This window comes from Arcanobacterium sp. (ex Cirak et al. 2026) (genome assembly GCF_053585065.1).
In genome coordinates this window covers 1-230,686 of the sequence record NZ_JBQJCE010000001.1, presented here as the reverse complement: position 1 = coordinate 230,686, position 230,686 = coordinate 1, and the positions used below count along the sequence as shown (strand labels likewise).

The 230,686-nt window shown below is 53.9% G+C and carries 195 protein-coding genes and 5 tRNA genes (1 of these 200 cut by a window edge); 89 read left to right on the top strand and 111 right to left on the bottom strand.

The genetic code is table 11. The features are described from left to right. A protein-coding gene (locus tag ACTOVJ_RS01000) for an ATP-binding protein (protein WP_449503770.1) crosses the window boundary here: on the top strand, nt 1–515 show its final stretch. The gene continues 1,012 nt to the left of window position 1, outside the view; only the last 515 of its 1,527 coding nucleotides appear in the window; the start codon falls outside the window, past its left edge; its stop codon occupies nt 513–515. A gap of 153 nt (nt 516–668) precedes the next feature. Here ACTOVJ_RS01000 and ACTOVJ_RS00995 read toward each other — a convergent pair whose 3' ends face one another. From ACTOVJ_RS00995 to ACTOVJ_RS00935, 13 genes are all read right to left on the bottom strand, one after another. Further along, entirely contained in the window at nt 669–1,922 is a 1,254-nt protein-coding gene (locus tag ACTOVJ_RS00995; protein ID WP_449503771.1) for a methyltransferase domain-containing protein, read from the bottom strand. An 11-nt stretch (nt 1,923–1,933) separates the two neighbouring features. After that, complete coding sequence (locus ACTOVJ_RS00990; protein WP_449501482.1) at nt 1,934–2,611, bottom strand: HAD-IA family hydrolase; 678 nt, start codon at nt 2,609–2,611, stop codon at nt 1,934–1,936. 96 nt (nt 2,612–2,707) lie between these two features. Continuing rightward, entirely contained in the window at nt 2,708–3,115 is a 408-nt protein-coding gene (locus tag ACTOVJ_RS00985; protein ID WP_449501483.1) for an iron chaperone, read from the bottom strand. Nucleotides 3,116–3,215: 100 nt separating this feature from the next. Further along, nucleotides 3,216–5,696, bottom strand: coding sequence for an ATP-dependent helicase HrpB (gene hrpB, locus ACTOVJ_RS00980; RefSeq protein WP_449504600.1), 2,481 nt, complete (start codon nt 5,694–5,696; stop codon nt 3,216–3,218). A gap of 35 nt (nt 5,697–5,731) precedes the next feature. Continuing rightward, a complete protein-coding gene (locus tag ACTOVJ_RS00975; RefSeq protein ID WP_449502760.1) occupies nt 5,732–6,409 on the bottom strand; it encodes a TetR/AcrR family transcriptional regulator in 678 nt (225 codons plus the stop codon). Between the two features lie 106 nt (nt 6,410–6,515). Beyond that, complete coding sequence (locus ACTOVJ_RS00970; protein WP_449501486.1) at nt 6,516–7,238, bottom strand: FHA domain-containing protein; 723 nt, start codon at nt 7,236–7,238, stop codon at nt 6,516–6,518. A gap of 15 nt (nt 7,239–7,253) precedes the next feature. Then, nucleotides 7,254–8,672 (bottom strand): serine/threonine-protein kinase, encoded by a 1,419-nt coding sequence (locus tag ACTOVJ_RS00965; RefSeq protein ID WP_449503774.1) that lies wholly within the window; start codon nt 8,670–8,672, stop codon nt 7,254–7,256. Next, nucleotides 8,669–9,715, bottom strand: a complete 1,047-nt coding sequence (locus ACTOVJ_RS00960) for an FHA domain-containing protein (protein ID WP_449503775.1) — start codon at nt 9,713–9,715, stop codon at nt 8,669–8,671. The genes ACTOVJ_RS00965 and ACTOVJ_RS00960 overlap by 4 nt, the downstream gene beginning before the upstream one ends. After that, nucleotides 9,715–10,464, bottom strand: a complete 750-nt coding sequence (locus tag ACTOVJ_RS00955; protein ID WP_449503776.1) for a PP2C family protein-serine/threonine phosphatase — start codon at nt 10,462–10,464, stop codon at nt 9,715–9,717. Before ACTOVJ_RS00955 ends, ACTOVJ_RS00960 begins: the two co-directional genes overlap by 1 nt. Beyond that, entirely contained in the window at nt 10,461–12,674 is a 2,214-nt protein-coding gene (locus ACTOVJ_RS00950) for a transglutaminase-like domain-containing protein (protein ID WP_449503777.1), read from the bottom strand. Before ACTOVJ_RS00950 ends, ACTOVJ_RS00955 begins: the two co-directional genes overlap by 4 nt. Then, entirely contained in the window at nt 12,671–13,807 is a 1,137-nt protein-coding gene (locus ACTOVJ_RS00945) for a DUF58 domain-containing protein (RefSeq protein WP_449502765.1), read from the bottom strand. The genes ACTOVJ_RS00950 and ACTOVJ_RS00945 overlap by 4 nt, the downstream gene beginning before the upstream one ends. After that, nucleotides 13,804–14,754: an AAA family ATPase gene (locus ACTOVJ_RS00940; protein ID WP_449501492.1), complete on the bottom strand. Its 951-nt coding sequence runs from the start codon at nt 14,752–14,754 to the stop codon at nt 13,804–13,806. Before ACTOVJ_RS00940 ends, ACTOVJ_RS00945 begins: the two co-directional genes overlap by 4 nt. A 9-nt stretch (nt 14,755–14,763) precedes the next feature. Next, nucleotides 14,764–19,299, bottom strand: a complete 4,536-nt coding sequence (locus ACTOVJ_RS00935; RefSeq protein WP_449504599.1) for an Ig-like domain-containing protein — start codon at nt 19,297–19,299, stop codon at nt 14,764–14,766. Nucleotides 19,300–19,396: 97 nt separating this feature from the next. Between ACTOVJ_RS00935 and ACTOVJ_RS00930 the strand changes: the two genes are divergently transcribed. After that, nucleotides 19,397–20,761, top strand: a complete 1,365-nt coding sequence (locus tag ACTOVJ_RS00930; protein WP_449502768.1) for a hypothetical protein — start codon at nt 19,397–19,399, stop codon at nt 20,759–20,761. A gap of 42 nt (nt 20,762–20,803) precedes the next feature. Here ACTOVJ_RS00930 and tgt read toward each other — a convergent pair whose 3' ends face one another. Further along, the gene (gene tgt / locus ACTOVJ_RS00925; protein WP_449501495.1) at nt 20,804–22,015 is read right to left on the bottom strand and encodes a tRNA guanosine(34) transglycosylase Tgt; all 1,212 of its coding nucleotides are present in this window, start codon (nt 22,013–22,015) and stop codon (nt 20,804–20,806) included. Nucleotides 22,016–22,057: 42 nt separating this feature from the next. Continuing rightward, nucleotides 22,058–22,876: a DUF4261 domain-containing protein gene (locus ACTOVJ_RS00920; protein WP_449503779.1), complete on the bottom strand. Its 819-nt coding sequence runs from the start codon at nt 22,874–22,876 to the stop codon at nt 22,058–22,060. A 243-nt stretch (nt 22,877–23,119) separates the two neighbouring features. Between ACTOVJ_RS00920 and ACTOVJ_RS00915 the strand changes: the two genes are divergently transcribed. Further along, the gene (locus tag ACTOVJ_RS00915) at nt 23,120–24,037 is read left to right on the top strand and encodes a DUF4862 family protein (RefSeq protein ID WP_449503780.1); all 918 of its coding nucleotides are present in this window, start codon (nt 23,120–23,122) and stop codon (nt 24,035–24,037) included. Nucleotides 24,038–24,070: 33 nt separating this feature from the next. Here the strand turns inward: ACTOVJ_RS00915 and ACTOVJ_RS00910 are convergent, their stop codons facing one another. Then, nucleotides 24,071–25,399 (bottom strand): hypothetical protein, encoded by a 1,329-nt coding sequence (locus tag ACTOVJ_RS00910; RefSeq protein ID WP_449503781.1) that lies wholly within the window; start codon nt 25,397–25,399, stop codon nt 24,071–24,073. Nucleotides 25,400–25,500: 101 nt separating this feature from the next. On the opposite strand from ACTOVJ_RS00910, the gene ACTOVJ_RS00905 reads away from it, so the two are divergent. The 5 genes from ACTOVJ_RS00905 to ACTOVJ_RS00885 all read left to right on the top strand — a co-directional run bounded on the left by ACTOVJ_RS00905 (nt 25,501) and on the right by ACTOVJ_RS00885 (nt 29,316). Further along, a complete protein-coding gene (locus tag ACTOVJ_RS00905; RefSeq protein ID WP_449501499.1) occupies nt 25,501–26,379 on the top strand; it encodes a DsbA family protein in 879 nt (292 codons plus the stop codon). Further along, on the top strand, nt 26,376–26,990 hold the full coding sequence (locus ACTOVJ_RS00900; RefSeq protein WP_449503783.1) for a 1-acyl-sn-glycerol-3-phosphate acyltransferase: 615 nt from the start codon (nt 26,376–26,378) through the stop codon (nt 26,988–26,990). The genes ACTOVJ_RS00905 and ACTOVJ_RS00900 overlap by 4 nt, the downstream gene beginning before the upstream one ends. After that, a complete protein-coding gene (locus tag ACTOVJ_RS00895) occupies nt 26,987–27,571 on the top strand; it encodes an ArsR/SmtB family transcription factor (RefSeq protein WP_449503784.1) in 585 nt (194 codons plus the stop codon). The genes ACTOVJ_RS00900 and ACTOVJ_RS00895 overlap by 4 nt, the downstream gene beginning before the upstream one ends. Before the next feature lie 62 nt (nt 27,572–27,633). Beyond that, a complete protein-coding gene (locus ACTOVJ_RS00890; RefSeq protein WP_449503785.1) occupies nt 27,634–29,037 on the top strand; it encodes an alpha/beta fold hydrolase in 1,404 nt (467 codons plus the stop codon). A 57-nt stretch (nt 29,038–29,094) separates the two neighbouring features. Next, the gene (locus tag ACTOVJ_RS00885) at nt 29,095–29,316 is read left to right on the top strand and encodes a hypothetical protein (protein ID WP_449501503.1); all 222 of its coding nucleotides are present in this window, start codon (nt 29,095–29,097) and stop codon (nt 29,314–29,316) included. Between the two features lie 129 nt (nt 29,317–29,445). Here ACTOVJ_RS00885 and ACTOVJ_RS00880 read toward each other — a convergent pair whose 3' ends face one another. From ACTOVJ_RS00880 to ACTOVJ_RS00870, 3 genes are read right to left on the bottom strand one after another with little or no spacing between them, the layout of a single operon-like run. Further along, nucleotides 29,446–30,093 (bottom strand): ABC transporter ATP-binding protein, encoded by a 648-nt coding sequence (locus ACTOVJ_RS00880; RefSeq protein WP_449503786.1) that lies wholly within the window; start codon nt 30,091–30,093, stop codon nt 29,446–29,448. A 9-nt stretch (nt 30,094–30,102) separates the two neighbouring features. Next, the gene (locus ACTOVJ_RS00875; protein ID WP_449503787.1) at nt 30,103–32,307 is read right to left on the bottom strand and encodes a hypothetical protein; all 2,205 of its coding nucleotides are present in this window, start codon (nt 32,305–32,307) and stop codon (nt 30,103–30,105) included. Between the two features lie 36 nt (nt 32,308–32,343). Beyond that, the gene (locus tag ACTOVJ_RS00870) at nt 32,344–32,640 is read right to left on the bottom strand and encodes a hypothetical protein (RefSeq protein WP_449503788.1); all 297 of its coding nucleotides are present in this window, start codon (nt 32,638–32,640) and stop codon (nt 32,344–32,346) included. Between the two features lie 502 nt (nt 32,641–33,142). On the opposite strand from ACTOVJ_RS00870, the gene ACTOVJ_RS00865 reads away from it, so the two are divergent. The 4 genes from ACTOVJ_RS00865 (at nt 33,143) to ACTOVJ_RS00850 (ending at nt 36,334) form a co-directional block, all read left to right on the top strand. After that, nucleotides 33,143–33,757 carry a hypothetical protein gene (locus ACTOVJ_RS00865; RefSeq protein ID WP_449504598.1) on the top strand — a complete coding sequence of 205 codons (615 nt, stop codon included), beginning with the start codon at nt 33,143–33,145 and terminating at the stop codon, nt 33,755–33,757. After that, nucleotides 33,754–34,101 (top strand): sensor histidine kinase, encoded by a 348-nt coding sequence (locus ACTOVJ_RS00860; RefSeq protein ID WP_449503790.1) that lies wholly within the window; start codon nt 33,754–33,756, stop codon nt 34,099–34,101. Before ACTOVJ_RS00865 ends, ACTOVJ_RS00860 begins: the two co-directional genes overlap by 4 nt. Then, nucleotides 34,094–34,777: a response regulator gene (locus ACTOVJ_RS00855; protein WP_449503791.1), complete on the top strand. Its 684-nt coding sequence runs from the start codon at nt 34,094–34,096 to the stop codon at nt 34,775–34,777. The genes ACTOVJ_RS00860 and ACTOVJ_RS00855 overlap by 8 nt, the downstream gene beginning before the upstream one ends. Nucleotides 34,778–35,734: 957 nt before the next feature. Continuing rightward, nucleotides 35,735–36,334 (top strand): methylated-DNA--[protein]-cysteine S-methyltransferase, encoded by a 600-nt coding sequence (locus ACTOVJ_RS00850; RefSeq protein ID WP_449503792.1) that lies wholly within the window; start codon nt 35,735–35,737, stop codon nt 36,332–36,334. Between the two features lie 62 nt (nt 36,335–36,396). Here the strand turns inward: ACTOVJ_RS00850 and ACTOVJ_RS00845 are convergent, their stop codons facing one another. The 4 genes from ACTOVJ_RS00845 to rarD form a co-directional block, all read right to left on the bottom strand. Next, nucleotides 36,397–36,894 carry a PTS sugar transporter subunit IIA gene (locus ACTOVJ_RS00845; protein ID WP_449501511.1) on the bottom strand — a complete coding sequence of 166 codons (498 nt, stop codon included), beginning with the start codon at nt 36,892–36,894 and terminating at the stop codon, nt 36,397–36,399. A 160-nt stretch (nt 36,895–37,054) separates the two neighbouring features. Next, complete coding sequence (locus tag ACTOVJ_RS00840) at nt 37,055–38,416, bottom strand: UTP--glucose-1-phosphate uridylyltransferase (protein ID WP_449503793.1); 1,362 nt, start codon at nt 38,414–38,416, stop codon at nt 37,055–37,057. 25 nt (nt 38,417–38,441) lie between these two features. Further along, a complete protein-coding gene (galK, locus tag ACTOVJ_RS00835) occupies nt 38,442–39,575 on the bottom strand; it encodes a galactokinase (protein ID WP_449503794.1) in 1,134 nt (377 codons plus the stop codon). A 74-nt stretch (nt 39,576–39,649) separates the two neighbouring features. After that, the gene (rarD, locus tag ACTOVJ_RS00830) at nt 39,650–40,720 is read right to left on the bottom strand and encodes an EamA family transporter RarD (protein ID WP_449503795.1); all 1,071 of its coding nucleotides are present in this window, start codon (nt 40,718–40,720) and stop codon (nt 39,650–39,652) included. Nucleotides 40,721–40,803: 83 nt separating this feature from the next. Between rarD and ACTOVJ_RS00825 the strand changes: the two genes are divergently transcribed. Continuing rightward, nucleotides 40,804–41,649 carry an aldo/keto reductase gene (locus tag ACTOVJ_RS00825; protein ID WP_449501515.1) on the top strand — a complete coding sequence of 282 codons (846 nt, stop codon included), beginning with the start codon at nt 40,804–40,806 and terminating at the stop codon, nt 41,647–41,649. A gap of 2 nt (nt 41,650–41,651) precedes the next feature. Next, nucleotides 41,652–42,362 (top strand): HD domain-containing protein, encoded by a 711-nt coding sequence (locus ACTOVJ_RS00820; protein WP_449504597.1) that lies wholly within the window; start codon nt 41,652–41,654, stop codon nt 42,360–42,362. A gap of 93 nt (nt 42,363–42,455) precedes the next feature. On the opposite strand, the gene dnaB is transcribed toward ACTOVJ_RS00820, so the two are convergent. Further along, on the bottom strand, nt 42,456–43,814 hold the full coding sequence (gene dnaB / locus ACTOVJ_RS00815) for a replicative DNA helicase (protein WP_449502787.1): 1,359 nt from the start codon (nt 43,812–43,814) through the stop codon (nt 42,456–42,458). A 222-nt stretch (nt 43,815–44,036) separates the two neighbouring features. On the opposite strand from dnaB, the gene ACTOVJ_RS00810 reads away from it, so the two are divergent. Further along, on the top strand, nt 44,037–45,377 hold the full coding sequence (locus tag ACTOVJ_RS00810; RefSeq protein WP_449501517.1) for an MFS transporter: 1,341 nt from the start codon (nt 44,037–44,039) through the stop codon (nt 45,375–45,377). Here ACTOVJ_RS00810 and ACTOVJ_RS00805 read toward each other — a convergent pair. The 10 genes from ACTOVJ_RS00805 to ACTOVJ_RS00760 all read right to left on the bottom strand — a co-directional run bounded on the left by ACTOVJ_RS00805 (nt 45,374) and on the right by ACTOVJ_RS00760 (nt 55,879). Then, nucleotides 45,374–46,768, bottom strand: coding sequence for an MATE family efflux transporter (locus tag ACTOVJ_RS00805; protein WP_449501518.1), 1,395 nt, complete (start codon nt 46,766–46,768; stop codon nt 45,374–45,376). The two genes, ACTOVJ_RS00810 and ACTOVJ_RS00805, sit on opposite strands and share 4 nt — an antisense overlap. A 389-nt stretch (nt 46,769–47,157) precedes the next feature. Next, nucleotides 47,158–47,526 carry a hypothetical protein gene (locus ACTOVJ_RS00800; RefSeq protein ID WP_449502790.1) on the bottom strand — a complete coding sequence of 123 codons (369 nt, stop codon included), beginning with the start codon at nt 47,524–47,526 and terminating at the stop codon, nt 47,158–47,160. 178 nt (nt 47,527–47,704) lie between these two features. Next, nucleotides 47,705–48,154, bottom strand: coding sequence for a 50S ribosomal protein L9 (gene rplI / locus ACTOVJ_RS00795; protein WP_449501520.1), 450 nt, complete (start codon nt 48,152–48,154; stop codon nt 47,705–47,707). Nucleotides 48,155–48,169: 15 nt separating this feature from the next. Continuing rightward, nucleotides 48,170–48,406 carry a 30S ribosomal protein S18 gene (rpsR, locus tag ACTOVJ_RS00790; protein ID WP_278058425.1) on the bottom strand — a complete coding sequence of 79 codons (237 nt, stop codon included), beginning with the start codon at nt 48,404–48,406 and terminating at the stop codon, nt 48,170–48,172. Between the two features lie 97 nt (nt 48,407–48,503). Next, nucleotides 48,504–49,052 carry a single-stranded DNA-binding protein gene (locus ACTOVJ_RS00785; RefSeq protein WP_449501521.1) on the bottom strand — a complete coding sequence of 183 codons (549 nt, stop codon included), beginning with the start codon at nt 49,050–49,052 and terminating at the stop codon, nt 48,504–48,506. Nucleotides 49,053–49,062: 10 nt separating this feature from the next. Beyond that, nucleotides 49,063–49,365 carry a 30S ribosomal protein S6 gene (gene rpsF / locus ACTOVJ_RS00780; protein WP_449501522.1) on the bottom strand — a complete coding sequence of 101 codons (303 nt, stop codon included), beginning with the start codon at nt 49,363–49,365 and terminating at the stop codon, nt 49,063–49,065. Between the two features lie 165 nt (nt 49,366–49,530). After that, nucleotides 49,531–51,723, bottom strand: a complete 2,193-nt coding sequence (locus tag ACTOVJ_RS00775) for a transglycosylase domain-containing protein (RefSeq protein ID WP_449503797.1) — start codon at nt 51,721–51,723, stop codon at nt 49,531–49,533. An 11-nt stretch (nt 51,724–51,734) separates the two neighbouring features. Then, entirely contained in the window at nt 51,735–53,102 is a 1,368-nt protein-coding gene (locus ACTOVJ_RS00770) for an AI-2E family transporter (RefSeq protein ID WP_449503798.1), read from the bottom strand. A 78-nt stretch (nt 53,103–53,180) separates the two neighbouring features. After that, nucleotides 53,181–54,470 carry an MFS transporter gene (locus ACTOVJ_RS00765; protein ID WP_449503799.1) on the bottom strand — a complete coding sequence of 430 codons (1,290 nt, stop codon included), beginning with the start codon at nt 54,468–54,470 and terminating at the stop codon, nt 53,181–53,183. Continuing rightward, entirely contained in the window at nt 54,467–55,879 is a 1,413-nt protein-coding gene (locus ACTOVJ_RS00760; RefSeq protein ID WP_449502814.1) for a CCA tRNA nucleotidyltransferase, read from the bottom strand. Before ACTOVJ_RS00760 ends, ACTOVJ_RS00765 begins: the two co-directional genes overlap by 4 nt. A 139-nt stretch (nt 55,880–56,018) precedes the next feature. Here ACTOVJ_RS00760 and ACTOVJ_RS00755 point away from each other — a divergent pair, with 139 nt between their 5' ends. From ACTOVJ_RS00755 to ACTOVJ_RS00730, 6 genes are all read left to right on the top strand, one after another. Then, complete coding sequence (locus ACTOVJ_RS00755) at nt 56,019–56,549, top strand: NUDIX hydrolase (protein WP_449501526.1); 531 nt, start codon at nt 56,019–56,021, stop codon at nt 56,547–56,549. Continuing rightward, nucleotides 56,546–58,792: a DUF6049 family protein gene (locus ACTOVJ_RS00750; RefSeq protein ID WP_449503800.1), complete on the top strand. Its 2,247-nt coding sequence runs from the start codon at nt 56,546–56,548 to the stop codon at nt 58,790–58,792. Before ACTOVJ_RS00755 ends, ACTOVJ_RS00750 begins: the two co-directional genes overlap by 4 nt. A 36-nt stretch (nt 58,793–58,828) precedes the next feature. Further along, nucleotides 58,829–61,015, top strand: a complete 2,187-nt coding sequence (locus tag ACTOVJ_RS00745; protein WP_449503801.1) for a protein kinase family protein — start codon at nt 58,829–58,831, stop codon at nt 61,013–61,015. A 21-nt stretch (nt 61,016–61,036) separates the two neighbouring features. Next, nucleotides 61,037–61,984, top strand: a complete 948-nt coding sequence (gene trxB, locus ACTOVJ_RS00740; protein ID WP_449501529.1) for a thioredoxin-disulfide reductase — start codon at nt 61,037–61,039, stop codon at nt 61,982–61,984. 599 nt (nt 61,985–62,583) lie between these two features. Then, nucleotides 62,584–63,915, top strand: coding sequence for an aminotransferase-like domain-containing protein (locus tag ACTOVJ_RS00735; protein ID WP_449501530.1), 1,332 nt, complete (start codon nt 62,584–62,586; stop codon nt 63,913–63,915). 55 nt (nt 63,916–63,970) lie between these two features. After that, a complete protein-coding gene (locus ACTOVJ_RS00730; protein ID WP_449501531.1) occupies nt 63,971–64,942 on the top strand; it encodes a D-alanine--D-alanine ligase family protein in 972 nt (323 codons plus the stop codon). Between the two features lie 185 nt (nt 64,943–65,127). Here ACTOVJ_RS00730 and ACTOVJ_RS00725 read toward each other — a convergent pair whose 3' ends face one another. The 8 genes from ACTOVJ_RS00725 to rpmH form a co-directional block, all read right to left on the bottom strand. Continuing rightward, complete coding sequence (locus tag ACTOVJ_RS00725) at nt 65,128–66,516, bottom strand: ParB/RepB/Spo0J family partition protein (protein WP_449504596.1); 1,389 nt, start codon at nt 66,514–66,516, stop codon at nt 65,128–65,130. Nucleotides 66,517–66,600: 84 nt separating this feature from the next. Next, a complete protein-coding gene (locus tag ACTOVJ_RS00720; protein ID WP_449501533.1) occupies nt 66,601–67,548 on the bottom strand; it encodes a ParA family protein in 948 nt (315 codons plus the stop codon). A 2,354-nt stretch (nt 67,549–69,902) separates the two neighbouring features. Continuing rightward, nucleotides 69,903–70,589, bottom strand: coding sequence for a 16S rRNA (guanine(527)-N(7))-methyltransferase RsmG (rsmG, locus tag ACTOVJ_RS00715; RefSeq protein ID WP_449504595.1), 687 nt, complete (start codon nt 70,587–70,589; stop codon nt 69,903–69,905). An 838-nt stretch (nt 70,590–71,427) separates the two neighbouring features. Further along, nucleotides 71,428–72,018 carry a Jag family protein gene (locus tag ACTOVJ_RS00710; protein WP_449501535.1) on the bottom strand — a complete coding sequence of 197 codons (591 nt, stop codon included), beginning with the start codon at nt 72,016–72,018 and terminating at the stop codon, nt 71,428–71,430. 174 nt (nt 72,019–72,192) lie between these two features. After that, a complete protein-coding gene (gene yidC, locus ACTOVJ_RS00705) occupies nt 72,193–73,398 on the bottom strand; it encodes a membrane protein insertase YidC (RefSeq protein ID WP_449501536.1) in 1,206 nt (401 codons plus the stop codon). Nucleotides 73,399–73,409: 11 nt separating this feature from the next. Then, on the bottom strand, nt 73,410–73,745 hold the full coding sequence (gene yidD, locus ACTOVJ_RS00700) for a membrane protein insertion efficiency factor YidD (protein WP_449501537.1): 336 nt from the start codon (nt 73,743–73,745) through the stop codon (nt 73,410–73,412). Continuing rightward, nucleotides 73,742–74,203 carry a ribonuclease P protein component gene (gene rnpA / locus ACTOVJ_RS00695; protein WP_449501538.1) on the bottom strand — a complete coding sequence of 154 codons (462 nt, stop codon included), beginning with the start codon at nt 74,201–74,203 and terminating at the stop codon, nt 73,742–73,744. The genes yidD and rnpA overlap by 4 nt, the downstream gene beginning before the upstream one ends. After that, nucleotides 74,203–74,343, bottom strand: coding sequence for a 50S ribosomal protein L34 (gene rpmH / locus ACTOVJ_RS00690; protein WP_278012794.1), 141 nt, complete (start codon nt 74,341–74,343; stop codon nt 74,203–74,205). Before rpmH ends, rnpA begins: the two co-directional genes overlap by 1 nt. A 342-nt stretch (nt 74,344–74,685) precedes the next feature. On the opposite strand from rpmH, the gene dnaA reads away from it, so the two are divergent. The 9 genes from dnaA (at nt 74,686) to ACTOVJ_RS00645 (ending at nt 85,406) form a co-directional block, all read left to right on the top strand. Next, on the top strand, nt 74,686–76,236 hold the full coding sequence (gene dnaA / locus ACTOVJ_RS00685) for a chromosomal replication initiator protein DnaA (RefSeq protein WP_449501539.1): 1,551 nt from the start codon (nt 74,686–74,688) through the stop codon (nt 76,234–76,236). A gap of 519 nt (nt 76,237–76,755) precedes the next feature. After that, nucleotides 76,756–77,892 carry a DNA polymerase III subunit beta gene (gene dnaN, locus ACTOVJ_RS00680; protein ID WP_449503804.1) on the top strand — a complete coding sequence of 379 codons (1,137 nt, stop codon included), beginning with the start codon at nt 76,756–76,758 and terminating at the stop codon, nt 77,890–77,892. Next, nucleotides 77,893–79,116: a DNA replication/repair protein RecF gene (gene recF, locus ACTOVJ_RS00675; protein WP_449501541.1), complete on the top strand. Its 1,224-nt coding sequence runs from the start codon at nt 77,893–77,895 to the stop codon at nt 79,114–79,116. Next, nucleotides 79,109–79,693, top strand: coding sequence for a DciA family protein (locus ACTOVJ_RS00670; protein ID WP_449503805.1), 585 nt, complete (start codon nt 79,109–79,111; stop codon nt 79,691–79,693). Before recF ends, ACTOVJ_RS00670 begins: the two co-directional genes overlap by 8 nt. A 208-nt stretch (nt 79,694–79,901) precedes the next feature. Next, entirely contained in the window at nt 79,902–81,929 is a 2,028-nt protein-coding gene (gyrB, locus tag ACTOVJ_RS00665) for a DNA topoisomerase (ATP-hydrolyzing) subunit B (RefSeq protein ID WP_449502805.1), read from the top strand. Between the two features lie 12 nt (nt 81,930–81,941). After that, the gene (gene gyrA / locus ACTOVJ_RS00660) at nt 81,942–84,554 is read left to right on the top strand and encodes a DNA gyrase subunit A (RefSeq protein ID WP_449503806.1); all 2,613 of its coding nucleotides are present in this window, start codon (nt 81,942–81,944) and stop codon (nt 84,552–84,554) included. 27 nt (nt 84,555–84,581) lie between these two features. Beyond that, the gene (locus tag ACTOVJ_RS00655; RefSeq protein WP_449502807.1) at nt 84,582–85,016 is read left to right on the top strand and encodes a DUF3566 domain-containing protein; all 435 of its coding nucleotides are present in this window, start codon (nt 84,582–84,584) and stop codon (nt 85,014–85,016) included. 94 nt (nt 85,017–85,110) lie between these two features. Next, nucleotides 85,111–85,184: transfer RNA gene (locus ACTOVJ_RS00650), tRNA-Ile, on the top strand. Nucleotides 85,185–85,330: 146 nt separating this feature from the next. Beyond that, nucleotides 85,331–85,406: transfer RNA gene (locus ACTOVJ_RS00645), tRNA-Ala, on the top strand. Nucleotides 85,407–86,030: 624 nt separating this feature from the next. Here ACTOVJ_RS00645 and ACTOVJ_RS00640 read toward each other — a convergent pair. From ACTOVJ_RS00640 to relB, 3 genes are all read right to left on the bottom strand, one after another. Next, nucleotides 86,031–86,924: a hypothetical protein gene (locus tag ACTOVJ_RS00640; protein WP_449503807.1), complete on the bottom strand. Its 894-nt coding sequence runs from the start codon at nt 86,922–86,924 to the stop codon at nt 86,031–86,033. Between the two features lie 243 nt (nt 86,925–87,167). After that, nucleotides 87,168–87,440, bottom strand: coding sequence for a type II toxin-antitoxin system RelE family toxin (locus tag ACTOVJ_RS00635; protein WP_449501548.1), 273 nt, complete (start codon nt 87,438–87,440; stop codon nt 87,168–87,170). Beyond that, nucleotides 87,437–87,652, bottom strand: coding sequence for a type II toxin-antitoxin system RelB family antitoxin (gene relB, locus ACTOVJ_RS00630; RefSeq protein ID WP_449501549.1), 216 nt, complete (start codon nt 87,650–87,652; stop codon nt 87,437–87,439). Before relB ends, ACTOVJ_RS00635 begins: the two co-directional genes overlap by 4 nt. 438 nt (nt 87,653–88,090) lie before the next feature. On the opposite strand from relB, the gene ACTOVJ_RS00625 reads away from it, so the two are divergent. Then, a complete protein-coding gene (locus ACTOVJ_RS00625) occupies nt 88,091–90,418 on the top strand; it encodes a bifunctional metallophosphatase/5'-nucleotidase (RefSeq protein ID WP_449503808.1) in 2,328 nt (775 codons plus the stop codon). A gap of 86 nt (nt 90,419–90,504) precedes the next feature. Here ACTOVJ_RS00625 and ACTOVJ_RS00620 read toward each other — a convergent pair whose 3' ends face one another. Further along, the gene (locus tag ACTOVJ_RS00620; protein WP_449503809.1) at nt 90,505–91,584 is read right to left on the bottom strand and encodes a hypothetical protein; all 1,080 of its coding nucleotides are present in this window, start codon (nt 91,582–91,584) and stop codon (nt 90,505–90,507) included. 170 nt (nt 91,585–91,754) lie between these two features. On the opposite strand from ACTOVJ_RS00620, the gene ACTOVJ_RS00615 reads away from it, so the two are divergent. Both ACTOVJ_RS00615 and ACTOVJ_RS00610 read left to right on the top strand, forming a co-directional pair. Then, nucleotides 91,755–92,276, top strand: coding sequence for a peptidylprolyl isomerase (locus ACTOVJ_RS00615; RefSeq protein WP_449501552.1), 522 nt, complete (start codon nt 91,755–91,757; stop codon nt 92,274–92,276). A 2-nt stretch (nt 92,277–92,278) separates the two neighbouring features. Beyond that, nucleotides 92,279–92,953, top strand: a complete 675-nt coding sequence (locus ACTOVJ_RS00610; protein ID WP_449502810.1) for a rhomboid family intramembrane serine protease — start codon at nt 92,279–92,281, stop codon at nt 92,951–92,953. Nucleotides 92,954–93,284: 331 nt separating this feature from the next. On the opposite strand, the gene ACTOVJ_RS00605 is transcribed toward ACTOVJ_RS00610, so the two are convergent. Further along, nucleotides 93,285–93,557: a cell division protein CrgA gene (locus ACTOVJ_RS00605; protein ID WP_449501554.1), complete on the bottom strand. Its 273-nt coding sequence runs from the start codon at nt 93,555–93,557 to the stop codon at nt 93,285–93,287. 174 nt (nt 93,558–93,731) lie between these two features. Here ACTOVJ_RS00605 and ACTOVJ_RS00600 point away from each other — a divergent pair, with 174 nt between their 5' ends. Both ACTOVJ_RS00600 and ACTOVJ_RS00595 read left to right on the top strand, forming a co-directional pair. Further along, nucleotides 93,732–94,571: a class E sortase gene (locus tag ACTOVJ_RS00600; RefSeq protein ID WP_449503810.1), complete on the top strand. Its 840-nt coding sequence runs from the start codon at nt 93,732–93,734 to the stop codon at nt 94,569–94,571. A 14-nt stretch (nt 94,572–94,585) separates the two neighbouring features. Next, complete coding sequence (locus ACTOVJ_RS00595; RefSeq protein WP_449501556.1) at nt 94,586–94,741, top strand: hypothetical protein; 156 nt, start codon at nt 94,586–94,588, stop codon at nt 94,739–94,741. A gap of 43 nt (nt 94,742–94,784) precedes the next feature. Here ACTOVJ_RS00595 and pknB read toward each other — a convergent pair whose 3' ends face one another. From pknB to ACTOVJ_RS00565, 6 genes are all read right to left on the bottom strand, one after another. Further along, entirely contained in the window at nt 94,785–96,620 is a 1,836-nt protein-coding gene (gene pknB, locus ACTOVJ_RS00590) for a Stk1 family PASTA domain-containing Ser/Thr kinase (RefSeq protein ID WP_449501557.1), read from the bottom strand. A 94-nt stretch (nt 96,621–96,714) separates the two neighbouring features. Beyond that, the gene (locus ACTOVJ_RS00585; protein ID WP_449503811.1) at nt 96,715–98,151 is read right to left on the bottom strand and encodes a peptidoglycan D,D-transpeptidase FtsI family protein; all 1,437 of its coding nucleotides are present in this window, start codon (nt 98,149–98,151) and stop codon (nt 96,715–96,717) included. Next, nucleotides 98,148–99,641, bottom strand: coding sequence for an FtsW/RodA/SpoVE family cell cycle protein (locus ACTOVJ_RS00580; RefSeq protein ID WP_449503812.1), 1,494 nt, complete (start codon nt 99,639–99,641; stop codon nt 98,148–98,150). Before ACTOVJ_RS00580 ends, ACTOVJ_RS00585 begins: the two co-directional genes overlap by 4 nt. Next, on the bottom strand, nt 99,641–100,924 hold the full coding sequence (locus ACTOVJ_RS00575) for a protein phosphatase 2C domain-containing protein (protein WP_449502812.1): 1,284 nt from the start codon (nt 100,922–100,924) through the stop codon (nt 99,641–99,643). The genes ACTOVJ_RS00580 and ACTOVJ_RS00575 overlap by 1 nt, the downstream gene beginning before the upstream one ends. Further along, nucleotides 100,921–101,427 carry an FHA domain-containing protein FhaB/FipA gene (locus tag ACTOVJ_RS00570; protein WP_449501561.1) on the bottom strand — a complete coding sequence of 169 codons (507 nt, stop codon included), beginning with the start codon at nt 101,425–101,427 and terminating at the stop codon, nt 100,921–100,923. Before ACTOVJ_RS00570 ends, ACTOVJ_RS00575 begins: the two co-directional genes overlap by 4 nt. Beyond that, on the bottom strand, nt 101,424–102,122 hold the full coding sequence (locus tag ACTOVJ_RS00565; RefSeq protein WP_449501562.1) for an FHA domain-containing protein: 699 nt from the start codon (nt 102,120–102,122) through the stop codon (nt 101,424–101,426). The genes ACTOVJ_RS00570 and ACTOVJ_RS00565 overlap by 4 nt, the downstream gene beginning before the upstream one ends. A gap of 204 nt (nt 102,123–102,326) precedes the next feature. Between ACTOVJ_RS00565 and ACTOVJ_RS00560 the strand changes: the two genes are divergently transcribed. From ACTOVJ_RS00560 to ACTOVJ_RS00550, 3 genes are all read left to right on the top strand, one after another. Continuing rightward, nucleotides 102,327–102,413: transfer RNA gene (locus tag ACTOVJ_RS00560), tRNA-Leu, on the top strand. Between the two features lie 484 nt (nt 102,414–102,897). Next, entirely contained in the window at nt 102,898–103,569 is a 672-nt protein-coding gene (locus tag ACTOVJ_RS00555; RefSeq protein WP_449501563.1) for a hypothetical protein, read from the top strand. A 263-nt stretch (nt 103,570–103,832) separates the two neighbouring features. After that, nucleotides 103,833–107,315 (top strand): endo-beta-N-acetylglucosaminidase, encoded by a 3,483-nt coding sequence (locus ACTOVJ_RS00550; RefSeq protein ID WP_449503813.1) that lies wholly within the window; start codon nt 103,833–103,835, stop codon nt 107,313–107,315. A 65-nt stretch (nt 107,316–107,380) separates the two neighbouring features. On the opposite strand, the gene ACTOVJ_RS00545 is transcribed toward ACTOVJ_RS00550, so the two are convergent. The 6 genes from ACTOVJ_RS00545 to ACTOVJ_RS00520 all read right to left on the bottom strand — a co-directional run bounded on the left by ACTOVJ_RS00545 (nt 107,381) and on the right by ACTOVJ_RS00520 (nt 112,138). Continuing rightward, nucleotides 107,381–108,109 carry a hypothetical protein gene (locus tag ACTOVJ_RS00545; RefSeq protein WP_449503814.1) on the bottom strand — a complete coding sequence of 243 codons (729 nt, stop codon included), beginning with the start codon at nt 108,107–108,109 and terminating at the stop codon, nt 107,381–107,383. A 12-nt stretch (nt 108,110–108,121) separates the two neighbouring features. After that, complete coding sequence (locus tag ACTOVJ_RS00540; RefSeq protein WP_449503815.1) at nt 108,122–108,937, bottom strand: hypothetical protein; 816 nt, start codon at nt 108,935–108,937, stop codon at nt 108,122–108,124. A 1-nt stretch (nt 108,938) separates the two neighbouring features. Beyond that, nucleotides 108,939–109,808 carry an ATP-binding cassette domain-containing protein gene (locus ACTOVJ_RS00535; protein ID WP_449503816.1) on the bottom strand — a complete coding sequence of 290 codons (870 nt, stop codon included), beginning with the start codon at nt 109,806–109,808 and terminating at the stop codon, nt 108,939–108,941. Beyond that, a complete protein-coding gene (locus tag ACTOVJ_RS00530) occupies nt 109,805–110,173 on the bottom strand; it encodes a GntR family transcriptional regulator (protein ID WP_449503817.1) in 369 nt (122 codons plus the stop codon). Before ACTOVJ_RS00530 ends, ACTOVJ_RS00535 begins: the two co-directional genes overlap by 4 nt. Before the next feature lie 143 nt (nt 110,174–110,316). Continuing rightward, complete coding sequence (locus ACTOVJ_RS00525; RefSeq protein WP_449501569.1) at nt 110,317–111,066, bottom strand: trimeric intracellular cation channel family protein; 750 nt, start codon at nt 111,064–111,066, stop codon at nt 110,317–110,319. Nucleotides 111,067–111,235: 169 nt separating this feature from the next. Beyond that, nucleotides 111,236–112,138, bottom strand: a complete 903-nt coding sequence (locus ACTOVJ_RS00520) for a macro domain-containing protein (protein WP_449501570.1) — start codon at nt 112,136–112,138, stop codon at nt 111,236–111,238. A gap of 58 nt (nt 112,139–112,196) precedes the next feature. On the opposite strand from ACTOVJ_RS00520, the gene ACTOVJ_RS00515 reads away from it, so the two are divergent. Both ACTOVJ_RS00515 and ACTOVJ_RS00510 read left to right on the top strand, forming a co-directional pair. Next, the gene (locus ACTOVJ_RS00515) at nt 112,197–112,889 is read left to right on the top strand and encodes a ribonuclease H family protein (RefSeq protein WP_449503818.1); all 693 of its coding nucleotides are present in this window, start codon (nt 112,197–112,199) and stop codon (nt 112,887–112,889) included. Nucleotides 112,890–112,964: 75 nt separating this feature from the next. Then, nucleotides 112,965–115,088, top strand: a complete 2,124-nt coding sequence (locus ACTOVJ_RS00510; RefSeq protein ID WP_449503819.1) for a S9 family peptidase — start codon at nt 112,965–112,967, stop codon at nt 115,086–115,088. Between the two features lie 120 nt (nt 115,089–115,208). On the opposite strand, the gene ahpF is transcribed toward ACTOVJ_RS00510, so the two are convergent. From ahpF to ACTOVJ_RS00490, 4 genes are all read right to left on the bottom strand, one after another. Next, complete coding sequence (gene ahpF / locus ACTOVJ_RS00505; protein ID WP_449504594.1) at nt 115,209–116,774, bottom strand: alkyl hydroperoxide reductase subunit F; 1,566 nt, start codon at nt 116,772–116,774, stop codon at nt 115,209–115,211. Between the two features lie 164 nt (nt 116,775–116,938). Next, nucleotides 116,939–117,502, bottom strand: a complete 564-nt coding sequence (gene ahpC, locus ACTOVJ_RS00500; protein WP_449501574.1) for an alkyl hydroperoxide reductase subunit C — start codon at nt 117,500–117,502, stop codon at nt 116,939–116,941. Between the two features lie 162 nt (nt 117,503–117,664). Next, nucleotides 117,665–119,092, bottom strand: a complete 1,428-nt coding sequence (locus ACTOVJ_RS00495; RefSeq protein ID WP_449504593.1) for a 5'-methylthioadenosine/S-adenosylhomocysteine nucleosidase — start codon at nt 119,090–119,092, stop codon at nt 117,665–117,667. Continuing rightward, nucleotides 119,089–119,574 carry an S-ribosylhomocysteine lyase gene (locus ACTOVJ_RS00490; RefSeq protein WP_449501576.1) on the bottom strand — a complete coding sequence of 162 codons (486 nt, stop codon included), beginning with the start codon at nt 119,572–119,574 and terminating at the stop codon, nt 119,089–119,091. Before ACTOVJ_RS00490 ends, ACTOVJ_RS00495 begins: the two co-directional genes overlap by 4 nt. An 85-nt stretch (nt 119,575–119,659) precedes the next feature. On the opposite strand from ACTOVJ_RS00490, the gene ACTOVJ_RS00485 reads away from it, so the two are divergent. Beyond that, nucleotides 119,660–119,962, top strand: coding sequence for an ACT domain-containing protein (locus ACTOVJ_RS00485; RefSeq protein WP_449501577.1), 303 nt, complete (start codon nt 119,660–119,662; stop codon nt 119,960–119,962). A gap of 11 nt (nt 119,963–119,973) precedes the next feature. After that, nucleotides 119,974–121,329, top strand: coding sequence for a PFL family protein (locus ACTOVJ_RS00480; protein ID WP_449503846.1), 1,356 nt, complete (start codon nt 119,974–119,976; stop codon nt 121,327–121,329). A gap of 107 nt (nt 121,330–121,436) precedes the next feature. Here ACTOVJ_RS00480 and ACTOVJ_RS00475 read toward each other — a convergent pair whose 3' ends face one another. After that, nucleotides 121,437–121,853, bottom strand: a complete 417-nt coding sequence (locus tag ACTOVJ_RS00475; RefSeq protein ID WP_449501579.1) for a Fur family transcriptional regulator — start codon at nt 121,851–121,853, stop codon at nt 121,437–121,439. A 363-nt stretch (nt 121,854–122,216) separates the two neighbouring features. On the opposite strand from ACTOVJ_RS00475, the gene nrdH reads away from it, so the two are divergent. The 4 genes from nrdH to nrdF all read left to right on the top strand — a co-directional run bounded on the left by nrdH (nt 122,217) and on the right by nrdF (nt 126,559). Then, complete coding sequence (gene nrdH / locus ACTOVJ_RS00470; protein WP_449501580.1) at nt 122,217–122,462, top strand: glutaredoxin-like protein NrdH; 246 nt, start codon at nt 122,217–122,219, stop codon at nt 122,460–122,462. 10 nt (nt 122,463–122,472) lie between these two features. Then, entirely contained in the window at nt 122,473–122,877 is a 405-nt protein-coding gene (gene nrdI, locus ACTOVJ_RS00465; RefSeq protein WP_449503847.1) for a class Ib ribonucleoside-diphosphate reductase assembly flavoprotein NrdI, read from the top strand. After that, nucleotides 122,859–124,958, top strand: a complete 2,100-nt coding sequence (gene nrdE / locus ACTOVJ_RS00460; RefSeq protein ID WP_449503848.1) for a class 1b ribonucleoside-diphosphate reductase subunit alpha — start codon at nt 122,859–122,861, stop codon at nt 124,956–124,958. The genes nrdI and nrdE overlap by 19 nt, the downstream gene beginning before the upstream one ends. Nucleotides 124,959–125,575: 617 nt before the next feature. Further along, the gene (nrdF, locus tag ACTOVJ_RS00455; RefSeq protein WP_449501583.1) at nt 125,576–126,559 is read left to right on the top strand and encodes a class 1b ribonucleoside-diphosphate reductase subunit beta; all 984 of its coding nucleotides are present in this window, start codon (nt 125,576–125,578) and stop codon (nt 126,557–126,559) included. Between the two features lie 151 nt (nt 126,560–126,710). On the opposite strand, the gene ACTOVJ_RS00450 is transcribed toward nrdF, so the two are convergent. From ACTOVJ_RS00450 to trpX, 3 genes are read right to left on the bottom strand one after another with little or no spacing between them, the layout of a single operon-like run. After that, nucleotides 126,711–127,487, bottom strand: a complete 777-nt coding sequence (locus tag ACTOVJ_RS00450) for an ABC transporter ATP-binding protein (protein WP_449503849.1) — start codon at nt 127,485–127,487, stop codon at nt 126,711–126,713. Continuing rightward, nucleotides 127,484–128,491 carry an ABC transporter permease gene (locus tag ACTOVJ_RS00445; RefSeq protein WP_449503850.1) on the bottom strand — a complete coding sequence of 336 codons (1,008 nt, stop codon included), beginning with the start codon at nt 128,489–128,491 and terminating at the stop codon, nt 127,484–127,486. The genes ACTOVJ_RS00450 and ACTOVJ_RS00445 overlap by 4 nt, the downstream gene beginning before the upstream one ends. Continuing rightward, a complete protein-coding gene (gene trpX / locus ACTOVJ_RS00440; RefSeq protein WP_449501586.1) occupies nt 128,491–129,561 on the bottom strand; it encodes a tryptophan ABC transporter substrate-binding protein in 1,071 nt (356 codons plus the stop codon). The genes ACTOVJ_RS00445 and trpX overlap by 1 nt, the downstream gene beginning before the upstream one ends. A 372-nt stretch (nt 129,562–129,933) precedes the next feature. Between trpX and ACTOVJ_RS00435 the strand changes: the two genes are divergently transcribed. Further along, nucleotides 129,934–130,542, top strand: coding sequence for a low molecular weight protein-tyrosine-phosphatase (locus tag ACTOVJ_RS00435; protein WP_449504591.1), 609 nt, complete (start codon nt 129,934–129,936; stop codon nt 130,540–130,542). Between the two features lie 64 nt (nt 130,543–130,606). On the opposite strand, the gene ACTOVJ_RS00430 is transcribed toward ACTOVJ_RS00435, so the two are convergent. From ACTOVJ_RS00430 to ACTOVJ_RS00410, 5 genes are all read right to left on the bottom strand, one after another. Then, nucleotides 130,607–131,950 (bottom strand): ABC transporter substrate-binding protein, encoded by a 1,344-nt coding sequence (locus ACTOVJ_RS00430; RefSeq protein ID WP_449503852.1) that lies wholly within the window; start codon nt 131,948–131,950, stop codon nt 130,607–130,609. 147 nt (nt 131,951–132,097) lie between these two features. Then, complete coding sequence (locus ACTOVJ_RS00425) at nt 132,098–132,673, bottom strand: endonuclease domain-containing protein (RefSeq protein WP_449501589.1); 576 nt, start codon at nt 132,671–132,673, stop codon at nt 132,098–132,100. A 754-nt stretch (nt 132,674–133,427) separates the two neighbouring features. Next, the gene (locus tag ACTOVJ_RS00420) at nt 133,428–134,498 is read right to left on the bottom strand and encodes a carbohydrate ABC transporter permease (RefSeq protein ID WP_449504590.1); all 1,071 of its coding nucleotides are present in this window, start codon (nt 134,496–134,498) and stop codon (nt 133,428–133,430) included. Between the two features lies 1 nt (nt 134,499). Then, nucleotides 134,500–135,378, bottom strand: coding sequence for a carbohydrate ABC transporter permease (locus ACTOVJ_RS00415; protein WP_449503854.1), 879 nt, complete (start codon nt 135,376–135,378; stop codon nt 134,500–134,502). Then, the gene (locus ACTOVJ_RS00410; RefSeq protein ID WP_449503855.1) at nt 135,371–135,946 is read right to left on the bottom strand and encodes a SprT-like domain-containing protein; all 576 of its coding nucleotides are present in this window, start codon (nt 135,944–135,946) and stop codon (nt 135,371–135,373) included. The genes ACTOVJ_RS00415 and ACTOVJ_RS00410 overlap by 8 nt, the downstream gene beginning before the upstream one ends. A gap of 126 nt (nt 135,947–136,072) precedes the next feature. Between ACTOVJ_RS00410 and ACTOVJ_RS00405 the strand changes: the two genes are divergently transcribed. Further along, nucleotides 136,073–137,332, top strand: coding sequence for an NAD(P)-binding domain-containing protein (locus ACTOVJ_RS00405; protein WP_449503856.1), 1,260 nt, complete (start codon nt 136,073–136,075; stop codon nt 137,330–137,332). A gap of 230 nt (nt 137,333–137,562) precedes the next feature. Then, complete coding sequence (locus tag ACTOVJ_RS00400; protein ID WP_449503857.1) at nt 137,563–138,267, top strand: hypothetical protein; 705 nt, start codon at nt 137,563–137,565, stop codon at nt 138,265–138,267. A 90-nt stretch (nt 138,268–138,357) separates the two neighbouring features. Here ACTOVJ_RS00400 and ACTOVJ_RS00395 read toward each other — a convergent pair whose 3' ends face one another. The 3 genes from ACTOVJ_RS00395 to ACTOVJ_RS00385 all read right to left on the bottom strand — a co-directional run bounded on the left by ACTOVJ_RS00395 (nt 138,358) and on the right by ACTOVJ_RS00385 (nt 141,869). Continuing rightward, complete coding sequence (locus tag ACTOVJ_RS00395; RefSeq protein ID WP_449501595.1) at nt 138,358–138,762, bottom strand: DoxX family protein; 405 nt, start codon at nt 138,760–138,762, stop codon at nt 138,358–138,360. 201 nt (nt 138,763–138,963) lie between these two features. Next, complete coding sequence (locus ACTOVJ_RS00390) at nt 138,964–140,433, bottom strand: PAS domain-containing protein (protein WP_449503858.1); 1,470 nt, start codon at nt 140,431–140,433, stop codon at nt 138,964–138,966. Between the two features lie 461 nt (nt 140,434–140,894). Next, nucleotides 140,895–141,869, bottom strand: a complete 975-nt coding sequence (locus tag ACTOVJ_RS00385) for an amidohydrolase family protein (RefSeq protein WP_449503859.1) — start codon at nt 141,867–141,869, stop codon at nt 140,895–140,897. A 195-nt stretch (nt 141,870–142,064) separates the two neighbouring features. Between ACTOVJ_RS00385 and ACTOVJ_RS00380 the strand changes: the two genes are divergently transcribed. After that, complete coding sequence (locus ACTOVJ_RS00380) at nt 142,065–143,027, top strand: sugar-binding transcriptional regulator (RefSeq protein WP_449504589.1); 963 nt, start codon at nt 142,065–142,067, stop codon at nt 143,025–143,027. 61 nt (nt 143,028–143,088) lie between these two features. On the opposite strand, the gene ACTOVJ_RS00375 is transcribed toward ACTOVJ_RS00380, so the two are convergent. Genes ACTOVJ_RS00375 through ACTOVJ_RS00345 form a run of 7 tightly spaced genes read right to left on the bottom strand, consistent with a single transcriptional unit; the run spans nt 143,089 to nt 148,325 of the window. Continuing rightward, complete coding sequence (locus ACTOVJ_RS00375; RefSeq protein WP_449504587.1) at nt 143,089–143,709, bottom strand: dihydroxyacetone kinase subunit L; 621 nt, start codon at nt 143,707–143,709, stop codon at nt 143,089–143,091. 15 nt (nt 143,710–143,724) lie between these two features. Next, nucleotides 143,725–144,732 (bottom strand): dihydroxyacetone kinase subunit DhaK, encoded by a 1,008-nt coding sequence (locus ACTOVJ_RS00370; protein ID WP_449502749.1) that lies wholly within the window; start codon nt 144,730–144,732, stop codon nt 143,725–143,727. Nucleotides 144,733–144,756: 24 nt separating this feature from the next. Continuing rightward, nucleotides 144,757–145,410 (bottom strand): histidine phosphatase family protein, encoded by a 654-nt coding sequence (locus tag ACTOVJ_RS00365; RefSeq protein WP_449502748.1) that lies wholly within the window; start codon nt 145,408–145,410, stop codon nt 144,757–144,759. Between the two features lies 1 nt (nt 145,411). Beyond that, nucleotides 145,412–146,086, bottom strand: coding sequence for a class II aldolase/adducin family protein (locus tag ACTOVJ_RS00360; RefSeq protein WP_449501415.1), 675 nt, complete (start codon nt 146,084–146,086; stop codon nt 145,412–145,414). Between the two features lie 35 nt (nt 146,087–146,121). Next, nucleotides 146,122–147,483 carry a PTS galactitol transporter subunit IIC gene (locus ACTOVJ_RS00355; RefSeq protein ID WP_449502747.1) on the bottom strand — a complete coding sequence of 454 codons (1,362 nt, stop codon included), beginning with the start codon at nt 147,481–147,483 and terminating at the stop codon, nt 146,122–146,124. 30 nt (nt 147,484–147,513) lie between these two features. After that, on the bottom strand, nt 147,514–147,807 hold the full coding sequence (locus tag ACTOVJ_RS00350) for a PTS sugar transporter subunit IIB (RefSeq protein ID WP_449501413.1): 294 nt from the start codon (nt 147,805–147,807) through the stop codon (nt 147,514–147,516). A 47-nt stretch (nt 147,808–147,854) separates the two neighbouring features. Then, nucleotides 147,855–148,325: a PTS sugar transporter subunit IIA gene (locus ACTOVJ_RS00345; protein WP_449501412.1), complete on the bottom strand. Its 471-nt coding sequence runs from the start codon at nt 148,323–148,325 to the stop codon at nt 147,855–147,857. A 411-nt stretch (nt 148,326–148,736) separates the two neighbouring features. Between ACTOVJ_RS00345 and ACTOVJ_RS00340 the strand changes: the two genes are divergently transcribed. Then, a complete protein-coding gene (locus ACTOVJ_RS00340) occupies nt 148,737–150,551 on the top strand; it encodes a bifunctional metallophosphatase/5'-nucleotidase (RefSeq protein WP_449503862.1) in 1,815 nt (604 codons plus the stop codon). A 57-nt stretch (nt 150,552–150,608) separates the two neighbouring features. Here the strand turns inward: ACTOVJ_RS00340 and ACTOVJ_RS00335 are convergent, their stop codons facing one another. The 5 genes from ACTOVJ_RS00335 to ACTOVJ_RS00315 all read right to left on the bottom strand — a co-directional run bounded on the left by ACTOVJ_RS00335 (nt 150,609) and on the right by ACTOVJ_RS00315 (nt 158,017). Next, nucleotides 150,609–151,004, bottom strand: a complete 396-nt coding sequence (locus ACTOVJ_RS00335) for a hypothetical protein (RefSeq protein WP_449502745.1) — start codon at nt 151,002–151,004, stop codon at nt 150,609–150,611. Nucleotides 151,005–151,075: 71 nt separating this feature from the next. Next, entirely contained in the window at nt 151,076–151,543 is a 468-nt protein-coding gene (locus ACTOVJ_RS00330; RefSeq protein WP_449503863.1) for a hypothetical protein, read from the bottom strand. Continuing rightward, nucleotides 151,540–151,707, bottom strand: coding sequence for a YbjQ family protein (locus tag ACTOVJ_RS00325; RefSeq protein ID WP_449503864.1), 168 nt, complete (start codon nt 151,705–151,707; stop codon nt 151,540–151,542). The genes ACTOVJ_RS00330 and ACTOVJ_RS00325 overlap by 4 nt, the downstream gene beginning before the upstream one ends. 466 nt (nt 151,708–152,173) lie before the next feature. Further along, complete coding sequence (locus ACTOVJ_RS00320) at nt 152,174–156,529, bottom strand: DUF3418 domain-containing protein (RefSeq protein WP_449503865.1); 4,356 nt, start codon at nt 156,527–156,529, stop codon at nt 152,174–152,176. Nucleotides 156,530–156,619: 90 nt separating this feature from the next. Then, nucleotides 156,620–158,017 (bottom strand): PAS domain-containing protein, encoded by a 1,398-nt coding sequence (locus ACTOVJ_RS00315; RefSeq protein ID WP_449503866.1) that lies wholly within the window; start codon nt 158,015–158,017, stop codon nt 156,620–156,622. 278 nt (nt 158,018–158,295) lie between these two features. Between ACTOVJ_RS00315 and nrdD the strand changes: the two genes are divergently transcribed. Continuing rightward, nucleotides 158,296–160,638: an anaerobic ribonucleoside-triphosphate reductase gene (gene nrdD / locus ACTOVJ_RS00310; RefSeq protein ID WP_449503867.1), complete on the top strand. Its 2,343-nt coding sequence runs from the start codon at nt 158,296–158,298 to the stop codon at nt 160,636–160,638. A 34-nt stretch (nt 160,639–160,672) separates the two neighbouring features. Further along, nucleotides 160,673–161,257: an anaerobic ribonucleoside-triphosphate reductase activating protein gene (gene nrdG / locus ACTOVJ_RS00305; protein ID WP_449503868.1), complete on the top strand. Its 585-nt coding sequence runs from the start codon at nt 160,673–160,675 to the stop codon at nt 161,255–161,257. Nucleotides 161,258–161,288: 31 nt separating this feature from the next. On the opposite strand, the gene ACTOVJ_RS00300 is transcribed toward nrdG, so the two are convergent. After that, nucleotides 161,289–162,356 (bottom strand): EamA family transporter, encoded by a 1,068-nt coding sequence (locus ACTOVJ_RS00300; protein ID WP_449501403.1) that lies wholly within the window; start codon nt 162,354–162,356, stop codon nt 161,289–161,291. Between the two features lie 341 nt (nt 162,357–162,697). On the opposite strand from ACTOVJ_RS00300, the gene ACTOVJ_RS00295 reads away from it, so the two are divergent. The 5 genes from ACTOVJ_RS00295 to ACTOVJ_RS00275 all read left to right on the top strand — a co-directional run bounded on the left by ACTOVJ_RS00295 (nt 162,698) and on the right by ACTOVJ_RS00275 (nt 170,060). Then, on the top strand, nt 162,698–163,720 hold the full coding sequence (locus tag ACTOVJ_RS00295) for an endonuclease/exonuclease/phosphatase family protein (protein WP_449503869.1): 1,023 nt from the start codon (nt 162,698–162,700) through the stop codon (nt 163,718–163,720). A 93-nt stretch (nt 163,721–163,813) separates the two neighbouring features. Then, nucleotides 163,814–166,987 carry a CshA/CshB family fibrillar adhesin-related protein gene (locus tag ACTOVJ_RS00290; RefSeq protein WP_449504586.1) on the top strand — a complete coding sequence of 1,058 codons (3,174 nt, stop codon included), beginning with the start codon at nt 163,814–163,816 and terminating at the stop codon, nt 166,985–166,987. A 52-nt stretch (nt 166,988–167,039) separates the two neighbouring features. Then, nucleotides 167,040–168,515 carry a SpaH/EbpB family LPXTG-anchored major pilin gene (locus tag ACTOVJ_RS00285; RefSeq protein ID WP_449501400.1) on the top strand — a complete coding sequence of 492 codons (1,476 nt, stop codon included), beginning with the start codon at nt 167,040–167,042 and terminating at the stop codon, nt 168,513–168,515. 123 nt (nt 168,516–168,638) lie between these two features. Beyond that, nucleotides 168,639–169,631 (top strand): class C sortase, encoded by a 993-nt coding sequence (locus ACTOVJ_RS00280; protein ID WP_449502050.1) that lies wholly within the window; start codon nt 168,639–168,641, stop codon nt 169,629–169,631. A 36-nt stretch (nt 169,632–169,667) separates the two neighbouring features. Further along, nucleotides 169,668–170,060, top strand: a complete 393-nt coding sequence (locus ACTOVJ_RS00275) for a hypothetical protein (RefSeq protein ID WP_449504276.1) — start codon at nt 169,668–169,670, stop codon at nt 170,058–170,060. Between the two features lie 125 nt (nt 170,061–170,185). Here ACTOVJ_RS00275 and ACTOVJ_RS00270 read toward each other — a convergent pair whose 3' ends face one another. Next, on the bottom strand, nt 170,186–171,670 hold the full coding sequence (locus ACTOVJ_RS00270; protein WP_449504585.1) for a DUF1846 domain-containing protein: 1,485 nt from the start codon (nt 171,668–171,670) through the stop codon (nt 170,186–170,188). A 203-nt stretch (nt 171,671–171,873) separates the two neighbouring features. Here ACTOVJ_RS00270 and ACTOVJ_RS00265 point away from each other — a divergent pair, with 203 nt between their 5' ends. After that, nucleotides 171,874–172,200, top strand: coding sequence for a hypothetical protein (locus ACTOVJ_RS00265; RefSeq protein ID WP_449504277.1), 327 nt, complete (start codon nt 171,874–171,876; stop codon nt 172,198–172,200). 24 nt (nt 172,201–172,224) lie between these two features. Here ACTOVJ_RS00265 and ACTOVJ_RS00260 read toward each other — a convergent pair whose 3' ends face one another. Then, entirely contained in the window at nt 172,225–173,352 is a 1,128-nt protein-coding gene (locus ACTOVJ_RS00260) for an App1 family protein phosphatidate phosphatase (RefSeq protein ID WP_449502046.1), read from the bottom strand. Nucleotides 173,353–173,507: 155 nt separating this feature from the next. Between ACTOVJ_RS00260 and ACTOVJ_RS00255 the strand changes: the two genes are divergently transcribed. Beyond that, the gene (locus tag ACTOVJ_RS00255) at nt 173,508–174,023 is read left to right on the top strand and encodes an ATP-binding cassette domain-containing protein (RefSeq protein WP_449504303.1); all 516 of its coding nucleotides are present in this window, start codon (nt 173,508–173,510) and stop codon (nt 174,021–174,023) included. Between the two features lie 45 nt (nt 174,024–174,068). Here ACTOVJ_RS00255 and ACTOVJ_RS00250 read toward each other — a convergent pair whose 3' ends face one another. Continuing rightward, nucleotides 174,069–174,809, bottom strand: coding sequence for a GntR family transcriptional regulator (locus ACTOVJ_RS00250; protein ID WP_449504278.1), 741 nt, complete (start codon nt 174,807–174,809; stop codon nt 174,069–174,071). A 157-nt stretch (nt 174,810–174,966) separates the two neighbouring features. On the opposite strand from ACTOVJ_RS00250, the gene ACTOVJ_RS00245 reads away from it, so the two are divergent. From ACTOVJ_RS00245 to ACTOVJ_RS00230, 4 genes are all read left to right on the top strand, one after another. Then, complete coding sequence (locus tag ACTOVJ_RS00245; protein WP_449504279.1) at nt 174,967–176,496, top strand: sugar ABC transporter ATP-binding protein; 1,530 nt, start codon at nt 174,967–174,969, stop codon at nt 176,494–176,496. Further along, nucleotides 176,496–177,470: an ABC transporter permease gene (locus tag ACTOVJ_RS00240; RefSeq protein WP_449504280.1), complete on the top strand. Its 975-nt coding sequence runs from the start codon at nt 176,496–176,498 to the stop codon at nt 177,468–177,470. Before ACTOVJ_RS00245 ends, ACTOVJ_RS00240 begins: the two co-directional genes overlap by 1 nt. Continuing rightward, nucleotides 177,463–178,434 (top strand): ABC transporter substrate-binding protein, encoded by a 972-nt coding sequence (locus tag ACTOVJ_RS00235; protein WP_449502040.1) that lies wholly within the window; start codon nt 177,463–177,465, stop codon nt 178,432–178,434. The genes ACTOVJ_RS00240 and ACTOVJ_RS00235 overlap by 8 nt, the downstream gene beginning before the upstream one ends. 70 nt (nt 178,435–178,504) lie before the next feature. Further along, the gene (locus ACTOVJ_RS00230; RefSeq protein WP_449504281.1) at nt 178,505–179,404 is read left to right on the top strand and encodes an NAD(P)-dependent oxidoreductase; all 900 of its coding nucleotides are present in this window, start codon (nt 178,505–178,507) and stop codon (nt 179,402–179,404) included. Between the two features lie 7 nt (nt 179,405–179,411). Here ACTOVJ_RS00230 and ACTOVJ_RS00225 read toward each other — a convergent pair whose 3' ends face one another. Then, entirely contained in the window at nt 179,412–179,714 is a 303-nt protein-coding gene (locus ACTOVJ_RS00225; protein WP_449502038.1) for a hypothetical protein, read from the bottom strand. A gap of 257 nt (nt 179,715–179,971) precedes the next feature. Further along, entirely contained in the window at nt 179,972–181,426 is a 1,455-nt protein-coding gene (gene gndA, locus ACTOVJ_RS00220; RefSeq protein WP_449504282.1) for an NADP-dependent phosphogluconate dehydrogenase, read from the bottom strand. Between the two features lie 327 nt (nt 181,427–181,753). On the opposite strand from gndA, the gene ACTOVJ_RS00215 reads away from it, so the two are divergent. Continuing rightward, on the top strand, nt 181,754–183,607 hold the full coding sequence (locus tag ACTOVJ_RS00215; RefSeq protein ID WP_449502036.1) for an acyltransferase family protein: 1,854 nt from the start codon (nt 181,754–181,756) through the stop codon (nt 183,605–183,607). A gap of 257 nt (nt 183,608–183,864) precedes the next feature. Beyond that, entirely contained in the window at nt 183,865–189,264 is a 5,400-nt protein-coding gene (locus tag ACTOVJ_RS00210; RefSeq protein ID WP_449504584.1) for a S8 family serine peptidase, read from the top strand. Nucleotides 189,265–189,336: 72 nt separating this feature from the next. Here ACTOVJ_RS00210 and pgm read toward each other — a convergent pair whose 3' ends face one another. From pgm to ACTOVJ_RS00190, 4 genes are read right to left on the bottom strand one after another with little or no spacing between them, the layout of a single operon-like run. Further along, a complete protein-coding gene (pgm, locus tag ACTOVJ_RS00205) occupies nt 189,337–191,013 on the bottom strand; it encodes a phosphoglucomutase (alpha-D-glucose-1,6-bisphosphate-dependent) (protein ID WP_449504284.1) in 1,677 nt (558 codons plus the stop codon). Nucleotides 191,014–191,059: 46 nt separating this feature from the next. Beyond that, nucleotides 191,060–192,472 (bottom strand): DUF2079 domain-containing protein, encoded by a 1,413-nt coding sequence (locus ACTOVJ_RS00200; RefSeq protein WP_449504583.1) that lies wholly within the window; start codon nt 192,470–192,472, stop codon nt 191,060–191,062. Further along, on the bottom strand, nt 192,472–195,087 hold the full coding sequence (locus tag ACTOVJ_RS00195; RefSeq protein ID WP_449504286.1) for a lysylphosphatidylglycerol synthase transmembrane domain-containing protein: 2,616 nt from the start codon (nt 195,085–195,087) through the stop codon (nt 192,472–192,474). Before ACTOVJ_RS00195 ends, ACTOVJ_RS00200 begins: the two co-directional genes overlap by 1 nt. A gap of 39 nt (nt 195,088–195,126) precedes the next feature. Continuing rightward, nucleotides 195,127–197,430, bottom strand: coding sequence for a heavy metal translocating P-type ATPase (locus ACTOVJ_RS00190; protein WP_449504287.1), 2,304 nt, complete (start codon nt 197,428–197,430; stop codon nt 195,127–195,129). Between the two features lie 207 nt (nt 197,431–197,637). Between ACTOVJ_RS00190 and ACTOVJ_RS00185 the strand changes: the two genes are divergently transcribed. Further along, nucleotides 197,638–197,913, top strand: coding sequence for an ATP-binding protein (locus ACTOVJ_RS00185; RefSeq protein WP_449504602.1), 276 nt, complete (start codon nt 197,638–197,640; stop codon nt 197,911–197,913). 349 nt (nt 197,914–198,262) lie between these two features. Here the strand turns inward: ACTOVJ_RS00185 and ACTOVJ_RS00180 are convergent, their stop codons facing one another. From ACTOVJ_RS00180 to ACTOVJ_RS00160, 5 genes are all read right to left on the bottom strand, one after another. Next, a complete protein-coding gene (locus tag ACTOVJ_RS00180) occupies nt 198,263–198,496 on the bottom strand; it encodes a heavy-metal-associated domain-containing protein (protein ID WP_449504288.1) in 234 nt (77 codons plus the stop codon). 92 nt (nt 198,497–198,588) lie between these two features. Next, on the bottom strand, nt 198,589–200,055 hold the full coding sequence (locus ACTOVJ_RS00175; protein WP_449504289.1) for a hypothetical protein: 1,467 nt from the start codon (nt 200,053–200,055) through the stop codon (nt 198,589–198,591). Nucleotides 200,056–200,193: 138 nt separating this feature from the next. After that, nucleotides 200,194–200,862: a DedA family protein gene (locus ACTOVJ_RS00170; RefSeq protein WP_449502028.1), complete on the bottom strand. Its 669-nt coding sequence runs from the start codon at nt 200,860–200,862 to the stop codon at nt 200,194–200,196. 12 nt (nt 200,863–200,874) lie between these two features. After that, on the bottom strand, nt 200,875–201,291 hold the full coding sequence (locus tag ACTOVJ_RS00165; protein WP_449504290.1) for a phage holin family protein: 417 nt from the start codon (nt 201,289–201,291) through the stop codon (nt 200,875–200,877). Between the two features lie 50 nt (nt 201,292–201,341). After that, nucleotides 201,342–202,268, bottom strand: a complete 927-nt coding sequence (locus ACTOVJ_RS00160) for a DUF6636 domain-containing protein (RefSeq protein ID WP_449503209.1) — start codon at nt 202,266–202,268, stop codon at nt 201,342–201,344. A gap of 177 nt (nt 202,269–202,445) precedes the next feature. On the opposite strand from ACTOVJ_RS00160, the gene ACTOVJ_RS00155 reads away from it, so the two are divergent. Continuing rightward, nucleotides 202,446–203,186, top strand: a complete 741-nt coding sequence (locus ACTOVJ_RS00155; RefSeq protein WP_449502025.1) for a type I 3-dehydroquinate dehydratase — start codon at nt 202,446–202,448, stop codon at nt 203,184–203,186. A gap of 55 nt (nt 203,187–203,241) precedes the next feature. On the opposite strand, the gene ACTOVJ_RS00150 is transcribed toward ACTOVJ_RS00155, so the two are convergent. The 4 genes from ACTOVJ_RS00150 to ACTOVJ_RS00135 all read right to left on the bottom strand — a co-directional run bounded on the left by ACTOVJ_RS00150 (nt 203,242) and on the right by ACTOVJ_RS00135 (nt 207,583). After that, on the bottom strand, nt 203,242–203,880 hold the full coding sequence (locus ACTOVJ_RS00150) for a TetR/AcrR family transcriptional regulator (protein ID WP_449504582.1): 639 nt from the start codon (nt 203,878–203,880) through the stop codon (nt 203,242–203,244). Nucleotides 203,881–204,082: 202 nt separating this feature from the next. After that, nucleotides 204,083–204,159 (bottom strand) — tRNA-Pro (locus ACTOVJ_RS00145). 82 nt (nt 204,160–204,241) lie between these two features. Continuing rightward, a complete protein-coding gene (locus ACTOVJ_RS00140) occupies nt 204,242–205,195 on the bottom strand; it encodes a metallophosphoesterase (RefSeq protein WP_449504291.1) in 954 nt (317 codons plus the stop codon). A 3-nt stretch (nt 205,196–205,198) separates the two neighbouring features. Continuing rightward, a complete protein-coding gene (locus ACTOVJ_RS00135) occupies nt 205,199–207,583 on the bottom strand; it encodes a transglycosylase domain-containing protein (protein ID WP_449504292.1) in 2,385 nt (794 codons plus the stop codon). 203 nt (nt 207,584–207,786) lie between these two features. On the opposite strand from ACTOVJ_RS00135, the gene ACTOVJ_RS00130 reads away from it, so the two are divergent. Further along, nucleotides 207,787–208,122 (top strand): WhiB family transcriptional regulator, encoded by a 336-nt coding sequence (locus ACTOVJ_RS00130; protein ID WP_449502021.1) that lies wholly within the window; start codon nt 207,787–207,789, stop codon nt 208,120–208,122. A 23-nt stretch (nt 208,123–208,145) separates the two neighbouring features. Next, entirely contained in the window at nt 208,146–208,301 is a 156-nt protein-coding gene (locus ACTOVJ_RS00125) for a Sp36 family protein (protein WP_278012933.1), read from the top strand. Nucleotides 208,302–208,427: 126 nt separating this feature from the next. Here the strand turns inward: ACTOVJ_RS00125 and ACTOVJ_RS00120 are convergent, their stop codons facing one another. Then, nucleotides 208,428–209,105, bottom strand: a complete 678-nt coding sequence (locus tag ACTOVJ_RS00120; protein WP_449502020.1) for a Crp/Fnr family transcriptional regulator — start codon at nt 209,103–209,105, stop codon at nt 208,428–208,430. Nucleotides 209,106–209,285: 180 nt separating this feature from the next. On the opposite strand from ACTOVJ_RS00120, the gene nth reads away from it, so the two are divergent. Continuing rightward, a complete protein-coding gene (gene nth / locus ACTOVJ_RS00115) occupies nt 209,286–209,960 on the top strand; it encodes an endonuclease III (RefSeq protein WP_449504306.1) in 675 nt (224 codons plus the stop codon). A 50-nt stretch (nt 209,961–210,010) separates the two neighbouring features. Here nth and ACTOVJ_RS00110 read toward each other — a convergent pair whose 3' ends face one another. After that, a complete protein-coding gene (locus ACTOVJ_RS00110) occupies nt 210,011–210,835 on the bottom strand; it encodes an alpha/beta fold hydrolase (protein ID WP_449502019.1) in 825 nt (274 codons plus the stop codon). 91 nt (nt 210,836–210,926) lie between these two features. Beyond that, nucleotides 210,927–211,949, bottom strand: a complete 1,023-nt coding sequence (locus ACTOVJ_RS00105) for a hypothetical protein (protein ID WP_449504293.1) — start codon at nt 211,947–211,949, stop codon at nt 210,927–210,929. A gap of 183 nt (nt 211,950–212,132) precedes the next feature. On the opposite strand from ACTOVJ_RS00105, the gene ACTOVJ_RS00100 reads away from it, so the two are divergent. The 7 genes from ACTOVJ_RS00100 (at nt 212,133) to ACTOVJ_RS00070 (ending at nt 217,044) form a co-directional block, all read left to right on the top strand. Continuing rightward, nucleotides 212,133–213,095, top strand: coding sequence for a CpaE-like family protein (locus tag ACTOVJ_RS00100; RefSeq protein WP_449502017.1), 963 nt, complete (start codon nt 212,133–212,135; stop codon nt 213,093–213,095). Then, nucleotides 213,092–214,294 carry a TadA family conjugal transfer-associated ATPase gene (locus tag ACTOVJ_RS00095; RefSeq protein WP_449502016.1) on the top strand — a complete coding sequence of 401 codons (1,203 nt, stop codon included), beginning with the start codon at nt 213,092–213,094 and terminating at the stop codon, nt 214,292–214,294. Before ACTOVJ_RS00100 ends, ACTOVJ_RS00095 begins: the two co-directional genes overlap by 4 nt. Next, on the top strand, nt 214,291–215,130 hold the full coding sequence (locus ACTOVJ_RS00090; RefSeq protein ID WP_449504294.1) for a type II secretion system F family protein: 840 nt from the start codon (nt 214,291–214,293) through the stop codon (nt 215,128–215,130). The genes ACTOVJ_RS00095 and ACTOVJ_RS00090 overlap by 4 nt, the downstream gene beginning before the upstream one ends. Further along, nucleotides 215,127–215,711, top strand: coding sequence for a type II secretion system F family protein (locus ACTOVJ_RS00085; protein ID WP_449502014.1), 585 nt, complete (start codon nt 215,127–215,129; stop codon nt 215,709–215,711). The genes ACTOVJ_RS00090 and ACTOVJ_RS00085 overlap by 4 nt, the downstream gene beginning before the upstream one ends. 208 nt (nt 215,712–215,919) lie before the next feature. Further along, nucleotides 215,920–216,108, top strand: a complete 189-nt coding sequence (locus ACTOVJ_RS00080; protein WP_449502013.1) for a DUF4244 domain-containing protein — start codon at nt 215,920–215,922, stop codon at nt 216,106–216,108. A gap of 143 nt (nt 216,109–216,251) precedes the next feature. Further along, nucleotides 216,252–216,701: a TadE/TadG family type IV pilus assembly protein gene (locus ACTOVJ_RS00075; RefSeq protein WP_449504581.1), complete on the top strand. Its 450-nt coding sequence runs from the start codon at nt 216,252–216,254 to the stop codon at nt 216,699–216,701. A 1-nt stretch (nt 216,702) separates the two neighbouring features. Beyond that, complete coding sequence (locus ACTOVJ_RS00070; protein ID WP_449503221.1) at nt 216,703–217,044, top strand: hypothetical protein; 342 nt, start codon at nt 216,703–216,705, stop codon at nt 217,042–217,044. A gap of 52 nt (nt 217,045–217,096) precedes the next feature. On the opposite strand, the gene ACTOVJ_RS00065 is transcribed toward ACTOVJ_RS00070, so the two are convergent. Beyond that, on the bottom strand, nt 217,097–219,481 hold the full coding sequence (locus tag ACTOVJ_RS00065) for a DEAD/DEAH box helicase (protein ID WP_449504295.1): 2,385 nt from the start codon (nt 219,479–219,481) through the stop codon (nt 217,097–217,099). 130 nt (nt 219,482–219,611) lie between these two features. On the opposite strand from ACTOVJ_RS00065, the gene ACTOVJ_RS00060 reads away from it, so the two are divergent. From ACTOVJ_RS00060 to ACTOVJ_RS00035, 6 genes are all read left to right on the top strand, one after another. After that, a complete protein-coding gene (locus tag ACTOVJ_RS00060) occupies nt 219,612–221,120 on the top strand; it encodes a methyltransferase (protein WP_449504296.1) in 1,509 nt (502 codons plus the stop codon). Between the two features lie 144 nt (nt 221,121–221,264). Then, nucleotides 221,265–223,997, top strand: coding sequence for a type I DNA topoisomerase (topA, locus tag ACTOVJ_RS00055; protein WP_449504297.1), 2,733 nt, complete (start codon nt 221,265–221,267; stop codon nt 223,995–223,997). 113 nt (nt 223,998–224,110) lie between these two features. Beyond that, the gene (tmk, locus tag ACTOVJ_RS00050; protein WP_449502008.1) at nt 224,111–224,725 is read left to right on the top strand and encodes a dTMP kinase; all 615 of its coding nucleotides are present in this window, start codon (nt 224,111–224,113) and stop codon (nt 224,723–224,725) included. Next, complete coding sequence (locus ACTOVJ_RS00045; protein ID WP_449504298.1) at nt 224,722–225,930, top strand: DNA polymerase III subunit delta'; 1,209 nt, start codon at nt 224,722–224,724, stop codon at nt 225,928–225,930. Before tmk ends, ACTOVJ_RS00045 begins: the two co-directional genes overlap by 4 nt. 143 nt (nt 225,931–226,073) lie before the next feature. Beyond that, nucleotides 226,074–227,597, top strand: a complete 1,524-nt coding sequence (locus ACTOVJ_RS00040) for an alpha/beta hydrolase (RefSeq protein ID WP_449503226.1) — start codon at nt 226,074–226,076, stop codon at nt 227,595–227,597. Nucleotides 227,598–227,672: 75 nt separating this feature from the next. Then, nucleotides 227,673–227,745 (top strand) — tRNA-Thr (locus ACTOVJ_RS00035). On the opposite strand, the gene ACTOVJ_RS00030 is transcribed toward ACTOVJ_RS00035, so the two are convergent. Next, nucleotides 227,701–227,982: a helix-turn-helix domain-containing protein gene (locus ACTOVJ_RS00030; RefSeq protein ID WP_449502051.1), complete on the bottom strand. Its 282-nt coding sequence runs from the start codon at nt 227,980–227,982 to the stop codon at nt 227,701–227,703. The genes ACTOVJ_RS00035 and ACTOVJ_RS00030 overlap by 45 nt on opposite strands. A gap of 73 nt (nt 227,983–228,055) precedes the next feature. Between ACTOVJ_RS00030 and ACTOVJ_RS00025 the strand changes: the two genes are divergently transcribed. From ACTOVJ_RS00025 to ACTOVJ_RS00005, 5 genes are all read left to right on the top strand, one after another. Then, nucleotides 228,056–228,304, top strand: coding sequence for a MerR family transcriptional regulator (locus tag ACTOVJ_RS00025; RefSeq protein ID WP_449504299.1), 249 nt, complete (start codon nt 228,056–228,058; stop codon nt 228,302–228,304). 140 nt (nt 228,305–228,444) lie between these two features. Next, on the top strand, nt 228,445–229,086 hold the full coding sequence (locus tag ACTOVJ_RS00020; RefSeq protein WP_449504300.1) for a hypothetical protein: 642 nt from the start codon (nt 228,445–228,447) through the stop codon (nt 229,084–229,086). Between the two features lie 18 nt (nt 229,087–229,104). Continuing rightward, on the top strand, nt 229,105–229,320 hold the full coding sequence (locus ACTOVJ_RS00015; protein ID WP_449504301.1) for a hypothetical protein: 216 nt from the start codon (nt 229,105–229,107) through the stop codon (nt 229,318–229,320). Nucleotides 229,321–229,911: 591 nt separating this feature from the next. Then, nucleotides 229,912–230,166 (top strand): hypothetical protein, encoded by a 255-nt coding sequence (locus ACTOVJ_RS00010; protein WP_449502004.1) that lies wholly within the window; start codon nt 229,912–229,914, stop codon nt 230,164–230,166. A 115-nt stretch (nt 230,167–230,281) separates the two neighbouring features. Further along, nucleotides 230,282–230,620 (top strand): hypothetical protein, encoded by a 339-nt coding sequence (locus tag ACTOVJ_RS00005; RefSeq protein WP_449504302.1) that lies wholly within the window; start codon nt 230,282–230,284, stop codon nt 230,618–230,620. Nucleotides 230,621–230,686 lie beyond the last annotated feature (66 nt).

The window sequence follows — 230,686 nt, the reverse complement described above, 5'->3', positions numbered from 1 at the left end:
TATCGATTGAGCAGCTCATGAGTCAATCGCATGCGCAGGCTGCGGTGAACCAGACTCTTTATCAGATGATGCGCAGGATGACGAATCTCGACGGCGAGCGAATTATCGAAGGCGAAGGCGGCGGTATTCAACACGTCTTCGACGCCGCGCGCAAGCAGGGCTTGCGAAAGCCGACGCTGGTCAACTCAGGAACGGAGTTCAAAGCTTTGCTGTGGCGGCCAGAGCCCGGGAAACCACTATTGGCAGCTCCCTACAAAGACGCGACGAAGGAAGAAGAAAGTCGCAAGTCACCTGTGCCTCGCCCTACCTCGGAAACTGAGCCAACAAAGAATGAGCCACTGATCATCGACCTCTTACATACGCACGGTGAACTTGCGGCTCAACAGATCGCTGAGCTTTCTGGGCTGACTTTGGGGCAGTTGTACTACGCTCTTGCACACGCGCGAAAGGGCGGACGCATCATCATGGAGGGGTCTCAAGGGAAACGATCAACAATCTATCGACTCCCAAATTAAGCAGCCCGTACTTGCGTGAAATCCACACTTAAACTTCAAATTCAAAGTTTACATGAGAGTTTGAAGTTATACTTTAAGTGTGGATTTAAACTTTAAGTATCGATTTACACTGTGAATGCCACTGACGACGCCATTGCCCGGCTCACGCACGCTTCACGAGACGCGTTCAAGCAACACAATCGTCTCGAAATGAGCAGTGTGAGGGAACATGTCGAGCACTTGAGCCTTGGCCACACGATACGACGGCATCGCACCAAGATCCTTCGCCAATGAATTCACATTGCAACTCGAATACAACACTCGCTGTACGCCTGAACTCTCCAGCCACTGTGCGAGCTCACCGATCCCACGACGCGGCGGATTGACCACCACCAACTGCGGCAACGACGTCGGCGCAGAAACTTCCTGCGACGCCCACGTCATCGCGTCAGCGCAGATAAAGCGCACAGCGTCAGCCATTCCAATCGCATCAGCTCCAGCACACCCTGCATCCACTGCTTCTTGAGAAGTTTCCACACCAATCCCGCTAAAACAGCGTCCTGACCGCTTCGCAGCGCTAGCCAGCGCAAGCAAGAATCCGCCGACTCCGCAATACAAATCCCAAGCCGACTCCACATCGCCACACCACTGAATCGCACGTGAGTACAATTCCTCAGCAATATCAGTATTGGTTTGGAAGAACGACTTCGGCCGAAGAAAAAGATCTACCGGATATTCATCCCAGGTCTGGCCTACCCACAAACGCATCGGCAAAATCGCACGCTCGGAAATCACGATCTCTTCCTCGCCCTCAATGACGGCCTTGCGCTCACTTTGAACGTTGAGGGACATCACGGCCATATTCGGCAGCGCCGCCTTAAGTTCTTCACGCAATTTGAAAAGGATGCCCTGCACTCCTCGCCTGCGTGCAACAAAACGAACCATCAGTTCGCCGCTCGGCGCTTCAACGATAATGAGGTATTTTAACGTCCCTGTGTTCGTTGCCGGTGAATACGGATCCAGCCCAGCGCGCGTAATGAAAGTGCGGAGAGGTTCGATTGCAGTACGGATCCCGGCTGACGGCAATGGGCAATCAGCCAGATCCACACCGGCACCGTCGGAGCCGAGGATACCGAGCTTAGGGTGGCGCACTGAACCTGTCACCACAAGTTTCACTTTATTGCGGAACGCCTCTTTGACGCTTGTGACAGGATCAAGCCATTCTTGGGCATGGATCAAACCACGAGCGCGCAGATCCTTGGCAGCCAGCTGAGAATCGAGAGGTTGTTCAATCCACGAACATGAGTGACATAGACCGTTTTTATAGTCCTCACAGTCGAGAAGCTGCATCACAGTGCGCTGCGAAAGTTCCGCAGTCGGGCGATGGACTGGCCCGCGTGTGAAATCGTGGCGAATGTTGTGCGTCATCAGCAGTGTTATCAGTTCTCTCGAACTGTGTCGTCGCTCGTCACAGGCATACCGGCGTCGCCCTCGGGGAGCGTTCCGTCAGCGAGGAAAGCCTCAAGCACTGGCTGAGCATCGTCGATTCCGACGAAGTGATGCGCATTGAAACCAGCCTGACGTGCCGCTTCGACATTCTCAAGGGTGTCATCAAAGAAGAGAATCTCGCCCGGCTCCGATTCCAAAAGGTCAGCCGCGATTGCGAAGGCCTCCTTGCGTGGTTTAGCTGCACCGATTACTGCCGAGAAAATACGTGGACGGAACTTTGTCAGCCACGGTTGGTCTTCCCATAGCATGTTGAGCGTCGCCATCGGAACGTTCGACAGCAGACCCACCTCAAGGCCACCCTCCGTGAGCTCATCAAGCCAGGCGACCATCTCAGTATCCGGGCGGTTCCATGTTTCGTAGTCTGCACGGGTAAAACCATCGATATCAGGGAACTGAATACCAAGTTCCGTCCCCATGACTTCCAAATACTCCGGGAAACCCCACTTATTTGCATCCAATGGCTCACGGAGCTCACGGTATTTCGCACGGAATTGCTCCGCCGTTACCCCGAACTTGTCGATCTCGACGTACTCTTCGAGAGCAACTTTCTGTTCCTCGGATTGCACCTGCATGAACAGACCCCACAGGTCAAACAAAATCTTTCGCATGGAGTAAGTCTAGCGGGTCAAGCTGAAGCGAACGAAGGCCGTTGCGCTCTGCGCGTCACCTAACACATATCTCTCGACACAGAGATTGTGAGTGGTTTACTTGCGCCAAAAACTTGTGGTGTCAGCTTTCTGAACAATTTGGAATTCGATCACGCGTCGCAACAAATCCCATGGCACAGGTTCATCCCATCGGAGCCGGACCAAACGAGTCCCGTGAGAAAGACCTGCAGCCTCGAATTCTTCAGCAAAATGCTCCACACCCTCCCCTTCTGGAGCAAATGCCAGATGCTCACGAGCAGGAGAAAAGCCGATAATAAACGTGCCATGATCAGTAAACATTGGCTGGCGCCACGCAAAGCGGAATCCGAGTTGCGGGAATTCTTTCTTCACCCATTGAAGAACCTCAAGAGCGCGCTGGCGGTTATCCTCCACGGGGATTGTGGCAAGCCAGTCAGCAAAAAAGTGGTCCAGTGGCTCATCGCCCTGCGCAATGACGGTTGCCATCAATTCTCCTGTTCACGAAAGGGCGCTTGTCTGCGCCGCTCTGATGAGAAATCCTAGCTGATATCTCCACTGTGCCCTAGCGTCGTCGGCAACATATTGACTATTTGCGCGGCTTGGCTCTGCGTGTTGGCGTCGCTTCAAGCGGATTCTCTGGCCACGGATGACGCGGGTAACGCCCACGCATCTCGGCCCTGACCTGTTGATACGATCCAGCCCAAAAAGACGAAAGATCGGATGTCACGGCCAGTGGCCGGCCTGCGGGAGAGAGAAGTTCGAGCGTGACAGGCACGTTTGCCTGTCCACCGACTCGAGGTGTATCAGTCCATCCGAATGCCTCCTGGAGCTTCATTCGAACTGTTGGGTGAGTTCCTTCGTAGTACACACGAGCCGACCCCAGCGGAGTGTCAATGCGTTCCGGCGCGAGTTGATCGAATTGGGAACCTTGCGGCCATGGAATCAATTGACGCAAGCCCGCTGCAAGATCTGGATGGGGGACTCCGAGATCTAACCATTGCGGTGCTCCCTCAGCCAACGCACGATCGGACACATCCGGCCACGGATCACCTAAGCACTCGTGGAGAAATGCGAGTCGAGACCGCAGTGACACTGCGCGTTCATCCCATTCCAGCACGCCGACGCCGGTGCGTCTGATGTGGTCATACCTTGCCTGACAGGCAATCTGTGCAGAGACAGCAACACTTTTCCGCGAAAGCTCGATCGCCCCAAGGGAGTGAACTTCCCATGCGCGCACTGTCGAACCGTCAACTTCAGTTTCAATGCGCGTGTGGCACATTTCCTTGCCAGCTTCGATGGCACATTCGGCACTGAGAGGAGCCGCGCAATCGATTATGGCGTCGGATCGTCCTTGACCTCGATGCAAGGCTCCGACGGCGAGCCACTCTTGTCCAGCTAGCGCAGAGGGCGTTGGCAAGACAGCACCGGTTCCGCTAGCTAGAAGGTATCCGGAGCCACGACGTCGGGCGATCCACCAGGGATAGGCGAGAGCGAGGGTTGCGGCGACTCCTTCGTCGGCGGCCTCGGTGTTGCGAGTGCGCGAAGCAGGCGCAGCAGTTGTTTCCAGACGTCGAACTTCTCGATGATATTCTGCCGCGTTCACGCCTCCCACGCGCGCTTTTTTATCCGAACGCTCGAGCGCAGCCACCGCGTTGGGAAGATCAGAACCGTCAGGACGCACACCCAACCCCAGCGCGGCTGCTGTGCGCACAGCGATATTGCCGAATTTCGGCGTACCATCAATCACCGCTCGCGCAATCGATGGTGACATTGGAATCGTAGAAAATGCGCGGCCTCGATTCGTTACGTGGCCTGAGTGATCCACGGCTCCCAAAGCACGAAGTGTCTCGATTGCGGCAGCGAGGTTCGCAGTTGGTGGTAGATCGAGGAGTCGTAACCCCTGGAATTTGGGGGCACCCCAGCATGCACTCATCAACGCGTGATCTGCCACATCACTCATGGTGATTTCTGGCTGGGCAAAAGCAGTGGCTGTGGCAAACGGTAAACAGCGATATGCCACACCTCTCCCGAGTCGCCCGGCATGCCCTGAACGTTGTGTCATGGTAGCTCGATCGGCATGAACGGTCACAAGGCCACCGATGCGTGATCCGGGGTCGAAACGGGGTTCACGTTTGAGCCCGGAATCCACCACCACGCGCACTCCTGGAACTGTGAGCGCAGATTCAGCAATCGATGTTGAGACAATCACGCGGGCTTTACCCGGAATCAACACACGGTCTTGATCACGCGGATCCATTTGGCCGTGCAACTCATCAACCGGCAGTGGGCCGCCCGGGCCCACTGCCGGCACGTCCCGTAACATACCAGCAATTTCGCCTACTTCACGTACACCCGGGGCAAAGACAAGAATCGATGAGTCTGGCACAGTCAGCACTGATTGACTCGCTTCTCGGACAGTACTCGCCACATGCCGAAGAAAATCTCGTTCCACAATAATCGCGCCACTTTTCGCGGCACCAAGAGCGCGCGGACCAACACGCTCATGAATCTCGACGTCGTGCAAAGCCCCTGGCACGTCCACTACTTCGCCGTCGATCAGTTTCCCTACTCTCTGTGCATCGAGGGTTGCTGACATCACCACGATCCGCAGGTCGTCGCGGAAAACATCTTGAACGTCCAGAGCGAAAGCACACACCAGATCCGTATCCGCATCACGTTCATGAAATTCGTCAATGACGACTGCGCCCACACCCTCAAGCGCAGGATCGTCGAGCAACATCCGCATCATGACACCGGGAGTGACAAATTCAATTTGCCGACCTGCATGGGTCTCTCCTCGTACTCGGAAGCCAACACTGTCTCCCACACTCTGTCCACACAAATGAGCCACACGCCGAGCACTCGCCCTAGCAACAATTCTTCTCGGTGACACCACAAGTACTCGCCCGTGAACCATCGTGGCCAGGAGCACCGGAACGAGAGTTGTTTTTCCCGAACCTGGGGGAGCACTGACCACAAAATTCCGCCGAGTGGCACGCATTGCCGCCAGGCCATCCACAACGGGGAGAGCCGGCGGATTATTGATCAAATTCTTGAGCGTGTCCACGCGCCTAGTTTAGCGGGCGAGCAAGGCACTCACCTTCATGCAGGCTGAATAATTGCCTTTGCTGCGGCCACCACAGCTGTCTTCACACCGTCGAGTTCACAACCTTCGTCGAGTTCGCCCATGCCAGCACGCAAAAGCGCAGTCAGCAACGGAACCACGATGGCGGGGTCAGCGCCGTCGATTTTTTCGACGGGTTCAGCGATAGAACTGGCAAGCATGGCGTGGAAATCTCGGACGAGCTCTGGGCCGTGGACAGGCTCCTCCATCGTCACTTTGGAACGAGTACGTTGTTTGCGTCCGTTTTCTCGGCTCAACGCTGCTTTTTCAGCCACTTTGCGGCGTGACATCTTCGCGCCCTTGTGCCCCATCACACCCATCAGCCAGCGGTGGCCGGTTTCCTGAGCAAGATCCAGGGCAACCGCCAAATATGTCAGCAACTGATCGCGTGGATCCTCAACGTCTGCCAGCGCCTGACACACAGCATTTTTCCAGCGCGGAATGTAGCGCACAATCACGTGTTCACGCAGGTCATCGACAGATTCAACGTAACGATAAATCGAGTTGCGTGCGATTCCCGCACGCTGTGCGACGACGCCGGCGGTGAGGTGTTCGACGCCCTGGTTACGCAGCACTTCTTCAGCTGCGTCCACCAGTTTTTCGAACATGTTGTCATGGTGCTCTTTCACCGTCGCTGCGGAAATTTTTGGCGACACAAGAGGCTCCCTTCATGAGTTGACTGTCCACAATATATCGAATTTACGGTGATGGCGTGCGGCTTTTCAGACTTTGACATCCGCCGACGCCGGGGCATCTCTCGTGCTAATGTGTCTCGTTTACTTCCTGCCGCGCATCGAGCAACACTACATCTTCGAGCGTGACCAGTTGAGACGCAACCGCATACTCGACAAGCCGCGAGCGCCTGTGCATCGCATGTCCAGAAGAATCACTTTTCAACCCGCGCACGCCAATCGCTGCGAGTTTGTCACACACGTTATCGAGCTTGCGGTTGAACTTCGTCTGTGTCCACCCCAACCTGGCGGCGGCAGCTGCAGAAGTGGGGATATCTGAGGAACCCGTTCCGATCCGAGTCAGCCACGGCTCTGCGAGCGCAACGATCAGCAGCTTCTGAGACGGAGTGAGGATCACTTGTCCAACGGTAGTTTGGCCGACGTCGTCAGTCCCTGTGTGAATTGTTTGATAGACAGATTGTGGAATCGTCAGGTCAATTTCATAAGTGGTCGGTCCTGCCGTAAAGACAAGCGACATTTTTTGCACAACCAATGGCAGTCGCGTCCCTGGCCCCACCCATGACTGTAGCTGTCCACTTGATTCAGCTACAGTGACTGCAATGCGTGAACCCACGTTGGATAGCCACCACATCCCGTCCTGGTAAGACAGCTCAAGAAAATGCCGATGTAAGAACGGGTTGTCCTCGATCGCAAGATCTCCCACTCGTCCAATGACAAACACTTGACCAGGCATGACATGGTAGTATTCGCCGGAAAAGTCAATCTCCAAAGATGGATGATTATGCGTTTCCATCCCTCTCCTTTCTCCTTAACGCGCAATACACAATGAAGTAGGCTCAGACTCCTGCCCATTGGCAGCCAGCGCTGAAACTTCGATGCAGGTGGCAGTCTCACCGGCGTCAAGTTCCACTGAGGGCTCAGTGACCGTCAGAAGTTTCCCTCCATTTTGAGGTTTGACGATGAACGAAAAACCTTGCGCATCATCCCAAGTGAATGTCACTTTCGTGCCGTTAGTGTGCGCTTTGAGCCCTGTCACTGGCGGTACGTACTGTCCGATTGGATCAACTCCAGTTGTGTACGAATCGCTTTGAGTCGGTTCCACTGTACCGCCACCGTGAGTAGCCAGTGCAAGACCACCGATCATTGACACCACACCGACGCAGAACATGAGCGCAATACCTGTCCGACGTTGACGACGACGCTCTTTCGCCGTCAGCGGGCGTGCGCTCAGACGTTTCTTCACGGCTCCAGCCTGTCTAACAGTCATCGGCAGTGGTGTTGTGGCTGGACCGAAGTCGATGCGGCGCACGGCGGCACGTGTCGCGTCCTCGTCGAGGATAGTGCCAGCTGTTTTGTCACCGTCGCGCACATAGCTGGGAACGTCGATGGCAGTGACATGCTCACCGACTTTTTCTTGAATCGCTGCTAATGCGTAGGCAAAGTCGAGTGCAGATTCAAAACGTGATCCGGGGTCTTTCGCCATCGCCGTCGCCAAGGCACGATCAAGTTCTGCAGGAAACGCATCGCCCAGTGAGGGAACTGGCGCATTGAGCACTCGAGTAATAGTGGTCACTTCGCGGTTATCGCCACCGGGCAAAGTAAAGGGTGCGTGGCCGATGAGAGCTGTGTAGATCGTCGCAGCAAGCGAATAGATATCTGCACTCGGACCAACTGCTTCTTCGCCTAGAGCCTGTTCAGGTGGAGCCCACGGAGCTGAAAATCCAATAGCGGGCGTTACAGGCTCATCAGTGGCGTAAGCGATCCCAAAATCAGTCAAAACAGGGGCGCCGTATGCAGTGTAGAGAATGTTTGCAGGTTTAATGTCTCGGTGAACGACCCCAGCGCGATGCATCGCATCAACTGCAGTAGCAAGCTGAATCCCCAGTTCGAGCGCTTTCGCAATCGATAATGGTTTTTCTGCAACACGTTTCGCCAGCGACGGTGCAGGACAGTATTCCATCATGAGGTACAGTCTGCCGTCACGGGTTTCACCTGCTCCAAAAACATTCGCAATATGAGGGTGCCCGCTCACTCGTGCCTGAATATCAGCTTCGCGGCGGAATGCTTCTTGACGTTCAGGATCAAGACCGCGCTGAGTAACTTTCACCGCGACCTGTCGTTTGGGTGTCGATTGCTCGTAGAGATAGACGTCGGCAAATCCGCCTGAAGCAATATAGTCAATGTAGGTGGCACCCTCAATCACCGGTGCGGACGCTGGTTTCCTCATTGCTCCATTACCTCGATCCTCACTCCGTCCCCAAGATCAAGAACATCGCCGTCGAACAGACGTGTGGCCGTGGTAGTGGAGATACGAAGAGGCTCAGCGCCTTGACGTAATAGGTACGTGCCATTTCCACTTTCAAGATCGATGACACGCAAAGTCCAGCCCGCAACAATCACGGCGGCATGAGTACGCGAGACCTGTTTATTGGGACTGGGGACTTTGAGAAGTTTCGGGCATTGTCCGTCCTTGCGAGCTGGGTCTCTCCCAATCACCACATCACGCTCAATACCAATCTTCGCACCTGTGTTTGTCAGGAGATATCCGAGTACGGGCGGATCGATCCACTGCGTTGCTTCGCCGACGTTGGCTCCGCAGATCCGGCAAGACACCGACGTCGGCGAGTTTGGATGACCCAAGAGGCAGCGAGCGGCAAGCACTTGTCCGCCATGAATTTTGTGCATTCGAGATGTCTGAGCTGATGCTACGGAACGCACTGACAGCGGAGGTTCAGGCAAAGCCACGTGAGGGCGTTGGGAGGCTACCTCCTGAAGCGATTGCGCATCCATTTCGCGATAAAGATCGCCAATCGCCTCATGATCGAGAGTTAATGCGAGACAATCATCGCCAGTGCGAGGAGATGGCCTGAGCGTGAAATCAATATCGATGCCCTGTGCTCTGACAACCCCCGATCTGAATGGGTAGCCAGTACCTGCGTGAACACCGAGGCGGAATTCGCCAATGGGGTGTCGACTTTCCTTCCATAAGTCGAGATGATGTACCGGACAAATTTCTTCACCCGCATACCTCACTGGTATCTTTCCGCGAATCGCTACCCGCACCTCGTCACCCTGATGAACGACGAGGCAAAACTCGGGCATCGACACAGTGTTCCAGGATCGCCGGATTAGCTCGAGAATTTGATCGAAACTCACCCCCATCGCCAGTGCCCGGTAAAACTCGCTGATGTCGTCCTGAGTCTGAATCAACAGCGCACCTGTGGGAGAAATTGCGGCCAGCGCCTCTCCTTGATACCAGTAACCGCGCATCAATCTGCTACCTTTCCCGGCATTGAGTTCTTGTCCACACCACACGTACTGATGACGTCTACTACCACAGCGGAAGCATTGTCACTTGTCCCTTCTTCGAGTGCTGTTTGCACCAGAGCGGACGCTGTAGCTTGAGGATCTAAACCCACATTGAGTACATCCGATATTTGTTGCGGCGTGAGCGTAGCGCAGACACCGTCGGTACACGCAAGGAATCGGTCTCCCGCGGCGAGCTCAACTTCAAAGTAATCCACACGACGATCGGGTGAGCCTGCACCAAGGGCTCGAGTGATGATATTGCGTTGGTGTGAGCTTCGTGCCTCATCCTCACTGAGCACCCCTTCATCCACAAGCTCTTGGACAAAGGAGTGATCTTTCGTGATCTGAAGAAGGTGACGCGACCGGGAAATATATGTGCGTGAATCCCCCACGTTAAAGATGAGAGCGCGTGGTGGATGAGCCTCGATAAAGACAACGCCCGACACGGTGGATCCGGGCGCCTTTCCCCGATGTTCAAGGTGTTCGACGTCGGCGCGTGCAGCGCTCAACGCATTATCAATATCGGTTACTGCCCGCACCGTGCCCACCTGACCAAGGGCATTAACCACGGCAGCCGAGGCTGCAGCCCCACTCGAATGTCCGCCGACGCCGTCGGCGACTGCGAAAACTGGCCACTGCACGAGCGCGCAATCTTCGTTTTCCTCACGTACTCCTCGATCAGATGCGACACCGTGAACTGTCTGAATCATGTTGTCCTCCGGTTCTTCCAGCCGGCCAAGGACAAGGCTCGACGGATTTTGCTGCGCGGTGAATTTTCTGCCAGCTGTTGGTGAGCACGGATATTGAGTGCCCATGCCTCGTTCGACTGTTCGGCGTCAAACACATGGTCAGAAAACGCTGCCTCATCGGCAACTCGCGCCAAGGACTCGAACGTGTTCGCCTCGCCTTTACTCGTCGCGTCCTGCAACTGACACGCGAGTTCACGCCGGGTTCCCGTGCTCACAGAGTATCCGGCATCGTGGGCGCTGGACACGATGTCTTCCCATGCTCCGCGGATCTGCCCGGCCACATCGCCCCTCGTTCGTAGGGTACGCCTCCAGTGCCACTTGCCGAGAAGAATGACAGCAAACGGGCTGAGCAACACGATGATGCCACATCCTGATGCCATTACTGTCCACCCCCACCAGGCTGACACCTGATGCTGATCAGGATCAATCGGGTCTGCAACTTCAGGCTGAAATTGGGCGGGATCTTTTTGAGCGGACGGAGGCTGTAGGACTCGCGGAGCTGGATCTGGGTCGGCCTTGGGCAATGCAGTATTGAAGATTTGGTCACGATCGGGTGTCGGATCGAAAGGCACCCAACCCGACTCTGCGAAAGCGATCTCAACCCAGGCGTGAGCATCTGCTCCCCGGATCTCTAGCGTGCCACCAGAATTTTTCTCCGGGTAAAATCCCACTACCACACGCGCAGGTAGCCCAAGAGACCGTGACATCAACGCCATGAGAACGGAATACTGCTCATCGTCGCCCACTAATTGGGGCGCATTGAGCATATCGGCAATTCTTGACGCTCGGTGCCCGGGACGGCCAAGCCGGGGACTCTTCGGATCGGAATAGTAGCTTTCATGGAGGTACTTTTCGATGGTTCGCGCAGCTGTGATAGGGTCTTTCGCATTTCCCGCAATCTGGCGCGCGAATGCCTCAACTTTTTCCGGAACTGCTGTCAGTTTCGGCAGATCAATAGCTGCAACTTTCTGTCCGGCTAGCACTTTGTCCGACGTCGCTGGGTGAACTATTTGAGTCGTCACGATCCGATCACCCTTCGCCAGTCCTTCCATCGCGACGGCGGTGCGTCCGTGCTTCCAGTACGCCAGTGACGCATCGAGATGGTGGGCATTCGGGCCATGAAAAGTAATGTCGGTCAGTTCACCGCTCATCGGCACCCACACACCACGATAATTGTCAATATCAAGAGTGAGTTTTTCCTCCTCTGCTCCCACAGGAGCAACAGAAATTGGACGTCGTGGGTGCGAAAATCCCTGTCCACTGTTTGGACTACCAATCGAGTAAATGATTCCGTCGTAATGATTCAAAGCAGCCAGACGTAGCCGTGACCCTGGACGCAGCCCTGTCACCGTGAACATGACATCATCTTTCTTGGTGTCAACATAGGAACGAAATTGCGCCAACGGTGTGGGAACATCGCGGGCATCAATGCGGGCGTTGACGTACTGGCGCGCAACGATTCGCGGCCCGGTGAACAATGGAGCAGTTCCCAGTGCGATGGCAAGAGCACAACAGATCATCGCCAGTCCACCGGTAGCTGCTCTGTGTATCAATGCGGACGGATCCCCGACGGTGGTCTCTCCGGCTAAAACACGGCGTCGGAAAGAAAGATACGTGACCCATATGACGGAAATGCCACCTCCGAGCGCCCCAACCCACGGGTGGTCTCCGGCTCGGACACCGAACCCCATCCCGATCAGTGCGTGTGCCGAGATGGGAAGGAGTGCCCATTCGCTGTGATGGTAGCGCAGAGTCGCAGAAATCGCGCCGAGACCCGCGATCACGCCCACCACGTAGGGGAGAACACTCGGCCCCACATAATGTGATGCCGGGGGAACCAGAGTGAGTAAATCTTTCCAAGAGGTCACCGCCTCGACAGCAAGCGTTTTGAGTGAGAGCGGAGTCGGGATCACTGCTCCCACACCGAGCTGTGGTACAGCATAGACAGTGCCGAAGAGGAAATATCCTGCAACAGCAAACATCAGGGGCGGGAAGACACCCGCACCCAAAAGGTAGGAAATCCATGCAGCAAGTGAGCCAACAGCAGCACCCCCAAAAGCGGCGATGAATCCCGAGTAATCACCGAACACGTCCGCGTGAAACACAGATGCCAGGCCTAGGAGAAAAATCACGATCAGCGCATTTTGAACATTACGCGGTTTTGGTTTCATTTCACCGCTTTCGCAAAGGCCAGTGGCGCATCTGCCAACTGAGCAATGGTGAGCACGCACATGCGATCAAGCTGCGATAGTGCAGTCTCTTTCCCTGCACGAACCACAATCGAGCGCACAGAGTGGGGAAGTACACTGAGCGTGCGCCGAAGCTCCTCGCGCGAAACTTCCGTCGAGGTCACCAGCATACAAATGGACACCGAGGGCAAGCAGGAAACCGCAGTAGCGACGTCATCCTCCAATGAGGATTCTAAGCGCGGCTGGATCACCGCCAACGAATCCATCAAGTCCACGGGCGTGGAATCAGCAAGGATCTGTCCAGCCCACACAATTTTGACGAGCCGGCTCTCACTCAGTTCCGCCGCCGCAATGGATGCCGCAAGCGAAACTCCAAGTTCAAACTCATCTGCATCAGTCCAGTGGCGAAGATCAGAATCAAGCACAATGAGCATATGGGATCGTCGAGTGTCATCAAATTGACGAACCATCAGTTGCCCAATGTGCGCACTAGTTTTCCAATGGATAGCCCGCTGTGCATCTCCTCGAACATAAGGGCGCAATGCACGGAATGACACGTCTGAACTCGTCATTTCACCGCTTGATCGTCCCTCAACATCGTGCAAGAACCCCAGAGCGTGAACATTTAATGGCACGCGTAGGGGATGGACAAAAAATGTTTCTTTGTCCGATAGCAGTTCACATGCATGAACCAATCCCAAAGGATCGCTCCGTACGGAACTCACTGGACCGATCGTGACCATTCCTCGACGCTTGGTGGGAATCGTAAAAATCTGTTCATGCTCAGCCCCGGGATCGAGACGAGGGACAGCACAGATGATCACGTTCTTTCCAACGGGAAGTTCAAGCCACGTTGCACGCGAAGTACGCGAACTCATATTGCGCACTTTGACCACACCCACACCACTTTTGCCAACAATTACGCGTGTCGTTGTTAGCACAAGTCTGGCGTCTAATGTGTTCTTCCCAAAAGAAGCGATCCCACCAAATGCCACGAGCACGATGGTAAATATCCCCATGCCTATGAGTTCAACCCAACCCAAGGCGATCCCTACGCTCCACCCAAAGAGTGATGCGAGTACCATTCCCCAGCCTAACGGGGTCAGTCTTCTCACGGCGCTGACACCTTCGTCATCGCGCGCTCAAGCACCAGTTCAGCCGTTGCGCCTGAGAATTGAGCGTCGGCATCAAGCACAATACGATGTTTCCACATGTGGTTCACTAGTGACAGAACATCGTCGGGAATCACGTAATCACGCCCGTCAATACCCGCCCACACTTTTGCAACACGAACCATCGCCAACGCACCACGTATCGATACACCGAGTCGAGTTTCAGGATCCTCGCGAGTAGCTTGCGCAAGTGCCCACACAAATTTGAGGATGTCATTCGAGGCGTGAATTTCTGCTGCGGCTCCAATCATCGCGCTAACAGTTTGAGCATTGACCACCGGCGTCAACTCAGCCACACGATCAGCCACGTTCGCGCCAGCAAGTACTGCCACACCGACGTCGGGCGATGGAAAACCCACCTGAATTTTCATCATGAAACGATCCAACTGAGCCTCAGGCAAAGGATACGTTCCCGCCTGCTCAATTGGGTTTTGGGTCGCAATCACCATAAATGGCTGTGGAGCAGGATACGCAGTGCCATCAACAGTGACATGCCCCTCTTCCATCACTTCTAACAATGCGGACTGTGTCTTGGGCGAGGCTCGGTTAATTTCATCGGCGAGGACAACCTGAGCAAAAATCGGTCCGGGATGGAAAGTCCATTCTCCTGTTCTTTGATTAAACATCGTCACACCCGTAATATCCGAGGGCAAAAGATCGGGAGTGAACTGAATGCGTGACGATGACGCCTCAATCGATGCCGCTATCGAACGCGCTAAGGCTGTTTTCCCAGTTCCTGGTGAATCTTCAATCAGCAGATGTCCACGAGCCATCATGGCCGTCAGCGCTAGACGAATGACGTTCTCTTTTCCCATCAACGCATGTGAGACGTTGGTGAGAATCGCATCAAAGTTTTGCGCGAAGTCATGCACACTCATTGTGTCGTTCATCGTTTTTCCTTAATCAATCTGCAGTGGACGAGAATTTGCTGGTGCCGAAGCACCGACGTCGTTGTACAAAACAACTTGGAATTGATGTGCCACACCGCGAGTTCTCGCAGGCATACGGCACACAGATCCAGGAGTGCATCTGACTTGATCGCCTTGTGTGAGATCGGTGATCACCGCCGCCCGGAGCGAGGATCCTCCCAATCCGCCTGGCACGAACGATACGAGAGCCGTGTGCCCTTGAAGGACCGCCGTCACTTGGCGTGGGGCGTCAGGGACATCAATAGCATCGAGATACACGGTTGAGGAAACATCACGTGACGCATCACCTGTGGCATCGCGGAGCGTATATCGAACCACAAACTCACCCACCTGTGTCGGAGTGACCGTCAAACGCGTTCCCGATGCTGCCACGCGCACTGCCCTACCGCCGTCGGCTGAAACGATCCGAGGCGGATCAGGAAACGGATTGCTGACAAGCGCGCCGATATCGATCGTGACGCTCTGTCCGCGTCGTACTTGCCGAACAGTCGTTCCCACCGAGAGACGAGGAGCCGCGTGCTCGATAACCGACACGCTCACGTTTCCCGACGTCGCTGCTTTGCCATCGCTGGCAGCAATGCGTATCGTTCCGGCACGGCCTGCGCGGACACCAGATTGAGCGTCGATGCGTAACGTGTGCCCAGTGAGCTGAGCAGTGATGCCGGGTGGAACCGATTTGATCGTATAGGCCAGCTGATCAGCGTCTGGATCGTGTGCAATCGTCCCCAAGTCCAACGACATCCCCTCACCGCCAGAGACAATCTGCACAGCCGCATCGCCAACAACCGGAGCATGGTTATCATCGCGAATAGTGACGGGGATCGAAATCGTGGCGCGTTTACCCGACGCACTCACCACCCCCACGCTGACAGAGGTATTTCGCGTGCCGTCTTTTGATGCAACGATAGTGAGGTTCTTTCCGTGGCCTCGGGCAGTTATTCCTGTTCCGGGAGTAACCTGCCCATCGATCGTCACATCTGGATCAATGTAAGCATTGATATCCGATGTCAGGCTTTGCCCTGGACGAAGGGAGATGACAGCTCCACGAATAAGGTGAGGAATCTGGTCATCATGTGGAACAGAAGAACGATTGTCCAACCCCGGCACCCACACCACTGCCGAGCCGCTCAGCCCGTCGGCGTCGGTGACGGTGTAAAGCACTGGGCGAGGTGCAGGTGAGAGATCGATGAGAAGCCGATGGCCACGGACTTGCGCTGCAGGATCCGACGTAGAGACCTTCAGTTGCGATGCTGCTCCGTCCGGATCGCGATCGTTACGCACAACATCGACGGTGATCTGCTGCGGCGTGCCTGTCACCTGAGGGAAATCGTCAGCCGGGATCGGAGCAAGTTTGGGTGCGTCCGGATTGACGATGACAGTCAGGAGACCCGTCGCACGACCACCTCGTGAATCCACAACATCATAATGGACAAGGTACATTCCGGGCTTCTCCGGCGCAGTGAAGGCGAGCTGCCCACCGCTTTTCTCCGTGACAGCCACGTCATTCTTGTGCGAATGCGCAGTTCCGACAGCGAGCGCAATCGGATCGAAATCCGGATCGACATCGTTCGCCAACACCGGAACTTCTACCTGCACTCGCGGACGCACGGTGACCCGGTCAGGTCCCGGAATCGGAGCCTGGTTGTGGTCAGACGCCGGAGCGATCCCCACTCTCACGCGTGCTTGCGCGCTCTTACCCCCGCGATCGGTTACCTGATATGTAAAAACATCAGTTCCGGCAGCATCAGCATGTGCTCGATAAGTGATCGTGCCGTCCGCCTGAGCTGTGGCGACACCGAGTTTTGCTGAGTTATCAATCGATGTGAGTTGGACGGAGTCTCCATCAGAGTCGATTCCATTCAGTGGTACTTTGATCGTTACCTGACCGCCCGCACGTGTGCGTGCCACCAGATCAAGAGGATTAGGCGCCGCATTCTGTCCCGAGGCAAGAATACGGAGATTCACACGCGCCTGAGCACTTCGCCCATGCTCATCAGTGACCGTATACGCAATTGCATACTGCCCAGGTTTTCCCGCTTTCACACGGACCTCGTGTTCACTGAAAAAGATCTCGCCAGCGTCGGCGGGAATACTGCTGACACGCGTCACTTGTAAAGCGTCGGGGGCGATATCGTTTGCGATAACGTCCACAGTTCCCACATCACCGGAACGAACCGTGAGAACGTCATCAACCGCAATAGGTGCTTCATCGCGTGTCGATCCGCCGGGGATCACCACGATCGTGCCTTGCGCACTCGCTTTGCCATTGGAGACAGTGTATGTCAGGCGAGCTGGAGCCGTGAGCCCTGCATCCGCACTCATGCGAACGTATTGCTGCCCCATCGCGAGCGCGCTCACGCCTGTCGGAGCGTGAACATCCGTCACAGTCAATACACCTGATCCGGGATCCCAGTCATTGGCAAGCGGATCAATCAGGGCTGGCTTATTGCCTATTACTGCGAGGTCAGTTTCTGGGATCGGAACACCGTCCTGGTGGGCGTCAGTAACATCAACACGTACCCTGCCTACTGCAGAATTCTTTCCGTCAGTTATCGAATAGGTGAAGTAAAACGTCCCTACACTCGATGCTTCAAGGCTGACATTTCCGCTGGTAGGATCCATATTGGCGACAATCCCTTGGGGAATCTCTCCCAGTGACACGAGTCGGAGTGGGTCACCATTAGGGTCGACGTCGTTGGCTAACGGCGAGAAGACGGTCGAGTTTCCCAGGGGTAATAAGACGGAATCGGCATTCGCCGTCGGGGTGACTTCGCCAGAGGCCACCTGAACCGTAAGCACCCCATCACCCGTCAGCGATCCGTCCGAAACGGCAATGGGCACAGATACTGTGCCTGCCGCATGGCCAACGTTCGCCAGTTCAACTGAACCGGTGCGATTCCACGTAATGTTGAGCTTATCCGCCTCACCCACGTTCGCTAAGTAGATCGGATCTCCGTCAGGATCGATCCAGTCATCAAGCACTTGCGTACTGGTACGACCTTCAGGGGCTAGATGCGTCAACGCTGCGACAACTTGACGTGGCGGAAGATTCTGTTCCGTCGGGTGAACGGTGATTGCTACGGTGGCCTGCGCACGTCCCCCTCGCCCGTCGTTGACTTCGTAGGTAAAAGTTGTCCTTCCCGACGCCGAAGCCGGAGTGTCGATCTGGAAGGCTCGCCCCGCGCGGATGGGAACGACTTGTCCGAAACTCGGTTCTTTAAGAAGAGACACTGTCAGAACATCGCCGTCGGGATCTGAATCGTTGAGAAGGACAGGCAATGTAGTGACCTGGCCGGCACGCACACCAAAGGCATCGGGCTCGACCAATGGCACGCGGTTGTGCGTGCTTGTCTGAGGATTAGCTGGCTCATTCAACTGCGAATGAGAACGTTGGTCGGTCTTTTCCGGAGTGTTGTCGTCAGTGAGCGTTGTGTCCCAGTCATCAACAATCTGCATGTTTTTATCTGGTAGCCACACACGCCCGCTTGCTGTGTCATTGAGGACAATGGCATCACGGTTGGTGCGGAATACAGCGGCTCGTGAATCACGCAACGAATCGTTTTGCTTCACTTGGTCGTCCTGGCGGCCGGGACATTCACGCATGTAGACGCCCGTACCTGACCACGCACTGTAGGCGCATCCCTGATGAAAAACGGGACGGGTGGGATAGCCCGATCGGCTCTCACGGCCAGAGATTTTCGCCGGATACGTTTCAATACGCGCTGTCTGAAGGTTCACTTCAATCAGTTCTTTATCGCTGGCGATCAGGGCAAAATCTGCTTGTGGCCCAGGAAGCTGGAGAGCAAGATTCTCGCCGCTGATATGCGCCTGACGTTTCGCTCCATCGATATAGAGCATTCCCGACGTCGTATCTAAGACTAGCGAGTGATCTCCCACGGCACTGACCTGAAGGGTGTGGTCATATCGGATGTCGTTCGGCAGGACATTGTGCTGATCGCCGGCAATCCATTTGCGAGTGATCGGTGACGCTCCGTGGAGAGCTCCAGTATCGGTGAGAACCACATCTCCGTGAGGCAACGACGTCGCTACGACAGTGTCATGTGTTCCCAGACGTGCGGCTTTGTCCACCTCTGTTTTCCACACAGTTCCTGACGTCGGATCATAGGAGGATACGTAACCTCCACCGAGTGTGGAGACGCTTGCCTGAGATAATGACGTTGATTTTCCGAAGGTTGATGACGCGGGATCAACCATCGCGATCGAGCGGGCGTTGAGATCGTGGAACAGTACCTCATCACCTTGCTGTGCCACGTCAAACGCACCTGAGGGGGTGCGAAGTTGGGCATCTAACGTCATCGACGGGTAGTTCACATGACCAACGATGTGACTGCGAGTATTCGTGACCCACACGCCAGAATCGGTCAAATCAACGTGTTGAACTGGAATTCCGCCATGCCACACGGCTGCAGTAACCCAGGCTGCCAAAAGAGCGCCACCTGCAACAAGTGACGCAATTTGTTTTTGTACTTGACGTTTAATAAACATACGTAGAATCCGTGGTGTTGTGCATACGTATCGTATTTTAGCCAGAAATGAGCGTAGATGAACGACTGCATCGGCTCAGGCATGAGACAATAGACGCATGGAATTCATGCAATGGGCTCTCGATATTGCTACTCGCCACCCCGCTCTCAACGGCGCGCTCGTGTCCTCACACGGACAGTGGCTCGATGTCTTGCTTGCCGACGGGCGTGCCTTTCGATTCCGGCCCTCCGCAATGATCAGGCCGGACGCCGACGAATCGGTTCGAGAAGCCCTCCTCGTACGCTTGATTGACATCGGGATCTCCCAAGCAAAGGAACCTGAAATTGCCGAAGAAGACCTCGATCGTGCCCCTCACGAACCTGACACCTCACCCGCGTCTGGTACTTCTCTCGGCTTCGGCGCGTCGCGCGAGCATCTCGCCCATCCCAGCACCTTCCACGACAACGACACTCCGGCGTCGGCAGATGAGCCAGACAAAATTACGGCGTCGACTCCCATCGTTCCGATTGTGAGGGCAGCTGACTATTTCATTAATCCATCCACGCAAGCCGACCCGCTGGTGCACGTGCCGCTGACTGAATTCCTCGCGGTTGGTTTAGCCTACGATCTTCCAAACTCCGTCCACCCGGTGTATTACTCCGGACTTGAAGATGATCATCGTCCCATCGGAGAAATCCTGGCTGAATCGGTTGTCTCCCTGCGGAATCTCTCAGGGGCACACAACCAAGCAGTAGAGATTGCGGTCACCGACGTCGTGGGGGCACAAGTTCTGGCCTTTATGACACCGCTGAACTATGAGGTGTCGTGGTTCAGTGACCTAGACATGATGCAAGAAGTTGCCGAACGACTCTCAACTGAACGCCCTGGCGATGTGCCGTTGTTCGTACCGGCCTCTCGTACAAAGCTTTACATTGTGTTCGCTGACGATCCGAATCTTGCCGCATTTTTCCAGCTCCTTTTTGACCAGCGCGAATCACCTGATTGTCTCTATCCGCTGCCACACACCGTGGCAGCGGACGGATGGCGCGAATGGGTGCCATTGCCCGGATCACAAGTGGCGGATGTTCTTGCTGACTTGCGCGGATATTTCCGTTCGCGCATTTATGCGGGTCAGGTACGAGCAATGCGTGCTTGGGGCGAACTCGGAGAACTTGTCGACTTCCACGTGCGTACGCTCCGCGGAGGACATACGGTCAGTGAAGCAGTATGGGATGCCAACTCCGGTCCCGGGTCACTTCCACACACTGACTACATCACATTTGTCCGCGAGCGCGGTCCGATGCCCTGGGATGAAACCCCTGCGGTGCGCGTCTCCATTCCTACTCATGTGGTACGCGACTTGTGGCCTGAAGGCTTGCACAGCGTCGATAACCTCTGGCCAGCACGCTGGGAAAAAACGAGTTTCCCACCGGATGATATTCTCAAGGCGATGGCCGACGCGGCAGGCAAGAGCGCCTTCTAAGGGCGCCGCCAGCCGCCGACGTCGGCGGGGTAGCGCGAACCTTTATTTGCCGTAAAAACCGCCCAGGAACTCGTCCTTAAAGTCCCAGTAGGATCCGTCTTCCATGGAGGATCGGATCTGATCGACAAGGCGCACGGTGAAGTACTCGTTGTGGATCGTCGTCAAGGTATTGACCAACATTTCCTTCGCTTTAAACAAATGGTGGATGTAAGCCTTCGTGTAGTGGGTACACGTGTAGCATTCACATCCATCAACCAAGGGTGAAAAGTCGCGTTTGAATTGGGCTCGCGTAATATTAAAGCGCCCTGATGGCGAATAAATCGCTCCGTTTCGAGCAACACGCGACGGATTCACACAGTCGAAAGTGTCAGCTCCAGCCTCGACAGCGTTGAAGAAGTCGTCAGGCTCAGAGATCCCCAGTAAATGGCGGGCTCGATCGTCGGGAAGTTCTTCACACACCCACCGGACAATACGACCTAAGTTTTCCTTTTCCAATGCACCGCCGACGCCGAAGCCGTCAAAACGCTGCCCATCAATATCCATTGCGCCCAGATCTTGTGCCGCTTTACGCCGCAGATCTTCATATTGAGCACCTTGGATCACACCCCACAGTTGTTGATAGGGCTTGTCCGCGCGCTCTTGAGTGAGTTGCTTGTGGGCAACGAGGCAACGTTGCGCCCACAATCGTGTGCGTTCCAACGACTCTTCTTGGTAGGAGCGCGAGTTCATCAGGGTAGTGAGCTCATCAAACGCGAAAATAATGTCTGCACCAAGCTCATGTTGAATACGCATCGAAATTTCAGGAGTGAATCGGTGAAGATCACCGTTAATATGCGAACGGAACCAGACGCCGTCGTCGTCAACGTTCGCTAGACGCTCCTTGTTCGGGGCGACGGCGTCGTCAGCAACTTTCTTTCCAGAAAATTCTTCCGATAGAACCTTCTTAAAACCACTGCCAAGGCTCATCACCTGGAAGCCACCGGAGTCGGTGTAGGTTGGACCTGCCCAGTTCATAAACTTTCCCAAGCCACCCGCTTCATCAACGATGTCTGAACCCGGTTGAAGGTAGAGATGGTAAGCATTCGAGAGCACGGCCTGTCCACCCACTTGCGCCACTGCTTCAGGAAGAACCCCCTTCACCGTGGCTTTCGTTCCCACAGGAATAAACGCTGGTGTTGAAATCTGACCGTGTGGTGTGGAAATCACGCCAGTGCGGCCAATCGTGCCGTCAAGCTGAGCCTTTATCTCGAACATTTTTCTCTTTCTGCGTGTGATAGGTAGCGGTGCGTCTGGATATTAGTAGGCAACGCGGATCACTGGGTCGCCTGCGGCAGATTGTGCTTGTGTCAGAGGCAGATCTGCACCTGCCCACCCCAAAGTTTGGCCAGGCAGAAGGAATGCTCCTCCCGTGACGATGTAGTTCGCTACTCCACCGACCAAGGAAAAGAGGTCTTGCACCGTGTGCGCGGAATCGAGCACTTCCACGTCGAGATGGCCGAAAATCGGCAAACCAAGTGTCCGCGCTCGATGAAGATCTTCGCCTGCAACACGCACTGAGACCCACAACGGCAGGGGGACTTCGCCCTGTGTCAGCGATTGGGAGAGTTCGATGATCATTGGCGCTGGATGCAATGCTCCAAGCTCCGGCCGGAATACACCCACTGCGGCATCTTCGCGCATCAGGGCATCAGCGAGTTGAGTCATGACAATATTTGCTGAGACCATTCGTCCACGCCGTTTGAGTTCGGGAAGTTGGGCGTCGTCTGCTGTTTCTCCTGCAAGCTCGCCTTCGGGAGCAGCATCGAGAGGCGCATAGAATGTCATTGCCACATGGAAGTTGTGTTCAGGAAGCGTTCCCTTTTCAACATCTACTGCACCAGACACTGGAGTGAGGAGGACCTGCACACCCTGCCACACAAAGTGAAAAATTGCGTCTTTTCCGGCAGTTGCGGGCGCGCCATCAGCACCGACCCACGATCCGTGCACGTCGATGTTCCACAGTTCCTTGAGGCCGCTAACAGCCTTTTCCACATCAATAGGAGCTGTGAACAGGGAAAACACCGATAGAACCTCAGGGGCGGTGGGATGAATTGCAGATACTCCAAGCTGATCCATACCGGGCATTCTACCGTCAGGTGGCTGAGCTGGTCGCCTCACCAGCTCAGGAGATCTTCACCCTCACTATTCTGACAATTTCCTCACAGAGCCACGAGGTCAGCAAATATTGAGCCACAACGAGCCGCCGAGCACAGCGACGTCGGAATACACAAGATTCACACAGCTGACGGACGTGGCGCGGGGTACCACGCTCCGCGTAATGTAGGGAGGTGCAGAGTCCGCAAGAGAAGGAGCATACTCATGGCAATACCGTTCGTGGTCGGCGCTTACGCCGCGTTACCCGCAGAGCGAGAACAGCAGGAAGAGTTTTACGCCTCACTTGCGGATGCCCAATGGGTTAACGGACTCGAAATCCCGCTTCGTCAAACCATCACTGATGATTTACCATGGTTCGCTCACCAGATCGCACCATCGTTCACGATGAATGTCCTCACGCCGATCCCGGGAACAATGGGAAATTTAGCGAAGAACCCCGCATTCGGTATCGCTTCTCCCGATGAAGCGGGTCGTGCAGCTGCACTCGAGTTCCTGATCGACGGAATCAACCAAGTTAAAGCAGTCAACGACGCCGTCGGACGCCAAGTCTTTTCGTGGATTGCACTGCACACAGCCCCCACGGCAACAGCCGAGCGCGAGGCACTCGTTCGCTCACTGTCCACGATTGAACAGTGGGATGCGGATGGCGCAAAGTTCGTCATCGAGCATCAAGATGCATTTATCCCGGATCAGGCTCCGCAGAAGGGTTTCCTCTCACTTGAGGACGAGATCGGCGCTATTGCCGACGCGGGAGCTGAACGCACCTTCATCTCCTTAAACTGGGGACGGAGCGCGATCGAAGGCCGAGACACACAGACGCCACTGGAACATATCAAGACTGCTGCGCTAAGCGGAAAGCTGGCAGGAGTCATTTTCTCCGGTGCGCACAACGTCGACGGAGATTACGGACCGGCCTGGACCGATTCGCATGTAGCCCTTCAGCACGACGAACCCAGTTCGATCATGACGAGCACCCTCGTGGCAACAGCCGCCGAAACTGCCCGTAGCGCGAAAGTGAACTATCTGGGAGCGAAACTCACCCTCGATGGGCGTTACACCGTTCCCGAGCGTATTGCCATTTTGCGCAGGGTGGCTGGAGCAGCCGGGAAATCGAAGGCATAAAGGTCTCTCCCGTCAGGGGGATACCTTGAGCGATCACCCCAAGGGACGGAGATACGTCAGTTTCTTACCGTCCCATTGGAAGAACATTGTGTGTGTTGAGCCGGCGCCGATGAATCCTTGCGTGCCCGGCTTATTCACGGTCTTTGCGCTTGTCACATCCACAATATTCGCCCCTGCCTGGACAAAAGGTGCTCCGAGTGCCACAGGTTCACCGCTGATTTTCCACTGTGATTGACTGATCCAGTGCCCATCATGGAGGAGTGCTGGTTCCCCTTGCGTCGTCGCCTCGACGTTTTCAAGAAGAGCCTGTCGCAACTCGCGACTGCTGACATCCGCATTCACCCCCGCAAGCGCATACGAAAAAGCGGCACTTGAGCTAGACGCAGGAGTGATCGACACGGCGTGACCATTCGAGTTCCATTCAACAACGACGATGCCGGAACCACCGGAACCATCAGTGTGATGGTTCATTGCATTCGCTGATTGTTCGGCTTTAGGTGTCGATGACTGCTGTCCACCAAGAGTTGTCTGTCTCGCATCTGAGCTGAGCGTCCCCTCAGCAGCCAGACAGACAACACCGTCAGTTGCCGTCCAGCACGCGTTCCCCTGCGCATACGCAAGCGATGGAAACTGGATATACTCGCCGTTACCATTCTTATTCGTTTGCAACCGGACAAGCCCTGGACTTACCTGAGGCTCGCTCGTACGGCTGGGTGGAAAATATGTTCGCTGTTGGTTCTGGACAGCTCCGTTTGCGCCGAGCATAGCGACGACTGACGAACTACGGCCAATATTCACCACCCCGAGGCTCTGACCAAACGCACCGACAATCTGCGGAATATCCCCACTCAAAGAACTATCCGTTGACCAGGTAAAACTTGCAGTTCCCGTCCGAGCTGAAAGAATCACAAGATCTGAGCGTGCCGCACGTGACTCTCGGCGATCGCTATCGAGTTTTTCTGCAACTTTGCCGCCGACGTCGGCAGGACCAATCGTGAGGTAAACCGAACCTGCTCCAGCGTCGAGCGCGGTGAGGGTCGCCCCAGGAGGAAGGTAGTAGTGCCACGTGGGAAGAGCTGCGTTTTTACCAGTGACAGTGTAGCCGGTCAGTCGGCGTGACGAATGATGGTTCGAGAGCACCACTAAAGTTTTTGTTTCGGAATCGTATGTGACCGATTCAGGCTCGTCGGCTAGCTCCGCACTCCACGCCTCCTCGGCACCACCTTGGTAGGGGTTGCGTGCGTGGACAGTTGCACTTGAAGACGCCGACGACGGTGCCGGAGCTGGCTTAACGACAGGCGAACAACCGGCAAGCACTGCGAGGGTAGCCGTCGTCAGAGCAAGAGGAACAAAGAACTTCACGCCACTAGGCTAGCAGGACTGACACATCCCAAACGACAGTGGTCCTGAATTTATTGATGTATCGACGTGGTTAAATTGTTTCACATATCCAAGGAGGAACAATGTCCGAGCCCAACCAGAACACCTTCCCGCCTGCACGCGAACTCGAAGACGATGCTCTCGCTCACAGCAGCGCTCCCACTCCACCCCCCTCACGCGATCAGCCGTCGACGAAGAGTCACCGCAGTCTCGTGATTGCGCTGGTCTGTGTTGTCACTGTCGTTGTCGTTGCTCTGGTGCTGACAATGCTGCTGTGGAAGACAGGTTCGTCCACGCCGGCTCCACAGGCTACAAGCGCCTCGGCGTCGGCACCAGTGACGGAAGAAACTGGAGCTGGGCAGTTCAAGCCCGTCGAACAGAGCGACAAAGCCAAGAAACTCATTGCCTCCCAGCAGCGCCGGCAAGAGGGCGATCCGATGGCTGTCGGAAAAGTTGATGCCCCGGTGGTGATGAGCGTGTACTCGGATTACCGCTGCCCTCATTGCATGTCGTTTGCGCACGAAAAGATCCCTGCGCTGCAAAAGTATGTTGATAACGGCACTCTCCGCATCGAGTTTTCTGAGCTGCCGATCCTTGGCGATCAGTCGACTCTGGCCGCGAAGGCAGCAATTGCAGCTGGCAAGCAAGGGAAATACCTCCCCTTCCATGATGCGATCTTCGGCTCATGGAAGGATGGCAACCGTCCGGATTACACACCACAATTCCTCAAGGGAATTGCGAAGGAAGCTGGAGTGCCCGATCTGGAGAAGTTCGCCAAAGATATGGAGTCCGATACGGTAGCTTCACAGGTCAAAGCCACCTATGATCTAGGAATCAACAAACTTGGTTTCGAGTTCGTTCCCAGTATTCTGGTGGGAGAACAGTTTGTGGACGGCAGCTATCCGGTTGACGTATTTGCGCAAGTTGTTGAGAGCGAGGCTAAGGCGAAGGGATCTCAGTGAAGCACCTCATTTCCACAGCATTTCAAGCGGTTTCTCGTTGGACATTTGTCCACGAACCATTGCCGGAAAAAGCGATCGTCATTGGCGCTCCGCACACCTCTGTTTGGGACGGCATTTTGATGGCTGTCGCATTTTGGGATCTGAAACGCGATTTCAAATTCCTTGTCAAAGACTCACTCATGCGCGGACCAATTTCTCCGCTCATTAAGTGGGCCGGTGGCATGGGAGTGGATCGCTCACACCCGCAGGGAATGGTCGGGGCGGCGGTCGAACAAGCAAAGAAAACTGATGGCTTCACCTTGATCATTGCACCCGAAGGTACACGTTCAGAGCGTGCCTATTGGCGCTCAGGCTTCTACCACATCGCTCTAGATGCCAATATTCCAGTTGTTTTGGGCTTTATCGATGCAAAAACTCGCACCTACGGTTGGGGTCCACACATCACGTTAACCGGCGATATGACAGCCGATATGGATATCATCCGCGCTTTCTATGCTGACAAGGAAGGAATGCGCGACGGGCGCATCTCCACTCCACGTCTGCGCGCTGAAGATGCTGGTGCCAACTCGCAGACATCGGCTAGTGACTCGTCTGCAGGTGAGAACTCGTGAACGACTTCGACTACCCGCGTGCCTTTGACTGTGTGGACTCGACACAGTTGCAGAGCACGCGGGCCGAAGTCGCCAAACTCGTAGTTGATTCACTTCAACTCCCAGTAGCTACTGCGATCACCATGTTGGAGAACCAGTCCGTTCTCCTCGATGCGATGCGTGAAGAGTTCAAGGACTTGCAGGCCCAGGTTTCGAATTCAGCGACGGCGGGTATGAATCGCGAACGCAACCCACTCGACGTCTTTCCCGCATCCCACGAGCCGTTGCCTCACGTTGCACACGCAAGCGCGGCAGGTAGCGCAATCGCGACGGCGTTCCGTGCGCTCGACGCGACGAAGGTTTCACAGGATCTGAACGCGCTGGCGCATCCGATCCGTCTCGAAATTCTCCAACTCACGGCCGAGCGCGCGATGAGCGTGCGCGAGTTGGTCGAAGCGCTCTCGACAGGCACCACTGGCCAGGTCTATCACCACATGAAAGCGTTGAGCAGTGCAGGGTGGGTCGAGATGACCGACGGAGAATACTATCTTTCTCCTGACCGCGGCCCGCAGCTCGCCGCAATCCTCGCCGCCCTGCGCTAACAAACAATCAACACGAGTATGCTCTCATCGCTCCTGCGAGAGAAGCGCGCTAGGCTTGTCCTATGCAAACCGCCTCTTTTACGATTCCAGGCCACACCACGTTTGAACACCGCCTCGAGGTGCCCCTCGACTGGGACGGCTCGCTGATGCCGTATGCTTCCAGCGGAAATTTCCCGAAAACGATCACGGTTTTTGCACGTGAAATCGTGCGCGATGGACGCGAGAATGCGCCTCGTCTGGTGTATTTCCAGGGCGGCCCCGGTTTCCCTGCGAATCGGCCGGCACCGATCGGCGGCTGGATCAACGAAGTACTCGATGACTACCGCCTTGTCTTGATTGACGAGCGCGGTACCGGACAGTCTCACGCGTTGGATCAGGTCACTGTGCCTGTGGTGGGCGACGCCGACGCGCAAGCTGCCTACCTTGCGTGTTTCCGCGCGGATTCGATCATTCGCGACGCCGAAGCGCTGCGTCGTGAGCTCCAAGGCGATGAGCCGTGGGCGGCTCTGGGGCAAAGCTTTGGCGGTTTCTGTGTCACCTCATATCTTTCGCTCGCACCCGAAGGTCTCAGCGCAGCGATGATCGTCGCGGGGCTCGTTTCCACACATCGCCACGCCGACGACGTCTACCGTTTGACCTGGGCATCTACTGATCGGCGCAACGCCGAGTTTTTCGAACGCTACCCTTCCGACGAAGTGACCGCGTGGCGTGTTGCCGAGCATCTCGCTGCTGGCGCAGCTGCCGCCCTCGAATCAGGCGACCCGCATACCGCTGAGCTCCTCCCCACTGGCGAGATCCTCACGCCTGGTCGTTTCCGTATGCTTGGCATCAATCTTGGCCGAAGTTATGGTTTGGAGGCTTTGCACGGCCTACTCGAAAATCCGTTTGTGGAGGTCGGTGGGCGCACGCGCCTGACCCAACGTTTCCTCACGCAAGTGGCCGATCAGATTTCTTATGCTAGCTGCCCGATGTATTGGGCGCTCCACGAGTCGATCTATGCAGGTCCAGGACTCGCCACGCATTGGTCGGCACAGCGCATCCGTAGCGAATTTGAACAGTTCGCACTTCCCGAGCTTTCCGCAGGCGGAGACGGCGAACGCGAACTTCGCGCCCGTGGCCACAGCTTCCGCTTCTCGGGCGAGCACGAATTCCCGTGGATGGCGCAAACAGATCCTGCTCTGCGGGGGCTGGAAGCGGCTGTGAACGCACTCCACGAACGCAATGATTTACCCTCACTCCATCGTGAGGATGTTCTGGCGAAGAACACTGTTCCGGCAGCGGCTTGGATGTACGAACCAGATATGTTCGTACCGATCGAAATTTCACGTGAAACGGCGGCGCAGATCCGCGGGCTCAAACAGATCGAGCATCCAACATTCCATCACGATGCGCTCTCCACGCAGTCTTCGGATATTATCTCGGGCTTGAAAGCCGAGCTGACCGATGTCTGGGGCAAGCGAGTCTGAGCGCTTGATGACCGCTGGCGACACAACGATTACACAGTAACAACTCAAAGGAGTATCGTGGCAGATTTCTTCGAACGTGACCGTGCAGGGAAATGGTCGTGGATCGGCTGGGCATTTTTTGCCTACGGAGCAGCGATGACCTTCATCTTGGCCTGGTTCGAACTGCACTTGGCACTACTCGCACTTACCGCAGCAGGCCCGCTCGCGGTGTGGGCTGTGTGCATGGTCATGGCGTGGCGTCTACGACGCACACAACGCGAGAAGCGCACGAAGAAGTAGATTCCTCCTCGGTTTCGTGCGCTCCGCCGTCACCATCGCGTATGTCATCACTCTTTGCACAACGAGTAGTACACGTACGCGCCAGTGAGGATGGCAGCGAAATTATTTCACTACTCGACGGTGCGAAAATCAGTTCGTTCCGATTCGAAGCTGGCGTTCGCAGCGTTGCGCGATCGCAGGATCGTGGGTCACCATCACCAGAGCTTTGCCAAATTCGCGGCACAGTGCGAAGAGTTCATCGAGGACGACGCCCGCGAGGTGTTGATCAAGCGCGCCGGTTGGCTCGTCTGCCAAAATAATTTTCCCTGGCTTGAGCATGCACCTCGCAATGGCCACGCGTTGCTGTTCTCCACCCGAAAGGGTGGAAACACTGGCATCGATCACGCTCCCCAAACCGAGGCTTTTGAGCACCCGCCGCGCCTCCGCTTCATGGTTTTTCTTCGGCAGCGGCGAATACTTCATTCCGAGAAGAACGTTTTGGAGCGCAGTTTGCGATTCCAAAAGCGCATAGGATTGGAAAAGGTAGCTGATCACGGAGCGCCTCAACTTCGTTGCGGCAGATGAGTTGATCCCTGGGGTATCTTTCCCATCAACGCGAATCGTTCCAGACGTCGGTTCTTCCAGTAAACCGATCATGTTGAGGAGCGTTGATTTACCACTCCCGGACTGGCCGGTGACCGCCATGGTTTGCTGGGATTCGAGAGTGAAACTGAGTGATTCAATGATGGTGCGCTCGCCGTATTTTTTGGTCAGGTTCTGGACTTCGAGGATTGACATGAGTTTTCCTTAGTTTGCTTTGAGAATGTGGGAAATATGGGTGGTGGCCGTTCGGCGAGCAACCGCGAAGAGCACAGCGATTTGAATTGCTCCGAGGATGGGGGTGATCCAGAGAATTCCATTGGACTGCAGTGGGATACCGACCAGTGTTCCGATCACTGTTGTTGCAAAAACGAGAGCGAACGGCGCCCAGAAAATCCGAATGAGCGGGTATCCAAGAAGTCTCATCACTGCAACACGCTGGGCATTGGACTTGCCGTAGAGCTGTACCAGCCCGACAAGGAGGATGATCTCGATAAGAGCACCGAGCGCGATGACTGTTCCAAACAGCTGAAGAAGGCGTAAGAACGATTTGTGAAGCCCTGCAAGGAAGCCGGACACAGGGATGAACTGTGGCGCATTGTCTTCCAGATGGTACTTCGCAAGGTAGTGTGCCTGTGCGTATTTTTCCGCCGCCTGCGCATCGAGTTTGATGTAACTATTCTCCAAACCTGTTGCTACGAGGCTTTCGTTTTCGAAATACGTCATATTCGCGGCTTTCGCCAGATAAATAACGGGATCGATCACTGTCGAATTTTGTGGCTGTTCTGCGTTCCACGTGAAGAACTTTTCATTCGGGGTGTAAGTGCGGAATTCGAATCGTGGGTTCTTCGTAAATTTCGTCACGATAGGAGAATCGAGATGGTTTTTGTCGTTTTCAATCAGCCATCCGCGAATCGCCTTTTGCTGCTCAGAAGAGTAGCTACGCGGAATGTAGTAGACACGCACCCCGGATTGGGCAAGTTCTTCATCAGTTTTTGGAATGTCAAAATGTGTTGACCGTAGGTAATTCGGCGAAGCTGCGAAATACCAGAATGGCTCGATCGGCAGGTTTTCGTATGAACGCTCTTCATGCCACTTCTTGATGATCTCAGCGTTATAGTCAAATGTGTTAATCAGTTGGACACCGGGTTTGTCTTCAATCGAGGCGTACCAGTTGAAGTATTCTCGTTCTTTTCCTTCATTCGCTCCGTTACTTGAGATCTGGTTCGTGCCAGGGCTGTCCTCATGAAGGATCCGCGTTTGTTCCACAGGCTGCCACTGTGATTTGATCTCTTGGATCTTCGTGATCTGAGTCATGGGACCATCGATGAAGTGTAGCCCTGTGATGGATGCACCGCTGGTGAAAATAAAGAGGATTGCGATCGCTCCCACGATCACGCGCTGAGAAACTCGATTTCGAATAGCGTTCACCGGGTGTGTTGCACTCACTGCCAAAATTGCTGGCACGCATGCGATCAATAATGACCCAATGTACAGCGCGCTATTTACTGAAATATCAATCGCGGTTTGAGCATTGATGGAAAATTCCCAGCGTTGCCACAGCTCAATAACACCAATACTCACAACACCAATTCCGGCTCCTATCAAGGAGAAACGCCACATGGTGGTAAGGAATTCACGTTTTGTGAGTCCGAGAAGAAGATAAATTCCCATCTGTTTCATCGATTGGTAGATGCCCACGAGGAACATCATTGAGATCATGATGAGATCAATGGCAATAAAAGCGCGAATGATCGGCAAAAAGACGCCTTCTGTCGTTGCTTCTCCGGAGGTAATGGCTGTGATCTTCGATTTCGGAGTAGCTACGATCTCAGCAATTTTGTCCGAGATTTTATCGAATTGTGAGGGAGTCAGGCCGATAACGTAGTAGGTTCCTCGCGCCGTTCCTGAACGGGTGATGAGTTCGTCAAGGTGCATGCCCACGGCGCGCGAGGTGAAGTCAACGCTTGGGATATCGGCAATAACATCTGTTTGCACCTGATCGAGACCAAGCGTGGATTTTTGCTTTCCTTTGGACAAAACGGCGAGATTCTCCTGAGAAAAAATCTTCGCTCCGCCGAATTCTAATTCGGCCTGCGCAGGAGCATTGGCGAGCTGCCCGCCAAACCCAAATCGATAACCTTCCGTTTGACCATTGATGCGAGAGACTAGTGGATCGCGGCGAATAATGAGACCGCCGTTTTTCTCCGCCTCGCCCTGAGCGACCCGCACTGCTGTTCCAGCAAGGCCATCATCACTGATTGTCGAGAGATTCAGGACAGTGTTCGTTGCAGGATAGTCAGCAATCGCTCTTGTGTATTCATCACCAAAAGACAGAGTGGAGCTCACACCAACCAGGACACCAGCAAGAGCGATCAGTAAACTCAGCGTAATCTTCAAAAATCGTTTCATTATTTCTACCGCGATCCACTAGAAACTCGTCACATTTTACCCACGGCAATCCCAGTAGGCATGAGCAGTGCCGGTCCCAACCCAGTCAGTAGCGTACGCTCGCGTGCCTTTAGGCATCCATCGCGTAGTCTTCGAATTGGCAGTCGCCCTGTGCTCGTAGCGGCCAGAGTTTACATCAGAATATGACCATGCACCCCACGTGCGCCCATGATCCCAATACACTGCTGTGCCTTTGTAGTAGACAGTTTGGGCATATGCTGCCCCAACGCCACCGACAAGCATTATCGATGCGAGGCCCGCAGCACCCATTGCTCGGACACGTTGTTTCTTCATGTGGAATCCCTTTCTGACGATTAGTGACGCGCCAGGTTTTCCCTCTGCAACGCCTATCAAACTCGAATTCCACAAAATGCAATACCTACAAAAGTAGGTATTTTCGCGCCTGCTTTTGTAAGTACTCAAACACCAACATTTGTAGGTGTTCTGTTTTCCTTCTGTTACCTCAAGTGACCTTCTGTTACCTCAAGCGACCTCCAAACAGCAGAAAATCACTAATTTGAAGGGTTCCCATGACATCCCACATCGCTTTCCGAACTACTTCTGCCACGCTTCTCCTCACTGCTTCTCTCATCAGCACTCCTCATGTTTCATACGACAACCTCTCCGTATCGCGACAAGCTGTGTCTCATTTCGAAAGCCTCCTGGAACCTGTTGACCAATCTGGACACAGGCAAGCATTTCTATGCTCAACACGTTTGCACAATTGGGTTCCATGATGCACAATGAGCAAATGAGTTTTCAGTTGTTTCCCAATGAACACTCTTTGTCAGCTGACATGCAAATATCACACTTACTCACGCCTCGGTCGATATCCTATTTTCTGATCGCTCTTCTCTTCGGAATTCCGGATCTGGCTTGGTCTGCAACCACTGGCCAAAACACGCTCTGGCTATCCGTTGCAATTGCGTTGTTTGTTTTAGCAAGTCAGAGAACGATACTTCAGGTTGTTTTCATCGCCTACACATCGATACTGGTCGTTCTGACTTTCCCTGAAGTCCCAGGTATTTGCATTTTCGGGATATACACAATCATCGTCGATTGGATCGATTTAGGCTTTTTCCTTCGCTGGATCCACAGTCGGATCCACACGCTCGAAGAAGAAAATGCCACAATCGTCACCGAAACCAAAACGAAACTCGCCTCCCTCCTTCACGACACCGCCGCGAAAGACATCGCACACATCGCCGTCCTCGTTGGCGACACCCTCGCAAAAAATGACATTCCTCCACACGCGCGTAAGACACTCAAAGAAATCAGCACCATCGCCGCGCGCGCTTCGAGAAACTTACGCCCGATGATCCTCGATCTTTCAACCGCGCGTGATCAGCCACTCAACGATGTCCTCGACGACACACCCGACGGATACTCTCAACCCGCTCGATCACGTTGACCACAAGAATCACTGACCCCAAGGGTAATCCGCTCGATTCGCTTTCCCACGCGCCGCACTCTACCCCGATCACACAGCTCCTCACCCTTGCACTGCGCGAGGAAGCAACCAACGTCCTCAAGTACGCCCCCGGACATTCCCACGCAACTCTCGTAATCGATGTCGGCGATACGGATACTTCACTCACGTTTACTAACGCGGTCGCCGAGCATCCACATACAGGGACGACCGGCGGGTACGGCCTGGATAACTTGCGTATTCAGGTGGAACGCCTCGGTGGCACGCTCGATTACTCACGTATCCGCGACGAGTGGATCTTTGCTTTGGAGGTACCGAATGAGTAAGCCGATTCGCATCATTCTCGCCGACGACGACGAACAGTACATCGACGTTCTTGCGCGGTTTTTCAATCGGCAAGACGACATGGAGGTAATCACCGTCGCTCACGACGGCGAGGAGGCAATCACCGCAGCCGCAACGCGGCTCGCGGACATGATCATCCTCGACGTTGACATGCCCTGTACCGATGGACCACGCGCAGCAAAAACAATCAAACGCATCAACCCCAAGCTGAAAATCCTCATGCTCACAGCGTTTCGTCACCCAGACACACTCGAACATTGTCTGCGCCTCGGCGTGTCCGGATTCCTCACAAAAGACACGATGCCACAACAGCTCGTTGAGCAAGTGCGCCTGGTGATGACCGGGCAGACTGTGCTCGGCCCGTCACCGGCGCGAATGGTCATTGCCGCCTACCTGGCCTCCCAACATTCGCGCGAAGAGTTCGCCGAATTCGTTGAGGTAGTTGAGAATCTTTCGCCCCGACTTCGCAACGTTTTCGACGACGTTGTCCTGGCCTACACGAACAAAGAAATCTCGCAGCGTCAAGGACTGTCCGAGATCACGGTGCGCGGATATGTCACTGAGCTCCTGACAATGACACAGATGCGTTCGCGCGCCAAAATGATCCTCACAGCAGCAAAAGCAGGCTTTGTCCATGACGGAAACTCAACGCCATAATTAAATAAAACTTTTGAGAGTATACAGTTTCAGAATTACGGGTTCTTTAGTATGTGAAACTCTTTTTTATGGAGTGATCATTTTATTGCACTGGGTGACGTGACACTCGAATTCCCCAAAGTACGCGACAAGAAAACCGGCAAGCAGCGAACGTTTCTTGAGCGTTGGAAACTCGCCGACGCCGGCGTCGCCCTGGAAGGTCGCCCTGGAAACTGGATGCGGTTTTTATCTTGCGACCCACGCAGTTGCTCCAACCTCTGTGGCAGGTTCGCGCTCCTCTCTGCGATCTGAGGAAGTGCATGGCAAAGCATCGAACTGAAACTCCGTATCGTGACAGACATGTGCGAAGAACAGTTGAAAGCGCGAGTAATACATCACATTTATCGAGTTTTCCTCCACCCGCAAGAGCACGTGTTTGCTATGCAAACAATTCTCTCTACGCAGACTTATGTGAATAAATATCCAAATATTTTACAAATTCCTAGACTTTTCCACGTGTCATTCCTCCCCGCAATCAATACCTCTCAGGTAAAGCAATCGGAGGAAAGTTCCGCATTTGCCTGACTTTTCGAAAAAGTATGTCTTTTACATTCATTACTCGAACTGTTCGATACACTCTCTGACACACTACTCTGTGCATGAAATTAATTTCAATCACTGTACATTTTTGCGCCTTTTCTTGTGATTCAGTTCTTCTTTTTTATCGTGGAAGAATCATGAGCGGGGTTTTCACCCCTTGCGCTCACACCAAAATTTTTCATAACACCAAGAACCTCACCGGGCTGCACCCCTGGTGAGAGCCCCGGGCCGTTTGCGACACGAAGAATTTTAAACCGCCCGGGGCACCTTTCTTTCATGCGGAATCCATGCCCTGTTGTCCTGACGTTACGGCCATCCCTCCCGCATGACACTTCCCTCCCCCTTGCGCAGCTTGGGCAGTGCAGGATAATAGCCCCTATGAGCACCATTTACGTTCCCTTCAACACTGGCCGTCATCACCTTGACAGTTGGCTGTTGCAAGTGACCACGTCTAACGACGCTGTGATTGCGACCGAATTTATTCAGTACTCGCCTGAACTGAGTGAGCAGATCGGTTCCGACGCCGGCAGTCAGATTCTCTGTGAATCGGAGGCGCATTCACCGCACACAAGTCTTGTCTCGATCAACGACCTCCACGGAATCGACCAGCAAGCCGCATCCGCTGTTTTCTCGTGGCAGTCAGGCGACTTCGATGCCATCACCCAAGTGCCGGTCAGTGTCAAACGCACCGATTTTCACAAAACATTCGTCCAAACATTGCGCAACATACCCGCAGGTGAACTCGTTACGTACTCATCACTCGCTGAGCTGATGGGACATCCGCGAGCAACGCGAGCTGCGGCCACCTGCTGCTCCCACAACCCGATCCCCTTCTTCATCCCGTGCCACCGCGTCATCCCCATGGAGATAGAAAATTCCCTCATGGCAGGTCGATGGCCAACCCACTTCGGAAAATTCATGGGCAAACCTCAACTCAAGACCGCACTCGTCGAAGCGGAATTCAACCACATTTCCTAAAAGTAGGCGCAAAAAACCGACGCCTGTACGCAACACGCGCACAGGCGTCGGCTGAAAAACGCTCACTCAGAAGGCATCAGAACCATGACGGGCTCACCTGCCCCGGCTTCGAGATGAGGTTCAGATGCTACATAACTCACCAATGAGGTGACAACGACTGGAGTCAGCATCGACACTGCGCGCTGCTCCACTGTATCGTCAATGCGCAACACAGGGTCTCCTGCCTCAACCTTCTGCCCAAGCTCAGCAACCGCACTAAAACCAACGCCGCCCAGACCCACGGTATTGACACCAATGTGGACAAGAACCTCTGCACCGCCCTCACTGCGAACCGTGAATGCGTGATGCGTGCCGGCAATCATCGTGATCTCACCAGCGATCGGGGCACAAAACTCGTTCGACTCAGGCAATACTGCAAAGCCCTTGCCCATGTGTCCGCCAGCAAACGTCGGATCAGGAACTCGGTCAAGCGGGCTGAGCTTGCCAGGAACCGGCGAAAAAACATCAACTTTGTGTGAAAGTGGTGAATCGCCAGAGTGCCTCTTGAAGATATTGAACATCGTTGTCCTTTCAGGATATTCGAGCGCCGAAATAGGCGCTCAACACACAATCATCATACCGGGAAAACGTCAGCTTGGGTTATCGACTGGCCTCCATCAAGCCCCAAGAGACCAGTTTCGCATCTGTTATACGTACACAGCCGCGCCGACGTCGGCAATGCTACTTTCCGCGCACGCGCCCTTCGCCGTCGAGAGTGACGTTGCCACTAAAGCTTACGTCACCTTCAAAGAACCATTCGCCATTCACGGTGAAGGACTCGCAAGCCTCCAGCGACGGTAAATCCAGGAAGTGCCGGTCAAAGTCTTGAATAAACTTGTAATAGCGAGAATCGAGCGAGATTACCGGCGCAGACGGATGGCGCAAAATCAAGCGTGAATCTTGCGAATATTCGTATGCGTCGCAGCGCACCAGAGCCAAATCGTTCGTTGTTTTCACTGGTAAGAAACGCTCACGTCCAACACAGATCGGCTGCGAAGTGGCGAACTTTTCCACGATTGCACCCATAGCACATTCCATCTGAATGACGTGAGGAGAATGAGGCTGTGTGGGATCGACATTCTTCCGATTACGGATCAGCGGCAGATCGAGCACACCCTCTGTGCGGTGCAAAAGATCGCGCAGCGACTCAATATTGAACCACAAATTATTCGTGTGGAAATACGGGTGACGATACAGATCTGTAAACCACGTCATATCCTCTGCTGGTGTTTGTCCAGTATCTCGCAGAATCACACGTCCATCTGACTTCCGGATTGCCAAGTGCCCGCCTTTAACATCGGCAAGCGTGCGATGACAGACCTCCGGAGAATAGTCTGCGCCCGACTGCGCAAACCAGCCAGCGATTGACGCACTCGGGTATGCGCCAAGGTTATCGGAATTTGAGGTGTTCAGGTATCGATACCCAGCGTCAAGCATCTGATCCAAAATCCCGCTCTCGTAAAACGCTGTATAAATGTCACCGTGGCCAGGCGGACACCATTCAAGTTCGGGGTTCTCCGGCCAGCTCACTGGCTCAAGTGAATCCTCCAGAATCTTCGGCTCACGACTTTGCAAAACGTCCAGCGGAAGATCCGTTGCGAGATCCGGGTGAGCGACTTCGAGCGTATCGCTACGTGTACGGAAAGAATTAAGGAACATCAACGGGATATTCACACCCGTTTTTTCGCGCGCCTTGAAAATCTGCTCTGTCATGATGTCAAGGAAGGTCAACCCATCACGGACGGGAAGAAGCGATTTCGCCTTGTCGAGACCCATCGACGTTCCCAAACCGCCGTTGAGCTTGAAAAAGACAGTCTGCCCAAGCGCTCGACGAGCGTCGTCCGGATCGACGTCGGTGTGACGAATATCGGGAACGTCAGTAATCGGAGTAATCGTGTCCTCCGGGATCAGCCCTGTTGCGCCGCCAGCAACTTGCCCGAAGTATCCTTCAAACACGCGCATCGCCGTCGCTGATGCACCATCGGCACGCAATTTTTCCAGATTCTGCGACAACGCCTGCGATTGAGAAGCAGTCAGCTCCATTTTCTTCCCCGTTCCTTATCCCTTTTCAGACAGCTAGACGAGCGCCCGACGACGCCTGTGCTACTAAGAAAGCCGGCTCAGCGAATCCACGCTCACAGCTGACACGGCGAACTTCTTCGGTAATTTTTTCGATGTCATTGCGCCTGACCAGCGCAATCGCTGATCCGCCAAAACCTCCACCCGTCATGCGAGCACCAAATGCTCCAGCAGCGGTTGCCGATTCGACAACACAATCGAGCTCTTCACAAGAAACTTCGAAATCATCGCGAAGCGAAGCGTGTGACGCACCGAATTCGCGCCCGAGAGCCAGCCAGTCATGAGCTTTCAATGCGCGAGCCGCGGCGACGACGCGCGCATTCTCGCTTATGACGTGACGCACCCGGCGAGCGAGCAAATCTGGAAGTTTTTCAAGATCCGCATCCGTTGCTTCGCGCAACGAGCCATATCCCAACATATCGCGAGCTTGATCGCACTCAGCACGGCGATTTCCATACTGTCCGTCAGATAGGGAGTGCTTCGCGCGTGTATCCATGACAAGAATCGCCAAATCATCCGCAGCGAAATCGGCTTCCACAAGCTCGCGGGTTGCGGCGGAAAAATCAATAAAAACAGCATGGGCATCGCGCCCGAAAACAGACACCGTCTGATCCATACCACCTGTGGGGGCGCCAGCAATCTCGTTCTCAGCCCGGATACATGCCTCCACAATCGCCTCGCAATCCGCCTCCGTCGTCGGGGTGCGCAGAGCGAATGCCAGAGCACATTCGATTGCTGCCGACGACGAAAGCCCGGCACCGAGAGGAACGCAAGAAACCACTGCAGCATCGAAACCATGCGTCACGCCCAGCGTGTATGCCGGACCGCCTGCATAATTCACCCACGAACGTTCCATCCCCGGACGAATATCAGCCAGGCGTCCTTTCCATAACTCGCCTGCGTCAGAAATCAAGCGCACCGCATCATCCTCACGCTGGTGAAACGCAACGAAGGTGGCGTGAGGGAGCGCCATGGGCAGGCACAGACCGCCGTTGTAGTCAGTATGCTCGCCAATTAAATTCACGCGACCCGGTGCCGCAAATACTTCAGTGGATTCGTCCCCAAAATGGCGGGAAAAAAGCTTGCGAACGCGGCGAGCGCCCTCTTCATCTGACCAATGCATCATTAACTCCGGCACCGTTGCCTCCAATAATCGAAGTTGCTTGACTAACTTTACAGGGCAGGTGTGCAGATGCCCTAGTTTTCGCGAGTGTCATCAGTCGGATGAACATCGGCAGGGTCGACATCGGTGTGCGGGTGCTCGGGCACGTAGGTCTGAACATTCTCGGCCGCCTCACGCTGACGCTTCCACACGCGCATGGTCGCTAGACGTTGACGAAAATGGCGCTTTCGGCGTCGGCGCCACGGACGAACCGGATGAGCGGAAAGCTTCGAGTGGGATGACAATGACACGACGCCGTCGAAGGCCAGCAATCCGACAGCAACCCAAATTCCGACGTAGGTCCAAATCTGGCCACCGGCGATCGTTTCGCCGAGTGCCAGTGCCGCAAGTGTTACCATCACCGGCTCAACGTAGCTGAGCAGGCCAAATAGGCCGTAAGGCAGAAGACGCGCCGACATTACGTACCCGATCACCCCCATGACACTCATGGCACCGGTAGCGAGCATCACCGTCAGCAAACGAGCATCAGTGACGATCACCGTGAATGTATGGCTTCCCGATGCTATCCAGAGTGCTGCCGGCATTGCGAATGTCATTTCCCATGCGAGTGCTGAAACGCCGTCGGTGTGGAAGTAACGCCGGACGACGAAATAAGCTGGATAACCGATCGAGATAAACAGTGCCACCCAACCTAAACTTCCAGTCCGCACCACCTCATATGCCACGGCTACAGCGGCAACGAGAGACGCGATTGTCGTGAGCATACTCATTTTCTCTTTGTAGAGGACACGCCCAATGACCACCATGACGAGTGGCATAAGGAAATAACCCAACGCAAGCTCCAATGCCCGCCCTGATTGCGGAGCCCAACCAAAAAGCCACATTTGCCCAGCAAGCATGGGAGCACAAAAAGCGTAAGCAATGAGCCGGCGGGGGTTGGTTCGCATTCGCTTCAATTCCAGCCAGTAGCCATTCAACTTTCCTACCATCGCGAGCGCAATCAGTACTCCTGGCACGGTCATCACCATTCGCCAGGACCAAAGCTCAATGCCGTTGAGGGGATGCGCCAACGCTGCCAGATAGGAGAACAAGGCAAACGATACAGAAGTGACAAGAGATATGAATACGCCGCGGAAAGTCATCATCTCCATGGTATCGGTGGCCTGATGTGGACCCCAAAAGATCTCGCTGCGTTCCTCTCGACGCATAAGCGTGGAAGAATAGTTGCATGGACATCGCTTTGAATACTGGAACATCCATCTCTCAGCTCGGGTTTGGCACCTATAAAATCGACGACGACCACGCACCCGACGCAGTCTCGGCGGCCATTGATGCAGGCTACCGCCACATCGATACTGCCCAGATGTATGGCAACGAAACTGGCGTCGGCAAAGGAATTGCCGCTTCCAGTGTTCGCCGTGAGGACATCTTCCTGACAACAAAGCTTGATAACCCCAACCATCGGCCCGACGATGTGCGCCGCTCCCTGAGAGAGTCCCTCGACCGGCTAGCAACTCACTATGTCGATCTCTTTTTGATGCACTGGCCTCTTCCTGGACAGTATGATGGGGACTTCATCACCACCTACCGCGCGATGGAAGAGTTCGTTGAAAGCGGTGAAGTGCGAGCAATCGGCGTATCAAATTTCCAGACACATCACTTAGAGAAGCTTATGGCTTCCACTTCGATCGTCCCCGCTGTTAACCAAATTGAAATCCACCCGCGCTTCCAAAACCGCACAGTCACAGATTACTGCGCAGCCCACGGGATCGTCGTTGAATCATGGAGTCCGCTGGGACGCGGTCGCGCGCTCGGACTGCCTGTGATTGAGTCGATTGCGCAACGTCTGGGCGTGACCAACGCTCAGGTTGTGCTTGCCTGGCACCTGCAGAAAGGGTTCGTGGTCATCCCGAAATCCGCAACACCACAACGCCAAATCGAGAATTTCCGTGCGGGTTCAGTAGTTCTGTCGTCAGAGGATATTGCTGTGATCGATGGGCTTGACCTTGGAGAACGCGGACGTATCGGCATGAACCCCGACACGATGAAACATGGCGAGGGCGCCCAGGAATAAAAATGAACGCACCGACTCTTGAACAAACAGCCTCAGGGCACCGATCGGCGGCAGAAATTTTGCCGATCGCACGCGAGTTCGTCCGTGACCATCTTTCGCACGCGCGTGCGGGGGAGTACGCACGCCGTTATCGGTTTGAACACTGTCTGCGTGTGGCGCGCATTGGCCGCGAAGTCGCCCTCAAGGAGGGGTTGGATCCCGACCTGCTTGAGCTGGGGTGTCTGTTGCACGACGTCGGAAAATATGATGCTCAGGTACCGGTGGATCACGGACGCGCTGGAGCACTGATCGCCCTCGATTTTCTCCTCGATGCCGGCCTTGATCAGTCCCTGGCTACCGAGCTTGCACAGGGAATTGCGATGCACACGGACGGCCAGTGGAACGCGCGCAACGACGATCACGGAACACCGTACAACGCCGTCGGCCGCGAGTACTTGCGCTTCGATGGCGAGCCCACTGTGTTGGCTCAGTCCATTGGCGACTGCGACAATATTGACCGCTTTTCACTCTATCGGGTGGCTGACACCCTCCGGTACGTGCGGTTCATGGAAAAATCCACACAGCTCCAACGCGCTTGGCTCGAAGAAAATCTTGAGCATCTGCGTTTTCAATATGAATACCAGTGTGCCACTCAATCAGCCCAGGATCGCTGGGTGAAGGCATTAGATCGGCAGATCGAATTTTATCGACAACTCAATGCGGAGCTGGGATAGCTCGTCACTCGGGTGTCAGCGGAGACGCTGGATTGTGTTGGGATTTGCCCCTTCTGTGAGCGCGAGTTCGCGCACGGCTCACAACCCGAATTACTAGCCAGCCATATCCATGCCGCCGAAGTTCGAGAATCGCGCAAAGTGCCCCTGAAAAGCCAACTCCACTGTGCCCGTCGGGCCAGAACGATGCTTTCCGATAATCACCTCAGAAGGCGGAGCTTCCATTCCCGCTTCCTCTGCGTCGGGTCGGTTGATAAGGATGACGACGTCGGCGTCCTGCTCCAACGAACCTGATTCACGAAGATCAGACACTTGAGGACGTTTGTCATTACGCTTTTCTGGATCACGATTAAGCTGTGAGATCGCGATAATTGGAATCTCTAGCTCCTTCGCTAGGAGCTTGATCGAACGCGAAAATTCTGAAACCTCTTGCTGACGCGATTCAGGAGTTCGTCCACCCGAAGTAAGAAGCTGGAGGTAATCAATCACGATCAGTTCGATGCCCTCTTGCTGACGCAGACGACGAGCCTTCGCTCGGATCTCACTCATCGTCAGATTCGGAGAATCATCAATAAAGAGCGGAGCGTCACCGATCCTCTCAATCGTCAAAGCAATAGCTTCCCACCCCTTCTGGTCAATGTCACCACGAATGAGCTTATTGAGGAATACCGAACCTTCAGCGGCGAGAACACGCATCATCAATTCGTTGCGGTTCATTTCCAGAGAGAAGAAAGCAACAGGTTTGTTTTCACGGATTGCTGCATGTCGGCAGAAATCCATCGCTAAGGTGGACTTACCCATACCTGGACGAGCTGCAACGATGATCATCTGCGAGGGGCGTAAACCGGAGAGAACGTCATCGAGATCAGTGAAACCCGTTGCCAAACCAGCCAGGCCGCCATCGCGAGCCGCATTCGCCTCCAGCTCTTCAATCAGCCCAGGAATCACTTCACGAACAGCAGCATAATCATGGGATGCGCGCGACTGTGTCATCGCGTAGACCTCTGATTGCGCCATGTTGAGCAAAGCAGCGACGTCGCCAACTTCGGTGTTGTATCCCAGCTGTGTAATGCGCGTTCCAACCTCAACCAATGAGCGCAACTGTGCCTGCTCGCGCACAATCTGCGCATAATAGGTGGTATTCGCCGCCGTCGGCACTCCCGAGACAAGAGTATGGAGATAGGCACGCCCGCCAATTTGTTCAAGTTTGCCGCGCCGATCCAACTCTCCACCGACAAGCACCGCGTCGGCAGGCTCGCCGCGCGAGAAAAGATCCATGATCACTTCGAAGACAGTTGCATGTGCAGGACGGTAAAAATCGTCGGTGCGCAATACTTCCACGACTTCAGCAATCGCGTCCTTGGATAGCATCATGCCGCCAAGCACGCTCATCTCAGCTTCAATGTTTTGCGGGGGCGTACGTTCGAAGCTTGAGTTCGCAATAATTTCACTCACGGAAGCAACCTCTTTCTCTCGGCCCCATCATATCCGCGTCCCCGATCAGTTAGTGGTGTCCACGCCTTTCTCACATTACCCCGCCTGTGGTGGCGTCCACACACTGCCGTCACCACCACAAACAGAAATCGACATGAAGACGTGACGTAGGCTTCCTTAAAATACGTCACAAACCGGCGTAAGCTGAAGAGAAGTTTTGCACGCGACGTCCGAGGAACTACCTTGTCGAAAACATTCCACTCCCTGCAATACCCCAACTATCGTCTCTGGTTCATCTCGAACTTTTTCTCAGCAAGTGCGATGTGGGTGCAACGCGTGTGCCAAATCTGGATCGTGCTGACCATACTCACAGATAATTCGGCAATCGCAGTCGGAATTGTGACGGCCTTGCAGTTTGCGCCTCAAATTGTCCTCGGACCACTTGGCGGAGTACTAGCTGACCGCGGAAACCGACGTCGGGTGATTCAGGCTGGCCAGATCGTTATTGCAATGCTCTCACTCATCTTGGGTATCCTCGTCGTAACCGGGGATGCACAGCTGTGGCATGTGTATCTTCTGGCCTTTATTGCCGGCACCTCTGACGCCCTCACCTCTGCCACACGCAACACGTTCGTCTCCGAACTCGTTCCCTCGAGCGCACTTCCGAACGCGATCTCGCTCAATTCCACAGCATTTAATATCGCCCGTCTCATCGGCCCAGCAACTGCAGGCGTGATGATTGACTGGTTCGGCGCCGGATGGGTTCTCATTGCCGATTTCACGATCTTCTTCGTGCCGGTTGTCACACTCATCCTCATGCGGAAGGAAAACTTTTTCCCCTTCTCAGCAGTCGCGCGTCACAAAGGGATGGTTCGCGAGGGCTTTTCGTATATCAAAACGCGTAGCGATATCCTCGGTATCCTGATACTCGTCGGTGTGATCTCCGGCCTGGGCTTCAATTTCCAGATGACTCAGGCGCTGATGGCTACACAAGTTTTCAACCGCAGTGCTGGCGACTACGGTTTGCTCGGCTCCGCTCTCGCAATCGGTTCTCTTTCGGGAGCGTTAATTGCTGCGCGACGTGCTGCTCCGCGATTTTCCTATATCCTCTTCGCTGGCTTCACCTTCGGATTCATGTCGATCGGTGCAGCTTTCGCGATCAACTATTGGGTGTTCGCTCTTCTCATGGTTCCATGCGGGTTCCTCATGCTGACATTCTTGATCGGCTGTAACACCCTGATTCAAACTTCCGTTCCGCCGGAACTACGCGGGCGCGCCCTGGCGATCTACTTCGCAATCAACCTTGGATCCACTCCACTCGGTGCCATTCTTGTAGGATGGGTCGGCGAAAATTTTGGCGCGCGGTGGTCGTTAGCGATCGGTGGCATCGCAGCCCTGATTGTCTCACTGGTGGTTTTTGTGTGGACAAAGTCGCATTGGGACGTGGAACTTCACCGCGCCCGTCACTGGCCGTTTGTCTCAATCAACGGTCCGCGCGAACGCGCTCACCTCTCCGAGCAAGAAAATGCAGATCTGACAGTCCAGCGTGTTCGTCGCGGTGATGAACACGCGACTGAAGCCTAGCGGTTCTTCTTCAGTCCCATCCAGGCGGTTCCGCGCACACGCCACATCATGGTGGCAGCGCGTGCTCCCATAAAGACGAGAGCATATCCGCCCCATAGCGCAAGCATACCGACTGTACCTGCCTTCCATAGCAGGAAGAGCACAGCAACCGGCGCAAAAGCAACCAGCGCAATCACCATGTAACGCGCGAGCGCGCGAGTATCCCCCGCACCGATCAGCACGCCGTCGAGAATGTAGGCAACCGACGCAACTGGCATCGACGCGGCAATCACCCACATGGCATATCGTGCAACCTCACGCACTTCACCGTCGGCAGTCATCGCCCACGGTACGGCGAATGCGAGGAGTACGTAAAGTATCCCCACACCAATACCGGCTCGGACACCCCACGCCTCACAGCGACGCAAGATCCGATGCACCTCATGCGTGTCACCACGCCCAAGCCCTTGACCGGTGAGGATTTGTGCGGCTGTGGCAAGCGAATCCATTCCAAACGAAGCAAAGTTCCACATCGTCATCACGATCTGATTCGCGGCTAGTTGCACGGTTCCCAGGTGCGTTGCAGCCGAGATCTGTAAGATGAGCGCAGCACGCAGACACAGCGTGCGAATCACGAGCGGCCCGGCGTCGCGTAATGAGCGCATCACTCCGCCTCCCGACGGGGTGAGAGGTGCATGGTGTGCGCGAGCCAGTTTGACGACGGCGTAGGTCAGGTAGCCGCCCATTGCAGTTTGCGCGATAGCAGAACCAGCGCCTGCACCAGCAACACCAAGTCCTGCACCATAGATGAGAAAGGCGTTCAATGGGATGTTGGCGAGTGCTCCAGCCGTGGCAGCTTTGAGTGGCGTTTTGGCGTCCGCAAAGCCACGTAAAGTTCCGTTTGCTGCCAAGACGAGGAGCATTCCAGGCAGGCCAGGCGCACAGGCACGTGTATAGGCAACAGCTTGATCAGCGACGTCCGCAGCGGGCTGGAATAGTCCGATCACTGATGGTGCAAATATATGCAGAGTAATTGCCAGGATGGCACCCAGAGTGAGCGCCAACCACATGCCGTCGATCCCTTGACGCAATCCACGTGCAGGCTTTCCTGCACCGACAAAACGTGCAGTGGCAGCAGTAGTGGCATAGGAAAGAAAAATGCACACGCCCACGATGGTGCCTAACACCGTGGAGGCAAGTGAGAGACCGGCAAGGGGAACCGTCCCAAGACGCCCGACCATCGTCGAATCTACCCCGATGAGGAGTGGTTCCACGAGGAGTGTAGCGAGCGAGGGCAATGCGAGGGCAAGTATTTGATGGTCAAGTTCGCGTGAATTCAGCGCGTTTGCATATTTGCCTGCGTCCTGAGAATCGTGCGTTACGGCATGTGAATGTTCTTTTCGTGATGTCATCATTTCCACCTTACCCGCGTATGCGATCATGGTGCCGGAATGCGTGGAAGATATGTGGACTCGTATTCCAAAATAATGTGCTGTGGAGAACTTGAGGTTTTTACACAGGCTGGGCGTGCCGCCAATGTACCGAATGGAGCAATATTCCACAGATGTGAATAACTCGGTGGGCGAAATTACGGGCTTTCCTGCGAATTTATCCACGATTGTGGGTAACTGTGTGCAAAACTGTGGATAACTTCGATTATTTTTCCACTACTTGTCCACTGTTTCAGACAAGAAATCCACAATAAACAGTAAAGTTTCCACAGCCTCTGTGGAAACTTTACTCTTTTCATGTCCTACCGCTACTCACAACAACAACAAAATACATGGCGTTGCCACGGACATCACTGATGCGTGGGTTCTTCCCAGGGGCGACGGTTGATCCTGCGCGAAAGGATGACGTACGCAATCACAAGAACCACCGCAGCTAGACGCGCCCACTGCGATTGCCAGAAAGCCAACATGCCCACACACGCCACGAGCAAAACAAAGATGAGGGCAATGTTCTCACGCCCTTTGCCGTACTCAAGTGCTGAAGTCACTGACCATCCTGCGAATAGCACTAAGAGAGTTGCCTCAAAAAGGAGTAACCAAAAGGAGTCAGTCGAGTCACCAACATTTTGCGTAAACGATGTCGCTAACCCTACCCACGCAAGAATAGGGAAATATTCAACGATCGCAGTAGTGGTCATCTTCACGGGCTGCTCACCCATTATGCACTCCTTCTATTGAATGTTCCTATGATATATCGAAAGTGGCGGTGGAGAGGAAAACCTCTCCACCGCCACAAAATTCAGCTGGATCTGACCGCTACTACCACGTCATCCCGCGTTGAACATCAACGAATGTTCGCGAGCTTCTTTGACGTAACGACATCCCCTCATCATGACATCATGAGGCAGCTACAACCGAAAGGTTGGCGCGAGCCTCGATATCCTCGCCGAGCTTGACCAGTGCAGTGTACTCACCAACCGACTTGATGTGCTGCGACAGGTTGATCGAACGACGATCAACGTTCTTGCCGGTGGCAGCATTGATAGCCTGGGCAACATCAGCGGTCGAAACGCCACCGAAGAGGCGGCCATTTTCACCAGCAGTCTTCACAATCTGGAAGGTGACACCTTCGATTGCCTCGCGAGCCTCGCGAGCAGCTTCGATCGATTCGGTAGCGCGCTTACGACGCGACTCCGTGATCTGATCGATCTGTCGCTGAGCACCCTTAGTCCACGCGGTAGCGTAGCCACGCGGGATGAGGTAGTTACGAGCGTAGCCATCCTTGACGGTGGCGACATCGCCCGCGTCGCCCAGACCCTTAACTCCGTGAGTAAGAATAATCTTCATTATTTATTACTCCTCTCAGCGGTTCGAGCTGGTGTAGGGGAGCAGTGCCATTTCACGCGCGTTCTTCACGGCGCGAGCGATCTGACGCTGCTGCTGAACGGTGACGCCGGTGACGCGCTGCGAGCGGATCTTACCGCGGTCCGAAATGAACTTGCGCAGGGTTGCGGTGTCTTTGTAGTCGATGTTCTCGATCTTCGCAGCCTTGAGGGGATTTCCCTTCTTCTTCGGCTTGCGCAGAACTGGCTTTGCCATTATTCCTCTTCTCTATACGGGGTCGAAACCCCAAAAAGTTCATGAGATACGCGTGTGACGCGCGAGTGCCTCAGCCATTGACCGAGGCCGTAAGAGATCAGAACGGCGGGTTATCGTCGAACGACGATCCACCTGCCGGCGCCTGGCCCCACGGATCCCCTGCCGAGCCACCTTGGGGTGCATCGTACGATGCACGTCCTTGGTTGTACCCGCCTTGGGGTGCGTAGTTGTTGCCACCGCCGAAGCCGGAATTTCCGCCACGGTTTCCTCCGCCGTTACCGCCTGCCCGCTTTGACACCTGTGCGGTGGCATAGCGCAATGACGGACCCACTTCATCAACCTGCATTTCAACGGAGGTTCCCTGAGAACCATCGTTGCGCTGGTAAGAGCGGATTTGAAGGCGTCCGGTCACGATAACGCGCATTCCCTTAGAAAGAGATTCGGTTACGTTTTCTGCGTAGTCGCGCCAAACGGAGCAGCGAACAAACATCGCTTCGCCGTCTTCCCACTCATTCGTGGATCGGTTAAACGTACGCGGAGTGGACGCCACGGTGAAGGAAGCAACAGGCGTACCAGAGCCTACGTACTTGAGTTCCGGATCAGCCGTGAGGTTGCCGGTGACGGTAATAATCGGTTCGCCTGCCATGATCTTCTCCTTAGTTCTTTGCCTGCTTGGGCTCGAAGCGCAGAAGCTTGGTGCGCAGAACGGACTCATTGAGTCCGAGCTGGCGATCGAGCTCCAGTGCGGTTGCCGACTCGGCGGTCATGTAAACGACCACGTACACGCCTTCCGACTTCTTCTTGATGTCGTAGGCGAGGCGACGGCGACCCATGATGTCCGTCTTGTCCACAGTTCCGCCTTCGGCGGGGACGACGGCGAGCAGCTTGTCGAGGTAAGACTGCAGGTTACGCTCATCAACTTCAGGATCGAGGATGATCATCATCTCGTACTGACGCATGGTATACCCACCTCCTTTGGTCTAAAACGGTTGCGGTCCTTCCGCAACAGGAGGGTTCATGCTTGTGCATGTCTCACGGGTGTGGCACATGCACCGCATCACTCTACCGGATTAGCCGTGAAATTTCGTGCGTTTTGGGCCACATGTGGAGAACATGTTCACACACTATTTTCCGTGCTGAACCGAATTATTTGCAGGCTCATGTCCAGGAGGAGCCGGCGGTGGATACGTGTGGTTCAAACCCCCGTCATTCACCGGTGGCTCAACGGGGTTCTCCGGAACTGACGGCTTTGGCTGTTCCTTCGTCGGCTGAGGCTTTGGCTCTTCTTCAGGTGCCGGGGTACTGAGATCTGGCGTCGGAGTCAGTTCAGGTGTTGGATCCGGCTCTGGAGCCTGGTACTTCGGAGCCGGAACATAAGGCTCGGGTGCCGCTTGCCCTTCAGGGAGTGGGAACTTCTCTGGCGACATATCTGCCAGGGCAGCATTCATGTACTCGTGCATGACAATGCCTGGCAAATTACCGCCTGCCACCTGGGTCTCCCCGCCGAACGGCGCCAGTTTTTCTTCCTCACCATGAGGGCCGATCTGAATCATGTCCACAACAGTCGCAAGCTGCGGGGTGTAGCCACCGATCCATGCAGACCATGGGCCTGACGACGTACCGGTTTTCCCTGCCATGGGATGTCCAGAAACACCCTTTCCTTCAGCAGTTCCACCCCAGTCGTAGACACCTTGCATCATCTGGTTCATCGTGCGAACATCGTTCGCCTCGATCACCTGGTTCGCTGAAGTCGGACCAGTATAAATAACGTTTCCAGCCTTATCCTTCACTTCTCGAATGAGATGTGGGATGGCTTGCTTTCCATCATTCGCGAGTGTGCCAAACACCTTGATCATGTCAATCGGGCGTGCAGATGCGGAACCCAGAACATTTCCGACACGTGAATCCAAGCCTGGAGTCTTCTCGGGAAGGCCAAGATCAATCGCGGCCTGTTTTGCTTTCTCGGCACCTACCTTCTCGTTGAGGATGATGAAAGGAGTGTTGATCGATTGAGCCGTCGCGCGAGCAAGTGTCACAGAACCGTGGTCACGCTCGTCGACGTTGTTGAAGGTTGTGCTGCCAACTTTGTAATGCGCAGGCGAATCCACACGCGAATACGGCCCCCATCCTTCACGGACAGCAGCAAGCAATCCAAAAACTTTGAACGTCGAGCCACCCTGAGCGCGATCTTGTGTCACGAGATTTCGCTGACGCTTCGCATAATCAGCGCCACCGTAAAATGCCACGATTTCGCCGTTTGTTGGATTCATCGACACAGCGCCCACGTAGTTGTTCTTCGGACGATCTTTCGGAAGCTTCGCCACTGCTTCTTCCAGAGCTTTCTGATTCTTCGGTTCGATCGTTGTGGTCACACTAAATCCACCGCGATCAACTTCTTCTTCACTGAATCCGCCCTGGTTAATGAGTTCGGACTTAACTGCCGTAACAATATAGCCAGTGGTTCCCTTCAGTGAATGATTCGCTGAAGGGGAGATCGTCTTCGGCATTGTTTTGCTGGCTCCGTTGTACTCCGCCGCGGTGATCCAACCGTCTTCTTTCATCAGATTCAGCACACGTTCGTAGCGTTGCTGAGCCCGTTGAGGACTAATCGCAGGATCCCACGCTGAGGGGGCAGGGATAATCCCCGCAATAAGGGCTGATTGTTCAAGAGTGAGATCCTTGGCAGAAACATTGAAGTATGCCTTCGCTGCAGATTCGATACCGTACGTACCTCGGCCAAAATAGATGGTGTTCAGGTAGTTTTCCAAAATTTGTTCTTTGGACTGACTGCGATCAATTTTCAAAGCGAGGAGAGCTTCTTTACCTTTGGAAACCAACGACGCATTCGTTCCAGTGTAGTAGCGTTCGGCATACTGCTGGGTCAACGTTGACCCACCTTGGGTTGGCAAGCCGCGAATATTGTTCCAAAATGCGCGCGCGATACCCTTCAAATCCACACCGTTATTCTGGTAGAAACGTCGATCCTCGCTGGCCACCACTGCGTTGCGCATAAACGGAGAAATCTTATCTAACGGAACTGAATCACGATTCACCTTGGAAAAGGATCCAAGTTTCGTTTTTCCATCCGCATAGTAGGTCATCGTGTTCTGTGCTAATGCGAAGTCTGCAGGCGCTGGAATCTTTGTCGCCGCATATAGGCCGGCCAGGCTTCCAAAGCCGAGAGCGATCAACAGTAAAAAAGCCCCGATAACTACACGCCACGAAGGCACCCACCGGCGAATAGGGCCGTAGCCCGCGCGCGGATAGTTCCACCCTTTAACGCGCTTCGGCTTAGTCTTCGCCTTCGTTGACGTCACCATTATTTCCCTCACTTGTCATTGTTTGCATGCCTTCTAGGCGCTTTAAGCTGCCCAGTTAGCCCAGAGAGCCGACGGTGGTTCTTCTTCTGTCCCTCGCCCGTGTCTTCGTTCGAAGATCCACCAAAGGGATTTCGGAACTCTATAAATTCATCCTCTACTTCAGCATCAATATCGTAAAAACCTTCACGCCGACGCGTTTTCGCCTCGTCTTCCGAGATGAGGAATGCGTCAACCCACCTGCTCCTGGGGTCAGAGTCTACTAGGAGAGCCTTGAAGAAAAGTGTGAGAGGCACCGCAAGAATGGATCCTAACCATCCCACAATAACCGTCCAAATCGTCAACGAGATAAAGGTGACCGTCGTCGACAAGCCAACACGATCGCCAGTGAACTTCGGTTGGATGAAGGTCTGGATCACCACGTTCGACACCACATAGAGCACGGCTACCCACATCATCGATTGCCATCCCTGATCCAGCAATGCCATGAGCATCGGGGGAACAACCCCCATAAAGAAGCCCACATTCGGGATGTAGTTCGTAATGAATGCCCAGACACCCCAGGTCCACGCAAGCGGCACACCAAGCATCTGCATACCGATGGCGTCAATCACAGCCACAATCAGACCGAAAACGGTGGAGATAATCCAGTACTGGCGAACCCTGCGTTCAAAGCTCCCGAGTGCTGAAGCGAGGTGTGAGTGCGTCATTCGCATGATCGTATTTCGTGATCCGAGTACCATCGTGTCCACCGTGATGAAGAACAACGCCACCACGACGATCATAATCAGACCACCCACTGACGAGACATAATCGAACAGGCTCCATGCCCATCCCACAACCGAATTAAAATTCAGTTGGTTGAGATATACCGAGAAATCCTGCGTTTCGATCCCCTTGTCTTGAGCGAACTGCAAGACAGTTTGAACGATGTTTTCAAAGTTATCCGAATACTTCATGAGTGTTGCCGGCAGAGGCATCAACGACAACACAGCAATTCCCACAACAGTCAAAATAAAGCCCACCACGGTGATGATCATCGCGGTGGCAGCAAGCCATGACGGCCAGCCCTTCTTCATGAGCCATTGACCGATTGGCCGGAACGCTAGCACGATCGTAAATGCTAAGAAAACCGGCCCGAAAACATTTTGAATTGCGGAAAGACCAGCCCCCACAATCACCAAGAGAGCAAGAACCGCGAGAATGACGATTCCGTTAATTTTCCCGCTGGCCTGAACAATTTCCTCGCTGTCACTGCCAATACCGTGATTGTCATGGCCAGATTCTGACAGCTCAACATCAGGTTGGACATGCTGAGCCTGGCGCTCACCATCTGAATCGCTCGCGCGCTCCGGTGCGAGTGGGGTTTCGTTTTCCACTTTCCCTCTCTTTCGTTCACGTTTATTGTGCCCGATAGATACGACACTTTTTGTCGAACACTCGCCCACAGCGCAACTTCAGAGATTACTCACTGCGGATTCCTCGTCTTTTTCGCCGACGCCGATGCGCACATATATTGTCCCACACACACCACACACGACGGTCGCCACACAAAAGACGATTCGGTTCCATCCCTCTGGCGGTAACACTAAAACCGCAGACAGAGCAGCCAAAATAAAGGCCATGTTAAAAGCCATATCATAGAAGACAAAGGCTCGTCCACGATAACGGTCTGCCGTAGTGGTTTGGACGATCGTGTCCACCGCAATTTTCGACCCTTGTGCAGAAAACCCCAGGAGCACTGCTGCGATATGCAACCACGGAGTGTGCCATGAACCAGCAACAATCACCTGTGACACTGCCGTGATGCCAAAACACCAACATATCCACGTCCATGGGCTCATCACATTATTCGCAATCGGTGTCGCCACCACTGCTAGTGCATTGCCGACAAACGAGACGCCCCCGACCAGCGCGAATTGCGCGAATCCAGCGGAGGTATTCATCGGATCCGCTAAGAGATGTCGAGAGATCATGATCAACGCAACGAAGTTGAGACCGTAGACAAAACGGTGGGAGGCAATCGCTGCGAGCGCGAGGGCAGGAATGCGTCGGTGGATGAGGTAACGCGCCCCACTGACCATATCGGAAGTAACTTTTCTGATATCACTCCACGCGCTCGAAGTCGGTGGTGTGCGCGGTCCAAGAGCACTGGCGTCGAAAAACATCACCGAGAGCAGCGACGAGAGCCCAAAGATGGCAGCCGCAGCCACAAGTGAGCCTCCCGATGTCCACGACGGCGGAAGAGCGAGTGCCAGTAGCGCACCGATTCCGCCGCCCACAGCTGCCATCAATGAGCCGAGCGTAGGCGTAATCGAGTTTGCGATCAGATATAACCGCAAGGGAAGTGTATGAGGCAACGCCGCCGATAATCCTGCTAAGAGGAAACGATTCACCCCCAGTGCGCTCAACGCCAGAATGTAGACCACAGGGGTGTCGCCCACAGTTTCGATAAGTACTGCCAAGATCCCGGCGAGCCCCAGTCGCACTGCATTTCCCACTACCAGCACGTTGCGCCGTCGCCAGCGATCCAGAAGAGGGCCGGCAAATGGGCCAATCACTGTGAAGGGCATGAGCAGGATCGCGAAGGCGATCGCTATCTGCCCTGCCGTTGCCGCCTTCGTTGGGTTGAAAATTAAAAGTGTTGCGAGGCCTACTTGGAATAAACCGTCACCTGTTTGGGAAACGAGCCGTATCGCAAGCAACCGGCGGAACTGCCGATAGCTCAGGCATTCACGGAGTTTCACGCCCGTTCTTCCCACCACGCGAGCAGACGCCGTGTGGCCTCTTCTTCACCCAAAGGCCCCTCTTCCATACGAAGATTCAGCAAGTACTTGCGTGCCTCACCAACGTCACGCCCAGGGGTGATCCCCAGCAGATCCATAATCTGAGCACCGTCAAGATCCGGACGAATAGCATCGAGCTCTTCTTTTTCCTTCAGCGCCACGATACGTTCTTCGAGATCGTCCATCGCTGCACTGAGCCAACGCGCTTTGCGCTTATTGCGTGTGGTGACGTCAGCACGAGTGAGCCGGTTCAGACGCTCAAGGAGTTCTCCGGCGTCTGTGACATACCTGCGCACAGCAGAATCGGTCCACGCCTGTTCACCGTAGCCATGGAAACGCAAGTGCAGTTCAACCAGCCGCGAGACGGCTTTCATTGAGGCTTTATCGAATTTCAATTCTTTCATTCGGCGTCGAGTCATCCGCGCGCCGACGATATCGTGCGCATGGAAAGAGACTGTCCCGTCTGGCTCATATTTTCGAGTAGCTGGCTTGCCGACGTCGTGCATCAGTGCCGCGAATCGGAGCACGAAATCTGGCTGAGGAACTGCTCCATCGGCATCAGTTTCCAGCGCGATCGCCTGATCAAGAACAGTGAGAGTGTGCTGATAGACGTCCTTGTGACGGCCGTGTTCGTCGACCGTGGCGACCAATCCAGAAACCTCTGGAAGAACGACGTCGGCGACGCCGGTTTCAACCATCAGTTCGATTCCGCGGCGTGGGCACGCGCCAACAATAAGCTTTTCGAGCTCCGCTTGGATGCGTTCAACCGACACGATGTCAAGGCGCGAAGCTTGATCTGCCATGGCTGTCATCACGCGTTGCGACACATCAAATTCCAGCTGGGATGCGAAACGCGCCGCACGCATAATGCGCAACGGATCATCATCAAAACTCTGTTCAGCGGCAACTGGGGTATCAAGAACACCAGCTTCGAGATCGTCGAGACCGCCGCATGGATCAACCAACTCCAGCTGCGGAACTCGCACAGCCATGGCGTTCACCGTGAAATCACGCCGCGTGAGGTCACCTTCGAGACTGTCGCCGTATTTCACTTCAGGTTTGCGCGAATTGGGATCATATTCCTCGGTGCGATATGTGGTTACTTCCACCACAAGTCCATCCTTGGCAGCACCAATTGTCCCGAATTCCTTGCCGATGTCCCAGACGCCGTCTGCCCACTCTTCGAGTAGTTTCTCCGTGTCTTCCGGGCGTGCGGAGGTGGTGAAATCGAAGTCGTGAATCGGCCGTCCCAAGAACGCGTCGCGAACTGGGCCTCCGACGAGTGCCAATTCATACCCGGAACGTGAGAAAATGGATCCCAGTTGAAGGATTGCCGCAGGAAGCTGACGCAGGGACGCGAGTCCTTGCATCAACACCTCGGCACGTCGGTTCGTACCGGCGGAAGTTTTTTGTGTAAGCGGAAGCGATTCATCGGTAGGCACCTTATAAGGGTGCCATGAATTCGAGTCGAATCCCACCCCGCTTGCACCTTGGATGTACAGAAGAATTATGAGGAGAAGAGTTCCAACGCCGCCGCCCCGCCCGAGCGGCGAAAAGACGCACACCCGGCTAAGGTCTCGGCGTGCCTCGAATCTGCCTGTGTCGAACGAAACATCAGCAGGCGGCGTGATCGTTGCCGTACACAACGGGCACGCATACGTGGCCGTCATCGCGCGCCGGAATCGCGCCGGTCGTCTCGAATGGGTTCTACCCAAAGGTCATCTCGAAGGAGTCGAAACTGCACGAGAAGCAGCTGTGCGCGAAATTTCCGAAGAGACAGGTATTTTCGGGCGCGTATTGAAGCATCTCGCGTCAATTGATTACTGGTTTTCCGGCCATGACCACCGCGTTCACAAAGTTGTCCACCATTTCCTATTGGAGGCTCTCGAAGGAACCATCACTGTGGAAAACGATCCTGACCACGAAGCCGAGAAGGCAGAATGGGTGCGTATTGATCGTGTCGCGACTCGCCTGGCATATCCGAACGAACGCCGGATTGTGGGCGATGCCGCTGCAATTCTTCGAGGTGAGCGAGAGTGAAACGACGTCTGAGTGTTTTTTTCGCTACTGTATGCGCAACTTTCGCGGCCTTTGCCGGTTGTGTTGGGTCAGCAGCGGCACTCCCGACGACGTCGTCGTCTGGCTCGTCAATCGTGGCTACACCGCAGCTTCCAGCGCCGCCGTCGTTCACTCGAACTCACAAATCCTCCCAACCACAGGTCACCATCACATCCGTTGGCTCGCCTGTTCTTGCGCCAGGAACCCCACTTCGCATCACAGTGAATGTTTCCAATCCATCCACTTCACCTCTGACACTGACGCATTTCGATCTTCGCGCGGCTTACTCTTCACCACTCAATGATCAAAATATTCGCGATTGGATGCGAGGAAACCTCGATTCAGCCCCAGTTGCCCGTGATTCCTCGCCACTCACTGTTCCCCCTGGTGGGAGCGAAATCCGCACCATTAGTGTGGAAGCGAAAGACCTGACGTGGGATACGAGCCAGTTTGGATGGGGACCGCGCGGTATCCTCGTTCGCGCCACAACTGATCAGGGAGAATACCTTAGCGACACTAGCTTCATCATCGTTGCTCCGAAAGTGAACCTGCAACGCACACCGACCACCGTCGTCGCGCCGCTTGTTCGGTCGGCACACAATATTGCTCAGCAAGGGACACTCTCTGATTTTCTTGCACAGGCACGTCCCTTGAGAGTTGCGCCTGAACCGACGACGAAACCGACACCGACACCTCAGTCGGAAAAGAGCAAAGCGAGCGGAAAAACTGATCACGAAACCAACACCGCGCCTGAAGGAAACGACATCTCGTCACCCGGTGATCTCTTTGCTCAGGTTCCAGCATTCATCAAGGAACCTGAAGATATCGGGGCGATGCTTCAGCTCCTCGGACAAGCCCAGAAAGGGATGGAATTCCTCGTTGACCCCACCCTGCAAGCCTCATCAAGATTTACCGAGGCGGTATCACAGCGCGATCATCATTTCCTTCCAACTTTCGATGCGTCGATAACGTCCTTTACTGCTGCTCATCGGCCTACACTAGCCAGCGCTGCGATGTCAGAGGACAACTCAGTGACCTACGGGCTGACTGATTCGGCGTCCTTGAAGACAGCGAAAGACGCCGGTTTCACTGCAGGAATCGTCTCAAGCCGCGATTTTTTCCCACACGCAGAACTTACCTATACTCCCAGCGCTTACGTGCCAGCGAAGGAAAGTGAACTTCCAAGCGATGTGTATGTTTTTGATCAATCGCTTTCGGACACACTCGCGGGATACATGCCGGGGGCAGGCCCTGTTACCAGCGGCGCATCTGCCTCGAGTTCTCACACAAGCTCTGACTCGCAATCAAAACCTGTGGAAAAGGTTAATGCTCTCGATTCACGTCAACTCGCGCTGACTGTGTCTGCCATGCAGTACCGGGAACGTCCCAATGATCAACGAGGGATCATCGCAGCGTTTCCGCGTGGAACAGACATTCGAACGGAAACCGCCAGATCTCTTCTGCAAGCACCGTGGGCAATGCCTGCCTCCCTGGAAGATCAAAAGAAAACTGCTGCCAGTGGCGAGTACCTTGCCCGGGAAAAAGAACCGAGCACCAATGTCGTAAACGCGGATACTCTTCGTCATCTCCAACAAGCACGGCACTCGCTGGCAGCGGTTGCCAATGCCACTCCATTTAGCACTGATCTCAATCAACTCAACGATCTTTATACCTCGCTGGCAGCGGCTCAGATTTCAGCTGGGGGTCCGAGCACCGCGGCGCTTCACATTGATCACATGACAATTGCGTCCACTGCACACCTAGAGGTCAAAGTCGCTGAGACCTCTACAATTAACATGATTTCTGAGGCGTCATCGATCCCACTCCGGGTGATAAATCCGCTTCCTTTCCCTATCAATGCTCAAGTCGTTTTACGTATGCCAGACCAACGCCTGCGTGCTGATTCCCCAGCTCCAGCCGCCATCCCGGCAAAAAATTCGGCAACGATCTCTATTCCTGTCAAAGCCTATGGCTCAGGCGATCTCGATGTAGAAGCCCATGTCGAGACCCCCGGGGGTGAAGTTCTCAGCTCCCGAACCTCGCTCAATATTCGAGTGCGTGCCCAATGGGAAAACGTTGGCACAGTGGTTATCGGCTCGCTCGTGGTCATTCTCTTTGCGACAGGCGTGGTGAAGTCGGTGAGGAAGGGACGTCGATCCCATCCTGTTTCGGCTGACGAATTCGGTGAGAACGTGAAACGTTCATCTGGACAGCTATCGGGATAGACTTGTGGAAGGTCTTGCCATAGTAAAGGAGATCACGTGAGTAAGGAATTTGTGCAACCCGGCGATCGTATCGCTGAGCGATTCGATCTCGTCTATCCGATCGAGCATAGCTTGGGTGCACGCGATGGCGTGAGCGCGTGGATTGCGCGCGACACGATCCTCTCTCGCAGCCTGCGCGCAATCATTATCGGGCACGACTGCCCTCACGCTTCGGAAATCGCCGACGCTGCCCGGCGTATTGCCCTCATTTCTGATCCACACCTCGTCTCCACGATCTCTGTCATCGACACTGACTCACTCACTGCGATCTTCACTGAAGTTCCCCCGGGTATTCCGTTCACCGCGTACCTTGGCGGCGACCCTATCGATCCGCGCATCGTGTGGTCACTCGTAGGCGAAGTTGCAACGACAGTGAACAACATCCGTCACCGCGGAGTGCGACATCTCTGTTTGGACGCTTCCGACATCTTGATCCAAGACACTTCAGGGGTTGTTGTTGACGGCTTTGGCATCCAAGCTGCGCTGAATGATGAAGATACCTCACTCCCATGGGAAGATCTCGACGCTCGTGAGACAAAAGGACTCATCCAGCTCACAGCCGCACTTTTGCTTGGACGCAATGTCGATGATTCTCAAGTGAGCATCGAACGTGCTCTCGATATCGATGGTCTCCCTGAGCCCCTCAGAGCAGTTTTGTCATCGCCCGGCGACGATAAAACACCAGCCGACTTCGTGCGCGCTATTGTCCCGTGGCCCGAACTGGACACTTCATCCTTACCAGTTGTCAACGAGCCCGCCGACGTCGGCTCCCGACGTCCGGTTCCTCCCGCTACCTCTGCCGACGCCGATCGCCGCGCTTTCAACGTCGGCCACGTCGCATTTCCTCCAGTTCGTCAGCAAGATAATCCGCAGCAAAATGATACGACGGTGCAGCCAGAAGGATCATCTGAGGACACCCAGGCGATAAAGCCAGCTTCTTCAAAGGCCGAAGCCGCGCAAGTGGTTGAGAAAACGCTGGGTATTCAGGATGACAGTGGCGTGAGCAATGTGCAGTGGCCTAAACCCTCCGCTGATGAATTTGTCGCTTCAGCGATACCTGCTCCTGGAGCAGCAGCAATCATTGACAGTGTTGCAGCAGTACGGCCAGATCCGAATTTTGCACACCCCATTGAGGTTCCAGGCGAACAGGCTCCCGAGTCTGTCATTACTGATGTTGATGCCGATACAGACAGCAACGCTGGTGTCGCCTCCGGCACTGGCACTGGCACTGGCACTGGCACCGACCCTGACACTGGCACCGACCCTGACACCGCCCCTGACACTGGCACCGACCCCGACACCGCCGTCGTCCCCGTCGTGAAAGAAAACGTTGAGCAAGAGACCGCATCACCACAAGAAGCTCCTCCCCACAACACTGTGGTTATGCCGACTCTCGACCGTTACTCACCGCTGCCAGCGCAACCCCCAGAAGGTGTGACGCGCACGTCGGCTTTTGCTCCCACGCGATCAGGACACGGACCAACGCACGGTGCTATTGCAGGAGCCGGCAACTCAAGTGGAGATCTTGTTGCACCGCGCAAATTTAACCCATCCAAAGTCGTCGTCAGCGTCTTTGCAATCGGCGTAGCTGTTGCAGGTGTGTGGTCACTGGCATCACTTTTCCGTCCACTCGATCCAGTTCAACCCTCCTCAAGTGCTTCTTACCTTGACTTGAGCTCATCCAACGGAAACAGCGCTGGTCAATCACCACAGTCGCAGACATCCGACAGCAGTGTGGCACCAAAAATCGCATCCGCTGACGTCATCACTCTGGGCATCGAAAACTTCCGCGGTGCGCCAAAAACTAATGTCAATAATGTTGAAGGTATCCAAGCCGCGATCGATTCAAAGCCCGAGACCAGCTGGCGTTCGTGGTGGTTCTCTTCACAAGAGATGAAGCCAGCAGATTCCACTGTTATCGTGCTGAAACTCGTGGAAAAAGCAAATATTTCTGAAGTGAATCTCAAAGAAGCAGGCCGCGGCGGGAATATTGAGTGGCGTGACACCGTTCCTGAAAAGGCAACGGAAGGCGATGTGGTCGCCCAGGGAGAGCTCAGTGGTGACACCACGCTGAGAGCCAAAGATCCGGTGGCTACTGACACCGTGGTTCTTCGGGTCACTAAGCTCCCCGTGGGAACCGACGGAAAATTCCGTCTCAACATTTCAGAAATTACGCTTAAGTAACAACTATCGGAAAGGCCTTTCATGGCAGTTCATGACGTCATCATTGTTGGATCAGGACCAGCTGGTTGGACCGCTGCAGTCTACACGGCACGCGCAGGCATGAAGCCGATCGTGCTAGCAGGAACCCTCGAAGCCGGCGGTGCGCTGATGAACACCACCGAAGTGGAAAATTACCCTGGCTTCCCCGATGCCGTTCTTGGCCCAGAGCTGATGGACAAGATGCAGAAGCAAGCTGAGCGTTTTGGAGCTGAGGTGCTCTATGAAGACGCTGTTCGCTTTGAACTCGATGGCCCGGTGAAGAAGATCCACACCGACTCACAGACCTACGAAGCCTACACCGTTATTTTAGCTCTGGGTTCTGCCTATAAGAAGCTTGGTTTCCCGCGTGAAGCTGAGCTTTCTGGCAAAGGTGTCTCATACTGTGCTACCTGTGATGGGTTCTTCTTCAAGGATCGCGAGATCGTCGTGGTTGGTGGCGGTGACACCGCTGTCACTGAGGCTCTCTTCCTTGCCCGCTTCGGTTCGACGGTTCATGTTGTTCACCGTCGTGATGAACTGCGTGCCTCCAAGATTATGGCGAACCGACTCCTGGCGAATGACAAGATCGTCATGCACTGGAACAAGGAAGTTGTCGATGCCCGAGGCGAGGGGGCACTTGAGTCCTTGACCTTGCGCGATACTGTCACCGGTGAAGAAAGCACGCTGGCAGCAGCCGGACTTTTTGTGGCAATCGGTCACGAACCGCGTACAGCAGTTCTTGATGGAGCAGTTGAACTCGAAGACGGTGGATACATTAAGGTGGCCGAACCGACAACAGCTACCTCAATCCCCGGTGTCTTCGCTGCTGGAGATGTTGTCGACCATCTCTACCGCCAGGCGGTTACTGCAGCTGGTACTGGTGCCCGCGCGGCAATGGATTCGGAGCGTTACCTGATCGATCACAAGTCAGAGCTCGAATCTCTTCACTGAGGCAATAGCGCCAATTTCTCATACGCAGACTCGCGTCCACTTGCTGTTCTACACAGCAAGTGGACGCGAGCTTTATCGTCGGATATGGGCTGTGTTTCACCAGGTCACGCGCGGTTTCCACCATTCCAACAATGGTGTGGCACAGCGTTAATCAAATGAATCAGCTAACTATGCGGTCGAGAACAAAATCGTCGACGTCGGCGGACTAGCTCCCGTCACGCAGTTACGGCACCTCGTGCACGAATCATGCATGAATACATGTGAGGGAACGCCACCATGTCCAACAAGAAAAACTCACGGTACCTGCCAATGATCCAGTGTCCGACACCGTTTCACGTGAAACGAACCTCTCCGAACGATACCTCGTTCGATAGATCTCCCATCAAAAACTAAGCCCACATTGAAACTCCACAGCGTCTCAGCGTGAGCCTCAGATACCGTCTTATCTCCCGACAACTGAATTCTGAATCGACGGTGTTCACAAAACTCATATGGTTGGTTGGCGTAGTTTCCATTCTTCACTTCGTGAGCGGCTTCACGCATCTTCTGATGATTCGTGGCATGATTAGCGAAAACATATTGTGATCCAAGGAGGAATTGTGAGCGGCCATAACAGCATTTCATCAAAGATTGCCTCGGCAGCCGCCGCAGGCACGCGTCTGGATCCGTGGTTTGATGCCTATGCCGACCGCGCTTTAGGAATGAAGCAGTCAGAAACTCGCTCCCTTTTTGCCGTTGCAAACCGCCCAGAGGTTGTCTCTCTCGCAGGCGGTATGCCGAACATCGTCGGACTTCCGCTCGATTTCCTTGCCGACATGACCTCTCGACTCATTCGTGAACGCGGGCCTCAGTTGCTTCAATATGGCGGGGGACAGGGCGAAGAAGAGCTGCGCGAAATGATCCTCGAAGTTATGCGCGCAGAAGGCATTCGTGCCCACGTGGACAATATCGTTGTGACCACCGGAAGCCAGCAAGCACTTGATCTCGTCACTCAAATTTTCATTAATCCAGGCGATACCATCGTGGCAGAAGCCCCAAGCTATGTAGGCGCACTCGGTGTTTTCCGTGCTTATCAAGCTAATGTTGTGCACGTAGCAATGGATGCGGACGGGATGATTCCGCACGCGCTCGATGAAACGCTCACTCGTCTCGCCTCTGAGGGCAAGCCCGTGAAGTTCATTTACACCGTTCCGAACTTCCACAATCCGGGCGGTGTGTGCATGTCAGACGAACGCCGCCCTCAGATCGTCGAAATCGCACGCCGACACCACGTCCTTATTCTCGAAGATAACCCTTACGGAATGCTTGGCTTTGACGATCAGGTCATGCGTCCGCTGCAAACCTACGATCCCGACGTCGTCGTTTATCTCGGTTCTTTTTCGAAGACTTTTGCACCAGGTTATCGCGTGGGATGGGCGCTTGCACCGCACGCCGTCACCCAACGCCTCGTCCTAGCCAATGAGAATGCCGTACTCTCGCCAACGAAGGTCGGCCAGCTTTCAATCGCAGAATACCTACGCACCTATGATTGGATGGCACAAATCAAGGAATATCGGACGATGTATAAGGGACGCCGCGATGCGATGATCGGAGCACTCTCGAAGTATCTCCCACAATGTGAGTGGAATGTTCCCGCCGGCGGCTTCTATACATGGGTGAAGATTCCTGACGGCCTCGATGCCAAGGCAATGTTGCCGCGTGCAACGGCGAAACTCGTGGCTTACGTTTCCGGAACTGCTTTCTATATGGATGGCCAGGGCCGCGATCATCTGCGCTTATCCTTCTGCTATCCGCCGGAGGATCACATCGTAGAGGGCGTTCGCCGACTTGCCGGGGTTATCGAAGCAGAAGAAGAGCTCGTGGGACTTTTTGGGACAGCAAATCTTCGTCACCGTGACGGTTTTGAACGCCCAGCACCCGATCTCCTCTGACACCGACAAATCATCCATACCCACGACAGATAATTTTCCTCTGAAAGGACATGCCATGGATAAGCCCCTCACTGTTGCGGTGCTCGCCGGCGGACTCAGCCACGAGCGCGATATTTCCTTACAATCGGGCCGCCGTATCGCTGCTGCTCTCACTGATTCTGGCATTCAGGCAAAAGTGCTCGACGTCGATTCGCAGCTTTTGCAACGGCTTGAGGCACTCGAACCCGATGTTGCTTGGCCGCTTTTGCATGGATCAACAGGCGAGGACGGCTCACTTCAGGATCTCTTGACACTCATCGGACTGCCTTTTGTGGGATCAAACGCTGACGGCTGCCGGTTGGCTGCCGACAAAGCCGTTGCAGCCTCAGTTTTAGGAGCATCAGGTGTTCATGTTCCAGAATCAACGGCTCTTCCTCAGTCTCTCTTCCGCGACGTCGGTGCCGGGCGTGTTCTTGACCTTATCGAGGATCGCTACGGCTTCCCCGTCGTCGTCAAGCCGACGAAGTCCGGTTCTTCCCTCGGACTGACTGTGGTGCGCTCAAAAGCTGAACTACCGGGTGCAATGGTCGATTGCTTTGCGTACGGCGATAGTGCACTTATTCAGAAGTTTATCGAGGGACGTGAATTCGGTGTCGCCGTCGCCGATTTTGGCGACGGCGCGATGGCGCTACCGCCGGTTGAAGTAGTCGCCACCGGCCCCTACGACTTCGATGCACGTTACAACCCTGGGCGTGTTCAGTACTTCGTTCCAGCGCGAGTCGATGACGTGGAACGTGAAATCATTGCCTCTCTCGCGGTCAACGTTCACAAGGCACTCGGGCTCAAACATCTTTCCCGCACTGACATCATTCTCGACAACGATGGGGTAGCGTGGTTCATTGATGTCAATACATCACCTGGTATGACGGAGACGTCATTATTTCCGTTAGCAGCACAGGCTCATGCTGCTGAACAGGGTAATTCCGTCGAAAGTGTCTATCTTCACATTCTTGCTTCCGCAGGGGCTGACGCTGATGCAGAAGTCTAAGGTTTCCGCCTAGGGTGTTCTCTCACGCTCGAAGTGCGTGGAAAAACACCCTAGGTCACGGAGATTTTTCGATTGGCCACAAATACTGAGTCGTTATTCGGGCGATTTACTATGACACGGAGAGCCTAGCGGGGGCGGGCCTAGCGGGGGCGGGCCTAGCGGGGGCGGGCCTAGCGGGGGCGGGCCTAGCCCTCTTGACTATGCTGAATCGGAAATTCGATTCCGCCGTCACCGAGTTCACTCAGGATACGATTCAAATCGTCCAGTGAACCAAAGTCAATTGCGATCTTTCCCTTGCGTTGCCCCATGTTCACTTTGACTCGCGTATTCAGGCGATCTGCCAGACGTGTTGCAAGTGCTCCGAGTTCGTCGGGGTATTGAGAAACTCGCGGCCGACGTCGTGCGGCAGCAGCGCCCTCTTCACCCATAGCAACGATTTCTTCAACTGCACGCACAGAAAGACCTTCAGCCACAATACGCTGTGCCAAGCGTTCCATCGCCGCAGGATCAGTGAGCCCAAGCAGCGCACGCGCATGACCAGCTGAGAGCACTCCAGCGGCCACTCTCCGCTGGACGAGTGGAGGCAACTTCATGAGGCGAAGTGTATTAGAAATCTGTGGGCGTGAACGTGCAATCTTTCGCGAAAGCTCTTCTTGGGTACAACCGAAATCCTCTAGAAGCTGTTGATACGCTGCTGCTTCTTCCAACGGATTGAGTTGTGCTCGATGAAGATTCTCAAGTAACGCATCACGAAGTAAATCCGTATCTTGCGTGTGTCGGACAATCGCCGGGATTTCGCTAAGTCCCGCTCGTTGCGCTGCTCTCCAGCGGCGCTCGCCCATAATGAGCTCGTATCGAACTTCAGGATACTCCAAAGCTGTTTCAGTTAGGGGGCGGACGACAATCGGTTGAAGGACTCCAACTTCTTTAATCGAATCAGCGAGTTCCTGAAGGTCGTCCTCATCGAAAATTGTTCGCGGCTGCGCACGATTCGGCATGATCGATTGAAGATCGAGTTCGCCATAGGTGGTGCCAGGAATCGGGAGCAGAGCGTCGTCCGACTGATCTGTCTCACTTGTGCTCTGCGTACCTGTTGTGCTCTGCGTACCTGTTGTGCTCTGCGTACCTGTTGTGCTCTGCGTACCTGTTGTGCTCTGCGTACCTGTTGTGCTCTGTGTACCTGTTGTGCTCTGTGTACCTGTTGTGCTCTGTGTACCTGCCTTCGGATCAATCGTCTGTGGCAGGCTAGTCGTCTTTATTTGTCGTATTTCACTGTTAGCGTGTTTCTCAGGTGCCCTATTTTCTGCAGCTTTTTTCTTTCCTGAGGGCGTCTCATTTGCTAATTTTTTAGCGACATCTTGCGAAATCTCAGTACTTGCTGTGGCCTTCGGTGAGACTTTATCCGCAGCAGTAACAGAGTCTTTTTTCCTCGCACCCTCTGCCGTCTGGTCATTATTTGGTTGAGGTGTTGCGCCGGCAAAGAACACATCAATTGGACGAGTCTTCTTTTCTTTCTGGTTATTAGGAATCAACGATCCTAAGCCGACGCCCAAACCACGACGCTTCTCAGCCATTTTATTGTTCCCTCTTTCGGAAATTACGGAATTATATATAGGTATTTATTGCTGCTAATTCAGCGTTATCTTTTTACGTAATAATTATATTTCTTGTGATATTTCAAAAGCAGCTGCGGTATAGGCGATAGCACCAGATGAGCGCGGATCATACGTAATGACCGTTTGATGGAAAGACGGCGCTTCAGAAATACGGATGTTACGAGGAATTTCGACCGACAGTGTTTCTTTCGGGAAGTAGGAGCGAACCTCACTTGCAACATCTTGAGCCAAATTCGTTCTCTTATCGAACATCGTCAGAAGAATAGTAGAGATAGCGACATCTGGATTTAATGCGGTACGTACCGAGTCGATTGATTTCATAAGCTGAGTAAGACCTTCCAATGCGTAATACTCAGTTTGAATTGGGATCAAAATTTCACGGGCAGCCACAAGCGCATTCAATGTGAGTAACCCTAAACTTGGCGGGCAATCGATAATCACATAATCGAGTTCAACTCCACGTTCAGCAAAGGTTCTGAGCGCACTATCAAGTGCGTCGCGGAGCCGATATTCACGTCGTTCCCCACCCACAAGTTCGATCTCAGCCGACGAGAGATCGATCGTTGATGGGACAACGAAAAGAGAGTCGAAGTCAGGTGATGGTGCAACTGCATCAACCAGCGGCAATTCACCGGTCATTACCTCATAAATGGAAGGTGTTCCTGACACATGCTCAACGCCTAACGCGGTTGAAGCGTTTCCCTGCGGATCTGCATCGATTACGAGTACATTAAGCCCGCCTTTCGCAAGCGCCCCAGCCACATTCACCGCGGACGTTGTTTTCCCGACGCCGCCCTTCTGGTTTGCAACTGTGAAAATGCGCGTCTGTTTGGGGGACTTAAATTTCGCGTCCTTCAGTTTTGCCATAAGTTCGCGATCAGCAACAAGATCAGCTCCGACAGGAGTGTTGTCATCGTCAAAAATCGAAGCCCATTCCTGTGATGGCGGAATATGGTTAATCTGAGAAGCTTTCTTACGAGGGTCGGACAATGTGTCACACTCCTTACGTTTGATGTGCTCTATTCTACCCTGAAATCGCCTAATGACCTATATAAAATATATTTTTCGTCGCGATTTAGTTCATAAATTTTTTATCCACAAAAATGTTGCCTTATTTTGTTTTCCACAAATATTTCTATTAGTTGTTCTTCGCTTCACGCACGTGATAGTAAGCGTTTCCTATTTCACGTGAAACCGTTTTTCTAGTCACCGACTGTTGAAATTTTTCCTTTGCTCGTGAAAATTGTGGATTTTGTTGATCATGCGCGCTTGTTTCACGTGAAACATGGATTTTGTAGAATCTCGTAAATTTATGATTATGAGAATCCCGTTATGCCACAGTTTCTATGAGCTCCAGACAGCTCACAAAATCATAGTAATTTCGAAAAAGCTGTTCACCCAAAAGGGTTCAAGGAAATATTTCATGTTATTTGACGTGCACAGTGCACTGTGAGTGGATGCTAGCACCTACGGAAGGGGTATATATCTAGCTTGGGGGAATAGGGAAACGTCGAAATAAAAGCTCTCTTTCACCGGCATGAGTGAAGCCTCCACGTATTTTCACTGCCACCGATGAACTAAACTATTTCACAGCTCAGTTCATTTATTCCAAATTTCATGGAGGCCACCGAAGATCCTCTAATCTCAGTTGGCTCGCACTGATAAATTTATCATCAGGGAAGTGGACCACACTGATACAGTTTTCCCGAATCTAGATTTTGCGGCAAGATCCCACACTCTCACTTTCCATATACGCCGTGTCAGAAGATTCTAAGGAACATCTTATCGGCTAGTTATTTCAATAACATTGCGCTTCGTTGGAAAATAGTGGTTTTTCAGTGCGCTTTTCATGCGCATTCTGAAAGTATTACATTCGCTGGCTAGCAGAAGAGTGAGGTGGTATCCATTGCAATAAACGATTCTATGAATTCACCAGAGCTATCCGGATTGCTTATCCAGGTAGCTAGAACAAGGAAATATTTTGAAAAGCAGCTTTCTCTCATGCGATCTCTGTTTCACGTGAAACATTCATTGAGTCAAAGCACATATCACTACCTGTTTAGATGGTTTCTTATCGTTAATATAACCGCAAGAACATCAAATTTGGCCGTAAGAGATGATTCCCTGACGAATCTCCTCTCAACAAACGAACCATTGTGTGGCCTTAAATGTGAGTCTTCAGCTTCAACAGAGGTATCAAAATAACACAATGTAGAGAATACATAAAATTGGTTAGCTTCTATTCCTATTTGCTTTTGTCACACTGAAAAGCATTCTATTCTCATTACCGTTAACATGTGATGCCATTTCTTTCAGAGGCATGTAGTGACCTCTAGACCTACTACAGGCGTAGCGGCATCTGTCTAAATATTTTGCAATGGTACGCATTAGCTAGCACTAATCGTGTGATGACCTCCCTTGTAATAAATACTTAAGGGTTCTCTGTCATCAGTTAGCATGAAACTTTCAGAGATTCTAGCGAAGCATCTGATCCGCACAGTTCCGTAAAATCGAAAATCTTCATACTCATCTGCTCATTGTCTTCGTTCCTGCTCTTCATCGCCGGTCATTAGGGGAGTGTTGGATCGACGTTTCACGTGAAACGTCCAAATTGAATCGGAGTGAGCTTTGTCTTCCACGAACGGGAAACGAAACCGATACCTCGGTATCATTCGTTGAGGAGCAATCCAAGCAAGAATATTGAGCTATACGTCAAGCCATGACCACCAATTCATATGTCGTCATATAACGAACGATCCACCGATCTGGTATCAATCTTTTCTCAAGTTGAGTGACGAGTTTCTTTAGAAACTCTTGAACGAGTTCCCCAATACCCGTATATTTCTTCGGTATCTCTCACTATAAGAACGTGAAACTATATAAGAATGCATTCACAAAAGCATTGACGTTCACTTAGCAAACGAGTTCATGAGCCAATCAAGAAAGAAATAAAATTTGAAATTTTATCTCGTCTACAAGACGGAGATAGTTAAATATATTTCAAAGAAAGCTACTCTCTCAGTAAAGGTGGGGTAGCCATGAATAGTTTTCTTTCAACAGTGCTTCTCAGAGTTCTGAACTTGAGTTTGGTACCTGAAAATGTATAACTTTCCCAAACATGGGAAAGACATAGACATTCCTACTCTGTCTATCGAGCTGTAGAACAATTCCAGAAGTTTCACGTGAAACATCGCGAATGTCTTACTGAATAGGGAGGAACCCCTCATCTGATAAAACATGAAATGTTAGAGGCAGAGCAGATAGCTTGCTGTATATTCCCGTGCACTGAATGTTCATGAATTAGACGCCACCACATGACAGTTAAGTAAATAGGTAACGCTAATTTATCGATGCTTCCAACGTTTTAGTTTTTTGATCTCGACAATCCGAGTTCCTTCAGAGGTGCCCCACACATCAACGTCGTGAACATCTACCCACTCGGCACCGTATTTGCGTAACTGCTTATCAGCCTCGTCGATTTCAACTTCAGCTCGTCCCCCTTTCAACGCAACAACACGACCGCCATCGCGAACCAAAGGCATCGTCCACGGAACCAGCTTCTTCAATGCAGCAACAGCACGTGCTGTCACAACATCTGCAGAAAAACCCTTAAGATCCTCTGCACGGCCACGGATTACTTCAACATTATCTAATTCGAGATCCTCAACAACGTACTGAAGCCATTCACTTCTGCGTTCCATTGCTTCAATAAGTGACACCTGAACACCAGGACAGGTGATCGCGAGGACAAGCCCAGGGAAACCAGCACCGGAGCCGACATCTGCCACAGACATTGAATCTTCAATAAATTGATTAATTGCTGTGGAATTGAGGAGGTGACGTGACCACAGCTTATTCATTTCACGTGGACCGACAAGACCTCGTAATTGACCTTCGTTCCCAAGTAATTGGGCAAATCGGGAAAGTCGCCCCCATTGCAAATCGCCAAAATGTTCAGCTCCATGTAAGGGAGCAGGCTCAACTGAACCATCTTGTTTTACTGGAATATTGTTATTCTGATGGTCGCTCATTGCCCTCTTACCTCCGCTGAAAATTACCGATTTAAGACTGCCACATCAGTCGATAAACCGCCATATAACAGCAGTTTCAGATGCATATCGCAGTATGTGCAACTTACTTTTCCGCACGTCACAAACTCACAGAAAATACGAGGACGCTACGATGCCCTCACATTGTAAACGGAATACCCCATGCCCCCTTGCCTTTATTCACAGGAACGTACCGGATTTAAGCCGCTTGTTACTCGCTTACATTGACACACCAAGAATCTCAGATGCGTGCCTAGAAGAGACAGAGAGGTGGAATATTATCAACTCTCATAAACTGTCAGTAGAGGATTCTTCCATTTTCGAGATGGAATGGGGGAATCCGAGTTAAGCAGAAACATCAAGCGTCCGCTGAAATATTTCATTAAGTGAAGAACCTTCTCTAGTAATATTCGCTTGACGAGATGTCCTCTTTGCTTTCACTCGCTATTTCAGAAAAGAAAGCTACTTTTGCTGGAGCAAACCTACCATCAATCGCGTCATGAATGTGAATAGTGAGAACTTATTTCAGATTTAGATTCCCTTCGTGCGCTCACAAGGTCTCATATTGCCATTGTCTCTAAAACTCAAAAGTTCTTTGAATTTCACCGAAAGAAATTCAAAGAACAGGAAAATATCCATTAGCAATTCTCATGACCCGTCACGTATGCCCGAGTCTAGAACCCAGGAACAGGAAATACAAAACAGAAATACAAAACAGAAATACAAAACGGCGAGTTTCCATCTATGGAAACTCGCCGTTTCACGTGAAACATCAGCATGATGTGCTCAGCCGTTTTAGCTCAATCCCAGCACGCACTATCTACTCATCGGTATCATCCGATTCAGCGTAGTCAGCTGAATATGCAGATGGACTCGATACCGAGGATTCAGCCGATTCACTAGAATCAGCACTGTCATCGGACAAAGGGGAGATCACTACATGACGATCAGCCCCCTGACCGTACGAATCAGAAACGAGACCCGCATCAGCGGCCACATCGTGCACAACCTTACGCTCAAATGGATTCATCGGACGAAGCGATACTTCTTGGCCAGAATCGAGAACTTCTGCCACAGCGTCGGCCGCAATCTTGGCGATCTTCTTGCGATGGTCTGCGCGGTAGCCAAGGATGTCGAGCATGAGGCGAGAACGTTCGCCTGTCTCCTGCTGGACAGCCAGACGCGTCAACTCCTGGAGAGCATCAAGAACGTGCCCTTCGCGGCCGATCAGGCGCTTCAGACGACGATCCTTTTCATCGTCGGACACGATAGCAACGGCAGCACGGTCTGCCTCAACAGAAATCTCGAGGTCACCGTCGAGATCAGCAATATCGAGAAGTTCCTCGAGGTAATCCGCAGCGAGATCGCCCTCTTCAGCAAGGGTCTTCTTCAGTTCAGTATTTTCTGACATGTTCTTCCTTGTGTTCTGTTCTGTCACAGACATTCAGTAATCCATTAGCCCGACGCCGGCTCTCATATTCCCTCTCAACACTCAAAAGCTCGAAAGGAAAATTCCATCTGGCTAAGACCGGCAAAGAGAAGACACCGACATTACGCCCGACTCGTCCTCTCTCCGTCGGACTTCCTAGAAATTTCGGTCCTTCTTGTTGCGCGCAGCCTTCTTGGCGCGCGCATTCTTCTTTTCAGCGGAACGCTGACGCTGCGCAAGACGTCGCTCGTAGCGCTTCTGTGCTCGCTCGGAGTCGGTCAAGCCGTCCTTGCCGATGGGTTCTCCAGCGTCGTTGTAACGCTGTTCCTCAAGCTCTTCATCGACGAAGGAGAGTGGGTTTCCGAAAGCGTCCACATGTCCGCCAGCCTTCTTTGAACGGCTCTTACCAAGGGGTTGAACACGCTGACCAGTTCGCTCCTCTTCTACGCCTTCCTCCGGGGGAAGCCCAGCTTTGATGCGCTTGGCGCGATCACGTGCCAACTTACGTTTGTGCGCTTCAGAACCTGGAGTCGGATTCGTCATCATAAGCCAAGTCTGCTGGCCAATATTCCAGAAATTACCAGTAACCCAGTAAATCAGCACACCAATTTGGAAAGCGTAACCGGTGAAGATGTAGATCAGAGGCATACCGTAAAGCATGGTCTTCTGCATGGTCTGCATCTGGTTAGCCATCGGGTTATCAGGATCCGGCTCATGCTTGGGCATATTCCAGGTCATCATCTGTTTCTGTTGGAAGAACAGTGTGATCACCAGCAGCGAGATCATCACGATGGCGACAATCGTGATTCGCGTGGTCATGCCAGCAAAAATCGGTAGGTGAGAAGTCGCAATCGACGAAGTCAGCGGCGCACCAAAGAGCTCCGACTGACCAATCTGGCTAGCGATCGCTTTGTTAATCGGACCAATCGCCGCGGACGGGTCACCGTTGTAAATGCCCTTCGACAACGGATCAATCGCATAGAGCATACGGAACAATGCGAAGAAGATCGGCATCTGAATCAACAAAGGGAAGCAGGAAGCGAAGGGTGACGAACCATGATCGCGGTACAACGCCATCATCTCTTCCTGCTGACGTTGACGAGATATCTGGTCTTTGCGTCCCTTGTACTTCTTCTGAATTTTCTTCATCTCAGGCTGCAGTTCCTGCATCGCCCGAGTAGAACGAATTTGCTTATTGTAGAGCGGGATAATGAGAATTCGAACCACCACGGTGAGGCCAATGATCGACCACACCCACGCGGAACCGGCGCCTTGAGGCAGACCGAGGCCGGTGAGGATCGCGTGGATGCCGTACATAATCCAGCTAATAACCCACATAATGGGGTAGAGAATGCTATCCATACCTTGCTTTCTTACTTGTTGTTACCCTCGACGCCATGGCCGCGTTGGCCTGCCGAAGTTTCCTCCCTCGCGCGCCGCGCAAGTAGTTCTTGATAGCCGAGAGGCTTGGTTGGCCATTGCCCTCGGAGAGGCACCCAATCAACACCACCAGCAGAAAACTGGTTGCATCGCATGAAGCGCCATACTGCTAAAAGTGTACCTTTGAACGCACCATGAATCTGCAGTGATTCAGCAGCATACTGGGAGCACGTCGGCTCATAGCGACAACGTCGCGGAAAGTGCGGCGATATGCGCCGCTGATAAAAGCGGATCGGAGCTGACAAGAGAGCAACGAGTGGGTTTTTCACCGCTGTTCCGATTCATTGGCTGACGCAATCTGCGGAGTTTCTTCCTTGCGTTCGTCTTTCTTGTGTTGCACCGACGCCGTTCTCTGGCGCGGTATTCTAGGCGCGCGGAAATTGGCCGGGAGTGCCCCAGCCTTCATGAGGTTCTTCACGACAGCGTCGCACAACTCGGCACTGGATGCGGTGGCTGCAGGCGGGTTAGCTCGTATCACCAGGTTAGATGCCGATAGTTCAGGAAGCAGCTCCCTCATAATATGGCGAAGCCGCCGGTAGACTCGGTGACGAACCACTGAGTTTCCGACGGTTTTAGCCACGACGAAGCCGACCCTACGGTCGGCCTCTTTCGTATTTTCGTCTGTCAATACGTGACAAACGAGAAGCTTGTTCCCTTTGCGAATGCCGCCTTGGATAGTCTGAGAAAATTCCTCAGACTTTCGCATCCGATTGGCGGATGAAAGCATCAGGCAGAGAGCTTTGCGCGGCCCTTACGACGGCGGGCGGCGAGAACTGCACGGCCTGCGCGGGTGGACATACGCTTACGGAAGCCGTGGACCTTCGCGCGGCGGCGGTTATTCGGCTGGAACGTACGCTTGGTGGTCATTGGTACTCCCACATTTTTACTCGGCGGACACCCTCTCCCGAGGGCGTGTGTACTTCTGCTGCACACATGACCTATCAAAACTACCGGACTTTTCCGCGAAATGTCAATGTTCAGCGTGTCCGGTGACACACATCTCAGGGTGAAAAATGTTTTCCACCGAGTTATCAACATCCCACATTTTCTTGTCCATCGATTCTCCACAGATGTGGACAAAATGTGGATGGTTCCTTTGCCTAATAGCCGCGCGCCCCGAACAACGTAATTACACGCATGTAATATCCACACCTGTGAACAAACCTGTGGATAACTTAGATGCATTTCCACAAGCTGTGGAATAACATAGTGGATAACTCTGGAAGAAAGAAGGAACCGATGGCCGAAGGATCGCCTGCACGTGATGCGTGGAATGCAGCCACCGAGCTTTTGCTCGCTGACGCACGACTTTCCAGCTCACAATCGGCATTTGTGAAGATGGCTCACCCCCTCGCCGTCGTCGACGACGTCTTTATGATCGCTGTCGGTTCAGAGTTCGTGCGCAACTGGATCACGGAACATGTCTCGTCGGTCATGACTGGGCAGTTGTCTGAAATCTTCGGGCGCGAACTGAAGTTGATGATTTCCGTGGATCCCTCAGTCAACGATGAACCAGCACCAGCGCCTACTCAACCAGCAGTGCCCTCTGTCCCTCCGACGTCGGAAAGCGAGCGCAATCTTCGTGCAGTCGGCGGTGTTCCGGCAGGTGAACCGCTCGAACCGTCCTATGACGTGTACGGCTATGTGCCTGAACTAGACTTTGATGATGCGCCGTACCGTGCACCACAACAAAATGCTTTGATTGAACAGCAAGAACGTGCTGGTCTTAACCCGCGCTACACCTTCGATAACTTCGTCATCGGTGAATCCAATAAATTTGCTGCGGCCACAGCTCTCGCTGTCTCGGAAGCCCCAGGAACCTCCTACAATCCACTATTCCTCTACTCAGATTCTGGAATGGGCAAAACCCATCTCCTTCATGCCATCGGAAATTACACTCTCCAACTCTCACCGAAACGCAAAGTTCTCTACGTTTCTGCCGAACAATTCACCAACCTTTTTATTAATGCGCTGCGCGATGGAAAACAGGCAGCGTTCAAGGATGAGTTCAGAACTGTAGATGTCCTCCTTATTGACGATATCCAGTTCATGAACACGAAAGATCGTACAATCGAGGAGTTTTTCCATACTTTTAATGCGTTGAGCACCGCGAATAAGCAGATCGTCATCACATCTGATGTCGCGCCGAAGTTGCTCTCAGGGTTTGAGGAGCGGATGATCTCACGCTTCGCTTCAGGGATCACCACGAATATTGATCTTCCGAACCTTGAAACCCGTATCGCGATTCTTGATAAGAAGGCAGCGAGCGAAAATCTTCAAGTTCCTCGCGACGTCATCGAATTTATCGCTTCGCGGATGACGACGAACGTTCGAGAGATGGAAGGCGCTCTTCGTCGAGTCACTGCCTACGCCGACCTTTCGCGCGACCCCGTCTGCCTTGATATGGCTGAAACCGTGTTGAAGGACATGATTTCTGATCCGGGTAACGTCACCATTTCCGCGGCAATGATTATGGCTCAAGTATCGGGATATTTCGGTATTGCATCGGCTGACCTAAAATCTCCAGCTCGAACACGTTCGCTGACGATGCCTCGACATATCGCGATGTATCTGTGCCGTGAGATGACGGATCTTTCGTTGCCGAAAATTGCCGAAGTTTTTAATCGTCGCGATCACACTACTGTTCTCAATGCGCTGCGCAAAGTCGAAGCCCTTATGGCTGAGCGCCAAGCAGTGTTTAACCAGGTCTCAGAGCTGACATCACTGGTGAAAACCATGGCAAAAGAGCAAAATTCCTAATTTCCACATGGGCTGCGATTTACGCGTTCATAAGTAGCATTTTGCTGTGGATAACTTCTGGGGATGTGTGGATAAATTCTCGATGAAAGTGTCCCATCCACAGATCGCAGTGGTTATCCACAATTCTTTCCTCCACATTTCCACAACCTTTTTCCCAAGGAGCAAGCCGAAAAGTCCCTTTTTCCGTATTTTCCACATCCCCTACTACTACTTCTACCTAAGTGTTACCCAAGAAAAATCGTGCAGCCACCGACTGACGACCACGACGACCCCAGCATTCCGCCGTCTGCGCTAACACTGACGACGGCGGCCAAAAAAATCGATAAACGCCATGAGCGTTTTGCGTGTTTCAAGATGTTTCCCTTGCACCAAAGATTTCTAAGCTCCTCAACCCCCGAAATCTCGTGTTGGTGAGAGAATTTCAACCGAAAGCGACGAAGCACTGTCGTTTGTCGTAAAGTATTTGGTAGTTGTACCTGCACTCTGTGTGCGCATTATTTGAGCGAAAGTAGGTCAGGCGTGAAGATCTCCGTTGATCACGGCATTTTTGCCGAGGCAGTGACATGGGCCAGCCGAACTATTCCGAATCGCCCGGCAGTACCGGTGCTCGCCGGAATGAAGCTGGTCGCGAGCGAAGACGGTATCGTTTCGCTCGGCTCACGCGATTCTGACATCACATCGCATATCGATATTGAGGCTGAGGTGGCCGAAGCCGGAGAAGTGCTAGTTCGTGGGCGCCTTTTAGCTGACATCGTTCGTGCACTTCCCGCAAACAAGCCCATCGAGCTCACGTTGGACGGGACAACTCTCGAAATCGAATGTGGTTCATCACGGTTTTCGATGAAAACTATGGCAACCGAAGACTACACCGAACTTCCACAACTTCCACCAGTCATTGGCAAAGTTGACGGTTCACTGTGGCAAGAGGCTGTCGGCCAGGTGACGATTGCCGCCTCGAACGATGACACCCTTCCGATGTTAGTGTCGGTGTGTATTGAAATCGAGGGAAATTCAATGACTCTGATGGCAACTGATCGTTACCGTCTAGCAGTTCGCGATCTGAAGTGGGAAGCAGAGGATCCCACTATTTCCACCCGAATTCTTGTGCGCGCGTCTCGCCTCCTTGACGTTGCCAAAGCTCTTGATTCTACTGGCCCGATCGAGGTGTCCTTGCGTGAAGAATCCGGTGTGAGCCTGATTGGCTTTTCAGCGGGTGGGCGCCAAAATACGATTCAGCTTATCGACGGTGAATATCCGCAGGTTCGTTCGCTTTTCCCCTCAGAGGTCACCGGTCACACATTAATCAACCGTGTGGAGTTGCTCGACGCAATCAAACGCTCAAAATTGGTTGTGGAGAAGAATTCTGCTGTTCGACTCACCCTCACTGATGGCCAGATGACTCTCGAAGCGGGTGCAGGCGACAAAGCGCAGTTCGCGGACGCAATCGAAGCCTCCCTCGTCGGCGACGATATTAAGATGGCTTTTAACCCAACTCTTCTTCAAGACGGCGTGAATGTGATGAATGAAGAACAAGTTCGCCTGAGTTTCACTCAACCCACAAAGCCAGCAGTCTTGACCGGCGAAAGTGAGAAGGACGGTCCGAACGAGGATTTCCGTTTGCTTCTCATGCCGATCCGCACGTTCGGAACGAACTGAGTGTACGTTTCACATCTTGCACTGAACGACTTCCGGTCTTACCGAGAGGTCGTTCTCACTTTTGAGCCTGGAATCAACGTTTTCGTTGGCGAAAATGGTCAGGGCAAGACGAACCTTGTCGAAGCAATCGGCTACCTCTCAACATTTTCTTCGCATCGCGTAGCAGCGGATACCGCCTTGGTTCGCCAAGGTGCGGGCGCAGGTGTCATCCGGGTAAAAGTCGTTCGTGGGGTTTCTCCGGTCACGCTCGAAATTGAAATTATTGCCGGAAAAGCGAATCGCGCTCGGATTAATCGCGGCAACGCACGGCCACGCGATCTTCTCGGAATCGTCCGCACGGTAATCTTTGCTCCTGAAGATTTAGAGCTAGTCAAAGGAGACCCGGCAGATCGCCGCGCATTTCTTGATGACCTCATGATTCAGTTTCGCCCCCGCCTTGCAGGAGTCAAAAGCGAATATGAGAAAGTGTTGCGTCAACGCGGTGCGCTTCTGAAACATCTGCAAAAAACAAAGCGTCGCGGCATGGAACCCGATACGTCGACTCTGAGTGTCTGGGATGCGCAACTGGTGAAATTTGGCGCACAGATTGTTGCAGCACGCGCGGAAATTGTGAAAGATTTGCGGCCATTCGTGACCCAGTATTACGAGTCAGTGTCAGGCGGCAAGGGGAATGCCCGCATTGATTATGAAGCGAATATCGACAAACGAACCGGTTACGAGTTACCTGAAGCGAGCGAGCTTTCCGACGAGGTGACGGTGCAGGCAGTCGATTCGCACGAGCAGCAGATTACTGACATCACAGCGGTGAGTGAACTTTTGACCACAGCGCTCAATGACTACCGTGATGCTGAAATTGATCGGGGTGTCAATTTAGTCGGTCCGCACCGTGATGACCTGCGGCTTTCTCTAGGAACTTTGCCTGCGAAAGGATATGCGTCACACGGCGAGAGTTGGTCATATGCGCTGGCACTCAAATTGGGAATGTGGCAACTTCTGCGGACTCATGAAAGCGGCGAATGGGCGGATTCTGCCGAACCGATTTTGATTCTCGATGATGTCTTTGCCGAGCTTGACTTACGTCGGCGCGAGCGATTGGCATCGATTGTTGCCCACGCAGAGCAAGTCTTTGTCACAGCTGCCGTCGGGGACGATTTACCACCGTCGCTCAATGGGCAACGGTATCTTGTCGCCGGAGGGTCAGTGAACGAGGTGACCGATGAATGATGCTCAGCGTGCTGCGCGCAAAGCTGCAGCAGAAAAGTATGGCGACGCCCTGCCGCTTCAGCTCCTCGCGCGCGCTCGGAAAATGATGGCTGATCGTGGATATCGTCCCAAGGGTCGAACTCCAGTTGTCATTGTCAAAGAGCAGCCCGAAAAACTCGGCGCGGATGTTTTCGTTCCCGTTCCAGGGCAGGATGTGGGATCTGGTGCGCACAAATCTTGGCGCGATCCGCACCCACTTGGCGAATTGGCGAAGGCACTGGTACGAGATCGTGGCTGGGGGACGCGTCTTGAGGTGGCCGACGTCGGCGCGCGGTGGCCGCAGATCGTTGGTGAAACTGTGGCGGCGAATGCGATTTTTGAAAGTTTCGAGGACGGAGTACTCACGATTCGTGCTCGCACAGTCGGCTGGGAAACTCAGTTGCGTGCATTGTTGGGGCATTTAGATGCACGCCTTGCCAAAGAACTCGGCGAGGGAGTTGTCAAGGAAATTGTCATTGGCTCTCCCAATACGCGGCCAAACTGGAACACCGGTGGTTGGCGTGTGAAAGGTCGAGGTGTGCGCGACACCTACGACTAATCGATGCATCATGCGTTGCTTGTCCGCCGACGTCGACGAAACGGCTCCAGAATCTCGAAAAGTGGCTGAACATGCGCTAGAATTAAGTGTCAATTGTGTGTGTAGGGGGGTAGTGCAACGGCCTCCACAGCTTTCATAGGGCGCTTTTTGCGTTAGTGAGAGATGGAACACATCATCAAGGCTCCGTTGTGCGAGGAGAAATTCGTTCGTGGCAGAGGAAAAGAAGCATCGTCCTGGTGAGGTATCGCCAGAGCATTCGTACGACGCTGGGGATATTACAGTTTTGGAGGGCCTTGAGGCTGTTCGAAAGCGCCCAGGTATGTACATTGGCTCCACTGGTGAACGCGGCCTGCACCACCTGGTGTATGAGGTTGTGGATAACTCAGTTGATGAGGCGATGGCTGGCTACGCGTCCAACATCGTGGTCACCTTGCTGGAAAATGGCGGAGTACGCGTGTCCGACGACGGCCGCGGAATCCCTGTTGATATTCATCCCACCCAAGGCGTTTCTGCAGTTCAGGTCGTAATGACAGTACTGCACGCCGGAGGAAAGTTTGGCAACGGCGGTTACGCAGTTTCTGGTGGTCTGCACGGTGTGGGTATCTCGGTAGTGAATGCTCTCTCCACACGTATGGACACTGAAGTTCGCCGTGATGGCTACGTCTGGCGCATTTCCTACGAAAACGGTGTTCCTCTTGGCCCGCTCGAAAAGGGCGAACCTACTGATGAAACGGGAACCACTCAGACCTTCTGGGCGAATCCAGACATTTTTGAAACAACCGAATTCGATTTTGAAACACTGCGACGTCGTTTCCACCAGATGTGTTTCCTGAACAAGGGGCTACGCATCACTCTGATCGAAGAACGTACTGGCGCGGTTGCCGAGGGTGACGAACTAGCAGGCGAGGATGCACCGACGTCGGGACACCGCGAGGTGACCTACCGTTACGACAACGGCCTGCATGATTACGTGAAGTATCTGGTGGAGACGAAAAAGACCACCCCTGTCCACCCTGAGCCGATTTACTTTGAATCTGAGGATCAGGAACAAAAGATCGCCGTTGAAGTGGCAATGCAATGGACTGAATCGTATTCCGAAACACTTCATACTTTTGCCAATACGATCAACACCACCGAAGGCGGCACGCACGAAGAAGGCTTCCGCAGCGCCCTGACCTCGGTGATGAACAAGTTCGCTCGCGATAAGGGCTTACTCAAGGAAAAGGACTCAAACCTTTCTGGCGATGATATTCGCGAAGGTCTCACCGCTGTCATCTCGGTGAAACTCGGCGAACCGCAGTTCGAGGGACAGACGAAGACGAAGCTTGGTAACACTGAGGCGCGCACCTTCGTTCAACAGCAAACATATGCGCAGCTTACGGACTGGCTCGATTCCCACCCCAGTGAGGGCAAGGAAATTATTCGTAAGGCCACCCAGGCATTTGCCGCCCGACAGGCAGCGCGCAAGGCACGTGAAGCGACCCGTCGCAAGTCTGTCCTCGAATCCGTTTCGATGCCAGGCAAGCTCAAGGATTGCACCTCGCGCAACCCAGAAGATTCTGAAATCTTTATCGTTGAGGGTGATTCTGCGGGTGGCTCGGCAGTCAATGGCCGTGATCCGGCGCATCAGGCGATCATGCCGATCCGTGGCAAGATCCTCAACGTGGAAAAGGCTCGTTTGGATCGTGCCCTGTCCTCTGAGTCGATTCAGTCGCTGATCACCGCTTTCGGTACCGGCGTGGGTGAAGAGTTCGATATCACGAAGTTGCGCTACCACAAGATTGTGTTCATGGCCGACGCCGATGTCGACGGCGCACATATCGCTACTCTCCTTCTCACACTTGTCTACCGTTACATGAAACCGCTGATTGAGCACGGTTACGTGTACTTGGCAATGCCACCGCTCTATCGCATTAAGTGGTCCAACTCCGCGCACGAGTACGTTTTCTCCGACAAAGAACGTGACGCCGTTCTTGCCTCTGGACTCGCCGAAGGCAAGAAACTTCCCAAGGCAGAAGGTCAGGGAATCCAGCGTTATAAGGGTCTGGGTGAAATGAATGATTCCGAGCTGTGGGACACGACAATGAATCCTGAGACTCGCACACTCAAGCGTGTCTCTATCGGTGAAGCAGCTGCAACCGATGAAGCATTCTCGATCCTCATGGGTGAAGACGTGCTCTCGCGCCGCGGGTTCATTCAGCGCAACGCGCATGACGTTCGATTCCTGGATATCTGAGGTAGATAACAAATGAGTGAAACAACTGAGTACAACCACGGACATATCCTGGATGTCGATCTCCAAAAGGAGATGGAGACTTCCTACCTCGACTACGCGATGAGCGTGATTGTCGGCCGTGCACTTCCTGATGTGCGTGACGGCATGAAGCCAGTTCACCGTCGCGTGATCTACGCGATGTGGGACGGCGGCTACCGGCCAGATTCGTCCTTCTCGAAGTCAGTGAAGATCGTTGGTGACGTGATGGGTAACTACCATCCGCACGGGGACGCAGCGATTTACGACACGATGGTTCGTTTGGTTCAGCCCTGGGCGATGCGTTATCCGCTCGTGGCTGGTCAAGGTAACTTTGGCACTGCTGGTGATCTTGGAGCTGCTGCTCCTCGTTACACCGAGGCTCGTATGGCTCCACTCGCTGTGGAGATGGTGCGTGATATTAACGAAGATACCGTGGATTTCGAACCGAACTTCGACGGCTCCGTCCAAGAACCGATGGTGTTGCCATCGCGTTTCCCGAACCTCCTGGTCAACGGGTCCGAGGGTATCGCCGTCGGTATGGCGACGCGAATCCCACCGCACAATCTGCGCGAAGTTGCAGCTGGTGTGCAGTGGTATTTGGAAAACCCCGACGCCACGCGTGAAGAGCTTCTCGCTGCATTGCTCCTGCGTATTAAGGGTCCAGATTTCCCCACTGGTGCAACGATTCTGGGCACTAAGGGCATTGAGGAAATGTACCGAACCGGCCATGGCTCAATTACTCAGCGCGCTGTGGTCAAGGTGGAAGAAATCAACAACCGCCAGTGTTTGGTGGTCACTGATCTTCCGTTCCAGGTCAACCCTGATCGCCTCCTGGACAAGATCGTTGAGGGAATCAAGGACGGCCGTTTGGCTGGCATCGCTGATATCCGAGATGAAACGTCAGGCCGTGCGGGACAGCGCATTGTCATTGTTCTCAAGAAGGACGCAGTGCCGAAGGTTGTGATGAACAATCTGTTCAAGCACACCCAGCTCCAAAATAACTTCCCGGCGAATATGCTTGCTTTGGTCGACGGTGTTCCGCGTACGCTTTCCCTTGACGGTTTTGTCCATCATTGGACGATGCATCAGGTCGATGTGATCCGTAGGCGCACTGAGTTCCGCCTGCGCAAGACCCTTGAGCGTTTGATGATTTTGGAGGGACTAGTCAAGGCTCTCGACGCGCTTGATGAAGTGATTGCCCTGATCCGTCGCTCGCCCACAGTGGATTCTGCGCGCGAGGGTTTAATGGATCTCCTGGGGATCAACGAGATCCAGGCTGATCATATTTTGGCTATGCAACTGCGCCGTTTGGCGGCTTTGGAACGTCAAAAGATCATTGATGAGCGCGATGAAAAGCTCGCAATGGTTGAGGACTTCCGTGATATTTTGGCCAAGCCTGAACGCCAGCGTGCGATTATCTCCGATGAGCTTTCAGAGATTGTGAACAAGTTTGGTGACGATCGTCGTACGGTGATTTTGCCGTATGACGGCGAAGTGAGCGTTGAGGATCTCATCACCGAAGAAGACGTCGTTATCACGATTACCCGTTCGGGTTATATCAAGCGGACGAAGGTAAGCGAATACCGTGCGCAGCACCGCGGCGGTAAGGGCATCAAGGGTGCGACGTTGCGCGAAGACGACGTCGTGACGAATTTTGGTATTGCCTCCACCCACGATTGGCACCTGTTCTTTACGAACATGGGCCGCGTCTACCGCGCCAAGGGATACGAGATCCCCGAAGGTTCGCGTGAATCGAAGGGACAGCACATCGCCAATGTGCTTGAGTTCCAGCCGGGTGAAACGATCGCGTCTGCAATTTCGTTGCGTTCCTATGACCAGGCAGAATACCTTATTCTGGCAACCAAGAGCGGGATGATTAAGAAGACAAAGCTCTCAGACTACGATTCTGCCCGCTCTGCTGGATTGATCGCGATCAAGCTTCGTGAAGATGCCGAAGGTAATGTGGATCAAGTGGTTTCGGCTAAGCTTGCCAACGAGGGAGACGATCTCCTTCTCGTGTCCAAGCATGGTCAGTCGCTTCGTTTCAAGGCGACGAATGATGCACTTCGTCCGATGGGTCGCGGTACCTCAGGTGTGACAGGCATGAAGTTCCGCGACGGTGACGAACTACTGACGATGGAAGTTGTCCGTGACGATTCTGAAGTCTTTGTTGTCACCGAAGGTGGTTTCGCTAAACGTACGCAGGTTGAGCAATACCGACTCCAGGGTCGTGGAGGCTTGGGAATCAAGGTGGCAAATCTCGTTGAATCGCGTGGCGATTTGGTGGGCGCACTCATTACACAGCCAGGCGATGAAGTACTCGTCATCATGGAGTCCGGAAAGGTTGTGCGTTCCTCGGTTGATGAAGTCAACCTCACTGGTCGCAACACTCAGGGCGTTACGTTCGCTCGTCCGGATAAGAAGGATCGTGTGATCGCGATTGCGCTTAACCTCGAAGCCGAAGAAGACAAGCTTGAGGACACCGAAAACGCCGACGTTGACGCTGTGACCTCCGCAGCAGACGAAGTTCCGGCGTCGGCGCAGAACACTGAAACTGGTACCGCAACGGACACCGACGTGGCAGAATCTAACGACGAGGCCAAATAGGGTCGCCAACAAAACGAAGGGTAGAAAATGAGCGAGGAAATCACGCATATCGCGCCCGCAGTGACAAACCCGGTCAAGGCTAAGCCTGCTACGGTGCATGTGGGCATTCGCCGCGTGAAGATGACGGTGACGAAAGTTGATCCGTGGTCGGCACTGAAACTGTCGTTCCTTTTGTCGGTGGCGCTGGGCATCATGATTGTTGTTGCAGCAACGGTTCTGTGGCTTGTGCTCGATGCTATGCATGTGTGGAGTCAACTCACTGAGTTGATAAATACTCTGGGCGAGCCGCGTTTGATGGAACTGGCACAGTACATGGAGTTCGGTCGATTTATTCCGTTTGCCGTGGTGGTTGCCGTTATTGAAATCGTGCTTTTTACTGCTCTGGGCGCTGTGATTGCACTGATTTACAATCTTGTGGCATCGCTGGTTGGGGGGCTGACACTGACCGTCTCTGACGAGTAAATGTGATCTACAACGCGCACCCGGCCTACGAAGTTGATTCGCTGAGCCGGGTGCGCTATTCTTTTCGAGTGCCCTTCTTGAGGGGCGAAATGTTGGGCCTATAGCTCAGTTGGTTAGAGCGCTACACTGATAATGTAGAGGTCGATGGTTCGAGTCCATCTAGGCCCACAGTCCACTGAAGGGGATGCCATGAAAAAGGTTCTTTCAGCAGTTGCTATTGCAGCCGTTGGTTATGGTATCTTCATCAAGTGGCTTGAGTTTCGCGAACGTGAAGCTACATGGGAGAAGGTTTCTGATCCCGAATAAATAAATATGGGGCTATGGCGCAATTGGTAGCGCACCTGCTTTGCAAGCAGGGGGTTAGGGGTTCGAGTCCCCTTAGCTCCACCATTAGCACCTACTAAGTGATACAAAAACACGAAGTAGGTGCTTTTCATTTCCCGAGGGTTCTCTATTACACGAAGCTCTAAAAGCGCTGGTCAGAACGATTTATGTGGTGGCTGCTGACGTTAGAGCCATGTCTGCGCGGGTTCGGGTCACGCTGAGACTAGACGGGTAGAATTAGTTTGATGGAGCTGAAGAAGACAGACCCCTCTGGACGCCTGCCTAATGTGGGCTTTCCCAAGGGGCATCGGGTGCAAGTAAGTAGAGAAAACTCTGGCGCAAATAAATCATGTGCGCAATCGTGCTTTACACCATGAGGTGCTATTGGGCGAAAGGAATCTTCAGCGGACGACAGTTGCGCATGAAGGAGTCATGAAGCTCGCTGAAATGCTCTTGCCTGAGTTAGCAGAACATCTGAAGAAAAATTCCCGAGTGCAATCTTTTACTAAGAAAAACTGGTAATCGAAGCTTGAGGTTCGCTATTGCACGAGGCTTCTATTGCGCTAAATACCGAGATTCACGCATTGCATGGGATCCATCTGTGAAGCGTCACAATTTTGAAACCGAAACTGAGAATGCTTCATGCTGCAAGTTGTGTTTGGCTCAACACGCAGAAACGCGCTAGACCGATTACCACTCGTGCGCTGTTTCGAGTAGCCGACGGCGTTGAAGGATGCGCGAGTTCATGTCGCCGAGGAGCTCATTCCAAGCTACGAAACGTTCTTCAGGACTGTGATTTGCAGCCGCATCGCTAGTTTCTTCTTCACCTGTAAATAGCTCAGGGAACACTATGTGCAGTCCAGTGAGTTCTCGCACTTCGCCATCATCAGTTAACCAAGGTGCAAGGCAGAGCGGATCACCTGTCGCAAGGTTCTTTTCCATGAGTTTCGCGAATGCTTGACTCAGCGCTTCGCCTTTTTTCACTAGTGGGCGTGCTTCTTTCCAGGAGCGCTGCAGAGTGAGGTCCCAGAAGTCTTTGATGCCTTGGTCGATTCCCCGCGGACCGTTGAAGCCATCTGGCACGATAATAAGGTTCGCGGCGGTGTATGCGTTACGCGCAAACTTGCTTAGATTTTCGTTTGCCCACACCTGACGAAGCTTCTGCTGACCTGTGGGTTGGCTCATGTCATGCAGAAGGGCTGGCCCCCAAGTGTATTTTACTCCCCCTACGCAGTCGCGTACGCGGGGAGGGAAGCATCCACACAGTTCCGGGTGTAGCGCAATTAGTATCCGCAACCCCTCGCGGAGCACAGTGGCTACTGTGCACATCCAATCGCCTTGCACGTATTGTTCTGGCTGCCCAGAATTGCCTGACCCTGGCCGTACTTCCACTCCGAGTGTCTCGCACCAAAGCTCGCGGTATAAGGCTTTCGCTGCAGCAGACATGTCAGGGTCGGCTACTGGCGCACCATCGACAAGTAGGCGGCCGGTCTTGTATTCGAGCCATGCGCGAAGGTGGGCGATGCTCGGTTCTCCTTGTAGTTGCGGGTGGAGCAAGAAGGTGTTGAAGCTGTGTGCGGTCATCTCGGCAGGCTCCTTCAGAGGGGCGGTTGCCCCACCCTTGTACAGGTGGAGAATTCGTGACGCAGAATGGTGGCTCCCATTTTAACCAAAACCTGCTTCGTTTGTTCCTCCCAGTCAGGAGAGGTACTGAATGTTATTGCCTCTTGTATAATAAACACGAAGCCCCAGTGGAGCTCTGGCTTGCAGGAAACTGTAGAGTTACTCTCGCTGGGACAATGTCATGTCTAAACAGGGTGACTGCGATTAGCGATCATAGATATCGCGGCGATGACCGATTTCGAGAACGTGAATGGTAACAGTCTGATTCTCGATAATGCAGATAATCCGATAATCGCCCACTCGATAGCGCCATTCTCCGCTTCTATTCCCGACTAAGGCTTTGCCGTGCGCGTAAGGATCGAGCGTATTCTCGAGGTTAGTGCGAATCCACTTTATTAACAGTTTTGCCTGAAACTTGTCTAGCTTCCCGAGCTGTTTTGTCGCTTGTTTTGAAAGTCGAACTTGGTATCCTGTCACAGGCTCAACATCTTTTCAACTTCGTCAAGAGTGTAACGAGTGCCATCATCCTCAGCGATCGCTTTGCGCAATGAAGCAATGTCGTGTGCATCTTCAATCTTTTCGAAAATTGCATCACGAATGAAGTCTGAAATCGTCTTTCCTTCGAAATCTGCGTAACGACGAACCAGCTCAGCATCCTTATCGTTGACGCGAAGTGTCATTGTAACCATCTCAAACCTCCTGAATACATAGTAATACGTTGAATTGCCGGATTCAAGGTTCACCATTGCACGATGCATTTGTGGGTTGGCAAGTGCAGGTTCGCTCAATGCCAGTCGCATTCCAGTTGTTGCGCTGTCGAGTCAACCCAATAACGGTTTCGGGGTGAAGTGCAATGAACTTCCAGTCGAGTAACACCCTTGTTTTCAAGAGGAAATTTGGGTAGCTCACTCTCGGCTAGCAGTAGCTCGCTTTGTGTCTTTTATTGAGTACAAAGAACCAATAAAAATTCCCGCTCATATGAGTGGGAATTTTTATTTCTCTACCATTGAGTGCCTGTGTCTCGCTGCATCTTTGTTCCACTTTCACCACAGACCAGAAATGATGCGCATCTCATTTGGTAGGGTGTGAGCGTCAGAACCCAATCTGCACGAAAATGGAGATCCCCTATGAAACTCTTCGCCCGCGCAGCGGCAACGACTGCCGCTTGTGCTCTTATTGCCACCCCGATGACTGCGTTTGCTGCGGACAACGAGACGTCCGCGCCGACGTCGTCGGGAAATGTGGTGACACTTGACCTGTACACGCTGACGGATGTTCACGGTCATATCGAGCTGGTGAAAAAAGACGATAAGAAAACCGGAAAGTCCACAGTGACTGAAGCTGGACTTGAAAAAATGGGGTGCTTCCTCGACGATGTGCGAGGAAAGCACCCTGATTCGTCTTTTACACTCCTTGGTGACAATATCGGCGCATCGCCCTTTACCTCTGGCTCTCTCGATGACAACCCCACGATTGCAGGCTTGAATGAACTCAAACCTGTTGGTTCGACCATCGGCAACCACGAGCTTGATATGGGGCAGGCTGTTTTCAAAGCGCGCGTTGACGGTTCCCAAAAGGAGAAGTTCCACCAAACGACATTCCCTTACCTCGGTGCGAATGTTGAAGGTCTGGGAAGCTGGACAAACGTCGAAGGAAAAACAGTCCCGTACCTCGGCGAATACGCGATCTGGGAGGCTCCTGAGTCTCATGTGAAGGTCGCCTTCATCGGCGCGATCGCGGAGGATGTCCCTTTCAAACTCAGCCCGCGCACAACCGAAGGCATGAAATTCACCGATCCAATCGCCAAGATCAACACGCTCGCAACCAAGCTCAAGGAAGACAAGGTTGCCGACGTCGTTGTGGCGATGCTCGATGACGATGTCAAGAACAACTTCCCCAAGATGGGATCGAACGTTGACGGCATCATGGGCGGCGACACCCACGTGCCATACGAGTTCGATGCGGTGAACTCGAAAGAAAAGCTCACCTCTGCTAATCCTCATCTGGCTGGCGTCGCTTCGGGATCCTACACCGACAACATGGGTCTGCTCTCGATCTCTTTCGATACCAAGGCGAAGAAGGTTGTGTCGGCGGATGCGAAGCTGATCCCAGCTGCGAAGGTAGCCGAGTGTGACTCGTCCACATCAGCATCTGCACCGAAGATCAAGGCGATCGTTGATAAGGCTGTCGAGACATCGAAGAAAAAGGGTGCCGAGCCGATTGTCACAGGAGTGAAGGGCGAGTTCCGACGTGGTGTCTTCACCTCGGCAGAGGGCAAGACTTACCCCGGTTCAAATCGCGGAATCGAATCGTCGCTCGGCGATCTTGTGGCGGACTCGCTGCGCGATACTGTGGTGACGAAGAATGGCAAGAAGGCTGATATCGGCATTATCAACGCTGGTGGCCTGCGCGAAGATCTCGTTCCGAAGAATGGCGTGATTACCTATGCCGACACTTTCGCGGTGATGCCGTTCTCGAATGCGATCGGCTACGTGACGATCACGGGTGCCGATTTTGTCAAGGCTCTTGAACAGCAGTGGAAGACGGATCTGAACTCACAGAACTCGCGTCCGATGCTCAAACTTGGCCTTTCCTCCAACGTGTCCTACACCTACGATGTGACCAAGCCATTCGGTCAGCGCATCACCTCGGTGACAGTGAACGGCAAGCCGATTGATCTGAAGAAGAAGTACACAGTCGGTTCGGTGACCTTCCTCCTCGCCGGTGGAGACACCTTCGATGCGCTCACCGCTGGTGGAGACTTCGAAGTCACAGCCAACCTTGACCGTGATGAGTTCAATAAGTACCTCAAGGGTCTTGCAGCGGCCAAGAAGCCAATCATTGAGCGTGCTGCGAAGGCATCCATTGGCCTGACCCTCGATCGTGACCATGTCAAGAACGGTGAGAAGGTCAAGGTCACTCTGCGAGGTCTGTCTTTCTCAGAAGGCCCGTCCGTCACAAAGAACGTCAAGGTATCTGCCGGTGGTCCTGCGGTTTCAGCGACAGTGGATAACTCGTTGCTTGACGTGAACGCCAACTCTGAGAAGGCTGTCATCTCGACCGACGGTGCAGGACGCGCAACACTCGAAGTCCCTGTGTCTGCGACATGCCCTGCCACGGGTGGTCAGGTGAAGGTTCCGTTGACTGTTGCCACTGATTTCGCCACCGTCGTCTCTCCCGACGCGGGTGTGGCGGTCACAGTCGACTGCGCGGCGACCGCAGCCGGAAAGGCTGGCACTGGTGAGGCCGGCGCAGGCAAAGCTGGCACTGGTGACGGGACAGGCAAGTCAGGAAAATCTGGTCAGGGTTCAGCAGGAACTGCTGGTTCGAATACCAAGGTGACTCCACACGATGGCCTGTCGCATACGGGTGCGAATGTCGCTAGCTTGGCGTTCGGCGGCCTTGCGCTCGTCATCGTCGGCGCTGGTGCGATGGCAGCGCTGCGCAGGCGTTGATTCTCAGATGTGTCGATCCTGAGATAAGGGAGTGCCCCAGGAACTTTCCTGGGGCACTCCCTTATGTTGAGTACGAAGAGTGAAAATTAGACCTGGCCATTTTCTTTCATCGCAGCAGCGCGCTCTTCAGCTTTCTCAGCTACGCGAGCAACGCGATCACCTGCGGTTTCCACTTCGTTCTTGGCCTCGTCAACTGTGTCTTCAGCGGCGTCGGCAAGTTCCTCGGCACTGTCAGCAGCTTTCCCAGTAAGCTTTTCTCCAGCCTCCTTGGCCTTCTCAACCAACGTCGAGGCGTAATCCCCAGCTTGGGTTGCCTTATCCTTGGCGGCATTGGCGATATCAGCAGCCTTATCCTTGGCCACATCAGCGAGGTCAGCAGCCTTTTCCTTCAAGGTCTCAGTCTCTTCAGTGGCGTGATTCTTGAGGGCGTCTGCGCCGTCGGTCTCTTCCTTGGTCAGATCCTCCCAGTAAGATTCTGCCCATGGATCATTGACCGGCTTAGAGCGCTGCACGATCACGTAAACTGCTCCAGCAGCAGCGCTGAGAAGAGCAAGGAAACCGAGCTTCTTCATCACTCCGCGCTTTTTCTTCTGCGGCTTCACCAGCTCTTTCTTGGAAGCGGACACAACATCTTTGACACGTGACGCAAGATCGCCCTTCGAATGACGCGCTTCGTCCAAAGCAGCCTCGGTCGCGCGTTGCACACGTGGGTAGTAGTCTTCGCGAACCTTGGTGGCAGCTTCTGCGGCTCGGGATTGCGCATCATCAACGTAGGGCTTGGCTGCTGCACGAGCGTCCTTGGCTGCGGCCTGAACCTTCGCAGTCGCGTCATCAACGTATGGCTTCGCAGTCTTTGCGGCTTCCTTTGCTGCAGCTTGCACTCGTGCAGCGGCGTCATCGACGTAGGGCTTCGCGTTCTTTGCCGCAGTGGCTGCAGCGTCTTGAACACGTGCAGTTGCATCCTCGACGTAGGGCTTAGCAGTATGAACTGCATCCTTCGCAGCTTCAGAAACTTTCACGACGGCTTCGGTTGCTACCGGAACGATCTTTTCGCTGGCAGCTTCGACCCACGTACGCGCTTTCGTGGCGAGTTCCGTGAGGTTATCGGCAGCAACGTTTGTGGCAGTGGCTGCCTTGTCCTTTGCGGACTTCTTGAAAAGACCCATGATTTCTCCTCCGTTTCGGATCTGGATATGATCCTTCTGCGTCCATCTTTCCATCTTGGAGATCATTCCGCATCCAAGTTGTTCTCTTACCCCGTGAAATTTCGCCAACAGCTAGTGCGTTTTGCGCCGCTCGTGGAATTTTCTACCGACGATGTGCGAAAATGGGCGGCATGGAAGCAATTATGCATACAACTAAGGGCGACATCCGTCTCGAACTGTTCCCTGAGCAGGCTCCGCAGACCGTTGCGAATTTTACTGAACTGGCCACTGGCAAGCGCGAATGGACCGATCCGGCAACGGGTGAGCACACATCGCGTCCGCTCTACGACGGCGTCGTTTTCCACCGTGTCATCGACGGCTTCATGATCCAGGGTGGTGATCCGCTCGGTACTGGAACTGGCGGCCCGGGCTACACTTTCGACGATGAAATCGTACCGGAACTGACCTTCAACGAGCCTTACGTTCTTGCGATGGCCAACGCTGGCACTCGTATGGGACACGGTACGAATGGTTCACAGTTCTTCATCACGGTTGCACCGACGACGTGGTTGCACGGCAAACACACCATCTTCGGCAAGGTTGTGGACGAAGATTCGAAGGCAGTTGTCAACGCCATCGCTACCACCCCGGTTGATGGCCGCGACCGTCCGCTTGACGACATCATGATCACTTCGGTGGAAGTTTCCGAGTAATCGTGTCAGATTCGTTTGGTGCCGCTCCTCAACGCAGGGAGCGGCACTTTCGTCTTGATGTTCCCGCGGTGACAGGGGTGCTCGCGGTGTCATGTGTGGCAATGGCTGTGCTCGGATGGCTGATGCCTCGCCTCACTTACGATTTTCTCTTCTATCCACCACTTGCTGCATTACAGCCCTATCGTTATCTGACAAGCGCGTTTTTCCATGCGGGTTTCGTCCATTTGTTGTTCAACATCTATGCGTTGATTCTCATGGGTCGTGTCATTGAACCGGTACTGGGCAAGATTCGTTTTGCGACGCTCTACCTGTTGTCTGCGATCGCTGGCAACGTTGCCGTGGCAGTATGGGCAGCGACATTCGGCTATCCCGATGTTGTCACTGTGGGCGCGTCTGGTGCAGTTTTCGGTCTTTTTGGCGCCTATGCCGTGCTTGAGCGTGGTTTTGGTTCGAAAGACAGCGGTATTCTGGGTTTGATTGGTATTAATCTTGTACTCGGTTTCGTGGTTCCCGGAATTTCCTGGGAATCTCACGTCGGCGGGCTGGCGCTTGGAGCACTTCTCACGTGGCTTTGGTTAGTGTCCCGACGTCGGACTGTCTCAGCGACTCGTTTCTGGCATACCGTAGTGGGTGTTGGTGTCTTTATCGGTCTCGCTGGTCTTGCAACGTTATTCTGACGATGTCGAATGACGAGTTGAGCTGGTATTGAAGAGGACTTTCGATAGGGCTGACTGAAACAGTAAAAAATAAGGGTGTTCCCCGGCGTCAACGTCGGGGAACACCCTTTTCCACATCTTGTGGATAACTTGTGGATAAAATACACAGGCGTAATTACATTCTTGTCATTTTATTCTGACCTGGGAAAATGTTGCTATTTTTCGCCACAAGAGAGAGTGGTTTTCCACAAGCTGTGGATAACCTGTGGAGAATTACACGCATGTCATTCGCCGCTGTGTAAAAAAGGAGGACGGCACATGCCGTCCTCCTTTAATCGTTCACTGGTGGAACTTACTTCCACCCCATTGTCATCAGGAACCCAATGAGCATAGCGCCGATACCGATGAAGAGGTTGATATTTCCATTCGGTAGGCCTGGGATCGGATACTGTCCATGAGTGACATAAGCAGTCACCACGAAAATCAGACCAATGAACGCAAAGACGAGCATGGTGGGAACCCACCAGCGTGGCGAGACATCCTTCATCTTGGGCTCTTTGGCTGAGCGGCGTGCAGTAACCTTTTCGTGCTCGATTGTTTCCTTGCGCTTCTTCGACTCCGGCATGCTCTTCCTATCAGACGGACGCGGACAAATATGACTGGTAACAAGACTACCGGTACCGGTGAGATAATGCGAAATACTGTCACAGTTGTATATTTGCGAGATCAGGGTCTCTAGCAACTTCATTGACATCATGACTAGTATCGACTCAGACCACTTAACAAATGGAGGATATTCGTGGCAAAACGAAAACAATCCGTATTTTCTGCGGTGATCGGCGTCATTGGTGAATTACTCATCACAGCGGGCGTGCTCATCGGCCTCTTTATCGTCTGGCAGGTATGGTACACCGATATTGCAGCGAATAAATTGCAGGCAGAGACAGTTAATAAAACAGTCAAAGAATGGGGAGTTCCGCCGTTGAAGATCGGGGCTCCTCGTTACACCGACCCGCAGATCCAGGACGTCCCCACCAAAGAAGGCCAGATCCTCGGCATCATGCGCATCCCATCCTTTGGCTACGGCTTTGAGTACACGATCCGCGAAGGTGTCGACATGGAGTCGATCCTGGACAAAGGTAACTTTGGAAAGTACAAGAACACTGCTCTTCCAGGACAAGTTGGAAACTTTTCCACAGCTGCGCATCGTCAGACCTTCGGTGCTCCCATGCGCAACGTTGCCGATCTGAAAGACGGCGATCCGATCGTCGTCGAGACGAAGGATAAGTATCTTGTCTACCGCATCACGACGTCGGATCTCATCGTTGAACCGTCGCGCGTTGAGGTTGTTGCGCCAGATCCATACGTCGCGATGGCAAAACATAATGTCAACGCTCCAGGAGCACAGAATCCAACCCGGCGTCTGCTGACCATCACCACATGTCACCCGCCGTTTGTCTCGGATCAGCGGTGGATCATCCACGCTGAACTCGACCACTGGGTCGATCGTGCAGATGGACGGCCGATCGAAATCGTCGATCCGAAGGAAGTTCCTGCAAATTACAAGGGGCCAAAACCGCTTTCGCCGTCGAACCCATCAACTCGAACCATTGCCGCGCAAGGCGCACAGAAGAAGTGAAGTAAGGAGTCCTCATGTACGGAGCATTGTGGCGTGCATTGCCCGGGCCGAAGTGGCTCAAGGCAATCGAGATGCTGATCCTCTTTGCAGCAATCGTCTATCTCTTGTTTGAATTCGTATTTCCCTGGGTACAGGAGAATTACCTAGTCATCAACAACACGGTGGGCTGAAGATAAAAGTAGTGGCGGGTTCGATTCCCGCCACTACTTTTATCTAATTCTGTTTTTGTTTCTGTGAATTCTTATCCGGCTCAGCCGAAGGATCGTCACTCGGGCTTGGAACAGGTTCAGGCGCTGGAACCGCGTCGGCAGCCTTCGCAATCCTCAATTCGATAGATACGTCGTAGGGCTGCTGGCCGGGGTTCGGACTCATCGCAATCACTGTTCCCGGAGCCACCGTGGGGTTAACCTCCTCGATTACCGTAATCTGCTTGATCTTGAGCTCATCACGCAGAACCGCCATTGCCTCATCCTTCGACAGGCTTCGAACATCCGAAAGGTCAATCTGACCCGAGGAAACCACCAGGTTCACTTCACTGCCGCGCTTGACCGAGGTTCCCGCCGCAGGATCAGTTTCGACCACGAAGTCGCGACCAATTCCAGGCGTGTTACGCGAATCAACGCGGTTCACTTTTAGGCCCGCAGCTTCGAGAGTGGCGCGTGCGGCATCTTGAGAAATGGTTCCGTTCGTGACATCAGGAACTTTCACGTCGCCGACGCCGAGGGAAAAGATCACTTCAACAGTGCTTCCCTTTGGCACAGTTTCGCCGATCGCTGGGGACGACGAGACGAACTTTCCTGATTTGATCTTCTGGTCTTCAACTGCCTTACCGATCGTCATCTTCAGACCCACAGCTTCAAGAGCTTTGCGTGCTTGTGTCTGATCCATATCCGACAAGTCTGGAACAGCAACCTGCTCGACAGTGGACTGCGTCGGCGTCGGCGTATGCTGAGAACCAGAGTTCGTGACTGCCCAGACGATACCCACGACAGCTAATGCCAGAAGCACGACAGCAGAAATGATATAGATGAGGTTGCGCTTCGAATCGCTCTCGGGCGCACCGGCAACGGGTGTCGTGTGCGTGGTGGTGGAGGTCAATGCAGTTGCATCTACTACGTGTGTCGGGGCGGGCGGTGGAGGAATCACAGGTGTGTGCTGTGACCACGTGGTCACAGCTGGCGCTGTTACTCCTTGACCGCGCATCGCGGACAGTAGATCAGAACGCATACTCTCAGCGCTTTGGTAACGATCTTCGCGCTTCTTAGCCAGGGACTTCATCACCACACGATCGAGAACGTCAGGGATGTCTGGGGCAATCGAGCTTGCGGGCTTCGGTGGCTCAGAAACATGTTGGTAGGCCACGGCAACAGCAGAATCACCTTGGAAAGGTGGCTTGCCTGTGAGTAATTCGTAGAGGACGCAGCCCGTGGAGTACAGATCCGAACGAGCGTCCACTACTTCGCCACGCGCCTGCTCTGGCGAGAGATATTGAGCTGTGCCTACAACGGAATTTGTGGAGGTCATGGTGGCGGAGGAATCAGCGATCGCCCGTGCAATGCCGAAGTCCATGACCTTGACCTTGCCCTCTGGAGTGAGCATGATATTGCCCGGCTTGATATCGCGATGAATGATGCCTTCGCGGTGCGAATATTCGAGCGCCGAAAGCACGCCGACGACGATTTGAACAGCTTCATTAATAGGCAGGGCGTCTCCACCCCCGACAAGCTTGGAGACGGTACGACCCGAAACATACTCCATCACGATGTACGGTAGCGCATAGGTGTTGCCGTTGGGGGAGAGCGTTTCCTCTTCGCCAGTATCATAGACGGCCACGATGGCCGGGTGATTTAACGCTGCTGCGCTTTGCGCCTCGCGTCGGAAGCGTGCGAGAAAAGTAGGATCCGTTGCCAGATCGGAACGAAGCACTTTAATGGCGACTGACCGCGACAGACGGCGGTCACGTCCAAGGTGCACTTCGGCCATACCACCACGGCCGATGAGCTCGCCGACCTCGTAGCGTCCGCCGAGCATCTGAGGAATATCCGTCATAACTCTTTCTCTCCCACAAAATAAAGTGCGCTTTCGACAATATTAGGAATTGTGTCCGAGTGCCTGCTTTTTACGGTTGCAGTTCGGTTACGAATCATCTGGACACCGCCTCGATCACTGCCGCGGCGATTGGACCGGCGGTACGTCCGCCGTCGCCACCATTTTCGACGAAGGCCGCAACCGCAACTTTCGGATGATCGATTGCATCGAAGCCGACGAACCAGGCATGCGGTTCAATCCCTGCTTTGATCTCAGCGGTTCCGGTCTTTCCGGCTACTTGGATTGCTCGCAATGCAGCACGCTGACCAGTGCCCTTATTAACGACGTCGATCATCATCTCACGCAATGCTTTCGCGGTTTTCGACGAGAAGGGCCGAGAAAACTCTGTGGGCGAGGTCGTTGAGATTGTGGCGAGATCAGACGTCATCGTGCTTTCCACCAGGAACGGCTTCATGAGGACGCCATCATTCGCTACGGCTGCTGCCATCATCGCCATCTGGAGAGGAGAAACTTGGATGTCACGCTGGCCGATGGAATCCTGAGCAAGCGCGGCTTTGTCTTGTGGTTCCGGGAAGCGGCTCGGACGCACTTGAAGAGGAATTGACTGGCGCTTGCCGAAGCCGAGTGCCTGAGCCATCGCATTCATTTTGTTGTAACCAAGATCGTGCCCTGCTTTCGCGAAGGTAGTGTTGCACGATTGGAGGAAGGCTTGACGTAGCTGGACTTGACCGGATCCGTCGCCACAGTGTTCTTCACCGGGATTCGAAATTGGCACGCTTGTGCCTGTCGGTGTGTACTGATAAGGAGCAGGGACTAGGGTGTCGGGGCTGGCGCCATTTTCCAACATTGTCGCAGCGGTGAGGATCTTGAAGCTTGAGCCGGGAGCATACAGATCTCCACCGATTGCTCGGTTCAACAGTGGCTTGCGAGCGTCGGCGTTGAGCTGTTTCCAGGCTTTTTGAGCGTTCGCCTTCTTGTGGGTCGCCAATGTATTGGGATCAAAGCTTGGGCGAGAAACGAGAGCCAAAATTCGTCCGGTTTCCGGTTCAAGAGCGACGACGGCGCCGCGTCGGTTTCCTAGTGCGTCCCAGGCCGCTTTTTGAGCTTTTGGGTTAATTGTGAGCTCGACGCCGCCACCCTTGGGTTGTTTTCCTGTGATGAGTTCGGAGATGCGCTGCGAAAGCAATGAATCGTCAGAGCCGCCAAGGACGGAATTTTCTTGACGTTCGATCCCTGTCATCGCATTGAATGCAACTGAGAAGTAGCCGGTGATCGGTGCGTACAGCTCGCCGTCGGCGTAGGTGCGGAGGAACTTGTATGGATCGGCTACCTGTTCCGAGCCAGCAATTGGTGTGCCGGCGACAACGATGGGGCCGCGGTCGGTTCCATACTCGCGGTACAGCGTGCGAACGTTGCGTGAATCAGCATTGAGTGATGGAGCTCGGAAAAATTGGATGTAACTTGCTGCGGCCATCAGCGTGAAGAACATCACGACCACAACGGCTGTGAGCTTGCGAAGTGGGGGATTCACAGGCGAACCACCTCCGTCATCTGGGAGTTATTGTCGTCGGGGCTTTCGGCATGAGTATCGGGTGAGTCTGCAGTGTCGTTTTCACGCAGATCCTCTGGGAGCTGACCAGTAGAGATCGATGAGAGTGGGGCTTGCGACGGGGTGAATGGGCGGCGTGCATCATCCGATATACGGAGAAGTAGGCCGGCGATCATCCAGTTTGTCAGTAACGAGGAACCTCCCAGTGCGAGGAACGGCAACGTCAGCCCTGTTAGTGGAATCACGCGGGTGATGCCACCGACCACCACAAAAACCTGCAAGGCGATGACGAAGCCGAGTCCTGTGGCGAGGAGCTTACCGAAGCCATCGTTGAGATGGAGTCCAGCATTGAATGCACGGGACACGAAGAGGAGGTAGAGACACAAGATGGCTAATGTTCCAGCCAATCCAAGTTCTTCACCGAAAGACGAGAAGATGAAATCGGAATTCGAGGCGTACACGAGAGTGGGGTAGCCGCGGCCGAGTCCAGTTCCGAAGAGCCCGCCGCTAGCCATGCCGAACCATCCATTGACCACTTGGCCTGAGCCGCCTAAAGCGTTGTACAGCTCAGGATCCATTGCGTTCAGCCACACGTTGAAGCGTGCGCGTACGTGGGCGGCCATCTGCACGATGACCCAGATACCTCCGGCTGTTAGTACGCCACCGATAGCGAGCCAGCTCACTCGCTCGGTTGCTACATAGAGCATGGCAACGAATAAGCCAAAGAAAAGCAAGGCCATGCCAAAATCTTTCTCCATTGCAAGTAAGGCCATGCAAGCGAGCCAGCCAATAAGAAGGGGAAGGATATGGCGCAGACGAGGTAGTTGAAGCCCAAGAACTTTCTTGCCAGCAAGCGAGAGATTGTCGCGCTGGGCCACTAAATAGCCAGCGAAGAAAACGGCAAGACAAATCTTGGCGAGTTCAGCTGGTTGGAAGGAGAAACCTGCTATTCGGATCCACAGTCGCGCGCCATTAATGGTTACCCCGATTCCGGGAACCATCGGCAGTAGCAGGAGAATGAGTCCGGCAATCAAAGACAGGTAGGTAAACTTTCGAAGCTTTCGGTGATCGCGGATGATGGCGATTGTTCCAAGCATGAGAATCCCGCCAACCACGCTCAGAATAAGCTGACCTTTGAGCTCTGTGTGTCCGCTGCGAGTAACAAGAGAAAAATCAATTCGATGAATCATCACCAGGCCGAGCCCGTTGAGAAGCACAGACACAGGAAGAATCAGAGGATCAGCCCAGGGCGCAAGGAAACGAACTCCCAGGTGAAGTGCCAGCACAGCAACCGTGGTCACCACTGCGACCACCACAAAATTTGGTGGGAGAACGTCTGCGGAGGTTGCTCCTCCGTTCACTCCCACATGCACGAGCACCCAGGCCATGAGAACAACAATGAGAGCGAGTGCGAGGAGGAAAAGTTCAGTTCCACGTCCTTTTTGAGGAACGCGTGAGGTAACGATGCTCATCATTTCCCTCCGTGTGTCGGTGTGGCAGAAGGCGAGGCAGTTGGTTGCCCGCTAGGTGCCGAGGTTGGTGACGCACTCGGGTGGGGCGACGGGGCGACGTGTTGTTTTGCGAGATCTTCTACTGCCTTTTGTGCATCTTCGAGAGACGAACGGGTGATCGGACTCGCAAGTAAACGCTGTCGAGCGACTTCAGTGAGATCGTCGACGGAGATGTCGGTGGTCGAGTGTAAGGAAGCGAATTCTATTGGTCCTAGGTGCTGAGGAATGCCCTGGAAGATAGCTACTTTTCCATTGTTTTCGGCAACGAAATATTGGGTCTGCGTCCACGTGTAGGTACCGAAAAGTCCGGCTGTCACGAGACTGATGATCCCAAAAATCGCTGCAATCTTGGGCCAAATCTTCCGTCGGTTCGACATGTCCTCGGGATCGTCATCGGCCATATCGTTGCGTTTGGTCAGCGCAGCTGCACGGCCGGCGGCCCCATGCCCGAGCCGTGAGGGGCGACGTCGGTCGGCTGCGGCAGAGCCCACCACGATTGGGCCACGATCGTAAGGCTGACCCGACGACGGTAGCACCTGCGCGACGACAACGGTGACGTTGTCTGGGGCACCAGCAGCGAGAGCTAAATCGATAAGCTGCGCACCGGCGTCTTCAATCTCAGGGGTGGCGAGTACTTGTGCGATCGTCTCGTTTGACACAACGCCGAATAAGCCGTCTGAGCACAATAGCCAGCGATCTCCAACCACGGCTTCGCGGATTGATTCGTCAAGATCTAGAGGCTCGGGTGAATCTCCGATGTTGCGCATGATGACGTTGCGCTTGGGATGGTGTGCGGCTTCTTCTTCGGTGAGCTGGCCGTGATCAACAAGGTATTGGACTAGCGTGTGATCGCGCGTGACCTGGGTGAGTTTGCCGTCGCGCAGGAGGTAGGCCCGAGAATCGCCGATGTGAACCATGGCTAACTTATTTGAGGTTCGCAAAATGGCGATACAGGTGGTTCCGAGGCCTTCGAGTTCGCTTTTTTCATGTGCGCGTTCGATCAAATCCTCGTGTGCCTCTGCCAGAGCACGGCGAAGGAGAGGCAGAAGTTCGTCGGCTTGATGGGTGTCGTCGATTTCAGCTAAATGTGCGATGGTCACCGAGGACGCGATATCTCCGCCGGCTGCTCCGCCCATGCCATCGGCAAGGACCAGCAGATTGGTGGAAGCATACCCAGCATCTTGGTTTGATTTTCGAACCAACCCGATGTCGGAAAAAGCCGCGTACTTGAACTGGACACTCATTGGGCCAGCTCCATCGTTGTTTTACCGATGGTCACGCGTGTGCCTGGGCGCAGAGGGATTGGAGCATGGATACGCTCAGTTCCGACCCAGGTTCCATTCGTGGAGCTTAAATCTTCAATCCACCACTGCCCGTTTTCGTTGTAGAAACGAGCATGGCGCGAGGAGGCGAAACCGTCGTCGAGAACGAGTGCAGAATCGGGTGAGCGTCCTACGGTAATGGATGCTGACCCGAGAGGGAGAGTCGTTCCAGTGAGTGGCCCAGCGACGACGACGAGACGTGGACGTGCGACAACGGAGCCGGCAGACGTCAGTGGCGTTTCGCGACGCTGTGCTCGACGCGCACGAGCTGCCGCTTTTCGATCAGTGGAGGAGCCTCGTTGGCCGCGGTCGGCAACGCGGGTTCCAAAGACGTCGGCACGGATTGTCTGTAAGACGAGTAGAACAAAGAGCCACAGAAGTGCAAGGAATCCGAAGCGAAGAACGGTGAAAAGGATCGCGTTCATAGCGCCTCCGGGGAAGTCCAAAACATGATTTTTGTACGTCCAAGGGTGATCGTATTCCCATCGACCAAAGTGGCAGCGGTGATCCGATGCCCTTCGACAAATGATCCGTTGGTGGTGTTCAAATCAGTAGCAATCACGCCACCGGGGGTAATTTTGAGTTCGAGGTGGCGGCGTGAAACACCCGAATCATTGACCACGATGTCGGCACTCGATCCACGTCCCAGCACAGTCACCTGGCCAGTAAGGACGTAACGTTCGCCGGCGACGTCGATCATGGGATTTTCAGGTGACGCGTCAGTGGTGGTGGCAGGTGCCGCCGCGCCGCGTCGGGAAGATCCGTGTACGGAGATCTTGCCCTTGGGGAGCTGCGTGGATGAGGCAAATTTGACGCGGACAGGGCCGAGGAATGTGTAGCGTTGTTCGCGTGCATAGGCGATTGCTGCGCTTGCGAGTTCAGCGCGCAGGGAATCTTCGCCCCAGTCAGTGAGTTTTTCACAGTCTTCGCCCGAGAGAGTGACGATGAAGTCGTTTGGAGCGATTACGCGATCGCGACTCATCGTGGCAGAGCGGTCATCCATGCACTTTTTGACCCCGCTCACTAGCTCGACCGGCTTCAACTCGGTACGAAAAGCCCGTGAGAACACGCTATCGACAGCGTTTTCAACTTTACGTTCGAGCCTCTCAAATGCACCCATGAACTGCTCCTCGTTAACGAAAATAAAACTTACCTAATATAACACTACTTGTTTCGCGGGCGTGGGGCACTCACCTGAGGGGCTGAGGTGGTTCTTCAGGGTTTACGTGCTGGAAATTTTATGTGTGTCACGTCACTGGTTCGGCCAGAGAGTGAGGTTTGCACCGATGGTAACTGGACAGTATTATGTTTCTTTGTTACTCATGCTCGAGTGGCGGAATTGGTAGACGCGCACGGTTCAGGTCCGTGTGGTGGCAACACTGTGGGGGTTCAAGTCCCCCCTCGAGCACCAACGAAAACCCCGATATCTCAATGAAAAGAGAGAATCGGGGTTTTGTTATTGGCCGGGAATGTCGGCCGTCAAGATTCGTATTCTTGGTGTCTGAATTAGTACACGATTATCCGTGCTTGAAGTCAATGAAAAACGCTGTGACGTATGATCCGGTGCTTAGCTTTTCTGACATGTTCAGTGATTTATGTGAATTCCTTCTTTTTCTAGGTCTAAAGTCGGGTGTAAATGGACTGGGAACCGCTCTCGCTATGTGCTGAATACCAGGGAACATTTACCTGTAGTGGGACACAAGTCCCAGTCTTAGGTCCTAGAGGGTATTTTTGTGACGACACAATGCTCTAAAAATGTCACCAACTGTTTTTCTCGTCGAGAAAGCGGGTGTACTGTGCTAGTTGAACGCGCACCGAAGTCGGAAGATCATCGGGCATAGCGTGACAGACTCGTACGAATCCGCAAGGGTTGTTCAAGAAAGGAGCTACGTTTAGTGGCTACTCAGGTTTACAAGACGCTGTCGAAAATTGTCGGCATTATCCTTGTTCTCGTTGGCATCGGCGCTCTCATTGGTGGTATGTTTGCCAACTCCTTCATTAAGCAGCAGCTGAGTGATCAGCACATCATGTTCCCACCGGCAGAAGCCATCAAGGCTCAGGTGGAGGCAGGAAAGCTGACCCAGGCTGACGGTGATGCTGTGTCGCAGTACGCTGGGCAGATCCTTGAGAATGGCGATCAGGCCAAGGTGTGGTCGGATAACTTCGTTCTCGCTCACATGGTCAGCGCTGCAAAGGCAGCCGGTATCCCTGAGGATAAGGCAAACTATGCCGCAGTCGGCGACCTTGCAACAGCTGCACAGAAGGATCTCACCGCTAAGGTGAAGGCCGATAACCCGACTGCCGACGAGAAGACCCTGAAGGTTCTGGTTGGCAAAGAAATGGCAAACCCACAGTCGAAGTATCCGGAGGCTGCGAAAGTAGCTCAGCTCCAGAAGCTTCGCACCGAAACCTTCCTCAATGGCAACACCATTCGTGGCATGTTGCTCAACGCCTACGGCTGGGGTCTGGTTGGCAAGATTGCCAACATCGCCGGCATCGGCCTGATCGTGGTGGGTATTCTCCTCGCTGCTTGGGGCTTTGTTCCTTCCAAGAAAAAGAACGCCTGATTCTTTGCACGGCGTTCTTTAAAAAGACAGTACATCAGTGCCGGGACTCGTTGAGTCCCGGCACTGATGTGTCTGCGGTGCACTGATGTGTCTGCGGTTACCGAGATCTGTGTCGACGACGTCGATGTGCTCGACCTCTGTGCTTGATGTCTTGCATCGTTGCAAGCTTTTTCGCAATATTACGATGCTGTTTGTGTTTGACTTAACCGTTTTAGTTTGGTGTGCTGAAAATGCCATGTCATTCAATGAAGAAAGGACAAGGTATGGCAAAGCAATCAACCTCTTGTCGGGGTAGCCGCCGTGCCCTCGCCATTTCGGCGACTGCGGCTCTGACCTTGACTGCGTTTGCTGCACAGGCGAATGCTGCGGATTCTGTATATCCGCAAGGAGACTATGCAGTGCGCTCCGCACAACCGATCAATCAGGGGCACAGGCTCCAAGATGTGCGTGACTGGAGCCCTGAGACCGATCCTTATGCACAGTTCATGCGAGCAGACATTCCACTCCAGCCGCGAATCGAGCACAATTCAGCTACGCAGGCCGATCCACAGCTTGACGGTAAATCCCAGATCATGCTCATGCAGGGCGATTACGGTAACTCTTTCTTTGAGAATTTCCGCGCAAATAACGACGCTAATGAGCACACTCTCCAGTTCTGGCAGTATGCAGATTACTGGAGCCCGTGGCATGGTTCTGCTTCTGTGTCAACTCCCAAGAGTCTCTACGATCCTCGATCGAGCGATTGGCGCAAGCGTGGTTTTGAATTCGGAATTGTTGATATCCCGAATCCCGCATGGACTAATGCTGCCCATCGAAACGGCGTGAAATCCATCGCTACCATCTATTTCGATCCGGCCTTCCGTCCGGCATTGACTCTCGAAGAGTCTTTTGAACCAGGCGGAAAGGGCTATATCGTGGCCCAAAAGTTGATTGAGATGGCGAAGTTCTATGGCTATGACGGCTACTTTCTCAACGACGAAGAAACAAATTTCCGTGAGGCGCGACTCAAGCCTTTCATGAAGCAGCTGACTGATGCAGGTTTGTACACCCAGTGGTACACGAACACTGACTCGCATTGGGATTCAGTTAAAGCTGAATGGACTGGCAAGGGCGCCAATAAGGTCATGGATTCAGTCTTCTTGAATTACCGCTGGAATGAGCAATCAGCGAACACTATTCTCAAGGAAATTGCTGCAGCAAAGGACGATCCTTTCGCTCAAGCATTTTTCGGTGTCGAAGCGAATAAAGCGAAGTTCCACAACGGTGACCAAACAGCCTCCGGAATTCGTGGACTCTACGTCGATAAAGAGAAGAACCATTCGCCGCGTGCGTCCATCGCCCTCTTTACTCCCTCGGATTTCTATCAGCGCGATGTCCTTGACGCAAACGACGGCCCGAAGATGAACCCTCTGTTCCAGCAGGCACCGTTCCAGTGGGTTGTTGATGGCCGCCAGCGTCTGTACTTCTCAGGTCCAACAATGAATCCGGCGTCGGCTGAATATGATGCTAATACAAGCTATCCCGACTTGAACGCAAACGGAATCAGATGGCCCGGCGTCGCTGACTTCGCCCCCGCACGGTCGGTTATCTCAGGTTCGACGTTTGCCACCAACTTCTCCATCGGCAAGGGCCTTTCCTGGTGGGACGGCGGAAAGGTGACGAACTCTTCCGAGTGGTCGAATATGGATTCCCAGGCGCTACTGCCTTCATGGCAGTGGTGGACGACGGGCGGCGGCAAACTCACCGCTGACTGGGACATGGGGAAGAATGAAAAGCGCAGCACTTTTGCTGGAAAGCCAGCAACAATCCCATTTGCGGCGCAAGGGGCCTACGAGGGTGGAAACTCGCTGGCTATCCATGGAGATACCGCAAACGACACCGTGTTGAATCTCTTTAAGACGGATCTTTCCGTCAAGAAGGGATCAGCGCTTGAGCTGACTTTCAAAAAGGTTTCTGCTGACACCGCAACAGCCAGTGTTGTCCTGACGATCAAGGGCGAAAAAGAACCGGTCGTTCTTCCGGTTGATTCCTCGAAGAAGGCTGGTGACTGGACAACTACCAAGCTGAGCTTGAAGGATCTTGCCGGTAAGACGGTGACGTCGATAGGTCTGAAATTTAGCGAGGCTAAGGGCTACCAGCTCAACCTGGGTAAGATTGCCGTCACCGATGGGCACACAGCGCCAGCAGCGCCCACCGGCGTCGAGATTCGTGGTGTATATGACGACGGTCAGCTCGTCCTCGGCTGGGACAAGGCCAAGTACGGCGATGTCGTGAATTACCGCGTCAGCGCTGTGAATGATAAAGGCCAGAGCCATCTTTTCGATGGATTCACTGATCTGGCATACATTAAAGATGCGCCAAACCGCGGCAAGGTGACCTACCAGGTGCAGGCTGTTGGAAAGGACGGTCAGCTTTCGGCGCCCACATCCGTGGTCTTCAATGGCACTGGGCTACCGATGAATCTTACGGTTGACACCACCAAGTCAAAGATCAACGATCTGACCTTCGCAGCAAAGCCACGCGAAGTGACTGTTCATTGGGAAGGCGCTGACGCCGGAAAGTGCACCGCGATTGCGCATCTCCAAAACCGCAGTGCAGACAAGATCAATACGTTCTCAACTACTGTGGACTGTGCCAAGGGCGTAGCGACAATTCCTGTGCCGTTCCTTGAGGGTTACCCTGCAGACGTGACCGTGGTGCCGCAAGGTAAGACAGTGGGATACACCACTCGCGTCAATACTCATGATGGATTCGCAGCGCCGATGCCTGCGTCTGACCTCGTCATCAAAGAGAACGGTGAGTATCGCTTCAAGAACCCCACCACGCGTGACTGGTACAAGCTTGTGGTGAGCTTCAAGCCTGAAGGCGGAGAGGCTAAGCCGCTGCGTCAGCATGTGCGTGGCGGAACAATTCGCACTGTCGGCGGTGCGGCTGCGACGACGGAGGATATCACCGTTTTCCGCACTCTCCCGGCGGCCACCGGAACGGTGATCGCTGAGCTCACGGACTATGCCGGTAACACCACTACACAGGAATTCACGATCAAGAATTATAAGGTCACCGGCGTGACCCCTAGCCCTGAGGCTGAGCCTGCCCTGTCGGACTACATTGCGGTTCACTACGCACCAATTGACGTCACCGCCGGCGGAAAGGCGCAGACCAGTGCTCCGACGTCGGCGAGCGGACGCGCACTTCCGAAGGGAACAACGTTTAGCGGAAAAGACCTGCCCGCATTCCTCTCCTTGGCGAAGGACGGGACGCTGAGCGCGAAGGTCGCCGGTGACACGAAACTTACTTCAGGAAGTTACGAGGCAAACATTGTTGTCACCTTCCCGGATAAGTCCGAGCAAACCGTCAAGGTGCAGGTGAAGCTGACGGTTCCGAAGGTTGCCGACCCGGATCCGACTACTCCGGCGGACCCGACCGCTCCGGCAGACCCGACTACTCCGGCGGATCCGACCACTCCGGCAGACCCGGCGCCAACGGCGAAGCCTGAACCGAACCCATCTGCGTCGGCGACTGCGGTTCCGTGGACGAAGTTGACTCCAGCAACTCCGCAGAAGCCCTCGAAGGGGCACAAGCAGGGAACGACGAAGCCAACTCAGTCTGATTCATCTCAGAGTTCTCAGGCTCCATCCGGCGAGCTTTCTCGTACGGGCGCATCCTCTGATGCGATGGCACTGTCAGGGCTGATCGCTGTGCTCGCAGGTGCTGTGCTGGTTGTTCGCAAACGGCGGATGAACTAGTGACATAAGGTAAAGGAGAGGCGTTGGGAAATTCCCAACGCCTCTCCTTTAGTCTGTTTAGTCTGTTAATTGCGACGAAGAGGAATTTTTCGGTTGATTGCCCACGCGAGGAAGAACATCATCAAGGTGAACGCCAAGAACGACACTGCCCAGGCGCCGGGAAGAGTGAAGATTTCTTCGCCCCAGATTCCCAGTGGGCCGTGGTCAAAACTCCACTGTGCATGACCTGTGCGAAGGTAGGAGAGAAAGATTCCGAGAGCAATGATTGCTGAGAGCATGACCTGGATAATCAGACCGCCAATGATCACCTGGCGCAGACGCCAACGAGTAAAAACAATCCCAAGGAAAATTCCAGCGCTCAATGATGCGGCCAGAGCGGTGACATTAAACGCCAGCGCTGCGAGGGTGACTCCCTCAAGTATGACGCTTTCGATAAGCCATGCGCCTGCCCACATCACACCGATGACACCCCACACAAGTGCCATGATGAGAAGAAATGAGCACACAATGAAACGGAAGTTCTCGCTTCGTGTTACTCCGGCGGCAACATGAGCTCGCGTGTTGTAGACAAAGAGCGCGGCCATAGCAGTGCCAAATCCAGTCAGAGTTGCCAGAAAGCGGCTCAGACCGCTCCACAAGTACGAATGAGATCCGATCTCTTCGATCCATGGAATGTCCTCATTCGATCCTCCTCCGAAGATCACCCGGACGGCGAGTAACACCGTCACAAGGAAGACGCTGACCAAAGCAGAAGTTTGAACGATTTGGCGTCCATACGCGGAGAAAAGTTTCATGATGTCACTTCCTTACTTCCTTTTCACGCGCATCCGGCGCATCACACACCACGATCCCAGAGCCGGGATTATGGCGAGCAACGCAGCGTGCTCGGTCATTGCAATCGCAGGATTTGCCACTGTGATGAGCTTGTGAAGATCAGAGAGCCAGTTCGCAAGTGATGCACCGATATAGGACGTGAAGATTCCATAGGAGATGGAGATTGACAGCCACAGACCAAGAATAGTGAAGATCAGTGTTGTTCCGCCGTAGCGCAGGGAGAAAACGGTCATGAGGAGTATCCATGCAAAGAACACTAGGTGCCACAGTGGAATATAAAGATACATCCACATTGACGATCCGAGGACTGTGCGATCATCGAGAATATCGCCGATCAACAGGAGGACAACCGATATTGCGGAATGTATCGCGGCCACCGTCACTGCCGTCGCGAGGGCGGACAGTGCGAGTGAACGGCGAGTGACGCCTGCTCCAAGGCGTCCCTTGACACGCTTGCTCACCGCGATACCGAACCCAAGGGAGAAAATATAGAGCAGATTTGCCATCCCTGCCATGAGGTTCCACGGGCCACCGAGTTCCACCGTCGGAATACTGATCTCAGGATCAGACACGTCATTTCCTGCCGGAATTGCGCTTGTGTCCAGTATTGTCGCCGGATAGGGATGGAGCGTGCCGAAGTCGGGCGAGCCGACTATGACGGATGGTGAGGTGTCGAAGGAACCGTTGAGGAAGCGATACGTCAGGAGTGCCCCTGCTGTGAGCAGAAGGAAGAGCGGGAGAGTCCAGAGCATCGGTCGAAGATCGGCCTTGATTAATGAGCGTTGCATTCTAGGCCTCCTGATGAGGAGTCGATGAGTGGGAATCGAGCTGTCCAAGTACCTCTGTGCCAGAGACGCGCCGTGTAATATGAGCCAGAATCGAGGTTAGATCAGGAACTCCTTTTTCAATTGACATGAGGCGTGCGTAAGAGGCACGAACGTCGTCGGCGGTTCCTTCTGCAGCGAGTTGCCCATTTTCGACAATCCACACGTCTTCGATGAGATGCTCAATCTCGTTGACATTATGGGAGGAAATAATGATTGTGCGCGGATGCGCGATGAAATCCTGGAGAAGAACATCGTAGAAATCGCGACGCAGTACCGCGTCCATGCCCAGGTGGACTTCGTCGAAGATGGTGAGCGGAGCGCGCGATGCAATTCCGAGGGCAGCTGACAGAGCGCTCTGTTGGCCGCGCGAGAGCTGGTTTGGGCGTTTTGTGAGCGAGATTTCCCATGCATTCAGCAGACCTTCAGCGAGCTGGTGATTGAACGTTGGTCGAACTGCGTCCCACAAGGCTAAGGTTTGTGTAATTTTGAGGTTCTCATAGAGGAGAGTCGAATCGCTGACCAGAGCGACCTGGGGCATGACTTTCGAGTTTTCCCAGATTTCTTGCCCCTCAAGCGTGATTTCACCTCGGAAAGGAATCTGAGCCGCCATCGCCATAGCGAGCGTAGATTTTCCGCTGCCATTACGTCCGAGCAAACCAGTGATGACATTTGGCCGTAGGCGTGCGTTGATTCCTTTAATTGCTTCGAAGCGTCCGTAGCGTACGTGTACATCATGAAGCACGACGCCGGTGGCCTTGTGTGTGTCCACGGGGTGATGCTGTGTCATAGCGTCGTTGCCAGAGATCGGCGTAAGCCTATCTGAGTGTGTCATTGTTCCTCCAGGATTGTGCGAGTGAGAGTGATGATTTCTTCCGGGGTGAATCCGTATGCCACGCCCGCGCGAATGGCTGGTTCGAGGTGTTCGGTGAGGAAATTTTGGCGTCCTTGTGTGCGCAAAATTTCGGGGGCATCGTCTGAAACGAACATGCCGATTCCGCGTTGTTTGTATACCAATCCCTCAGCCGTGAGGGTCGAAAATGCCTTATTCGCAGTGGCTGGATTAATTCGGTATGTGGTGGCGTACTGAGTCGTCGACATCAGTTGATCACCGGGAACGAGTTCGCCAGCCACAATTTTTCGTCGAATATCTTGAGCGATCTGCACATAGATGGGTGTCGACGAGTCGAAAGTCAGCATTCATCCCCCTTCTCCTTTGTTGGTTAGTTACATGACTAATTAACCACTAAGGGTAAGGAGGTGTCAAGTTTCAAAATCCTGTGCGGTTTTCACAAAGATCAACGCGACGAGCGACACAAAAGGGAAGAGCCGATCACAGACCCTTATTCTTTGTCACGCAAGATACGGTCAGCGTCCGGATTCACTCCGCCGTCCCGACGTCGACGCACGCCGCGTGCCCGTTCCATCGACTTCACGCGCAACGCCTTGAGTTTTTCTGAACGCAAACGCGCACTCAGATCCATCGCCTTGATAGGAAGCATCCAGTGGTAGCGCCGAGCAAGCAAGCCGAAAATCAAACAGATGGAGATCGCCAACCCCATCCCTACTTCATACATTCCATAGCTCTGGAAAAACACCATCAGCCCAGCGGCAATCACAGAGAAAGTGGCATACAAAGGATTGGAGCCGAACACAGCGGGTCTGCGCCCGACCATCACGTCACGGTAGATTCCACCCATCACCGCGGTGATGGTACCCAAGAAAATTGATGACACCGGGTTCAGCCCGGCCATCATACCTTTTGCAGCCCCCGTCGCTGACCAACAGCCGAGCGCTCCGACGTCGGCGATTGCAAGTAAGCGTCGCGCCCACCGTCCATCGAGAGGAACTAAGTAGGCGAAAACTGAGGCGCCGATTGCACCCCACAAGTACCAAGGATCGGTCAGAGCAACAGGAAAATCGGTACCGAGGAGGGCATCGCGCGTCATACCGCCGCCTAGCGCGGTGACAATACCTAGCGCAAGGAAACCGAACATATCGAAGCTCAGCGAACGTGCCAAGGTTGCGCCGATCAGGCCGTTGGCTAACACACCAGCGACGTCAACAATGCGGAACAGTGTTTCTGGTTCCACGCTCCCCTCCTTGCAGGTCAATGGGGTGACGTACTCGCTTCCCGACGCCGGGGCAAGCGGACGTTGCCTACTGTAGCGTGCGTTGCGCGCGCCTCTCACACCCTAGTAGATGAGGAAAATGGCCGGCAATTGGCCGACCATTTTCCTTGAGCTGATGGAACGTGAAGGATCAGTCCTCAACCCAGCGGTCGAGGGCGTGCTGATATGCTTCAGAATCGTGATCACCGCGCACGATCAGTGCAACGAGCTCAACCTTGCCGCTGTGCTCATCGAACCAATCGTCAACAGCCTTCAGTGCCACCTGAGCTGACTCCTCGAGCGAGAAGCCCCCTATTCCGGTGCCGATTGCTGGGAACGCAACAGACTTAATGTCCTTCACCTGAGCTGCCAGGTTCAGGCAGGCGGTGTAGGTGTCGTAGAGCTCCTTGAGACGATCTTCATGGTTGCCACCGCTGGCCTTCGGTGAGACAGCGTGGATCACGTACTTAGCTGGGAGACGGTAGCCACGAGTAATGACAGCTTCACCCAACGGAAGCTCCTCAATGCCTGTTATTTCCTTGATCTTCTTCAGATCGGATTTGATCCAGGGGCCGCCTTGAGTCTGAATTTCCGAATCAATGCAGTGATCGAAAGGAAGTGGGCAGCCGGAGAGATCTGGCATAGCCGAGGTCACGATAGCGTCGACAACGATCTGCTCCGAATCGCCACGGTAGAGCACCACAGAACCGGCGTGCGTGTAATCGGAATCAGGATCCAAATCGATCACGCGGCGCAGGCTCTTGACTTCGATGCGGCCGTGACGTCCCATGCGACGCCACAACAGCGTGTCGATAGCGCGCGAGGTAATCGGATCGAGATCGCCAGCAGGACGCTCGGCGAGTTCGGTCTTCAGCCATAGATCGAGTCCGGCATCGGTGGAGAGGTTTGCCGACGTGCCGCCGGTGTATTTCTTGTCCTTCAGGCCAGCCAGAGCGGTTAAGAGGAGATCGTGTGTGGAGCGGTCATCTGTTTTGGCCGCAGGTACCGGCGTGTCGAGCTGAATTGCTTCGCGGTAATCAGAGAGTTTCAACATTATTTCCCTTTCACAGAGCTACATCTAGATTACCCAACTGGTGCCGTAGTCTAAAGCCATGACATCTGGTTTTGACATTGATGAGTTTTTATTCGGCACCCCTTCCCGAAAGGAGGACGCCGAAGTTCCGACTAACGTCCCGTCTGAGGCTCCCGATAGCGACGCCGATGAGTTACCTGTCACTGCACCTGTCACTGCACCTGTCACTGACAGTGGTGACGGTGAGACGACAGCACCCACCGTCGTCGTCAACTACACAGTGACGCCAGCGAAAACGGGCCGCACACAAGGGCCTGTGGGTCTGCCCACATCGGGATTTGACCTTGTTATCGCAACCGATGGGTCGTGCTCAGGTAACCCTGGACCCGGTGGCTGGGCTTTTGTCGAACAAATAAGTGGGCAATGGGCGAGTGGTGGCGCGCGCGCAACCACAAACAACATCATGGAGCTGACCGCACTGGTATCAGCCCTCGAATTTGCCGGTCCGGAGCGGAGCCTCCTTCTACGTATTGATTCTCAATATGTCATTAACTCGGTGACCAAATGGGCGAAAGGATGGAGAAAGAAAGGGTGGAAGAAGGCTGATGGCAAGCCGGTGGCAAACCGTGAACTCATCGAACGAGCCCTCGAACTCTACGAGGGACGCACCGGCACTACCGAAGTTGAGTGGGTGCGTGGCCATGCAGGCGATGCCGGTAACGAGTTGGTCGATTCGCTAGCAGTAGCGCAGACCCAGATGCACGCGCGCTGAGACCGCTACAAAATGCGATCTCATTTCGTTGTGAACCTGATTCTCAGGAAGCGTGGTGTCGTTTAGACTGAGGGAATGACACATACAGCACCACGGGCCGAGAAGCGCCCGATTGAACGCACATTCCACGGCGATACCGTTGTGGATCACTACGAGTGGCTGCGAAGTGACGAGGCTGCCGCCCGTACCCTCGTCGAGAAAGAGAATGAGTGGTTCTCTGAGCGTACAGCGCATCTTGCGGGCCTGGAAAAGAAAATTGTGGGGGAAATCGCCGCACGCACGAAAGAAGCCGACGTAACGGTTCCGATTCGCAAGGGCGATTACTGGTACTGGACTCGCACATTCGAAGGTAAATCGTACCCAGCCTTCTCTCGCACGCGTGCTCTGGGGAGCGAGCGCCCCGATCCGAACACTATTGGTGACGCTGAGCAGGTAATTTACGATGCCAATGAGCTTGCACAGCCGCACGAGTTTTTCTCTATCGGTGGACAGGCTGTCTCACCGGACGGGGAGCTCCTCGCGCTCGCGGTAGATGTGGCAGGAAACGAAGAGTTCTCGCTGACAATCTCGCGTATCGACACCGGTGAAGTTGTGGATTCTTCGCTGTCGAAGATTGTGTACGGTCTCGTCTTTTCCCCAGATTCGAGCCGCATTTACTACACGCGCGCGGACTCAGCGTGGCGTTCCTACCAGGTCTGGGAACACGTGATCGGCACCGACCCTGCTACCGATCGTCTCCTTTACCAGGAAGATGACGAGAAATTCTCCGCATGGATGTGGGGCTCGCGTGACGGTGAGTGGCTCATCATCCATTCGGCATCCACCACCACTTCTGAGGTGCGCCTCATGCATATTGCCGACGCCAGCGCCGAGCCTTTCGTGGTGTCCGAGCGTCGCGCTGGACTTGATTACACGGTGGAGATTGCTGGTGATCAGCTTCTGATCTGGCACAACCTCACCAACGTAGGCTTTGACGTGTCCAGTGCTCCAATTGGTGTATCGACTCCTGAAAGCTGGAAGACCGTGATGTCTGCGGCCAAGGGTGAGCGCATTATTGAAGTTGCAGCGTTCGCAGGCTTCGCCGTGGTGTTGCTCCGCTCTGCTGGTTCAACCACTTTGCGTGTGTTGCGCAGGATCGAAGCGCAAGAAACAGACCAAAATGACGCACCGGCGTCGTCGGGCTGGAGTGAGCCGGAGGCGATCAACGCTCCTGAACTCTCCACGATTGATCTGGGAAACAACCCGGAGTGGGATGCACAGTCAGTGCTCTTCATGACCGAGTCACTACTTGACCCGGTCACGACGAACGAGTGGGACGCCACAACCGGCGTGGTACGCACACTCAAGGTACTTGACGTACCAGGCTATGACCGTTCCAAGTACGTCCAGGTGCGCGAATGGGCCACTGCCGAGGATGGCACACAGATTCCAATGACGGTGGTCTACCGAGCTGACCTCAAGCGCGACGGCTCGAACCCCGGTTTCATTTATGGCTACGGCTCCTACGAGGACTCGATCGATCCGTTCTTCGCAGCGAACCGTCTGCCTATCTTCGATCGTGGAATCGTCTATGCCATCGCGCATATCCGCGGTGGTGGAGAGATGGGTCGCGAATGGTACGAGGATGGTAAGTTCGACAAGAAGAAGAACACGTTCAGCGATTTCGTAGCTGCGGCACATCATCTGTTCGACACTGGTCTAGTAGATCCGGCGCGTCTGGCGGCTGAAGGTCGCAGCGCAGGTGGTTTGCTGATGGGTGCGATCACGAACCTCGCGCCGGAGACATTCCGTGTGGTTCACGCTGGCGTGCCGTTTGTTGATGCGCTCAATACGATTCTCAAACCCGAACTCCCGTTGACTGTGGGCGAGTGGGAAGAGTGGGGCAATCCGGTGGAGTCGGAGCACATCTACCGCTATATGAAAGAGTACTCGCCCTACGAGAACGTGCGCGAGGGCGAACTTTACCCAGCAATCCTGGCGACGACGTCGCTGAACGACGTGCGCGTGTCCTACTTGGAGCCGACAAAGTGGGTACAGGTTCTGCGTGATAACGTTACCAACGACGAAGTGGCGCGTCCGATTGTTCAGCTGACCGAAACTGTTGCTGGTCACGGTGGCGGCTCAGGACGTTACAAGAAATGGGAAGATCGTGCGCGCGAGCTGGCGTTTATCTTCGATCAACTTGGTGTGACCGAGTGATGGTCTAGAGCAAGGCAAGACTGAGGCCCCAAGTCATCCGGTGAGGATGATTCGGGGCCTCAGTTTATTGAGGGAAAAGTTTCACTCCCTCGATCGAGCGAACTCTTCTTTAGCCTTTCATCACAGGCGGATCAGGCGATCCCATGCGGACAGAGCAGCCGTGGCTCCGGAACCGGAGGCGATCACGATCTGTTTAAACGCAGTGTCCGAGCAATCACCAGCGGCGTAGATGCCCGGGATGTTCGTCGCGCCCTTACCGTCAGTGGCGATCTCGTGCTTGGCATTGAGTTCCACCACACCGTCGAGCCACTCCGTGTTCGGCAGCAAGCCGATCTGTACAAACACGCCCGACAGATCCATAGACTTTTCCTCACCAGAGGCACGATCTGTGTAAGTCAAGCCGGTCACCTGCGTGCCATCGCCCACCACCTCGGTGGTCTGAGCGTTTGTGATGACCTCAGTGTTCTTCAGCGCAGCAAGCGAGTCCATGAGAACGTCGTCGGCGCGGCACTTGTCTGCAAACTCGAAAACGGTCACTTGTGAGGCGTGAACAGACAGATCGATTGCCGCCTCGATACCCGAGTTTCCGCCGCCGATCACGGCTACTTTCTTGTCCTTGAAAAGCGGGCCGTCGCAGTGCGGGCAGAACGTGACACCCTTGTTGCGGTATTCCTCTTCGCCTGGCACTCCCATCAGACGCCAGCGTGCGCCGGTCGCGACGACGACGGTGCGAGCCTTGAGTGCGCCGTCGCCGAAGTGGACGGTGTGCAGTTCGCCCTCTGCCGACGCCGGAGTGAGTCCGGTTGCGGTTGAGGCAGGGTAGACGTCGATCTCATAGTGCTTGACGTGCTCTTCGAGCTGCGCGGAGAGTTTCGGACCTTCGGTGTAGGTCTGCGAAATGAAGTTCTCGATTGCCAGAGTATCGTTCATCTGACCGCCGAAGCGCTCACCAGTGATTGCTGTGCGCAGACCCTTGCGTGCAAAGTAAATCGCTGCTGCAGCGCCAGCTGGACCCTGCCCCACAACGAGGGCGTCATAGGGGGCGGCAGAATTCATCTTTTCAGCGGTGCGATCAGCAGCCCCGGCATCCAGACGAGCCACGAACTCTTCGATCGTGGTGCGGCCTTGACCGAACTCTTCACCGTTGAGGTAGATCGTTGGCACTGACAGAATATTCTTTGCGTTAACCTCGTCCTGGAAGAGCGACCCCTCGACAGCTGTGTGCTTAATACGTGGGTTGATGACGCTCATTGTGTTTAGAGCCTGAACAACGGTTGGGCAATTCTGGCAGGTTAGTGACATGTAGGTGACGAATTCAAAATCCCCTTCAAGACCGGCGACGGCATCGATGAGCTCTTGGTCTTCCTTGATCGGATTTCCTCCAACCTGTAGTAACGCAAGAACGAGCGAAGAAAACTCGTGACCCATCGGAATTCCTGCGAACTGGACAGCAATATCTGTACCTGCACGACGGATGGTGAAGCCGGGCTTACGCTCGTTGACTGAGTCGTCGCGTACGTATTCGATGTTATCGCTCAGTGCAGCGATGTCCTGGAGCAACAGTTCGAGATCTTCCGACGCGGGGCGCTCGTCAAGCGATGCCACCAGCTCTACTTTCTCGGTGATACGCCCGGTGAGTTGCGCAAGTGATGCGGTCAAGTTCTCGTCTAGTAATTTCTTGGCCATCGAAGCCTCCTCAAAGAATGATGTGGGTGTTGTGGTGTCAAAGCTGGTGTGCTGAGGTGTCAAAGCTGGTGTGCTGAGGTGTCAGAGGAACGCCCCTGAAGGTAGTTCACTACCGACGGTAGCCCTTCAGGAGCGTTCCAGAACACCGATGTGATGCGTGGTGATCAGATCTTGCCAACCAGATCGATGCCTGGGGTCAGAGTTGCTTCGCCCTCTTCCCACTTTGCCGGGCAAACTTCGCCCGGATGTGCTGCGATGTACTGAGCGGCCTTGATCTTGCGTAGGAGTTCTTCGGCGGAACGGCCAATGCCTTCAGCGGTCTGCTCGATATACTGGATGACGCCGTCGGGGTCGATGAGGTAGGTGGCGCGGTCAGCCTGGGCGCCGCCTTCACGCAGGGTGTCAAAGTTGGTGGCGATCTGTCCGTTCGAATCGCCGAGCATGAAGTACTTGACCTTACCAACTTCTTCGGAATCGTCATGCCACGCCTTGTGGACGAAGTGCGAATCGGTGGACACAGAGAACACTTCGACACCCATTTCCTGGAGCTGGTCGTAGTGATCTGCGAGATCGCCGAGTTCGGTGGGGCAAACGAAGGTGAAATCGCCGGGGTAGAAGAAGAAAACGGCCCACTTACCGAGAACATCCTTCTCCGTTACTTCCACGAATTCGCCGTTGTGGTAAGCCTGCGTGCTGAACGGCAGGATGGAGGTGTTAATCAGAGACATAGCGCCCTTTCTTTCCGATTGGATCCAAATTCGGAAACCAATACTTGAATGATTCAAGAAAAGTTTATCCCGCTGAGTGCCTAACTGCAAAGAAACTCGTCCGAGGTGTCGCTAACGTCCCAAGAGACGTGCTCTCCAACCACCGAGATTTACGGGTGTGGACTAGCGCCTCATCGCTGCGCCAAGCGCTGCCTTCCAGGAACCAAAACGCTGACGTATCGCAGCTCCCGAGGGGAGCTCGCCCTTCTTCTCATTCTTTTCTAACCACGTTTTGTAGCCAGCGAAGGACGCAGACGTACCCGAGTGGGCGGCATCGATCATGTAGGCGCGAATCGCATAGATGTAATCATCGTGGCTGAACTTCAACCCACCACGAGCGCGCCCACGCCTCGGCTCCAAGCCGATTGCTGCCAGCGCATCGTTCCAGTATCCATTGAAACGCTTAATGATTGTTTGCGATGTCGGAGGCCATAAGAAACCCCCCTCACCCCCGTTTTGTAAAGCAATGAACTGCGAACGGTGTTGATCGTATTCCTTGGCGGTGAGAGTTGCTTGAGGTTTAGTTTGAGTCAGCCGCGCACCTGCCGCCACAAGACCAATGACATGTTCGATCGCTTCATGGCTCAAGCCTTCGAGATGGTCAGTAATCTCATCGTGAACTGCGCTGGACACATCCTCGGTTGCTAACGGTTCACAGTTATTTGCCGACGCAAGCATCAAGTACATTGCTGCCATCAACGAGCGGTGACCGAAGTGCTTCGCCGGGCCGTGGTTGGAACGTGCAGTTTCAAGGATTCCCCCGCGGTAGAGAAACTCCAGTGCCAAAATGGCCGCAGACGTCGCGACTTCGCAGAGTTCAGCGTGGAAGGAAACCGACTGGTCATCAGGCTTGCCGCACAGATCGGAAATACCGCGAACCGAGAGGAATGGAATCCCGAAGCGATGTGCAGTTTGAGCGGCAGCGTGACTTTCCATATCTGCGCTCAACGCATACGGGAAGATATCACGCTTATCTTCGACGTTGCGCTCGGTGACAAACGCGTCAGAAGACAGCATCTGTCCAATGCGAATGTCATGAGGACAAATTGTGCGACCCGGATCCGACTCATGATCACTGGAAAACACCGAAACTGCCTCTGACCAGTGAACTGGCTGTCCCGACGTCGACAGCGCTTCGATGAGCGAGCGAGCACCGTCAAGAAGAACCGCGTCGCCTGTGAAAATCTCCGGCTGACCCGGAACCTGGCCGGGAGCGTAACCGAAGGCGGTGCCATCTGCCCCGCTATTGATGTACGTTTCGCCGACGATGACCTGGCCGACGCGCGCATCGGCCGCAAGTCCGCCTGTCGAACCGATCGAAATAATAGCCCGCGGCTGATACTTAGCCAATGCCCACCCAAGCGCGCTGGCACACGCAACCATGCCAATTCCAGTGACCATCGTGACGATATCGGAACGGCCACGATGGAACGCCACCACCTTCGCTACCGAATTTTCGACCTCGGTGCGCTTGGACTGAGCGAGAAGTTCGTGCATCGGTGCCATTTCTTCAGGCATGGCAGAGATGATGAGAGCGTTGATCGGAATCATAAGGAGGCCCCTTTGCCAGCATGAGCTGTCAGAACCTGCTCCCACTCGGATCGTTTGGACAGCATGGCTGTGACGGCATCTTGAGCGCCCGTGAGTGAGTGGTGGGCACCCCACCCGCACTGCACTTCGTTGGCGGCAGGGACGGAATCGGCATTGAGAATGTCGTGGAAAGTGGTCTCGATTAATTCGGCAGTTGATGCCACGTCCGGTTCTCCGCTGAGCATGAGGTAGAAGCCTGTTTGGCAGCCCATCGGGGAAAAATCAATGACGTTTGACGCGTGGTTTCGCGAAAATTCAGCGAACATGTGCTCAATGGAATGGACGGCGTCCATCTCCAAGTGTTCGGAATTGGGCTGGCAGAAACGCACATCATACTTCGTCAGCACACTTCCCTCGCTCAGGCGTTTGACATCTGCGACGCGGATGTAAGGGGCACGAACGTAACGATGATCGAGGTTGAACGATTCCACATTAAGTTTCATGTTGTGCTCCCATATTGAATCCATTAAACAGTTATAGCTTCAGATTACACGTCCTTGTGGACCTGCGGGGAGTGCCACGACCCCTATGGACACCGTCGTGCGCGTAACGGATAATGTGCTCATGAACGCAATTGTGACAGTGACAGGGCTTGACGCCACTGGAATCGTGGCAGCCGTTTCCGGACACTTGGCCCAAAAGAACATCAACATTCTCGATATTTCTCAGCAGACGATGGGCGAGTACTTCGCGATGATTCTCGAAATTCAGCTGGGAGATCAGCCGAATATGCTCGAGCTGCAGGAGTCCCTGCGTGCGCTCGGTGAGGAGCGCGGCCTGGTGATCACCCTCCAGTCCCATGCAATTTTTGACGCGATGCACGATCTATAAGGGGCGCACATATGTTGCATAACGTGAACGAGATCCTCGAGACAGTCAACATGATCGCCGAGGACAAACTCGACATTCGTACCGTCACCATGGGTATCTCGCTGCTCGATTGCGCCGACTCTGACGACGCTCGCGCTCGTGCGCGAGCCTACGACAAGATCACCCGTCTGGCGGCGAACCTTGTCGAGACAGCGCAGTCGATTGAAGCTGAACTCGGTATTCCTATTATTAATAAGCGAATTTCAGTTACCCCCATCGCACTCGTAGCTGGGGCGTCGGAGAACCCTGACTACGTGGAGTGGGCTCGCACGCTTGATGCAGCGGCAAAAGCTGTGGGGGTTGATTTCCTTGGCGGTTTCTCCGCTCTCGTTGAAAAGGGCACGACGGTATCCGATCAGCGACTCATCGACTCGATTCCTCAGGCGTTGACCAGCACCGATGTTGTGTGTTCATCGGTCAATATTGGATCTTCGCGCGCGGGCATCAATATGGATGCTGTGAAGCGCATGGGTGAAGTTGTGGCTGAAACTGCTGCGCTCCCAGGAGGACTTCTTGGCGCTGCGAAGCTAGTGATCTTTGCAAACTCTGTTGGTGACAATCCTTTTATGGCTGGAGCATTCCACGGTGTGGAGATGCCTGAGTGTGTGGTGAGCGTGGGCGTTTCGGGGCCTGGCGTTATTAAGCGTGCGATCGATTCCGTGCCTGAAGGGTCATTCAACGAGCTGGCTGAGATTGTCAAGAAAGCGGCATTCAAAGTGACCCGCACAGGTGAGATTGTGGGGCGTATGGCGGCTGAGCGTCTCGGTGTTCGATTCGGTATCGTGGATCTTTCACTTGCGCCAACTGCAGAGGTAGGCGATTCTGTTGCCCGTGCGTTGGAAGCAATGGGGCTGGAGCGCATTGGCGCTCACGGAACTACTGCGGCGCTCGCGCTTCTGAATGATGCCGTGAAGAAAGGCGGCCTCATGGCATGTTCGCAGGTGGGTGGACTGTCGGGTTCCTTCATTCCAGTGTCTGAGGATGAGGGCATGATTGAAGCTGCTCGTCTTGGTGCGATTTCGGTATCGAAGCTCGAAGCGATGACAGCGATCTGTTCTGTTGGCTTGGACATGATTGCCATTCCGGGTGATACTCCGGCTGCTTCTATTGCCGGCATGATTGCTGATGAAGCGGCTATCGGTGTGATGAATAATAAGACCACTGCTGTTCGTGTGATCCCCGCTGTGGGAGTTCCTGATGGGGAAATGGTGGAGTTTGGCGGTTTGCTTGGGCAGGCGCCAATCATGCCGATCAGCCCGTATTCGTCACAGGCATTTATTGACCGTGGCGGTGCAATTCCGGCGCCGCTGCATCAGTTCAAGAACTAGATTCTTTTACTGTTAATAGGTGAGGGTCTCCCACGATCGTGGGAGACCCTCACCTATTAACAGCTACTTGTGTGAAATCGTGGCACCGATTTCACACAAGGTGGTGCTTACTGCTCGTGGCATTCGGGGCACAAACCCCAGAACGTCACTTCTGCCTCGTCCAGGATGAAGCCATGATCATCAGACGGAGTGAGGCACGGAGCGTAGCCCACCACACAGTCGATATCGATCACTGTGCGGCAGTGACGACACACTAAGTGGTGGTGGTTATCGTGATTAGATACTTCATAGAGCGGTACAGAGCCCGCCGGCTCAATCTTTCGCAGAATCCCTTTTTCAGTCAGGGCGTGGAGTACATCGTAAATCGCTTGAGTTGAAACACGGCCAAGGCGTTCAGTGACACCGCGACGCACATCATCGGCGGTCGAGTGTGGGTGTTGAGTTAGCTCGTGCAACACGGACAGTCGCGGCTTCGTAACGCGCAGGCCAACCTCATGTAGCGTTTTCGAGAAAGATGTGTCCATGAGAACAATGTTGACCGGTTTTTTCGAATCATTCAAGTTTCATGTGGAGAATTTCACCAAAATCATTGCATGATTAGCTTCATATTCCATTCCAACGGGGCAAAAGTCCTAATGTATTTTTTCAGACTCGCCGAGTTTCACACGAAAATTTCCTTTTCGCGTTGCCACCCCCGCCCACTTTTCCGCGTGTCAATGCGCCGAACTCTGTCAAGAGGTAAAACCCCACATATCGGAAGATGTTGCGGTGGATGAAATACGCTCACACAAGATGTAGTGTTGGGGAACGTTGCCGTACATAACACAGCGACTCTGGTTCACTGGATGTTGGCAATACACTAGGCCGCCCCTCGGAAGGAGAGATCAATGATCACCGTTTACAGCAAGCCCTCATGCGTGCAATGCAACGCCACGAAGCGCTCGCTGATGAAACTCGGTCTTGAATTCACCGAAGTGGATCTCACCGCGGATGCTCAGGCACTCGAATCTGTTCAAGGTCTCGGATATACATCAGCCCCCGTTGTGATAGCGAACGGGGAACATTGGAGTGGCTACCGCCCGGACAAAATCAAGGCACTCGCCACCACTGAACGTGCAACCGCCGCTGCTTAACTCATGAGCAATGGTTCACGTCGTCTACTTCTCGTCGGTCACCAACAACACCGCCCGCTTCGTTGAGAAACTGGGTGTAGATGCGCAACGCATCCCGCTCCGACGAAGCGACCCATTCCTTCGTGTCACTGAACCATACGTGTTAATCGTTCCTACTTACGGCGGAGGGAACCACGCAGGTGCGGTGCCCAAACAGGTCATCAAATTCCTCAACGATCCCGAAAACCGTGCTCTTATCCGCGGAGTGATTTCCGCAGGAAACACAAATTTCGGAAAAGCCTACTGCATCGCGGGCGACATCATTTCCCGCAAGACTCACGTACCCCATATGTACCGTTTCGAACTGCTCGGCACCCCTGCCGACGTGGAGAAAGTTAAAGAAGGATTGGAAAAGTTTTGGACTACCATTCACTGAACGCCCAACTCAATCTCTACGCGCCCGACGGCTCGATTCAATTCGACGCAGATCTTCGGGCTGCTGAGGTGTACATGCAAGAACACGTCGAGCCCCGGCGTCGTCGCTTTGGCTCTGTTGCCGAGCGCATGGCGTGGTTGGTCAACGAAGGCTACTACGAACAGACTGTCGTTGACCGTTATAGCGGCGAGTTCGTGGAAGCAATTTTTGCAGAAGCGGATGCGATGAATTTCCACTTCTCCTCCTTCCTCGGTGCCCTGAAATTCCACACTTCGTATGCGCTCAAAAGCTTTGACGGCAAGGAATATTTGGAAAATTTTGAGCAGCGCGCCGTGATGGTTGCTCTCGCGCTTGGCGAAGGTAACGAACACCAAGCGATGAGCCTGATGCGCGAGATCATCTCGGGTCGTTTCCAACCGGCCACCCCAACCTTCCTGAACGCAGGCAAGATTGCGCGTGGGGAGCTAGTATCGTGTTTCCTCTTGCGTATCGAGGACAATATGGAGTCCATCTCGCGCGGAATTAACTCGGCTCTGCAACTATCCAAGCGCGGCGGCGGTGTAGCGCTCAACCTTACCAACCTCCGTGAGCTCGGAGCACCGATTAAGCGAATTCAAAACCAGTCCTCAGGTGTAAATCCGGTGATGAAGCTCCTTGAGGATGCATTCTCTTATGCGAACCAGCTTGGCGCTCGACAAGGCGCAGGTGCGGTATATCTCCACGCGCATCATCCCGATATTCTGCGCTTCTTGGATACGAAGCGTGAAAATGCAGACGAGAAGATCCGCATCAAGACACTCTCGCTTGGCGTGGTGATCCCGGATATTACGTTTGAGCTGGCCAAAGCGAATGAGCCGATGTATTTGTTCTCTCCCTACGACGTCGAGCGTGTGTACGGAGTGCCGATGACGGAAATTTCGGTCAGCGAAAAGTATCGAGAGATGGTAGCCGACGATCGTATCCGTAAATATCAGATCGACGCCCGTGCTTTCTTTAAGACTTTGGCCGAGATTCAGTTCGAATCGGGCTACCCCTACATTGTTTTTGAAGATACGGTGAACCGCACTAATCCGATCGACGGGCGCATCTCCATGTCGAACCTGTGCTCGGAGATTCTTCAGGTGTCTGAGGCGTCCACGTTCAATGCGGATCTCTCTTATGAACATGTGGGCAAGGATATTTCCTGTAACCTCGGGTCCTTAAATATTGCGAAGGCAATGGATACTGGCGATCTTGGGAGCACAGTGGAGACCGCGATCCGCGCGCTAACCGCCGTCTCTGATCAGACCTCGATTGATTCTGTGCCTTCCATTAAACGAGGTAATGAGCGCTCGCATGCAATTGGCTTGGGACAGATGAATCTTCACGGCTACCTTGGCCGTGAGCGGATTTTCTACGGTTCTCCCGAAGCGCTCGACTTTACGAACATTTACTTCTATACGATTGCTTACCACGCAATTCGCGCATCGATGGAAATCGCGAAGGAACGAGGGGAAAGCTTCGACGGTTTCGAGCGTTCGGACTACGCCAATGGCACGTACTTCGACAAGTACATCGAACGCGAGTGGGTGCCCGAAACAGAACGTGTGCGCGAACTTTTCGCCGCTCACCATATCCCGACTCAGTCAGATTGGCGCCAACTGCGCACTGACGTCGCCGAATATGGAATGTATCACCAGAATTTGCAAGCGGTGCCGCCCACAGGGTCGATTTCGTATATCAACCATTCGACATCGTCGATCCATCCGATCGCCTCGAAGATCGAGATTCGCAAGGAGGGTAAGATCGGGCGCGTTTATTACCCGGCGGCGTATATGACCAACGACAATCTGGAGTACTTCCAGGACGCATACGAAATCGGGCCGCAGAAGATTATCGATACCTATGCCGTGGCCACACAGCATGTGGATCAGGGGTTAAGTCTGACGTTGTTCTACCCGGACACGGTCTCCACGCGCGATGTGAACAAAAACTATATCTATGCCTGGCGCAAGGGGATCAAGTCGCTGTACTACATGCGTATTCGACAGGCCGCGCTTGAGGGCACGGAAGTGGAAGGTTGCGTTTCGTGTATGCTCTAGTGAATCTGTGAAGAAACGAGGTCGGGGTTGATTGCCAACCCCGACTTTTGATTGTGTTGCCTGTGTTTTGTCAGCAAAGATGCTACGCCCATTACTCACCTTAAAAGAGGAAAAACGAGGAATGTAGCTGGTCGGGGAAGCGAACCGGGATCGCTATTAGCGACGCGAGAAACACACCACAACCCCTCTGTGTCCTGCCCGCTGAATTTATTCGGCGGGCAGGTTTGGCGGTACGCCGTGGTTTGTAAAGTGATCGTGAGGGCTTTGTGAGACGTGATACTTTGCCCTGTCGTATTTTGGCACCCCTTAAATCGGCTTTTAGCCGTATATACGTTCGAAGCGAGATATTAGGGGTGCCAAAATACGGTGGGTGTGAGTATGAAAATTTTTGAGCCGGGAGAGAATACGCGCGGTGTCCTAGCAGGCCAGTAAAAACATGGGTGTGACTAGCTTGGTTGAGAAAAAGATCGCGCGTTTACCTCTCCCGTGTGAGTGGCATCGGATGAGACGATAAGAGAAATTCGGTATTGGCAGATCCCACTGCTCACATCGAAGAACGCAACCACACACGAACGCGTACCAACGCATCGACATTGGCGCGCACACCCGGAAGGAAAATGATGACGCCACCAGAGTTTCGCCTGCGTGAAGGCACTGTCAAAGCAATTAATTGGAACAAGATCGAAGACGAAAAAGACCTCGAAGTGTGGGAGCGGCTCACTGGCAACTTCTGGCTGCCTGAAAAGGTCCCTGTTTCCAACGATATCCCCTCATGGAACACTCTTGCGCCGCATGAACAGCTCATGACGACACGCGTGTTCACTGGCCTGACACTGCTCGACACTGTCCAGGGCACCGTGGGTGCGGTTTCGCTTATCCCGGATGCAGTCACCCCGCACGAGGAAGCCGTCTACACCAACATTGCGTTTATGGAGTCAGTACACGCAAAATCCTACTCTTCGATCTTCTCTACATTGCTGTCTACCGAAGAAATCAACGAGACTTTCGCCTGGTCAGAGAATAACGAGCACCTGCAAAAGAAAGAACAGATCATCCTTGATTACTACCGCGGTGACGATCCAGAAAAGCGCAAAGTCGCATCCACAATGCTTGAATCATTCCTGTTCTACTCGGGTTTCTACGCGCCGATGTATTGGTCCAGCCACGGCAAGCTCACCAACACAGCGGACATCATTCGACTTATCATCCGCGACGAAGCTGTGCACGGTTACTACATTGGATACAAGTACCAGGTCGCGTTGGCGAAGGCATCCAAGGAACGTCAGGCTGAGCTCAAGGATTACACCTTCGAACTACTCGAAGAGCTTTACGACAACGAAGTGGAATACACCGCTTCGCTCTATGACGAGATGGGCCTGACCGAAGACGTCAAGATGTTCTTGCGTTACAACGCCAACAAAGCGTTAATGAACCTCGGCTATGAGGCTCTCTTCACGCCAGAAGATACCGCGGTGAACCCGGCGATCTTAGCGGCGCTTTCGCCGGGAGCCGACGAGAACCACGATTTCTTCTCAGGCTCCGGATCTTCCTACGTAATTGGTGCGGTGGAAGACACTGAGGATGATGACTGGGATTTCTGATCGAATATTGTCATCGCTTGATAAGCAATTTTGAGTTCAAGAGCAAAATTCGCAAAGTTCTCAGCGAGTGGGGGCGGGGCGCGCCGACGCGCCACGCCCCCACCACATTTTCGCCCAGAGAAATGAGCGAAAACATCAGCGAATAACGCTGTTAAACATCCGCCTCGGCCAGATCTGACAAAATCTGGTACAGGATCGCATCACTGAGTGCAGCGCGTTCATCACCAGAAATATCGCGCACAATTCGACCATGATGCATAACAAGCGTTCGATTCCCGTAAGATAATGCGTCCTTTAAATTATGCGTAATCATAATGGCCGTCAGTTTCTCACGTTCAACCACTTCAGCAGTGAACTCCAGAACCACGCGAGCCGTCTTCGGATCAAGCGCAGCGGTATGTTCATCAAGCAGCAGCAGACGTGGAGTCTTCAATGTCGCCATAATCAACGCCACCGACTGCCTCTGACCTCCTGACAGCACGCCGATTTCAGTATCCAGCCGCTCCTCAAGTCCCAACCCTAACGGTGCCAACGCCTGGGCAAATTCCTCCCTGCGCTGCGGATTCATCGAGATGCGCATACCGCGTTTCCCGCCGCGCTTCGCCGCAAGCATCATGTTCTCGGCCACGGTCATTCGCGGCGCCGTCCCACGCATCGGATCCTGGAACACGCGTGCCACACGACTAGCGCGTTCCTCTTCGCCCAGCCGAGTGACATCTTCGCCATCGATTGTCACCGTTCCAACGTCAGGCAAAATCGCCCCCGACACCATGTTGAGCAACGTTGATTTCCCCGCTCCGTTCCCCCCAACAATCGTGATGAAATCGCCGTCAGCAACGCTCAAATTCACCTGATCAAGAGCGAGAAAAGCGTCGGCTGTGCGCTGGTGAAAGGCCTTTGAAATGCCGTCAAGTTTCAAAACGCTCATCGCGCGTCCTCCGTTCTGTTGCTGGGGGTTTCTGTCACCGACGCTGATGCGCCACTTGTAACAGAGGCCCCCAGACCCTGCGGCGCGATACTCGCTCCCGGCATCGGCGGGAACGCCGACACGGTGACGAGGCGTGAACGCTTGTCTGCCAGATGCTTTTGCATGGCCGGAATCGACAAGCAGAGCGCCAAAATGACAGCCGAGAATAGCTTGAAATTATCGGTGTTGATCTTGAGCTGAAGAACGAGCGCCAGCAGCAAGCGATAAATCACTGATCCGACGAAAATCGCCACAAGACGCATCGGCAGTGATACGTTGCGCACCACAACCTCACCGATAATGATCGCTGCCAGGCCGATCACAATTGAGCCGATGCCCATCGAAATATCGGCATATCCAGAATCTGTTGCCACCAAATACCCTGACAGTGCGATCAGTCCATTGCCAAGCATGTAACCCAGGAGCATCATCTCGCCCGTGGGGATACCCAGGGACTTTGCCATGAACGGGTTGTCGCCGGTGGCGATGAGTGCCTGACCCATGTCGGTACGGAAGAAATAGCTCAGCGTTCCCACCGCAATGGCGATCATGATGACGCCCAGAATCAATGTATCGACGTTGCGGGGCAAACCGAATATTCCCATCTGCGTTTTTAGCGTGGTTGCACCCGAAAGTGACAGGTTCGCGCTTCCCATGAACGTGAGATTGATCGAGTACAAGCCAGTGAGAGTGATGATGCCGGCAAGAAGCGAGTTGATATTAAGCTTCGTGATAAGCAACGCAGTGACGGCGCCCGCAGCCGCGCCCATCAAAAACGCCACCATCATTGAAAGGAGAGGATTCATCCCGAGCACGAGGAGCTGTGCACCGACCGCCGCCCCGAGGGTAAACGACGCTTCGGTCGTCAGGTCTGCCTCGTTAAGAATACGGAACGTGATGTAGACGCCGATCCCCATGAGAGTCCAGATCGCGCCCTGAGAAAGCGCACTGAGTACAATATCCATCACTTGCCACCCTTCTTTGCAGCATCGCGGGAGGTTTTCACGATGTCAGAGGGAAAGACGATATCCAGTGTGCGGGCAGCGTCGGAATTCACGACGACATCCACGGTGTCGACAACCTTCACTGGTATGTCCGCTGGCTTTTTACCATCCAGGACATCGGCGAGGACGTGGCCTGTGTCGACGCCAATCTGATGCTGGTTCGTGCCCACTGTGGCCAAACCTCCGGCCTCAACCATGGCGTCAACCACCGGGAAAACAGGAGTTTTATGCGCATTTGTGGCGGCGATCAAGGTTGGCATCGCTGAGGCGATAGTGTTGTCATTGGGGACAAAAATGAAATCCACCTCGCCAGCGAGTTGTTCGGCGGTTTGGGCAAGCTCGTTCGAGTTTGTGATGGTTCGTTCGACGGGGGTCAGTCCGATCTCAGCACCGATTTTCTTGGCAGCCTTCACGCTTGGTGCCACGTTCGTGGATGATGAGGAGTACAGGATTCCGAATTTCTTTGCCGTGGGTAAGATTTTTTGCGCAAGTTCGAGCTGCTTTTTGACAGGTGTGGCATCCATTGTGCCTGTGACGTTGCCTGACGGTGTATCGAGCGATTTCACCAGACCGGCTCCGACAGGATCCGAAACGGCAGAGAAGACCACGGGTGTATCTCCCGCGGCATTCGCCAGTGACTGTGCCGACGGGGTCGCGATGCCAACCATCACCTCGCTGCCGTCGGCGACAAAACCGTCCGCGATTGTCTTGAGCAGGGTTTGGTCGCCCTGGCCGTTTTTGAAGTTGATGGCAATATTTTTGCCATCAACGTAGCCACGCTCGGACAACCCGTCATAAATTCCCTGACGAATAGCATCGAGTGAAGGGTGGCTGACCAGCTGGAGCAATCCAATTTTGATCGTGTGATCAGTTTTCTTCACTTCAGCTTTATTGGATGCATGGGGCTGGACGCATGTCTCAGCATTTGTGCTTGGGCTGGTGTGCTGGGTGCTGCGGATAAATGGGAGACAAATGAACAATGTCAGCAGGCAACCCATAAGGAAGGAGCCAATCGCCGTAAACCTTTTCATCGATGTGCCTTTCGGGAACGCAGGAACTGGGAGGTTACATTGTCGGTACCGGCACGGTTCGCCGGTTCGTTCCCGAACATCAGGCCATAAAAAATTGGCTCTCGATCGGAAACGATCGACGAGCCAGAAAATCGCAGGAGAACCGGCCCGCCGTCAGGCGAGCCACCACCACTGTCGATTCGTGTACGTCATGTGTTTAAGCGTAGACCGCTACTTTTCGATGTGTCAAAGTGTGCTCGCACTGTGGGCTGGCGATGGGCTGAAGTGCTCACCACGAACTGTCCACATGCCGGTGGCGAAAGTGGAAAGGCTAAACGGAAGCTCGAAAGTTCTCACCGGAGTTCAACGATCCAACCGCGATAGGGTAGGTGTATGAAGATTTTGGTTGTGTGTACAGGAAATATCTGCCGTTCGCCGATGGGGGAAGTAGTGCTTCGTGAACGGCTCAAAGAAGCAGGTATCGATGCCGAAGTGGGCAGTGCCGGAGTTTCAACCGAGGAGACAGGCAATCCAATTGATCCGCGAGCACGTCGTGTTCTCGCCGCTCATGGATACCCTGTTCCTGCGCGTAGTGCTCACCAGGCTACGGCGAGCGAACTCCAGGCAGATCTTATCCTTGCAATGACTGCTGGACATGCCAAATCGCTTCGACGGATGATGAAGAGAACAGGAAGTGATCTTTCCAGACTCCATTTGTGGAGAGAATTCGATGGTTCAACTTCGATCGCGCCGCAGGGCGTATTCGGACCGGCTGGTGCTCTTGCGCCCGATGGAATGTTGGTGCGCGCACCTGAGCGAGGAACGGGAGATGGACACCACTCTGGCGCAGGAGACAACAGCCGTTCGGAATTCTATTTCTCAGCCGGAGCACTTGATGTTCCTGATCCCTGGTATGGCGCAGAGGAAGGATTTGAAGAAACTCTCGCTATTGTTGAGGCAGGAGCTGACGGGATTGTGTCCTGGATAAAATCCCAGTTCTGACAGGGATAACCGACGCCGGTACGCACAAGGCGTACCGGCGTCGAGGAGATAAATTGGGAGAAGTTTACTTCATTGCGGAATTTCCAGCGTCTTGGGCAGCTTTGATTCCATCAGCGACAGGAACACTACCGAGGAAGGTATCGAGAAGCTTCGGCATAAAAGCTACTTGGCCGGTGTTAACCTTCGCTCCACGCGGAGCGGGTGCGGTTTCGCCGCTGGCAGCCTCGATGAACAATGCCACGTCAACCCCTTTCTTCGCCCAGAAATCAACGAATGCCTGCTGTGCTTGCACGCTTGCGGGGAATGCGATGCCCTGATTCGCCAACGGCATTTGGCCATCTGTTGAGCCGAGCCACTTGAGAACTTCGATGGTGGCTTCACGGTTCTTGCTCTTTTCATTGCCAACGGCAACGACGCCATGAACAACTGAAACTCGTCCTTTCGGCCCGGCAATCATTGGGGCGAGTCCCCACTTCATCGAGGCGGTATCCGCGATGGTCTTGAGATTATATGGTCCAGACTGGAACAGTGCCATGTTGCCTTTGACAAATTGATCGCGGGAGAAATCGCCGTTTGCATTTGTCTCCGATGCCGGTGGTGCAACGTGATACTTATTGATGAGATTGATGATGTACTCAAAAGCAGCGATACCCTGCGGTGACGCAAAGGCGAACTGATCGTTCTTGTCCTGGAAATCGGCACCGTTCTGAGCCAAAAAGTTGCGATAGATCGCTTGTAAATCGGCCTGAGCATTCATGCCATAAGTTTTAATGTTGTTGGCATCGAATCCGGCTTCATTTGCGTGTTTACCCGATTTATCAACGGTAAGTTTCTGCAATGCGGGTAGAAGAGTGTCTGCGCTACCGGCCTTTCCGGCGTCAGGAGCCCAGGTTAACTTCGACGGATCGACTCCGGCTGCCTCAAGCAAATCTTTGTTGTAGAACAGGGCGATGGAATCCCAAATCTGAGGCACTCCCCAGAGTTTTCCGTGGCGTGTGTAGAGATCAACGACTGACTTCTGCCATTCATCATGGTCGGTTCCGATCACCGAGGAGATATCCATCAGGTTGCCAGCATCGGCATACTGGGCAAAGTTCGACGAATTCATCCAGTAAATATCTGCCATTTGATCTGCGGAAACGTCAAGGGGAAGCTGGGTCCAGTACTTGTCCCATGGCACGTTTTCAACAGTGACGTTAATGTTCGGATGGGTCTTATGGAACTGTTTGAATGATTCTTCGTAAGCCGGTTTCGCGGTTTCGTCCCAGAGACGGAAAGTGACGGTGTGAGGTTTTCCAGAGCCAGCAGCGTTTCCCGAGGTGGCGGGGGCTCCGGGCGAACATGCAGTCAAAGCTGTTGCCGCAGCAGCGGCAACGATGAGAGTTTTGAACGAGAACGAGCGACGCATTTTTCTCCTGTGTATAGCAGATTTCATTAAAAATTCTATCAGGTGCGGTAGTGGACGAAAATAAGCAATTTTTCGATGGTGAATAACTCACTTGGCGAGAATGCTGCAGGGAGAGGAAATGTGGATCGGTGTAAGGTCGGTGTAAGGTCAGTGTAAGGTACGCAGAACTGTGAGGAGCCTCGGTGCTGTCCTTTCCCAATCACGCCATACTTGGGCGAAACTTAAACGAGTGACAGTGAAGCCCGCTTCTTGTAAACGCAGGTCGCGCTCGCGATCGCGTTCGTAATAGTGATGGCCGGCATGGTATTCGAATCCGTCTACTTCGATCACATGACGGTTGCGGAGAAAATCGACCCTCATTCCTGGAAATAGCCGGACTTGTTGGCGAAACTGGAAGCGATGACTACGCAGGAAATGCGCAATTTTAGTCTCGCTACCTGATTCGGAAAGATGAGATGCTCCCAGAAGAGCTTTCGATTTGACGCTGGGCAAACGCGCGCAGAGGTGATCGACCCACGCGTATGAAATTGCTCCTTGGTTTAGTGCGGATTCCACTGCGATTATTCCCGTGAGAGGGTCATGAAGATGAATTGCCTGCTCAAGCGCAGGTTCGAGAGGCATGAGGAGCTTATCGCGCTCCCAACCGGTGTGAAGATCCCATGAAGCTCCGCGGTGAGCAACGATAGGTGAGTTGATTCGTTGTCTGGCTGCGGTGATCTTCATGTAACGCTGAGATTTTGTTAGTGCGAGATGGATGCTTTCCGTTTGGCGGGGTGGGATCCAAATGTTGTGTTGACTCAAGGCGCTGCAACAAGCAACTTGTGTGTTTGTTAGCAGAGCGGCGAAGTATACGTCGGGTATAGGGAGAGCGGAGTTCGTGTACCAACCGCGTGCCACTTTGTGAAGGTGACCCTGCGTGATCGCACGCCGGATATCCGCTTGTGTTTGGTATCCGAGCTCAATGAGCTCATATTTTCGGAGAACAGCAGGAATCATAATGAAATGTTATGAAAAAGACTGGAATCTACAGAAAAGTTATCCACTGAACATGATGCGGCACTGCGTATCAGGTAGTGCTGCGTGGTGGCTTCGCACGCTGTGCGGCTTTGTGCTTCGCACGCGGTGCAGCTTCCCATGCTGTGCGGCTTCCCACGTTTTGTGCTTCCCATGCTGTGGCTTTGTGCTTCCCATGCTGTGCGGCTTCGCGTTTCGCGTGGCGGCTGCCCATGCCGAGTTTCGCCGTATATTGGGTACCTCACGCACTAAAAAGCACTTCATACTCAAAGCGTTGGTATTTTCGCACCCCTTAAACTGATCTTTGGTCGTATATAAGGCCAAAGCGCGATATGAGGGGTGCGAAAATACGAGGCGGTCAAGTATTGCGCTCGCGGGATATTCCCGAGAGTCTCCGTGGATGTTCCACAAGATGTTCTGGGGAGCTCACTGGATGCTCCGCGGATATTCTGTGAGGTGGTGATTAACGCAGACCAGAAATACCAATCGATCGCACAATTTGCTTATTAAACACTAAAAACAGCACGATCAGCGGCAGGATAGAAAGCGTGGTTGCGGACATCACTAGCGTCCAATTTGAGCTGTACTGCTGGCGTAATCCTATCGTGGCAACGGTCATCACGTTCCATTCCCGAGCAGGAGCGATCACCGATGGCCACATAAAGTTATTCCATTGGCTTACCACAGTGATCAGGAAAAGCGTTGATACGATGGGTTTATTCATAGGCAAGATGATTGACCATAATTGGCGAAGTGGGCCAGCACCATCCAACACTGCTGCATCAAGTATCTCGCTGGGTACTCGCCTGAAATTTTCACGTAAAAGGAAGATCGCATAGGGTGATCCAAGCACAAGAGGTGCCACAAGCCCCGCGAACGTATTCCTCCAGCCCAGCGCACTCATTGATGAGAACAATGGGATCATCGTGACCACTGCCGGGATCATCATCGTACTGATGTAAAGCCAGAACAACATCTCGCGCCCAGGGAAGCGCAACCATGCAAACGCATAGGCAGCGAGCACGGAGGAAACCATTTGGCCAATTGTTACCACCATCACCACCTGCATAGTGACCGCGAGAGGGACAATAAAATGGTGATCGGTGAAGAGTTGTACGTAGTTCGATACGTTCAGCGACTCTGGAAGACCCGCTGGTCCACCCAACGTAAGCTCGCGTTCAGTTTTCAGTGATGTCAGCACTGAAAATACCAGTGGGGCAAGAGTCACAGTAGCACCACCGATAAGAAGAAGATATGTGGCAACTACCGCAGGCCAGCGTGAGCCGGGCGTGTTGGCAGGAGTCGAATCGCGTCCTGCACTCCAGCGTGAGCCGTGCGCTTTGATGTTGCGCGAGCCGCGGGTTGCGACCAAGTGTAAGCCCCCCACTGCGCGGCCTTCACCTGTGAAAGTGCGGCCTTCACCTGTGAAAGTGCGGTCTTCACCTGTGAAAGTGCGGCTTTCACCCGTGAAAGTGCGGTCTTCACCCGTGAAAGTGCGGTCTTCACCCGTGAAATCTCTCTGAGAATCCTTCATCTCACGCCTCCAGCTCATAAGTGAGTCGGGATCGGAAATACCGCTGCTGTGCCGCCGTAACCAGCACAATTATTAGAGTCAGCACCACCGCCATCGCGCTCGCGCGCCCAATATTGAGTCCAACGAATGCTTCGGAGTAAATGCGTGCGGTGATCACATCGGTGGTACCGCCGGGATATCCAGGGTTTCCACCAGTGAGGCCAAACACCAGATCGAACACCTGCAAACTCGCAATTAGCGATGTGACCGATACAAAGAACATCGTTGGCCGGATCAAAGGAAGTGTGATGGAGAAGAAAGTCCGGATCGAACCCGCCCCGTCTAACGCCGCAGCCTCAATAATCGAACGTGGCACCGATCGCAGCGCGGCAAGGAAGAACAGCGAAATATATCCAACGTTTTGCCACACGTACACGAATGCAATCACCGGCAACGCAGTCCACTCGTTTGCTAACCACGGCGTGCTCCATCCCATCATCTGGTTGAGCAATCCCGACGGAGCTAAAATCCACTGCCACACCACACCGAGTGCGAGCGGCGCAGCGATCCACGGCAGAACAAAGAAGAGTTGAAACACTCGCGTTCCAGGTAAACCGCGCTTGAGAAGTAACGCGATCCCCAAGCCGATCACAATTGCTAATGGAATGGCGATTGTCGAAAAAAGTATGGTGATGAAAAAGGACCGCACAAAGCCTTGATCGGCAAGGTGAAGATAGTTGTCCAGCCCCACCCACAGTGGTGTCGAGAGGAGATTCCAATTGGTCAGCGAAAGCGCCGCAACTGCCACGAGCGGCGCAAGCATAAACGCAACTACCCCGACGAAGCTCGGCGCGAGCATCGCGGCAGCAGTTAGGCGTTCACGCACTTGGCGATCAGCCATGTTGTTTTCCCTTCACGCTGGCTAGTCTCGCACGACGGCGGAATAATCGTGACTTTTCCGTGGACGTTCGGCGTTGGCGAGCGGCGGTCAGCGGCAATGATTTCGGGGCGATGCGTTCACCTGTTTGAGTATTTTCCCAAAAGAAAAGACTGTGGTGATTGAAGCTGCGCGAGCATTTTCGACACGATAGTTGTTGCGTTGGCCTGCGATAGCGCTGAGTATTATGCCCGGCAGGGCACACCCCTTGCCAAGGTGCTTGTGGCTCAGGGGAGTTAACTGGTAACCGAGTCCGACCGTCTCCGCCAATTGTGAGACATGTCCGCTGCCATATTTTATCGTGGGCGTGTCCCGGCCCGACGAGGGCATGAGCAATTTCGTGAAGAATCACGGCTCGCACTTCTTGCGGCGTATAAAGCTCCACGAGTGCCTGAGATATTGTGATTTTCTTCGCCGCATAATGCGTGGCACCAGCACGGCGTTTTGCCCGGTCAAAAGCAAATCCCCAGCCGGTCAAGCCATGTGTAGCCATGAGGGAGTGGGCGAGTTCTTGAGCATGTGCGGTTTCCACCCCGCTATCGTACGCCGGATGTCTGCCCGACAGTGCCGAACACAAAACGCTGGGAGCAAAATATCATCTCGGGCGCGCCGCCAATCCGTTCGGTTCTTTCGTTCCGACGTGCGATACCGTTGTTCCATGGAGCAAGCACAGGAAACAGATCCGGCTCACCTTGTTGATGTGGTGGTGATCGGTGCAGGACAGGCGGGTATTGCCGCTGCACGGGAGCTGCAACGACGTGGATTTGTCGGTTATTCTCGCGCCGCAACAAAGCCTGGGGAGAGTACCTCCGTGTCGCCAAATTTCGTGGTTCTTGATGCTAATCCAACGCCGGGAGGTGCATGGAGCCATCGATGGAATTCGCTCACGATGGCCACGGTTAACCATATTGCGGATCTGCCCGGCCTCCATGCTCCTGACTATTCCCCGACCACCCGCGCGAATATTTACGTACCAGCTTACTTTGCTCAGTTCGAAGATAAGTACGATCTGCCGATTTTTCGTCCGGTGCGGGTGCTCCGGGTAGAAGATGAAAGCGGAGAAATCACGCCGCGACCAGGTTCGCGCGCCGCGCAAATGGTGTTGAGTTCTGATGTGGATCTCGCGACACAGATCCGTAGCCGATTGCGGGTAGTGACGACTTCGGGCACGTGGCTCGCCCGGTACATCATCAATGCTACCGGCACATGGACCCGTCCCTTCATTCCGTATTATCCAGGCACCGAACTTTTCGCTGGCAAGCAATATCACACTGCAAATTACCGAGATAAGGAAGATTTTTGGCGCCTGCGCGTGCTCGTTGTCGGCGGAGGAATTTCGGCGCTTGAACATATTGCTGAAGTCTCAACTGTCGCGAAGAAAGTCCAGTGGGTCACGCGCAATGAGCCACGCTTTGTCCAGGACGATACGCGGGTTGGCCGGAGCTTGACAGCGGACGAAGGGCACGCTGTTGAAGAGCGTGCCTATGCGCGTGTGGCTGCCGGTTATCTGCCAGAGTCTATCGTGGCGGCAACGGGGATTCCGCGGGTTGCGTGGGTTCGTGACATGGAAAAGCGTGGGCTACTCAAACGCAAGCCGATGTTCACGCGCTTGGACGTCGACGGTGCATGGTGGGATCCGGTTCACAAGGATCGCAATGCTGTGCAGGAAAAATCAGGAGGGAAATTCGAGCGGTTCGATGCCATCATTTGGGCGACCGGGTTCCGTTCCGAACTGCGACATCTTGCTCCGTTGAAGTTGCGTACGATCCATGGAGGTGTGGCGATGGATGACACGCATGTGTCTGGCGATCCACGTATTCACTTAGTTGGTCATGGGCCGAGCCAATCGACGATCGGTGCTCGGCATTGGAGCCGAGTGGCGGTGAAAGCCATTATGGACGATATCCACTCGCGCTGACACTCGCTGAGCCTTGCGAGAGGGCAGCGTGCTTAATCCGGACGCGATAAACCACACGATCCGATCTGGGGAGTAAACGATCTGGGGAGTAAACGATCCGGCACGCTAGCGCCAAATTTGGCACACTTAGGTTGTTTGATCAGAAACGGATCTGTTGCTGGTCGCCCTAATCGACAGAGGAAAAACGAGATCCGGCGTCGGAAGAAAACTGGCTCGGAGAAGGAGGAGCGATGGCATCGCATACTGCGCTGGTGCGGAAGATGTCGGAAGGTGGGATTGATGCGAACCGTCCGGTGGAGGTCGCTCGCCGTGTGGTGACGATGTTGCTGGTGGGTGCTGTGGCAGGTACGCTCTTCGGTTTTATTTTATTCTCCGCTGAGCTGACGCTGATGACGATGTTCCTTGCGATGTGCCCGGTGCTGATTTTGCTCCTCGTCATGGGCGGGGTTTGGCTACTGTGGAAGGATAACCGCGTGCGCGATAATATCCCCGTCGTTGCCCGGACACTTGCCACGTCGGAGTCGAAGGAGCTGCGCTATGTCACTAGTGGTGGCAATCGTGGGCTTCTTGTGCCGGTAGTGGCCGTGCCTGCCGACGGTGGAGAGCCATTTCGTTCAATTATTTTGTTGCGTCAGATGGGTAAAGGGCGAGTTGAAGAACCCAAGGTGGGGACGTTGTTGGCGCTCAAGCAAGATTTCGTTGGGCAAGGAGAGCTGTCGGATATCGAGGAAGTAACAGCGTCACAGACAGCGTTAATCGAGAAATTGCGCCGACATCCACGTCAGCTGTCGAATAACGCACCGGTTGCTCCGATGCGTCGAACGATTTTAGATCGTGCTACTCGTGGCGCGAACCTACAGTTCTGGGGGAGCTTTGGGATTGGTTTAGCGGTGTGTCTGTTCATTACCGCATCGACTGCTCGCAGCGCTCTGTAGGGATGTTCAGCGACAGCGGAGTTCGATGACAAGTGTAAGTGTGGGGACTGGGCAAGAGCCAGTCCCCACACTTACACTGTGCTGAATATTTTACTTGTTCGCCTTTTTGCAGGTGTACTGCGAGGCGAGGATTAAGGCGCCACCGATCATTGCGACGTTCTTCCAGAAGTGGATGCGCTGGTTCGGGCGCTGTGATTCGTCGTCGATATTCCAGTAGTCATGTCCAGCTAGGGTCGTCGGTGCAGTTGCAGCGACGAGTCCGAGTGCTGCGGCATGAGGTAAAACACCTGATGCGACGCCGAGACCGCCAGCGACCATTGCTGCGCCATTGAAGCGAACGAGTTCGTCGGCATGATCTTGCGCAAATTTGATTGGCGCTTTTTTGACTGCATTCACGCGGGCACCAGGTTCACGCGCGGCTTCTGAACCGAGGATGATAAAGGGTGCGGCGAGCGCAACGCGGCCTGCGAAATTCACGAGAGTCGAGAGTTTCATGATTTTCCTATCTGTTGAGCTGAGCCGACTACAGAGCCGGGCAGCCGTTGAATAATCTCCCACACTCATTGTAGTTCAGATTTCAATAAATATGGGTATCGGTTGCTCGTTTTTTGCTCGTAGCCGTATTGAGCCGGGCGGTTAAGCTAGTGTGGCAGCTAATCCGACTCGGATACGAGCTAGCTTTGCCATGCAGAGTAACTACGCCGCTTCCATCATCAACACTTTGGCATGAATCTGAAGCACGATTTGCGCGAGCTCCTCGAAATCCACTCCACGCGAGCGACGGGTAAGTTCGTGGCTGAAGGTCTCGAAACGTGCCAGCGAAGCGCCGGCGTGTTCCACTGCAGCCTCGACCACGTCGGCCAAATCTCGTCCTTCAGCGCCCATGCCAGCGCGTCGTGCCGAGAGTTGCCACAGCTGGAGGAGCTGTCGCGGCACGGACACAGCTACGCGAACTTCGTCAAGATAGGCGGCCACCGAGTCAGCGAGTTCGTGGTATTTTGCCGAATCGCGGCGGAGTACCTCAACGTCTTCTGTGAGGACTTGTGAGAGCATTTCGAGCGACTCAAGGCGCTCACGCACGGCCTTTTGTTCTTCGGTCTCCGGCACATCGCCCTCTGCCTCGGCAAAGGTACGAGTTGCAAATCCGGCAGCTTCGCCCGGAATGCCGATCTTTGCGTCGTAACCCGTGTCGATCAGCTCGGAGAGAAAGAAACCGGCAGTGTTTGAATGCATACGCGACATTGCAATATGGAAACGTGCTCCAGCAATCTGCTCATCAAGCTGGGAGAACTGCTCAATCAAACCTTCCAAGTAACGCCCGGTCACATCTTGCATCTGATTCCATACGAGGAGCGTGTCCATAGCGGCCTCGGCCGGAGCTTTCGCTTCGCTGTCGGTGGGGATGCTTGCCGCAGAGCGGAAGCGATCGGCCACGGACTTCACCTGCGCAAGGTCGGCGCGGACATCGCCCACAACTTCACCCAACCGCGTCGACATGCGAGCCAGCTCGTCTTGTTGTGTCATTGAGGCGTCGAGCACCGCATACTCGGCGCTGACCTGGCTGAGCATTTCGTGGAGCTGAGAGGTGCCCTCGCGCAGGGGGAAAGTGACGGTGGCAGTTTCGCGAGCGGCGACTTCGGCAGGCAGAAGTTCGTTTTGAAGCTCGGTGTAGGAGGCGTAGCCGAGGTCGCGCACAAGGTTTTCGACAAGCTCAACGCCGCGCTCTGCGGCTTCGCGGCGGTTAGTGCCGGTGGCGATCCATTCGCGCTCGGCGGCACGGACCTTTGAGTACAACTCGATCACGGCCGCGTAGAGATCATCTCGTTCGGGCTTGGACCGCACCGAGAGGTAGCCCGAGCCATCGGGGAGCGGGGTAATGGTAGCGAATACGTCGTATTCGGAGCCGTCGGCCGCGAGGTTGAGAACGTATCCGGCGAACGGGCGACCGGCTTCGATCGCGTCCCACATCATGCGGAAGATTGCGCCGGGCATGTCCGGGTGGCGGATAATGTTGTGTGGCGCGCCTTCGAGTGCTTCGGCGGGGTAGCGCGAGAGCCTGCGGAAGACGTCGTTCGCTAGCTGGATCACGCCCTTCGTGTTTGTTGCTGAGAAGAACAGCTCCTCGGGCGCGAAGTCTTGGATTTCACCTGTTGGTTCGACTGCCACGTGCGCTCCTTTGATTGTCAGCCGGTTCGACGACGGCGGTGCGCGTTTTCGTTTGCCACTGCCGGTGGTGCCCGCTGAGTGTTTCCTGCTCATCTGTGGGCAGGTTTTTACTCTGGAATTCTACCAATTCTGTGCCGGTGCTATCCCGAATAGGTATCGAAAAAAGGTGATGTGCTAGTGTTCACGCGCCGGCGGTGGCCGGCGGTGGCGGTGCCGTCGATCAGGAACAAGGAAAGAATCTTCGGGGTAGGTGTGAAGAATAGTTTAGTGGAGTTACCGATTCCGGGTACAAAGTTACCCCCTTATAAGAAAGTAGTTGCCGCCCGTTCCAAGCATGTTTTTGTGCTCAAAAAGCGAAATTTACATGCAAAGGATTCACTGCTCGATATTTTGCACCGCCGTCGGGCTGCTTCTTGGGAACATCGAGACGCCGTGATCCCAGGACGGCAACCACGCGATGCTTACTCTTGCACAGCGTCTGGTGCGGGGATGCCGTATAGATCGGCGGCGTTGAGCGCGAGGATGCGCTCGCGATCGGCGTCGTCGAGCTTGGACGTGCGAATGTAATCGAATGCGCGCACGTACTTCTCATCCTGGAAGTACGGGTGATCCGAGCCGCCGAGGATCTGAGTGGCGCCGTAGTATTCGGCGGCGATTCGCAGCGAAGGCTCGTGGAAGTTCGCAGCATCGAACCACATTGTGCGAACTGTTTGCGCTGGTGAACGCGGGAACGAACCCCAGTCGGAGAAGTTATCCTCGATGCGCTGGGCAAGGAAGGGGAGGTCGCCGCCCAGGTGCGCCACGTGGAAACGGATATTCGGGTACAGGTGCGGGTAGTCGCGCTTGAGGAGTTGAAGCACCGCGATCGCGTCTTCCATCGGTGCGCCGTTGACCCACTCAAGGTGGAAATCGTTGATCATCGGCGAATGTGCGCCGGACCCGGTGGGGTGAATATTGACGATCATCTTGCGCTCATTGAGTGCCTCCCACACGGGCGCGAGCGAAGGATCGGTGATTGACATTCCCCCAGGGAGAACTGCAGTAATCGAAACGCCAACGAATTCTTCGCGAGCAGCGATCCACTCAAGCTCAGTCAAAGATTCTTCGACGAACGGCAATGGCAGTGCGCCGTAGGCGAGGAAGCGGCCAGGGTAATCGTGAACGAGGCGGACGTACTCCTCGTTGATCCAACGTGCCGCTTTGGCTGAAAGGCCAGCGTCAGTGCCCGATGGAATTTGAGGGGAAACGGCGATTACTTGGGTCTGGACGCCTGCCTTATCCATCCATGAAAGGCGACGAGTGATGTCCTCGTCGGTCGAATCGGCGTTAAGGTTGCGGGCGATCTTGGTGGTTGCCGGATCGACGCCAGCCTCTTCCAACATATCCAGGTAATGAGCTGGATAAACGTGGGCGTGCGTATCAATTGCTGTGTGCATGTGACCTCCCGAACGAGCATTAATAGTTTCTTTTTCAATTATATACCTCGTTGGGAAATGAGCAATAAGCTGTCTGACGGGTAAAAAGTTTTTCTTGCTTTGCTCTGGCGTCTTTCCATCTGATTCGACAGGAAACTCTGAGCCGCTTTACGGTTCTTTCCTCACATTAACTGTCTGCGGAATTAGACTTATCCCATGGCTAGGCAACATAAGCGCGAGGATATTCAACTGCTTCTTCAGGTAGCTCGAATGTATTACGACCTCGAGCTCACGCAGGTGGAAATCGCCCAAAAAATCGGATATTCGCGCCCAAGTGTCTCGCGGTTGCTTGATCGTGCCCGGAAAATCGGCGTCGTGCGTGTCCAGATTTCCCACCCTTTCGAGTTGCTGTTCAATCTCGAAAGCGAACTGAAAAAGTTTTTGCCGCTCAAAGTGATTCGTGTGACGGATCCGAGCTCGGGCGACTCACTCGACGCGATCGGTCGGGCTGCAGCAGACCTCCTCGTCAGCGTCGTCGACGACGGCGAAGTCATTGCGATGGGAAACGGACGTTCTCTCGCTGCCGTGGCGCGTCACGTGCCTTTCGTTCCTAAGCCACGATGCACCGTCGTCCAGCTTCTCGGGTCACCGCCCGGCGGGAGACCAGAATTTGGGCGCGATTCGTCGACCATTTGTAACATGGTTGCTGGTCAACTAGGGGCAACGAGCGTCCGTATGCCTGTTCCACTTTTCGTTGACAATCCGGCGCTTCTCCAACCCCTGTTACGTGAAGAGCGTGTGGCGAGTACCCTTGCACTAGCGTCACGTGCGCATGTCGCCGTCGTCGGAGTCGCCGACGTCGAAACGGAAGCATCCGATTCGAACGTGCTCAGCCAACAACTCTCCCGCGAGTCACTTCAGGCTTTGCGTAATCGTGGGGGAGTGGGGCACGTTCTTGACCAAATATATGACGAAAAGGGTGAAGTCATCCGCACATCGCTCACCGAACGCACGATCGCGTTGCCGTTAGCGCAACTGCGTGAAGTTCCTCTTGTTATTGGTGTTGCATCCTCGAAAAGGAAAGCGCAAGCGATTATTTCTGGGATTCGCGGCGGAATTCTCACTGGTCTAGTGACTGACACGGATACCGCGCGCGAAATCCTCCGACTTGTTTCCTGACAAGGTGGAACGCGTGGAGCTGGGATCAAGGAAAATCCGCCCCAGCTCCACGTTGCGTCGCCTACTTCTTGGCAGCCTTCGCGATTCCTTCGATAATCAGTTTCCCGACCACTGAGCCTCCGTCGAGTATCCCGACACTACGAGCCGCAGTAAATGCTGCGCGCCCATGCACCGCCGTCATTGTTTCTGTCAGCTCAGATCCTTCGGCGGCAGCTTTCGCTGCGGCGGCGAACGCCTCGTCAGCGCTAGCGGTAGCGGACGCACGCAGCGTTGCGATTGCGGGTGCGAATGCGTCGAGGATTGTTTTCTCTCCTGGCTTCGAACCCGCTTTTGCCTCAATATTCTCGACGCCGGCAGCCAAAGCTTCGATCACCTGCGGCAAATCTGCTTCCGAATGACCGCGCAACGATTTCGCCATCCCCATCAGGCCAAAGCTCAAGATCGTGCCGAGCGACGACGGCGCCGCAGCGTTGAGTACCTTGGCAGCGCCTCGAAGTCCCTGACCCAGATCAGGATCAACCTCGCCACTGTAATATTCGTCGAGCGCACGAAATCCATCATCCATCGAAATACCGAGATCTCCATCCCCGTTGACCTGATCAAGCTCGATCAAATAATCACGATTTTGACGCATAAGAGCGCTAATCTCGTGCAATGCTCGTGCAAAAGTAGTGTTATCCATGATTGCTTCGCGCTCCTATTTATTGGCGTTTGTATAGAACGGGGTGCGAGCTGGTGCCTGAAGTAACTTAAGCAGTTCATCGTCAAGCTTAAAGACAGTGACAGACAGTCCCGCCATCTCCATCGACGTCGCAAATTCCCCGATATGTGGCATCACAACTGTTACGCCCTGTTCGGTGAGCCGACGATGGACTGTTCGGTACACGATGTACTGCTCCTCGAGAGGAGTACCTCCCAGTCCATTGATCAAGACTGACACTCGATCTGAAGCCGTAAGTGGCATGTCCTCCTCGATCTTGGCGATGATGAGCTGCGCGATCTCATCAGCCCGCATCATCTTTCGCACCTCGATGCCAGCCTCGCCATGAATTCCCATCCCGATTTCGATTTCGTCATCGGCAATCGTAAAGCCAGGCTTCCCGACCTTAGGAACGATTGTCGGTGTCAACGCCACCCCCATCGTTCGAATATTTGCTAGCGCGCGCTCAGTAACCTCCACGACTGCGTCGAGATCGCGTCCCTCGTCGGCTGCAGCTCCGGCGATCTTGTAGGCGTAGACGATCCCCGCTACTCCGCGACGCTTATGTGCTGCCTCGTGACTTGCGCTGGCGATGTCGTCAGCGACGACGACGGCGCGTGTAGCGATATCGTCGAATTCGACGTCTTCCATTGCCATCCGGAAGTTGAAGAGATCGCCGTTATAGTTACCGAAAAGGCACAACACTCCCGAGCCGCGATCACATGCGCGGATCATTTGGGCCATCTTTTCTGCTGACGGTGAGGCAAAGACTTCGCCGATGGCACAGCCATCGAGCATTCCCTGCCCGACGTAGCCCAAGAACAGTGGCAGGTGGCCAGAGCCTCCAGCAGTGACGATCCCGACCTTTCCTTCGCGAGTAGGATAGTTCGACACCAATATCCGAAAGTCGTCATTTAAGAGTTTGACTTTGTCCCCGTGGGCTAAAGCAATGCCTTCCATTGTGTCGTGAACGAAAGAATCGGGAGTATTCAAAATTTTCTTCATGGCATTCTCCTTTGAACGCAATCACTAGTTTTCTGCCACACCCCACGCTGAGCGCAGGAGGTGGGGGTACGGCTCAAGGTGTGCATAGTCGTTGAGTCGTTCGAGCTGGTAGTCGACGCCTGTGGAGGAGACGTGGGCAACGACCTCGGTAATAGAACTGTTCTCAAGATTTCGCGCGAGGTTCCGCCACCGCGACATCGGGGCACGTGCAGCGTGTGAAGTGATCGCACGGATGACACCCCCGTGCGTTACGATCGCCACGCGCTTGCGATCACAACGAGCAATCTCATCGAACACAGTGATTGAACGTTGCAGAACCTGCGAAATATTTTCTCCTCCCGGGTAGGAAAGATCGAGTTCCATACGAGACTGCGCCCGTTGGAAATCCGCGAAAGTGACAGCGATTTCTTCGTCGCTGAGCCCCTCCATTTCGCCAAAATTCAACTCTCTCAGTTCAGGGCGAACCATCATGCCCAACCCGAGTGCCTCGCCGATAATCGTGGCGGTTTCGCGTGCCCTGATCATGGTGGAAGCAAAGAGGGCATCGATCCCCCACCCAGCCAGGCGTTCTCCGACTAAGCGTGCCTGCTCGCGGCCTTCTGGCGACAGATCCACATCGACGTTGCACCGCTTGTCGCTCTGCCGCCCGTGCCTGATCAGGTAGAGATGAGTGGCCATTTCATGCCCTCACATTGGGGAAGGTGATCTGGGAAGGATAAGCCCACTTGCCCAGTTCTGCCTGCTCAAAGTGGGCAGGCTCTTCGCCACCGTTTGCTGTGAGCGTGTGATGATAGAGTTCGGCCAGCTCTTCAATATAGGAAGCCTTGAGGAATGCCTCGTAGATATTTTCTGAATCTACGGCGACTGTTCCATGCTGTGCTAACAACATGCAGTCCGCTTCCATTACAGCCTCACCAACATAGTCAGCGAGTGCCTGAGTGCCGGGGCGTGCGTAGGGAACCACCGGGATACGCGCTTTGGTGAGCCCGAGATTCGCCACCTCGTAGACGATTGCGGGAATCGGGCGATTCAACACAGACATTGCAGTGGCATACATCGAATGTGTGTGGACGATTGCCCTGACTTCTGGGCGCTTGTTGTAGATGGCGATGTGCATGAGGACTTCGCTCGTGGGGCGTAAGCCAGACTCGTTTTCAATGACTTGCGCATCCAGATTCATCACAACGATGTCGCGGGCGGACATGAGGTCACGGTCAAGTCCTGTCGGGGAGACAACGAGGAGCCCGGTTTCCTCATCGCGAATGGAGAAGTTTCCTGACTTATGTTTGCACAGGCCATCGTGTTGGGCGCGCTTTGCGATCTCGCAGAGATCCTTTTTCAGAGATTCAAGCATGTCATGCTCCTTTGATGGAAAGTGTGAGTGGCGGATTAGGCGTTGTGTGCTGCCATTGCTTCTTTGCGCTCGCGGATGAGTGCGCGTGAGTAGATCACGAATGAGACCACCCAGGCGATGAAAATTGCCAGAGGGATCCAGTTGCCTTGCATAACCTGCGGGATGTGAGAGAAGGCGTAGGTGAAAACCGGGGCGTCCGTGCTGGAATTTGAAATCAGCTGGTTTGCAGTGAGATCAATTGCCTTAGTTTGACGTGCCAGTTCAGTCATGATCGGTGCGAAAGCCGTTCCAACATACAGGAATACCGGGGCGAAAACGGTGCACTGGATGAGCATCCGGATAATATTGCCTTTCGAGGCGAAGTAAGCGGCGACAGCGATTGCAACGTTGATGATTCCAGCAAACGGTAACAAGCCATTGCCAGGGAGAATGAACGAGTACAGAAGAGTGATCGGGATAGTCCAGATAACGGCCAACCAGATTTCGTTTGCGCCTCCAAGGAATGGCCAGTCAAGGCCAACCCAGAGCTGACGATCCTTAAAACGCTTTTGCATGTATTCGCTGATGGCATTGGAAATTGGCTCAAGAGCTTGCATGAAGTACTTAGAAATCACTGGGAAGAGTGTGAGCGCAGCTGCGGCTGAAATCCCCAAAGTGAGGGTTTGAGCCACGGAGAAACGAGCCAAGATGCCAAACAGCACGCCGAGAATAAAACCGAGCACATGATTTTCTGCAAAAATGCCGACTTTGTCGCGAAGGTCAGCGGCATTGAAAGACCGATCCAGCCCGGGGATCTTGCGCAACAACACATCGAGCAAGTGCATTGGTGCGGCGAGAAATACCATGCGGTGAGTAATTGTCACTCCGGGGATTCCCGACATTTGTTCGACGCGATACTGGTGGTAGTCCGCCGTCTTGAGCTCAAAGATCGTTTGAATGGTGGCGAAGAGGAAGGCAAGCCAGATTGACTTGGTGAAGTAGTAAACGGCGACGGCGGTGAAGATCTTGCCCCAGACATTCCATAGATCTGCATTGAAAGTCTGAGTTTTGTTGATCAGAATCAGCACGATGTTGATGCCAACCACTAGCGGGAACATAATGAATGCCCACGGCCATGACCATGAAATCGTCGACATTGTGGTCCAACCGCCGTCGGTGATTGGCAGGCTCACACCGGTGGTTTTTGCCATTTCCTCGGCTGCCGGGGTGATCGCTGACGTCATGAAGTTAATGAGCATTGACATGCCGGTGAAGGCGACGCCGAGTGTGATACCTGCGGAAATTGCGTCCTTGATTTTCATCTTCACAATCAGACCAGCGATGATAATGATGATAGGGACGAAGATAGCTGCTCCAAGTGAGAGCAGGAAATTCACAACATTTTGAAGAATTTGCATGTGTCAGCCCTCTTTTCGTAACGGGTGAGCTTACTTGCTCTCGAAGTTTTTAATAGCCTCGACGAGTTTTGCGAACTCGGCGTCTTGACCCATACCGGTGAGGAATGCGATTCCGTTGATCGTGGGGATGTCTCGACTCTTTCCGTCACGCACGATCGTGATGTAGGCGGCAGCGTCTGCGAGGTAACGATCAACTGATTTCAAATCAACTGCGTGAACTGATGCATCGACTTTTGCTTCTTTGAGTAGACGATTGACCTTGCTTGCAACTGTTTGGGATGTTGCGACGCCGCTTCCGCAGGCGACAATGACATTCGTTGTCATGATTCTCTCCTCCTCATTGAGTGTTGATAGTGGTGAAATGAATGACGTTAGTCGGCGAATCCATCGAGGGAACGTACTGCAGCAAAGAATTCTGCTTCAGTTGTGGCTGCGTTAAGGCGTTCCATGTACTGGGGAGCCATGAAGTTCTTCAGAAGTAGCTGGAGAACTTTGACGTGACCGTCGTCGTGAGTAAAACCAAGCATGAAAATGTAACGCACAGGATGCGTGGCGTCATTGTTGCCCATTTCGTGCCACTGAACGGCAGTGGCAAGACGTGTCACCGCGATGAAGGGGGTAATCACGTGCTCAATATCTGAATGGGGGATGGCAATAGCTTCCGGTGCCGTTGGGAGTGCGGTGGGGTATTTTTCCTCACGCTTGAGAATAGCGTGACGAAAACTTGGTCGAACGTAACCGAGCTTTTCGAGCTTGGTGACCATTTGGTGGAAAAAATCATCTCGATCGGTCACCTGCCAATCAAGTTGAATCAATTCTTCCTTGATGAGATCGCGGTTCATTACTTTCTCCTCATTGAGTTAGTTATTCACCACCAGAGCTGTGAGACTGTGTCTCGGAGCCTAGGGGTTGCCTCATATCTCCGGTGTGTCACACTCTAGGCGTCTGTGAGCGCGGAAAACAATTTCCTCATGAACAAATGTTCATTTAATTTTTCGGTAAACCTTTAAATGCCATGTAATTCACATATTTTGCGAGTGGTCTTGGTGAAAATAATTTATCGAAGATGAACAAATGTTTATTCTTGAAAATGGCTGCAGGCAGTACTACCAGCAACTCATTCAGGTATCCTTCGTGCCAAGAGGACACGTACAGGTGTGAGCTGTCATCGTTCGACCTGCTAAAGTAAGGCTCGCTGACTCACGGAGTCTGTGGCCATGTGTGCCTGAGCGCTACCACAAGGATGTGACGCGATGACCAACCAACTTTTGAGAAATTCAGTTGTCAAAATTTCCGCAGCAGCGATAGGTGCGTTGGCACTATCGCTGCCATTGCCGGCGTCGGCACAACCCAGTGATCACACTGTGCAAGCAGAGCCGACGCAGGCGTCGATTGTGTTCTTCCAAGACGGGCATGACATTGGGCCAGTGAAACAAGGAACGAAAACCGATCCTGAATATCACGGTGGAATTGCGCGATTGGCAACCGTCCTCGCAGAACAAAAGGCACGATCAGTCCCCACGGATGTGGCCTTCGGAGGCGACCTTGGCGGAGGTACACTCTTTGGGGCTGTCTTCCACGGAACTGCGATGGTTGAAGCATTCAACCAACTCGGGGTGAATATTGCCGGGTTTGGACAGCACGATTTCGACTACGGACTCGCGGCAACCCGAGCCAATATCGCGGCATCAACATTTCCATGGGTGTCCTCCAACCTCTCCGTCGGAGGTAAACCCCTCAATGGCGAAGGAAATATTGCTATCGTGCGCAAGGTTGGTGAGGTAAAAATCGGCTATCTCGGTTTGACCCTCGGAATGGAAACGACGACAGCAGGCAAAGACATCGCCCAGGCAGATTACGTTGAAGCGGCGAAAGCTGCACTTCCCGCGCTGAAGGACGCCGATGTGATTGTGGCACTTGCACAGTTCCCTCGTGCTGACGATGCCATGCGTCTCTTACGTGAAGTTCCACAGATCAACGTCGTTTTGCGAGAAGAAAATTCGTTCGCACAGGAGGGCAACGACGTCACCGTGCTTCCTGACGGTCGCTTCGCCGTCGCCCCAGAAGGAAACTATGGGTCGCTTGCTCGAATCAACTTCGCCACAACTGCGCAAGGGAAATGGGTTGCCACGCATGAGGAAATCCAAGTGGATAGCAATGTCAAGCAAGAGCCGGCAGCCCTTGCCCTAGAGAAAAAGTATCAAGCTGAGCTTGAGAAGAAACTCGCGATGGAGGTGGCATGTTCTGATGTCGCGCTGGCCAAACCACAACCACTGGGAGAAGTTGCCGCTGAAGCATTTCGTCAAGCAGCAGGGGCACAAATTGGGTGGCTCAACGCCGGCGGAATGCGGGCTGATCTTGCTGCAGGGCCGCTGACCTTGAAAGATATCCTTGCCGTGTTCCCCTACGACAACAAGGTGATGAAGATCCAGACCACAGGCGCTCAACTGCGTCAAGCGCTCGAACAAGGAGCTAACTCTTCACCGAAAGGGGAAGGCGGCGGTTATCCGATCCTGGCGGGAGCACGCTTTGCGTATGATCCAGACGCGGCACCCGGCGGAAAAATCAGCGATCTTACACTCGCAGATGGGACGCCCATCAAGGACACTCAGATTCTCACCCTCGGTCTCACCAACTATGTGGTTGGCGGAGGAAACAATGTGACGGCCTTCGCCTCAGCACAAGTCATTCTCGATGCCGGTTTTATCGGATCCGATTTTGACGCATTGGTTTCTCAACTGACAAAGATGAGCCAGTGTGCTGCCGGTCAGCCAGAGAAACATGAACAGCCAAATGAACAACCAAATGAACAACCAAATGAAACGGGTCAGCCGGAGAAGAAAGAACAAAAGATCGACCCATCGCCTGAGGTTAAGGGGAAGGTGATGCAGTCCCCGTCGGACTCTGCTTCGACATCGGCCCTTGAGCAGGGTAATAACACTCCGAAAAACGGCGGCCGAGGAACGGCGAGCTTAGCGTTTACTGGGGCGAATATTGCATGGGCTGGTACTGTCGGTGCGGTTGTACTTGTGATGGGTGCGATGCTTGCGCTCCGGCGTCGACAGTGAAAACGACAGTGATAAAAATGAGGTGACCTCGTTTGAGGCCACCTCATTTTTTACGTCTTACTTCGTCTCTGCCGGTGAAGCTGGCGTTGCTGGTGTCTGCTTTGGATCCTTCACCTTGTCAGGTGCAAGTCTCGCCACACACTCCTTCGCGGAGTTCATCATCAACTTCACGTCCTCAGGCTTATTGGGAACATTGCCCTTCGTCTGAGTCAACGTTGTGAGTGTGGTGGTGGAGAGCTTGTCGTAGCTGGCATCCATGATGCATTGAGCCAGTTCACGAGCTTTGCCTTTGCCTAACTGCGCTTCGATTTTCTTTACCTGATCTTGCGACGAAAGCATCGCATTGACCACGGCATCTTTCGATGGGCGATCTGAAGAATTCGAACCACATGCGGTGAGCGAAAAAGCCATGAGCGTAGCAGCTGCCGTAGCGATCAGTGTACGGATTTTCATCGAGCCTCCAGTAAATGAGAAATTGTTTCAAGTAAATGGTGGCACAGCGTGGGGCATCGTGCGAATTGATGCTAAAGAGTGGGGAGGCGCTCCGCATCAGCTTTTTTGAGTTGTTTACCGGCCATTTTCATCCAGGTTCCTTTTCCTTTCAGAGGGTGATCGAGCAACACCACGAATCGACCGTTGAACTGTTCTCCGAGCGCGGGAAGCTCCATTGTACGTTCGTTAGGCAAAGTTGCAGCGTCAACTCGCACGATGGGTAGGCCGTAGAACCATTGATCGCGCGAACCGAGCAGCACGAAATTCGGTTCCTCTTTGCGTTCCTTCTTGGTGGTTTTCGATAATTGCGTGGCTGATTCTGCGGTTATGGGGGTCGGTAAGTCCGAGGGGAATTTCGCATGAGCCAGTCCGCCTCGAACTCTTGTTTCTGCACCGCGCATATCGGTAGCGGATGCAGCGCGCAATGCGCGCCTCCACTTCTCAGGGAGCGCTGTGGACAGAATATCGAGGAGAATTTCGACAATCGCTTCAAGAATCATTCGACGACCGCCACAGTTCTGGAGGCGGTGAGCATGATCATCGAAGCGTTTGCACCGAGAGCCTCGTCGTCAAGGTCGACGTCCGGGAATACGTCACCCAACACAATCCCCTTGTGTTGGGGGATTGGGTGGCCGTCAAAAGTTGGTGTTATTACGGAGATCATCCTTGACCCTTTCTGTGATTGCTGGGGAGGGGCGAATTGAGCATTTGTGGTGTCAAGCAGTAGTCATGTCAGGAAAGGTGCACAGTCAAGGCATAACAAAGGCTATCACTGCACTACTAGTGCATTTATTCTACCTGCGCTTGTAGCATCAGCGGACAATACTTCGCATCAAAAAATCCTCATACTGCCTCGCAATGTATTTTGGCACCCCTTATTTTGGCCGTTGCGCATATATATGGACAAAACCCAAAATAAGGGTGTCGAAAATACCGAAGTCCGCAGTATGCCTGTCAGATCTCCAGGTTCCGGCGCAGGAGCCGCTCTCCAGGTTCCGGCGCAGGAACCGCCACACGTCCACGCTGGCAGCGCGGAGCACTCAACGGCGAACTGACTTTCTCTAACGCTCGGGAATCAGATCCCAGACCGGTGATGCGGCCAAGAAACAACCGGTGATGCGGCCAATCATCTATACCCCTCGCAGAACTTTCTCAATACGCTGGACTGAGACTTTGCCTTGGGTTCCCAGCTGCTGCGCAAACAACGATACTCGCAGTTCTTCAATCATCCATTTGGCTTGACGAAGCTTTCCAGCACGTGCCGCGTTCCACGGCCCCTGAGCAAAGGTCGCTTGCTCTCGCTGAAGCTTCTCGCTCACGTTCTGAATCTGCCAGGCCAGAGCATCATCAGCAGCAGGATTCGACGCAGCTTTATGGATACGGTGGGTCGCCGCAGCTAAATATCGTGGGTACTGAGCGAGCTGGAGATCTTCTGTCGCAGAGATAAAGCCGTCGTACACTAACTCCTTGACCTGCATTTTCACATCCGAAACTGTGGCCAGAAGGGCTACCGATGTGCTCACCCGTACCGCAGATTCCACCTCACCCCAGGCGCTAAAAATACGAACGCAGAGACGAACGATTCGATACACTTCATCTTCGATACGATCGCGAACCCACACGCGAAGTTGTTCGTATAGCTGCTGGTCACGCAACCGTCCAAGCTTATTCTTGGTTTCCTTCGCCCACTTTTCGGCCAAGTTACGCGTCGCAGCGAGTTGCAGATCAGCGACGAGCGCCGATGTGGAAGGATATGGGGTTGCAGACATTGCCAGAGCTTCACTGCCTGTCCAACGTGAACTCACTCGGCCTTCGGGGAGAGCCACCTCATGTGCCAGAAGGCGAATCACTCCGAGTCGATGATCACGAACTTGCTCAGCTGGCTCCGCCAATACGTGCAACTCCACGGTGACACCATCGGCACCAGCCAGTGACTGCTCGCCGGATGTCGCTTTCTGTCCGCTTGTGATGATCACGCCAGCTTTGCCGGGTACTTCGACGAGTGCTGGATATCCGCGGACTACCATTCCGTGTGGCCCTGAAGTCTCAATGACTTCGGGAATTACACCGTTAGTGACTTGTGGCCAGGTAGAAAGGGGCTGATCTGCGCCGGCAAACGACGGTGCAGCAGACTCATCGGTTATCGGGGAAGAATCAAGTAATCCTGCGCGCGCTTCCTCAAGTGCTTGCGCCACTGCGCTCTTGACGACCTTTTCCACGGCTCCGCGTGTCTGTGGAGCAAGTGCATTTTGAAGATGTGTGATCGACGTAGACTCGTCAAGAACGGCTCCTCGCTCCGAACGCACACGGAAATTGATGTCCAAATGCGCCGGAAGCATCACCTTCTCCCAATCTGCATCCGTAATATCGATGCGTCGTAGCTGGTAGACCGCGTCAGTGAATGCTTTACTGAAACTCGGTGCTCCCTCTTGTCCGTGTGCCACATCGTCCCATGCTGGCAGGATCTCAAGAATCTGTCGAGCAACATCGGGAGCAGGCACAAGATGGCGGCGTATCGGCTTGGGTAATGCTCGAATCGTGGACGTGACAAGTTCGGGGAGTAAGCCAGGAACGAGCCAATCAAAACCTGTGTCGCGTAATTGAGGTAAGAGGGTGACGGGCACATCGATTGTTAACCCATCCGAATGAGTACCGGGGTTAAAAGAATAGTGAATCGGCAACGTAATATCGCCTTGCGCCCATTCAACAGGGAAGTCTTCCTCCGATGCACTCGATTCGCCGAGCAAGAATTCTTGCGTGAAGTTCAACAGCTCAGGGTGAACGGTGCGTTCCTTCTTCCACCACGAGTCGAAGTGACGCGCTGACACGATTGACTCAGGAATACGCTCATCGAAGAAGGCAAACTGTGCCGCTTCATCTGCCACGATACCGACTTGGCGCAATTTCTCTTCAACTTTATGTGCCTGAGCCAGCTGTTCTTTGTTGTACTTGACGAAGGCATGATGAGTGCGCCACTGGTTCTCAACTAAAGCGTGGCGAATGAAGAGTTCACGAGCCAGCTCGCGCGACGTTGGTGTGCCTACTTTGGACAGCAGTACCTTACGATCCGCAATGAGAGTCAGACCGTAAAGCAAAACCTTTTCATGAGCTAACGCGGCTCCTTGGCGCGTGGACCAGTGTGGCTCAGAATACTGCTTTTTGACCAGCGTGCCGGCGATACGTTCGATCCATTCGGGCTCAATTTTGGCCACAGTCCGAGCGAAAAGGCGCGATGTTTCCACCAGCTCTGCCGCCATCACCCAGTCGGGAGTGCGCTTGTACAAACCCGATCCTGGCCAGATCACAAAATGTGTACCACGCGCACCGAGGTAGTCCCGGTGGCGCTCGGAGTACGTGCCGATGGAAGAGAGAAGACCGGTCAGGAGTGAACGGTGAATAGCATCTGCAGCAGGAGCATCTGCCGATCGCCCCACCGTTTTCACTGCGCGAGCCACATCTTGATTGTGCGAGCTGTCGCCCGTTTCGCGTTCAGCGCGAATTTGCGCTCGGCTTGGCAAGGCGATGGGACGTACGCTCAGCCGCAGCTCACGTGCCAACTGGGTCAGCTGCTCGACGACGTCGGCCCACTCACGGAAACGGAGCCAGTGCAGGAACTCTTCGTGGCACATTCGCCGAAATGCCGAACCGGAAAGCTCACGTTGCTGAGTGCGTAGGTAACGCCAGAGATTTAAGTAGGCCAAGAAGTCGGAGTTCGGCTCTGTGAAACGTGCGTGAAGCTGATCAGCCTGGGCACGCTGCTCAGACGGGCGCTCGCGGACATCTTGCACGCTCATTGCTGCTACTAGCACAAGAACTTCTGAGGTCGCTCCGTTGTCGACGGCGGCAAGTAACATGCGGCCCAGACGTGGATCGATCGGCAAGCGGGCGAGTGCACGACCAGTATCGGTTAGGACAGGTGTGCGTAGACCGGGCTCTAATGCCCCGATTTCTTCGAGTTGAGTGATTCCATCGCGGATTGATCGCGAATCAGGCGGATCGATGAAAGGAAATTTGTCTATTTCGCCTAAGCCGAGGCTTGCCATCTGTAAAATCACCGACGCAAGCGCAGTCCTCTGGATCTCCGGCTCAGTAAATTCAGGGCGCGATGTGAAATTCTCTTCAGAGTACAAACGGATCGCTATGCCGTCGGCTACACGTCCGCTTCGCCCAGCTCGCTGGTTCGCACTTGCTTGAGAAATCTCTTCGATTGGAAGGCGCTGAACCTTCGTTTTATTCGAATAGCGTGAAATACGTGCGTAACCGGGATCAATCACATAGTGGATTCCAGGAACCGTCAGTGATGTTTCGGCGATATTCGTTGCCAAAACGATGCGGCGGTGTTTGTGTGACTGGAACACGCGACGTTGCTCAGTTCCGCTCAGGCGCGCATACAGTGGCACAACTTCTACAGCTCCCGGGTGTGGGGAGCTCTCACCCGGGGCGAGATAGCGCTGCCCAAATTCCTCGCGGAAGGCTTTTTCAGTTTCATGAATTTCGCCCTCGCCCGAGAGGAACACCAGAATATCGCCCGGACCTTCATTCATGAGTTCACGAGCGGCGTCCACAATTGCTTCGGTGGTGTCCTTGGACTGGGCGCGACTTAAGCGTTCTGGTGCATCCTGGCGAGTGGACGCATCGATGTCGGTGTGCACCCCGTCGGGGCTGGTGGAATACTCGCGAAACTCAATATTCTCTTCGACTGATCCGCTTGCGCTCTCCACAGTTAGGGGACGGTAGCGAATTTCCACCGGATAGGTGCGTCCGGATACTTCGATAATGGGGGCAATATCACCGCGTTGTGCGCCGGATGAATGCTGCCCGAAATGGGCAGCGAAACGCTCGGAGTCGATTGTCGCGGAGGTGATGATGAGCTTCAGATCCGGGCGTTGCGGCAATAGCTGGGCCAGGTATCCAAGGAGGAAATCAATATTTAAGGATCTCTCATGGGCCTCATCGATAATGATGGTGTCGTAGCGGCGAAGTTGGGGATCAGACTGAATCTCGGCCAGGAGAATACCATCCGTCATCAGTTTGACGAGTGTCTTGTCCGATACCTCTTCAGTGAAACGCACCTGGTAGCCGATTGTTTCGCCAAGATTCTGTCCCAACTCTTCGCTGATGCGGTCAGCGACGGAGCGCGCGGCGATACGACGCGGTTGGGTGTGGCCGATCATGGCATTCACTCCGCGCCCGAGCTCTAGGCAAATCTTAGGAAGCTGTGTTGTTTTTCCGGAGCCTGTTTCGCCGGCGACGATGACGACTTGGTGGTGAGCGATAGCGTCAGCAATGTCTTTGCGCCGTGAGGAAACAGGGAGTTGTTCGGGGTAGGTGATCGCCGGAACGCTTGAACGGCGAGCCTCAATCTGCTCAGGCGTGAATGGTTTCGGAGTGCGACGGCGTGGCGCGGCACCGAGCGCTCGGGAGCCTCGGTGGGTTCGATGATGATTTTTGCGTGCACGATTGCGATTCGGTTTTTGCTCAGACATACTCCGCCATTGTCCCACGAAAGTGGCGGTAGCGTTAAGAGTTAAAATTCGGTGCCTTCTGCGTATGCCTCGCGGGTGCGACGGCAAGCGTCAGTCATCACTTCGCATTGCGTGGATCTTGGTTTGCACCTGTGCCACGGTTTCTTTCAATGTAGCGAAATTTTCGTGGGTTTCTCCGGCAGATGCCAGCTCGTTTTTGAAATTTTCGAGGCGCTGAAGGGACTCTCCCGCGTGGTCGATTGCGCGAGATACCACGGCAGCTAATTCTTTTCCTTCAATAGGGATGTCCACATCTGTCACTGACTTCTGCCACAGTTGTAAAAGCTGCCGTGGAATGGACACCCCAGAAAGAACCTGGTCAATATAGTTGGTTGTGTCAGAAATCAGCTTCTGGTGCAGACGTGAGAACTTCTCCAGCGTTTCGACATCGTCGATGAGTACGTCAGAGAGCATCTCGAGAGATTCGAGTTGTTCGTTTCCGCTGGGTGCTGAGCCGTCGGCGTCGGGAACTGACGTCGGTGTGAAGCCAGCATCGATCAGCTCGGCAATGAAGAAACCGCAGGTGTTGGAGTGTAAGCGAGCCAGAGCGATACGGAAACGGGTGCGGGCGATATTTGTGCGTAGATCTTCAATTCGTCCAAGGAGAGTGCTGAGGTAGTTTCCCACAATTAACTGCATTTGGTTCCACACCATGAGTGGTTCCATGACAGAGCTCAGCGCGGGATAGGTGGTGCCGAGGGCGGTAAACTTACCGGCAACTTCGCCTACTTCACGCATGTCAACGAAGACAGTGTGAGCACCGTCGGCGAGGCGTTGTGACATATCCGCTAGCTGATCTTGGCGATTCATCCATGTGTTGAGTGTGTCGAATTCGTTCCAGACACTGCCCAACATGTAGTGGAGTGCGGTGTCTCCCCAGCGTGTGGGGAAGACGTCGGTGGAGGCTTCGCGTGCGGCAACTTCAGCTGGAAGGGCAAGGTTTTGGAAGTCTTCGTACGTGCGGAAACCGGCGGCGGTGAGGCTGTTAGACAGTGTGGTGAGCGCAGTGGCAGCGCTTTCGCGGCGATTCATTCCACTGTCGAGCAAATCGTGTTCATGTACTCGCACGTGAGCGTAGATTCCTCGTACCGCGTTGAAGAGATCCTCACGACATGGGCGGCTACGGACTGAGAGGTAGTCGCCGTTTTTTAATGGGGTAATGGTGGCAAACACGTCATATTGGGATCCGTCGGCGGCGAGATTCATGACATACGCAGCGAAAGGTTCGCCTGCTTCGAGCGTGTCCCACATTGCTTTGAATGCAGCGCCAGGCATTGCTGGGTGGCGAATAATGTTGTGTGGCGCTCCGGTGAGTTTGTCGTGAGGATAACGTGACAAACGAGTGAAAACACCATTGGACAGTTTAATGACGCCCTTGGAATCAGTAGTCGAGAAGAACAATTCATGAGGCGCAACGTCGTGGTGTGCTCCAGTGGGCTCGACGGTCATAGTGTCCTTCCGTGGTTATGGTGGTGGTGAGTTGTGTCAACCAAGTCTAATTTAGTGTTTGGGGTGAGGAAAATTTGCTGATTTTGTCCTTTGTGGGATTTGCCGACGATGCAGGTGCGTGTTTCAGCACTGTGAAGACACGCCCACGCCGTGATGAATTTATGGTGTGTTTCGCCCGGAGCAGCGCCCAACCGCAGATGGGGTGAGGTGAGCTTTCCTCCGCTGTGTAGCGAGTGGGAATACTATATCTAGTGTTCGCTTATTGGAGGGAGCACAAGATGTCGGTATTGGACGAAATTCGTCAGAACCTAGAGAATGCGCCAAAAGATGGCGATATGCGCGGTGTCGAGGGCGTCCGCGGACGCATCGCACGTGAGCGTGCGCATGATCCCGGTACTCGCATCACTGCGCATGAGTCGCTCGGTTCACAACACCTCGAACATCACGCAAGGATCACCCATGTCCACAAGCGTGATGGGCGAGTTGTGCCGTTTGAAGCGCGCAAGGTTGCGGCGTCAATCGAACGGGCGTCGTTTGCTGCGGCTCGTCATGTGACGCATTCTGCCGCGTTGACCCCAGCAGCACTGGCAACGTTGACGCACTCTGTGATCAGTGAACTTGAAGCCCACGGGACGATTGAACCGCCGGCGTCGGCGATCGGAGAAACCGTCGTGCGTGTGCTTTCAGCCTGCGGGCAAGGTGCCGTGGCACGTGCGTTTCGTGCCGGGCGTGCCCGCGTCGAAGCCGAACAGGAGCGTGCCACAGATATTAAGACTCAAGTGGGAAAACTGCTCTCGTGTGCACCGGAAGTCGTTAACGAGAACGCAAACAAGGATTCGCTCGTCTTTAATACCCAGCGTGATCTGACCGCTGGATCCGTAGCGAAAGCCTACGCACTTGCCGACCTCCTTCCATCGCATGTCGCCAATGCGCATATGCGAGGGGACATCCACTTCCACGATCTCGATTACAGCCCGTTCCAGCCGATGACAAACTGCTGCATCATCGATATCCCCGGGATGCTTGCTGAGGGTTTTCAAATCGGTAATGCTCGTGTGGAATCACCGCGCTCAATTAATACTGCAGCTGCTCAGATCACACAGATCATTGCGAACGTTGCGTCCTCACAGTACGGTGGTTGTTCGGTTGATCGCGCCGACGAGGTTCTGGCGCCGTATGCACAAATGAATTACGACAAGCATCGTGCCGACGCAGAAGAATGGGTCGCTCCCGATAAGCGCCAGGACTATGCATGGGAAAAAACACGCAAAGACATCTACGATGCCATGCAGTCGCTTGAATATGAGATCAATACGCTTTACTCATCGAATGGACAGACGCCGTTTGTCACGATTGGTTTCGGCTTGGGAACTGGCCGTTTTGAGCGCGAAATTCAACGCGCAATTTTGCAGGTGCGAATCGAAGGTATCGGAGCTCAACACCACACGGCGATTTTCCCGAAGCTGATCTTCGGGATCCGTCGGGGTGTCAATCTCGCGCCTGCCGATCCGAACTATGACATCAAGAAACTAGCGTTGGAGTGTTCGGCAAAGCGCATGTATCCCGATATTCTCAATTATGACGCTATCGTGGATATCGAAGGTGATTACAAGGCTCCGATGGGGTGCCGATCCTTCTTACCTCGCTGGGTTGATCCAGCCACTGGAAAGGACGTCAATGCTGGCCGGATGAATCTTGGCGTGGTCACGCTGAATGTGCCGCGTATCGCCATTGAAGCTGCCGGATCGAAGGATCGCTTCTGGCAGATCTTCGACGAGCGTATGGGGATTATTCATGATGCTCTCGATTTCCGTGCCCGCCGCTGTGAAGATGCCACTGCGGCAGCGGCCCCCATTCTGTACCAGTTTGGTGCCTTTGGGAAGCGAGTCGGGAAGAACGAGCCGGTCCATGGTTTCTTCGCAAATCATCGGGCGACAGTGTCCATCGGATACATCGGACTGTATGAAGCGGCGTGCGCTTTCTATGGGCCGGATTGGGAAACTGATCCACAGGCCAAGGAGTTCACTCTCGAAATCGTTCGTCGCCTGGCTCAGTATGCTGAGGAGTGGAAGGCACAAAGCCCGTACTGGTACTCGGTTTATTCAACCCCGTCGGAATCGCTCACGGATCGTTTCGCGCGTCTGGATCGCCAGAAGTTCGGTGACATCCCGAATATCACCGACAAGGGGTACTACACGAATTCCTTCCACTTTGACGTACGCAAGAAGATCACGCCGTTCGAGAAGATCGATTTCGAAGCTCCCTACCCGCACTATGCCAAGGGTGGTTTCATCCATTACTGTGAATATCCCAAGCTCGATCACAATCTTTGTGCGCTTGAAGCTGTCTGGGATTACTCCTACGATCGAGTGGCCTATCTTGGTACGAACACCCCGATCGATCACTGCTACGAATGTGGTTTCGAAGGGGAATTCGCCACGACCTCTGAAGGATTTGCGTGCCCGGATTGCCACAACACCAACCCGGACACCTGTGATGTGGTGCGCCGAACCTGTGGTTACCTCGGCAATCCGATGAAGCGTCCGATGGCGGCAGGCCGGCAGGAGGAAATCTCGAGTCGCGTGAAGCATCTGGAAGGTGAGAGCCGCATCCAGAGGTAGGTGCGGCAATCCTTTGGACGATCGGTGAGGAGGAATGATCAGCATGAGGATTGACGACGCCGGTGTCCACCAACCGGAGTGTGGCGAGTGGCGCTCGGAGAAGCTTTCGCGCGGTCGTATTGCTGATTACAAGCCGATGAACTTCGTCGATGGGGAAGGAGTGCGTTGTTCGATCTATGTCAGTGGCTGCCCATTCAAATGCCCGGGCTGTTATAACGTAGCAGCGCAATCCTTCATGTATGGGGTGGAATACACCGAGGAATTGGACGCCCGAATTTTTTCTGATGTTGCCCAGCCTTATGTTGCGGGGTTGAGTTTTTTGGGTGGTGAGCCCATGCTAGCCACTGGAACTCTTCTTCCGATTGCTCGCAGATTGCGAAAAGAATTTGGCGCTCAAAAGACGATTTGGACGTGGACTGGCTATACTTTCGAAGCACTGTTGAATGAGACACCGGACAAACGGGAACTGATGAAGTTTAGCGACGTACTCGTTGATGGTCCATTTCTTCAGGCCGAGCATATATCCGGGCTAGCCTTTCGTGGATCGGCAAACCAGCGGATTATTGACATCCAGGCATCTCTCGCTGTGGGAAGAGTGGTTCCCTACTCAGTGTTCTGAGTTTACTCAGCGTTCTAGTTCCCGTGTCGTGCTAGCGAGGCAGTTTTGCTGCTGAACGAATCGTCCGACGTGAAGCTGGACGAAGTCTCGATAGTGAGGCGATTGCGCGGCGGAGGCGCGGCTCCCGAACCGGCACGAGCGAGATATGGGTGCTCGTGGCCGAGGGAATGATGTGAGAGTCAGTGAGGGCTTCAACCGGGTCAACATGAGCGGTAGTCTCAGCGGCAACTTCCGCAACGACCTCTCCGGCTTGTGGTGCCGTCTTGCTAGCACCAGCGGAGAGGGCGACGGCGGCCATTACGATGAGAAGCCCAGCGAATTCGCCAAGTGATGGGCGCTGGCCGAGCATCATGACGCCTACAGCTAAAGAAGTAGCTGGCGAGAGCGCGCCTAAGAGTGAATACATTGAGGCAGAGACGTGCGGCATGACGATGATGTCCAGCGCGTAGGTCACGATGTTGGACAGGAGTGCCACAATCAGGATCGTGCCGATGAGAGTTGGCGACACAGCGATGGCAGCGGCACCGGGTGCGAAGGGAACCGTGACGACGGTAGCTGTGGCGGTTGCAATCGCGAGGTTATCGAGGGGGTGACCGGAGTTGCCCATACGTCGGCCCGTCAGAATATAGACGGCCCACATTGTACCGGCGGCCAGAGTCACAAGGATGCCGTAGCGGATCTTCGGATCGCTGATGTCTAAGCCTCCGAAAGAAATCATGAAAACACCGACGAGTGCGATCAGTACGGATGCTCGGATACGCCAGCAGCGTCCGGTAAACATTGCGAGGGTCACCGGTCCGAGGAACTGAATGGCGACTGACGCTCCCATCGGGATTAATGAGATTGAAGCATAGAACAGCAACGTGAGTACGGCGATCACTACACCAAAAATGACCGGTGAAATGTATTCGCGGGCGGTACGGCCGCGCCATGGGCGTCGCCATGCACACAGGATGACTGCGGCAACGAAAAATCGTGCCCAAGCAACTGTCGGTGTACTCATCTGCGCGAAGAGGTCAACAGCAAAAGCCGCGCCTGTATATGAAGCGAGCGCGGACAAAATGACCAAGAGCGGAGCGAACCACCGGTGTGCAAACATGGCTCCAATTGAACGCGTTTTTTCGGATGGACGAAAGTGGTAAGAAGACCCTCATCATGTGTGTTTAGACACATGACAATTTTGTGAGATTTTCTTTGACTTTCGCGGGTAAATCGCATTACTGATTCGTTACTTTTTGGGTTGAGTAGCGCCTGTGTTGAGGTGTGTATTGTGGCGCCTATCAAGCTTTTGCACAGGGGTGGGTGTACTCGAATTTTTGTCCTCTGCTCCCCGTAGGATGAGGATGTCGAAGAAATCTCGTTGAAATTGCCAGGTGCCTTCCTGTAGGCACGGTGAAGATGAGTGCGCTGATGGAACGTGGAGCGTCGAAAGGAGTTCGGGTGAAGTATGTGTGGGGCCTGATTGGGGTAGTGATAGCGGCCGTAGCAATCATCTCAGTTCGACCGCATGTTTTTGGTCTGTCAACTGGTGAACTCCGGTTTCCGCTTGCGCAACTCATTGCAATGCGAGGGCTGCTGGCTGTGGGCTTCCTCAGCGTCGGCCTGATACTCGGAATCTTTGGGGCTATTCGTTACACGATTGTTAATGCCGGACGAATTGCAGCATCGTTAGCTGTCGTTCTGGTGTTTGTGGGTCTGGCTCATGCAAGCACTGTGTGGTGGCGGGGAAGTTCAAACCCGGATCGGCTTGCCGCCGATCGTGGAATCAGCATAGATGGGCGAGGAAACGGGCAAATCACGGTACTGACTTACAACACTTTGGGTGGCGCCACGGATTCGGATCAGCTTGCCCGAGTGATCTCCGACGAAGGTGTGGACATCGTTGTCTTGCCAGAAACATCTACTGCCCGTGGAAATGAGCTGGTGGGCAAGCTTGCACAATCTGGGTATTCATTCCAACATTTCAACACCTCAACTCCACAATATAATGCAGAGTTCGAATCGACAGTGGTGTTGGTGAGCGATGCCTTGGGGAAGTATCACACTACCTCCGTCGCTCATGGGCACCGTTCTGGAGTTTCGGTGGCGCCCGTCAATGGGCACGGCCCACAAATTTTTGGTGTCCACCCAGTAGCGCCCGACTATTCACTCATGCCAAGCTGGCGTAAGGAAATTGCGCAAGCGTACTCGTTGTGTGAGACCAAGGGTCCGTTTATTTTGGCCGGCGATTTCAACTCGACTGTTGATCATCAGCTCGCTTTGGGAAGCCAGTGTGTCGACGCCGGTGTGCAGGCCGGATCAGGTGGTCTAGGATCATGGCCTTCCTGGGTTCCGGAACTTTTTGCGGCTCCGATCGATCGCGTGCTCACCGACGGTAGTTACCGTGGAACTGAAGGTCGCCTGGTGAAAGTCGGAGGTTCAGACCATCGTGGTCTCCTAGTAAGGCTTGCTCCAATCAAGTAATTTCGTCGGGGAACAGATGATTCTTTTGGTATGATGTTTTTTGCAAAAACGAGATATCTTTAAATGCCGATTCGGGCGTACTGAAGAGGGAAAGTGCTATTGTTTGACCACGCAGTTCACCACTGGCACGGGCGTCTGTTTGTCACCATTATTGTCACGTTGGTGCTGGCAGTAGCCAGCGTAGTGATGCCGATCCACCAGCCTCAAGCCAATGCGGCTTTCGGTGAAGGTGGTTCTGTCGATCCTCAAGGGAACCCGAGCGGCGTCAGTTCAAAATATCTGGGCATGATTGATTGGGTTGATTGGTCCAAAGGCGCTACACCGGCCGATTTGGGGATTTTGGAGAAGACCGAAGGCTATCTTCTTGAAAGTCGAAAGACATACGGTGAACTGAATTGGGATCGCGAAGATGCTGGAACCATTCGCCAATCGAAATTATGGGACAAAGGGTCGTATAACGTTCAAAGTGAAACTCCTCTTGGCGATAAGAAAATTGCTACTTCCTGCAGTCTGACGAATTTGATGGAAGATGCGAATGGCAAGCCGGCTCCGAATATTTCATGGCTCAATATCCATATCCCTGGCCAATATACGACGGCATCAGGTGGTGGTGATGGATGGGATAACGTCTATCAACGTTTTGATAAGGCGAGCCGAACTGGCTTACCCGTTGGTATTGGTCGCGCAGGTGGTGGGCGTATTCGTTTTGACGTCAAATGCCGTGCCGAGATTATTCACAAGGATCATTCGCGCATCCCCATTCCGATCAATGGAATGGTATTTGCTGACGGAGAAACGATGACAAAAGGCGAATCCGCCTATATTATTCCGTCAAAAATTGATTCAACGAAGCCTGTTAATTGGCGTATCCTGGAGTATCACCATGCTCCAGGGGATCCAACACATACGGAACTTCGTCTCGGCCCCCAACGCAGCCACGATCGAGTTTTTATTTCTCCTCAAGGACACCAAAACCTTTGGCAGTATTCCAGCTTGGAATCTTCACTTGTCCCCGAACAAGCATTAGAAATGACCGTTCCGTCTGGTGTTTCGTCTGGTGATTTCCAACCGTTTGCCACGATGTTTGCAAGTAACACAGATGGCGCATATATCGACCTTCGGGGTGGCTTTGGAAACTATATTGCCATTGGCATCGTTATTGGTATGGACGTTGGGGATGGGCCAGCTTCGTACGGGCAAGCTGGTGCTATTTCGCAGCCCGATATCTCGGATGAAGAGTCCATCCTCAAAGAATCGATGGTCAGGGCAGATTCGCAACCACTTGCCAAAGTGAAGCAAGGAGCTCCTCCTTTCCTGGGGAAGAATGGCCCTGATATTGACACTCATTTTTCGAACAAAGATTCATGGACCACGCTGAAAAACGACGATCTCACCAACTCAACCAGCGAGGATCAATACAACGACGAAGATGTGTTTGATCATCCGTTACTCGTCACTGCGCAGCCAGGAAAATTCACACAAACCGTCGCGTGCCAGCCCGCTCCCGGTGCGCGTCCGACCAACGTGTCTGCTTGGTTGGACTGGAATAGTGATGGAAGGTTTTCTGAATCCGAGCGTGCTGATGCCGTATGTGACACAACCTCAAAGAGCGCAACACTTAAATGGGACGTCAACGAACGGATGCTTCCTCCGGCGGGAACATCCATTTCTCGCAGCCTTATCCGTTTGATTGCTACCTTGCAGTCATCCAATCCACAGAGCGCTGATTACTTTGGGCCCACCGGCTTAGTAACAAGTGGTGAAGTCGAAGATCATGCCGTTACTCTTGTGCGTCCCACTTTGAGCGTTCACAAACGCATTGTGGGCAGTGATGGGCGGGATATGCCTCATGCTACAAACGATGGTTTTACTTTTACCGCCTCCTCCGCACTCGGAACGTTCTTCCAGAAACTTCCCTCCGCACTATCTCCGGCACAGGCAGAGGTAAAACTTCTTGATATTGCCTCTACGCAGACGACATCCAAGGAAAGAGTGGGCATCACGGAAGCTGGAAGCGTGCTCTGGCCACTCGCGTTCAATCATTTGCCCATGCAGCTCACTGCCCAGGCAAGTCAGGAACTGACAAGTGAAGTGACTGTTGCCGAAGAAAAGATCAAACCAGGTTTTCAGTTCTGGCCGCAGGGCGTATCGTGTATGACGCCAACTGCTTCGAAAGCTGCATGGACGCACAGTATCCCCGTTGGCGACCCAAAGAACGGCAGGACGATTGAACAAGCAGGGACTTACGCATGGCCAACACCGTCGTCCACTGAGGTAACTCGTACAGCTCAAGGTTTTACTGTTTCGATGTCCCCAACATCGATACTGGATTGCTCGGTGTCGAATCAGGTATTTGGACAGATTTCTATCAAACCAACCGTTACCTTTGACTCGTCACTCTCTTCCGTGCCAACACTTGACGATACCCTGAGGTTCTCAGGTGAATTCGTCTGCACTCCGCCGTCGACAGCTGTGTCCGGCTCGGCAGAAATCTCGGGAACATGGGGGCCGGTTGCGAAAGATGAAGTGTGGATCTCCAACCCAGGCAGAGATGCGATTCCGACCGGATCGAACTGCAGAGTTAGTCAGACGGCGATCGCCTCATCTGCACAGCAGAAGATGAAGGATGCTGCTCCATCAATAAATGGTGCATATAGCTGGAAGTCTGTCCAATATAAGGCATCGAATCAGATCACAGCTGGCGCAGTCCTCGTGGGGGAACCATTGCCGCAGGTGACGGTTGAAAATAGTGTCGATGAAACTAAGCCCACGACTCTTTCATGGATGAAAGTCGACGAGAGCGGTCGTCCGTTAGGCGGGGCCGAATTCCGAGTCTGGACCTCCGGGCGTGTGGCGACTGAAGAAGATATTGTTCGCGAGAAAATTTCAGATTGTGTAGCAGACGAGCCTCGCGGCTGTGCTGGAATGACGGATATCGATCCGCGCGAAGGATACTTCACAATTCCCGATGCATTCATAGGTGACTATTTTATTGAGGAAACCCAAGCTCCGACCGGATATCTCAAGACTGACAAGAAGCTGTTCGGAAAGATTGTTCGAGCGGATCTTTCTAACGGGAAAAATGCGGGAAAGTTAATGAATGTCAGAGTAGCCTCAGACATTCTTCCTTCCCTTCCCATGGCCGGTGGGCTGAGCACGATTGTTTTTGTCATCGTTGGGATGCTTGCGCTACTGATCTCAGCTATAGCGGGAATTAGTAGCCTTCGCCATCGTCAGGGGGGGAGCCACGCGATAACTACGCCATGATGGCCTTCTCAACAGTAAGAAAATTTTTAACACAATCACTAAGGAGGATGTAATGGCTCGCACTAGTGCCATTCGCACCCGCGTGGCCTGCGCATTTGTGGCGATTCTTTCACTCATTGCGCTGAGCTTCGCAGCACCCATTGCCCATGCGGCAGAAGGAAATATCGATCCGAACACAAAGGGATCAATGACGATTCACAAGTTCGCTAATCCAGATTCTGGTCAAACTGGCGATGGTACGGACCTTGGCGAGAAGAAGCCGACAACTGAACCCGTTAGCGGTGTTGTTTTTGAATACCAGAAGGTTAAGGATATTAACCTCGCGACAGCTGAAGGCTGGGAAAAGGCAAAGACTGTCAAACTCACAGAGGGGCGTGTCATGCTTGGTGACCAGGCTGCCATCATGGATTCGGCAGTGGAGTTTGCTCCCACAGGAAGTAATGGGGAAACTACCGTCAAAGACTTGGCGTTAGGCGTGTACCTTGTGACGGAAAAATCTGCTCCTGCAAATGTGACTGAGAAGGCAGCTCCGTTCCTTGTAACAATTCCTTACCCGAACGAGAAAGAGTCTTTTCTCTACGATGTCCATGTCTATCCGAAGAATACTGTAGTGACTGATAAGGATTGGCCTATCAAGACTGTCAAGGGTGGCAATGACACTGTTCATTTTCCCGGTGACACGATTATGTGGGAGATCAAGCAGACTGTCCCGCAGCTTTCGACGAAGAAGCCACTAACGAAGTTTGAGATCAGTGATCAGCTCCCCAAGGGTGTTGATAAAATTGAGTCGAATGCCGTTGCTGTATCGGTGAAGCGAGGCGGTGAGGCTCCGGGACTGAAAGCAACCACGACAGTCAGTGAGACGAATCTCGTGACTGTGAAGTTTGAAGATGATCAACTTCAGGCATTGAAGTCTGGTGATGTCGTGACCGTAACAATCACCGCAAAAGTTGCTTTAACGGTTAAAGGAGACGAGCTCGCTAACCAATCCACAACGAACATCAACGATGTACAGTTCGGTTCCGTTCCGTCCGTGGAAGATATTGATCTGAAGAACCCGACAAAGAAGACTCCCACTGTTATCTCGTTCGCGCCTTTGAAGATCGACAAGGTGAACAAAGAGAATAAACCCCTTGCTGATGCTCAATTCCATGTGTGGCCGCTTCCTAAGAATGGTCAATGTGGTACCAAGCCTGAGAAAGCTCAGCTTATGACGACTTCAGGCGATCAGGGCACTGTGACTTTGCAGATGGCGATTGGAACGTACTGTGTCCAAGAAACTAAGGCGCCACTCGGCTATGAGATTGCAGCAGACTACGCCACGCCGCAGAAGATTGAAGTTGTTAAGGACTCAGGCAAGAAACTGACAGTGATTAATTTGAAGTCCGCACAAGCAGGAACCAACGGCCTCCTCAACCTGCCACTGACGGGTGCTGCCGGTATGGTGGTCATGACTCTTCTCGGTGCAGCACTCATTGCTGCTGCGTTTGGCTTCGGCTTTGTTGCGTTGCGTCGCAATAAGGACTGAATACGAGGGTATTGATCGCATCATCGATGCTGATTAATGTAATCGATTCAACTGGCCGTGGGGGGGGGGGGGGGGGGGCCGGCGCCCCCCCCCCCCCCCCCCCACGGCATCATGCATAGCGAGATGATGAAAATGTGGGAGATTGAGATGCGAGATACGAGTGAGATGCACAAGATCCTCTCTTCGTCCTCCACGCCCAGCGCTGAGAAACGTCAAAAGAAAGTGAACAAGTTGGCAGTAGTTGCAGCTCTGTTCTCGATTCTTGGAACCACCGTGTTGCTGTATCCCTCTGCCGCCCAATGGTTCAGCCAGCTACGGCAATCGCGCATCGTCTCTGCCTATGAGCAGATTGCTTCGCAGGCCGAACCTCAAGAAGCGATCCAAATCCGTCGTGCTCATAAATACAACCAGCTCCTTGCTGGTGAACAGCTTGTTGATATTGAAGGGCATATTCCAACGATCCGTGAAAAGGCGCGCACCCCCGAACACCACGGTATCGCCCCATACGTCGAACAACTCCGAGCGGACTATTCCGGGTTGATGGGACGTGTGATTGTGCCTGCTGCAGATATTGATCTCCCAATTTATCATGGCACTTCTGATGCCACATTGCTCAAAGGCGCTGGGCACCTTCAAGGGACGGCTCTGCCTGTCGGGGGCAACGGCACGCGCACTGTTGTGACTGCACACCGTGGCCTTGCTAATGCAGCGATGTTTACCTATCTTGATCGTGCGAAAAAAGGCGATGAATTTATTTTCCAAATCTTCGCACAGACCCTTGCATACCGCATTGTTGATATTCAGATTGTCGCGCCTGACGACACAAAATCGATTCGTGCGATTCCCGGAAAAGACCTTGCCACCCTCATCACATGTACACCACTTGGCATCAATACTCATCGAATTGTTATGACGGGAGAGCGTATTTATCCCACACCGGCTGATGCCAAAGAAATTGGTGAATCTGCCTCACAGCTACCTCGGTTCCCATGGTGGATAGTGATCTTGAGCGCCGTATTTATTCTCAGCTGTGCGTTCGTCTGGTTGACACGAACCCCTGTACCAGCACGGAAGCCTGAGAAGGAACCAGATCATCAGGACAACGGCAGTTGGTAGATTTGTCACTCACCGCTCATTGACTATGCTGGAGACATGGACAAACGACGTTATCAACTGGACTATGACTGGTTGTGGACAAATCCACCTCACAATGATGGCACGCCTGCCGTTTTACGGCTGACAGTCACAGATGGCAAAGAATCAGTTGCGCGCCTGGCTGTGGAACGCTGGTTTTCCACTCTCACCACCTTTGATGAAGATAGCTATGGGCGAGGCGGTTGGGCAGTCAGCGAAGTCACGCCTCCATCGTCGTCGGCCGGTGAGACGACAGCAGAAAAAACAATTGTCCTTGACATTATCGCCGGTGGCGAGGACGTGCTCGAAGCCATTGATGATGCTGCGGACAGTGCCTATGTCACGATGATTTCCGGCACGGATCTTGCAGTGACGTGGCAACAGCTCCCACGTGAGGGATCAGTGCAATAGGGGCACTTCTGCACCGGATACTGAACTGCGAACTGCTGAATTGTGTCCGCGGGTAAATGCCCTCTTTCCTGTGAGAAAATTTTTGGGCGCACCTTGTGGTGCGCCCAAAAATGATGAGTCCAGTCCTACTTCTTGTACAACGTCTTTGTCTGATACACAGGATCGGACGTGACATTGATGCCAAGCTTGCGGAGAATCTCGGTGTCCACACTCCCCAAAATAGTCGTGGTGTGAACATCGGTTCCGGCTAGCTCTCCAATTGCATCCAAAGCCGCATGAGCATTCGGATCTGATTCAGCAGAAACCGCCAAGGCAATCAACACTTCGTCCATATGCAAGCGCGGGTTTGCAGAACCAAGATGCTCTGTCTTGAGGGTCTGGATCGGGTGAATAGACTCTGGCGAAAGCAGAAGCAAGTCATCGTCCAGCCCTGCAATATGCTTGAGCGCATTGAGGAGCATCGCTGAAGAATTCCCCAAAAGCGTCGAGGTTTTTCCGGTGAGGATCGTACCGTCGGCCAGTTCAATTGCCGACGCCGGAGCCCCGGTTTCTTCAGCGACGCGCCGAGCAGGGGTAACCACCGGGCGGTCTTCTGGCTTCACGCCCAGTTTCGACATTGTGATGGCGATACGCTCAGACTGCACGGGCTCAAGCATCTTTTCTTCTTCAATCACACGGGCTTTGAAGTAACGGCGGATGACTTCTTGAGTCGAAGCGTAACGGCACGCCTCGTCGTCGCTGATGCAGTACCCGACCATGTTCACGCCCATATCGGTTGGGCTCTTGTAGGGTGACCTGCCCATCACACGCTCAAGGAGAGTCAAAAGAACAGGGAAAACCTCCACGTCGCGGTTGTAGTTCACGGCCTGGGTGCCGTAGGCGGCCAGGTGGAATGGGTCAATCATGTTGACATCATCAAGATCAGCTGTGGCTGCTTCATACGCGAGGTTCACCGGGTGATCGAGGGGAAGATTCCAGATCGGGAACGTCTCAAACTTGGCGTAGCCAGAGGTGATACCCTTCTTGGAATCGTGATACATCTGGGACAGACAGGTTGCCATCTTGCCCGAGCCTGGGCCAGGTGCTGTGACCACGATGAGATCGCGTGTGGTCTCGACGTATTCGTTCTTTCCATACCCCTCATCGGACACAATCAGCTCAGTGTTGGTGGGATATCCAGCGATGGGGTAGTGGCGCGTAACGGTCATACCCAAAGCCTCCAACTTGCGTTGAAATTCTGCAGCAGACATATTTTCCGGGGTTACCTGTGTCATCACGATATTGTTCACGAGGAACCCGCGTCCACGGAAAACGTCAACCAGACGCAGGACGTCTTGTTCGTAGGAGATACCGAGATCGGCGCGGACCTTCTTGCGTTCGAGATGGTGAGCGTTGACGGCGATCACGATTTCAATGTCATCGCGCAACTGATCGAGCATGGCAATCTTGTTGTCTGGCGTAAAGCCGGGCAGGACTCGCGAGGCGTGTAGATCGTCGAAAAGTTTTCCGCCCAGTTCGAGGTAAAGTTTCCCACCAAACTCCGCGCGGCGCGTGGCAATATGTTCGGACTGCATCTGGATGTATTTTGCGGAATCGAAGCCGATTTTCATGTGTCTCCTTGGACAAGTGCGGTTCGTACTAACTGATATTACGCTACGGGCGGGGTTTTGAGCGCCGACGTCGGTGCGCCTGTAGAGTGGGAAAAAAGACGATCTGCCAGCGGGGCGCGTGTTAATGCACGTGTTGCGCGGGTACACCACGGTGGGTGCCGACGTCGGGAATCGTGCGCGGGTCATAGAAAATGGAGGAAAAAATGTCGTTTTTGAGGACTGTTTTTGTGTTCGGTGCAGGGTATGTGCTCGGAACACGTGCTGGTCATGAACGTTACGAACAGATCAAGAAGGGCGCCCACAAGGTGTGGGAATCTGCGCCTGTGCGCAAGGGGCGCGGTGCTGCGAAGGAGCAAGCCGAGGCCGCCTATGCCGCAGCGAAGGAACAGGCAAAGGATGCTTTCGCAGCCGCCTCAGACGTAGCAGCGGAGAAAGCACACGAAGCGAAAGAAGCTGTCAAAGCGAAGATGGCTGAGAAGAACGACAAAGGCGAAGAAATCAGCGTCGAAGCTGTTCCTTACGACTCCTGAGCCTTTGCCTTATGTCACGCGGCGTCACAGCCGATAATGTCCAAAACGCCGCTTCCATGCGGCCATGAGCATCATTCCGTCGCGCCCGCGTACCACAGGGACGCCTGCGTTTTCGATATCGCAATCACGACGATTCGTTTCCGCAGCGTCCGTGGTGCCGTGGGCGAGGACTTGTTCCACCGGCCCCAGCTCACGAAGCGCGATCGCCTTCACCGACGACGGATGCTCACGCGCCAACTCGTCGTAGATGAGCGGATCGTGCTGACCGTCGTCGCCAATGAGAACCCACTCAATCTGCGGGAACATAATGAGCAAATTGCGCAGCTGAGTTTTCTTGTGTTCCTGTCCGCTTCGGAAGAGCCCTGTAGGTGTGGGACCCCAGTCGGTCATGAGCATCGGCCCTATAGGGAAATCGCGATTTTCCATGAACGTGCGCAGAGTTTCATACGTGTTCCACGCACCGGTTGAGAGATAGAAAACGGGCACATCAGAATCGCCATCCACGAGTGCTCGATAGAACTGTGCCATATGAGGCACAGCCTGGCGCGAATTTGTGTGTTTGACGAACGAGTTCCAAATCGCCAACATTGCGCGGGGCAGCCACGTGACAATGATAGTGTCGTCAATATCGGAGATGATCCCACGGCGGGTCTGCGGGGAAAGAATCATGATCTGCGCAGTGGCAGGCTCACCGGCGCTCGGCGTGAGGACTGCTTCGTGAATTCCTGGTTCGAGTCCATGATCTTCGACAATGAGATCGACGTAGCCCTGGCGATCAGTGCGCGTGGTGTAGGTGTGTTCACCGATCGTGACATCGACGCGCAAGAATCCAACTTGTGTAGTGAAAAACTGGTGCCAGCCGCGTTGCGCTTCTGCTGCTGCGGCGTCGGCCATTGCGACAGCTTCCCAAAACGATGCTTGTGCTGCTGACTGATTTTCTGCGGTGAGACCGATTTTTGCCAGCACGTCAGAGGGAAGGCGTTTCTCAGGCGGCGGTGCCATGAGTGCGCGTGCCATGATACGAACCTGGTGAGTATTGCCGTATCCCAGATAAGGCGTGATACGTGGCAACCATCCTTGCTGCCGGCGGCGCGCAATATTGCGCCTGTTTGTGAAGCCTTCGATGTTGCGCACGAGATCTGAAATTGCCATGAGGCTAGTCTAATCGTTGTGTTGTTGTCCTCGCGCAATGGCTAAGTGGCTATAGTGATCCGAAGAATGGTTTGGTGCATAGGCGTTTGATCCTGGAGTGCATGAGAGCGATTGAGTGTCACAATGAATGAGTTGAGGAACTACCCAGATTGGTGATGGGCTCTGCGTTACGGTTGGCAGGCGTCGCCAGCTTTTGCTACAGCTTCGACGATCATGCTTCTTGGTGTCGCTCTTATTCCGGCTGTCAACGTTCTATTAATTCGACAGCTCTCGAATTCTCTTTCAAATTCACATGGTGCAATCGGGCTCATTGGGGTGGCGTTAACCTCTCTGGCGGGCAATGGCAAAGACTCACCATCGCGCGTGCGTATCTCTCAGACGCACCCGTGTGGTTCCTTGACGAGCCAACAAGCGCAATTGACGCACCCACAGAAGAATTGATTTTTAACAAGCTCTCGAAAGAAGCGTCAAAAAGAATCATTATCCTCACCACCCACCGAGTCTCGACTTTACGATCCACAGGATTCATCTACGTTATGAAGAAGGGCACGATTGTCGAAGAAGGCACTTTCGGAGAACTCCTTTCACATGAAAGCGAGTTCAAACAAATGTTTCACTCCCAACTAGAGAACACCGCCGCCCTGAAATCAAAAACGCTTCCACAGGAATAGCGCCGTAGTTACTTGCCTTGAGCAGTTCCTTGATCTCGAAAAGTGTCACTGCGGTTGGGTGAAAACCCTTGACGTGTATTGGTAAAGATCGCCACGGTGGGTGTGCAAACCCCATTCGATGATTTTCCCTGTCGTGTCATACGCGGTGCGTTCGATGGTGAGCACGGGTTGACGCGTGGAAATAGCCAGGAGCCTCGCTTCGCGTCGGTCGGGCCGAAGAGCCGAAACAGTTTGCTGAGTGGATGCCACGATGATTCCTTTTTCTGCAAGTAGCTCATAGAGGCCGCGCTCTTCTAAATCTTCGCGCGCGGGCATGATTGCCACGGGCAACCAGTTGTACAAGATCGCCATGGGAGTGCCGTTTCTTAGCCGCAGGCGTTCGAGTTCAACCACTTGTGTGCCAACGTCAACGCCGAGTTTGGCGGCAATTGCGGCGGTGGCGAGCTTGTCGTTATATGTCAGGACTTGCGTGGTGGGGTGTTCGCCAGCGTTGCGCAGATCTGTATTGAGCGAGGGCATGTGGGCTGGTCGGTGAGCGGCGCGCGGGGCGACGACGGACCCAGTGCCGCGTTTGCGCAGCAGGAGTCCGCGGTCAACGAGGGTTTGCATAGCACGTCGCGCTGTCGGGCGTGACACCCCAACTCGGTGCGCAAGGTCAATCTCATTTTCGATGAGTGTCCCTGGCGTGAGTTCGCCACCAATAATCGCTTCTTCGATCGGCAGAGAAATCTGACGGTGAAGCGGAATATCGCTCGTGCGGTCAAGCGTGATTTTCGGGATGTACATAGTTCTCAGCATACGTTTTCGTGCGCACCGTGTGAGAAGAAAAATAAAAACACTAGACATTGCGTTTGTCACGTCATAGTGTTTTCTCTGTCGGTTAAAAGTGCTGAAAATACGGCATTCTTAAATTTCGTATTGACGCATAGAGAAATGAGAGCGGATGGACACGGTTGTTCAGGCGTGCGGAATCGTCAAACGGTATCCGGGCGTCGTGGCCTTGGCAGGTGCCTCTCTTGACCTGTGCGCAGGTGAAATCCACGGAATCGTCGGAGAAAACGGTGCGGGAAAATCTACCCTGATGAAAATTCTCGGCGGAGTGATTCAGCCCGACGAAGGACAGTTGCGCGTCAATGGAGAGGCAGTGCAATTCGGCTCACCCAAAGATTCTGAGCACGCTGGTATTGCCTTGATCTCCCAAGAACTCGCCCTTGCGGGAGATCTCAGCGTGGCACAAAATATCTTTCTCGGACGCGAAAAGCGTCGGGGGCTTTTCATTGACGATGACGCAATGGAAAATGCGGCACGCGATATCCTTGCGCGTTTAGGGGCAAGGATTGATCCGAGTCGTGCAGTTGCGACATTGAGCGTTGCGAACGCCCAGCTTGTTGAGATCGCGAAAGCTCTGAGTGTGGGAGCACGTGTCCTCATCATGGACGAACCCACTGCTGCCTTGACGGTCTCCGAAGTCAGCGCGCTGTTTACGGTGATGCGTGAGCTTGCAGCTAGTGGCGTTGCGGTTGTTTTTATTTCCCACCGTCTCGACGAAGTAGGTGAAATTTGCGATCGAGTGACAGTTTTTCGTGACGGTGAGGTTACTGCTTGCTTTGACAACTTCACTTCTGACGACCTTATTTCTGCAATGGTTGGCCGGGCGATCGATATGTCAGCTCGACCCTCGCACACTGTGCGTGAGGAGATCGGATTGCGTGTCCATGAGATCGCCACAGATGAGGTTGGCCCAGTGTCATTCACCGTCCACCGTGGAGAGATTTTCGGGCTTGCTGGCCTCCAAGGAGCTGGACGAACCGAAACGTTGCGCGCAATCGCGGGCGCAGACCGGGCGACGTCGGGAAGCGTGGAGGTGGCTGGCACACGAGTCGATAACCGCACGCCAGCAAGTGCTGTGAGGGCAGGAATCGGATACTTAAGCGAAGACCGCAAGCGATTCGGGCTTCTTCTCGACCAAACAATCAGCGAAAATATTGCGCTTGCCTCGCTTCACACCTGGCGTCGAGGAATCGTGCTCGATGATGCCGCTTTGGCGCAGGCTGCGGCATCGGCAATGGATCGCTTGGCGATCAAGGCTCCCAGCGCAGCCACACATGTACGCAACCTCTCAGGTGGTAACCAGCAAAAGGTGTTGCTCGCACGTTGGCTTGCTCGGGGACTTGATGTGTTACTCGTGGATGAACCCACACGCGGTATCGACGTCGGCGGGAAAGAAGAAATTTACGCTCTGCTCGAAGAACTTGCTGCACAAGGCTTGACCATCGTGGTGGCGAGTTCAGAGATCCCTGAACTCCTTCGCCTCACCCATCGAATTGGAGTGATGTGCGAGGGCCGACTTGCAGGCGTTTTGCCCAACGGGGACACCACAGAAGAGAAAATTATGGCTCTTGCCACTGCATTCAATTCAACTGAGCGGGAAAGTACACATACCAACTCTGCGCTGTATAAGGAGGAAGCCTAGTGAACATTGTTTCGCGAATCTACCGTCAACACCCTGCACAATTCCTCGTGGTGGTAGCGGAGCTCGTCCTCTTCGCAGTCTTTGCCCTCGCAAGCCCATATTTCATCGATCTTGATAACGTTTCGGCCCTCCTGCTCGATGCCTCGGTGTATGTGCTCTTAGGTCTAGGATTGACCTTCGTGATCTCCACCGGAGGAATCGACCTGACCCCAGGCTTTGGCCTGGCGCTGACCGGTGTCATGACAGCGTTGGTGATGACCAGTGTCGGCGGTCCCGCATGGCTTGCGATTGGATCTGGAATTCTGGCCGGCATTGCAGCCGGTGCTGTGTTGGGTGCCGTTAATGGCTATTTAGTTAGTTACGTCGGAATGCAGCCGATGATTGCCACCCTCGCCATGATGCTGGTGGCGTGGGGAGCTGCCTTGACGATCACGGGAACTTCATCCATACCGCTCGGTGATTTTGATGTGTTCGTGTCGATTGGCAACGGGAAAACTTTCGGCATCACCAACGCCGTCTTCGTCTTCGTTGCCGCCGCGGCCGTGGCGCATTTCCTCCTCAAACACACCATCATCGGGCGATACGCGCTCGCCATCGGGTCCAATGAAGAAGCAACGCGACTTGCCGGTATCGACGTCAAACGATGGAAATGGCGGATTTACGTTCTCGGTGGTATTTTCACCGGTTTGGCTGGAGTGCTCATGGCCTCACGCCTCGCCTCTGGCAAACCAGATGTGGGGCAGTCCTACGAAATGTATGCCATCGCTGCCGCGGTATTGGGTGGTGCTTCACTGACTGGCGGGCGGGCATCCGTTTTTGGCACGGTTGTCGGCGCGATTCTTATTGCAACTCTGCGCAACGGTGCAGTTCACCTCGGTGTATCTGATCAGCACCAGAAGATTTTGCTCGGAGTTGTTGTCTTGTTGGCAGTGTGGCTCGATGTGCGCCGACGGAAGAAGGTGGGCGATGCGTAAAACTTCCGCTATACGTTGTGTTTCCGTTGCCCTGGTTCTTAGCTTTCTGTTGGGCGGTTGCGCGGGAGTAGGCGAACGTGCATCGCGAGCCAACGGGCGGATGGACATCGCCGTCGTCGCCAAGGGCTACGCTTCTCCATTCTGGGCGACGACGAAAGCCGGTGCAATGGCGGCTGGCCGTGACCTTGGCGTCGACGTCACGTTCAACGGCCCGGATACCGAATCCGACGTTGTACGCCAGGTTGACCAGCTCAATCTCGCCTATGCGATGAAACCGAATGCGCTGGTGGTGGCTGCGCTTGATGAGAGCGCGTCAGTGGTGGCGTTGCGCCAGTTCAAGGGCAAAGGAATCCCTGTGGTTGCCTTCGATTCGGGAGTGCCCGGTTCAGATATTCCTGTGACCACAGTGTCCACAGACAACTACGGTTCAGCGCGTGAGGCAGCTAAGCACATGGTCGAGTTGGCTGGAGGAAAGGGAGAGTTGGCGGTGCTCGGTACTTCGACGACGTCGGTGACAGGGCGTGAGCGTCGCGACGGTTTCGTTGATTACATCAAAGAGAATGCGCCGGGGATGAAAATCGTGGCGATCGAATACAACGAGTCGGATCAAGCGAAAGCTGAAGGTCAAGCGTCGGCGATCTTGCAGGCTCACCCTCATCTTGCGGGCATGTTTGCCACCGACGATGACGGGGCTGTTGCGGCAGGTCAGACGGTGGCGCGCAGCCGGAAGAACGTCATCGTGGTTGGTTACGATTCTGGCAAAGTGCAACAGGACATGATTCGCGCTGGTCAGATCGCGGGTTCAGTGACGCAAAACCCGTATCGGATGGGGTATCGCGCAGTGGCTCAAGCGGTTCTTGCCGCAAAAGGCGAAAAGATGCCGCAGCAGATCGACTCTGGTTTCACCTGGTATGACGCGAAAAATATTGACGATCCCGCGATCCGCGAAGCTCTCTATGACTGATCGATGGCATCGGCATCGGCTATATGCGTAACTGATGCCGGTGCGCACGGATGCGCGATAGCATGAGCGCATGAACGAAGTGAATGTTGCAATTGACCCATTTTGGGATGTGAATATCGATATTCCTGGCGTGAACGTCGTCCGCTGGGATCTCAACGGTGAAGCTCCTGGCCCGCTCGACATCGTCGTGACGGGGCATTGGGTTCCCAAAGACGGCCCTGAGCGTGTGGCTGCAGCGGGTGCGAGACTTCTTCAGATCGGTTCGATTGGCTACGACTCCGTTAACCCCGATGTGCCTGAAGGCCTCCAGGTTGCCAATGCGGCAACAGTGCATGAGACTGCTACATCTGAAATGGTTCTCACGATGCTCCTTGCAGGGCTGCGTAATATTCCGCAGATGGTAGCCGATAACAAAGAACACAAGTGGAATATTTTCTACGATGAAGGTCTGGCAGATAAGAAGGTCATGCTCATCGGTGTGGGCGGAGTTGGCAAGGAAATCATCAAACGCCTTGAGCCGTTTTCAGTGGATTTGACCTTGGTGGCATCTCGTGAACGTGATGAAGACTTCGGGCACGTCTACTCGCTTGAGCAGATCGATGATCTCCTTCCACACCAAGATGTGGTTATCATTGTTATTCCTGCAACCGAGACGACAAAAGGCCTGGTGAACAAGGAATTTTTGGCGAAAATGAAGGATGGAGCTACCTTCCTCAATGCTGGTCGAGGTGCGCTTGCCGTCACGGACGATCTGATTGCCGAGGGCGGACGGCTCAAGCTCCTCATCGACGTGGTGGATCCTGAGCCGCTCCCACAAGATTCGCCGCTTTGGGACGTTGCTCAGCTGATCACTTCGCATAATGGAGGAAATACTCGAGCGATGCATCCGCGTATGGAGGCTCTGATCGAGCGGCAAGCGAAGCATCTGCTTGCGGGTGAGCCATTCGAAAACGTTGTCCTGGGGAAGTAGCGTGGAGTTAACAACCGAGTAATCCCTGACCCCAGCGCGATAAACGGCGCTGGATTTGGGCGAATTCATCCTCACTCAATCCGAAATCTGCTGCGGCCTGAGTGGGGATGTTTTTTACCCCGAGCAACCGGTAGCCGAACATTCGTCGGTTGAATTCACGATCTTCATCGTTCGCTAACATCATCAGTTCGAGTCCAGTGTACTGTCCAGACTCGATAAGCGTATCGACAGCGATATAGTCCTGGGTCTGCCCAAATGAATTGAGGCGAGCAGTGAGCTGCCCAGCTTCGCGATCCTGGTCAGTGGTCATTTTTCCTCCAATAGAGCATTGACGATGGGAATATCTGTCAGTGTCCGTTTCGTTCACTGACTGCGCCAACTCCCGATATTGTTTTCGCGAGTGTCAGCCTAGCAACGATGTGGTGTCGATGATGCCAGGGCAAGTGATACGCCAATGAGTGCAGGGATACATTCAGGTTGGGATAAATGATCACCGTGGACTCAGTGGCCGAGTCCAGAGAATCTGGATCGGCCACTGAGCATATTCACGTGGTGACGAGTGAATCCTCATTCGGAAATCTCGCGGCGATCTTCGCTCCACATCGTGTGGAATGTTCCATCCTTATCCACACGTTGGTAGGTGTGTGCGCCGAAGAAATCTCGCTGTGCCTGGATCAGGTTGGCAGGCAGGCGATTTGCGCGGATTCCGTCGTAGTAGGACAACGACGAAGAGAACGCCGGCACTGGGAGACCTGCCGAGGTTGCAAAAACAACCACTTCACGCCACGCCGACGTCGCCTTCGTGATGACATCGGCGAAGAACGGAGCGGCGAGAAGAAGCGGTAGCCTAGGGTCGGCCTCGTAAGCCTCGGTGATGCGGTTGAGGAATTGAGCACGGATGATACAACCGCCGCGCCAGATACGAGCCATCGATCCGAGATCCACGTTCCAGTTGAATTCTTCGGACGCTGCGGTAATGAGCTCGAAACCTTGCGAGTATGCCACGACTTTTGAGGCATAGAGGGCAAGGCGGATGCTTTCGATGAAAGCTTCTTTATCGGCAATCTCAGGAAGAGTGACATCCGATGGGAACACCTCAGCTGCTGCAGCACGCTGAGGGACGGAGCCGGAAAGAGCGCGAGCGAACGTTGCTTCAGCAATACCCGTGACAGGGACACCCATGCCGGCGCCATTTTGTACGGTCCATGCTCCGGTACCCTTCTGAGCAGCGCGGTCAGCAATGATGTCGACGAAGGAGCGCCCGGTTTCTGCATCAGTGTGGTGGAGAACTTCAGCGGTGATCTCAATCAAGTATGATTCGAGCTCGCCTTCGTTCCATGTGGAAAAAACGTCTCCGATCTCAGAGGCGCTCATTCCCAGGCCGACACTCATGAGGTTATAGGCTTCTGCGATGAGCTGCATATCAGCGTATTCAATGCCGTTATGCACCATCTTGACGAAGTGGCCTGCACCGTCAGCGCCAACGTAGGTGGCACATGGGATGCCATCAACATGTGCCGAGATCTTCTCGAGCATCGGGCCGAGGCGTGTGTACGATTCCGGCGTGCCACCCGGCATAATCGAGGGGCCATTGAGAGCGCCTTCTTCACCGCCGGATACTCCCATGCCCACGAAATGCAACCCGCGTTCACGCAGTGCCGCTTCGCGGCGTCGGGTGTCGGTGTACAGAGCGTTGCCAGCGTCAACGATGATGTCGCCTTCCTCCATGAGATCAGCGAGCTGGTTGATGACAGCGTCCGTCGGAGCACCAGCTTTGACCATGATGATCGCAACGCGTGGGGTTGACAGCGAGGAAACAAAATCTTCCATCGAAGCCGAGGGATAAAACTCTCCATCGGTGCCATGAGCGGCCATTACCTTCTCTGTTTTTTCGCTCGAACGGTTGTGGATCGCCACTTTGTAACCGTTGCGTGCCAGATTGCGCGCCAGGTTTGAGCCCATCACTGCCATACCGGTGACGCCGATATCGGCCACACCCACGGGCGCCTTCTCAAAAGCCATTTTTCTCCTTTGGACAGTAGTTTGACGGGCTCAATTTTACGCATATTTGGACGGTCGCGGAGAGGACTTGTCCGGTGGCGAACACTAGCTCGGTCTGTGGAAAGCAGTGTGGGGTGACGAGTGAACCGACTGTAGGGCTCAGCCCTGAGCGGCGTCTGCGTGTTTCCTGAAATCACTGTAAAACCGTAGAAAATCGGGGGTGTTACGTATTCGTAATTAAGTGTTGCCTAACTGTAACGTGATACGGAACGCACCGTGCAGGTGTCGTCCAAAAAGTGTCCTACCCCGGTGCTAGCCTGAAACACATAGATATTTGGAGGAGATGTTGTGACACAAATTCAAGGGCAGCCGATGCAAGGTGATCACCCACGCATTATTGGACTCGATGGTCTGCGCGCTATTGCTGCGGGCATCGTGGTTCTGTACCACCTGTTACCTCATACGGTGCCCGTTGGTTTTGTTGGTGTTGACGTCTTCTTTGTGATCTCGGGCTTCCTCATCACTTCGCTCCTTCTACGTGAGGGCCAAGCGACGGGTCGTATTCGTTTTGGGCGTTTCTGGATGAGGCGTTTTCGCCGGCTCTTCCCTGCCGTGATCGTTGCTGCGTTAGGAGCAGCTGGGATTGCAGCACTTGTTGGCGGTGATGCAACAACCGGGCTGAGGTGGCAGCTAAGTGGCGCTCTCACCGGTACCTATAATTGGTTTCAAGTGGCCAATAGCTCCTCCTATTTTGATGCATCAAACCCCCTGCTCTTGACGAATTTGTGGTCACTTGCTGTTGAACTTCAGTTCTATTTTGTGTGGCCAATTATTCTCATTCTTCTCGTTGCTTTGGTTCAGAAGAAAGCAATGCGAGTCGCAATTGCTGTGGCCTTGGCTGCGTGTTCAGTAGCTTGGCATGCACACCTGACAACAATCGACGTTACTCGTGCCTATGTGGGGACCGATTCACACTCCTTCGGTCTCATGATCGGTGCCGCAATTGCACTTGCTCTTCCTGGCGTCATGGTTCAACGTTTGCCAGAGGCATCACCACATTGGGGGCGTGCAGCGTTCGCCGCGCTCATTGCACTCATTGCCTTTGGGATTTTTGCTCCCGACGGCGCATGGATGTACCCGTGGGGAATGGTCATTGCATCGGTTCTGTCTGCAGTAATTGTGCGTGGTTTGCTTCCGGACGTTCGCAAAGGAATCGGCCCGTATCTGGCTCAACTCCTCGAATCTCGATCGATGGTGTGGCTCGGTCAGCGTTCGTACGGTATTTATCTATGGCACTGGCCGCTGTGGGTCATTTTCTTCTACGCAGTCAATCTCAATGTGGCTCTTGAAGCAGTGCTCATCGTGATCGCATCTGTGGTCTTGGCACATGTGTCCTATTCTTACGTTGAAAATCCGATCCGTACACAGACATTCGTGGGCTGGATTCGTGGGTTGCGTCAATCTGCTATGCGCGCCACCGTCTACGGAGTTGCTGCCACACTTCTTATTGGTACTTCGGTCTACGGTGCGGTGATGTCCTCGAACCTCACCTCGGCGCAGCTCCTGGTTCAGCACGGTCAAGAAGCTCTTGAACGAAGCCAGAAAGCGGCGGAGTCCAGCCGTCCGAAGAAGAATGTTCCCCAGAGCAAGTCTGATCAGCAGTCCGATGGAAAATCTGATCCAGCCGGCGGTCAGAAAGATGAGCAGAAGAAGAAAACCATCACGGGGGATCGTGTGACGGTCATTGGTGATTCCGTTTCGCTTGCCTCCGCCGGAGCTCTGGCACAGGCACTGCCAGGAATCTACATTGACGCGAAGGTATCACGCTCCCTACAAGCCTCTCCAGCGGTCGCAACACAGCTTCAGAGCCAAGGGAAGCTCAAAGAATACGTGGTGATCGGTTTAGCAACAAATGGTAACTTGCCTACGCGCTATATTGACAAACTTTTCGATGCTGTGGGTGAGGGACATAAGTATGTGTTTGTCACTGGATTTGCTCCTCCTTATGCGACATGGGTGCCTCAGGCAAATCAGCAGATCGCACAATTGGCGAAGAAATATCCAGACACTGTTCGTGTGGCTGACTGGGCATCAATTGCAAAAGCAAATGTTGAGCTGCTCGCGGGGGACAAAATCCACCCTGGCCCGAAAGCTGCCGCCCTTTATGCGGCTGAAGTCAAGCGAGCATTGGCAAGCTTCTGAGAATTCCCGTTTGATATACAGACACGTGAGCATCTGGATAACTGGCTATTTCGTGGGAAAAAGACACAGAGAAGGATAGATGCATATATTGGTGGCCCTGAATTTTATTCAGGGCCACCAATATATGCCCTGCTCTGATATGGCAATTCGCGTCTCACAATGTGAATAAATTTTCCTCAGAGAGAATACTTCTTGTTCAATATCTGTTAATTCTGCGCAATTCCCAGCAGAATTCCTCAGAAATGTCAGGAGTTAACGTGAGAAAGCCAAAGCTATTCGCCTTTGTTGCCGCTCTCGCTGTTGCCGCCTCTGGAGCACCCGCGGTTGCCGCCCAACCGTCGGAGCTAGGGGCACCGACGTCGCCGTCGGACGCATCGCCCCCGAAGAGCGCAACTGCCCAGAGCCTGCCCGAGCAACTTGCAGCCCCACAAAACGTCAAGGACACAAGCCGAATTACCGTCACAGTGATGTTGAAGGAGCAGCCTGGGCGTCCCTCCACTCGTGTCGAATCGTCCAACCTTGACAAGCAAAACTCCCTCATTAAGAAGTGGGAAAAGAAATATAACCTCAAGGCTGGCGCAAAAGCGGGCTTCCTTGTCAACGGTTTCCAAGCCACGCTTCCTGCGAACCAACTTGCTAATCTTCAGCGTGAACCCGAAGTTGCATCGGTGGCAAAGCAACGGTTGTACTTCCCAGCAGAAAATAATGCCCGACAGATGGAAGGCGTTGTTCAAGCATGGAAGAACCACGGTGTTGATGGTCGTGGCATCGTCGTTTCGGTGATCGATTCGGGTATCGACGTCAAACACCCCGATCTGCGCCTCGATTCCGACGTGAAGGGACGACTCGCACCGGATACCGCTCACGGTTTCACAGCGAAGGTTCCGTTCGGCTACAACTACGCCGACAATAACTTCGATGTCTACGATCGCGGATCTCAACACGGCCAACATGTGGCCGGTATTGTGGCAGCAAACGGCAAGGAAGGGCCGGAATCTCCTGATTTCCCCAAGGAGAACCGCATCGATGGTGCTGCGCCAAATGCGCAGATCCTCGCAATGAAAGTGTTCTCCAACAATGGCCAAGCTGGTGCAGCGGATATCAACATCATCCGTGCTATCGAAGACTCAGTGAAGCTCGGCGCCAACGTCATTAACATGTCGCTCGGTTCGCCTAACGGCATGGCCAATCCATCCGACGGTGTTGAGCGCGCACTGAAGAAAGCTTACGAAGCTGGCGTCATGACGGTGATCGCAGCGGGTAATGAGGGCCAGAACTTCTCGCCTGACAACTCAACCATGGATCTCATTGGCCAGCTCGACGACGGCACCGTCGGATCGCCAGGTGCGAATAATCCCGGCCTGACTGTTGCCTCTATCGACAACACACAGCAATCCCTTCCCTTGGCATTTGCGAAGGCTGATAACCAGGGCGAAGAAGACTTTTTCTACCAGCTCGCTTCTGGAAAGATTGATGGGAAGGAACACGAGCTTGTCGACGGCGGCTACGGCTCTGCCGACGAAGTGAAAGGCAAGGACTACTCCGGTAAGTTCGTTCTGGTTCAGCGTGGTAAGGATATCTCGTTCACCGAAAAGTACAAGAATGTCTTCGAGCATGGTGCAGACGGCATCGTGGTCTACAACCACAAAGACGGCGGCGACAAATTCCTCGGAATGGCAGGTGTCGATAAACTTCAGCAATTTGGTGTCTTCCTTTACCACTCATCCGGAAAGAAGCTTGCCGACGCGATGACGGCTGGCAAGAAAGTGACCGTTCGCTTCACCCATGACCAAAAGCTCGTAGATTTCGGATACGCCAACTTGCGTCCATCGGAATTCACCGGCTGGGGTGCCACCCCGAATCTTGATTTCACGCCGAATATCGCTGGCATCGGTGGCGCAGTCTACTCATTGCACAACGACGGCAGTTACGCGAACAATTCAGGGACCTCGATGGCGTCCCCGAATGTTGCAGGGCTGTCAGCCCTGATGTACCAGGCATACGCTAAGCGATTCGCGGGTCTTACCGGACCACAGCTCATCGAGCGCGTATCCACTGCGCTCCAGAACACAGCGTCAATCCCGAAAGATGAAAAAGGGGTTCCGCACCCCACTCGCCAAGTTGGCGCTGGGCTGGCAAACGTCGATGCCGCAATTTCCACCAATGTGTTTGCCACGGTGGACGGCAAACCGAACGTTGCTCTGCGCCAAGTCAATGAGTCTCGCTCCTTCGTCGTCACGCTCGAAAATCTGGGCAAGGAAGCCGTGACCTACACGGTTCCTGAGCAGGTCGTTGTGAATGAAACGAACGAAGCTGGCAAGAACACTCTTCCGCTCAAGTCGAACGAAACTCTTACTGCCAATAAGCACGAAGTTAGCGTTCCGGCTGGTAGCAAGGCCACGGTGACATTCACTTTGAATCCTGACACCTCACGTGCTCACTTCATCGAGGGATGGGCAATGCTTGCGTCAGCCGATAAGGCGAAGGCTCCTGATCTCCATGTTCCATACTTGGGATTTGTGGGCGACTGGAACGCTGAGAAGATCGTGAAGGAACCTGGCCAGGAACTCATGCCAGGCAAATCGGTGGGCACGTACACCAAGCTGGTTTCGACTCTGTTTGGCAAAACCATCCCGATCGATTCCGTGGCACAAAAATTCAATGATGAGGACGCAAAGCTCTGGCTCTCGCCGAACGACGATAAGCGCCTCGACGTGATGACTCCTGCTCTGATGATGATGCGTAACGCGTCTGACGTGAAGTATGAGGTTTACACCGCCGATGGCAAACTTGTGAAGAAACTCGGCCAGGAGCAGGGCGTTCGCCGTGAAACCTGGGGCGACGTGGTCGCAAAGGACTTCACAAATGTTCAGTACGTTGCTTCCTCATACGAGTTCGATGGTCTGATGTGGGATCCGCAGAAAGCTGACTTTACCAAGGTTCCAGAAGGCCGCTATATCTACCGCGTGTCCTCACGTCTGTCGGATAAGTTCGACTGGCAGGTCACCGATCTTCCCTTCGGCGTGGATTACACGGCTCCGAAGATCGTCTTCGGTGACGTCGTCAAGGGCAAAAACCCTGGAGAACCGAGCATCATCAACCTCACGATCGTTGAAGAACTCTCCGGAATTCCATACGGCCTGAGTGCAGTGACCGACGACGGTACTGTTTTGCGTTACCCGTCCATCAAGCATGATGGTCCAGGCGCTCCTGGCGTCAAGGGAACCAATTACACCGTGGCGGTTCCTGAAGGCACGAAGTTCGTGTCCTTCGGTACCCAAGATCGAGGACTAAACGAAAGCTCCGCAACGAAGGTTCTCACGGGAACCACTCTCGTCGTCGGCAATGAGTCGCAGATCAACACCAAGCCGCTGGGGCCGACGTCGAAGCTCGTCAAGGATGGAAAGCTGGCTGTTGCTGGCGTCGCTTCGCCGGATATCACCAAGGTGACAATCAATGGGAAAGACGCCGCACTGGCCGATTCTCAGTTCACTGGTGAGGTCAAGCTCGCTGAAGGTAAGAATACTGTAGAGATCAAGGGTTATGACGCATCCGGCAAGGAAGTTGCCGCTGCGACTCTCACTCCGTACTACGACACCGTTGCTCCAAAACTTGCTGTGACAAACTCTCTCAAGGGCATGGTTGCGTTGCGCGATAGCGGTGAAGCAGTACTGACCGGACACGTCTCTGACAACAACCCTGATGCAAAGCTTACGGTCAAGTCCGGTTTCAAGTACGCCAAGGTTGAAGCTGATGGAACGTTCTCGATCACGGTCAAGCCAAAGGATACCGATTCCTCGGTCACCCTCGTCGCATCAGACGGTGCCAACACCACCACAGTGGCTGTACCGATCGCGGATCGTGAGCAACCAGTAATGAAATTTGACGGCCCGAAGTGGCTCAACGCTCAATGTGCGCCGACTCTCGCCTCCTGCGTCGTTCCTCTTGGACCGGATCAGGTTAAGGACGGAAAATTCACTCTGGTGGGCAAGGTCAATACCCCCATGGGTTCGATGACCGTTACTCCTGAAGCGCGTGTCGAGAATGGTAAGTACGTCGGTGGTGACCCGATCGTTGTTCAGCCTCGTCAAGACGGCCTGATTGCTATCCCGTTCACCGGTATCACTACTGGCTTCAATGATTTCGCGTACTCGATCACTGATCCATCAGGAACTGTGCGCATGTCCGGCGCAATGAGCCTTCTTGTGGACGTCAAAGCTCCGACAATCACATTTGAGGATCCGACTCTCATCTCCGGCACACTTTTCACCAACAAGGATGAAGTGGTCTTCAAGGGCACCGCGTCCGACGACGGCTGGGGCTACACCTTCAAGATCAACGACTCTGTGGTTGAGGAACTGTTCAACTTCACCGGACATGGGCCCGAATCGAACGAACGCCACTTTGCTCAGGCAGTCGCAGTCAAAGATGGGGACACTATCTTGCTGAAGTTTGTGGACGGCCTGGGGAATGAGCTCACCGGAATGATCCCAGTGGTGGTGGACAAGATCGCACCTGACGTTGCAGTTTCGGCAACGGAAGGCGATGTCATCCGTGACGGCTCGACTGTCACCACGACTGCAACTGATGATCATCTCGCATCTGTCGCAGTCAACGTTGTAGGCCCAGATGGTTACACATTTGACAAGAAGATCGATAACACGCTGACAGCGACGCCAGTGAGCGTGCAGGATGTTCTCAAACGCGAAACAGCAGACCACGATGCCGAGCCTGACGACGGTGAAGCGAACGCCGATGCACAGGAGACAACGCCAGGTGACACGGCATCTGCGACGGACACGAAGGGCACTCAGGCAAAGGTTGAGACAACCAAGCGTGACATCCCATTTGTGACCAAGGATCTTAAGGCTGGTCAGTACACCTTGACAGCAACGGGTGTCGATTACGCGGGCAACGTCACGACGGCAGCTGTGACCTTCACCGTCGACGCCCTGCCAGTGATCTCGGGTGACGATGAAATTAACCTCACCTTGGAAGCCACGCAGTTGGGTGACCCTGACCAGGTGCTTTCGCACTACACTGTCACGGACGATTCCGATGCGAAGCTCTCCGTTGCCAAGGGCACGATCCTTCATGAAGGAAAGAACACAGTGGTGTTGGTTGCCACCCAAGCCGATGGCTTTGAAGTGACGCGCACCGTGACGGTTAACGTCACCCTCAAGGCATTGATCCCCGACGGAGAATCCTCTGGGCTCGTGATTGATGGCTCGGGCGACGTAGCCATCGATAACACATCAGGTGATGCTGGCTCGACTGGTTCAACCGGCACGGGCACTGATGGAACTTCCGGTAAGACTGATGGAACTTCCGGTAAGACTGGTGGAACTTCCGGTAAGACTGATGGAACTTCCGGTAAGACTGGTGCAGATGCCGGTCTGACTGGAAAGGACAAGGTTCACAAGCATACAGGAACGTCTGTGGACTTCCACAAGGGCAAGGTGAAAACAAAGGACATGGTGCTCTCACTGGGTAACCATTCCTCGGCCAAACACACAGTCGCCTCAACCCCAACCCCAACCCCGACGTCGAAGGCATCCCTTGCATACACGGGTGTCTCAGCAGCGGGTCTTGGAGTCCTGGCGATTGCGTTGATGGGTGCAGGAGTATTTGCGACCCTTCGTAAGGAACGTCAGTAAATTCAGCACTCAGTGATCAATCAAGGGGCCGGTGGGAACTACTCCCACCGGCCCCTTAATACAGGCATTGTGCTACTTCAGGGCTGCATCAACCACAGCTTTTGCCTCTTCCTGAACCTTGGCAAGATGCTCGGATCCCTTAAAGGATTCAGCGTAAATCTTGTACACGTCCTCGGTTCCTGAGGGGCGTGCAGCGAACCACGCATTTTCTGTTACGACCTTGAGCCCACCAATCGCGGCACCGTTGCCCGGTGCTTCGGTGAGCTTGTCCAGGATGGGTTCACCAGCGAGAGTGGTTGCGCTGACGTCATGTGGAGCGAGTGCGGCAAGCATAGCTTTCTGCTCCTTCGACGCCGGAGCATCGATACGAGCGTATTCACTTGCTCCGTAAGTATTGACCAATTCGCGGTGGAGAGCCGATGGGCTCTTTCCTGTCACTGCCATGATTTCGCTGGCAAGCAGATCCATGATCAGACCATCCTTGTCAGTGGTCCACACCCCACCATTTTGACGCAAGAAAGATGCACCTGCAGATTCTTCGCCGCCAAAACCGATCTCTCCCGAGATCAGTCCAGGGACGAACCACTTGAAGCCTACAGGGACTTCAATGACACGCTGACCCATCCCGTTCACCACACGGTTAATCAGCGAGGAAGACACAAGAGTCTTTCCAATGCCTGCGTTCGCAGGCCACTGCTCACGATGAGTAAAGAGATAGTTGATCGCAACTGCCAAGTAGTGGTTCGGGTTCATCAGGCCAGCGTCGGCAGTGACGATGCCATGGCGGTCGGAATCGGCGTCGTTTCCTGTGGCAATGTCGAACGGCGCTGCCACACCGGCAGTCTTCATTCGCGCGACAAGTGATGCCATGGCGTAGGGACTCGAACAATCCATTCGGATCTTGCCGTCCCAGTCCAAAGTCATGAAGCTCCAGCGTGGATCGACTTGCGGGTTCACAACTGTCAAATCGATACCGTAGCGTTCGCCGATTGCACCCCAGTATTCTGCAGAGGCACCACCCATCGGATCAGCTCCGATACGGACGCCGGCTGAGCGGATTGCGTCGAAATTGATTATCGATGCGAGGTCATCGACGTATGCCGAAAGGTAGTCATGGCCGCGCGTGGTTTGTGCTGCCATGGCTTGCTCGTAGGGAAGACGGGCAACAGTGCGCCATCCTTCGCGCAGAATCTCATTTGCGCGTGTAGCGATCCACTTTGTTGCCTCCGTGCCTGCCGGGCCACCGTGAGGCGGATTGTATTTGAATCCTCCATCACGCGGCGGGTTGTGCGACGGGGTGACGACGATGCCGTCGGCAAGCCCTGGACCGTGGGTACGCACGCCGTCGACGGTGTCTGCGCCGTTTGCAGTGAGGATCGCGAGTGAAACTGCTGGAGTGGGAGTCCACGATCCACGTGCGTCGACGCGAACTTCGACGTCGTTTGCGGCGAGCACTTCCAGAGCGGTACGTTCTGCAGGTTCGGAGAGCGCGTGGGTGTCACGGCCGATATAGAGTGGGCCGTCCGTTCCTTGGAGACGCCGGTACTCAACAATAGCCTGGGTGGTTGCGACGATATGTGCTTCGTTGAAAGCACCATCAAATGCGGAGCCTCGGTGCCCGGATGTTCCGAAAACAACCTGTTGAGCGGCGTTGTTCGGATCCGGTTCGATGTTGTAATACGCCGAAATAAGGGCGTCAACGTCAATTAAATCTTCTGGCGTTGCTGGCAATCCTGCTCGTTCATTCATGCCTCCATTTTGGCACACTTCAAGCAGTCGTCCAGCGACGCAAGGCCTACTGACGAATTGCGAGTGTGACACTCGAAAAACTCCTGACGTCCCACGCAGTTCCTGGCCAGCGCTTTTGAGCTTCGGAACGAACGACATCGGGCGACTTATCGGAGACAATCCAGTAGTCAGGGACTACATCCCCGATGGTCTGATCGAAGTACACCGTGTTTCCAGGAACGAGATAAGCCATATGGCGAGTGTCGCTCGCGATCCTTGCTCCAGGTGGGATAGCGGCGATGGCGGCAGTCGAATCCTTTGGAACTCGGATATAGGATCGCGTTGCGATCAAGGTTGGCGCTCCTGTCCACGTGACGAACGTGGTAGCCGCAAGAGAGACGACGATGCCGACGCTGATCCACCGACGTCGGGAAGCGGTTGGCAAAGAGGACAACCGCAATTTTGCAACGCCGTCGGCGGCTGCGAGGATGACAATCGGCATTAACGTAGCTGAATAGTGCCACTGCCACCCCCAATATGTCACAGTGTCGCCGGCAAAGCGCCACAGGAGCGTGGGTAAAGTCAGGATGATAAGGGGTGAACGCAGACAGACCACTGCGCCAAAGGTAACGAGAAGGACAAGCGTTACCAGCTTTATTCCGGGAACAAAGAATCCAGTGGCGATCTCAAGAAATGGTCGGCTGACCTTCGCGGCGTAATCCCACTGGCCGTGCGTATTGAAAGCAGGAAGAAAAAAGACGATTTCGAGGACAAACCACACCGCGCCCCAGACCCCCAGGACAGACCAGAGCTTTAACTCTTTGGCCATGCGCGAGCTCAGCCAGCACCGTAGACCTGCGAGAACTGCGAAGGCAATGACAGTTAAGGGGAGATCTTCTTTGACAAAGACAAGACCACCGATAAGAATCGCTGCTTGCACAAGCCGACCGCGCAGATATGCCACCAGTCCGAAAGCGAGTAGTGGAACTGCGAAAGCGATCTCGTGGAATTGGCTCCATGCGGCATTCCATATTCCCCAGCTCAATGCGTAAGACACAGGAAGTGCGTGCCCTATCCATCTGGGGTAGCCAGCGTAGCGAATCAACCTCGGAACGTACCATGCAATAGGAATAACCGAAAGTGCGAACAAAAAATTCTGAGCGATCAACAAAGTTAGCCCTGAAGGCGCGAGCCAATAGAAAGGCGTCAGAATCAACAAAATGGGATGGAAATGATCTCCCCAGAGATTAAAGCCGGGAGCTTTGATATCCACGATCGGCTCGGAAAAATGCGAATACTGCTCCATCAGTTGCGTGAAAATACCGAGATCCCAGGAAGGAGAGATGAAGTTGCGCCACTGCCACACGCTGATGACACTCAGACTGAGAAAAACTGCAAGCGAGAGAAGGAGTGGGAAATCCTTCCGGAACATCGCGGGTATCCAACGGGGAAGCCGACGTCGGCGCTGTCGAGTTGACACTAGATCAGACCCTTCTTCGTCGCTACTCGTAAAGCGATCCAACCGAGGGGAACACGCCCCCAGAATGTGAACAGCCGATACAAAACCGCAGTGGAGAATGCGATCGAGGCGGGGATCCCAGCGAGAACTAAGCCACCAGTGAGCGCAGCTTCAACAGGGCCGACGCCACCGGGGGAAGGGACAACAGATCCGACTGAGTTCGAAATCAGGTAGGCAATCGCCAGCGTAATGAGCGGTAAGGAATAGCCGAAAGATCTGAGTGCAAAACCGAAGCATGCTACGAAGGCTGCGGTCATGATCAGGGCGCCTGCGAAGCCTAAGACGATTCGACGCGGGTGGGTAATCAGCCACAGTAAACGCGGCCAGACTTGTTCGATTGTAGGTCGGATTTTTGCAACCGCCCAGCGGCGTATCGGCGTGATGAAAAATAGGCTCAATCCGATGACTAGGCACAAGATAAAAGCTATCTGCACGGTAGCCGACGGCAGGGAGAGATTTCCAAGATCGCCGGTAATGAGTGACAGGAGGATCAAAAGTGCCAGTGTCGCAACGAATTGCCCGACTTGGACCACCGCCACAGCTGCAACAGCGCCGGCTGTGCGCACGCCTTTCTTTTGGAGGAAACGCAAGTTTAAAGCTGCCGGCCCCACACCAGCCGGAGCAACGAGTGTGACAACTGATGCCGCAACCTGAACCAGTACTGATTCGTGATAGGGGACTCGTTCTTGTGTGTAAGCCTTGAGAGAAAGTGCGGCACCGAGATAAGTGAGCAGACCCGCCGCGAATGAGGCGACCATCCACCAAGGGCTTGCTGTGCGTATGGCGGTCGCGACGTCGTCGAAACGCATTGACGTGAAGAGCACGTAGAGGGCAATCACGCCGACAGTGACAGTGAGGACGGTCTTGATGCCGAAACGTTTGAGTTCAAGCGACGGAGCCTCACGGGCTTCGGGGACTTTTTTCATCAACGCAGTGCGTAGTTCTTCGAGAACTTTGCTATTCGCGAGGACTTCACGTGTCTCATCTGGCATGACGGTGAGCTGGAGGAATGGGGTGAGCGAGACGATTTGATCGAGAGGCATACACCGCGTGAGCGAAGCAACAGTCCGTTCGATCCCGACTGTTGCTGCGAGCATCGCGGTGGCTTGGGCGAGATCAATATGACGCCAGGCTTCCGCAGCAAAGAGACTGCCGTGGTACCACGACGTGAGATCGAGCCTGTCGGAACGAACTTTGACGACGTCGGCGTGGATTTGTCCGTGGGAAGCACCCGTGCGATGCATCGCATGGATACTGGCCCAGAGTGAATCGATCTGGGCATCGGTCATCTGGGGAATATAGGACAAAAGAGGATCGGGGTCAGCTTTGAAAACCATGATCGTGGTGTCAGAACGTTGGTTGAGACCGACCATTGCGCAATCGGTTGCTCCGAGCTGATGAGCACGAGTAGAGAGCACAACGGCATGTTCAACGCCTGACTCATAGGATTCAGGATCCCACTTCACAGGTGTCTTGAATCGTAAACGTGCAAGAAGGCTCTCGATATGCGACATCGTTGCGCGTTCGTAATCGATCGCAGCGATATGGAACGCTTCACCCTGGGTGTCGATCGCAAGATAATTTCTGCTCACACCGTCAGAATGCGGAATTGAGTAGGTATTTCTCATGTGTGAATACAACGGGTCAGGGTGTGTGGTGGATGCGCAGGCAGGACCAACCGTATCGATGTCGGTGAGCTGTGATTTCTGGGTGTCAGAAAGATTTGAGGCAGCCCAAATTGCTTTGAGCTGTGCCAGAGCCTCACGATTCGTCACCTCAAGTGGGCCGGAAACAGGAACATCCCAGGCACACAACTGTCCGATGAGTCCTTCGTCGATGCGAATCAGCTGCGAGACGTCGATACCTGATTGGCGTACGGTGCGCAGCAACGATGTCCCATCGGCCTGGAGTGGACGCGAACCGATGATGTAGCGGGCGAGGAAACCACTCATGATTCCTGTTAACACAGTAAAGACCGCACCTGAGAGAGATTGTTCTCCTTGGATCACGCTCAAAACGGTGACAACTCCCATTGTCCACCAGCTTCCTCGAACAATTTTTGAGTCGCGGGTGGAGCCAGCCACGATCAGCATCGCTGCGATCACGGAAACAAAGGGAATAAAGGCCAGCAAAGCATTGGCGTCTTTGGGGCCATGTGGAGTAGGAAGAGTCGATTGTGGAGCTAAAGTGACGGTCGCCCATCGGGTGGCATTGGTCAGGAAAATCGAGAGAACTGCACTGAAAGTGAATTGACACAGGGTGCGCCACCGGCGTTTCCACATGAGATCAACCAGCAAAATGAGCGGAATAATGAATGAGATAAGCCCCTCGGCCACATTGATAGGAATGAACAGGAATCGCCCGAGGATACTCGATGTCACGTCACGAACATCAGTTGTGACAGCGTTCGTTGTTGACTGGGCATAAATTGCCAGGACGGCAGTAAATGCTGTGAGGAGAAATACCTGAAATGCTGCGAAAAGATCAGCTGGGCGACGTGTCCAGTTGTGTTTAGTATCGATGAGGAGCACTTCGTTGGGTAACGAAGTGCTCGACGTGGGTGGGGGTTCACTCATGTGCCCCACTTTACCTGTCACCGATGGTGGTCGTACACGTCAGGAGGCGCGCAGGCGCAAAGAATTCAGCACTACGATAACGGAGGAGGACGCCATCGCTGCGGCTGCGAGTCCGGGGGCAATGATTCCAAATGACGCGAGCGGGATAGCAACGAGGTTGTAGCCAAAAGCCCAAGCCAGATTCTGTTTGATGATGCGCAGAGTTCGTGAGGAAACATCCAGCGCAGTGACGAGCGAAGAAAGGTCAGAATTCACGATCGTCATATCTGCAGCCGCTTTAGCGACGTCTGTTCCGCTCCCCATCGCAATCGAAAGGTCAGCGCAAGCAAGTGCAGCAGCGTCATTGACGCCATCGCCAACCATGGCCACACGGTGGCCTGAAGCAATGAGATTTTTGACGATTTCTACCTTTTGAGCAGGTAAGACTTCGGAATGAACTTTGTCGATACCTGTCATACGAGCCACATGCTCAGCGGTGGAGCGATGATCGCCCGTGGCTAAATGAACACTGATTCCGCGTTGGTGGAGGTTGTTGATCGTGGCAGTTGCCCCCGATCGGAGAGCATCATGAACGGTGACTGTGCCAAGAAAATCACCGGCGCAGGAAACAGCGATGATTGTCGAGCCAGGTTCGCTTTTCTGCATGTGAGATTCCTGTAATGCGGGAATCTCAATGCCTTCGTCTTTCAGCCACGCGAAAGTTCCGGCATGAACGCTCTGACCATCAATGATCCCGGATACTCCTTTGCCTGGAAAGGCTTGGAAATTGGTGACGTCGAGTGTACTCAGACCCAACGTGTGGGCATGACGAGTGACCGCCTTTGCAATGGGGTGTTCTGAATAGGCTTCCAAAGATGAAACTTGTGTGAGTAGTGATGATTCGGAAACACCGTCAGCCGGATGCGCCGACGCAAATGACATTGTTCCCGTAGTAACAGTGCCTGTTTTATCCATCACGATTGCGGTGATCCCATGGGAGCGTTCGAGAACCTCAGGGCCAGAAATGAGAATGCCAGATCGAGATAGTCTTCCTGAGCCCACAAGTAAAGCCGTGGGTGTCGCCAAACCTAATGCACACGGACATGCCACCACGAGAATTGTGATTGCGTAGGTGAGTGCAGTTTCAACAGCACCGCTATCAAGGATCATGCGGATCACGAAAACTCCAAGAGCCAGTGAAATGACTGCAGGGACGAAGACGGCTGAAATTCGATCCGCGAGACGTTGGACGGGGGCTTTTCCTGTCTGGGCCTGGGTCAGGAGCCGACCCATCTGAGCCAGCATCGTGTCTTCGCCAACACCCGTCGCACGGATATCGACAGACCCTAAGGTGTTGATGGTTCCTGCGTTGACATGACTTCCGACCGTGACTTCAACGGGTGTGGATTCGCCTGTGACCGAAGAGGCATCGATGGCCGATTCTCCGGCGATAACGTCACCATCCACAGGGACGGTTTCTCCCGGACGGAGGCGCACATGATCACCAACGCTCACCGATTGGGCGGGGACGAGCTGGCCGACTTTTGTTCCGTCTGCGCGCTCGATGATGTAGGCGTTCTTCGGGCCGAGTTCGAGGAGCGATCGCAGAGCGTCACCGGCACTGCGTCGAGATTTTGCTTCGAGCCAGCGCCCCAACAGAAGGAATGTGACGATCATAGCTGCAGTCTCGAAGTAGACATGTGAAGCAGCGTGGTTGAGACCGTGGACTCCGCTCATGGACATTCGATAATCCAATGCCCCGGCTCCACCACCAATGATTGCCCAGATTGACCACCCCATCGAGGCGATGACACCCAATGATACTAAAGTATCCATTGTGGTCGAACCGTACCTACCTGCGCGCCATGCTGCGCGATGGAATGGAAGCCCGCACCAGAAAGCAACGATCACTGCCAGAACGCCGACGACGTATTGCCAGGCAGGGAACTGAAGTGCGCCAATCATTGAAATGGCGACGATCGGGACAGAGAAAATGAGTGCGGCAATGAAACGGCGCCACAGATCTGCAACGCGTGCACGGGCAGCAGCAGTAGCGGCATTTTCTACAGCTTCGGCGTCAACCCCCGTATCAACAGCACTGCGCGATCCATCGTGAGCAACGTCGACACGACGCAGGGCACTTGCTCCGTAACCTGCTTTTTCAACGATGCCGACCAGTTCGGCGTCGGTGAGACCGGCAGCCTCGGCAGAGAGGGTGATGTGTGCACGCTCAGTGGCGAGGTTGACGACGGCGTCGACGCCCTCAACTTTCTTCAGCTTGCGTTCAACTCGATTGACACAGGACGCACAGGTCATCCCGGTAACTGCAAGGTCAATTTCGGCAACAATTTTCTGCTCGCTCATCACATTCCTTTCCGTGCGCTATTGCCAACGCGTAGCACGTCTGCATTCTTCCCGAAAGTGTGCCTCTGCTAGGCAGAAATTTGCCAGATGTGTGGTGACCTTTTTGGGTCGCTTTTTGGCAAATATTATGAATTTTAGGAATTTATTTTCGTTTTATCTTTTTTAGATAAGATCTCGATAAATCCCTAAAGTTGATAAACGTACTCTCTGAAGAGGATCGATGATCGCTATACTCCTAACGTCGGAGCTAAGCCTCCTGTCCTAGCAGGTCGCGAAGATGAACTAGATAACTTTGAGATTCTGTTGGATCGAAGTATGAAAGGACGTCCGGCGTGCTCAATGATTATCACCGGCTTGCGTGGAGTCGGAAAGACGGTTTTGCTTAACAGCTTCCGAGAACGCGCCGAACGCGCCGAAAGCGCCGAATGGGTGACAGTTGAAATGGAAGCCTCGAAGCAGGATGAAGCATCGTTCCGCCGTTAAATCTCTCTCGTCTGCGCCGAGGGCTGCTAGAGATTTCACCTCGCTCTAAGTGGAACGAAGTGTTGAAGAAAGCGGGCAGAGCTTTCAGTTCTTTCTCTTTCACTTTTGATCCGGGTGGTTCCATCTACTCAGACGGAAGAGAACCCAGACCACCTCAAATTTATGGTCTCACGTGTCTCGCAGATGTTAATCTTCTTTACTGTCAACCAAACGTACACGTAGTACCGCGAATAGATAGTTGGGACAACGGTTGCCCGCTGCCCCAACTATTCTTGGAAATGAGGTTCATCATACGGTGAAACCTCGTTCGGGGATCTGCCGATCTTTGGAGAGTCTCCGATTCAGGAAATCAGTCAATCGAGACCAGCTCGAAGCCAGCCTCATCGATTGCGCTCTTGAGCGCGTCCTTGTCGACGGTGGCACCGTCGTTCAAGAAAACGTCGACGTTTGAGACGCCGCCGCTGACGAGTTCGACGCTGACATTCGAGACAGAATCGAGTTCCGTCAACTCTTCAGTCACCGACATGACGCAGTGTCCGCAGGTCATTCCAGCGACACCCAGCTTCACAGTTTCAGTAGCCATTGTGGTTCCTTTCTTCGCATCCATAACTCTGTCGCATACCAATGCGAGCGACGTACGATCGTGCGCAACGCTCACACGATGGCGGCTGAAAATTACTTCTCACTCGCGTCGACAGCGCGAGCAATTCCCCCAGCCAGATCATCGGTTCGTAACTGCTCTGGTGTGACAGATGGCAGTTCGAGCTCCTCGAGCTTTTGTCCGCCTGCCAATGGCAGCATCCACTCAAGAACCTCGTCCGTATGAGTGAACGCCGCGAGTTCGAAAATCCATTCCCGCGGATCCACCTGAGCTGCGAACTCTGGCTCGGAAGCAGAATTGAGACTGAGGTTCGCATTGCCGTCATTTGCCACCTGAATCACGATCTGCAAGAAAGCTGGCTTGCCAGCTGCGGCATACACTTCCTTCAAACGGCGCATATACAGCAACGCCGCCGTCGGGACAACGCGCAGACGTGCTCCGCGATCCTCATCGAGAAGTGCCATGCCGTCCCAAATCGTGGAGCTTCCCACGAGTTGGGCACGCACCCACTCTTCCTTCCACGTGGGAGGAGCAGTTGCCACGATAAGAGCAGTAGCCGACTGCAAGAGCCACTCCTCGTTGTCGATATCGACTCCGTTCTCTTCGCTCACGGTCACCGCCGGACGATCCCTCATATCCCAACCTGCGGGCCGAGCCTGCTGACGCATCTGGTTTTCGATTGCCTCGATCTGCGCGACGGCGGCAAACCAACCGGTGGTGACGCGCTGGAAAGAGGCGCCTTCACAGTAGGGAGCATCGGTGAGCAGGGAAACGACCTGGAATGCGAAGCCGCCTTCTGGAGTGATAATTCCGCGAATCGCACGCACCGGGATACCCGAAAGTTTACCCATAATGAGATCGGTGTGAACATCGAGGTCATCTTCGTAGGCGATACGTTTCGCCCACATCCCGCTCTCCAACTCTTCGAAGCCATCTTCAGCGTCTGGCTTCGACGGCGAAACGAGAGTGACTGACACCGGCTCGCCAGCTTCGCTGACTTCGACGTCGGCGGGGACGGAACCCCACTCGCGTGTGACAACCGCGCCAATGAACTGGGATGGGACACCGGCCTTAAAACTCCCGATTTCTACATTCTCCCAGCCCCATGCGATTCCGTGATACACACCGAGCAGTGTGCGCTGGCCGTCGACGTCGAGGCGATAAAGCTTGGAGCCGATCGGGATTCGAGTGGGATCAACAAGCAACAGCGGAGTTTCGACGCCGTTTGCCTTTGCCACGCCTGAGCCATCGAAAGGTGCGTGATCGATGACTCCGCCTTGGAAAGCTCCATCGGTGAGCGGGCCAGCGGCGACGCGGGTCTGGACAAATGGATCCGACGGGATCTCAAGATAGTGAATTGCTTTGTCGTCAGCGAAAGGAGTGCCAGGGAAACGTACTGAGCACAGATCGATGAGATCAGCTGGCGTAGAAACTTTGTGACCCTCATTGGCGTCAACCGCATAGCCGCCGCACAGTTCATAACCTTCGTTGAGATAAGAATCCGCCTGAGAATCAGAGACGGGAAGCAGATAGGTGAACACACATCCTCCTTGGAAAAGACTGCCCCCAGACTACCGGCTGGGCCAGATTTTCGGGTAATTTTGTCGGTTTTCGAGTTGCGTTGCTAGTGAGATGACGACGGGAGCGAGTGTGTCACCTACCCCGCCGTCGTGGAACGATTAGTTGTCTCGTGGAGTGCGTTTCCAGATACGGAAAATGAACCAGGACACAATCGCAAGAATCACAATCACGGTAATCACTGTGGAGAACTGTGAGACGACCGCTTCAACCTTGTTCCAGTTGGCGCCGAGCGTATAGCCGGCGTAGATCAGTGCCGTATTCCAAATCGCTGAGCCTGCTCCTGTGAGCAGGACGAACTTTGCGAAGGGCTCCTTCACGACGCCCGCTGGCAGAGAGATAAGTGAACGGAATATTGGTAGGCAGCGGCCAAAAAATACCGTAAGTCCGGAGTACTTGGTGAAAAACGCTTCAGTTTTATCCACGTCGCTCATCTTCATGAAGGGGATCTTGGACATGAAGAAACGTGTGCGCTCACGGCCAAACCATCGAGCGATCCAATATAAAGCGATAGCTCCGAGGACGGAACCGATTGTTGCCCAGATGATGGCACCGGTCAACGAGAACGCGTTGCCCTGTCGTGCCGTAAACCCGGCCAATGGAAGAAAGACCTCTGAGGGGAGAGGCGGGAAAAGATTCTCGATAGCAATAATGAAAGCGATGCCTGGACCACCCAGAGCGTCCATAACGGACACTGCCCACGCGGCGACGCCGGAGAGGGAGTCTGCTGCTGGGACATCGCTTTGGTAGACGAATAGTGTGGAGATCATTCTCTGTCTTCCTTAGTTCAGAGCCTCAACTTCGGCAAAAATTGCGCGAAGTCCCCAGTTCACCGCGCCGACGACGATGCCGCCGAGCAATGCCCAGCCGAAATTGGCAACCACCAGGTGCAGGTCGAATGATGTGGTAATCCAGGCAGTGAGTTTGAGCATCAGAGCATTGACGACCACGAAGAACAAGCCGAGTGTGAGGACGTAGAACGGTAGAGACAGTAATATCACCAGCGGACGAATAAGAGCATTGACACAGGCAAGCACAAGACCCGCGAGCACAAAGTACACAATACGTGAACCAGTGGGGCCGAGTCCGGACAGTACCGAGTCGGCTTTCACGGAACCGTCGAGTGAAATACCAGCCAGGAGAGCCGTAGCTACCCATAAAGCGATCGCGTTAAAAATAATCGTGATGGAAAACTTCATGTGGCCAGTCTAGGGTAGACGACGGCGAGTCAGGCGAACTTCTCGATGATTTAGAACAGGTTCTCCGAGGCACGTTTGAGAGTGAACCCCTTCCCGGAGAGTGCATTCCAGCAGGTCACTCCATCTTTTTCGACAGTGCATCCGTAACCTTTGACACTCACAGAGTTGCCGTAATCAAGTACCTTGGTTGCCGTAACTTTAGTTTGGCAGCCTTCGCTGATCTCGCCCTTTGGGGTCAGTGTGTAGGTTTGCGTTTTTCCTTCGCAACTTGAGGGTGTGGAGGGATAATCGTAAACATTGATCGAGCACATGAGGTTTTCGCCCGACAGTGCGCAGTGAATATTCTTTGCCGGAGAGGTGAAGTTTGTGGCCTCGATACCTCCTTGGGGGAGCGGGCGTGCAGGCGTGATCCACGCACCGTTTGCGGCCAGTGCATTGAGCTGTGGGGCAATCTGAGATTCTGCCAAAGCACCAAGGAGGCTCAATGAGTAGGACTTGGGGCAGTGGGAATCAATGTCTTTGAGGGCAGCGGTCACGGAATTTTTCATGTCGTCGTTCCATGTGCCTTCCGTGGCGACATAAGAAACGTAAGCCGAGAGTTTTTCCGCGTCGGCAGCCGGTGAATCGCATCCTGTGTGCTCAGCAATTGAGGCCGGGGTATCGACGGGGATGGGGTGATTCGATTCTGAGTCTGTGGATTGTGGGGGCGGCGATGCGCTTACGTGGTCAGTAATCGATGGGCGCGGTTCTTGAGCCGAGCCGGCCAGGTTTCGTCCCTGGAAAATCACCATCGAGAACACCAGAGTAATGACGAGAACGAGGAGTGCTGCAGCTCCGATCAAAAGGTATAAGGGACGTTTTCCAGTCATGACGGCAGCGGTCAAGGATCCCATCGAATGTGGATGTGGATCGGTGCTATGCGGTGGCATTGGGGTGTCGCTTTCTGGCGCATTCTTGAAAAAGTCGTTAACGCTCACGTTTTCCTCCTTAGTGACCACTCTAAAGCACGTGGGGTGTCGCGGACGAATTTTTGACCACGTCATCGCTGAGTTATGCAGGAATATTCACATTGTGGATACCGCTGTTCGCGTTGTGGAAAGAAAAGAGATGCGATGGGTGCGATTAGGTAACATTGACAAATCGGAAGGAGGATCATGGAGTTTGGACCAGATTCAATTGTGGTGCCGCTCGTCGGGACGACGAAGGCGGTGGTGCTCGAAGAGATTGCTGACAGTTGCGACGTTGCAGATATTTTTGAATGGCGAATCGATTTTATGATTGCGAGCCATCCGAACCCGTCGATCACCGCGATCGCGCACGACATGATTCCCGATATGCTCGCGAGTACGGATTTGCCGTTTTTGTTGACGATCCGAACCTTGAGCGAGGGAGGCACTGTTGAACTGAGTGACGGTCGTATGCGCTTACTCTTTGCTGAGCTTTTCGATGTGTTGATGCGCCTGCAAGTAGATCCTGAACGTGTGGCAATTGATTGTGAATTCACGATGCCTCAGGTTGCAGAGTTTGTTCGGCGTGCAAAAGAAGCCGGGTACGCCACGATGGTCTCTCACCATGAGAGCGCCGATACTCCGGATGATGAAGTGATGCAACTGATGATCGAGGAAATGCGTGAGGTTGGTGCTGACGTTGTCAAGTTTGTTGTGTCAGCTCGACAGGAGAGCGATCGTGATCGTCTTTACAAGGTGCTCGATGAGGTATACGATCCAGCGCATCCTCTGATCTCATATGCACAGGGTGTGATCGGTGTTCCCTCACGTTATGAGGCTCTTCAACATGGCTCTGTTGCAACTTTCGTGCCCGCTGGGCATCCAGCGAAACCACGTTTGATTTCGCCTGAAGCATTGCGTGAGAAGGTCAACGAGATCCGGCTCTGAATGAAGAGTCTCAAGGATGTGTGGGCTTCGGAAACTGCCGAAGCCCACACATCCTTTACCAGGAGCACGCGGGAATTGGTCCGAGACCTGTGAGCTTTCCGTTTGCGTCTGCTCCAATTGCGCGTACAACAAATCGTTCAGCAGCGTCGAAGAACATGGAACGTTCTGGCTCTTCTTTTGGAATACGGCGTCCGGTTAGAGCTCCATTAATCAATGTGATGGCGGTGCCAACATCTTGCTGAGGGGCGAGATCATTATTGATACATGCGTGGATGATTCCTCGGAGAATTTTTGACGACTGCGCAATATGCTTACCCATCTGACACGCAGCTTCCGGTGAGACAACTTGGGTAAGTGGTGGGCCAGGAGCACGAAGGTAAGCGCGCTCCTGAAGAAGCTGCGAGCGGACGAAAATCCGAAGTTGATCGATCGGATTTGCGGTAGTTGCTAGTGACTTTTGGACGTTTTCAACATAGACCGAGATCTCGTGGGCAACGAACTCCATCAAGAGATCTTCTTTGTCGTGAACGTGGTTGTAAATTGCTGTGCGTCCGATCCCCGCTTCACGTGCAAGATCTGACATTGTAATACCGTCAAATCCACGTTCCTCCATAAGGCGTTGGAGTGCGCCAAAAAGAGCATCGCGGGTCCGTTCGCGATGCTCAGCCAAATTTGAACCGATAATCTTCGGCATGGGATTCTACTTCCTTGTGTTGTGCGGTGATATCTCAAGTCTACAGGGGAGTATGGCTGACACTAATAGCGTAGTTGTCATTTCCTTGCGTGGGGTAGTGCGCTTCTCAGCTACACAGTGAGAGTCTGGACTAATGTCCTAGAGCAGTGTTGGGGAAAGAAAAATCCCGGTATCCGCTTTCGCTGGAACACCGGGAACATTTTGGTCGGGGTGGCGGGATTTGAACCCACGGCCTCTTCGTCCCGAACGAAGCGCGCTACCAAGCTGCGCCACACCCCGTTGCCGTTGCAACTCGTTTAGTTTAGCCGACAAATCAGCAAAATACCAAACGCAAAACTGAGTGGCGCAGACCACCCACATTTTATTTGTCGATATCGATGATGATCGCTTCAGGCGCGGTGAAAAGCCGCAACGGCACGTATGGAGATGTGCCGATTCCTGCCGACAGGGAGACCGCTGTAGCGTCGGGCGGCAAGTGCATATCGCCGTCGGTAGTAATGACCGTGCCGCTCGGTGGCCACTGGAAAAGTCCGTGAGCGAAAGGAGTTGGCAGATCGCAGTTTGTGACTAAAGCTCGACCACCGGGGAGCGACACCTGGCCGCCATGCGTGTGACCTGAGAAAATGATCTGAGCTTGGGCTGCGTGCATCTCATCAAGCACCGAGACGTACGGGGCATGTGTTACACCGATGCGAATCACGCCATCGGGGCGCTTTTGAAGGTGCGGCATTCTGTCGCGTCCCATATGTGGGTCGTCGACGCCGAAAAGTTCCAGATTGTGTCCGGCCACTGTTGTTGCGGCTGTCGTGTTCGTGAGGTCGAACCATCCTCGGCCTGTCAATCCGCTGCGCAAAAAATGTGAATCAAGTACTGCTCGATTCGTATGGCCGTCGCTGCTCGAATCTCGAATCAAATACGAGAAAGGATTTTTTGGCCGCGAACCGTAGTAGTCGTTTGATCCGAAAACAAAAGCGCCAGGAAGATCAAGTAGCGGATCGAGGGCATCGAGAACCGCCTGAATTCCCGCATTCTCGCCAACGAAATCGCCCGTGGCAATCACGAAATCTGGATTCTCGTGGCGCAATGATCGTAAAAAATCTGCTCGGGATTTATCTGCCGCGATGAGGTGCATATCCGACAGATGGAGAATACGTAGCGGGGGAAGGCCCTCCTGTGATGGTGCGTGAGCTACGGCGTCGGCGATATCGAGGCGCCTGTGTCGCACGACGTAACGGTGAGCATGAGCATAAGCGAACAAACTGACGGCCACGCCGGCCGTTGCTGCGGCACTGAACGCGGCCGTCAAAAACTTCATCACTTATTTCCTGTTGTCGTTGGAAGAATCGAGTGTGTTGGGGGCAGACTTCTCACGCGGAGGATTCTGCCGTGGAGCCGGCTTCTTGGGTGTCTTTTCCTTCGATTCTTGGGACGGCGTGGTGTCGTCAGGAGTTGTGTTGTCTGATGTCGACGGCGCAGATTCTGTAGCCACACGTCGGGGAGTTTTCGCCTGTGAGCCATAGGATGAATCTGGTTCACGCGAGAGGCTGGCTAAGTCCGACGGAGTTGTGAAGTTAATGATTGGCATTCCGTCAAGTGCTGCATCGTTATACATCTTGAAGGCGCGAGCAGGGTAGAGGCCACCAAAGACTTCGGAATGGAAGACCCCGTTAATCCGAGTGTTAAACATGGACACGAGGCCCTCCATGTGTCCCTGCCAGACAGCAGTTGCGAGCTGAGGCGTGTAGCCGATGAACCATGCGGCGTAGTCATTATTTGCGGTACCCGTCTTACCGGCAGCCGGACGTCCATTTTTGAGGACGGCTTCTTCGCCGGTGTATCCTGGTGCCACAACAGACTTCAATACGTAGGTGGCTTTTTGTGCTACTTCCTTGTCAAGGACTTGGCGACACTGTGGATCTTGTTTGCCGATCACATTGCCTTTCGTGTCCTTAATTTCGGTGAAAGCGATAGGCTTGCATGACTTCCCTTCTGCCGCAAGGGTGGCCATCGCAGTTGCTTGTGCCAGTGGCGTCACTGCGTTTGACCCTAGGAGCATTGACGGGTTCAAATCGAGAGGAAGGATTTCCCCATTCTTTACGAGGTCGCCACGCTGGTTGCGGGTGAACCGGGAGGACTTGGAATCTTCACGCGCAATCTCACCGCGCTTGAGACCCATTGCAGTGACTGTATCGCTCAGGGCACATAAGTTTTCTTTATTGCCCATGGCGACAGAACCAGCATTAATTGAGCGGCGAATGATGTCCTTTACCGTCAGCTGGCCGCGCGCATACCCCAGGCCGTCAAGATTCTGTGGTGTGTATTCGTCAGCGTATCCAGGAGCACAGGGAATATTCCATGAATCACGCGAGAAGGTTCGCTGGGTTGAGTTGACGTAGTCAAAAGGAGAACGCCCATCTTTGAGCCACTGAACAAGGGTGTAGGCCTTGAAGGTTGATCCACCGAGGTAGCCAATTCCGCCTCCCATGTCCTCTCCGACATTGAGATTGAGCTTGGTCTGATCGGGATCTTCATCGGTGGGATTGCCATAGCGCGTGTTTTGCGCCATGGCCACGATTTTCCCGGTCCCTGGCTCCACAGAAGTCATCGCCATTTCGATTGAGGAAGGGTCATCGATCGGGGTTTGTGTGATCAGTGCCGTATGAGCTGCATCTTGCTTCTTCAGATCCAAAGTGGTCTGGATTTGAAGACCGCCGCGGTAGAGAGCCGCAAGGCGCTCATCACGATTCTTACCCAAAATAGGTGATTCGAGAAGTTGCTTTGTCACTAGTTCACAGAAATACGCATTATCGCCTGCGGCTGCACAACCGTTAACAGACGACGTTACGTGAAGCATGTCCTTGATTGGTGTATCGATTGCTGCTCGCATGTCTTTTTCGGAAATCATACCGAGCTGGTTCATCTTGGCGAGGACAGTATCGCGTCGCTTCTTTGCTAGGTCAGGATTCTTGACAGGATTCCATTTTCCTGGTGACTGGGTAATACCAGCGAGCATTGCAGCCTGGGGGAGGGTGACGTCTTTGGCGTGTTTTCCATAGAAATACTGGGAGGCTGCCTCGACGCCCCACTGTGAGGGGCCAAACTGTGCCACGTTGAGGTAGCCAGTGAGAATTTCATCTTTGCTGAGCTTATTTTCAACAGCGACGGCGTAGCGGGCTTCGTTGAGCTTACGGCTCAAGGAGCGTTCGGTCGCTGCTTGAATTTGGTTAGTGTCGCCAGAAATTCGGCCTTCTTCCAGCAGGGTGTTTTTCACGAACTGTTGAGTAATCGTGGAACCGCCTGCGATTGAATTACCGGAGGCGTTGTTAATGATTGCGCCGACGACGCCCTTCACATCCAGGCCGTGGTGTTGATAGAAACGCTGATCTTCGATCGCTACTGCCGCATTTTTAATCAATGGTGAGATCTGGCTGGAATCGACAATGATGCGATTCTCTGAGTAAAACGAAGCGATCTTTTTGCCGTCCGCGGAGTACAGCGTGGACTGTTCCGACGGATGGGAAAAGTCAATCTTCGAGGGAAGAGTTTCGAATGTGCTCGTCACAGCGTTTGCGGCGGTGCCTGTGGCGGCAGTAAAGGGAATCGCGGTTGCGGCAAGCAAGGATCCTCCCACTGTGCACAGCAAAAGGAAAGCCACGATCGCGGCAAAAATCGATTGTCCACTCAGATTGCGGTTTTCAGCCATGAACCTAGGATACTGTGTTTGTGTGTATTAGCGAGAGGGTGTCGCCTATTTCGCGTCTTACTTGCAGTGCCAAACACGGTCAAAAGTGCATAGCGTACCACCTTTGTGAAGCTTCGGTGTGCTATTAGTGCAATGAGGCGTTAATATGAATAAGTCGCAGAAAATGTGGCCACTCAAAAGGCAATGACGCCAGAGGAGTTTGTATGTCTTTCTCTTACGCAGAAACTTCGTGGACCGCTGCAGCAGCTTGCGCGGACACAGATCCAGATGCTCTTTTCGTGCAAGGAGCGGCACAGCGTGACCTTCGTAAGTTGTGTGCGCAATGCCCTGTTCGACTGATATGTCTGGCTGAGGCTCTCGATTCCGAGGCGAATTTTGGAGTGTGGGGTGGAATGACCGAACGCGAGAGGCGTGTGCTCTTGCGCCGATACGCGGATGTTGAAAGCTGGTCATCCACTCTCGCTGAATCTGATGATTTTGTGATTTCAGAAATTCGCGAGGGTCGAATCCCACGTTTAGCGGAGATTCGCTCTGCGTGATTGCTTCAGGTTAATCTTGGGTCATGACTATTTGGGAGTACGCGACGATTCCGTTGCTCATTCATAACACGAAAGCAATTCTTGACACCTGGGGCAGCGAAGGCTGGGAACTTGTCACTGTCCTTCCCGGACCGAACGAGACATCGTTGGTTGCTTATTTGAAGCGACCCAAAGAGTAAGGATCGTGCCGATGCCGATGAGGATCGTTCGTTAGAGCACGCCAGTGGAGAATACAGTGTGCGGTTCTGCTGGTTGAGGGGCAGACCCGAATGGGTCTGCCCCTCAACCAGGAGTTCAGTTAAAAATCAGTGGGCACGACGCTGAAGACGGCCGATCTGCATCAGTAAAACAGCGCGGCCTTCGAGGCGGATCCATCCACGGGAAGTGAAATCGGCAAGCGACTTGTTCACTGTTTCACGTGAAGCTCCGACCAAGTGTGCAAGTTCTTCTTGTGTGAGATCATGTGCAACAAAAATGCCTTCAGGTGTGCGTTCACCGAAGCGCTCTGCCAGATCAAGGAGAGCCTTGGCAACGCGGCCGGGAACATCGGAGAACACGAGGTCTGCCATCTGTGAGTTTGTGGTGCGCAGACGCTTGGCCAGTTCTTTGAGCATTGCCTTTGCCATTGCTGGGTGATCCTCGATGTACGTCATCATGTCCTTGTGCGACAGTGACAGCAGGTGAGTCGGAGCAATCGCGGTGACGGTGGAGGAACGATTGCCGAGATCGAACAGCGTCAGTTCGCCAATGATCTCACCCGGCCCTAAAACAGCAATGAGGTTTTCGCGCCCGTCGTCGGCGGTATGCGAGAGCTTCACTTTACCTTCGGTCACAACGTACAATCGGTCGCCGTCGTCACCTTCGTGGAAGAGTGATTCGCCGCGCTTGAGGCTGGTCTCCGACATAAGTGCAGCGAGCGCCACGCGATCTTCTTCGGTGAGTTCCTTGAAGAGCTCGACGTTCGCAAGAACGCTGGAATCCATGAGCATTCCTTTCTGGTCAAAATCCCCACCCCGCGCACGAACCGGACGTGTTACCCGGTGTGTGAGAGGTCATACTGATCTAATGATGTCACGGATGACACAAATTTTCGACCTCGTTCAGCGTCGGAGAAAACTTGTCACGCTAGACTGGAAGAAGACAAGACAAGGAAGGCAAATGTGATGGTGAAGAAAGAGAAGTTCCCTCCGCGTCCACGCGCATACGCCGCGCGTCAGGAACAGGCGAAGTCAATCACTGATCGCCTTGCTGAAATCTATCCTCATTCGCGGTGTGCTCTTGATTTCACCAATGGATTCGAACTTTTGGTCGCGACTGTTCTTTCTGCCCAGACCACAGATGCAAGAGTCAACTCCATCACGCCGTCACTTTTTTCTGCCTACCCGGATCCGTATACGATGGCTCAAGCACGCCAAGAAGACCTCGAAGAAATCCTCCATCCGTTGGGGTTTTTCCGAGCCAAGGCTCGCTCACTGCATGGTTTATCTATTGGCCTCATTGAGGAGTTCGACGGCGAAGTCCCCGCTACACTCGACGAACTCGTGACGTTACCTGGCGTCGGAAGAAAAACTGCGAACGTTGTCCTGGGGAACTGGTTCGGAAAGCCGGGAATTACTGTTGATACGCATGTGGGCCGACTTTCTCGTCGCTGGGGGTGGACGCGTGAGACAGATCCTGTCAAAGCCGAAATGGAAATCGCAAAAATTCTTCCACCTGAGATTTGGACGATCACCTGTCACCGCACGATCGATCACGGACGCGCCATCTGTCATTCGAGAAAACCAGACTGTCATCAGTGCCCGATGGCAGATCTTTGTCCGTCTTTTCCCTTGGATTAAGGGTGAATTGCACGCTCTGAGAATGACCGCGCCGACATCGCGGCGCAGTGCTATGGGCGTACGTCGTTCAAGAACCTGAGGAGAACCTCGTTAAAACGTGTCGGTTGTTCTTCGGGAACAAAATGACCCGCATGAGGAATCTGGACTTTTGTGTACGGACCGTGAGCGAAATCGCGATCCTTAGCCCAGGCTCGTGGGGGAAGCAACGGGTCCAGTTCGCCGCGAATTGCCAGAACAGGAGCAGTCACGGGGGTGCGCGACACAGATAAATACTCTCGTCCGCGTGCTCGTAACTGACCTGCCCAACTCCAGCGAAGTCGTTCGAGAGCGAGTCCCGCAGCTCCAGGAAGAGCCATTGCGGCAGCGTAGTGATGCGATTCTGCGGATGCGCCCGTATTGCCGGGCGCGCTCCATGTGACAAGGAAATCTTCTACTCGTTGCGAGTTCGCTAAGTATTTCTTTCCTGTGACAGGCAAGATGGTGGCCAGTGAATGTCGCCAAGTTTTGAAGGTTACGTGGAAGCCAATTCGCTGGAGAGTGCGCGGATGCGGCGATGACACCGTGACCAGGCCTTGAATGAGGTTTGGAGCGAGAGCCGCTGCTGTCCACGCGTGCTCGCCTCCCCGTCCGTGGCCGACGAGGACGGCGTGCTCGTATCCGAGTGTACGAACCAGAGCGACGAGGTCCTCAGCAAGGGTGAGGGAATCGACTACTCCGGGTGTTTTGTCGGAACCACCGACGCCACGCATGTCGATTGCCGTAACGTTGAAACCGGCGTCGGCAAGTGGTGCGAGTTGGTGTCGCCAGGTCCACCAATATTGTGGAAATCCGTGTACTAGCAGAACAAGTGGCAATTCCTTGGAAAATTCGCCCATATGTGCCAGGTGAAACTGGGCGCCGTTAGCTTGAACGAATTTGTGTTCCCACGGGCCGGGAAGAGTGATGCAAGATGTATCGGCAGGCAAACTATTCTCCGACGAAGTCCATCTGAGTCGACCCAGCCTTATGTGGTCTGGTGTGGTGAACCACGATTCCCGTGATCATGACAGCGAAGCCGCATAGTGCAAGGTGACCATTAACTGAAGAATTGGTTACGTGATACACCACGTTGCCAGTGAAAGCATTATAGGTGCCGAACGGGTCTGCAATGGCATCGGTAAGCTGCTTTACGAGCGACGGCATACACACGCCAACTACCCCTGCAATTGCGACAAGAGTACCCCAGAAAATGGCGCCAAGTGCCGACTTTCGGATGTTCATCCACAACAAGGCAAGGGTGGCAAAGGCTCCAGTCAATTCAGCCAGGCCTAGCGTGTTCAGAGTAGCGGCGTCGCTCAATGCGCTGGTCTGGAGGCGCGCTGCCGAATCTTCGAGGAGATACCAGGCGACGGGCAGGAGAAGGAGGACGACGAAGAAGGAGCCGACGTGTGCCCATCCTCGGCTTTTCTTGGGTTCGAGTACAGAAGATGGTTGTGGTGTCGTTTCTGGATCAGCGTCTGCCGCGACAGGGAGAGTTTCAGGAGCGTGCCTCCACTCATCATGACGGGCTGGAGTGGATTCGAATTCCGAGGCAGTGAATGGAGATGTCTCCTCACTTTCAAACTCGCGTAGAGGAGCGAATTCCATATTGGCCGCTGAGATGACTGAAGTGCGAGTCACCGCATGGTCGTCTGCTGGAACATCGGCGTCGGAGAAATTGACAGGGTGAGCGTCACTGCTGCTGCTGTGTTCTTCCGTCATGTATTGAGGCTCATCATGAGTGGGAAGGTCATCATTGGCTGCATTATCCCAAGCGTGGCGTTCAAACTTGGAATGTGCCGGAAGTGGGGCGAGCGGCTCAGCAGGTGCTTCACCCGAGGTAGCTTTTTGGGAGGCGGGATTGGAAAAATGTAAATCACCGGCGGGTATTTCTTCCTCAAGCGGTTCGAGAAAGGTGTCCTCTGCGGGTGTGCCCTTTGTGGAGTTATAGGGGTCGGTTGGCGTGCTCACGTGTCCTCCTCAATGTCGACTCTTTCCCACGGTAACGGTGAGTTCGCCGGTTGTGGTGATGACGCGCCCGGCGAAGTGCACTCATGATGCAAAAGTGGGCGGTAACTGTTGTGGAAATTGCAGTTATCCACAGAATTTGTGTGATCGTAGCGCGCCGGGGACACAAGGCACAAGAGTGCGTACATGGACACAACATTGAATTGCGAATCGGCCGTCTACCACGGCCCAGCTGACAGAGTTTTTGATGAGTTAGGACGATTGGCCTCTCTCGTTGGAATTGATATAACGCGAACATCGGGTGCCGTGGGCGTGCTGAACTTTACGTGTGAGGGTGCGAGGGACGGACATGTTCTGGCCTATTTCCATGAAATGTTTGCGCCGTATTTTGCGCAGGGGCGGGTTGAACTCGATTTGCGCACCGATACTGCCGACATCCTCGAACTGATGGTGTCAGTGGGGGCAACATTGCGCGGCCATGTCATTGGGGTGTGCGCAAGCGCTGGTGGTGTGGGAACTACCAGTCTTGCAGCGATGATCGCGCGCGAATGTGGGGAAGGAACAGGATTGGTTGATGCAAACCCGGCCTCTGCGGGAATCGACTTGGTGTTGTCGATCCACGAGCAAGCAGGGACGCGCTGGGCCGATGTCGCTCGTAGCGGCGGCTTACTGGCGGGACGCCTTGTCGAATCTCTTCCTGTGTGGAACGGTGTCAGAGTTCTTTCCAGTGATGAGCGAGGAAGTTTTCCCACGGGTGATGTGGGGATCCGTGCAATTTCTGCAGTTGCACAGATTTGCCCTATCACCGTCGTCGATCTTGCGACAGCAGTGATGAGTGAAACTCGGAGCGTGCTCGACTGGTGTGATGCGGTGGTAATGGTGACACCGGCGTCGGAAGTCGGTGTAGCAGGGGCGAAAGTCGCATTGGAACGGATCGGACATAACGCCGTGCCGGTTGTAGCGACCAGTTCCGCAGGCAGACTCGCGCACATCGCGGGGGTTCTCGAACGTGAATGTTTTGGGCTGTCTCAGATGCGAAACTTCAGTGCCGACGTCGATCATGGGCTTTCCCCAGGAAGTCGCAAGCGCTCGTCGGTAGCAAAGGATGTGGCACAGATTGTTCGCTACCTTAAAGGAAAAAGAGGATGAAACTTTCTCCCACGCAAATGGATTCTATTCGCCGGCGCCTTGCGGCCGGTATGTCGATGAGCCATGCACTATGTGAAGTCAGTGCGCGCTCTACCGATGAGTTAGCAGGCCTCGACATCGCTGTCAGGCATCAAATTGAAGGCGCTGGTGAAACAATCGGGCCTCTTCTTGAGGATCCAGATGTCACTGATGTTGTCGTCAATGGGCCTGGCGCGTTGTGGGTGGATCGGGGAAAGGGGATGGAAAAAGTTTCGTGCACTGATCCTCAGCTTGCGAATGAAGAAGGGGTGCGGGCGCTCGCGGTTCGGCTTGCTGCAGGCTGTGGTCAGCGTTTGGATGATGCCTCACCAATTGTTGACGGGACTTTTGCTTCGGGAGTGCGTCTTCATGCGTTAGTGCCGCCGTTGGCTGCTGAGGGTACTCTGATTTCTCTGCGAACGCACCGCACTCGAAAATTGACGTTGGATGAGCTGGTTGCCAACGGATCTGTTCCCGCGGGATTTGCGGTGATTGCGCGAGCTGCTGTTGCGGCGAAGGCAAATGCGATGATCTCTGGTGCGACAGGAGCGGGAAAGACAACATTTTTGAATGCGATTCTCCAGCTCATTCCTCCCAATGAACGAATTTTGGTGATTGAAGAGTCTGCCGAACTAGCACCGGCCCATCCACATGTTGTCCACCTTCAAGTCCGTCGAGCCAATGTGCAAGGAGTTGGCGAAGTGAGCATGAGTGATTTAGTGCGGGCAGCGATGCGAATGCGTCCTGACCGCATTATTTTGGGGGAATGTCGTGGTGGCGAGGTTCGTGATGTGCTTGGTGCGCTCAATACTGGGCACGAAGGTGGCTGGGCTACGATTCATGCCAATTCTGCGGTAGATGTGCCATCCCGTTTGACTGCGCTCGGCGCGCTTGCCCGGATGGATGAGGCAACCGTTGCTGCTCAAGCTGCTTCTGCGCTGGACGCTGTTATTCACGTGAAAAGGCAGGGGAGCCGGCGCTTCTTGGCGCAAATTGCTGTTCTTGAGCGTGTGCATTCAGAGCTGGTGGCTCGGGAAGCTTTCTGTGTTGAGATGGGTGGGGGTGGATCGGGTGAGAAGAGAAGAGTCACTGGTGAGCGAGTGATCGCTGGTTCTGGAGCAGGCAAGCTTTGCGAACGTCTGGGAATTACTGTGGCTGACGTATGTGGGGCTGGACAATGATGTGGATGTTGTGGGGAGCTCTGTTACTCGGCGTCGTCTGGGTGAGCGTGCCTCCGGTTCGATCTACTCGGACGAATGATGCAGCGCGTGAGACACGACCGCAGCGGCATGTCTTTCTTTTTCCTCGGAGAGAGCGAAAGACACATGAGCTTGATATGGGCATGTTGATGACACAGGTCGCCACCCGATTGCGTTCGGGCGCCACAATCGAACACGCGTGGGCGAGTGCCCTGGAAAGTGTCGGGTTGGGTCAGTTATCCCGTTTTCCTGCGGGTGCAGATGGCAGTTCTTTATCCCGACTGCGGTGGAAACCTCGCCTATGGCGTGGAAAGAATCGCGGCAGCGCCGACGTTGGACATTCTGTGTTGAGCATGACTCGAACTCGTGCGACAGCTGCGCTTGATGACGACGGTATACCAGTGGTGCTGATGGAGCTGTGGAACGCTGGGGCGATTCAACGGCGGAAGTTGGGGGTGAGCGCGATCGTTGAGGCCACACTGCCTGCAACGTTCGCTGTGTGCCGGATGGGCAACGCTACGGGTGCTCCGATGGCCGAGATTCTGGAAACCTGTGCCGACGGAATTACTGAGACAGGGGAAGCGAAGTCTGCCCGCGACGTTGCCCTTGCAGGGCCGATTACGAGCGCTCGAATGTTGGCAGCGTTGCCGATATTTGGCATCTTTCTTGCCTCAATGCTTGGCATTAGCGTGATCGAGTTTGCACATACAACTGTTGGGAAAGCCGTGTTGGGTGCAGGAGTGTTTTTCGAGCTTGCTGGTATTTGGACGGTCGTTCGGATGGTGAAGAATGCTCAGGAGAAAGAGGTAGTGGAATGATATGGGTGTTGTTAGTCCTGGCAACGAGCGCCTGGTGGGTGCCGACGGGAAGACAGCGGGTACGTTCGACCCGACCTCTCGGGGTGGTTGATCCCAGTGTTGTGCTGGATCTGGCGATCGCAGCTCTGAGCGTTGGTGTCTCTATTCCTTCTTGCTTGAGGGCTGTTGATCATGCGCTTGCCTCGGGGCGCGATGTTCGTGAGGAACGAAGGTTTCATCGGAAAAGACATCTGGGATTGTGGAAAGTAAATTCCGAACCTCGCCGTGATACGTCGCTGAGTGAAGTAGCAGGCAGACTCGTGATGGGAGCGAGTTGGTCCGAGGCGTGGGAAGGGAGTTGGGAAGGCTTTCGCAGGCTACGTGACGCACTTGCACCGGCCTGGATTGATGGTGCTGCTCCCGTCCCACTGCTACAGAGATCTGCTCAAACTTTGCGAGTGACGCGGGCGCGTCGAGCAAAAGAGGCTGCCGCAAAACTGGGGAGTCAACTTGTGCTACCGCTTGGTCTGTGTTTTCTTCCGGCATTTATCTGCCTTGGAGTGGTACCAGTGGTTGTTTCTTTTGCTCAGAAGGTGCTGTGAGATCAGAGGGTTTATCCACAGTGGAGCTTGGTGTTATTTTCTTCCACAATTTAGAAACTAATGCGATTTATTGATGTCAAAATGAATCAAAATATATGTGTCGCAAGAAAAAGTGAGAAGAACTCATTCATATTGCGTCAGATACGAGAAAAATTCCTCCCTATCGGAGGCTGGAATCCCTGACACAGGGGAAGAAAAGGACACGACAATGATGAAGAATCTCTGGGCAAAGTTCGCTGGCCGTAAAGTGGAAGATGGAATGGTTTCAGCAGAGTATGCCGTGGGCACGGTGGCGACAACATCTGCGGCTGGAGTCTTAATTTGGATCTTCCAACAGGACTGGTTCAAGGAGTTAATTGCTTCGCTCTTTAAGACTCTCTTCTCCTCATTTATCTGAGAGACGGGCGGGGAGAGGAACTGTGCACCTCTCCCCGCCATTGTTCTCCCTCGGAGTGATATTAGAGCCGATTGGAATGCCATCTATGTGGCTCTGATAAGAAACAATCGCAATGGAGTGTGGAAGGTCAAGGGGATTGAAGAATGAACTCAAGCGTTCTAATTCCGTCTGTGCTGTGGGGTGGTCTGCCAAGGACACGGCATGTTCATGTAAAACGGGAACGAGGCATGGTCACTGCGGAATTCGCAATCATTGTGCCTGCAGTTATTTTGGTTGTGCTTCTTCTCATCTCGTGCGTCGTGGGGGCTCAAGGAGTGAGCACAACTGATAACGCGGCGAGAGAAGTGAGCCGCGCGCTCTCACTTGGAGCGAATGAGTCCGAGGCGATGGCAATCGCCCGTCGAGTAGCTGGCGAACAAGCTCAGGTGATGATTGGGCATTCGGGGCAGTTGCTCAGCGTTAGTGTCAGTGCACCGGCGCGTGGAATCCTGTCATATTTTGGGATGACGTTTACGGCTAACCACCGAGTAGTCCTTGAACCAGGAGTAAACGGCATTTCTTCCGGAACCATTACGCAACAAGGAGAGAAATAAAATGCCGGTGGCAATTGGCTCAATTACTGCATTAGTGACAATTTTTGCCATTCTCTTAGGCGCGATGAACCTCAACGCTCAGGTGACAAGAATGCGTAATGCCGCGGATTTGGCAGCGATTTCAGCTGCACAGATACTCCACAATTCCGCAAGTGCGAGTGCAGCATGTGCATGGGTCGATGAGCAGATGAAAGATTACGACACGCGATGTGTCATTGAAGGCGATGTTGTCAGTGTCCAATCGCAACTGCCGTCTGGATGGGCAAGGCTCACTGGAACTCTGAAAACAGAAGCGGTGGCCGGGCCGGATGATGCTGCTGCGCAGGGGTCGACATCACGATGATTCATGGCAACACAACGGTAGATTGCGGAATGGCCGTCTGCCTCTCATCCGATTATGCAGGAGCCGAATGAGATTGCTGCAGAGCAGTGGTCGCCAGTTCCAGAATCCGCAGTGCTCCAGCCTTCGATAAGGGTGAATTATTGTTTCCACATTTTGGTGACTGGACACATCGTGGACAGCCATCCTCACATGGGCATGACTCCAGTGTCTGTCGGGTGGCTTCCAACCAGTCGATTCCTGCCGCATAACCTCGCTCAGCTGCTCCTGCTCCGCCTGCCATCGCGTCGTGGACAATCACTGTGGGGTGGCCAGTTGAGCTGTGAAGGGTCGTTGAAAGTCCTCCAAGATCCCAACGATCACATGTTGCAAAAAGGGGAAGCAATCCGATCATTGTGTGTTCTGCTCCGTGAAGAGCTCCGGCTAAGTCGCTGGCAGCAATGCCATATTTGTGCGTGGAACCTTCCGTCATCGTTAACCAACACCCAGTTGTTTCAAACTGATGAAGTGGCATTTGGAGGGGAACCATTCCTTGATACATTCCGTCTTTCACTCTGCGAATGTCATAGCCAACGACTCGTTTGGTGACAACGACTTTTCCGTAATTCCAAGTCACAGCACCTGCATTCGTGGTCTCCAGCGTCTGAAGAATCTCGACATGGGTTTCTTCCCGAGGGTAGGTACGTAGTTCATCTTCACGGTGAAGATGAACTAAAGCGACATCTGATTCGAGACTTTCCACCTGATACGGGACGCCTTGGTGGAGATAAATTGCCCCTGGGTGAACTGTGGATTCGGCTCGTCCCTCGTCAACGGTGCCGAGAAGGGCACCGGACTCAGAATCGATAATCGACACAGTGGTTCCTCCACCTCGCATATCGACGAGCCCATGTGCTGACATGCGTGTGGCAGGGTTCCAAAACCAGCCAGTGGGTCGGCGGACAAGCAGCTCCTCGTCACAAAGAGAGGCGAAAAGGGATGAATCAGGAAGCGAAAAAATTTCCGCATCTACCTCTGTCAACGGCAGCTCTGCTGCAGCTGCACACACATGTGAAGGGAGGATCCACGGGTTTGTTGGATCAAAAACATTTGTTTCAGCTGGAGTCGACGAAAGAGAATCAGGATGTGAGAGGACATACTGGTCAAGCGGATTATCACGACCGATAAACACGGCGAGTCCATTCTTTCCCGCTCTTCCTGCCCGTCCTATCTGCTGCTGGAATGATGCATGAGTGCCCGGCCATCCCGTCACGATGACAGCATCGAGCCCGGCAACATCGATACCAAGTTCAAGCGCCGATGTTGTGGCCAGTGCTCGAAGATTTCCTGATCGTAGTTTCTTTTCGAGATCACGTCGTTCCTCAGGGAGATAACCGCCTCGATAAGCAGCAACACTTCCTTCAAGGTGGGGTGCGTGATGCGCGAGTGCCTCCTGTGTGACTTCGGCGACTCTCTCTGCTGCCGGGCGTGATCGGACGAACGTCAAGATATTTGCTCCGCTTGCCACTAAGCGGGCAGTGAGTTCACCTGCTTCTGTGTTTGCGGATCGACGTTTGACATCGGTCAGTTCCCCATCACGAGATGGGACGATTGTGTGGTTCTTCGCGTCCTCATCTCTCAAAGGTGCCGTCTGTAATGTAACGATCTGCCGTGCACCTTGCGGCGAACCGTCGTCGGTCACAGAAATGACAGGACCAAAAGTTTCGCCAAGGAATCGCTGCGCACTCTCAGCAGGATTAGCGCATGTTGCGGAGAGAAAAATGACTTTCGGATGTGCTCCGTAGTGGCGAGCCAGACGCAAGAGTCTGCGAACTACCAGAGCGACGTTTGAACCGAATGTTCCACGATAAGAGTGGAACTCATCAATAATGACGAAACTGAGACCGCGCCAAAGGCGACTCCATCGTTGGGCGGAACCGAGAAGCGAGTGATTAAGAAAGTCAGGGTTGGTCAAGACAATATCGGCGTAGTCACGTGCCCACCTACGGGTCGAAGCGTCTGCGTCACCATCAACTGTTGCAATACCGATCTGGGGGTTCACAGAATTCGCGAGAGCACGCAATGAGTGCTCTTGATCTGCACTGAGCGCTTTGGTCGGAGATAAGTACAGAGCAGTGGGATGTCGTTTGAGGTGACGAAGTGAAGAATGGGCATCGCGATTCTCTTCAATTGCGCTCAAGGTTGGCACCCATGCTGCCAACGATTTTCCGCTTCCGGTGCCCGTTGCCAGAACTACGTGGTGTCCTTCGTGAAGAAGATTGGAAGTATGCGCCTGGTGAACCCAGGGTTGAGGAAGTTGGGCAGCGAATAGCGCCTCAAGCACTGAAGGCGCAATCCACTCACCCCACTCACCAAAACGAGCGGAGCGTGCGCGAACCTGTGTGATTCCGGTGATCTGATCCGCCCCGTGTGCGCGAACGACATCAAGCAAAGTAGCCACCGAATAAGTGTGCACCGAAAATGGTGTTCAGGGTAGGTTCTCCATCACGGATGGCCATTTTTCTTTGCTCATCAGTCTTGCTCGGAGATGGACTCTCATCTCACAAGGTTGACATGTCACAATGAATGTCATGACCACTTCTTTGCCGTTTGACCCAGCTGACCTTGCTCCCTACACATTGCCCGCCATGAAGAAACGTATTCCGGCGTCGGCGCTCGCGGCTCTACAACGCGACATGCCTATCCCAGCGTCGGTAGCGCTTGAAGGGAAAACTGATCCTGCCTCTCTTCTGATTCGTTTTTTCTTGCTCGGAGAGGCTCTCACAGACGAGGAACTGTCTATTGCGTTACCGTCGTTGACGGATCGTTCAGCTTTACTCACGACTGCTCCTGTACACCACGGGGAGAAATTATCCGCTGTACAAGATGACGCAAACAAAGTGCGTTATACCTGCCCTTTTCAAATCACGGCTTATGAGGTGGGTCCGAGAAAAACTGCTTATTTTGCTCACGATTGTGGCGCGCTTGCCGGTAAACGTCTGGAAGCGAATCATGTGATGGGTATCGGTGGTGCAACGCGCACACTAGCGTCGCTGGCAGATTACCCAGCGGGCGGGCGTGTGCTTGACATTGGCACCGGATGTGGTTTTCATGCGATTTTAGCTGCACTTTCCGGAGCAGATGTGGTGGGAACCGATATTTCCACACGCGCACTCGACTTTGCACGTTTCAATGCGATTCTCAACGGCGTCAGGGTCGATTGGCGCGAAGGGTCGTTATTTGAACCGGTGCTGGGTGAGAAGTTTGATGTTGTGGTGTCAAATCCCCCGTTCGTTATCACGCCTGCGGCTGTGCGTGACCTTCTGGGGGAGATGGAATATCGTGACGGGTCACTGGCAGGCGATTCGGTAGTTGAAACCGTCGTGCGCGGGATTAGTCAGCATATGACACCTAGCGGACGTGGATATCTCTTGGCTAATTGGGAAATCTCCCAAGGTCAGGCGTGGCATGTTCGTCCTGAGTCATGGGCAGCGGCGTGCGATTCACTGATTGTTCAGCGAGACGTGATAGATCCTGAACAGTACGTGGAGACATGGATACGCGACGGCGGATTGCGGGTTGGTTCACCAGATTTTTCTGCTGCCTACCGGGCATGGCTCAGAGACTTCCACAATCGGAGTATTGAAGCGATTGGCTTTGGATATGTCCTTTTAGGCGCCCAGGAATCACCGGAGAATGAGCCGGTGCACGTTCATGTTGAGCTTCGCGGGGGAGCTCCGGCGAACCCACGTCAGTACATGGAGCGTGTGTGGAATCAGCGTGCTCTCGCAGCACGTGACGATTTCCCCTCAGATGCGTATTTCATGGCAGTCGATGTTGCTGAGCACCGGTTTTATTCGCCGGGAGCGGAAGACCCTTGGCTGATGAAATTCACTCAAACGGATGCGTTCGGTGAAGAAATTCTTGCTGGTACGGAGCTTGCGGGGTTCATTTCAGTGTGTGATGGTGAACTGTCTGCAGGCCAGATTATCGCTGCTCTTGGAGAGCTTCTTGGGCAAGATGCACAACAGATTAAAGAAAAAATTGCATCGGATGTGACACGGATGATTCGACTGGGAATGCTCGTGGAGCATAAATAATCCACAGGCTCTTTTCGGACACCATATACTCACAACCCGACGCGCCCAGTTTGCACGCGGTGGGGCAGATGTGAGTACGATTCGGGGGAAGCCGAAGCACAGTTCGGTTTATCCATGCACCCTGAGTCGGGCAAGAAAGAAGGAATGTCAGTGACGAAACTGGTGATCGTCGAGTCTCCTGCCAAGGCGAAGACAATCGGCAAGTACCTCGGAAGTGATTACGACGTCGAAGCGTCGGTCGGGCATATCCGCGATCTCCCGCAACCTTCAGCTTTACCCGCAGATATGAAAAAGGGCCCCTACGGGAAATTTGCAGTTAATGTTGAGGGCGATTTCGATCCGTATTACGTGGTCAATCCGGATAAGAAAAAGAAAGTCACCGAACTCAAAGCAAAGCTCAAGCAAGCTGATGCCCTCTATCTCGCGACGGACGAGGATCGAGAAGGTGAAGCGATTGCATGGCACCTTCTGGAGGTTTTGAAGCCGAAAGTTCCAGTCAAGCGCATGGTCTTTCATGAAATTACGAAAGAAGCGATCCAGCGTGCTCTTGATAACACACGTGAACTCGATACTCAGCTCGTTGATGCGCAAGAGTCTCGCCGTATTCTTGATCGGTTAGTGGGGTACGAAGTATCACCGCTCTTGTGGCGCAAAGTAGCTCCTTCGCTGTCGGCAGGGCGCGTGCAATCGGTGACAACCCGTTTGGTTGTTGAACGCGAACGCGAACGTATGGCGTTTGTTCCAGCTTCATATTGGGATGTGACAGCCGCTTTAGCGAAAGAGAATGAGGAATTTGAGGCGAAGCTTTCGTTGATCGACGGCGCGCGTGTGGCGTCCGGAAAAGATTTCGATGATGCCGGTCAGCTCGTCGCGAAGTCCGCGAAAGCAGGCGTACGAATCTTGACTGCTCAGGAAGCACAGGATATTGCTGCGGCTCTCCAAGCCGGACAGGCGAAGGTTTTGAGCGTCGAAACGAAGCCCTACAAGCGGCGTCCCGCCGCTCCATTTACGACGTCGACTCTCCAGCAGGAAGCATCGCGTAAGCTGCGATTGAGCTCGCGTGACACCATGCGAATTGCACAGTCGCTCTACGAAAACGGATTCATTACGTACATGCGTACGGATTCGGTGAACCTCTCGAGTGAAGCGATTCATGCGGCGCGTGCTCAGATCGGTGAACTTTATGGTCAAGCATCGTTGCCGTCTGAACCGCGCTACTACGCGTCCAAGTCCAAGGGTGCCCAAGAGGCGCACGAAGCTATTCGTCCATCGGGTGATTCTTTCCGGATGCCATCTGAAGTTGCTGGGCAACTTCAGGGGCGTGAATACGACCTCTACGAGTTGATCTGGAAGCGTACAGTTGCCTCGCAGATGGAAGATGCCAAGGGTTCAACGGCTTCAATCAAGATTGAGGCTCCATTGTCTGGGGCTGCAGGTGCTCAAAGTGCCACGCTGAGTGCTTCAGGAACGATTATTACTTTCCCGGGGTTCATGTCAGCGTACGAAGAGGGCGCGGACGCTAAACGCTATGAGGATAAGGCGCAGAGCCGCCTGCCGGAACTGACACAGGGTGACATACTTGAGGAGCGTTCAGCGTCGGCGGCTGGACACGAAACCACTCCACCTCCGCGATACACCGAAGCATCCTTGGTGAAGACTCTGGAAGAAAAAGGCATTGGGCGTCCGTCCACTTATGCGTCAACAATTTCAACGATTATTGACCGTGGTTATGTCTCACGTAAAGGTCAGGCCCTCGTCCCGACATGGACAGCTTTCTCGGTTATTCGCCTGCTAGAAGAGAATCTTCCGACTCTCGTTGACTATGATTTCACGGCTGAGATGGAAGAAGATCTAGACAAAATTGCCACGGGGCATGAAGATCGCGTGGCCTATCTCAGCGGTTTCTACAAGGGTGGCGACGGTAGGGTCGGACTGCATGAACAGGTGGATTCTCTGGGTGAAATTGATGCTCGAGCAGTCAATACCATTGAGATCGGTGAGGGCATTTCCGTCCGCGTAGGCCGCTATGGGCCTTACCTTGAGCAGATAGATGAGACCACAGGTGAGCTCAAGCGCGCCAATGTTCCTGACGATGTTTCTCCCGATGAACTCAATCTTGACAAGGCGAAGGAACTAATTGAGGTTGCGCTCCAAGGAGATCGTAGCCTCGGTAAGGATCCGAACACCGGGTATGAGATAGTGGTCAAGGACGGACGTTTCGGTCCGTACGTTTCGGAGATCCTTCCTGACGACGCCGTCCAACTAACGCCAACTGGCAAGGTCTCGAAAGTCAAGCCCAAGCCGCGTACAGCATCCCTGTTTGCATCAATGCATCCTGAGACTGTTTCCCTGGACGAGGCAGTGAAATTGCTGAGTTTGCCACGTCAGGTCGGTGAATCTCAGGGTGAGATGATCGAGGCGACAAATGGCCGCTATGGGCCATACATGAAGCGGGGATCGGATTCGCGCTCACTTGAGAGCGAAGAGCAGATCTTCACCATCACTCTTGACGAGGCTGAGAAGATTTTTGCTGAGCCGAAGAAGCGAGGCGCGCGCACTGCGAAGCCGCCGTTAGCTGAGTTCGGGCCGGATCCAGTCAGTGGAAAGAACATTGTTCTCAAAGATGGGCGCTTCGGGCCATATGTCACTGACGGGGAAACGAATGCCTCAGTTCCACGTGCGGACGATATCAACCAGCTCACAGCTGAGCGTGCTCAAGAGCTTCTCGTCGCTCGCCGTCTGAAAATTGCTGAGCAAGGCGGTCCGAAGGCTCGAAATAAGACGAAGAAGACCGCGGCCGGTACGGGAAAGAAGAAGGCTACTGCAAAGAAGAGCACGGCAAAAAAGGCAACAACGAAAGCGTCACAAGAGAAATAGTGAGCTGGGCACCGTCAGTCGATGACCTGTCGCCGACGTTCACCGTCGCGTAAGGTAGTTCAGTAAGACAATTCGTAGAGCGCCATAGTGCGGGCGTGAAAAGAAAGGCAACGATGGGACTTTTTATCACGTTCGAAGGTGGTGATGGTTCGGGGAAATCCACCCAGATCCTCGCCGTGAAGGAAGCTCTCAAGGCGCGCGGTTTGCCCGTTGTGACTTCGCGAGAGCCTGGTGGGACTCAACTTGGTTCCGAAATTCGTCGTCTTCTCCTCGCTGAGGGAGAAGTGGTGTCAAAAGCCGAAGCTTTACTGTATGCCGCTGACCGCGCCCAAAACATTGCTCTGCGTGTGCGCCCAGCACTCGAAAAAGGTGCCATCGTTCTCCAAGATCGTTTCATCGATTCATCCGTGGCTTACCAAGGAGCTGCGCGGTCGCTTGGTGCTGACGAAATCAGAAAACTCTCGGTGTGGGCAACTGATGGTCTGACCCCGAACCTGACACTGTTGTTCGATGTCCCCGTCGATGTTGGTGCCGCTCGGGTTGGTCGGCAGAAAGATCGGTTTGAAGCCGAAGGCCGTGACTTCCATGAATCTGTGCGTTCCTCCTACTTGCACATGGCTCAGATGGAACCTGAGCGTTTTGTCGTTATTGATGCCAGCGCCCCGATTGCTGATGTGACTGCGGCAGCGCTCAGCGCGATTGATGCTCTCTTGGACGAACACCGATGAGCGTTTTTGACTCCTTGGTCGGACAAGAATCTGCTATCTCGGTGCTCAAGGCAGCAGCCGACGTCGGCAGGTCGATAGCTCGTGGAAAATCGATGGCAACGTCGTCAGCGATGAGCCACGCGTGGCTCTTTACTGGGCCACCCGGATCAGGACGTTCTCTTGCTGCGCGTACTCTCGCCGCTGCGCTACTGTGTACTGGACCAGAACCTGGATGTGGAGAGTGCCCCGGATGCCATGCAGCTATGGCAGATAACCATCCGGATTTGACTACCGTCTCGACGGATCTCGTCACTATTTCTGCCGACGAAGTGCGTGAGTATGTTGCAAGTGCTTTTGTGGCGCCCTCGCAGGGGTACTACCGAATTATTTTGATTGAAGACGCTGATCGCATGGTCGAGCGAACCACAAATGTTCTCTTGAAAGCCATTGAAGAGCCAGGCGAGCATACTGTGTGGATGCTCTGTACTGCGGCTCCAGGTGATGTGCTGCCAACAATTCGTTCGCGCTGTCGTGGTGTCAGCCTTGTCACGCCGTCGGCGCAGGAAGTGGCGAACCTTCTGATTCAGCGCGACGGTGTCGATCCTAAACGCGCGATTCTTGCGGCTCGCGCTTCACAGTCGCATGTTGGTGTGGCCAGGGCTTTGGCATTGAACGAGGATGGAGCCGCGGTTATCCGGCGGCATACGCTCGATGCGATTGTGTCGATCAAGGGCGTTGGTGATGCGGAAATGGCGGCGATTCGTTTGCTTGACGAAGATGCGATGCGAGGCGAAAAAACTGCCAAGGGAGGGGCGAAAGCTACCAAGGCAGCCAAAGATGCCCAAGCTGATGCGGCGAAACGTACGATTATGGAAGCATACGGCCTAGATGCGGATTCGAAAGTTCCGCCGTCGATGCGCGGTGAAATTAAAGCAGCCCTTGATTCGCAGAAGAAGCGCGCGATTCGTTCTCAACGTGATCTCCTTGATCGTGAACTCATCTATGCGATCGGGCTCTATCGCGACGTTCTTGTCACCCAACTGGGCTCTGATGTGGATCTCATTAATCAGGACTACATTGAGGCGATCTCTGAGCTTGCGGGGAAACTGACGGCTTTACAGGTTCTGGGCAAGATTGAGAAACTGAACGTGGCACGCGAACGTCTTTCGGCCAACGTAGCTCCGCAATTGGCAATGGAAGCGGCAATGATGGGTCTGCGGATCTAAGAGCATGTCTGTATCGAGGTGACACCTCCGATTAGTGTGGAAGGGGTGGTGCGTCTTTTCCACAGTTAGCTTTGTTGCACGCCCTTTTCACATCATTTTCAGATGTGCATGGATTTCAGTCGATGTCCGGTAGGGTGGAGCACATGAAGGTGAAAAAAATTCTCGCCGCGATGAGCATCGCTGCTTTAGCTTCCTGTTCGGCCTCGCCTGGACAGCAGTCGTCTACGTCTCACACCCCGAATCACACCATTGCCTCCACAACTGAAATTCCAGCTGGTCTTGAAAAGTTCTATGGGCAAAAGATCTCATGGGTTCCGTGTAAAGACAAAGACTTCATGTGCTCCACGATGGAAGCGCCGATGGACTACTCACACCCTGATGGGAAGACTGTCACGATTCCGTTGGAAAAAGCCGTCGGAAAGAACTCGCATGGAAATGTGCTCTTTGTTAATCCCGGAGGGCCAGGTGGATCAGCTACTGAGCTGGTGGAATCCTCATCGCTGCAATTCCCTGATAAACTCACGAAGGCGTATGACATCGTTGCAGTCGAACCGCGTGGTGTCGGAAAGTCGATGCCAGTGAAGTGCCTGGATGACAAACAGTTGTTGGAATTTATAACAACCACCTATCCGCACACCCCAGATGGGCAAAAGCGTCAAAATGAGGCTGTGAAGAAATTTGTCGACGCATGTGTGGCGAACACTGGCGAAGCAATCAAGTTTGTCGGTACGCGCGAAGCTGCGCAGGATCTTGATCTTGCTCGCCACCTTCTTGGTTCCGACAAGATGAACTTCCTCGGCTACTCGTACGGAACACAACTTGGTGGTACATATGCTGAACTTTTCCCGAAGAATGTTCGTCGCATGGTTCTCGATGGAGCTGTGGATCCGACTATCAGCGGATTTGATAATTATCTTGCCCAGCTGAAGGGCTTTGAAATTGCAACGAATAACTATCTTGATTGGTGCTTGACCCAAGAAGGTTGTCCTTTTACTGGTAATCGTGACCAGGCACGCCAAAAAATCATTGATCTGTTCAAGAAAACTGAACACAAACCGATTCCGACGGATCATGAACTTTTAACACAGGCAGCTTTGACGATCGGTTATATCACCCCTCTGTACTCCGATGAGAGCTGGCCCTACCTCAACAAGGCATTTGAGGAAGTTTTTAAACAGAATAAAGGCACCTTGTTTGACGCATTCTTCCGAGCTTATGCCGGTATCGATGACAAAGGGCATTTCATTAATAATATGATGGTGGCCAATACAGCGATCAGCTGTGCCGATTCTGTTCTCAGTGGTGATGAAGCCAAGTGGGCCAAACAGTCGGAGATTGCTGCGAAAGAAGCTCCGATTCTTGGGCCACTGATGCCATATTCGGAATACCAGTGCCAAGTCATGCCGAAGTCGGGTCTGGACGTGGTCGAGAACTTTAAGGCCAAGGGATCGGCACCAATCGTTGTTGTCGGGACTTCAGGCGATCCTGCTACTCCATATGAATGGGCACAAAAGTTTGCTAAAGGGCTTGATAACGGTGTGCTTGTAACTTTTGAAGGCGAAGGTCACACGGCTTATCCGCGCGGCGGCAAGTGCATCGAAAACACAATTAACGATTATCTCCTTGATGGGAAAGTCCCACAGGACGGAAAACGTTGCGCGGCATGAATCACAAGCGGATGTGGGGCGTGCATTTGAAATGACTGCCTCACATCCGCTACATTGATCAAGTTGCAGTGCAACGCCACCTTAGCTCAGTCGGCAGAGCGATTCACTCGTAATGAATAGGTCGTGGGTTCGATTCCCACAGGTGGCTCGGATAAAGCCCGAAGTTGGTCTTGGACTCCTTAGAGTCTGAGGCCATTTTCTTTTGCTCAATCTCCACCGTATCTTCTGGAAGAAGATCCGTAATTGAGACGTTGAGAAATGCTGCGGTTTTCACGAGGTCTGAGACTGACCATGCAGTTTTTCCTGCGATTTTGCGCGAGACGGTTGCGGAGCGAATTTGTAGCATTTCAGCAATGTCTTGCTGATTCTTTCCTCGCCGGTGCATCCAAAGGCACACTTGTTCACCGACCCGCGTATCTGGTTGGACGGTAAGAGCGTGGTCATTACTTAAAACTGTCATGCCACCATTGTTGCAAAACGATACATCTAATGTAGAAAGCGTGGTTGTTGTGGGAGCCGAACTCCTAACTACTAGAGAAGTGGTAGAGATTATGCGCGTTTCTCCCACCACTGTGACTCGGTGGGTGGCGACGGGCAAAGTCTCGGCTATTACGCTGCCCGGTGGGCAACTGCGTTTTCCTTCCTCTCAGATTCATCAGCTCCTTGAGCCGATGTCCACGTCCGCGGATTCTCCTAATGAGGGGTGAGGTGTGATGATCGTGCACAGTGTGGATGGAAATTTTTTAGGACGACATCGTCAGTGATACTCAACGTGGAGAGGGGAGTCCAATGAGTATTGAGAAGCATGGCCAGATAATGGCCAACGGTAGTGTTGCGTGTCAGGCTAGTGGCACTAGAGGAAAAGGGCAGTGAAGTATCTACACGACGTCGCCGTCATCTGGTTTGGGGCATTGTTGCGGCGGGTGTTGCTCTTGGGCTTGGCGCGGGCGGGTGGATGTATTACTCGTCCGTACAGGCGAAGGCTCTTGATGATGCCCGTGTTGCTTACACGGCGCAGGCTGGTGCGATGGACAAAGCCAAGATCACCTTCGATACCGCGCTGGAGAAAGCAAAAGCGGATGCGAAGGATTGTGCCAGCCAGGTGGTGGATACGAAAGTGTGTGACACTCTGGCGGGCGCATTGACGGATGCGGGCGCACTGACGGCAGTTTCACATTTTGCGAAGCAAGACGCGAGTGTGGCGGATTATGAGGCGGCAGCGAAAACCGCTTCCGAGACAAGGAGTGAACTCGCGCAGGCTGTTTTGCGTCTTGATGATGCCCGCGGCGCTGTTGAAGCCTCACACGAAGTATGGGTGAAAACCCAGTCTGAAGCCAAAGCAAAAGCGGATGCGAAGGCGAAAGCAGATGCTGAAACACAAGCAGCAGCAAGCAAGCCGCAAGTCTCGTCGCAGGCTGCGCCGGCTGGGCAGCAGTACACGACCCCGAAGCGTAGTGGTACGCAGGCGGCGACGAAGTCTGGGACGTAGCAGCGTTCAACCCCCTCAGTGAAGCGAGCAACTCGCCAGGCACCCGTGCCGAAGAAGACCACGGCTTCCAAGAAGTCGGGGTCGGTTTCACGTGAGGAAGCAATCAAGCGTTCCTACACGGCCAAGCCGGGGGACAAGCTCGGTGGTGGCTGGATCGATACCAGCACTGGCGGCAACTTTTGCCAATGGGGTGACACCTCGGGCAAGGACTTCAAGATGGGCGAGTGTCCGTGACCTTGCGGGTACCTGTCAGAACTTGGAAAGGAGACTATCCACGCATTAGTTGAAGCGGTGGTGAACCGTGCTGGAACACGGTTCACCACCCAGGTCGAAAGTCCTAGTGATTTTTCGATTTAGGTATTCGGAAAACGACGAACACGCCTCGCGTGTTCGGCCTTTTTCGCGCCCCTCCCCAGTCGGGGAGGGGCGCGCAATGCGCGAAGCACAGACGAAAATGTGAGCGTGTCAGCGTCGAAAACGCGCGTCACATTGAACGTATAGCACCACGCTGAACGGTCTGTTATACTATGTGTATAACGATGAGTCGAGCGTTGAAAAGAGAGGCGTCATGCGAATACGGATTCACTCAAACGCACTCAAACACGGTCTGACACATGATCAGATTATGCGCGCTTACGAGACAGGTAACCACGCGCGATTTGGGCGAAAACGAGATGAAAAGAGTGACCCACCACGGTGGGCGATGATCGGATACGACAACCAGGCTCGCGCGATTGAAATTGTTTTTGTCGTGGAAAATCACCACAGTGTTCTGATCTTTCACGCAAATTATTTGACAAAAGGATTCCGAAAGGAGCTCTCACAATGACCACATATCAGGCAAGTACCGGCGAAATATTCACCGATGACGACATTGCCCGCTGGGCAAACGACGCCGAAAACGGCTTCCCGGGTTACGAGTTTGAAACAGTGCAGGGACGACCATGGGAAGCACACACGGAACCGATGATCACGAAAGGGATTCGGGTTCCGGCGAGCTTATGGGCGAAACTGGAACGCGAAGCGCAAGCAAAAGGGATGACCACTTCGGCACTCGCACGCGAAAAACTCCGCGCCTAAAACACTCCACATGGTAGTGGCGCGCGCTGTGCGCGCGTGATGGAGAAGTATGGTGTGGGGTATCATTGCGGCGGAGATTCATCGCCGGTGGCACTCACTTCAAGGAGACAAAACCATGGCTAGCCGCCGCGAAATTAACAAAGTCGCTGATCAACTCTTCGCCGACGAGATCGCGAAACTCGACCGGAAAAAAGACGTCATGCGACGTCTCATCGAACTCATCGAACAGGTCAAACCACTACATGTTGAGATCGTGAAACTGCGTGACGAACTCGAACAATTCGGAATGTCAAAGACCAAAATCGTTCACGCTCTCACCCCGAACCCACTGATCGCAAAACTCCTCAAAACAAAAATCGCACCCGAACCAGCACCGAACACCACGCCCGCACCAGTCACGGTGCCACCCCAACACGAGGAACACCCGGGCGATAATCACGACTGGCAAGGATAAAGAAGCGGGGGGGGGCGGCGGCAAAAAGGGGGGGGCCGCGGGGGAGTGGGGGGGGGGTTGAGGGGG

What these genes read in the sequence shown, in the direction of transcription:
- ACTOVJ_RS00155 (WP_449502025.1), top strand. Translation starts at nt 202,446, where the DNA reads ATGGAGTTTGGACCAGATTCAATTGTGGTGCCGCTCGTCGGGACGACG.
- rsmG (WP_449504595.1), bottom strand. Translation starts at nt 70,589, where the DNA reads ATGAGCGACCATCAGAATAACAATATTCCAGTAAAACAAGATGGTTCA.
- ACTOVJ_RS00270 (WP_449504585.1), bottom strand. Translation starts at nt 171,670, where the DNA reads ATGAAAATCGGCTTCGATTCCGCAAAATACATCCAGATGCAGTCCGAA.
- ACTOVJ_RS00915 (WP_449503780.1), top strand. Translation starts at nt 23,120, where the DNA reads ATGGCAATACCGTTCGTGGTCGGCGCTTACGCCGCGTTACCCGCAGAG.
- ACTOVJ_RS00535 (WP_449503816.1), bottom strand. Translation starts at nt 109,808, where the DNA reads ATGACACACTCAGATAGGCTTACGCCGATCTCTGGCAACGACGCTATG.
- ACTOVJ_RS00450 (WP_449503849.1), bottom strand. Translation starts at nt 127,487, where the DNA reads ATGAGCGTTTTGAAACTTGACGGCATTTCAAAGGCCTTTCACCAGCGC.
- topA (WP_449504297.1), top strand. Translation starts at nt 221,265, where the DNA reads ATGTCAGTGACGAAACTGGTGATCGTCGAGTCTCCTGCCAAGGCGAAG.
- ACTOVJ_RS00180 (WP_449504288.1), bottom strand. Translation starts at nt 198,496, where the DNA reads ATGGCTACTGAAACTGTGAAGCTGGGTGTCGCTGGAATGACCTGCGGA.
- rpmH (WP_278012794.1), bottom strand. Translation starts at nt 74,343, where the DNA reads ATGACCACCAAGCGTACGTTCCAGCCGAATAACCGCCGCCGCGCGAAG.
- ahpC (WP_449501574.1), bottom strand. Translation starts at nt 117,502, where the DNA reads ATGTCTCTGATTAACACCTCCATCCTGCCGTTCAGCACGCAGGCTTAC.
- ACTOVJ_RS00090 (WP_449504294.1), top strand. Translation starts at nt 214,291, where the DNA reads ATGATGTGGATGTTGTGGGGAGCTCTGTTACTCGGCGTCGTCTGGGTG.
- ACTOVJ_RS00420 (WP_449504590.1), bottom strand. Translation starts at nt 134,498, where the DNA reads ATGAAGGATTCTCAGAGAGATTTCACGGGTGAAGACCGCACTTTCACG.
- ACTOVJ_RS00365 (WP_449502748.1), bottom strand. Translation starts at nt 145,410, where the DNA reads ATGGCCACTCATCTCTACCTGATCAGGCACGGGCGGCAGAGCGACAAG.
- ACTOVJ_RS00540 (WP_449503815.1), bottom strand. Translation starts at nt 108,937, where the DNA reads ATGCAACGCTCATTAATCAAGGCCGATCTTCGACCGATGCTCTGGACT.
- ACTOVJ_RS00920 (WP_449503779.1), bottom strand. Translation starts at nt 22,876, where the DNA reads ATGGATCAGCTTGGAGTATCTGCAATTCATCCCACCGCCCCTGAGGTT.
- ACTOVJ_RS00060 (WP_449504296.1), top strand. Translation starts at nt 219,612, where the DNA reads ATGACCACTTCTTTGCCGTTTGACCCAGCTGACCTTGCTCCCTACACA.
- ACTOVJ_RS00865 (WP_449504598.1), top strand. Translation starts at nt 33,143, where the DNA reads ATGCAAATATCACACTTACTCACGCCTCGGTCGATATCCTATTTTCTG.
- ACTOVJ_RS00475 (WP_449501579.1), bottom strand. Translation starts at nt 121,853, where the DNA reads ATGGACACATCTTTCTCGAAAACGCTACATGAGGTTGGCCTGCGCGTT.
- ACTOVJ_RS00385 (WP_449503859.1), bottom strand. Translation starts at nt 141,869, where the DNA reads ATGCACACAGCAATTGATACGCACGCCCACGTTTATCCAGCTCATTAC.
- ACTOVJ_RS00445 (WP_449503850.1), bottom strand. Translation starts at nt 128,491, where the DNA reads ATGGATATTGTACTCAGTGCGCTTTCTCAGGGCGCGATCTGGACTCTC.
- ACTOVJ_RS00625 (WP_449503808.1), top strand. Translation starts at nt 88,091, where the DNA reads ATGAAACTCTTCGCCCGCGCAGCGGCAACGACTGCCGCTTGTGCTCTT.
- ACTOVJ_RS00350 (WP_449501413.1), bottom strand. Translation starts at nt 147,807, where the DNA reads ATGACAACGAATGTCATTGTCGCCTGCGGAAGCGGCGTCGCAACATCC.
- ACTOVJ_RS00250 (WP_449504278.1), bottom strand. Translation starts at nt 174,809, where the DNA reads ATGTACATCCCGAAAATCACGCTTGACCGCACGAGCGATATTCCGCTT.
- ACTOVJ_RS00340 (WP_449503862.1), top strand. Translation starts at nt 148,737, where the DNA reads ATGACCAACCAACTTTTGAGAAATTCAGTTGTCAAAATTTCCGCAGCA.
- ACTOVJ_RS00905 (WP_449501499.1), top strand. Translation starts at nt 25,501, where the DNA reads ATGTCCGAGCCCAACCAGAACACCTTCCCGCCTGCACGCGAACTCGAA.
- ACTOVJ_RS00380 (WP_449504589.1), top strand. Translation starts at nt 142,065, where the DNA reads ATGGCTAGGCAACATAAGCGCGAGGATATTCAACTGCTTCTTCAGGTA.
- ACTOVJ_RS00545 (WP_449503814.1), bottom strand. Translation starts at nt 108,109, where the DNA reads ATGAAACTTTTCTCCGCGTATGGACGCCAAATCGTTCAAACTTCTGCT.
- ACTOVJ_RS00190 (WP_449504287.1), bottom strand. Translation starts at nt 197,430, where the DNA reads ATGAGCGAGCAGAAAATTGTTGCCGAAATTGACCTTGCAGTTACCGGG.
- tgt (WP_449501495.1), bottom strand. Translation starts at nt 22,015, where the DNA reads ATGTTCGAGATAAAGGCTCAGCTTGACGGCACGATTGGCCGCACTGGC.
- ACTOVJ_RS00890 (WP_449503785.1), top strand. Translation starts at nt 27,634, where the DNA reads ATGCAAACCGCCTCTTTTACGATTCCAGGCCACACCACGTTTGAACAC.
- ACTOVJ_RS00730 (WP_449501531.1), top strand. Translation starts at nt 63,971, where the DNA reads ATGGATAAGCCCCTCACTGTTGCGGTGCTCGCCGGCGGACTCAGCCAC.
- ACTOVJ_RS00880 (WP_449503786.1), bottom strand. Translation starts at nt 30,093, where the DNA reads ATGTCAATCCTCGAAGTCCAGAACCTGACCAAAAAATACGGCGAGCGC.
- ACTOVJ_RS00300 (WP_449501403.1), bottom strand. Translation starts at nt 162,356, where the DNA reads ATGTTTGCACACCGGTGGTTCGCTCCGCTCTTGGTCATTTTGTCCGCG.
- nrdF (WP_449501583.1), top strand. Translation starts at nt 125,576, where the DNA reads ATGATGACGCCACCAGAGTTTCGCCTGCGTGAAGGCACTGTCAAAGCA.
- ACTOVJ_RS00280 (WP_449502050.1), top strand. Translation starts at nt 168,639, where the DNA reads ATGATGAAAATGTGGGAGATTGAGATGCGAGATACGAGTGAGATGCAC.
- ACTOVJ_RS00955 (WP_449503776.1), bottom strand. Translation starts at nt 10,464, where the DNA reads ATGATTCAGACAGTTCACGGTGTCGCATCTGATCGAGGAGTACGTGAG.
- ACTOVJ_RS00785 (WP_449501521.1), bottom strand. Translation starts at nt 49,052, where the DNA reads ATGGCAGGCGAACCGATTATTACCGTCACCGGCAACCTCACGGCTGAT.
- ACTOVJ_RS00760 (WP_449502814.1), bottom strand. Translation starts at nt 55,879, where the DNA reads ATGCAAGGACTCGCGTCCCTGCGTCAGCTTCCTGCGGCAATCCTTCAA.
- ACTOVJ_RS00595 (WP_449501556.1), top strand. Translation starts at nt 94,586, where the DNA reads ATGTACGGAGCATTGTGGCGTGCATTGCCCGGGCCGAAGTGGCTCAAG.
- trxB (WP_449501529.1), top strand. Translation starts at nt 61,037, where the DNA reads ATGGCAGTTCATGACGTCATCATTGTTGGATCAGGACCAGCTGGTTGG.
- gyrA (WP_449503806.1), top strand. Translation starts at nt 81,942, where the DNA reads ATGAGTGAAACAACTGAGTACAACCACGGACATATCCTGGATGTCGAT.
- ACTOVJ_RS00800 (WP_449502790.1), bottom strand. Translation starts at nt 47,526, where the DNA reads ATGGGTGAGCAGCCCGTGAAGATGACCACTACTGCGATCGTTGAATAT.
- ACTOVJ_RS00425 (WP_449501589.1), bottom strand. Translation starts at nt 132,673, where the DNA reads ATGAAGATCACCGCAGCCAGACAACGAATCAACTCACCTATCGTTGCT.
- ACTOVJ_RS00005 (WP_449504302.1), top strand. Translation starts at nt 230,282, where the DNA reads ATGGCTAGCCGCCGCGAAATTAACAAAGTCGCTGATCAACTCTTCGCC.
- ACTOVJ_RS00755 (WP_449501526.1), top strand. Translation starts at nt 56,019, where the DNA reads ATGAGGAGAAGAGTTCCAACGCCGCCGCCCCGCCCGAGCGGCGAAAAG.
- ACTOVJ_RS00125 (WP_278012933.1), top strand. Translation starts at nt 208,146, where the DNA reads ATGACTATTTGGGAGTACGCGACGATTCCGTTGCTCATTCATAACACG.
- ACTOVJ_RS00655 (WP_449502807.1), top strand. Translation starts at nt 84,582, where the DNA reads ATGAGCGAGGAAATCACGCATATCGCGCCCGCAGTGACAAACCCGGTC.
- ACTOVJ_RS00970 (WP_449501486.1), bottom strand. Translation starts at nt 7,238, where the DNA reads ATGGAAACGCATAATCATCCATCTTTGGAGATTGACTTTTCCGGCGAA.
- trpX (WP_449501586.1), bottom strand. Translation starts at nt 129,561, where the DNA reads ATGAAAAGGTTTACGGCGATTGGCTCCTTCCTTATGGGTTGCCTGCTG.
- ahpF (WP_449504594.1), bottom strand. Translation starts at nt 116,774, where the DNA reads ATGGCCAAGAAATTACTAGACGAGAACTTGACCGCATCACTTGCGCAA.
- tmk (WP_449502008.1), top strand. Translation starts at nt 224,111, where the DNA reads ATGGGACTTTTTATCACGTTCGAAGGTGGTGATGGTTCGGGGAAATCC.
- ACTOVJ_RS00510 (WP_449503819.1), top strand. Translation starts at nt 112,965, where the DNA reads ATGACACATACAGCACCACGGGCCGAGAAGCGCCCGATTGAACGCACA.
- ACTOVJ_RS00940 (WP_449501492.1), bottom strand. Translation starts at nt 14,754, where the DNA reads ATGAACGACACAATGAGTGTGCATGACTTCGCGCAAAACTTTGATGCG.
- ACTOVJ_RS00840 (WP_449503793.1), bottom strand. Translation starts at nt 38,416, where the DNA reads ATGGAGCTGACTGCTTCTCAATCGCAGGCGTTGTCGCAGAATCTGGAA.
- ACTOVJ_RS00530 (WP_449503817.1), bottom strand. Translation starts at nt 110,173, where the DNA reads ATGCTGACTTTCGACTCGTCGACACCCATCTATGTGCAGATCGCTCAA.
- ACTOVJ_RS00565 (WP_449501562.1), bottom strand. Translation starts at nt 102,122, where the DNA reads ATGGGTGCATTTGAGAGGCTCGAACGTAAAGTTGAAAACGCTGTCGAT.
- ACTOVJ_RS00255 (WP_449504303.1), top strand. Translation starts at nt 173,508, where the DNA reads ATGGGCTCTGCGTTACGGTTGGCAGGCGTCGCCAGCTTTTGCTACAGC.
- ACTOVJ_RS00070 (WP_449503221.1), top strand. Translation starts at nt 216,703, where the DNA reads ATGCCGGTGGCAATTGGCTCAATTACTGCATTAGTGACAATTTTTGCC.
- rpsR (WP_278058425.1), bottom strand. Translation starts at nt 48,406, where the DNA reads ATGGCAAAGCCAGTTCTGCGCAAGCCGAAGAAGAAGGGAAATCCCCTC.
- ACTOVJ_RS00040 (WP_449503226.1), top strand. Translation starts at nt 226,074, where the DNA reads ATGAAGGTGAAAAAAATTCTCGCCGCGATGAGCATCGCTGCTTTAGCT.
- ACTOVJ_RS00710 (WP_449501535.1), bottom strand. Translation starts at nt 72,018, where the DNA reads ATGTCAGAAAATACTGAACTGAAGAAGACCCTTGCTGAAGAGGGCGAT.
- ACTOVJ_RS00640 (WP_449503807.1), bottom strand. Translation starts at nt 86,924, where the DNA reads ATGACCGCACACAGCTTCAACACCTTCTTGCTCCACCCGCAACTACAA.
- pgm (WP_449504284.1), bottom strand. Translation starts at nt 191,013, where the DNA reads ATGAATGAACGAGCAGGATTGCCAGCAACGCCAGAAGATTTAATTGAC.
- ACTOVJ_RS00845 (WP_449501511.1), bottom strand. Translation starts at nt 36,894, where the DNA reads ATGTTCAATATCTTCAAGAGGCACTCTGGCGATTCACCACTTTCACAC.
- ACTOVJ_RS00615 (WP_449501552.1), top strand. Translation starts at nt 91,755, where the DNA reads ATGGAAGCAATTATGCATACAACTAAGGGCGACATCCGTCTCGAACTG.
- rarD (WP_449503795.1), bottom strand. Translation starts at nt 40,720, where the DNA reads ATGATGACTTTCCGCGGCGTATTCATATCTCTTGTCACTTCTGTATCG.
- ACTOVJ_RS00330 (WP_449503863.1), bottom strand. Translation starts at nt 151,543, where the DNA reads ATGATTCTTGAAGCGATTGTCGAAATTCTCCTCGATATTCTGTCCACA.
- ACTOVJ_RS00225 (WP_449502038.1), bottom strand. Translation starts at nt 179,714, where the DNA reads ATGACCACTGACCAGGATCGCGAAGCTGGGCAGCTCACTGCTCGCCTC.
- ACTOVJ_RS00575 (WP_449502812.1), bottom strand. Translation starts at nt 100,924, where the DNA reads ATGAGTGTCCAGTTCAAGTACGCGGCTTTTTCCGACATCGGGTTGGTT.
- ACTOVJ_RS00395 (WP_449501595.1), bottom strand. Translation starts at nt 138,762, where the DNA reads ATGAAACTCTCGACTCTCGTGAATTTCGCAGGCCGCGTTGCGCTCGCC.
- relB (WP_449501549.1), bottom strand. Translation starts at nt 87,652, where the DNA reads ATGGTTACAATGACACTTCGCGTCAACGATAAGGATGCTGAGCTGGTT.
- rnpA (WP_449501538.1), bottom strand. Translation starts at nt 74,203, where the DNA reads ATGCTTTCATCCGCCAATCGGATGCGAAAGTCTGAGGAATTTTCTCAG.
- nrdI (WP_449503847.1), top strand. Translation starts at nt 122,473, where the DNA reads ATGGTTCACGTCGTCTACTTCTCGTCGGTCACCAACAACACCGCCCGC.
- ACTOVJ_RS00010 (WP_449502004.1), top strand. Translation starts at nt 229,912, where the DNA reads ATGACCACATATCAGGCAAGTACCGGCGAAATATTCACCGATGACGAC.
- ACTOVJ_RS00315 (WP_449503866.1), bottom strand. Translation starts at nt 158,017, where the DNA reads ATGACCGTCGAGCCCACTGGAGCACACCACGACGTTGCGCCTCATGAA.
- ACTOVJ_RS00415 (WP_449503854.1), bottom strand. Translation starts at nt 135,378, where the DNA reads ATGGCTGATCGCCAAGTGCGTGAACGCCTAACTGCTGCCGCGATGCTC.
- ACTOVJ_RS00520 (WP_449501570.1), bottom strand. Translation starts at nt 112,138, where the DNA reads ATGTTGAAACTCTCTGATTACCGCGAAGCAATTCAGCTCGACACGCCG.
- ACTOVJ_RS00620 (WP_449503809.1), bottom strand. Translation starts at nt 91,584, where the DNA reads ATGGGTCTTTTCAAGAAGTCCGCAAAGGACAAGGCAGCCACTGCCACA.
- rpsF (WP_449501522.1), bottom strand. Translation starts at nt 49,365, where the DNA reads ATGCGTCAGTACGAGATGATGATCATCCTCGATCCTGAAGTTGATGAG.
- ACTOVJ_RS00950 (WP_449503777.1), bottom strand. Translation starts at nt 12,674, where the DNA reads ATGAAACCAAAACCGCGTAATGTTCAAAATGCGCTGATCGTGATTTTT.
- ACTOVJ_RS00325 (WP_449503864.1), bottom strand. Translation starts at nt 151,707, where the DNA reads ATGATCTCCGTAATAACACCAACTTTTGACGGCCACCCAATCCCCCAA.
- ACTOVJ_RS00570 (WP_449501561.1), bottom strand. Translation starts at nt 101,427, where the DNA reads ATGAACGCGATCCTTTTCACCGTTCTTCGCTTCGGATTCCTTGCACTT.
- ACTOVJ_RS00360 (WP_449501415.1), bottom strand. Translation starts at nt 146,086, where the DNA reads ATGCTTGAATCTCTGAAAAAGGATCTCTGCGAGATCGCAAAGCGCGCC.
- ACTOVJ_RS00670 (WP_449503805.1), top strand. Translation starts at nt 79,109, where the DNA reads ATGAATGATGCTCAGCGTGCTGCGCGCAAAGCTGCAGCAGAAAAGTAT.
- ACTOVJ_RS00320 (WP_449503865.1), bottom strand. Translation starts at nt 156,529, where the DNA reads ATGTCTGAGCAAAAACCGAATCGCAATCGTGCACGCAAAAATCATCAT.
- ACTOVJ_RS00400 (WP_449503857.1), top strand. Translation starts at nt 137,563, where the DNA reads ATGGCATCGCATACTGCGCTGGTGCGGAAGATGTCGGAAGGTGGGATT.
- ACTOVJ_RS00195 (WP_449504286.1), bottom strand. Translation starts at nt 195,087, where the DNA reads ATGAGTGAACCCCCACCCACGTCGAGCACTTCGTTACCCAACGAAGTG.
- ACTOVJ_RS00045 (WP_449504298.1), top strand. Translation starts at nt 224,722, where the DNA reads ATGAGCGTTTTTGACTCCTTGGTCGGACAAGAATCTGCTATCTCGGTG.
- ACTOVJ_RS00345 (WP_449501412.1), bottom strand. Translation starts at nt 148,325, where the DNA reads ATGAACCGCGATCTCATCAAGGAAGAATTGATTCAACTTGATTGGCAG.
- ACTOVJ_RS00370 (WP_449502749.1), bottom strand. Translation starts at nt 144,732, where the DNA reads ATGAAGAAAATTTTGAATACTCCCGATTCTTTCGTTCACGACACAATG.
- ACTOVJ_RS00870 (WP_449503788.1), bottom strand. Translation starts at nt 32,640, where the DNA reads ATGAAGAAACAACGTGTCCGAGCAATGGGTGCTGCGGGCCTCGCATCG.
- ACTOVJ_RS00480 (WP_449503846.1), top strand. Translation starts at nt 119,974, where the DNA reads ATGTTGCATAACGTGAACGAGATCCTCGAGACAGTCAACATGATCGCC.
- ACTOVJ_RS00605 (WP_449501554.1), bottom strand. Translation starts at nt 93,557, where the DNA reads ATGCCGGAGTCGAAGAAGCGCAAGGAAACAATCGAGCACGAAAAGGTT.
- galK (WP_449503794.1), bottom strand. Translation starts at nt 39,575, where the DNA reads ATGCATTGGTCAGATGAAGAGGGCGCTCGCCGCGTTCGCAAGCTTTTT.
- nrdG (WP_449503868.1), top strand. Translation starts at nt 160,673, where the DNA reads ATGATCAGCATGAGGATTGACGACGCCGGTGTCCACCAACCGGAGTGT.
- ACTOVJ_RS00855 (WP_449503791.1), top strand. Translation starts at nt 34,094, where the DNA reads ATGAGTAAGCCGATTCGCATCATTCTCGCCGACGACGACGAACAGTAC.
- ACTOVJ_RS00030 (WP_449502051.1), bottom strand. Translation starts at nt 227,982, where the DNA reads ATGCACCGGCGAGGAAAGAATCAGCAAGACATTGCTGAAATGCTACAA.
- ACTOVJ_RS00990 (WP_449501482.1), bottom strand. Translation starts at nt 2,611, where the DNA reads ATGCGAAAGATTTTGTTTGACCTGTGGGGTCTGTTCATGCAGGTGCAA.
- ACTOVJ_RS00725 (WP_449504596.1), bottom strand. Translation starts at nt 66,516, where the DNA reads ATGGCTGAGAAGCGTCGTGGTTTGGGCGTCGGCTTAGGATCGTTGATT.
- ACTOVJ_RS00080 (WP_449502013.1), top strand. Translation starts at nt 215,920, where the DNA reads ATGATGAAGAATCTCTGGGCAAAGTTCGCTGGCCGTAAAGTGGAAGAT.
- ACTOVJ_RS00965 (WP_449503774.1), bottom strand. Translation starts at nt 8,672, where the DNA reads ATGAGGAAACCAGCGTCCGCACCGGTGATTGAGGGTGCCACCTACATT.
- ACTOVJ_RS00875 (WP_449503787.1), bottom strand. Translation starts at nt 32,307, where the DNA reads ATGAAACGATTTTTGAAGATTACGCTGAGTTTACTGATCGCTCTTGCT.
- ACTOVJ_RS00100 (WP_449502017.1), top strand. Translation starts at nt 212,133, where the DNA reads ATGGACACAACATTGAATTGCGAATCGGCCGTCTACCACGGCCCAGCT.
- ACTOVJ_RS00960 (WP_449503775.1), bottom strand. Translation starts at nt 9,715, where the DNA reads ATGCGCGGTTACTGGTATCAAGGAGAGGCGCTGGCCGCAATTTCTCCC.
- ACTOVJ_RS00930 (WP_449502768.1), top strand. Translation starts at nt 19,397, where the DNA reads ATGGAATTCATGCAATGGGCTCTCGATATTGCTACTCGCCACCCCGCT.
- ACTOVJ_RS00490 (WP_449501576.1), bottom strand. Translation starts at nt 119,574, where the DNA reads ATGAAACTTAATGTGGAATCGTTCAACCTCGATCATCGTTACGTTCGT.
- ACTOVJ_RS00430 (WP_449503852.1), bottom strand. Translation starts at nt 131,950, where the DNA reads ATGCGTCGCTCGTTCTCGTTCAAAACTCTCATCGTTGCCGCTGCTGCG.
- ACTOVJ_RS00140 (WP_449504291.1), bottom strand. Translation starts at nt 205,195, where the DNA reads ATGAAGTTTTTGACGGCCGCGTTCAGTGCCGCAGCAACGGCCGGCGTG.
- ACTOVJ_RS00825 (WP_449501515.1), top strand. Translation starts at nt 40,804, where the DNA reads ATGGACATCGCTTTGAATACTGGAACATCCATCTCTCAGCTCGGGTTT.
- ACTOVJ_RS00985 (WP_449501483.1), bottom strand. Translation starts at nt 3,115, where the DNA reads ATGGCAACCGTCATTGCGCAGGGCGATGAGCCACTGGACCACTTTTTT.
- ACTOVJ_RS00150 (WP_449504582.1), bottom strand. Translation starts at nt 203,880, where the DNA reads ATGCCGAAGATTATCGGTTCAAATTTGGCTGAGCATCGCGAACGGACC.
- ACTOVJ_RS00335 (WP_449502745.1), bottom strand. Translation starts at nt 151,004, where the DNA reads ATGAAAATCCGTACACTGATCGCTACGGCAGCTGCTACGCTCATGGCT.
- ACTOVJ_RS00235 (WP_449502040.1), top strand. Translation starts at nt 177,463, where the DNA reads ATGCGTAAAACTTCCGCTATACGTTGTGTTTCCGTTGCCCTGGTTCTT.
- ACTOVJ_RS00110 (WP_449502019.1), bottom strand. Translation starts at nt 210,835, where the DNA reads ATGGGCGAATTTTCCAAGGAATTGCCACTTGTTCTGCTAGTACACGGA.
- rplI (WP_449501520.1), bottom strand. Translation starts at nt 48,154, where the DNA reads ATGAAGATTATTCTTACTCACGGAGTTAAGGGTCTGGGCGACGCGGGC.
- ACTOVJ_RS00170 (WP_449502028.1), bottom strand. Translation starts at nt 200,862, where the DNA reads ATGATCTCCACACTATTCGTCTACCAAAGCGATGTCCCAGCAGCAGAC.
- ACTOVJ_RS00550 (WP_449503813.1), top strand. Translation starts at nt 103,833, where the DNA reads ATGGCAAAGCAATCAACCTCTTGTCGGGGTAGCCGCCGTGCCCTCGCC.
- pknB (WP_449501557.1), bottom strand. Translation starts at nt 96,620, where the DNA reads ATGACGGATATTCCTCAGATGCTCGGCGGACGCTACGAGGTCGGCGAG.
- gndA (WP_449504282.1), bottom strand. Translation starts at nt 181,426, where the DNA reads ATGGCTTTTGAGAAGGCGCCCGTGGGTGTGGCCGATATCGGCGTCACC.
- ACTOVJ_RS00245 (WP_449504279.1), top strand. Translation starts at nt 174,967, where the DNA reads ATGGACACGGTTGTTCAGGCGTGCGGAATCGTCAAACGGTATCCGGGC.
- ACTOVJ_RS00285 (WP_449501400.1), top strand. Translation starts at nt 167,040, where the DNA reads ATGGCTCGCACTAGTGCCATTCGCACCCGCGTGGCCTGCGCATTTGTG.
- ACTOVJ_RS00515 (WP_449503818.1), top strand. Translation starts at nt 112,197, where the DNA reads ATGACATCTGGTTTTGACATTGATGAGTTTTTATTCGGCACCCCTTCC.
- ACTOVJ_RS00995 (WP_449503771.1), bottom strand. Translation starts at nt 1,922, where the DNA reads ATGACGCACAACATTCGCCACGATTTCACACGCGGGCCAGTCCATCGC.
- nrdH (WP_449501580.1), top strand. Translation starts at nt 122,217, where the DNA reads ATGATCACCGTTTACAGCAAGCCCTCATGCGTGCAATGCAACGCCACG.
- ACTOVJ_RS00120 (WP_449502020.1), bottom strand. Translation starts at nt 209,105, where the DNA reads ATGGATTCCAGCGTTCTTGCGAACGTCGAGCTCTTCAAGGAACTCACC.
- ACTOVJ_RS00435 (WP_449504591.1), top strand. Translation starts at nt 129,934, where the DNA reads ATGAAGATTTTGGTTGTGTGTACAGGAAATATCTGCCGTTCGCCGATG.
- ACTOVJ_RS00275 (WP_449504276.1), top strand. Translation starts at nt 169,668, where the DNA reads ATGGACAAACGACGTTATCAACTGGACTATGACTGGTTGTGGACAAAT.
- ACTOVJ_RS00820 (WP_449504597.1), top strand. Translation starts at nt 41,652, where the DNA reads ATGAACGCACCGACTCTTGAACAAACAGCCTCAGGGCACCGATCGGCG.
- ACTOVJ_RS00405 (WP_449503856.1), top strand. Translation starts at nt 136,073, where the DNA reads ATGGAGCAAGCACAGGAAACAGATCCGGCTCACCTTGTTGATGTGGTG.
- nth (WP_449504306.1), top strand. Translation starts at nt 209,286, where the DNA reads ATGGTGAAGAAAGAGAAGTTCCCTCCGCGTCCACGCGCATACGCCGCG.
- ACTOVJ_RS00580 (WP_449503812.1), bottom strand. Translation starts at nt 99,641, where the DNA reads ATGAGCATCGTTACCTCACGCGTTCCTCAAAAAGGACGTGGAACTGAA.
- nrdD (WP_449503867.1), top strand. Translation starts at nt 158,296, where the DNA reads ATGTCGGTATTGGACGAAATTCGTCAGAACCTAGAGAATGCGCCAAAA.
- ACTOVJ_RS00165 (WP_449504290.1), bottom strand. Translation starts at nt 201,291, where the DNA reads ATGAAGTTTTCCATCACGATTATTTTTAACGCGATCGCTTTATGGGTA.
- yidC (WP_449501536.1), bottom strand. Translation starts at nt 73,398, where the DNA reads ATGGATAGCATTCTCTACCCCATTATGTGGGTTATTAGCTGGATTATG.
- ACTOVJ_RS00095 (WP_449502016.1), top strand. Translation starts at nt 213,092, where the DNA reads ATGAAACTTTCTCCCACGCAAATGGATTCTATTCGCCGGCGCCTTGCG.
- ACTOVJ_RS00135 (WP_449504292.1), bottom strand. Translation starts at nt 207,583, where the DNA reads ATGGCTGAAAACCGCAATCTGAGTGGACAATCGATTTTTGCCGCGATC.
- ACTOVJ_RS00230 (WP_449504281.1), top strand. Translation starts at nt 178,505, where the DNA reads ATGAACGAAGTGAATGTTGCAATTGACCCATTTTGGGATGTGAATATC.
- ACTOVJ_RS00085 (WP_449502014.1), top strand. Translation starts at nt 215,127, where the DNA reads ATGATATGGGTGTTGTTAGTCCTGGCAACGAGCGCCTGGTGGGTGCCG.
- ACTOVJ_RS00495 (WP_449504593.1), bottom strand. Translation starts at nt 119,092, where the DNA reads ATGATTCCGATCAACGCTCTCATCATCTCTGCCATGCCTGAAGAAATG.
- ACTOVJ_RS00485 (WP_449501577.1), top strand. Translation starts at nt 119,660, where the DNA reads ATGGACACCGTCGTGCGCGTAACGGATAATGTGCTCATGAACGCAATT.
- ACTOVJ_RS00130 (WP_449502021.1), top strand. Translation starts at nt 207,787, where the DNA reads ATGTCTTTCTCTTACGCAGAAACTTCGTGGACCGCTGCAGCAGCTTGC.
- ACTOVJ_RS00805 (WP_449501518.1), bottom strand. Translation starts at nt 46,768, where the DNA reads ATGACATCACGAAAAGAACATTCACATGCCGTAACGCACGATTCTCAG.
- ACTOVJ_RS00375 (WP_449504587.1), bottom strand. Translation starts at nt 143,709, where the DNA reads ATGGATAACACTACTTTTGCACGAGCATTGCACGAGATTAGCGCTCTT.
- ACTOVJ_RS00025 (WP_449504299.1), top strand. Translation starts at nt 228,056, where the DNA reads ATGCCACCATTGTTGCAAAACGATACATCTAATGTAGAAAGCGTGGTT.
- ACTOVJ_RS00850 (WP_449503792.1), top strand. Translation starts at nt 35,735, where the DNA reads ATGAGCACCATTTACGTTCCCTTCAACACTGGCCGTCATCACCTTGAC.
- ACTOVJ_RS00260 (WP_449502046.1), bottom strand. Translation starts at nt 173,352, where the DNA reads ATGGCAATTTCAGATCTCGTGCGCAACATCGAAGGCTTCACAAACAGG.
- ACTOVJ_RS00935 (WP_449504599.1), bottom strand. Translation starts at nt 19,299, where the DNA reads ATGTTTATTAAACGTCAAGTACAAAAACAAATTGCGTCACTTGTTGCA.
- ACTOVJ_RS00075 (WP_449504581.1), top strand. Translation starts at nt 216,252, where the DNA reads ATGAACTCAAGCGTTCTAATTCCGTCTGTGCTGTGGGGTGGTCTGCCA.
- ACTOVJ_RS00265 (WP_449504277.1), top strand. Translation starts at nt 171,874, where the DNA reads ATGTCGTTTTTGAGGACTGTTTTTGTGTTCGGTGCAGGGTATGTGCTC.
- ACTOVJ_RS00355 (WP_449502747.1), bottom strand. Translation starts at nt 147,483, where the DNA reads ATGCAAATTCTTCAAAATGTTGTGAATTTCCTGCTCTCACTTGGAGCA.